At 60.4% G+C, this 226,029-nt stretch carries 214 protein-coding genes and 6 pseudogenes (2 of these 220 only partly in view); 96 read left to right on the top strand and 124 right to left on the bottom strand.

Annotated features, from left to right (window positions below):
* Positions 1-77: the 5' end (the start) of a DUF2282 domain-containing protein gene (locus tag AAGF34_RS08660; protein WP_342620210.1), read on the bottom strand. Its footprint begins 193 nt before the window's first position; only the first 77 of its 270 coding nucleotides appear in the window; the start codon lies at positions 75-77; its stop codon lies beyond the left edge, outside the window.
* 231 nt (positions 78-308) lie between these two features.
* On the opposite strand from AAGF34_RS08660, the gene AAGF34_RS08655 reads away from it, so the two are divergent.
* From AAGF34_RS08655 to AAGF34_RS08645, 3 genes are all read left to right on the top strand, one after another.
* Positions 309-833, top strand: coding sequence for a sigma-70 family RNA polymerase sigma factor (locus AAGF34_RS08655; RefSeq protein WP_342621063.1), 525 nt, complete (start codon positions 309-311; stop codon positions 831-833).
* The gene (locus AAGF34_RS08650; protein ID WP_342620209.1) at positions 830-1,027 is read left to right on the top strand and encodes a zf-HC2 domain-containing protein; all 198 of its coding nucleotides are present in this window, start codon (positions 830-832) and stop codon (positions 1,025-1,027) included. The genes AAGF34_RS08655 and AAGF34_RS08650 overlap by 4 nt, the downstream gene beginning before the upstream one ends.
* Before the next feature lie 202 nt (positions 1,028-1,229).
* A complete protein-coding gene (locus AAGF34_RS08645) occupies positions 1,230-1,631 on the top strand; it encodes an RNA-binding protein (RefSeq protein WP_342620208.1) in 402 nt (133 codons plus the stop codon).
* A 69-nt stretch (positions 1,632-1,700) separates the two neighbouring features.
* Here the strand turns inward: AAGF34_RS08645 and AAGF34_RS08640 are convergent, their stop codons facing one another.
* The 4 genes from AAGF34_RS08640 to AAGF34_RS08625 are packed head-to-tail and all read right to left on the bottom strand — an operon-like array spanning position 1,701 to position 4,668.
* Positions 1,701-2,477, bottom strand: coding sequence for an SDR family oxidoreductase (locus tag AAGF34_RS08640; protein WP_342620207.1), 777 nt, complete (start codon positions 2,475-2,477; stop codon positions 1,701-1,703).
* An 18-nt stretch (positions 2,478-2,495) separates the two neighbouring features.
* Complete coding sequence (gene lptC, locus AAGF34_RS08635; protein WP_342620206.1) at positions 2,496-3,122, bottom strand: LPS export ABC transporter periplasmic protein LptC; 627 nt, start codon at positions 3,120-3,122, stop codon at positions 2,496-2,498.
* Positions 3,122-3,667, bottom strand: a complete 546-nt coding sequence (locus AAGF34_RS08630) for an HAD family hydrolase (protein WP_342620205.1) — start codon at positions 3,665-3,667, stop codon at positions 3,122-3,124. The genes lptC and AAGF34_RS08630 overlap by 1 nt, the downstream gene beginning before the upstream one ends.
* Positions 3,667-4,668: a KpsF/GutQ family sugar-phosphate isomerase gene (locus AAGF34_RS08625; RefSeq protein ID WP_342620204.1), complete on the bottom strand. Its 1,002-nt coding sequence runs from the start codon at positions 4,666-4,668 to the stop codon at positions 3,667-3,669. The genes AAGF34_RS08630 and AAGF34_RS08625 overlap by 1 nt, the downstream gene beginning before the upstream one ends.
* A 54-nt stretch (positions 4,669-4,722) precedes the next feature.
* Between AAGF34_RS08625 and AAGF34_RS08620 the strand changes: the two genes are divergently transcribed.
* Together AAGF34_RS08620 and AAGF34_RS08615 are read left to right on the top strand one after the other, a co-directional pair.
* Positions 4,723-6,708: a cation:proton antiporter gene (locus tag AAGF34_RS08620; RefSeq protein WP_342620203.1), complete on the top strand. Its 1,986-nt coding sequence runs from the start codon at positions 4,723-4,725 to the stop codon at positions 6,706-6,708.
* 59 nt (positions 6,709-6,767) lie between these two features.
* Positions 6,768-7,322, top strand: a complete 555-nt coding sequence (locus AAGF34_RS08615; RefSeq protein ID WP_342620202.1) for an adenine phosphoribosyltransferase — start codon at positions 6,768-6,770, stop codon at positions 7,320-7,322.
* A 28-nt stretch (positions 7,323-7,350) separates the two neighbouring features.
* Here the strand turns inward: AAGF34_RS08615 and AAGF34_RS08610 are convergent, their stop codons facing one another.
* The 6 genes from AAGF34_RS08610 to rpmH form a co-directional block, all read right to left on the bottom strand.
* A complete protein-coding gene (locus AAGF34_RS08610; RefSeq protein ID WP_342620201.1) occupies positions 7,351-8,028 on the bottom strand; it encodes a hypothetical protein in 678 nt (225 codons plus the stop codon).
* A 94-nt stretch (positions 8,029-8,122) separates the two neighbouring features.
* Positions 8,123-9,529, bottom strand: coding sequence for a tRNA uridine-5-carboxymethylaminomethyl(34) synthesis GTPase MnmE (gene mnmE, locus AAGF34_RS08605; RefSeq protein ID WP_342620200.1), 1,407 nt, complete (start codon positions 9,527-9,529; stop codon positions 8,123-8,125).
* A gap of 38 nt (positions 9,530-9,567) precedes the next feature.
* Positions 9,568-11,277: a membrane protein insertase YidC gene (gene yidC, locus AAGF34_RS08600; protein ID WP_342620199.1), complete on the bottom strand. Its 1,710-nt coding sequence runs from the start codon at positions 11,275-11,277 to the stop codon at positions 9,568-9,570.
* On the bottom strand, positions 11,274-11,540 hold the full coding sequence (gene yidD / locus AAGF34_RS08595) for a membrane protein insertion efficiency factor YidD (protein ID WP_342620198.1): 267 nt from the start codon (positions 11,538-11,540) through the stop codon (positions 11,274-11,276). The genes yidC and yidD overlap by 4 nt, the downstream gene beginning before the upstream one ends.
* 3 nt (positions 11,541-11,543) lie before the next feature.
* On the bottom strand, positions 11,544-11,960 hold the full coding sequence (locus AAGF34_RS08590) for a ribonuclease P protein component (RefSeq protein WP_342620197.1): 417 nt from the start codon (positions 11,958-11,960) through the stop codon (positions 11,544-11,546).
* Positions 11,961-12,043: 83 nt separating this feature from the next.
* Positions 12,044-12,178: a 50S ribosomal protein L34 gene (gene rpmH / locus AAGF34_RS08585; protein WP_006299042.1), complete on the bottom strand. Its 135-nt coding sequence runs from the start codon at positions 12,176-12,178 to the stop codon at positions 12,044-12,046.
* A gap of 204 nt (positions 12,179-12,382) precedes the next feature.
* Between rpmH and dnaA the strand changes: the two genes are divergently transcribed.
* The 3 genes from dnaA to gyrB all read left to right on the top strand — a co-directional run bounded on the left by dnaA (position 12,383) and on the right by gyrB (position 17,718).
* Positions 12,383-13,795, top strand: coding sequence for a chromosomal replication initiator protein DnaA (gene dnaA / locus AAGF34_RS08580; protein ID WP_342620196.1), 1,413 nt, complete (start codon positions 12,383-12,385; stop codon positions 13,793-13,795).
* Between the two features lie 123 nt (positions 13,796-13,918).
* The gene (gene dnaN / locus AAGF34_RS08575; protein ID WP_342620195.1) at positions 13,919-15,025 is read left to right on the top strand and encodes a DNA polymerase III subunit beta; all 1,107 of its coding nucleotides are present in this window, start codon (positions 13,919-13,921) and stop codon (positions 15,023-15,025) included.
* A 92-nt stretch (positions 15,026-15,117) separates the two neighbouring features.
* Complete coding sequence (gyrB, locus tag AAGF34_RS08570; protein WP_342620194.1) at positions 15,118-17,718, top strand: DNA topoisomerase (ATP-hydrolyzing) subunit B; 2,601 nt, start codon at positions 15,118-15,120, stop codon at positions 17,716-17,718.
* 938 nt (positions 17,719-18,656) lie between these two features.
* On the opposite strand, the pseudogene AAGF34_RS08565 reads toward gyrB, so the two are convergent.
* From AAGF34_RS08565 to AAGF34_RS08540, 6 genes and pseudogenes are all read right to left on the bottom strand, one after another.
* Positions 18,657-19,169 (bottom strand): annotated as a pseudogene (locus tag AAGF34_RS08565) (ATP-binding protein); the annotation flags it as partial.
* Positions 19,162-20,199: pseudogene (gene istA / locus AAGF34_RS08560) on the bottom strand (IS21 family transposase); the annotation flags it as partial. The pseudogenes istA and AAGF34_RS08565, both read right to left, overlap by 8 nt.
* A gap of 54 nt (positions 20,200-20,253) precedes the next feature.
* Positions 20,254-20,457, bottom strand: a pseudogene (locus tag AAGF34_RS08555) (3-oxoadipyl-CoA thiolase); the annotation flags it as partial.
* A gap of 14 nt (positions 20,458-20,471) precedes the next feature.
* Complete coding sequence (locus AAGF34_RS08550; RefSeq protein WP_342620193.1) at positions 20,472-21,116, bottom strand: 3-oxoacid CoA-transferase subunit B; 645 nt, start codon at positions 21,114-21,116, stop codon at positions 20,472-20,474.
* A 12-nt stretch (positions 21,117-21,128) separates the two neighbouring features.
* Positions 21,129-21,845, bottom strand: coding sequence for a 3-oxoacid CoA-transferase subunit A (locus AAGF34_RS08545; protein ID WP_342620192.1), 717 nt, complete (start codon positions 21,843-21,845; stop codon positions 21,129-21,131).
* On the bottom strand, positions 21,842-22,732 hold the full coding sequence (locus AAGF34_RS08540) for an intradiol ring-cleavage dioxygenase (protein WP_342620191.1): 891 nt from the start codon (positions 22,730-22,732) through the stop codon (positions 21,842-21,844). Before AAGF34_RS08540 ends, AAGF34_RS08545 begins: the two co-directional genes overlap by 4 nt.
* Before the next feature lie 117 nt (positions 22,733-22,849).
* On the opposite strand from AAGF34_RS08540, the pseudogene AAGF34_RS08535 reads away from it, so the two are divergent.
* The 5 genes and pseudogenes from AAGF34_RS08535 to AAGF34_RS08515 form a co-directional block, all read left to right on the top strand.
* Positions 22,850-22,948: pseudogene (locus AAGF34_RS08535) on the top strand (LysR family transcriptional regulator); the annotation flags it as partial.
* 5 nt (positions 22,949-22,953) lie between these two features.
* Positions 22,954-23,262 carry a Dabb family protein gene (locus tag AAGF34_RS08530; RefSeq protein WP_342620190.1) on the top strand — a complete coding sequence of 103 codons (309 nt, stop codon included), beginning with the start codon at positions 22,954-22,956 and terminating at the stop codon, positions 23,260-23,262.
* Between the two features lie 2 nt (positions 23,263-23,264).
* Positions 23,265-24,341, top strand: coding sequence for a maleylacetate reductase (locus AAGF34_RS08525; protein ID WP_342620189.1), 1,077 nt, complete (start codon positions 23,265-23,267; stop codon positions 24,339-24,341).
* 20 nt (positions 24,342-24,361) lie between these two features.
* A complete protein-coding gene (locus tag AAGF34_RS08520; RefSeq protein ID WP_342620188.1) occupies positions 24,362-24,649 on the top strand; it encodes a hypothetical protein in 288 nt (95 codons plus the stop codon).
* Positions 24,650-24,812: 163 nt separating this feature from the next.
* A complete protein-coding gene (locus AAGF34_RS08515) occupies positions 24,813-25,613 on the top strand; it encodes a GntR family transcriptional regulator (protein ID WP_342620187.1) in 801 nt (266 codons plus the stop codon).
* A gap of 334 nt (positions 25,614-25,947) precedes the next feature.
* On the opposite strand, the gene AAGF34_RS08510 is transcribed toward AAGF34_RS08515, so the two are convergent.
* Genes AAGF34_RS08510 through cyoA form a run of 7 tightly spaced genes read right to left on the bottom strand, consistent with a single transcriptional unit; the run spans position 25,948 to position 32,719 of the window.
* Positions 25,948-26,493: a response regulator transcription factor gene (locus AAGF34_RS08510; RefSeq protein ID WP_342620186.1), complete on the bottom strand. Its 546-nt coding sequence runs from the start codon at positions 26,491-26,493 to the stop codon at positions 25,948-25,950.
* The gene (locus AAGF34_RS08505) at positions 26,480-27,802 is read right to left on the bottom strand and encodes an ATP-binding protein (RefSeq protein WP_342620185.1); all 1,323 of its coding nucleotides are present in this window, start codon (positions 27,800-27,802) and stop codon (positions 26,480-26,482) included. Before AAGF34_RS08505 ends, AAGF34_RS08510 begins: the two co-directional genes overlap by 14 nt.
* Positions 27,786-28,604, bottom strand: a complete 819-nt coding sequence (locus AAGF34_RS08500; RefSeq protein WP_342620184.1) for an SURF1 family protein — start codon at positions 28,602-28,604, stop codon at positions 27,786-27,788. The genes AAGF34_RS08505 and AAGF34_RS08500 overlap by 17 nt, the downstream gene beginning before the upstream one ends.
* Positions 28,605-28,621: 17 nt before the next feature.
* Positions 28,622-29,005 carry a cytochrome o ubiquinol oxidase subunit IV gene (cyoD, locus tag AAGF34_RS08495; protein WP_342620183.1) on the bottom strand — a complete coding sequence of 128 codons (384 nt, stop codon included), beginning with the start codon at positions 29,003-29,005 and terminating at the stop codon, positions 28,622-28,624.
* On the bottom strand, positions 29,002-29,628 hold the full coding sequence (cyoC, locus tag AAGF34_RS08490) for a cytochrome o ubiquinol oxidase subunit III (protein WP_342620182.1): 627 nt from the start codon (positions 29,626-29,628) through the stop codon (positions 29,002-29,004). The genes cyoD and cyoC overlap by 4 nt, the downstream gene beginning before the upstream one ends.
* 22 nt (positions 29,629-29,650) lie before the next feature.
* The gene (gene cyoB, locus AAGF34_RS08485; RefSeq protein ID WP_342620181.1) at positions 29,651-31,654 is read right to left on the bottom strand and encodes a cytochrome o ubiquinol oxidase subunit I; all 2,004 of its coding nucleotides are present in this window, start codon (positions 31,652-31,654) and stop codon (positions 29,651-29,653) included.
* Positions 31,655-31,657: 3 nt separating this feature from the next.
* The gene (cyoA, locus tag AAGF34_RS08480) at positions 31,658-32,719 is read right to left on the bottom strand and encodes a ubiquinol oxidase subunit II (RefSeq protein WP_342620180.1); all 1,062 of its coding nucleotides are present in this window, start codon (positions 32,717-32,719) and stop codon (positions 31,658-31,660) included.
* A 150-nt stretch (positions 32,720-32,869) separates the two neighbouring features.
* Here cyoA and AAGF34_RS08475 point away from each other — a divergent pair, with 150 nt between their 5' ends.
* The gene (locus tag AAGF34_RS08475; protein ID WP_342620179.1) at positions 32,870-34,192 is read left to right on the top strand and encodes an MFS transporter; all 1,323 of its coding nucleotides are present in this window, start codon (positions 32,870-32,872) and stop codon (positions 34,190-34,192) included.
* A gap of 814 nt (positions 34,193-35,006) precedes the next feature.
* Positions 35,007-35,333: a hypothetical protein gene (locus tag AAGF34_RS08470; RefSeq protein WP_342620178.1), complete on the top strand. Its 327-nt coding sequence runs from the start codon at positions 35,007-35,009 to the stop codon at positions 35,331-35,333.
* Between the two features lie 178 nt (positions 35,334-35,511).
* Here AAGF34_RS08470 and AAGF34_RS08465 read toward each other — a convergent pair whose 3' ends face one another.
* From AAGF34_RS08465 to AAGF34_RS08455, 3 genes are read right to left on the bottom strand one after another with little or no spacing between them, the layout of a single operon-like run.
* A complete protein-coding gene (locus tag AAGF34_RS08465; protein ID WP_342620177.1) occupies positions 35,512-35,757 on the bottom strand; it encodes a hypothetical protein in 246 nt (81 codons plus the stop codon).
* 51 nt (positions 35,758-35,808) lie between these two features.
* Complete coding sequence (locus AAGF34_RS08460; RefSeq protein ID WP_342620176.1) at positions 35,809-36,444, bottom strand: DsbA family protein; 636 nt, start codon at positions 36,442-36,444, stop codon at positions 35,809-35,811.
* Positions 36,445-36,456: 12 nt separating this feature from the next.
* On the bottom strand, positions 36,457-37,323 hold the full coding sequence (locus AAGF34_RS08455; protein WP_342620175.1) for an MBL fold metallo-hydrolase: 867 nt from the start codon (positions 37,321-37,323) through the stop codon (positions 36,457-36,459).
* 130 nt (positions 37,324-37,453) lie between these two features.
* On the opposite strand from AAGF34_RS08455, the gene AAGF34_RS08450 reads away from it, so the two are divergent.
* Positions 37,454-38,344 carry a LysR family transcriptional regulator gene (locus AAGF34_RS08450; protein ID WP_342620174.1) on the top strand — a complete coding sequence of 297 codons (891 nt, stop codon included), beginning with the start codon at positions 37,454-37,456 and terminating at the stop codon, positions 38,342-38,344.
* Between the two features lie 793 nt (positions 38,345-39,137).
* Here the strand turns inward: AAGF34_RS08450 and AAGF34_RS08445 are convergent.
* The 4 genes from AAGF34_RS08445 to AAGF34_RS08430 all read right to left on the bottom strand — a co-directional run bounded on the left by AAGF34_RS08445 (position 39,138) and on the right by AAGF34_RS08430 (position 44,896).
* On the bottom strand, positions 39,138-41,915 hold the full coding sequence (locus AAGF34_RS08445) for a diguanylate cyclase (RefSeq protein ID WP_342620173.1): 2,778 nt from the start codon (positions 41,913-41,915) through the stop codon (positions 39,138-39,140).
* Positions 41,916-42,139: 224 nt separating this feature from the next.
* Positions 42,140-43,888 carry a methyl-accepting chemotaxis protein gene (locus AAGF34_RS08440; protein ID WP_342620172.1) on the bottom strand — a complete coding sequence of 583 codons (1,749 nt, stop codon included), beginning with the start codon at positions 43,886-43,888 and terminating at the stop codon, positions 42,140-42,142.
* A 2-nt stretch (positions 43,889-43,890) separates the two neighbouring features.
* Positions 43,891-44,457, bottom strand: coding sequence for a chemotaxis protein CheW (locus AAGF34_RS08435; protein WP_342620171.1), 567 nt, complete (start codon positions 44,455-44,457; stop codon positions 43,891-43,893).
* Positions 44,458-44,494: 37 nt separating this feature from the next.
* Positions 44,495-44,896, bottom strand: a complete 402-nt coding sequence (locus AAGF34_RS08430) for a response regulator (RefSeq protein WP_342620170.1) — start codon at positions 44,894-44,896, stop codon at positions 44,495-44,497.
* A 349-nt stretch (positions 44,897-45,245) separates the two neighbouring features.
* Between AAGF34_RS08430 and AAGF34_RS08425 the strand changes: the two genes are divergently transcribed.
* A complete protein-coding gene (locus tag AAGF34_RS08425; RefSeq protein ID WP_342620169.1) occupies positions 45,246-45,467 on the top strand; it encodes a hypothetical protein in 222 nt (73 codons plus the stop codon).
* A 240-nt stretch (positions 45,468-45,707) separates the two neighbouring features.
* Here the strand turns inward: AAGF34_RS08425 and AAGF34_RS08420 are convergent, their stop codons facing one another.
* From AAGF34_RS08420 to AAGF34_RS08410, 3 genes are read right to left on the bottom strand one after another with little or no spacing between them, the layout of a single operon-like run.
* The gene (locus tag AAGF34_RS08420; protein ID WP_342620168.1) at positions 45,708-47,453 is read right to left on the bottom strand and encodes an EAL domain-containing protein; all 1,746 of its coding nucleotides are present in this window, start codon (positions 47,451-47,453) and stop codon (positions 45,708-45,710) included.
* On the bottom strand, positions 47,446-47,880 hold the full coding sequence (locus AAGF34_RS08415; protein ID WP_342620167.1) for a response regulator: 435 nt from the start codon (positions 47,878-47,880) through the stop codon (positions 47,446-47,448). Before AAGF34_RS08415 ends, AAGF34_RS08420 begins: the two co-directional genes overlap by 8 nt.
* The gene (locus AAGF34_RS08410; protein WP_342620166.1) at positions 47,877-49,352 is read right to left on the bottom strand and encodes a PAS domain-containing sensor histidine kinase; all 1,476 of its coding nucleotides are present in this window, start codon (positions 49,350-49,352) and stop codon (positions 47,877-47,879) included. The genes AAGF34_RS08415 and AAGF34_RS08410 overlap by 4 nt, the downstream gene beginning before the upstream one ends.
* Positions 49,353-49,845: 493 nt before the next feature.
* On the opposite strand from AAGF34_RS08410, the gene AAGF34_RS08405 reads away from it, so the two are divergent.
* Complete coding sequence (locus tag AAGF34_RS08405; RefSeq protein ID WP_342620165.1) at positions 49,846-50,094, top strand: hypothetical protein; 249 nt, start codon at positions 49,846-49,848, stop codon at positions 50,092-50,094.
* A 231-nt stretch (positions 50,095-50,325) separates the two neighbouring features.
* Here the strand turns inward: AAGF34_RS08405 and AAGF34_RS08400 are convergent, their stop codons facing one another.
* Complete coding sequence (locus tag AAGF34_RS08400; RefSeq protein ID WP_342620164.1) at positions 50,326-51,546, bottom strand: MFS transporter; 1,221 nt, start codon at positions 51,544-51,546, stop codon at positions 50,326-50,328.
* Between the two features lie 103 nt (positions 51,547-51,649).
* Between AAGF34_RS08400 and AAGF34_RS08395 the strand changes: the two genes are divergently transcribed.
* The 3 genes from AAGF34_RS08395 (at position 51,650) to nagA (ending at position 54,557) form a co-directional block, all read left to right on the top strand.
* A complete protein-coding gene (locus AAGF34_RS08395; RefSeq protein WP_342620163.1) occupies positions 51,650-52,450 on the top strand; it encodes a helix-turn-helix transcriptional regulator in 801 nt (266 codons plus the stop codon).
* A 215-nt stretch (positions 52,451-52,665) separates the two neighbouring features.
* Positions 52,666-53,373, top strand: a complete 708-nt coding sequence (locus AAGF34_RS08390) for a GntR family transcriptional regulator (protein ID WP_342620162.1) — start codon at positions 52,666-52,668, stop codon at positions 53,371-53,373.
* Positions 53,374-53,396: 23 nt separating this feature from the next.
* Positions 53,397-54,557 carry an N-acetylglucosamine-6-phosphate deacetylase gene (gene nagA, locus AAGF34_RS08385; RefSeq protein WP_342620161.1) on the top strand — a complete coding sequence of 387 codons (1,161 nt, stop codon included), beginning with the start codon at positions 53,397-53,399 and terminating at the stop codon, positions 54,555-54,557.
* Here nagA and AAGF34_RS08380 read toward each other — a convergent pair.
* From AAGF34_RS08380 to AAGF34_RS08370, 3 genes are read right to left on the bottom strand one after another with little or no spacing between them, the layout of a single operon-like run.
* Positions 54,550-56,031, bottom strand: coding sequence for an ATP-binding protein (locus AAGF34_RS08380; RefSeq protein WP_342620160.1), 1,482 nt, complete (start codon positions 56,029-56,031; stop codon positions 54,550-54,552). The two genes, nagA and AAGF34_RS08380, sit on opposite strands and share 8 nt — an antisense overlap.
* The gene (locus AAGF34_RS08375) at positions 56,018-56,737 is read right to left on the bottom strand and encodes a response regulator (RefSeq protein WP_342620159.1); all 720 of its coding nucleotides are present in this window, start codon (positions 56,735-56,737) and stop codon (positions 56,018-56,020) included. Before AAGF34_RS08375 ends, AAGF34_RS08380 begins: the two co-directional genes overlap by 14 nt.
* 13 nt (positions 56,738-56,750) lie before the next feature.
* Positions 56,751-58,025, bottom strand: coding sequence for an ABC transporter substrate-binding protein (locus AAGF34_RS08370; RefSeq protein WP_342620158.1), 1,275 nt, complete (start codon positions 58,023-58,025; stop codon positions 56,751-56,753).
* A gap of 284 nt (positions 58,026-58,309) precedes the next feature.
* On the opposite strand from AAGF34_RS08370, the gene AAGF34_RS08365 reads away from it, so the two are divergent.
* From AAGF34_RS08365 to AAGF34_RS08335, 7 genes are all read left to right on the top strand, one after another.
* Complete coding sequence (locus AAGF34_RS08365) at positions 58,310-59,557, top strand: ABC transporter substrate-binding protein (protein ID WP_342620157.1); 1,248 nt, start codon at positions 58,310-58,312, stop codon at positions 59,555-59,557.
* Positions 59,558-59,649: 92 nt separating this feature from the next.
* Positions 59,650-60,564 (top strand): sugar ABC transporter permease, encoded by a 915-nt coding sequence (locus tag AAGF34_RS08360; protein WP_342620156.1) that lies wholly within the window; start codon positions 59,650-59,652, stop codon positions 60,562-60,564.
* 15 nt (positions 60,565-60,579) lie between these two features.
* Positions 60,580-61,434, top strand: a complete 855-nt coding sequence (locus AAGF34_RS08355; protein ID WP_342620155.1) for a carbohydrate ABC transporter permease — start codon at positions 60,580-60,582, stop codon at positions 61,432-61,434.
* Positions 61,435-61,444: 10 nt separating this feature from the next.
* Positions 61,445-62,587, top strand: a complete 1,143-nt coding sequence (ugpC, locus tag AAGF34_RS08350; protein WP_342620154.1) for a sn-glycerol-3-phosphate ABC transporter ATP-binding protein UgpC — start codon at positions 61,445-61,447, stop codon at positions 62,585-62,587.
* Positions 62,584-63,492, top strand: coding sequence for a BadF/BadG/BcrA/BcrD ATPase family protein (locus AAGF34_RS08345; RefSeq protein ID WP_342620153.1), 909 nt, complete (start codon positions 62,584-62,586; stop codon positions 63,490-63,492). Before ugpC ends, AAGF34_RS08345 begins: the two co-directional genes overlap by 4 nt.
* Before the next feature lie 47 nt (positions 63,493-63,539).
* Complete coding sequence (locus tag AAGF34_RS08340; RefSeq protein WP_342620152.1) at positions 63,540-64,562, top strand: SIS domain-containing protein; 1,023 nt, start codon at positions 63,540-63,542, stop codon at positions 64,560-64,562.
* Between the two features lie 169 nt (positions 64,563-64,731).
* Positions 64,732-65,496, top strand: coding sequence for a transporter substrate-binding domain-containing protein (locus tag AAGF34_RS08335; RefSeq protein ID WP_342620151.1), 765 nt, complete (start codon positions 64,732-64,734; stop codon positions 65,494-65,496).
* Between the two features lie 57 nt (positions 65,497-65,553).
* On the opposite strand, the gene AAGF34_RS08330 is transcribed toward AAGF34_RS08335, so the two are convergent.
* Complete coding sequence (locus tag AAGF34_RS08330) at positions 65,554-66,663, bottom strand: FAD-binding oxidoreductase (protein WP_342620150.1); 1,110 nt, start codon at positions 66,661-66,663, stop codon at positions 65,554-65,556.
* A 3-nt stretch (positions 66,664-66,666) separates the two neighbouring features.
* The gene (locus tag AAGF34_RS08325) at positions 66,667-67,704 is read right to left on the bottom strand and encodes an aromatic ring-hydroxylating dioxygenase subunit alpha (protein WP_342620149.1); all 1,038 of its coding nucleotides are present in this window, start codon (positions 67,702-67,704) and stop codon (positions 66,667-66,669) included.
* A gap of 113 nt (positions 67,705-67,817) precedes the next feature.
* On the opposite strand from AAGF34_RS08325, the gene AAGF34_RS08320 reads away from it, so the two are divergent.
* Positions 67,818-68,774: a LysR substrate-binding domain-containing protein gene (locus AAGF34_RS08320; protein WP_342620148.1), complete on the top strand. Its 957-nt coding sequence runs from the start codon at positions 67,818-67,820 to the stop codon at positions 68,772-68,774.
* On the opposite strand, the gene AAGF34_RS08315 is transcribed toward AAGF34_RS08320, so the two are convergent.
* The 5 genes from AAGF34_RS08315 to AAGF34_RS08295 all read right to left on the bottom strand — a co-directional run bounded on the left by AAGF34_RS08315 (position 68,767) and on the right by AAGF34_RS08295 (position 72,575).
* Positions 68,767-69,531, bottom strand: coding sequence for a UTRA domain-containing protein (locus AAGF34_RS08315; RefSeq protein WP_342620147.1), 765 nt, complete (start codon positions 69,529-69,531; stop codon positions 68,767-68,769). The two genes, AAGF34_RS08320 and AAGF34_RS08315, sit on opposite strands and share 8 nt — an antisense overlap.
* 3 nt (positions 69,532-69,534) lie before the next feature.
* The gene (locus AAGF34_RS08310) at positions 69,535-70,326 is read right to left on the bottom strand and encodes an amino acid ABC transporter ATP-binding protein (RefSeq protein ID WP_342620146.1); all 792 of its coding nucleotides are present in this window, start codon (positions 70,324-70,326) and stop codon (positions 69,535-69,537) included.
* 33 nt (positions 70,327-70,359) lie between these two features.
* Entirely contained in the window at positions 70,360-71,028 is a 669-nt protein-coding gene (locus AAGF34_RS08305) for an amino acid ABC transporter permease (protein WP_342620145.1), read from the bottom strand.
* The gene (locus AAGF34_RS08300) at positions 71,025-71,669 is read right to left on the bottom strand and encodes an amino acid ABC transporter permease (RefSeq protein WP_342620144.1); all 645 of its coding nucleotides are present in this window, start codon (positions 71,667-71,669) and stop codon (positions 71,025-71,027) included. The genes AAGF34_RS08305 and AAGF34_RS08300 overlap by 4 nt, the downstream gene beginning before the upstream one ends.
* Positions 71,670-71,753: 84 nt before the next feature.
* Complete coding sequence (locus tag AAGF34_RS08295) at positions 71,754-72,575, bottom strand: transporter substrate-binding domain-containing protein (protein WP_342620143.1); 822 nt, start codon at positions 72,573-72,575, stop codon at positions 71,754-71,756.
* 329 nt (positions 72,576-72,904) lie between these two features.
* Here AAGF34_RS08295 and hutH point away from each other — a divergent pair.
* The 3 genes and pseudogenes from hutH to AAGF34_RS08280 form a co-directional block, all read left to right on the top strand.
* Positions 72,905-74,437, top strand: a pseudogene (hutH, locus tag AAGF34_RS08290) (histidine ammonia-lyase); the annotation flags it as partial.
* Positions 74,438-74,464: 27 nt separating this feature from the next.
* On the top strand, positions 74,465-75,874 hold the full coding sequence (locus AAGF34_RS08285; protein ID WP_342621062.1) for an FAD-binding oxidoreductase: 1,410 nt from the start codon (positions 74,465-74,467) through the stop codon (positions 75,872-75,874).
* Positions 75,871-77,004, top strand: a complete 1,134-nt coding sequence (locus tag AAGF34_RS08280) for a histidinol-phosphate transaminase (RefSeq protein WP_342620142.1) — start codon at positions 75,871-75,873, stop codon at positions 77,002-77,004. Before AAGF34_RS08285 ends, AAGF34_RS08280 begins: the two co-directional genes overlap by 4 nt.
* On the opposite strand, the gene AAGF34_RS08275 is transcribed toward AAGF34_RS08280, so the two are convergent.
* The 14 genes from AAGF34_RS08275 to AAGF34_RS08210 all read right to left on the bottom strand — a co-directional run bounded on the left by AAGF34_RS08275 (position 76,971) and on the right by AAGF34_RS08210 (position 92,635).
* Positions 76,971-77,954, bottom strand: coding sequence for an NAD-dependent epimerase/dehydratase family protein (locus tag AAGF34_RS08275; protein ID WP_342620141.1), 984 nt, complete (start codon positions 77,952-77,954; stop codon positions 76,971-76,973). The two genes, AAGF34_RS08280 and AAGF34_RS08275, sit on opposite strands and share 34 nt — an antisense overlap.
* Before the next feature lie 11 nt (positions 77,955-77,965).
* Positions 77,966-78,949: a fumarylacetoacetate hydrolase family protein gene (locus AAGF34_RS08270; RefSeq protein ID WP_342620140.1), complete on the bottom strand. Its 984-nt coding sequence runs from the start codon at positions 78,947-78,949 to the stop codon at positions 77,966-77,968.
* A 23-nt stretch (positions 78,950-78,972) separates the two neighbouring features.
* Entirely contained in the window at positions 78,973-79,551 is a 579-nt protein-coding gene (locus tag AAGF34_RS08265) for a cupin domain-containing protein (protein WP_342620139.1), read from the bottom strand.
* A 44-nt stretch (positions 79,552-79,595) separates the two neighbouring features.
* Positions 79,596-80,534, bottom strand: a complete 939-nt coding sequence (locus tag AAGF34_RS08260) for an MBL fold metallo-hydrolase (protein WP_342620138.1) — start codon at positions 80,532-80,534, stop codon at positions 79,596-79,598.
* 24 nt (positions 80,535-80,558) lie between these two features.
* Positions 80,559-81,356, bottom strand: coding sequence for a cyclase family protein (locus AAGF34_RS08255; RefSeq protein WP_342620137.1), 798 nt, complete (start codon positions 81,354-81,356; stop codon positions 80,559-80,561).
* The gene (locus AAGF34_RS08250) at positions 81,353-82,474 is read right to left on the bottom strand and encodes an MFS transporter (protein ID WP_342620136.1); all 1,122 of its coding nucleotides are present in this window, start codon (positions 82,472-82,474) and stop codon (positions 81,353-81,355) included. Before AAGF34_RS08250 ends, AAGF34_RS08255 begins: the two co-directional genes overlap by 4 nt.
* Positions 82,475-82,525: 51 nt before the next feature.
* On the bottom strand, positions 82,526-83,656 hold the full coding sequence (locus AAGF34_RS08245; protein WP_342620135.1) for an FAD-dependent oxidoreductase: 1,131 nt from the start codon (positions 83,654-83,656) through the stop codon (positions 82,526-82,528).
* Complete coding sequence (locus AAGF34_RS08240; RefSeq protein ID WP_342620134.1) at positions 83,653-84,003, bottom strand: Rieske (2Fe-2S) protein; 351 nt, start codon at positions 84,001-84,003, stop codon at positions 83,653-83,655. The genes AAGF34_RS08245 and AAGF34_RS08240 overlap by 4 nt, the downstream gene beginning before the upstream one ends.
* Before the next feature lie 24 nt (positions 84,004-84,027).
* Positions 84,028-84,969 carry a VOC family protein gene (locus AAGF34_RS08235; RefSeq protein ID WP_342620133.1) on the bottom strand — a complete coding sequence of 314 codons (942 nt, stop codon included), beginning with the start codon at positions 84,967-84,969 and terminating at the stop codon, positions 84,028-84,030.
* Between the two features lie 50 nt (positions 84,970-85,019).
* Complete coding sequence (locus AAGF34_RS08230) at positions 85,020-86,180, bottom strand: prolyl oligopeptidase family serine peptidase (protein WP_342620132.1); 1,161 nt, start codon at positions 86,178-86,180, stop codon at positions 85,020-85,022.
* Positions 86,181-86,244: 64 nt separating this feature from the next.
* A complete protein-coding gene (locus AAGF34_RS08225) occupies positions 86,245-88,518 on the bottom strand; it encodes an RND family transporter (protein ID WP_342620131.1) in 2,274 nt (757 codons plus the stop codon).
* Positions 88,515-89,585 (bottom strand): YCF48-related protein, encoded by a 1,071-nt coding sequence (locus AAGF34_RS08220; RefSeq protein ID WP_342620130.1) that lies wholly within the window; start codon positions 89,583-89,585, stop codon positions 88,515-88,517. The genes AAGF34_RS08225 and AAGF34_RS08220 overlap by 4 nt, the downstream gene beginning before the upstream one ends.
* Before the next feature lie 15 nt (positions 89,586-89,600).
* Positions 89,601-90,953: a DUF1329 domain-containing protein gene (locus AAGF34_RS08215; RefSeq protein ID WP_342620129.1), complete on the bottom strand. Its 1,353-nt coding sequence runs from the start codon at positions 90,951-90,953 to the stop codon at positions 89,601-89,603.
* Positions 90,954-90,967: 14 nt separating this feature from the next.
* On the bottom strand, positions 90,968-92,635 hold the full coding sequence (locus AAGF34_RS08210; RefSeq protein WP_342620128.1) for a DUF1302 domain-containing protein: 1,668 nt from the start codon (positions 92,633-92,635) through the stop codon (positions 90,968-90,970).
* 166 nt (positions 92,636-92,801) lie between these two features.
* Here AAGF34_RS08210 and AAGF34_RS08205 point away from each other — a divergent pair, with 166 nt between their 5' ends.
* On the top strand, positions 92,802-93,710 hold the full coding sequence (locus tag AAGF34_RS08205; protein ID WP_342620127.1) for a LysR family transcriptional regulator: 909 nt from the start codon (positions 92,802-92,804) through the stop codon (positions 93,708-93,710).
* Positions 93,711-93,723: 13 nt separating this feature from the next.
* On the opposite strand, the gene AAGF34_RS08200 is transcribed toward AAGF34_RS08205, so the two are convergent.
* Both AAGF34_RS08200 and AAGF34_RS08195 read right to left on the bottom strand, forming a co-directional pair.
* The gene (locus AAGF34_RS08200) at positions 93,724-94,278 is read right to left on the bottom strand and encodes an ester cyclase (protein ID WP_342620126.1); all 555 of its coding nucleotides are present in this window, start codon (positions 94,276-94,278) and stop codon (positions 93,724-93,726) included.
* A gap of 54 nt (positions 94,279-94,332) precedes the next feature.
* Positions 94,333-94,962 carry an NADPH-dependent F420 reductase gene (locus AAGF34_RS08195; protein ID WP_342620125.1) on the bottom strand — a complete coding sequence of 210 codons (630 nt, stop codon included), beginning with the start codon at positions 94,960-94,962 and terminating at the stop codon, positions 94,333-94,335.
* 137 nt (positions 94,963-95,099) lie between these two features.
* Here AAGF34_RS08195 and AAGF34_RS08190 point away from each other — a divergent pair, with 137 nt between their 5' ends.
* Positions 95,100-95,990, top strand: a complete 891-nt coding sequence (locus tag AAGF34_RS08190) for a LysR family transcriptional regulator (RefSeq protein WP_342620124.1) — start codon at positions 95,100-95,102, stop codon at positions 95,988-95,990.
* A 29-nt stretch (positions 95,991-96,019) separates the two neighbouring features.
* Here AAGF34_RS08190 and maiA read toward each other — a convergent pair whose 3' ends face one another.
* From maiA to AAGF34_RS08130, 12 genes are all read right to left on the bottom strand, one after another.
* The gene (gene maiA, locus AAGF34_RS08185; protein ID WP_342620123.1) at positions 96,020-96,658 is read right to left on the bottom strand and encodes a maleylacetoacetate isomerase; all 639 of its coding nucleotides are present in this window, start codon (positions 96,656-96,658) and stop codon (positions 96,020-96,022) included.
* 9 nt (positions 96,659-96,667) lie between these two features.
* Positions 96,668-97,369, bottom strand: coding sequence for a fumarylacetoacetate hydrolase family protein (locus AAGF34_RS08180; RefSeq protein WP_342620122.1), 702 nt, complete (start codon positions 97,367-97,369; stop codon positions 96,668-96,670).
* Positions 97,370-97,437: 68 nt separating this feature from the next.
* On the bottom strand, positions 97,438-98,493 hold the full coding sequence (locus AAGF34_RS08175; protein WP_342620121.1) for a cupin domain-containing protein: 1,056 nt from the start codon (positions 98,491-98,493) through the stop codon (positions 97,438-97,440).
* A gap of 50 nt (positions 98,494-98,543) precedes the next feature.
* Positions 98,544-99,257 (bottom strand): ABC transporter ATP-binding protein, encoded by a 714-nt coding sequence (locus tag AAGF34_RS08170; protein WP_342620120.1) that lies wholly within the window; start codon positions 99,255-99,257, stop codon positions 98,544-98,546.
* 2 nt (positions 99,258-99,259) lie between these two features.
* Entirely contained in the window at positions 99,260-100,012 is a 753-nt protein-coding gene (locus AAGF34_RS08165; protein WP_342620119.1) for an ABC transporter ATP-binding protein, read from the bottom strand.
* Positions 100,009-100,965, bottom strand: coding sequence for a branched-chain amino acid ABC transporter permease (locus AAGF34_RS08160; RefSeq protein WP_342620118.1), 957 nt, complete (start codon positions 100,963-100,965; stop codon positions 100,009-100,011). The genes AAGF34_RS08165 and AAGF34_RS08160 overlap by 4 nt, the downstream gene beginning before the upstream one ends.
* Positions 100,962-101,888: a branched-chain amino acid ABC transporter permease gene (locus AAGF34_RS08155; RefSeq protein WP_342620117.1), complete on the bottom strand. Its 927-nt coding sequence runs from the start codon at positions 101,886-101,888 to the stop codon at positions 100,962-100,964. Before AAGF34_RS08155 ends, AAGF34_RS08160 begins: the two co-directional genes overlap by 4 nt.
* The gene (locus tag AAGF34_RS08150) at positions 101,888-103,060 is read right to left on the bottom strand and encodes an ABC transporter substrate-binding protein (RefSeq protein WP_342620116.1); all 1,173 of its coding nucleotides are present in this window, start codon (positions 103,058-103,060) and stop codon (positions 101,888-101,890) included. The genes AAGF34_RS08155 and AAGF34_RS08150 overlap by 1 nt, the downstream gene beginning before the upstream one ends.
* A 53-nt stretch (positions 103,061-103,113) precedes the next feature.
* Positions 103,114-103,428, bottom strand: a complete 315-nt coding sequence (locus tag AAGF34_RS08145) for a non-heme iron oxygenase ferredoxin subunit (RefSeq protein ID WP_342620115.1) — start codon at positions 103,426-103,428, stop codon at positions 103,114-103,116.
* Between the two features lie 9 nt (positions 103,429-103,437).
* A complete protein-coding gene (gene nagH, locus AAGF34_RS08140) occupies positions 103,438-103,923 on the bottom strand; it encodes a dalicylate 5-hydroxylase small oxygenase NagH (RefSeq protein ID WP_342620114.1) in 486 nt (161 codons plus the stop codon).
* 2 nt (positions 103,924-103,925) lie between these two features.
* On the bottom strand, positions 103,926-105,188 hold the full coding sequence (gene nagG / locus AAGF34_RS08135; RefSeq protein WP_342620113.1) for a salicylate 5-hydroxylase large oxygenase NagG: 1,263 nt from the start codon (positions 105,186-105,188) through the stop codon (positions 103,926-103,928).
* Between the two features lie 46 nt (positions 105,189-105,234).
* Positions 105,235-106,221 carry a 2Fe-2S iron-sulfur cluster-binding protein gene (locus tag AAGF34_RS08130; RefSeq protein ID WP_342620112.1) on the bottom strand — a complete coding sequence of 329 codons (987 nt, stop codon included), beginning with the start codon at positions 106,219-106,221 and terminating at the stop codon, positions 105,235-105,237.
* Between the two features lie 117 nt (positions 106,222-106,338).
* On the opposite strand from AAGF34_RS08130, the gene AAGF34_RS08125 reads away from it, so the two are divergent.
* The 6 genes from AAGF34_RS08125 to AAGF34_RS08100 all read left to right on the top strand — a co-directional run bounded on the left by AAGF34_RS08125 (position 106,339) and on the right by AAGF34_RS08100 (position 110,255).
* Positions 106,339-107,295 carry a LysR family transcriptional regulator gene (locus tag AAGF34_RS08125; RefSeq protein ID WP_342620111.1) on the top strand — a complete coding sequence of 319 codons (957 nt, stop codon included), beginning with the start codon at positions 106,339-106,341 and terminating at the stop codon, positions 107,293-107,295.
* Between the two features lie 113 nt (positions 107,296-107,408).
* Positions 107,409-108,299, top strand: coding sequence for a metallophosphoesterase (locus AAGF34_RS08120; RefSeq protein WP_342620110.1), 891 nt, complete (start codon positions 107,409-107,411; stop codon positions 108,297-108,299).
* On the top strand, positions 108,296-108,679 hold the full coding sequence (locus AAGF34_RS08115; protein ID WP_342620109.1) for a cupredoxin domain-containing protein: 384 nt from the start codon (positions 108,296-108,298) through the stop codon (positions 108,677-108,679). The genes AAGF34_RS08120 and AAGF34_RS08115 overlap by 4 nt, the downstream gene beginning before the upstream one ends.
* Positions 108,680-108,685: 6 nt before the next feature.
* Entirely contained in the window at positions 108,686-109,216 is a 531-nt protein-coding gene (locus AAGF34_RS08110; protein ID WP_342620108.1) for a sigma-70 family RNA polymerase sigma factor, read from the top strand.
* 7 nt (positions 109,217-109,223) lie between these two features.
* Positions 109,224-109,970, top strand: a complete 747-nt coding sequence (locus AAGF34_RS08105; protein ID WP_342620107.1) for a hypothetical protein — start codon at positions 109,224-109,226, stop codon at positions 109,968-109,970.
* Positions 109,971-110,072: 102 nt separating this feature from the next.
* Positions 110,073-110,255, top strand: a complete 183-nt coding sequence (locus AAGF34_RS08100; protein ID WP_342620106.1) for a hypothetical protein — start codon at positions 110,073-110,075, stop codon at positions 110,253-110,255.
* Positions 110,256-110,279: 24 nt separating this feature from the next.
* Here the strand turns inward: AAGF34_RS08100 and AAGF34_RS08095 are convergent, their stop codons facing one another.
* On the bottom strand, positions 110,280-110,606 hold the full coding sequence (locus tag AAGF34_RS08095) for a thioredoxin family protein (protein ID WP_342621061.1): 327 nt from the start codon (positions 110,604-110,606) through the stop codon (positions 110,280-110,282).
* A gap of 266 nt (positions 110,607-110,872) precedes the next feature.
* On the opposite strand from AAGF34_RS08095, the gene AAGF34_RS08090 reads away from it, so the two are divergent.
* Positions 110,873-111,934, top strand: a complete 1,062-nt coding sequence (locus AAGF34_RS08090; RefSeq protein ID WP_342620105.1) for a PHB depolymerase family esterase — start codon at positions 110,873-110,875, stop codon at positions 111,932-111,934.
* Positions 111,935-111,993: 59 nt separating this feature from the next.
* Here AAGF34_RS08090 and AAGF34_RS08085 read toward each other — a convergent pair whose 3' ends face one another.
* From AAGF34_RS08085 to AAGF34_RS08070, 4 genes are all read right to left on the bottom strand, one after another.
* The gene (locus AAGF34_RS08085; protein WP_342620104.1) at positions 111,994-112,389 is read right to left on the bottom strand and encodes a hypothetical protein; all 396 of its coding nucleotides are present in this window, start codon (positions 112,387-112,389) and stop codon (positions 111,994-111,996) included.
* 117 nt (positions 112,390-112,506) lie between these two features.
* Positions 112,507-113,727: an adenylate/guanylate cyclase domain-containing protein gene (locus tag AAGF34_RS08080; protein ID WP_342620103.1), complete on the bottom strand. Its 1,221-nt coding sequence runs from the start codon at positions 113,725-113,727 to the stop codon at positions 112,507-112,509.
* A 132-nt stretch (positions 113,728-113,859) separates the two neighbouring features.
* Positions 113,860-115,431, bottom strand: a complete 1,572-nt coding sequence (locus AAGF34_RS08075; RefSeq protein ID WP_342620102.1) for a trimethylamine methyltransferase family protein — start codon at positions 115,429-115,431, stop codon at positions 113,860-113,862.
* A 22-nt stretch (positions 115,432-115,453) separates the two neighbouring features.
* Positions 115,454-117,883, bottom strand: coding sequence for an FAD-dependent oxidoreductase (locus AAGF34_RS08070; protein ID WP_342620101.1), 2,430 nt, complete (start codon positions 117,881-117,883; stop codon positions 115,454-115,456).
* Between the two features lie 160 nt (positions 117,884-118,043).
* Between AAGF34_RS08070 and AAGF34_RS08065 the strand changes: the two genes are divergently transcribed.
* Both AAGF34_RS08065 and AAGF34_RS08060 read left to right on the top strand, forming a co-directional pair.
* Positions 118,044-120,485: an FAD-dependent oxidoreductase gene (locus tag AAGF34_RS08065; protein ID WP_342620100.1), complete on the top strand. Its 2,442-nt coding sequence runs from the start codon at positions 118,044-118,046 to the stop codon at positions 120,483-120,485.
* 9 nt (positions 120,486-120,494) lie between these two features.
* Positions 120,495-121,124: an XRE family transcriptional regulator gene (locus tag AAGF34_RS08060; RefSeq protein ID WP_342620099.1), complete on the top strand. Its 630-nt coding sequence runs from the start codon at positions 120,495-120,497 to the stop codon at positions 121,122-121,124.
* Between the two features lie 24 nt (positions 121,125-121,148).
* Here the strand turns inward: AAGF34_RS08060 and katG are convergent, their stop codons facing one another.
* Entirely contained in the window at positions 121,149-123,356 is a 2,208-nt protein-coding gene (gene katG / locus AAGF34_RS08055; RefSeq protein ID WP_342620098.1) for a catalase/peroxidase HPI, read from the bottom strand.
* A 109-nt stretch (positions 123,357-123,465) separates the two neighbouring features.
* Complete coding sequence (locus AAGF34_RS08050; protein ID WP_342620097.1) at positions 123,466-126,015, bottom strand: EAL domain-containing protein; 2,550 nt, start codon at positions 126,013-126,015, stop codon at positions 123,466-123,468.
* A gap of 217 nt (positions 126,016-126,232) precedes the next feature.
* Between AAGF34_RS08050 and AAGF34_RS08045 the strand changes: the two genes are divergently transcribed.
* Entirely contained in the window at positions 126,233-127,822 is a 1,590-nt protein-coding gene (locus tag AAGF34_RS08045) for an EAL domain-containing protein (protein WP_342620096.1), read from the top strand.
* 20 nt (positions 127,823-127,842) lie between these two features.
* On the opposite strand, the gene AAGF34_RS08040 is transcribed toward AAGF34_RS08045, so the two are convergent.
* Genes AAGF34_RS08040 through AAGF34_RS08025 form a run of 4 tightly spaced genes read right to left on the bottom strand, consistent with a single transcriptional unit; the run spans position 127,843 to position 132,032 of the window.
* Complete coding sequence (locus AAGF34_RS08040) at positions 127,843-128,742, bottom strand: dienelactone hydrolase family protein (protein ID WP_342620095.1); 900 nt, start codon at positions 128,740-128,742, stop codon at positions 127,843-127,845.
* A 16-nt stretch (positions 128,743-128,758) separates the two neighbouring features.
* Positions 128,759-129,778, bottom strand: coding sequence for a pirin family protein (locus tag AAGF34_RS08035; RefSeq protein WP_342620094.1), 1,020 nt, complete (start codon positions 129,776-129,778; stop codon positions 128,759-128,761).
* 5 nt (positions 129,779-129,783) lie between these two features.
* Positions 129,784-130,623: an ethanolamine ammonia-lyase subunit EutC gene (eutC, locus tag AAGF34_RS08030; protein ID WP_342620093.1), complete on the bottom strand. Its 840-nt coding sequence runs from the start codon at positions 130,621-130,623 to the stop codon at positions 129,784-129,786.
* Positions 130,620-132,032 carry an ethanolamine ammonia-lyase subunit EutB gene (locus AAGF34_RS08025; RefSeq protein WP_342620092.1) on the bottom strand — a complete coding sequence of 471 codons (1,413 nt, stop codon included), beginning with the start codon at positions 132,030-132,032 and terminating at the stop codon, positions 130,620-130,622. The genes eutC and AAGF34_RS08025 overlap by 4 nt, the downstream gene beginning before the upstream one ends.
* Positions 132,033-132,192: 160 nt before the next feature.
* On the opposite strand from AAGF34_RS08025, the gene AAGF34_RS08020 reads away from it, so the two are divergent.
* From AAGF34_RS08020 to AAGF34_RS08000, 5 genes are all read left to right on the top strand, one after another.
* On the top strand, positions 132,193-133,617 hold the full coding sequence (locus AAGF34_RS08020; RefSeq protein ID WP_342620091.1) for an efflux transporter outer membrane subunit: 1,425 nt from the start codon (positions 132,193-132,195) through the stop codon (positions 133,615-133,617).
* 28 nt (positions 133,618-133,645) lie between these two features.
* A complete protein-coding gene (locus AAGF34_RS08015) occupies positions 133,646-134,962 on the top strand; it encodes an efflux RND transporter periplasmic adaptor subunit (RefSeq protein WP_342620090.1) in 1,317 nt (438 codons plus the stop codon).
* Positions 134,959-135,681, top strand: a complete 723-nt coding sequence (locus tag AAGF34_RS08010) for an ABC transporter ATP-binding protein (RefSeq protein ID WP_342620089.1) — start codon at positions 134,959-134,961, stop codon at positions 135,679-135,681. The genes AAGF34_RS08015 and AAGF34_RS08010 overlap by 4 nt, the downstream gene beginning before the upstream one ends.
* Positions 135,681-136,889 (top strand): ABC transporter permease, encoded by a 1,209-nt coding sequence (locus AAGF34_RS08005; protein WP_342620088.1) that lies wholly within the window; start codon positions 135,681-135,683, stop codon positions 136,887-136,889. The genes AAGF34_RS08010 and AAGF34_RS08005 overlap by 1 nt, the downstream gene beginning before the upstream one ends.
* A gap of 137 nt (positions 136,890-137,026) precedes the next feature.
* The gene (locus tag AAGF34_RS08000; protein ID WP_342620087.1) at positions 137,027-138,697 is read left to right on the top strand and encodes a DUF5666 domain-containing protein; all 1,671 of its coding nucleotides are present in this window, start codon (positions 137,027-137,029) and stop codon (positions 138,695-138,697) included.
* A 113-nt stretch (positions 138,698-138,810) separates the two neighbouring features.
* Here the strand turns inward: AAGF34_RS08000 and AAGF34_RS07995 are convergent, their stop codons facing one another.
* The 9 genes from AAGF34_RS07995 to AAGF34_RS07955 all read right to left on the bottom strand — a co-directional run bounded on the left by AAGF34_RS07995 (position 138,811) and on the right by AAGF34_RS07955 (position 147,466).
* Positions 138,811-139,149, bottom strand: a complete 339-nt coding sequence (locus AAGF34_RS07995; RefSeq protein WP_342620086.1) for an L-rhamnose mutarotase — start codon at positions 139,147-139,149, stop codon at positions 138,811-138,813.
* Positions 139,150-139,174: 25 nt separating this feature from the next.
* A complete protein-coding gene (locus AAGF34_RS07990; RefSeq protein ID WP_342620085.1) occupies positions 139,175-139,951 on the bottom strand; it encodes an SDR family oxidoreductase in 777 nt (258 codons plus the stop codon).
* Positions 139,952-139,967: 16 nt separating this feature from the next.
* Positions 139,968-140,849: an amidohydrolase family protein gene (locus AAGF34_RS07985; RefSeq protein WP_342620084.1), complete on the bottom strand. Its 882-nt coding sequence runs from the start codon at positions 140,847-140,849 to the stop codon at positions 139,968-139,970.
* A complete protein-coding gene (locus AAGF34_RS07980; RefSeq protein WP_342620083.1) occupies positions 140,846-142,138 on the bottom strand; it encodes an L-fuconate dehydratase in 1,293 nt (430 codons plus the stop codon). The genes AAGF34_RS07985 and AAGF34_RS07980 overlap by 4 nt, the downstream gene beginning before the upstream one ends.
* 1 nt (position 142,139) lies before the next feature.
* Entirely contained in the window at positions 142,140-142,994 is an 855-nt protein-coding gene (locus tag AAGF34_RS07975) for a fumarylacetoacetate hydrolase family protein (RefSeq protein ID WP_342620082.1), read from the bottom strand.
* Between the two features lie 131 nt (positions 142,995-143,125).
* Positions 143,126-144,070, bottom strand: coding sequence for an ABC transporter substrate-binding protein (locus AAGF34_RS07970; RefSeq protein ID WP_342620081.1), 945 nt, complete (start codon positions 144,068-144,070; stop codon positions 143,126-143,128).
* Between the two features lie 93 nt (positions 144,071-144,163).
* Positions 144,164-145,165 (bottom strand): ABC transporter permease, encoded by a 1,002-nt coding sequence (locus tag AAGF34_RS07965; RefSeq protein ID WP_342620080.1) that lies wholly within the window; start codon positions 145,163-145,165, stop codon positions 144,164-144,166.
* A gap of 20 nt (positions 145,166-145,185) precedes the next feature.
* Positions 145,186-146,679: a sugar ABC transporter ATP-binding protein gene (locus AAGF34_RS07960; protein WP_342620079.1), complete on the bottom strand. Its 1,494-nt coding sequence runs from the start codon at positions 146,677-146,679 to the stop codon at positions 145,186-145,188.
* 25 nt (positions 146,680-146,704) lie between these two features.
* A complete protein-coding gene (locus tag AAGF34_RS07955) occupies positions 146,705-147,466 on the bottom strand; it encodes an SDR family oxidoreductase (protein WP_342620078.1) in 762 nt (253 codons plus the stop codon).
* Between the two features lie 152 nt (positions 147,467-147,618).
* Between AAGF34_RS07955 and AAGF34_RS07950 the strand changes: the two genes are divergently transcribed.
* Entirely contained in the window at positions 147,619-148,467 is an 849-nt protein-coding gene (locus AAGF34_RS07950) for an IclR family transcriptional regulator (protein ID WP_342620077.1), read from the top strand.
* Positions 148,468-148,576: 109 nt separating this feature from the next.
* A complete protein-coding gene (gene glsA, locus AAGF34_RS07945) occupies positions 148,577-150,400 on the top strand; it encodes a glutaminase A (RefSeq protein ID WP_342620076.1) in 1,824 nt (607 codons plus the stop codon).
* Between the two features lie 3 nt (positions 150,401-150,403).
* On the opposite strand, the gene AAGF34_RS07940 is transcribed toward glsA, so the two are convergent.
* Positions 150,404-153,376 carry an EAL domain-containing protein gene (locus AAGF34_RS07940; RefSeq protein ID WP_342620075.1) on the bottom strand — a complete coding sequence of 991 codons (2,973 nt, stop codon included), beginning with the start codon at positions 153,374-153,376 and terminating at the stop codon, positions 150,404-150,406.
* Positions 153,377-153,454: 78 nt separating this feature from the next.
* Complete coding sequence (locus AAGF34_RS07935) at positions 153,455-154,393, bottom strand: helix-turn-helix domain-containing protein (protein WP_342620074.1); 939 nt, start codon at positions 154,391-154,393, stop codon at positions 153,455-153,457.
* A gap of 108 nt (positions 154,394-154,501) precedes the next feature.
* On the opposite strand from AAGF34_RS07935, the gene AAGF34_RS07930 reads away from it, so the two are divergent.
* From AAGF34_RS07930 to AAGF34_RS07915, 4 genes are all read left to right on the top strand, one after another.
* Positions 154,502-155,677: a cytochrome P450 gene (locus AAGF34_RS07930; protein ID WP_342620073.1), complete on the top strand. Its 1,176-nt coding sequence runs from the start codon at positions 154,502-154,504 to the stop codon at positions 155,675-155,677.
* Positions 155,678-155,680: 3 nt separating this feature from the next.
* A complete protein-coding gene (locus AAGF34_RS07925; RefSeq protein ID WP_342620072.1) occupies positions 155,681-156,004 on the top strand; it encodes a 2Fe-2S iron-sulfur cluster-binding protein in 324 nt (107 codons plus the stop codon).
* Complete coding sequence (locus tag AAGF34_RS07920) at positions 156,001-157,254, top strand: FAD-dependent oxidoreductase (protein ID WP_342620071.1); 1,254 nt, start codon at positions 156,001-156,003, stop codon at positions 157,252-157,254. Before AAGF34_RS07925 ends, AAGF34_RS07920 begins: the two co-directional genes overlap by 4 nt.
* 144 nt (positions 157,255-157,398) lie before the next feature.
* Complete coding sequence (locus AAGF34_RS07915) at positions 157,399-159,222, top strand: hypothetical protein (RefSeq protein ID WP_342620070.1); 1,824 nt, start codon at positions 157,399-157,401, stop codon at positions 159,220-159,222.
* Between the two features lie 3 nt (positions 159,223-159,225).
* Here AAGF34_RS07915 and AAGF34_RS07910 read toward each other — a convergent pair whose 3' ends face one another.
* Entirely contained in the window at positions 159,226-159,939 is a 714-nt protein-coding gene (locus tag AAGF34_RS07910) for a YebC/PmpR family DNA-binding transcriptional regulator (protein WP_342620069.1), read from the bottom strand.
* Positions 159,940-160,005: 66 nt separating this feature from the next.
* Positions 160,006-161,247 (bottom strand): MFS transporter, encoded by a 1,242-nt coding sequence (locus tag AAGF34_RS07905; protein ID WP_342620068.1) that lies wholly within the window; start codon positions 161,245-161,247, stop codon positions 160,006-160,008.
* 65 nt (positions 161,248-161,312) lie between these two features.
* On the opposite strand from AAGF34_RS07905, the gene AAGF34_RS07900 reads away from it, so the two are divergent.
* The gene (locus AAGF34_RS07900) at positions 161,313-162,245 is read left to right on the top strand and encodes a LysR family transcriptional regulator (RefSeq protein ID WP_342620067.1); all 933 of its coding nucleotides are present in this window, start codon (positions 161,313-161,315) and stop codon (positions 162,243-162,245) included.
* Position 162,246: 1 nt separating this feature from the next.
* Here AAGF34_RS07900 and AAGF34_RS07895 read toward each other — a convergent pair whose 3' ends face one another.
* Positions 162,247-163,281, bottom strand: a complete 1,035-nt coding sequence (locus AAGF34_RS07895; RefSeq protein ID WP_342620066.1) for a Gfo/Idh/MocA family oxidoreductase — start codon at positions 163,279-163,281, stop codon at positions 162,247-162,249.
* Complete coding sequence (gene iolG, locus AAGF34_RS07890; protein WP_342620065.1) at positions 163,282-164,277, bottom strand: inositol 2-dehydrogenase; 996 nt, start codon at positions 164,275-164,277, stop codon at positions 163,282-163,284.
* A 244-nt stretch (positions 164,278-164,521) separates the two neighbouring features.
* Between iolG and AAGF34_RS07885 the strand changes: the two genes are divergently transcribed.
* Both AAGF34_RS07885 and AAGF34_RS07880 read left to right on the top strand, forming a co-directional pair.
* Complete coding sequence (locus AAGF34_RS07885; protein ID WP_342620064.1) at positions 164,522-165,373, top strand: TIM barrel protein; 852 nt, start codon at positions 164,522-164,524, stop codon at positions 165,371-165,373.
* Between the two features lie 7 nt (positions 165,374-165,380).
* Positions 165,381-166,457: a LacI family DNA-binding transcriptional regulator gene (locus tag AAGF34_RS07880; protein ID WP_342620063.1), complete on the top strand. Its 1,077-nt coding sequence runs from the start codon at positions 165,381-165,383 to the stop codon at positions 166,455-166,457.
* A 7-nt stretch (positions 166,458-166,464) separates the two neighbouring features.
* Here AAGF34_RS07880 and AAGF34_RS07875 read toward each other — a convergent pair whose 3' ends face one another.
* A complete protein-coding gene (locus tag AAGF34_RS07875; RefSeq protein ID WP_342620062.1) occupies positions 166,465-167,322 on the bottom strand; it encodes a MurR/RpiR family transcriptional regulator in 858 nt (285 codons plus the stop codon).
* A gap of 125 nt (positions 167,323-167,447) precedes the next feature.
* Here AAGF34_RS07875 and AAGF34_RS07870 point away from each other — a divergent pair, with 125 nt between their 5' ends.
* The 7 genes from AAGF34_RS07870 to AAGF34_RS07840 all read left to right on the top strand — a co-directional run bounded on the left by AAGF34_RS07870 (position 167,448) and on the right by AAGF34_RS07840 (position 174,867).
* Positions 167,448-168,686 carry an FAD-dependent oxidoreductase gene (locus AAGF34_RS07870; RefSeq protein WP_342620061.1) on the top strand — a complete coding sequence of 413 codons (1,239 nt, stop codon included), beginning with the start codon at positions 167,448-167,450 and terminating at the stop codon, positions 168,684-168,686.
* Positions 168,687-168,692: 6 nt separating this feature from the next.
* On the top strand, positions 168,693-169,406 hold the full coding sequence (locus AAGF34_RS07865) for a DNA alkylation repair protein (RefSeq protein ID WP_342620060.1): 714 nt from the start codon (positions 168,693-168,695) through the stop codon (positions 169,404-169,406).
* A complete protein-coding gene (locus tag AAGF34_RS07860; protein ID WP_342620059.1) occupies positions 169,403-170,407 on the top strand; it encodes a xylose isomerase in 1,005 nt (334 codons plus the stop codon). The genes AAGF34_RS07865 and AAGF34_RS07860 overlap by 4 nt, the downstream gene beginning before the upstream one ends.
* Positions 170,408-170,437: 30 nt before the next feature.
* Positions 170,438-171,619 carry an MFS transporter gene (locus AAGF34_RS07855; protein ID WP_342620058.1) on the top strand — a complete coding sequence of 394 codons (1,182 nt, stop codon included), beginning with the start codon at positions 170,438-170,440 and terminating at the stop codon, positions 171,617-171,619.
* Positions 171,620-171,718: 99 nt separating this feature from the next.
* Positions 171,719-172,774, top strand: coding sequence for a sugar phosphate isomerase/epimerase (locus tag AAGF34_RS07850; protein WP_342620057.1), 1,056 nt, complete (start codon positions 171,719-171,721; stop codon positions 172,772-172,774).
* A gap of 11 nt (positions 172,775-172,785) precedes the next feature.
* Positions 172,786-173,970 (top strand): Gfo/Idh/MocA family oxidoreductase, encoded by a 1,185-nt coding sequence (locus AAGF34_RS07845; RefSeq protein ID WP_342620056.1) that lies wholly within the window; start codon positions 172,786-172,788, stop codon positions 173,968-173,970.
* Between the two features lie 411 nt (positions 173,971-174,381).
* A complete protein-coding gene (locus tag AAGF34_RS07840) occupies positions 174,382-174,867 on the top strand; it encodes a hypothetical protein (protein WP_342620055.1) in 486 nt (161 codons plus the stop codon).
* Positions 174,868-175,138: 271 nt separating this feature from the next.
* Here the strand turns inward: AAGF34_RS07840 and AAGF34_RS07835 are convergent, their stop codons facing one another.
* From AAGF34_RS07835 to AAGF34_RS07820, 4 genes are all read right to left on the bottom strand, one after another.
* Complete coding sequence (locus AAGF34_RS07835; RefSeq protein ID WP_342620054.1) at positions 175,139-177,304, bottom strand: SEC-C metal-binding domain-containing protein; 2,166 nt, start codon at positions 177,302-177,304, stop codon at positions 175,139-175,141.
* Between the two features lie 358 nt (positions 177,305-177,662).
* Entirely contained in the window at positions 177,663-177,872 is a 210-nt protein-coding gene (locus AAGF34_RS07830; RefSeq protein ID WP_342620053.1) for a hypothetical protein, read from the bottom strand.
* Positions 177,873-177,880: 8 nt separating this feature from the next.
* Positions 177,881-178,300 (bottom strand): hypothetical protein, encoded by a 420-nt coding sequence (locus AAGF34_RS07825; RefSeq protein WP_342620052.1) that lies wholly within the window; start codon positions 178,298-178,300, stop codon positions 177,881-177,883.
* Between the two features lie 129 nt (positions 178,301-178,429).
* Entirely contained in the window at positions 178,430-179,584 is a 1,155-nt protein-coding gene (locus tag AAGF34_RS07820) for a diguanylate cyclase (RefSeq protein WP_342620051.1), read from the bottom strand.
* 237 nt (positions 179,585-179,821) lie between these two features.
* Here AAGF34_RS07820 and AAGF34_RS07815 point away from each other — a divergent pair, with 237 nt between their 5' ends.
* The 6 genes from AAGF34_RS07815 to AAGF34_RS07790 all read left to right on the top strand — a co-directional run bounded on the left by AAGF34_RS07815 (position 179,822) and on the right by AAGF34_RS07790 (position 184,274).
* Positions 179,822-180,751 carry a chromate resistance protein ChrB domain-containing protein gene (locus AAGF34_RS07815; protein WP_342620050.1) on the top strand — a complete coding sequence of 310 codons (930 nt, stop codon included), beginning with the start codon at positions 179,822-179,824 and terminating at the stop codon, positions 180,749-180,751.
* Positions 180,752-180,756: 5 nt separating this feature from the next.
* Positions 180,757-181,947, top strand: a complete 1,191-nt coding sequence (locus AAGF34_RS07810) for a chromate transporter (protein ID WP_342620049.1) — start codon at positions 180,757-180,759, stop codon at positions 181,945-181,947.
* 15 nt (positions 181,948-181,962) lie between these two features.
* Positions 181,963-182,304, top strand: coding sequence for a rhodanese-like domain-containing protein (locus tag AAGF34_RS07805; RefSeq protein WP_342620048.1), 342 nt, complete (start codon positions 181,963-181,965; stop codon positions 182,302-182,304).
* A gap of 89 nt (positions 182,305-182,393) precedes the next feature.
* The gene (locus AAGF34_RS07800; RefSeq protein ID WP_342620047.1) at positions 182,394-183,434 is read left to right on the top strand and encodes a DMT family transporter; all 1,041 of its coding nucleotides are present in this window, start codon (positions 182,394-182,396) and stop codon (positions 183,432-183,434) included.
* 37 nt (positions 183,435-183,471) lie between these two features.
* Positions 183,472-183,837: an arsenate reductase (glutaredoxin) gene (gene arsC, locus AAGF34_RS07795; protein WP_342620046.1), complete on the top strand. Its 366-nt coding sequence runs from the start codon at positions 183,472-183,474 to the stop codon at positions 183,835-183,837.
* Between the two features lie 203 nt (positions 183,838-184,040).
* Complete coding sequence (locus tag AAGF34_RS07790) at positions 184,041-184,274, top strand: hypothetical protein (protein ID WP_342620045.1); 234 nt, start codon at positions 184,041-184,043, stop codon at positions 184,272-184,274.
* Between the two features lie 131 nt (positions 184,275-184,405).
* Here AAGF34_RS07790 and AAGF34_RS07785 read toward each other — a convergent pair whose 3' ends face one another.
* The 3 genes from AAGF34_RS07785 to AAGF34_RS07775 are packed head-to-tail and all read right to left on the bottom strand — an operon-like array spanning position 184,406 to position 185,915.
* On the bottom strand, positions 184,406-184,879 hold the full coding sequence (locus AAGF34_RS07785) for a c-type cytochrome (RefSeq protein ID WP_342620044.1): 474 nt from the start codon (positions 184,877-184,879) through the stop codon (positions 184,406-184,408).
* 2 nt (positions 184,880-184,881) lie between these two features.
* A complete protein-coding gene (locus tag AAGF34_RS07780) occupies positions 184,882-185,484 on the bottom strand; it encodes a TetR/AcrR family transcriptional regulator (RefSeq protein WP_342620043.1) in 603 nt (200 codons plus the stop codon).
* On the bottom strand, positions 185,481-185,915 hold the full coding sequence (locus AAGF34_RS07775) for an ester cyclase (RefSeq protein ID WP_342620042.1): 435 nt from the start codon (positions 185,913-185,915) through the stop codon (positions 185,481-185,483). The genes AAGF34_RS07780 and AAGF34_RS07775 overlap by 4 nt, the downstream gene beginning before the upstream one ends.
* 320 nt (positions 185,916-186,235) lie before the next feature.
* On the opposite strand from AAGF34_RS07775, the gene AAGF34_RS07770 reads away from it, so the two are divergent.
* Positions 186,236-187,834, top strand: coding sequence for an ABC-F family ATP-binding cassette domain-containing protein (locus tag AAGF34_RS07770; protein WP_342620041.1), 1,599 nt, complete (start codon positions 186,236-186,238; stop codon positions 187,832-187,834).
* A gap of 221 nt (positions 187,835-188,055) precedes the next feature.
* On the opposite strand, the gene AAGF34_RS07765 is transcribed toward AAGF34_RS07770, so the two are convergent.
* Positions 188,056-188,961 carry a LysR family transcriptional regulator gene (locus AAGF34_RS07765; protein ID WP_342620040.1) on the bottom strand — a complete coding sequence of 302 codons (906 nt, stop codon included), beginning with the start codon at positions 188,959-188,961 and terminating at the stop codon, positions 188,056-188,058.
* Positions 188,962-189,016: 55 nt separating this feature from the next.
* On the opposite strand from AAGF34_RS07765, the gene AAGF34_RS07760 reads away from it, so the two are divergent.
* Together AAGF34_RS07760 and AAGF34_RS07755 are read left to right on the top strand one after the other, a co-directional pair.
* A complete protein-coding gene (locus tag AAGF34_RS07760) occupies positions 189,017-190,207 on the top strand; it encodes a gamma-butyrobetaine dioxygenase (protein WP_342620039.1) in 1,191 nt (396 codons plus the stop codon).
* On the top strand, positions 190,204-190,782 hold the full coding sequence (locus AAGF34_RS07755; protein ID WP_342620038.1) for an HD domain-containing protein: 579 nt from the start codon (positions 190,204-190,206) through the stop codon (positions 190,780-190,782). The genes AAGF34_RS07760 and AAGF34_RS07755 overlap by 4 nt, the downstream gene beginning before the upstream one ends.
* 37 nt (positions 190,783-190,819) lie before the next feature.
* Here AAGF34_RS07755 and AAGF34_RS07750 read toward each other — a convergent pair whose 3' ends face one another.
* The 5 genes from AAGF34_RS07750 to AAGF34_RS07730 are packed head-to-tail and all read right to left on the bottom strand — an operon-like array spanning position 190,820 to position 195,536.
* Complete coding sequence (locus AAGF34_RS07750; RefSeq protein WP_342620037.1) at positions 190,820-192,412, bottom strand: gamma-glutamyltransferase family protein; 1,593 nt, start codon at positions 192,410-192,412, stop codon at positions 190,820-190,822.
* A gap of 47 nt (positions 192,413-192,459) precedes the next feature.
* Positions 192,460-193,254 carry an ATP-binding cassette domain-containing protein gene (locus AAGF34_RS07745; RefSeq protein ID WP_342620036.1) on the bottom strand — a complete coding sequence of 265 codons (795 nt, stop codon included), beginning with the start codon at positions 193,252-193,254 and terminating at the stop codon, positions 192,460-192,462.
* A gap of 1 nt (position 193,255) precedes the next feature.
* Positions 193,256-193,948: an ABC transporter permease gene (locus tag AAGF34_RS07740; protein ID WP_342620035.1), complete on the bottom strand. Its 693-nt coding sequence runs from the start codon at positions 193,946-193,948 to the stop codon at positions 193,256-193,258.
* A complete protein-coding gene (locus AAGF34_RS07735; RefSeq protein ID WP_342620034.1) occupies positions 193,948-194,655 on the bottom strand; it encodes an ABC transporter permease subunit in 708 nt (235 codons plus the stop codon). The genes AAGF34_RS07740 and AAGF34_RS07735 overlap by 1 nt, the downstream gene beginning before the upstream one ends.
* Positions 194,656-194,699: 44 nt before the next feature.
* Entirely contained in the window at positions 194,700-195,536 is an 837-nt protein-coding gene (locus AAGF34_RS07730; RefSeq protein ID WP_342620033.1) for a transporter substrate-binding domain-containing protein, read from the bottom strand.
* 190 nt (positions 195,537-195,726) lie between these two features.
* Between AAGF34_RS07730 and AAGF34_RS07725 the strand changes: the two genes are divergently transcribed.
* The 3 genes from AAGF34_RS07725 to gnd all read left to right on the top strand — a co-directional run bounded on the left by AAGF34_RS07725 (position 195,727) and on the right by gnd (position 198,620).
* The gene (locus AAGF34_RS07725; RefSeq protein WP_342620032.1) at positions 195,727-196,422 is read left to right on the top strand and encodes a GntR family transcriptional regulator; all 696 of its coding nucleotides are present in this window, start codon (positions 195,727-195,729) and stop codon (positions 196,420-196,422) included.
* A gap of 290 nt (positions 196,423-196,712) precedes the next feature.
* Positions 196,713-196,985, top strand: a complete 273-nt coding sequence (locus AAGF34_RS07720; RefSeq protein ID WP_342620031.1) for a DUF4148 domain-containing protein — start codon at positions 196,713-196,715, stop codon at positions 196,983-196,985.
* 213 nt (positions 196,986-197,198) lie between these two features.
* Positions 197,199-198,620, top strand: a complete 1,422-nt coding sequence (gene gnd, locus AAGF34_RS07715; RefSeq protein WP_342620030.1) for a decarboxylating NADP(+)-dependent phosphogluconate dehydrogenase — start codon at positions 197,199-197,201, stop codon at positions 198,618-198,620.
* Between the two features lie 49 nt (positions 198,621-198,669).
* Here the strand turns inward: gnd and AAGF34_RS07710 are convergent, their stop codons facing one another.
* On the bottom strand, positions 198,670-199,374 hold the full coding sequence (locus AAGF34_RS07710) for a GntR family transcriptional regulator (RefSeq protein WP_342620029.1): 705 nt from the start codon (positions 199,372-199,374) through the stop codon (positions 198,670-198,672).
* 61 nt (positions 199,375-199,435) lie between these two features.
* Positions 199,436-200,887: a cytosine permease gene (locus AAGF34_RS07705; RefSeq protein WP_342620028.1), complete on the bottom strand. Its 1,452-nt coding sequence runs from the start codon at positions 200,885-200,887 to the stop codon at positions 199,436-199,438.
* A 190-nt stretch (positions 200,888-201,077) separates the two neighbouring features.
* On the opposite strand from AAGF34_RS07705, the pseudogene AAGF34_RS07700 reads away from it, so the two are divergent.
* Positions 201,078-201,332: pseudogene (locus AAGF34_RS07700) on the top strand (oxidoreductase); the annotation flags it as partial.
* Here the strand turns inward: AAGF34_RS07700 and AAGF34_RS07695 are convergent.
* Positions 201,331-202,227, bottom strand: a complete 897-nt coding sequence (locus AAGF34_RS07695) for an NAD(P)/FAD-dependent oxidoreductase (protein WP_342620027.1) — start codon at positions 202,225-202,227, stop codon at positions 201,331-201,333. The pseudogene AAGF34_RS07700 and the gene AAGF34_RS07695 overlap by 2 nt on opposite strands.
* Complete coding sequence (locus AAGF34_RS07690) at positions 202,214-202,699, bottom strand: Rrf2 family transcriptional regulator (RefSeq protein WP_342620026.1); 486 nt, start codon at positions 202,697-202,699, stop codon at positions 202,214-202,216. Before AAGF34_RS07690 ends, AAGF34_RS07695 begins: the two co-directional genes overlap by 14 nt.
* 139 nt (positions 202,700-202,838) lie before the next feature.
* Here AAGF34_RS07690 and AAGF34_RS07685 point away from each other — a divergent pair, with 139 nt between their 5' ends.
* The gene (locus AAGF34_RS07685) at positions 202,839-203,588 is read left to right on the top strand and encodes a hypothetical protein (protein WP_342620025.1); all 750 of its coding nucleotides are present in this window, start codon (positions 202,839-202,841) and stop codon (positions 203,586-203,588) included.
* Here the strand turns inward: AAGF34_RS07685 and AAGF34_RS07680 are convergent.
* Positions 203,527-204,645 (bottom strand): YeeE/YedE family protein, encoded by a 1,119-nt coding sequence (locus AAGF34_RS07680; protein ID WP_342620024.1) that lies wholly within the window; start codon positions 204,643-204,645, stop codon positions 203,527-203,529. The genes AAGF34_RS07685 and AAGF34_RS07680 overlap by 62 nt on opposite strands.
* Positions 204,646-204,767: 122 nt before the next feature.
* Between AAGF34_RS07680 and soxC the strand changes: the two genes are divergently transcribed.
* The 14 genes from soxC (at position 204,768) to AAGF34_RS07610 (ending at position 216,919) form a co-directional block, all read left to right on the top strand.
* Complete coding sequence (soxC, locus tag AAGF34_RS07675; RefSeq protein ID WP_342620023.1) at positions 204,768-206,150, top strand: sulfite dehydrogenase; 1,383 nt, start codon at positions 204,768-204,770, stop codon at positions 206,148-206,150.
* 19 nt (positions 206,151-206,169) lie between these two features.
* The gene (locus AAGF34_RS07670) at positions 206,170-207,234 is read left to right on the top strand and encodes a c-type cytochrome (protein WP_342621060.1); all 1,065 of its coding nucleotides are present in this window, start codon (positions 206,170-206,172) and stop codon (positions 207,232-207,234) included.
* 27 nt (positions 207,235-207,261) lie between these two features.
* Entirely contained in the window at positions 207,262-207,729 is a 468-nt protein-coding gene (gene soxY / locus AAGF34_RS07665; protein WP_342620022.1) for a thiosulfate oxidation carrier protein SoxY, read from the top strand.
* 54 nt (positions 207,730-207,783) lie between these two features.
* Positions 207,784-208,095, top strand: a complete 312-nt coding sequence (gene soxZ / locus AAGF34_RS07660; protein WP_342620021.1) for a thiosulfate oxidation carrier complex protein SoxZ — start codon at positions 207,784-207,786, stop codon at positions 208,093-208,095.
* 14 nt (positions 208,096-208,109) lie between these two features.
* Positions 208,110-208,913, top strand: a complete 804-nt coding sequence (soxA, locus tag AAGF34_RS07655) for a sulfur oxidation c-type cytochrome SoxA (protein ID WP_342620020.1) — start codon at positions 208,110-208,112, stop codon at positions 208,911-208,913.
* 10 nt (positions 208,914-208,923) lie between these two features.
* Positions 208,924-209,574, top strand: coding sequence for a sulfur oxidation c-type cytochrome SoxX (gene soxX / locus AAGF34_RS07650; RefSeq protein WP_342620019.1), 651 nt, complete (start codon positions 208,924-208,926; stop codon positions 209,572-209,574).
* 12 nt (positions 209,575-209,586) lie between these two features.
* A complete protein-coding gene (gene soxB / locus AAGF34_RS07645) occupies positions 209,587-211,323 on the top strand; it encodes a thiosulfohydrolase SoxB (protein WP_342620018.1) in 1,737 nt (578 codons plus the stop codon).
* A 10-nt stretch (positions 211,324-211,333) separates the two neighbouring features.
* Entirely contained in the window at positions 211,334-211,855 is a 522-nt protein-coding gene (locus tag AAGF34_RS07640) for a heme-binding protein (RefSeq protein ID WP_342620017.1), read from the top strand.
* Between the two features lie 25 nt (positions 211,856-211,880).
* A complete protein-coding gene (locus AAGF34_RS07635) occupies positions 211,881-212,294 on the top strand; it encodes a DsrE family protein (RefSeq protein ID WP_342620016.1) in 414 nt (137 codons plus the stop codon).
* A 23-nt stretch (positions 212,295-212,317) separates the two neighbouring features.
* Complete coding sequence (locus AAGF34_RS07630; protein WP_342620015.1) at positions 212,318-213,400, top strand: YeeE/YedE family protein; 1,083 nt, start codon at positions 212,318-212,320, stop codon at positions 213,398-213,400.
* Positions 213,401-213,402: 2 nt separating this feature from the next.
* Positions 213,403-214,347 (top strand): MBL fold metallo-hydrolase, encoded by a 945-nt coding sequence (locus tag AAGF34_RS07625; RefSeq protein WP_342620014.1) that lies wholly within the window; start codon positions 213,403-213,405, stop codon positions 214,345-214,347.
* On the top strand, positions 214,344-214,856 hold the full coding sequence (locus AAGF34_RS07620) for a TlpA disulfide reductase family protein (RefSeq protein ID WP_342620013.1): 513 nt from the start codon (positions 214,344-214,346) through the stop codon (positions 214,854-214,856). Before AAGF34_RS07625 ends, AAGF34_RS07620 begins: the two co-directional genes overlap by 4 nt.
* A gap of 44 nt (positions 214,857-214,900) precedes the next feature.
* Positions 214,901-215,257, top strand: coding sequence for a metalloregulator ArsR/SmtB family transcription factor (locus AAGF34_RS07615; RefSeq protein ID WP_342620012.1), 357 nt, complete (start codon positions 214,901-214,903; stop codon positions 215,255-215,257).
* Positions 215,258-215,347: 90 nt separating this feature from the next.
* Positions 215,348-216,919 (top strand): methyl-accepting chemotaxis protein, encoded by a 1,572-nt coding sequence (locus AAGF34_RS07610; RefSeq protein WP_342620011.1) that lies wholly within the window; start codon positions 215,348-215,350, stop codon positions 216,917-216,919.
* On the opposite strand, the gene AAGF34_RS07605 is transcribed toward AAGF34_RS07610, so the two are convergent.
* Together AAGF34_RS07605 and AAGF34_RS07600 are read right to left on the bottom strand one after the other, a co-directional pair.
* Complete coding sequence (locus AAGF34_RS07605; RefSeq protein ID WP_342620010.1) at positions 216,908-218,563, bottom strand: ClcB-like voltage-gated chloride channel protein; 1,656 nt, start codon at positions 218,561-218,563, stop codon at positions 216,908-216,910. The two genes, AAGF34_RS07610 and AAGF34_RS07605, sit on opposite strands and share 12 nt — an antisense overlap.
* Positions 218,564-218,666: 103 nt before the next feature.
* Positions 218,667-219,050 carry a cupin domain-containing protein gene (locus AAGF34_RS07600; RefSeq protein ID WP_342620009.1) on the bottom strand — a complete coding sequence of 128 codons (384 nt, stop codon included), beginning with the start codon at positions 219,048-219,050 and terminating at the stop codon, positions 218,667-218,669.
* Positions 219,051-219,238: 188 nt separating this feature from the next.
* On the opposite strand from AAGF34_RS07600, the gene AAGF34_RS07595 reads away from it, so the two are divergent.
* Both AAGF34_RS07595 and AAGF34_RS07590 read left to right on the top strand, forming a co-directional pair.
* Positions 219,239-219,637 carry a DUF1924 domain-containing protein gene (locus tag AAGF34_RS07595; protein ID WP_342620008.1) on the top strand — a complete coding sequence of 133 codons (399 nt, stop codon included), beginning with the start codon at positions 219,239-219,241 and terminating at the stop codon, positions 219,635-219,637.
* A 116-nt stretch (positions 219,638-219,753) separates the two neighbouring features.
* Positions 219,754-220,458 (top strand): Crp/Fnr family transcriptional regulator, encoded by a 705-nt coding sequence (locus AAGF34_RS07590; RefSeq protein WP_342620007.1) that lies wholly within the window; start codon positions 219,754-219,756, stop codon positions 220,456-220,458.
* Positions 220,459-220,470: 12 nt separating this feature from the next.
* Here the strand turns inward: AAGF34_RS07590 and AAGF34_RS07585 are convergent, their stop codons facing one another.
* Positions 220,471-220,614 carry a DUF3149 domain-containing protein gene (locus AAGF34_RS07585; protein WP_342620006.1) on the bottom strand — a complete coding sequence of 48 codons (144 nt, stop codon included), beginning with the start codon at positions 220,612-220,614 and terminating at the stop codon, positions 220,471-220,473.
* Positions 220,615-220,808: 194 nt separating this feature from the next.
* Here AAGF34_RS07585 and pstS point away from each other — a divergent pair, with 194 nt between their 5' ends.
* Complete coding sequence (gene pstS, locus AAGF34_RS07580; RefSeq protein ID WP_342620005.1) at positions 220,809-221,852, top strand: phosphate ABC transporter substrate-binding protein PstS; 1,044 nt, start codon at positions 220,809-220,811, stop codon at positions 221,850-221,852.
* A gap of 4 nt (positions 221,853-221,856) precedes the next feature.
* Here pstS and AAGF34_RS07575 read toward each other — a convergent pair whose 3' ends face one another.
* The 3 genes from AAGF34_RS07575 to AAGF34_RS07565 form a co-directional block, all read right to left on the bottom strand.
* On the bottom strand, positions 221,857-223,647 hold the full coding sequence (locus AAGF34_RS07575; RefSeq protein WP_342620004.1) for an NAD(P)/FAD-dependent oxidoreductase: 1,791 nt from the start codon (positions 223,645-223,647) through the stop codon (positions 221,857-221,859).
* 186 nt (positions 223,648-223,833) lie between these two features.
* Positions 223,834-225,741, bottom strand: coding sequence for a sigma-54-dependent Fis family transcriptional regulator (locus AAGF34_RS07570; RefSeq protein WP_342620003.1), 1,908 nt, complete (start codon positions 225,739-225,741; stop codon positions 223,834-223,836).
* A gap of 76 nt (positions 225,742-225,817) precedes the next feature.
* Positions 225,818-226,029: the end of an FAD-dependent oxidoreductase gene (locus AAGF34_RS07565; protein WP_342620002.1), read on the bottom strand. It continues 1,024 nt past the right edge of the window; 212 of the gene's 1,236 nt are visible here — the last part of the coding sequence; the start codon falls outside the window, past its right edge — the gene reads right to left on this strand; the stop codon is at positions 225,818-225,820.

Raw genomic sequence — 226,029 nt, 5'->3', positions numbered from 1 at the left:
GCAGCGGCTGGCGCAGAAGCGAGTGCCAGCGTCATCAAAGTGGCGGCGGTGGCTGCAATCATGGAAGCGTGTTTCATATCAAAGTCCTTTAGAGAGTGGTAAAACCACGGGGTTGTGAAAATCAACCAGCTGCGTTTATCGGATGCTTCGCGCTGGTTATATCTTGGTCTGGGCTCCACGCTTTTTCTTACAAGATGGCCAAATTAATTTGACGTATAACGAGGACTCCTTTGCAAAGCTCCGAATCTCCCCTTCCAAAAGCTGCGCCAAGCTTTGAGTCCCAGGTTGCCGAACTGCGCGATTACCTGATGAAGTTCGCGCGCCTGCAATTGCGCAACGAAACCTGGGCGGAGGACGCCGTGTCGGAAGTTCTGGTAGCAGCCCTGTCCAAGCCGCAATCTTTCGGAAATCGCTCACAACTCAAGACCTGGCTGGTGGGCATACTCAAGCACAAGATCATCGATGCACTGCGTCTGCACGGGCGTGAAGTGTGTCAGATGGACGATTCCACGGATGGCCAGGAAGATCCACTGGAACTGCTGGGTTTCAAGCCGGACGGGCACTACGTGGAAGCGCCCGCCGAATGGGGCAACCCCGAGCAGCAAAGTAGCAGCCGCCAGTTCTTTGAAATTCTGGAAGCCTGTGCCAACCGACTACCTGCCGTGCAGGGGCGCCTGTTCCTGATGCGCGAGTGGCTGGAGCTCAGCAGCGAGGAAATCTGTAAGGAATTGGCCCTGACTCCGACCAATCTGTACGTTCAATTGCACCGTGCCAGATTGCGATTGCGTGAGTGCCTGGAATTAAACTGGTACGGCAACAAGGTGAATTCGTGACGCCATTCAAAAGAACCTGCAAAGAAGCCACCGCCCTGATGGTGGCCCGGGAGGACCGCGCGCTGGGTCTGGCAGACCGGCTGGCTTTGCGCCTGCATTTGCTGATCTGCGAGGCGTGCCCGCGATTTGAGCGACAAATGCTCGCCATGCGCAACGGCATGAAACAGTGGCGCAATTACACGACACAGGACTGACCCCAAACCGGCCTTGGAGGACATTCCATAAAAAAATTAGGAATGTCGCGGGAATTGGCGCATAATGAAATTGCCTTGCCAGAAAGCTGGTGGGGAAGTTTGCGGTGTTTAGTCAGTTTCGCGTCTGCTCTAAGTCTTTATTGGTTTGTTGATTGCGGTTTTGGACTCCATCGCGTTTTGAGTTATTTTGAGGAGTCCTTACATGGGCAACAAACTTTACGTTGGCAACCTGCCATATTCTTTCCGTGACGAAGACCTGCAGCAAACCTTTGCTCCCCACGGTACCGTTACTAGCGCCAAGGTCATGATGGAACGTGACACTGGCCGCTCCAAGGGCTTCGGCTTCGTGGAAATGGGCAGCGATGCGGAGGCACAAGCTGCCATCAACGGCGTTAACGGCCAACAATTCGGTGGCCGCGGCTTGGTTGTCAACGAAGCACGTCCCATGGAACCCCGTCCTCCCCGTTCCGGCGGCTTCGGCGGCGGTGCTGGCGGTGGCGGCGGCTACGGTGGTGGCGGTCGCTCCGGCGGCGGTGGTTACGGCGGTGGCGGCCGTTCTGGCGGCGGCGGTGGTTACGGCGGTGGCCGTGGCAGCAGCTACTAAGCAGCTCCCCCTATGTAAAAAAGGACCTTCGGGTCCTTTTTTACTTTGAGAGCTCGGTGAAATGGGCCCTCAAGCCTCATCAGCACGATGCTTGCGCGGCCTGCCCGCCAGGGCTTTGTCCAGCAATGCATTGGGCAATAGCCGCAAGAGTTTGGCTACCCATCCCATTTGCCAGGGAATGACCCGGTAGCTGTCGCCTGCCAGAATCGTGTGAGCGGCACGATCAGCAAAGTCATCCGTCGACATCAGGAACGGCATGGAATAGCGGTTCTTGCGGGTGAGCGGCGTATCGATGTATCCCGGACAGACAGTGACCACACGCACTCCGCTTGCGCGTAACTCGCCGCGCAGGCTCTCGCAATAGGAAATGACAGCCGCCTTGCTTGCGCAGTAGGCGCCATGCCCAGGCAACCCGCGAATACCTGCCACGCTGCCGATACCGACCAGGGTGCCGGAACCCTGCTTGCACATGCCGTCAATAAAAGGATGGAAAGTCGCCGCCAGGCCCACGTTGTTGGTGGCAAAAGTCTGCGCCATGACGTCCAAATCTGACCGGATCGCCGTGTCCATGCCGATGCTGATGCCCGCGTTTGCAATGACGACATCCGGCAACCCCTGGCTGAGCATGCACTGCTGCCCCGCATGCACGATGCTGTTCACGTCCGCAACGTCGGCACCATAGACGTGGCAGCGTTCAGCAGAAATGCCCTTGACCTGCATCCATTCCCGTACCACTTCCGTGCGGCGCGCTACCAGAGCCAAGTTGTAGCCCGCTTGGTAAAAGCGCCAGGCCAGGGACTGGCCGATGCCACTGGATGCGCCGGTAATGAAAACCAATGAAGCCATGGCCTTTGTCCCGCTGGTTCAGTGCTGGGGAGTGGGCACTAGCGTACCGCGCACCCGTCCGTTGAGCTGCACGATCTGCTCGACATTGTCGTAGTCCATGCTGTCTGCCGTAAACCGGTCCTTGCCACGCAGAATTTCCACCGGCAGGTGGGACTTCAAACGCTCCGTATCCATGAAAGCGTGTAAAAACTCACTGCGATACTGCATGCGCGGCGTTTCGTCCTTCCCCGCTTCCCGGTTGGCCTCACGCACCACCACCGCGTTCCCCATCAGTTGCACCTCCGAGCCGTCCTGGTTGGTCAGCCCCCGGTCTGCGGATGCCGTCGTCAGATGGCCCTTGGTATCAAAGGAGCGGATGCGGATGCCATCAATTTCCAGCCATTGGGTATCGGGATAGTGGCGTACCTTGTCGCCCATGACCTCGCTGCGGATACGGCCCGCTGCATCGAAGGTTTTGACCGAAAACCCCTGCATGAAATAGTCGGGATCGTGCCGCTGCACTCTGGGCGCGCCGGGCGTCTCGACTGCGGGCGTGGTGCGCACCATCCAGTACGTGCCCAGCGCCAGAACCGCCATGCACAAGAGCGGCAGGTACAGAAAGAAACGGTCTCCGGCCTCGCGAATGAAAGTGCGCGCGTTCCACATCAGTGGGTGTACTCCGCCAGCAGGTCAGCGTAGCGTCCACTAGCCACCATCAGCAGGTCGCAAAATTCACGGACTGCACCAGAACCTCCCACCGCTCGGGTGCGGTAATTTGCAAGCCCAAGCGCTTCAACATGGGCATTGGCTGGTGCACAGGAAAACGCCGCGCTCTGCATCATGGGCAGGTCCGGCCAGTCATCGCCCATGGCGGCGGCCTGACTCCATTGCAACCCCAACTCCCGCAAGGTTTGCTCGGCGGCAGGGCGTTTGTCTTCCGTACCGAAATGGGTGTGGGTGATACCCAATGCTTCAAGGCGCTTGCGTAGGGCCTTGGAATCGCGCCCCGTGATCACGGCGGGAATGATGCCCGCCTTCTTCAGCATCTTCAGCCCATGTCCGTCAAGCGTGTTGAAACGCTTCAGCGTTTCGCCACTCTCGGAATACAACAGGCCGCCGTCGGTCAGCACACCGTCCACGTCAAAGAAAGCGATTTTGATGCCCTGCGCCTGAAGCAGGAGCGCAGGATCGAAAGAGATGGCGGGTGGCATCAGATGACCTTGGCGCGCATCAGATCATTGCTGCTGATGGCACCGCACAGGCGTCCTTCCGCATCAAGCACCAGCACACCGGTGATGCGGTGGCTTTCCATCATGTCAGCCGCATCCACTGCCAGCGCGTCTACACCAATGGTCTTGGGGTTGGTATGCATGACGTCCGCAGCGACCGTGTTGCGCAAATCCTTGCCCTGCTCCACCAAGCGACGCAAGTCGCCGTCGGTAAAGATGCCCAGCACATGGTCATCCGCATCCACGATGGCCGCCGCACCCAGTCCCTTGGCACTCATTTCCCGCATCAATGCGCTAAATCCCGCATCGGGTGCAACGCGCGGCACGGCATTGCCACTACGCATGACGTCGCTTACGTGGGTCAGCAGTTTGCGCCCCAGCGCGCCGCCGGGGTGTGAGCGGGCAAAGTCTTCGGCACGGAATCCACGTGCATCGAGCAGGGCGACCGCCAAGGCATCGCCCAGCGCCATCTGCGCAATCGTGCTGGCAGTCGGTGCCAGGTTCAAAGGGCAGGCCTCTTTTTCCACCGCGCTGTCGAGCCAGATATCGGCGTAGCGCGCCATGGTGGACTGGGGGTTGCCGGTCATTGCGACCAATGGCGTACCCAGGCGTTTGAGCACCGGCAGCAAGACTTCCATCTCCTGCGATTCGCCGCTGTTGGAGATGGCAAGCACCAGGTCCTGTTCGGTGATCATGCCCAGGTCACCGTGGCTGGCCTCGCCCGGATGCACGAACATGGCGGGCGTTCCGGTGGAAGCCAGCGTGGCTGCGATCTTGCGCCCCACATGGCCGCTCTTTCCCATGCCCATGACCACCACACGCCCCTGGATGGCCAGCACAGCTTCCACCGTCCTGGCAAAAGGCGCGCCGATGCGGCCTTGCAGCCCGGCGATGGCGGCGGCTTCTATGACCAGGGCATCCTGGGCCATGGCAATGGCACGTTGGGCTACTGAATCGGGGGTCCGGTGTGGGATGGCTGTCATGCAGGCATTTTATAGAGCCAGGTGGCTTCAGGCCGCACTTGCTAGGATGCAGGCATGAATGGTCTTGAGATTACCCTCCTGTATTTGCTGGCGGCGGTGCTGGGGGTAGTCACCTGCAGACTGCTCAAACTGCCACCCATGCTGGGCTATCTGTGCGTGGGCGTGCTGATTGGCCCCAATGCCATGGCCCTGTCACGCAATGTAGAGGCGGTGCAGCATCTGGGCGAGTTCGGCGTGGTGTTCCTGATGTTTGTGATCGGTCTGGAATTCAATCTGCCCAAGTTGCGCGCCATGCGCCAGCATGTGTTCGGACTAGGTTTTCTGCAGGTCACGGTCACCATGCTGGTGGGCACTGCAGTCATGCTGCTGTTGGCCCGACTGCTGCCCAACCTGTGGGCCATGAACTGGAAGGCGGCACTGACGTTGTCGGGCGCCTTGGCCATGAGCAGCACCGCTATTGTGGTCAAGCTGATGGTGGAACGGCTGGAACTGGAGGCCGAGCACGGCAAGCGCATCATGGGGATATTGCTGTTCCAGGATCTGGCCGTTGTTCCCCTGTTGGTGCTGGTACCCGCGCTAGGGGCCTCCGACCAGAACCTACTCAGCGCACTGTCTCTGGCCGGGGTCAAGGCGGTGCTGCTGGTGACCGTGCTACTGGTGGGCGGCCAACATGTGATGCGTCACTGGCTGACGCTGGTGGCACGGCGCAAGAGCGAGGAGTTGTTCGTGCTCAACCTGCTGTTCATCACGCTGGGCCTGGCCTGGCTGACCGAACAGGCCGGGCTCAGCATGGCCCTGGGCGCCTTCATCGCGGGCATGCTAATTTCCGAAACGGAGTTCAAGCACCAGGTGGAAACCGACATCCGCCCCTTCCATGACGTCTTGCTGGGACTGTTTTTCATCAGCATTGGCATGCTGCTGGACTGGCGACTGGTGTTGCAGAGCTGGGGCCTGGTATTGCTGCTGATGCTGATTCCCCCCTTGCTCAAGATCGCTCTGGTTACGGGTCTGGCGCGTGGCCTGGGCGCGACCAGCGGTGTGGCCCTGCGCACCGGCCTGTATCTGGGTCAGGCCGGTGAATTCGGCTTTGTGCTGCTTACGCTGGCCGAGGAAAACGCATTGGTGCCACCCATGCTGCTGAACCCGATTCTGGCTGCCATGGTGCTGTCCATGGTGGTCACACCTTTTGTGGTGATGTACAGCAACCGCATTGTCTTGCGCTTGGTGTCCACCGAATGGCTGCAGCAGTCTCTGCACATGACCACGATTGCCCGCAAATCCATTGGCGTGAAGCAGCATGTGATCATCTGCGGATTTGGACGCTGTGGGCAGAACCTGGCGCGGATGCTTGAAAGTCAAGGCATTCCCTACCTGGCGCTCGACCTGGACCCGGACCGTGTACGCCAAGCCGCAGCGGCCGGGCAGAACGTGGTCTTTGGTGACTCCGCCCGGTTGCAGGCACTGATGGCTGCCGGCCTGGCACGGGCCAGTGCCGTGGTCGTCACCTACCTGGACGAGGCAGCGGCACTGAAGGTGCTGGCCAACCGACACGCCCATGCGCCGCAGGTGCCAGTGATCGTTCGCACCCAGGATGACCACAGCCTGGAGAAGTTGCAGGCCGCTGGAGCAACCGAAGTGGTCCCCGAAGCCATCGAGGGCTCACTGATGCTGGCCAGCCATGCGTTGGCGCTGGTGGGCGTACCCATGCGGCGCGTGATCCGTATCGTGCAGGACCAACGGGACGCACGCTACAACCTGCTGCGGGGGTTTTTCCATGGCGCAGACGACGATTCGGTGGACGAGCTTCATCACGAGCGGCTGGTCTCCATCACCCTGCCACAACTGACTGCGGTGGCTGGCAACGCACTGGAGCATTTCGCACTGGAAACATTGGAGGTCCGCGTTCTGAGTCTGCGCCGCAGCGATGGCAGGGCGGTCAGCACCGCATCTGATGTGCTATTGCAAGCCGGGGACACCCTGGTGCTGTCGGGCAAAGCCGAGTCGCTGGCGCTGGCGGAGCAACTCCTGCTCAAGGGCTGACTGGGCCCCCAGACAGGGCACAATGGGCGCCCGTGCCCCTTATCCGTTTGGACCAACCCATGCAAAACATCAGTGTGAACCAGTATCTGCGCGACCATATCCGCACCGTGCCGGATTGGCCCGCACCCGGCATACAGTTCCGTGACATCACGCCGCTGCTGCAGGACGCCAAGGTATTCCGGGTGTTGATCGATGCATTCGTGCACCGCTACATGTCGGCAGATCGTCGCCCCGATGTGGTTGCCGGCCTGGATGCACGCGGCTTCATCATCGGAGCTGTCGTGGCCTATGAGCTCAATGTGGGCTTTGTGCCCATCCGCAAAAAGGGCAAGCTGCCCTTCACCACGGTGGAAGAGACTTATGAACTGGAATACGGCAGCGCCACGGTGGAGTTGCATACCGATGCGGTCAAGCCAGGTCAGCGCGTGCTGCTGATTGATGACCTGATTGCCACTGGCGGCACCATGATGGCCGGACGCCGTCTGTTGGAACGTCAGGGCGCAGTGGTGACCGAAGGTGCGGCCATTGTGGATCTGCCGGAACTGGGCGGCTCGGCCAAGTTGCGCGAATCCGGGCTGTCACTGTTCACGCTGGTGGACTTTGCCGGGCATTGAGGGCGGCGAGGTCGCCAACAACCCGACGCTAGTTGAGCCCACCAAATTGCGAAGGACCCAAAGGTGAATTCGCATCAAACGGCTCGGTATCGCTGAAGTCCGGCTCAGGCGCCGGATTGCGCCTGCCAGAACGCACCACCTCGCCCGAACGAGCTGGCGCGGCACCACTTGCGGCAGCGGCTACAGCCCGCTTGAATGCCAGCACTTCGTCAACGGACACCTCTTCGTCCGAAGAGGGCGTTCGGGATTGCGGGGCAAGTGGCGCAACTCCCGGGGGTGTGGCGGGCCTCGCTGCCGCCTTGGGCACTGGCGCAGCTTGCGCCATCGACGGGGATGCCGGTCGGACACTCACCATGTCGTTCACCCGCCAGTAGACGGCAGTGACCAGCATATCAAAGCGCTCCTTGGCGCTACGGGCTATGGCGCCTTCCATGTTCACAAAGCGCTCCGGATCTGTCATGTAGTCCCGCGGCACGTCCACCATGATCAGGTACTGGCGACCACTGGAATCTAGTGACAGCACCTTGAACTTGTAGGTGGAAGAAAGAATGCCCGAGGCCGTCATGCATTCGCGCACGATGCCATACAGCAGCTCCCGGCGTTGCATGCGTTCACTCTTGCGGCTGTTGCTTGGAACAGTCTTGTCGGTGGACTGGTATTGCAAGGGCAGGGTCGCGTCGGAGGCACCCAGATCAGAAGGCGGCACCGAGGGCGATTCAGTGGCCGTTTTCCGTTTTCCAAACCAGCTTAAGAAGGACATAGATGTATGGAGTAAGCGTGTCCCAGCAGTGTAGGACAGATCACTTGCCAATACAAAACTGCGAAAAGATCACGCCCAGCAGATCGTCCGAGCTGAACTCACCGGTGATCTCACCCAAAGCGCCTTGCGCCAGGCGCAATTCTTCGGCCAGCAAGTCCAGGGACTGGGCATGGGCGGCCAAATGGTCCGCTGCAAGCTCACAGTGGTGCTCGACCCGCCGCAGTGCCTGAATGTGCCGTTCCCGCGCAATGAAATTGCCGCCGCTGGCAGGCCGCCATCCTGCGGCTTGCAACAGGGCCTGACGCAGCGCATCCAGTCCGCTGCCAGTCTTGGCGGAGAGTGTGATGCCTGCCTGACCCTGCGAATTCGGCGCTGCATCTGCCTTGTTCCAGACTTCTATGACGGGAACACCGGTTGGCAGCTTCGCCTGCAAGGTCTGGGCAATGACAGCATCACCAGACAGGTAATCAGTCTGGGTCGCACGTGTCAGGTCGTGCAGAAACAGCACCACGTCGGCGGCGGCAATCGCTTCCCAGGCGCGGGAGATGCCAATCTTCTCCACCACATCTTCGCTCTCGCGCAAACCGGCGGTATCGATCACGTGGATGGGTACACCTTCGATCTGAATGGTCTCCTGCACGCGGTCGCGCGTGGTGCCGGCAATGGGCGTGACGATGGCCAACTCCGCACCCGCCAAGGCATTGAGTAAGGATGATTTGCCCGCATTGGGTTGACCGGCAATCACGACTTGAATGCCTTCGCGCAGCAGGGCACCCTGGGACGCCTTGGCAAACAATTCCTTTAGCGATGACTGAATGCGTTCCAGCTGTCCGGCTGCATCCGCCTTTTGCAGAAAATCGATCTCTTCTTCCGGAAAGTCCAGCGTGGCCTCCACCAGCATGCGCAAATGGGTTAGGGCGGCCAGCAGGGCGTGAACCTCCTTTGAAAAGGCTCCAGACAATGATTGCGCAGCACTGCGCGCGGCGGCCTCGGTGCTGGCGTCAATCAGATCAGCAATTGCCTCGGCCTGCGCCAGATCAATCTTGTCGTTCAGGAATGCGCGTTCGGAAAACTCTCCCGCTGTCGCCAGGCGCAGCCCGGGCAACACGGGCAAATTGCTGGTGGCGCCCACCTGCGCTGCCACCTGCAGACAACGTGCAAGCAGCAATTGCAGCACCACCGGCCCTCCGTGGGCCTGCAACTCCAGCACATCCTCTCCGGTGAAGGAATTCGGGCCAGGGAAGTAAATGGCCAGACCGCGGTCTATCGCAATGCCGTCGGCATCACTGAAGGGCAGGTACAGGGCCTCGCGGGGAGGCAGAGAACGGCCGAAAAAGGCCTGGACAAAAGGTGAGAGCTGCCTGGCACTGATGCGCACAATGCCCACCGCCCCTCGGCCGGGCGCGGTGGCAATGGCCAGAACCGGATCGTGGTGACGTGGCAGCATGGTGCGCCACTAGACAGTCAGCGATCCGGCTCCGCCCATCAGAACTTGGGCAGATTGAACTTGGGCGGCACACCCATGCGGGTGTTGATGATCCATTGCTGGGCAATGGACAGCACGTTGTTGGTGATCCAGTACATCACCAGGCCCGATGGGAAGAAGAAGAACATCACGCTGAAGGCCAGCGGCATGATCCACATCATCTTAGCTTGCATGGGGTCTGGTGGCGCAGGGTTCAACGAAGTCTGCAGCAAGGTGGTCAAGGTCATGACCAGCGGAAGGATGTAGAAAGGATCAGGTGCCGAGAGGTCATGGATCCACAGTGCCCAAGGAGCGTTGCGCATTTCCACGGTGGACAGCAGCACCGAGTACAGCGCGATGAATACCGGGATCTGGATCATGATGGGGAAGCAGCCACCCATGGGGTTGACCTTCTCCTCGCGATAGATGCGCATCATTTCCTGCTGCATCTGCTGCGGCTTGTCCTTCAGACGCTCGCGCATTTCCATGATCTTGGGGTTGATGGCTTTCATCTTGGCCATGCTGGCGTAGGCCTTGGCATTGAGCCAATAGAAAGCGATCTTGAGCAACAGCACCAGGGCCACAATCGACCAGCCCCAGTTCTGGATGAAGCTGTGCAGCTTGTCCAGCAACCAATACAAAGGCTTGGCCAGAATCGTCAGGCGACCATAGTCCTTGAGGAGTTCGAGGCCAGGGGTGAGCGCTTCCAGCATTTTTTCTTCTTGCGGCCCCACGAACAGCTTGGCATCCACCACCTTGCTGGCGCCAGGAGCCAAAGGCTCGAGCGGCGCCACCATGGTCGCGCGGTAGCAGCAATCCGCCACAGAGGCACCGATGTCCACAGCGTCCATGGACAGATTGCGTTGCACGCCATCGGGCAATATCCAGGCACTGGCGAAATAGTGCTGCACCATGGCGACGTAGCCATTGGAGCTGCTGGGCTCAAAGTCTGCCTTGTGCTTCTTGATGTCGGAGAAGTCCACTTTCTGGAACTTCTTGGCTTCCGTGTAAACGGCAGGTCCGGTGTAGGTCGAATAGAAGGACGAGCCGCCAGCGGGCTTGTTGCCGTCACGTACCAGCTGCAGGTACAGCTGTGCCGACTGCGGATTGGCAGAGGTGTTGATCAGCTCGTGCTTGACTGCAATATCGTAGGCTCCGCGGCGCAAGGTATAGGCCTTGACCAGCTTGATGCCGCCCACGTCGGGCGAGGTGAACTGGATCACAAGTTCGTTCTGGCCATCCTTGAGTTCATGCGGGCCGCTGGCTGTCATCACCGTCTTATGGGTGGGAAATGCCCCTCCAGCAGCTCCGGCCACCACGCCCGACTGGGCCATGTAGACGCGATCCTTGCTGTCGTCCAGCAGTACGAAGTTCTTGGTCTTGTCTTCGGTATCGGCGTACTTCAGCAATTCGGCACGCACCAGGGAGCCACCTTCGGTGTCCATAGTGAGCTTGAGCACGTCCGTGGTAACGACAAACCGCTCTTTGGGTGCCGCGGGCGCAGCATCAGCTGCCGCCGGTACCGTGGCCTGACCTGCCACAGGTGCTGGAACAGCGCCATCCTTACCTGCGACGGGCTTACCGTCCGCCGCCTTGGGCGCACTGGCCTGCACGGCAGGTCCGGGGAAGAAAGTGGCCCGTTTGCCATTGGCGACCTGCCATTGATCCCAGAGCAGAACCATGGAGAAGCCAAAGATCACCCACAAAATGGTGCGGCGGATATCGTTCATGAGGGTTTCTTTTCAGACGGAGAAATCAGACGGCCAAAAAGCCGGGGGGGTTCAGTAGGTACCGGGTCGGAGCCGCCAGCACACCAGGGATGGCATCGCACCAGACGAGCCGCCGTGAGATAGCTTCCGGCCATCGCACCATGCTGCTCAAGCGCCTGCAGGGAGTATACGGAACATGTGGGCTCGAAACGGCAGGCAGAACCCAGCCAAGGGCTCAACAGCAGACGGTAGGCCTTGACCAGGCTGATCAGCAACCACTGCACGCGTCAGCCTCTGGTTAAATGGGTGGAGGGCACTGTGCAGGCCCTCTCGAACAGACTCAGCAATTCTGTGCGAACAGCCGCCTTGAGCGCATCCGATGTGGCACTGACAAACTGGGCACGGTCAAAGCCGGCGCGCAAGCGTACGACGTGGGCGGCGACGCTCAACTGCGGCTCGAATTGCGCGCTCACGCTATAGATTTGCCGTTTGATGGTGTTTCGTGTGACTGCGCGCTTGGCCCAGCGTTTGGGGACCATGGCTCCCAACCAGACGCACTTCTGCGGAAAGAGCGGCAACTGCCCTTGCTCCGTTGACGGGGCCGCCACCAGGCCTGCACTGTGCAAAGCAAAATGGGCAGTGCGGGCGAGGGTCTTGCCCGCCAGGACTGCCTGAAACTGGGGCCGTGTTTTCAATCGTTGCACGTTGGAGCACACCGAAACTGAAACCCCTTGAGACAAAGCAAGTGCCCCAAGAATTGGCCGATCAGAATTGCCAGTGGGTTGGCTTAGACGGCCAGGCGCTTGCGGCCCTTGGCACGACGCGCGTTGATCACGGCACGGCCACCGCGAGTCTTCATGCGAACCAGAAAGCCGTGGGTACGGGCGCGGCGGATTTTGGAAGGTTGGTATGTGCGTTTCATTTGGAATCTCTACTCTGGACCCCGACAACGATCAGGGAAACCGAAGATTATCGCAAACTTTCTCAATTGCGGCAAGGGCTTGGACGGGATTGTGGTTCTGACTTGGCAACAAGGGCATCAAAATCAGGAATGTGGATAACGCTTTGATAAATTACAATGCGACTCCTAAATAAGTAGAACTATCCACAGAAACCTAGAACAAGAATGAGCACGGGACTAAGCTCTGGCAGCCAGCCTTCGGCTGCCCGCGACATCGGCCAGAGCCTGTGGCAAAGCTGCATTGACCAGCTCGCCCAGGAGTTGCCCGAACAGCAGTTCAACACCTGGATCAAACCCCTTCAGGCCCAGGTGCAGGAGGACTTCTCCAAGGTCACCATCTATGTGGCCAACCGCTTCAAACTGGACTGGATCAGGGCGCAATACAGCAGCCGTATTTCCAACATGCTGGAAAAGCTTTACGGCCAGCCAGTTCAAGTTGAGTTAGCCATTACTCCTCGGGAAACCGTTGCCAGGACTCAAACTGCCGTTGCCAGTACGGAAGCCATCGCATTGGAGGAAGTCACCGAGATTGGCGAAGAGCGATCCAACGGGACCCCCAAGAATCGCCTCAACAGCATGCTCACTTTCGAGACGCTGGTGGAGGGTACAGCCAACCGCATGGCACGCGCCGCAGCCATGCATGTGGCCACCATGCCAGGGCATTTGTACAACCCGCTGTTCATCTATGGCGGCGTTGGCCTGGGCAAGACCCACTTGATGCATGCAGTGGGTAACCGCTTACTTGACGACAAGCCTGGCGCGAAAGTTCTCTACATCCATGCAGAACAGTTTGTTTCAGATGTGGTTAAGGCCTATCAGCGCAAGACTTTCGATGAATTCAAGGAGCGTTACCACTCGCTCGACCTGCTGCTGATCGACGATGTGCAGTTCTTTGCCAACAAGGATCGCACACAGGAAGAGTTCTTCAATGCGTTCGAGGCGCTGCTGGCCAAGAAGTCCCACATCGTGATGACCAGCGACACCTATCCCAAGGGGCTGACGGACATCCACGAACGCCTGGTATCGCGCTTTGACTCCGGCCTGACCGTGGCCATTGAGCCGCCGGAGCTGGAAATGCGGGTAGCCATTCTGATCAACAAGGCGCGTGCCGAAGGATCGGAAATGCCCGAGGAAGTGGCCTTTTTTGTTGCCAAGAATGTGCGCTCCAACGTGCGCGAGCTCGAAGGCGCCCTGCGCAAAATCCTGGCGTATTCCAGGTTCAACCAGAAAGACATCTCAATCGCCTTGGCGCGCGAAGCGCTGCGCGACCTGCTGTCGATCCAGAACCGCCAAATATCGGTGGAAAACATTCAGAAGACCGTGGCCGACTACTACAAGATCAAGGTCGCGGACATGTATTCCAAGAAGCGTCCGGCCAGCATCGCGCGGCCCCGCCAGATTGCCATGTACCTGGCCAAGGAACTGACGCAAAAAAGCCTGCCGGAAATTGGCGAGCTTTTTGGTGGACGGGACCATACCACCGTGCTGCACGCGGTGCGCAAAATTGGTGGCGAACGCCAACAAATGACCGAGCTGAATCAGCAATTGCACGTGCTGGAGCAAACGCTCAAGGGTTGATTGCTAAAAACAAGCTTCCGTGCCGGTGAAATGCTGCATAAAACAGCGAAAATGGCGGGATTTACCAAATAGCAGCCAGTTTGACTGGCAGTAGCAAAGTCTGAGACTCTGAAAGAGGTTGAAATGATCGTATTGAAGGCAACGCAAGACAAAGTGCTCTCGGTTCTGCAATCGGTTGCGGGCATCGTTGAGCGGCGCCATACCTTGCCGATTCTTGCCAACGTACTGCTGCGCAAGTCTGGCACCTCGATCCAGCTCACCACCAGCGACCTGGAAATCCAGATCCGCACCACGGCCGAACTGGGTGGCGACACCGGCAACTTCACCACCACCATTGGCGCACGCAAGCTGATCGACATCCTGCGCACCATGCCTTCGGACCAGACCGTGTCGCTGGAATCCAGCCAGAGCAAGATCATCCTCAAGGGTGGCAAGAGCAAGTTCACTCTGCAGACCATGCCGGCGGAGGACTTCCCGTTGGTACAGGAATCCGCCAACTTCGGCCCCGCGTTCAGCGTGCCGCAAAAGACCCTGAAGGACCTGCTGGGCCAAGTGGCGTTTGCCATGGCGGTGCACGACATCCGCTATTACCTCAACGGCATCCTGTTTGTCGCCGAAGGCAAGCAGCTCAGCCTGGTGGCCACCGACGGTCACCGCCTGGCGTTTGCCTCTGCCACGTTGGATGTGGAAGTGCCCAAGCAGGAGGTGATTCTGCCGCGCAAGACCGTGATCGAACTGCAGCGCCTCCTGAGCGATGCGGATGGTGCCATTGAAATGCAATTCGCCAACAACCAGGCCAAGTTCACCTTCGACGGCATGGAGTTCGTGACCAAGCTGGTCGAAGGCAAGTTCCCCGACTACAACCGCGTTATCCCCAAGAACCACAAGAACCAGATCACACTGGGTCGCACCGCGCTGCTGGCCACGCTGCAGCGCACGGCCATCCTGACCAGTGACAAGTTCAAGGGTGTGCGCCTGAACATTGATCCGGGCTCGCTGCGTGTGGCATCCAACAATGCCGAGCAGGAAGAAGCCGTGGACGAACTGGACATCGACTACGGCGGTGACAGCATTGAAATCGGCTTCAACGTGACCTACCTGATCGACGCGCTCACCAACATGAGCCAGGACATGGTGTCCATCGAACTGTCCGACGGCAACAGCTCCGCGCTGTTCACCATCCCTGACAACGCCACCTTCAAGTACGTGGTCATGCCCATGCGGATTTAAGGCCGCAAGCCACAGGCGCCCTTTGACGCAAACCCCCGCCCCGCGGGGGTTTGGTCATTCAAGAGTTTGAGATTTTGTAAGAGAAGTAAGCCATGACTGATAGCAACAAGCCTGATTCCACCCCCGAAAACACGGACGCAGTGCACACCGGTGAGGGCGGCGCGGAGAGTTCCAACTTCCAGCCCACCATCGACGCGCACCAGGCAGGCGCATCAGAAGCCTATGGCGAGGGCTCGATCCAGATTCTCGAAGGCCTGGAAGCCGTGCGCAAGCGCCCTGGCATGTACATCGGTGACACGTCTGACGGCACCGGCCTGCACCACCTGGTGTTTGAAGTGGTGGACAACTCCATCGACGAGTCGCTGGCAGGCCACTGCGATGACATCCTGGTCACCATCCACTCCGACAACTCGGTGAGCGTGGTGGACAACGGCCGCGGCATTCCGACCGGCGTGAAGATGGATGACAAGCACGAGCCCAAACGCTCGGCGGCCGAAATCGCCCTGACCGAGCTGCATGCCGGCGGCAAGTTCAACCAAAACAGCTACAAGGTGTCTGGCGGTCTGCACGGCGTGGGCGTGAGCTGCGTGAACGCGCTCTCCAAGATGCTGCGCCTGACCATTCGTCGCGATGGCAAAGTGCATGTAATGGAGTTCAGCAAGGGCTTTGTGCAGAACCGCATTGTCGAGACACAAAACGGCGTGGAAGTCTCGCCCATGAAGGTGATCGGTGAAACCGAGCGACGCGGCACCGAGGTGCACTTCCTGCCTGACACCGAAATCTTCAAAGAGAACAACGACTTCCACTACGAAATCCTGAGCAAGCGCCTGCGCGAACTCAGCTTCCTGAACAATGGCGTGCGCATCCGCCTGAAAGACGAACGCACGGGCAAGGAAGACGACTTTGCCGGTGCCGGAGGCGTGCAGGGCTTTGTGAATTTCATCAACAAGGGCAAGACCGTCCTGCACCCCAACGTGTTCCACGCCATGGGCGACCGCCAGAGCGATCAGGGCACCAACATCGGCGTCGAAGTGGCCATGCAATGGAACAGCGGCTACAACGAGCAGGTGCTGTGCTTCACCAACAACATTCCCCAACGGGACGGTGGCACCCACCTCACCGGCCTGCGTGCAGCGATGACCCGCGTCATCAACAAATACATCGACGAATCCGAACTGGCCAAGAAGGCCAAGGTGGAAGTGTCCGGCGACGACATGCGTGAAGGCCTGACCTGCGTGCTCAGCGTCAAGGTGCCCGAACCCAAGTTCTCCAGCCAGACCAAGGACAAGCTGGTCTCCAGCGAAGTGCGTGGTCCGGTGGAAGACATCGTGAGCAAGCTGCTGGCCGACTATCTGCAGGAGCGTCCCAACGACGCCAAGATCATTGTCGGCAAGATCATCGAGGCCGCGCGCGCCCGCGAAGCCGCACGCAAGGCGCGCGACATGACGCGACGCAAGGGCGTGCTCGACGGCATGGGCCTGCCCGGCAAGCTGGCGGACTGCCAGGAAAAAGACCCGGCCATGTGCGAAATCTATATCGTCGAGGGTGACTCCGCCGGTGGCTCCGCCAAGCAGGGCCGTGACCGCAAGTTCCAGGCGATCCTGCCGCTGCGCGGCAAGATTTTGAATGTGGAAAAAGCTCGCTACGAAAAGCTGCTGACCAGCAATGAAATTCTCACGCTGATCACCGCCTTGGGTACCGGCATCGGCAAGGCCGGTGGCAGCACTGGCAACGACGATTTCAACGTTGCCAAACTGCGCTACCACCGCATCATCATCATGACCGACGCCGACGTTGACGGCGCCCACATCCGCACCCTGCTGCTGACCTTCTTCTACCGCCAGATGCCCGAGCTGGTGGAACGCGGCCACATCTACATCGCGCAGCCGCCGCTGTACAAGGTCAAGGCCGGTAAGGAAGAGCTCTATCTGCAAGGCCCCAGCGAACTCGACAGCTTCCTGCTGCGCATTGCACTGGTCAACGCATCGGTCTATACCGGCGGCCCCAACGGCACCACGCTGAGCGGCGACACGTTGGCCGAGCTTGCACGCAAGCACCAGGTGGCGCAGAGCGTGATTGCGCGCCTGCAAAACTTCATGGATGCCGAAGCCCTGCGCTCGGTGGCCGATGGCGTTGCGCTCAATCTGGACACCGTAGCCGACGCCGAAGCCTCAGCCGCTGCTCTGCAGGCCAAGCTGCCCGACGCCGAAGTAGCGGGCGAGTTTGACGTGCGCACCGACAAACCCATTCTGCGCATCAGCCGCCGCCACCACGGCAATGTGAAGAGCAGCGTGCTCACACAGGACTTCGTGCACGGCGCCGACTACCACGCCTTGGCCGATGCGGCCAACACCTTCAAGGGCTTGCTGTCCGAAGGCGCACGCGTCATGCGCGGTGAGGGCGAGCGCCAGAAGGAAGAAAAGGTCAACGACTTCCGCGAAGCCATGGCCTGGTTGATCGGTCAGGCCGAGAGCTCCACCAGCCGCCAGCGCTACAAAGGCTTGGGAGAAATGAACCCCAGCCAGCTCTGGGAAACCACCATGGACCCCACCGTGCGCCGCCTGCTACGCGTACAGATCGACGACGCCATCGAAGCCGATCGCGTGTTCACCATGCTCATGGGCGATGAAGTGGAGCCGCGCCGCGACTTCATTGAAACCAATGCGCTGAGGGCGGGCAATATTGACGTTTGAGACTGTTGGGGTCCGTAGGGCGACAAAGTAATTGCGACTCGCGACAAAGTTCTGCGACAAATTGGACAGAATTCTTGCGACCAACCTTCAAAACGCCCTTTTCTGCTTAAAAAATGAGCATTTCGGCTAAGGCAATGTAGATTGGGAGTTTTGCTCTAAAACGGACATGTGACCGGTTGCTGCGCTTGAATGGTTCTTGTTTAGGGAACCTATAAATCCCTGTTTTGCGGCGCGGGATGGTTGTCGGCGATGGTCACATGCGAACCAAAATAGGACTCGACTGTCTCTTTTGGACATACCGGTACCATGTCCCGGAAATTCCGGTCAAGGCTGGCCGCAGTCGGTGATCACGCGTCGACTCACTTGCGGTGCGAGCACTGGGTCGAATGCCCATCAGCGGTCATTTACCGGTGCCGGCGATCGACCCAAAGCGGAAGTCCAGGCGAACAGTTTCATCGCCAGAATGCGGTCATTCGGAAAGAGTTGCATTTCACGGTGACAGGCGGTCGGATCGCAGCGACTTCTGCCGGTCCCCTCGGAATTCTGACCGTCGGATTGCTTTCACATATCCGTCGCTCAGTGCCAAGAAAATAACTTCTCACAACGGAATGGGTAGACAGGACCTCACACTTGCGCAAGTATGGCAAGAACGAAGTTCTCTGTGTTTGCTATCCACTCATTGACTTTGGCTGGACTAATGGACGCGACTTGATGGTTACCCTGGCCGTCATTTGGATTTGCATCTGCTCGATGGACTATTTGATGCCGGCGTTTCATCGCATCCTCCAACGCTGGCAGGAATAGTTGAACTGATGCAGTATTGAGACCGATCGATTGAAGTAGCGAGCAAACTTCACCGGAGTTGTTGTAGTTCGAGCGCTCAAGGCTGGCATCCACGGAGGCTTTGATTACCTCGTCAACGGATTTGCCGCGTTGCGAAGATAACCCATTTCGTCCAGGATCACCATGTCGACATACATCAGGCGGTAGGCCAGTTGTCCTGACTTGCCTTGCACTTTCTCCTGCTCCAGAGCGTTGACCAACTCGACTGTGGAGAAGAACCGCACTCGTTTGCCATGGCTGCGAATCGCTGCAACTCCGAGACTGGTTGCCAGATGTGTTTTGCCTGTGCCGGGACCACCAATGAGAACGACGTTGTGCGCTGATTCCAGGAACTTCATCTGGTGCAGGTCACGCACGAGGGCCTCATCCACGTTGGCTTGGGTGAAGTCGAACCCAGCTAGATCCCGATGTGATTGGAAGCGCGCCACACGCATTTGATAGGCCATGGAGCGCACCTCACGTTGTGCTGACTCTGCCTTGAGCAACTGGTGCAGCACCGTTTCATGGTCCAGCGTCTTCAGGCGTGCGGTGCCCAACACCTCTGGCCACGCACTGGCCATGCCGTGCAAGCTCAGGGCCTTCAATGCAGCAACGATGTCATTAGACATGGCGGGCCTCCTGATTGCGCAGACTGTCGTAGCGCATGACATTGGCCAGCGGCGGCGTCTGCAGGGTCAGCGGCGTGTCCACTTGCATCTCCGTTAGAGGGCGAGAACCGTCTTTGAGTCGACTCAGCGTGTTCAATACATGCTGGGCACTCACGCGACCGCCCTCCAGGGCTATCTCTACAGCCATCAGAACGGTGTCCAGGCCATGTAGTGGAATTGCACTGAGGACCTGTGCCATCACACGGTCTCCGCCGGAGTTCTTGAGCAACTGCCGCTGCAACTCCTGCAGTGACTCGGGCATGGTCTTGAAGGGAGCACCGTTGCGCAAGGCTCCAGGCTTGCGCTCTATCAAACCAATGTAGTGACGCCAGTCATAAAAGGTCCTGTCACGCTCGAAGCTGCGAACCAGATCGACCACTTCCCCGTGGGCGTCCACCACGCGCAGGAATTCTGGATAGGCGCGCAAACTCACGACCGTGTTCACCCATTCGCAAGGCACGCTGTAGCGGTTGCGCTGGAAGTGAATCAGCGCCGTGGAGGTAACGCGCAAAGGCTGCTCCACATAGCCATCAAATGCCTTGGGCAAGGCCATCAAACGGGTGCGCTCATCCTGCATGACATCAGCCACTGTGAGTTCCGGCCAATCCGGGTGGCTCAGTTCGGCCCAACTGTCCTGGCAGGCCTGCAGCAACCACGCATTGAGCTCAGCAAGACTACCCCAACGCTTCTCAGCCGCCTCGCGCCAGATGTGGCGGCGCCGGTCCTGCACATTCTTCTCTACACGTCCCTTCTCCCAGCCCGCAGCGCGATTGCAGAACTCGGCTTCGAACAGGTAATGCCCCGTCATCGACTCGAACCTGGCGTTCACGCTGCGCTCCTTGCCTTTGCCGACCTTGTCGACTGCCGTGCGCATGTTGTCGTAGATGCCACGCTTGGGTACACCGCCAAACACTTCAAAGGCCTTGGTGTGAGCGTCAAACAGCATCTCGTGCGACTGTGTGAAGTACGCCACCAGCACGAACGCGCGGCTGACAGTGGAGCCAGGGACCTCAAGGGGTAGGCCGGCCAGTAGGGTGCTCATACGGGCTACGTTGCGGTTGTCTTCGCCAGCCTGGTTGGCGCAACCGTAGATCACGTCGGTGACGGCTTGCCAATCGACCTGACGGTTGCGCAGCATCAGTGCTCGCAAGGGAACAGCTCCAAGGTCGTCAGCGCGCACACTGCTTAGCGCTCCACCGTAGCGTCCAAAAGGGGTGCGAATGGCATCGCAGATAAATGCTTGTTTCATGTGAGATTCATTGTTTAGATCTGAACGGGCAGACCCACAAGACGCTCAAGTTCGGCGTGCTCCAGGCCTTCAACCATGTCTATGAGTTGCAGACCCGTAGGAGTGCAGGCCAATGTGGCCAGGTCAGAGTAAATGCGCTTGACGCACGCAATGCCGGTCAAAGGGTAGCTGCAGTTCTGCACCACCTTGCTTTCCCCCTTTTTGGTCAGCAGGTCCATCATGACCCAGGTCTGCTTGGCACCAATTGCCAAATCCATCGCGCCGCCCACGGCCGGGATGGAGCCGGCTTCACCGGTGCTCCAGTTGGCCAGGTCACCAGTGGCTGAAACTTGAAAGGCCCCCAGCACGCAAATGTCCAGATGGCCGCCGCGCATCATGGCAAAGCTGTCCGCATGGTGAAAGAAAGCACCACCGTCCAAGAGGGTGACGGGCTGCTTGCCGGCATTGATCAGGTCATAGTCCTCTGAACCAGAGGCCGGCGCGGGCCCCATGCCCAAGATGCCGTTTTCGCTGTGCAGCACCACTTCCATGTGGGCCGGGATGTGGTTGGCCACCAGGGTGGGCTGGCCTATGCCCAGGTTCACATAGGCGCCATCGTGAATGTCTTGCGCCACACGCTGGGCCAGCTGATCCTTACTGCGTTTTTGGTAGTTGCTCATGATGTACTTTTCTCAGGCGGCTTGCTTAAAGCCACCAGCCTGGGTGGCAACATGGTCGATCTTGACGATGCGGGAGACGTGGATGCCGGGCGTGACAATGGCCTCCGGATCAAGCGTGCCCAGCTCCACAATGCTGTGAACTGTGGCAATGGTCCGTTTGGCTGCCGTGGCCATGACGGGGCCAAAGTTGCGCGCCGCCTTGCGGTACACCAGGTTGCCCCACCGATCACCGCTTTCAGCCTTGATCAGGGCCACATCGCCATAGATGGGGTACTCCAGCACGTAGGGTTTGCCGCTGATGACACGGGTCTCCTTGGCGCTGCCGTCAGTGTTCTTGGCCAGTTCGGTACCGAATCCGGTTGGAGTGAAGAAGGCCCCTACACCGGCACCGGCCGCACGCAGACGCTCGGCCAGATTGCCCTGCGGCACCAGCTCTAGCTCTAGCTGGCCACTACGGTACAGGCCATCAAAGATCTGGCTGTCAGCTTGGCGAGGAAAGCTGCAGATGATCTTGCGCACGCGGCCAGTCTTGAGCAAAGCGGCCAGGCCAACTTCGCCATTGCCGGCGTTGTTGTTGACCACGGTGAGGTCACGTGCACCCTGGGCGATCAGGCCATCGATGAGTTCGTTGGGAATGCCGGCGGTGCCGAAACCGCCGATGAGTACCGTAGCGCCGTCTTGTATGCCCGACAAGGCTTCGGCAACCGAGGCGGCAATTTTATTGATCATCGTTGTACCTTGGCCTGAACGGGGTTGAGCACAAAGTCGTAGTGAAGTGTGTAGAACGGGCGGTCCATTCGAGTGCCATCGGGTGCCGTACCGGCCTCATGCCGCACCCAGTCCGAAATTAGTGTGGAGCGAACACCAAAGACAGCGTCGGAGTCGAGATACTTGTCTTCGTCGCGGAATACATGAGTGATCAGCCTCTCAAAGCCTGGTGCAACCAGCATGAAATGCAAGTGGGCAGGACGCCAGGGATGGCGACCCAGTGCCTCCAGCATTTTTCCAACCGGACCGTCGTGGGGAATCGGATAGGGTTGGGCCAGGATAGAACGGAAGTGGTATTCGCCCTTTGCATCTGTGACGAAGCGGCCACGGGCGCGGTGTTCATGCTGCCCTGACGACGAAGCTGGACGCTGCACGTCGTAGAAGCCGTCTTCATCGGACTGCCAGACATCCATGGAAACGCTGGGAAGGCCCCTGCCTTCCAGATCGGTTACCTTGCCGCTTACAAAGCAGGGCTCACCACCGGCCCCATTCGACATGTCGGCGCCCAAAGCATATTCAGGGGCACCCTCGACAAAGAAGGGACCAAAGACGGTGGCCTCGGTACAGCCTGCGGGTTTGATGTTGTTCTGTGAAGTGACCAGAGTGGACAGTCCCAGCACGTCAGACAGCAGGATGAACTCCTGGCGTACGTCATCGGTGATGTGCCCTGTAGCGGTCAGAAATTCGATGCCTTGGAACCACTCCTCCTCGGTCAGATTGACCTCCCTGGCGAAGGAGTGCAGGTGTTGGACCAGGCTGGTCATGACCTGGCGCAGGCGTTCGTTCCTGCAGTCCGTAATGGACGCGAGCACGGCCTGCGTGATCGTATCTTCGTTGATATTGCGCATGGTTGTCTGTCTCCTTATTGGGCGTTTTTCTGTAGGTAGCCGATACGTTACTACTGCGTCGGTTGGAAAAAAATGCTCTATAGTGAAATCAGTTTTCCATAAAACGAAGTAATCCAAATGGATCATTGGTCGCAAGTAGCATTCTTTGTCCAAGTTGCAGAGCTCAAGAGCCTGTCTCGTGCGGCGGAGAAACTGGAGATGTCCAACGCGGCGGCCAAGCCATGATCAAACACATTGTCATGTGGAATGTCCGTGGTGATACCGCCCAGGCACGCAAGGAATCTGCCCAGTACATCAAAGGCCGGTTTGAAAGCCTGCTTGGCAAGATTCCTGGAATGCAGAAACTTGAAATCGGTCTGGATGAGAGCCGGGTCGAATATGCCTGCGACGTTGTGCTGTATTCCGAGTTCGACTCCAAAGAGGCCCTGGACGCCTATGCCAACCATCCTGAGCATCTGCGCATTCGTGGTGACCTGGGTGGAATTCGTATCACACGGCACCAAGTCGACTACACCACTGAGGCGCACTAATCATGGCCATACGGGATTTCATATTTACCGCACAACCCTCACGGGTGGTTTTTGCCAAGGGTAGCTTGAGCCAACTGGCTGAAGAAGTAAAGGCCCTTGGCGCTCGGCGTGCCCTGGTACTGTGCACGCCACAACAACGCGCACAAGCCCAGCAAGCCAGTGACTTGTTGGGAGAGATGAGTGCAGGCATTTTTGATGGCGCACAAATGCATGTGCCTATCGAAGTGGCACGCGTCGCTCGTGAACATGCCAAGGCAGTCGGTGCTGACTGTGCCGTGGCCATTGGCGGAGGTTCTACCATAGGGTTGGGCAAAGCAATTGCAATGGAGTCTGCGTTGCCCATCATCGCAATTCCAACCACCTATGCTGGCTCGGAGATGACACCCATCTATGGCATTACCGAAGCCGGAGCCAAGAAAACCGGTCGCGACATTCGCGTGCTGCCCAAGACTGTGCTGTACGACCCCAACCTCAGCGTGGGTCTGCCGCTGGGTATGTCAGTGGTAAGTGGCATGAACGCCATTGCCCACGCTGCCGAAGGCCTGTACGCCAAGGATGGAAACCCTGTGATGTCGCTGATGGCCGAAGAGGGCATCCGTGCCCTGGCTCTGGGGCTCAAGGGCATTGCGCAGAACGCGTCTGATATGGACGCCCGCAGCGAATGCTTGTATGGCACATGGCTGTGCGGATCTGTTCTGGGCCATGTGGGCATGTCCCTGCATCACAAGCTCTGCCATGTGCTGGGTGGCAGCTTCAATCTGCCACATGCAGAGACTCACACCATCATCTTGCCGCATGCACTGGCCTACAACGCGAGCGCCGCACCGCAGGCCATGCAACGTATTGCCAAAGCTCTGGGAGCGCCCCACGCAGCCGAAGGGGCATTCGACCTGGCCAAGCAACTGGGTGCGCCCATGGCCCTGCGCGAAATAGGCATGAAGGAGGCGGACCTGGAACAGGCCTGCAAGATTTCCATGTCCAACGCCTACTGGAATCCCCGGCCGCTCGAAGAAGTGGCCTTGATGGGTCTGCTCAGGAACGCCTGGGCCGGTGATCGCCCCAACAGCCTTTCGATCTGATTACATAAGGAGACAACATCATGAGCAAGCCAATTGGAGACCAAGCCACTTTGGGCGTGGCATGTCTGGGAATTACCCACCCTCATACGTCGGGCCGCGTGCGCGCTGTGCAACGCCTGCCCAACGCCCGCGTGCTGGCAGCCTACGACGACAGTCCTCTGCTCAAGCCATTCTGCGAGGCCATGGGTATTGAGGCACGCACCAAGCAGGAAATCCTGGACGACCCCAACGTCCACGCCATCTATGTGCACTCCAAAAGCAACAAGATGGCCGACTTGTCTATCGAGGCACTCGAAGCTGGCCTTTGAAGGAAACTGCACACTGAGGACTTTGAACCAACTGGCCGACCTGATGGCGAAAGAGATGTTGTGGGACGAAGCGCGAATAAGTGAAGAAGTATCCAACTGCGTTTATCTGCTTACCAATCAGTACGGGTTAAAGTTCAGCACGGCAGATGTCTAGTTCATTCACATGAAAAATTCACCATTTCAATCTGAGACCCATTCAGCCGGCACCCCGCTTGAGCAAGCAGTTCCTCGTGCCAGCCGGGACTTGTTATGGCTTCAAGTCAAGAATTCAATTCTCGACTTGATCAGCACGCAGCAGCTTCAGGCGGATGCGCCGCTACCCTCCGAAAGCGAATTGTGTACACGCTTTGGCGTCTCTCGTACGGTTGTCAGAGAGGCCATGAATCAGCTGGTTTATGAGCACGTGATCTACAAGCGTCAGGGAAAGGGTGCCTTCGTCGCTGGCCGAAGGGAGAGTCAAGAGGTTTTTGTATCCTCCGCCATGGGCTTCTCTGATGAATGGCTGGGCAAACACAGAACGGTCATGCGGCGAATCTTGGTACAGCAAAGCAAGATTCCTGGGCCTCGCGTTCAAGAGATGCTCCGCCTTCCAACAGACGGAAGCACAGACTCCAGAGTCGTTGAAATCGCGCGCGTGCTCAGCGCAGAAAACATACCTCGTATGTTTGTAACCATCTCAATTCCCGAAAGACTGGTCCCTGGACTCGCTCAACTGCCCTTGCAGACACGTTCACTGTATGACATCCTTCGACGACAGTATGGCTTGCACTTCAAGAGCGCTGACCGCTGGATTGAAGCAACAGCAGCAACACCAGAGGCCGCCAAGTTGCTCCAGGTTGCCATCGGAACGCCCCTGATTGAAGTCGAGTCATGCGCTTACAACGAGACAGGTCAGCCAGTTGAATACTTCAAAGCACTTTGCCGCACGGACCTTGGATCACTACATTTTCCCGTGCGCAGATGATTCGTGACCGTTGACACAGTCTATCAATATTGACGATCACTAATTGACCATAAGTCCCGGCGGTCAACACGCTACCACTGTATGGCGAACGGATGCATCGATGCGATGAATTTGAAGTATGCCAAGGTGGCAGTGGGCACTTTGGAGGCCCCTACCATTAACTGCAGCCTCAAAGGCTGACTTCAACGTCGGCTTTGTTGTCCGTAGATCACGCGCCTCTATCTCAGGCGTCGACCAGTTGTAGAAGTTCACGCACGACTGCTTAAGTGTTGCAATCGCACCTGTACTGGAAATCGGCAATTGCGCGGAACGCCGGCCGAATCAGCGAGCGTCCCTAGGTAACCCTATGTTTTTCCAACTTTCTCGCCAAGGTCCTGCGGTGCATTCCCAGGCGCCGTGCGGTCTCGGAAATATTGAATCCCGTTTCGGCCAGCACCTCATGGATACGCTCCCACTCCAGGGTTTTGATGGAGGTGGAGCGTTGGGTGAGTTCCACGCCCACGCTGCCTTCCTTGCTCACGAACGCGGCTTCTATGTCGTCGGTATTGGAGGGTTTGGCCAGATAGTGGCAGGCACCCAGTTTGATTGCTTCGACGGCAGTGGCAATGCTGGCGAATCCGGTCAGCACCACGATCTGCATGTTTGCGTAGTGGCGATGCAAGGCTTGCACACACGCCAGGCCCGAAGCCGCGCCATTGAGCTTGAGGTCTACCACCGCATAACCCGGCTTGTGCTCCAACAGCAGTGCATGGACTTCGTCCAGACTGGTTGCACTCAGCACGGTATAGCCGCGCCGCCCGAAGGATCGGCCCAGCGCGCGTGCAAAGGCCGCATCGTCTTCGACGATGAGCAGTTGGCGTTCGTTGCTAGGGGCTTGCATGGGGCGCGATTGTAAGAGGCAACAAAGGCAAGCTCACCTGCACTGAGGCACCACCTTCTGCACGGTTTTGGGCCGTCAGGCTACCGCCCAACGTTCTGGCCACATTGACCGACAAATACAACCCCAGCCCGCTGCCGGGGCGCCCCTTGCTGGACTGGTACGGTCTGCCCAACTGCGCCAGCATCTGCGGCGGGAAACCCGGCCCGTGGTCTGTGACGGTTATGGTCAACTGCCCATCAACGCACTCGGCTTCCATGGCAAACCACAGCGGCGAGGCCTCCAGTGCGTTATCCAACACATTGCAAATCATTTGCTGAATGGTCGAGTCACCCACGATGGCGAGTTCAACGTCACCCCGCAGCGTGTAGTCAAAAGCTGCCACTGCGCGGCTGTTGCGCCAGTCCGTGACAATGTGGTTCAGAAAGTCAGCCACCGTGGTCTTGGCCGAAGACTCGCCGCGCGGTTCACCTGCCGACTGCAGGATGTCGCTCACGATCCGCTTGCAGCGGCGCACCTGCGCTTGCATCTCCACCATCTCGTTGCGCAATTCAGCGTTGCCTTGCAACTCGGGCATGTATTGCCAATCACCCAGGATGACATCCAGCGTGGCCAGGGGCGTACCCAGCTCATGTGCGGCACCCGAAGCCAGCAGGCCCAGGCGCACAATGTGATCGTGCTCTGCAGCGCTTTGCCGCAACTGGGCCAGGTACTTGTCACGCTCGCGCACATTGCGGTTGATGCGGGTGATGGAGACCACCAGCAGTGTGGCGTTCAGCACGAAGCACAACATCATGCCCTGCACGTAGTGACTGCTCAAACCCAGGTCATGGTCCAGTGGCAGACGCAATGGCTGCGACAGCACCGCCAGGGCGGCAAAGCACAGGGTGGTGATAGCGACCAGCATCCAGGTCCAGCGCGCCTTGAGCAGCATGGCTCCCAGAATCACTTGCAGAAGGTAGAGTGATGCAAACGGGTTGGTGGTGCCGCCGCTGAGGTAGAGCTGCACCGTCAACACGGCCACATCGACCAGCAGTGCGATGAACAGTTCGCGGTCGGCTACCTGGGGTATCTCTTGCCAGCGCAGGTGGCTGCCAATGTTGAAGGCAATCAGCACGGCCAGCGTCTGCACCATGGTCGGCAAAGGCAGTGCAACGCCAAACCCCAAGGTCACCACGGCAATGGTGATGATCTGCCCGGCAATGGCGATCCAGCGCAACTGGATCAGCTGATGCATGTTCTTGTGCCCCGCTGCATCCCATTGCGGCAAAGGTATGCCTGCTGTGCGCTCGCGCTCAGCGGCCATCTGCATGCGACTCGTCCTGGTTCACGTCGGGCAATTCCTCTGGATGACGCCCTCGACGCGCATCACGCGCCACCCACCAGGTGGCCCATGCCAACAACGCCGCCAGGCTGTACCAGGTCAGAGCATAGACCAGATGGTTGTTGTGAAAGACCAGCACCGTCATTCCACCTGCGGGCCACTGGGGCTTTGCTCCGGGAATCGTCGGCGTGTCGGGCTCGGCATCGGCATCTATGAAGTAGGGAGCCACGCCCGGGAGTGCATAGGCGGCGGCAATGGCTTGCACGTCCCGCGAATACCAGCGCTTGGCCGCTGCATCGTTGTGTCGCAAAAAGCCCCCGCCCGGCTCACTCAGGCGCAGCAAGCCGCTGATGCGCATCGGCTCCGCTGGTTGCGGTGTCTGCGCCAGTTGGCGCTCCATCACGCTGCGGGCCTCGGGCGGGACGAAGCCACGGTTGACCAGTACACGGTTTCCATCTTCCCCGCGCAAGGGCACGATCAGCCAGTAGCCGCTGCCGAGTCCGGTTGCGGCTTGCACCCAGGAGGACTTGTCTGCCTCCCAGACTCCTTGGGCGCTCACATGCAGGTACTCATAACCGGCCGCATCGATGTGCGGCCACAGTGCCAGCCCGGGTGCGGGCACCGCAGCGGCCTGAACCCGCTGGGCGACGCGCTCCATGAGCGCGAGCTTCCAGGTGCGTCGCTGCAGTTGCCAAGTGCCCAGCGCCAGCAGCCCCATGACCAAGACTGCGGCGAAGCACAGCAGCACCCGTTTCCAAACGGAACGGCGCGGGCGCTTGGGCGGTATCACGGCGACAGCGTCATGCCTCAGGGCAGTTCTTGCATCGAATGCGGAGTGGGCATCATGTTGGTGTTGAGGTGGTACATCACCCAGATCGAACCCGAGAGCATGATGGCCAGCACCGCACCGGTAAAGATCAGCGCCAGCAGAGACCAGCCGCCTTCCACCTTGGCGTTCATGTGCAGGAAATACACCATATGCACCACGATCTGCACTGCCGCCAGGAACAAAATCACCGCGGCCGTGATGCCCGGTGTGGGCAGTACCTTGGCCATGACCAGCCAGAAGGGAATAGCCGTCAGGACCACCGACAGCAGGAAGCCCTGGACATAGCCCTTGACCGTGGCGTGGTAGCCGTCGTCTTCGTGATGCCCGTCATCGTGGTGTTCGTCGTGAGAATGTTGGCTCATGGCAGGGTTCCCATCAGATAGACAAAAGTAAACACGCCGATCCAGACCACATCCAGAAAGTGCCAGAACATGGACAGGCAGGTCAGGCGGCGCTTGTTGGCGGCAGTGAGGCCGCCCTTGCCGACTTGCACCATCAGCGTCACCAGCCAGATCGTGCCGAAGGTGACGTGCAAACCGTGGGTACCCACCAGCGTGAAGAAAGACGACAGGAAGGCGCTGCGCTGCGGGCCCGCACCTTCGTGAATCAGGTGCGCAAACTCATTGAGCTCCAGCGTCAGAAAGCCCAGGCCGAACAGGCCGGTAATGGCCAGCCAGATCAGCACATGTTGCTTCTTGCCATGCTGCATGGCAATCATGGTCATGCCGTAGGTAATGGATGAGAACAGCAACAGCGCGGTGTTGGTGGCCACCACGGGCAGGTCAAACAGGTCGGCACCAGACGGGCCGGCGGCATAGCTGCGACCCAGCACGGCATAGGCCGCAAACAGCACGGCGAACAGCAGACAGTCGCTCATCAGATAGAGCCAGAAGCCCAGCAAGGTGCCTTGCTGCGGATGGTGGCTGCCATCGTCGTAGAAACGCGGCGTGGCGCCGGCGGGGTGGAGGGTAGTGGATGCGGTCATGGGGGTCGTTCTCCTGCGCCGTTCACACCAGAGCCGCGAGGGCCTGGGTACGCGCGTCTTCGGTACGGGTTACCTGGTCGGCAGGAATGTGGAAGTCGCGCTGGTAGTTGAAGGTATGCACGATGGAGCTCACCACCACTGCGGCAAACGACACGATGGCGATCAGCCACATTTGCCAGATCACGGCAAAACCAAGGACCGTGCACAAGCCTGCAATCACCACGCCAGCCGCCGTGTTCTTGGGCATGTGGATGGGCTTGAAGCCGCTGGTGGGGCGCTGGTGGCCGCGCTGCTTCATGTCGTACCAGGCATCGTTGTCGTACACGATGGGGGTAAAGGCAAAGTTGTAGTCAGGTGGGGGCGAAGAAGTGGACCACTCCAACGTGCGCCCACCCCACGGGTCGCCAGTCAGGTCGCGCAGTTGCTCACGGCGCAGGAAGCTCACTACCAGCTGGATCAGGAAGCAGCCAATGCCCAAGGCAATCAGCACCGCGCCGAACGCGGCCACCTGGAACCAGATCTGCAGGGACGGGTCTTCAAAGTGGCTCAGGCGGCGCGTCACGCCCATCAGGCCCAGCACATACAGGGGCATGAAGGCAAAGTAGAAGCCCACGAACCAGAACCAGAACGAGCACTTGCCCCAGAAGGAATCCAGCTTGTAGCCAAACACCTTGGGGTACCAGTAGTTGATGCCGGCAAATGCGCCAAACACCACGCCGCCAATGATCACGTTGTGGAAGTGGGCAATCAGGAACAGGCTGTTGTGCAGGACAAAGTCGGCGGGAGGCACAGCCAGCAGCACGCCGGTCATGCCGCCGATCACGAAGGTGATCATGAAGCCGATGGTCCACAGCATGGGCACCTCAAACTGGATGCGGCCACGGTACATGGTGAACAGCCAGTTGAAAATCTTGGCCCCGGTGGGGATGGAGATGATCATGGTGGTGATGCCGAAGAACGAATTCACGCTCGCACCCGAACCCATGGTGAAGAAGTGGTGCAGCCACACCAGGTACGACAGGATGGTGATCACCACCGTGGCGTAGACCATGGAGGCATAGCCAAACAGGCGCTTGCGGCTGAAGGTGGAAACCACTTCAGAAAAGATGCCGAACACCGGCAGCACCAGGATGTAGACCTCGGGGTGGCCCCAGATCCAGATCAGGTTCACGTACATCATGGCGTTGCCGCCCAGGTCGTTCGTGAAGAAGTTGGTGCCAACGTAACGGTCCAGCGACAGCAGCACCAGCACGGCGGTCAGCACCGGGAAGGCCGCAACGATCAGCACGTTGGTGCACAGGGACGTCCAAGTGAACACGGGCATTTTCATCATGGTCATGCCCGGCGCGCGCATCTTGAGGATGGTGGCAATCAGGTTGATGCCCGACAGCGTCGTCCCCACCCCGGCAATTTGCAAGGACCAGATGTAGTAGTCCACCCCCACATCCGGGCTCTGCAGGATACCCGACAAGGGTGGATAAGCCAGCCAGCCGGTGCGTGCAAACTCACCCACAAACAGCGACAGCATCACCAGCACAGCACCGCTGGCGGTCATCCAGAAGCTGAAGTTGTTCAGGAACGGGAAAGCCACGTCGCGGGCGCCAATCTGCAGCGGCACCACGTAGTTCATGAAGCCGGTGACCAAGGGCATGGCCACGAAGAAGATCATGATCACGCCGTGTGCGGTAAACACCTGGTCGTAATGGTGGGGTGGCAGAAAGCCTGCGTTGTCACCAAAGGAGAGGGCCTGTTGGCCGCGCATCATCAGCGCGTCGGCAAAGCCGCGCAGCAGCATGATGATGGCCATCACGATGTACATCACACCGATGCGCTTGTGGTCGATGCTGGTCACCCAGTTGCGCCAGAAGGTGCCCCAGAGCTTGAAGTAGGTCACCGCTGCAAATACGCCAAGTCCGCCCAGCGCGGCAAAAATGAACGTGCCGACCAGAATCGGCTCGTGGTACGGAATGGCCTCCAGGCTCAGGCGGCCCAGCAGGTTGTTGGTTAAGTCGAATTGTGCAGACATGGTTCAGTTACGGGTGCCGTTGGGGGATGCGTTATCGCTGGGGCCATTGAAGGCCAGGCTGTCCTTGGGGGTGCAGGCCTCGGCCAGCACATAACGCCTGCCGGGCGAAAGCAAGGGCTGGGTGTTGCCCACATCAAACGTGTTCACGCCCATACCGCCACGGGCGTCCACGGCCATCATCTGGCTCATGCACATCTTGCCGGGCTCCACACAGCGGTCCACCACGGTGTCGAACAGCTTGGGCGCCACCTTGGCAAAGTGCTGCACCGGCGCATTGATGCTGGGCTGCTGCAGCCGCAGGTAGTCTTCACGGCCCAGCGTTGCGGATCCCGAGCGGGTCTGCTGGACCCACTGCTCAAAGTCCGCAGCAGCCATACCCTGGAACTTGAAGTGCATGCCCGAGAAGCCCGCACCGCTGTAGTTGGCAGAGAAGCCGTCGTACACCCCCGGCTTGTTGATCACGGCGTGCAGCTTGGTCTCCATGCCGGGCATGGCATAGATCTGCCCCGCCAGGGCGGGAATGTAGAAAGAGTTCATCACCGTGGACGCCGTTATCTTGAAGCGGATGGGCACATCCACCGGAGCCACCAGCTCGTTCACGCTGGCAATGCCCAGCTCGGGGTAGATGAACAGCCACTTCCAGTCCAGCGCCACCACTTCCACCGTCAGCACCGAGGTGCCGGGCGAAATGGGCCGCTCGGCGTCCAGGCGCTGCAGGGGGCGGTAGGGGTCCAGGGTGTGGGTGCTAATCCAGGTCAGCAGCCCCAGTGCAATGATGATCAACAGCGGAGCACCCCAGATCACCAGCTCCAGGGAGGTGGAGTGATCCCATTCGGGTGTGTAGGTTGCGTTCTTGTTGCTTTGGCGGTAGCGCCAGGCAAACAGCAGGGTCAGAACGATCACCGGCACGATGATCAACAGCATCAGTAGCGTGGATACAACAATCAGGTGGGCCTGCTGGGACGCGATGTCACCCGAAGGATTCATCACAACCGTGTTGCAACCGGCCAAACCAGCACAGAACAATAGAAAAAGCGGTCCGTATAGACGCTTGAGATAAGTCATGGGGAAAACCTAGGGGGGCACCGAGGGTGAAAGCGGCTAATCTAGCCGCAGCTAGACCATTTGGCGATTGGACATATTGTCCTAGGTCAAAAGTAGAGCTGGCTCGGTACGGTGAAGAACCAACCTGGGTCAAAAGAACGGAGACAAACCATGATGACTGCTACCGCGAACACCCATTTCAATGAAAGCACGCACACTGACGTTGCCCCACAGGCACCGCACATTGCACCAAGCGAAATCGCAATAGGCGTGATCATCGGCAGAACATCGGAATATTTTGATTTTTTTGTCTATGGAATAGCCTCAGTACTAGTTTTTCCATCCGTGTTTTTCCCGATGGAGACTCGGCTGGATGGCATGCTGCATGCCTTCATGCTGTTTGCGCTGGCGTTTGTGGCGCGACCCCTGGGCACCGTGACCTTCATGGCGCTGCAGCGCCGGTTTGGCCGGGAAAGCAAGCTGACTGCCGCCCTCTTTCTAATGGGCGCGTCTACGGCAGGCATTGCCTTTTTGCCTACCTTTGCGGAATGGGGTTCGCTCTCAGTCATGCTGCTGGCACTGTTTCGCATCGGCCAGGGCATTGCGTTGGGCGGATCATGGGATGGCCTACCCTCGCTGCTGGCATTGAATGCGCCACCGCACAAGCGCGGCTGGTACGCCATGCTGGGCCAACTGGGCGCACCCGTCGGCTTCATTCTGGCTGCCGGGCTGTTTTCCTACCTGCTTGCTGAAATCAACGCGGTGGACTTCACAGACTGGGGCTGGCGCTATCCCTTCTATGTAGCCTTTGCCATCAACGTGGTTGCCTTGTTTGCCCGCTTGCGCCTGGTATCCACTCCGGAGTACGCCCGGTTGCTGGACGCGCATGAGCTGGAGCCCGCCGGGGTTGTGGAAGTGGTGCGCACACAAGGTCGCAACGTGGTCATCGGTGCCTTGGCAGCGCTGGCCAGCTATGCGCTGTTCCATCTGGTCACCGTTTTCCCCCTGTCGTGGATCACCCTCTATTCCTTGCAATCGGCCGACGATATTTTGGCGACTCAGATGGTGGGTGCGGTTCTCGCCATCGTGGGCATTGTGGCCTCGGGCCTGATTTCCGACCGCTTCGGCCGGCGCCGCACGCTGGGTGCTTTGGCACTGCTGATTGCGCTGTTCAGCCTGTTGGCGCCCAATTTACTGGCCGATGGCTGGAATGGCCAGCGCCTGTTCATTCTGCTGGGATTTGCGCTGCTAGGACTGTCCTATGGCCAGGCGTCGGGCGCTGTCGCCGCCAATTTTGCGACCAAGTACCGCTATACCGGTGCTGCCCTGACGTCCGACCTTGCATGGCTAGCTGGCGCTGGGTTCGCGCCGTTGGTGGTGCTGGGGCTGTCTGCACACTTTGGCTTGGCTTACGTGGGGGTCTATCTTTTGACGGGTGCACTTGGCACTTTGGCGGCATTGAGCATCAACCGGGCACTGGAGATTCGTGACTGAGCTTCAAGGTGTTGTCGACCACAGCGTTTAACGAATGCAATCTTTTGTTCATTGAGTACCGGCCATCTTAGTCAAAGATTACTCGAAGGCATTCCATCATCGCATGTTGTCTCGATCGTCCGGATCAACTTCCTATTTGTGAAGATTTCACCGCCATCGGAGCGCTTTCAGGCCAGAGGACGGAGAGCAGCGGGATTGGTCTGAAACCTGCGGCACTTGCCTGAACAGGAGACCACATCATTCGCACGGCTTGAACGACATCTTTGACCTCTCGACGCAATTACGTACCCAACTACTTAAGTCACAGCACGTGAACAGTTCATTGCGCAGGATGGAATGTCCTAAGCCAGCCTTCTCCACAGCAAATCCTTCCAGTGACCAAACTCAAAGTGCTCGAGAGATGGATTGACGGTGCTGCCCGAGACCGGCAGTTCACCGCTGTGAAGAGCGCATGCGGTTCACAAACATGGGCATGCTCCGTCCTCAAGAAATGGCGTATTCCTTCATTGACGCGAATGATGAGCAGGCGGTCGGAGCTAGGCCTTTTTAGCAACACACGTTGGCTGCATACAAGCAGCTTCACCGGGGAAAGAACGACATTCCTATGGCCGCGGCACAATACCAGTATCTTGTAACAGAACGTGATGGTGACAGACACCTACCGCACCAAATAGTATTCGCAAACGAGGCCCTCTTAGAACACCCCCCGTTAGCATTTGATTTCGTTAACAGTGCTCTACACCTAGATCGTCACCCCTGAGCTATGTCACCCGGGGCTGAAATACTGATGCAGTATGGAGTGAAGCAGTGAGTGATGAACAAGCACATAATTCTTCAAATGAAAAACCCAATACAAATCAAAATTGTGCTCTTAAGCTTGACTATATGCTTCGGCGTCTCGGCCATTGCAGAAGAGACTACGGCGCCCGCAGTGGAATCTCCACCGTCTAAGGTTGTGAAGGTCAAGAAGGCAATTAAGCACGGAGCGACGGCGGCCGTTCATGGGGTTGAGCGTGGTGCACATGCAGTTGCCAATGGAGTTGAGCGAGGAGCTGCGGCAACCGACCGTGCATTAAAAAAAGTGGTTCGCAAAGTGAAGGGCACTAACTCTCCGGCGCCTTCGGAGACAGATAGCAAATAAGCCGCTTTCGATTCGGGTTTGGCGAATCCCTGTAGAGCAACACAGACATCCAGCCAGACGGATGTTGTGGTCCAGAAGACAGTTGAATCGTATCGGCAGTGAGTGGCTGCATTCTGTAAAGTCCACTTGAGAAGTGATCAGCTCTTCACGACCAACTGCAGTCAACCGCGACTGACCGCTATCTCCCCGCGAGTTTGATCGCAGCACTTAAGCGCTCTAACTCTTCCTCCAGTGTTCCGCGGCTGCGGAAATGTCGGCCCGCCTTGTCGTACCAGTATTCGGCATCTTCCAGGTCACCCTCCTGGATATGCAAGATGCCGTGCAACCATGCGCCCAGCAACGAATCGTCGCGCTGCACCAAATCGTGCGCTTGGGTCCAGCGTTCTTCGCGCATGTGCAGCAAGACTTGTTGAAGGGTATCCATGGCGCTCCTTGCTGTGGGGTGGAATCGGTGGTGCGCACATGCTACTGTGCATCAGGCCGCAGCGATGTGGGTGAGCAGATTGTCAAAGGCTCCGTAAAGCAAGTTGCCAGGCAGTAATCTGACGCCTTTGTCATCACTGACCAACGCAGTGGGAACACCCTGCGCTCCGAGTTCCCGCATCAAGGTTTGCGCTTTCCGCAGGCGTGCGTTGTTGGCTGCCAATAAGGTTGGGTTACCTGCAACCATGAGGTCCGCCGCGGCGTCTTGACCGATGCCACGCAGCAGCTTTTCCACGACAGCCATGGCACTGGTGTTCAGCCCCTGCACATAACGCGCTTCTTGTAGTGCCTTCAGCGTTGCCAATTCATGCTCCGGGGCCGTGATGGCCACCGCAGTCAGAGCCAGCGTGGAGGCGCTGGAGTCAAAGCGGCTGCCACGCTGTCCCAGCACCTGGGTGCGGTATTCTTCGCTGAAGGGTTGACCGGTGAGCTTCTGAATGCGCAGGTCATTGGACCAGGCGAAGTCCGCAAAGGCGGCGTCCATCACTCGCCCACCGCCTGCAAAGAGGCCCGTGGGCGCCAGTTCCAGGCGGATATGGGTTTGCTTTGCGAGTCGCTGCACTGCGGGTGATGCGCCATAACACCAACCGCACAAGGGATCGAAGAGATAGGTAATGGTGGTGCCCATGGTGTTATCTCCTTACCACTTCATCTCGCCAGTGTTGACCTTTGCGCCAATGTCCAGAGACATGGCACCGTCGCTTACCTGCGGGTACGACCGCTGCGTGGCGCTGATCAGTTCGGCGCTGGTTTTGCTGGTGGCCAGATTTTTCTCGAAGGTCTGCAAATAGTCTTTGGTGAATGCAATGGCGCTGGCGTCCAGCGTGGTACCGGCTTTCATGTGGCCGGGCACCACCAGAGAGGGTTGCAACGCTGCCATCTCATCGAGTTGTGCAACCCATGCCGCGCGCTCTGCTGCAGTTTGGGTGTCAGCCGTCCAGACATGCATGTTGCCAAACACGCCAATATTGCCCACGACGGCCTTAATCGAAGGAATCCATGCATAGGGGCGGTGTGCCAGTAAACCTTGGGTGCCACGGATTTCAATCGTCTGACCTTCCAACGTCAGGGTGTTGCCAACGAGCGCGCGTGGCAGCACAGGCGTATGTGGTGCATTGGCGCCCATCTTCGGGCCCCAGAAGGCCACCTTGCCTGCCACCTTGGGCTTAAGCTTCTCCAGCACGGCGGTGGTGGTCACCACGTCCGCTTGCGGGAATACTTCCTTCAGGGTTTCGACGCCGAAGTAGTAGTCGGGATCGGCCTGGCTCACGTAGATGGTGGTGAGTTGCTTGCCGCTGTCGAGCACATTGGCGGCGATGCGCAGGGCGTCGGCGCGGGTGAAGCCAGCGTCAATCACTATGGCATCTTTTTCGCCAGTCACCAGCGTGGAATTGACGTTGAAGCTGCTGCCTGCGGCGTTGTAGACCTTGACGGTCAAGGGTTGTTCGGCCAGAGCGGATGTGAAGGCAATGGCCAAAGATGCGGCGACTACGGTGGTACGGATCATGGTGAACTCCTGTGGATGGGTCAGATGGATTGGCGGGGACGCTTTGCAGCGTTGGTTTGGACTTTAGTTTCAATGGGCGCACAGATAAATCCCATAATCCGGCCATTACTGTTTCATTAATAGAGCAAATATGGACCGATTGACTGCCATGCAGGTGTTTGTAGAAGTAGCCAACAACGGCAGCTTCAGTGCCACGGCCGACAAACTGGACATGTCGCGTGCCATGGTCACGCGCTATGTAGCCGAACTGGAGCAGTGGCTTGGCGCGCGCCTTTTGCAGCGCACCACGCGCAGCGTGACCCTCACTGACGCGGGCGAAAACTGCTTGCGACGCAGCCAGCAAATGCTGGCACTGATGGAAAACGTGGAAGAAGAAAGCAGCAACCACGGAGACACCCTGCGCGGGCAGTTGCGCATCACCTGCAGCATGTCGTTTGCCTATTCGCAGATGGCAGCCGCCGTGGTGGATTTCTTGAAACAACACCCCCAACTCAAGATGGATCTCAACGCCAGCGAGGGCGCGCTCAACCTGATCGAGTCGCGCATTGACTTGGCCATTCGCATCAGTGCAGAGCCGGACCCATCTCTCATTGGCCGCGTGCTGGCGCCATGCCACTCGGTACTGGTGGCATCACCTGCCTACCTGGCACAGCATGGCGTGCCCCAGACGCCTGCCGACCTGGCCACGCACCGCTGCTTGAGTTACGCCAATTTTGGCAAAAGCGTGTGGAAGCTTCGGCGTGGTGCAGAGACCAGCGAAGTCCGGGTGGCCAGCCACTTCAGCGCCAATGAGGCAACGGCTTTGCTCTGGGCCGCACGCACCGGCGGAGGCATTGCGTTGCAGCCAACTTATCAGGCAAACATGTATTTGCGAGATGGCAGCTTGCAAGTGGTGCTACCCGATTGGAAGCTGCCCGACATGGCGATCTACGCGCTGTATCCCTCGCGCAAACACCTGTCACCCGCCGTGCGCGCCTTGCTGGATTTTTTGGTGGAACGATTCGCCACGCTGCCTTGGTAAGTACAACGTTTCCAGGCCGCATTCTTCCATTTAATAGCGGCATGAATTTATGCCATTGGGCAGAGTTTGGCTGTTCCATACAGTCCCTCTCCTGTCACTATGTTCAGACAGTTGCGACGTTACTGCGCCGGGTCGCATTCCGAAGCTCTAATGAGCATATTTCAAACGTTAATCAGCTATTGGCCCACCAAGAGTTCTAGCCGAGGCAACTATTGCCCACGCAATTTCAAGATTCGCTGTGGAAATATCGAAATTTGTCTTGGCAACATTCCTTCTCGCTGAATGCACGTCATCCAAACTGGCAGCACCAACGTCGTAAGATCGTTCGACAGATTTCAATATCAAGCGAATACGGTTTGCGGCTAGTGCAATCTTGGCCTCGGACTTCCGCAATGGGCACACTGGCGCTACTCGCCAAGGTCAGCAATCTGGCAATCTGATTTGAACGGCAGCTTTGGGTAAGGTCGATTTGGTGCCTCTCATTCAGGAGTCGACCATCTGCAGTCACTTGCGAATGGCCGATAACTGGAAGGCAAAATTGGCGTAAGTAGCCGGCTTGTCAAGTTCGTTCAAATCTCTATTTTCTTTGAAAGTTCGTTCAATTTCGCTGGAACCTGAAATAGAAAGCTCATTGCAAAACAATTTGTCACTGGATTTACGCGCTGGCATCCAAATAGTACTTCTTTTGCGCACTTGGGCTTGATCGCATGCGTTTCTTCCATAGTCACTGTCTGGGTGATCTCGCAGGTGAAGTTTTTCAGCCGGACGTCGGATACACACTCATCTGAGTTTTTCACCCTTCGTTCAAATTACTTTGTGATACATCGGAACCCTTGGCAAGGGTAAAACAGTTGCGCCCAGCACCTTTTGAAAGATACATGGCTTCATCAGCTGCGCTAAGAACACGTTCAACCGTATTTCCGTCATCGGGGAAAAAGGCAATTCCGATACTGACGCCAATATGTGCCAGTTTGACACCGAGTTCAAATGGCTTACCAAGCGCCGCAATAATGTTGTTCGCCACACGAATGGCGTCCTTTTCGTCGCGTAGATTGGGCAATATCACCGTAAACTCATCTCCGCCTAATCGCGCGACCGTGTCGGTCTCTCGTACTTGTCCGCGTAGTCGGTTGGAAACTTCAATCAGTAGGCTGTCACCGGCCGCATGTCCGAGTTCATCGTTCACTTCTTTAAAATGATCTAGATCCAGAAACATCAGAGCCCCAGGCTTACCTTCCCGTCTGTTGAGCGCTAATGCTTGTCCCAAACGGTCTAAGAACAAGCTCCGGTTGGGAAGGTCTGTGAGCAGGTCAAAGTTGGCTGAATGCTTAATGCGCTCTTCTTCTGCGCGTCGTTGGGTGATATCTTCGAGAATGGAAACATAGTGACTAACTCGACCCTCTGAATCTTGCAATGGAGTCACCGTCTGACTTACCGTATATTGAGATCCATCAGGACGTGTGTTCGTGATATCGCCATGCCATATCTCTCCTGCATTAATGGCTTTCCAAAATTGTTGGTAGAAGGCGGCATCTTGATATTTGGTTCCCAATACTCTTGGGTTCTTACCAAATATTTCCTCTTTCGAAAAACCTGAAAGTTGCGTGAAAGCACGATTGACCCACACAATGTTAGGCTTTGTATCGGCAATGAAGACTGCATTGCCAACTCCAGCCAACGCAGTATCCAGCAACGTAAGCCACTCTTGTTGCATTGCAGATTCCAATGCAAATCCCAAGCGCGTTGCGATAGCCTCCATACGCTGGGGTAGTTGGTCTCTCTCAAATTGAAGTGCGTCACTGCCATACAGGGTGAGCACACCCCAGACCGTACCGCGCAAGGTAAGTGGCATGAGGATGATGGAGTGAGGCTCTTCGGTTGGCAGATGTGCACAGCAGAGTTGGCACTGAGGATCGTCGGACTTCAAGATTTCCCATTGCCCGCTTCGAATTACATTGGCAATGGAAGGGCAGCAAGTTGGGGCATCTTTCCAGCGCATCATTTCCTGAGGGAAGGATCGCAGCATGCCGCTTTCTTCTGCATCAGTCCTGGCCACCACAACGATTTGGCCATCCTTTTCTGCACGACCGATCCAGGCCGCCCGAATACTAAATATGGGAAGAATGTCATCACAAAATATCTGCGATATGGACTCAACGTTTGTGCGCAATTTCAACAGAATAGAGTCGATCTTTCTAAAAATCGCGTCTACTTCTTTTGCTTTGTGCTGCTCCGTCACATCTTTGGAGTAGACAGCGACACATTCCGTTTTTCCATGTGCGTCCTTGACTGGATAGAGACTGTTGCTAAAGAACAGTTCACCTCTACTATCTTGTGCAGTGATAGGCAGCCCGGTGCTGATAACCTGATGCACCAAGGCCCTTCGTCTGTCGGCAACGTCCTTCGGCATGAAACTAAAGAAGTCTTTTCCAGTTATGTCTTCTGGTGTTTGACCTACACGCCTTGCTCCCAATGCATTGATGGTTAGGACTGTACCCTCTGGATCCAGCAATAGAACGGATTCGTCTGCGGCATCAATCAGCGTACGCATTCGAATGCGACTCTCCTGAATTAGCTGTTCCGCTCTGTGGTGTTCGGCCAGCTCTCTTGCGAGGTACAGGTTGCTTTCGCGCAATTTCGCGGTTCGACTAGTCACTTCGGCTTCGAGCGAATTTCGATACTGCTCCAACACAGCATCCCGCTCTACTATTTGCCTCAGCATTTCGTTGAACCCATTTGCCAACTCTGCAAGTTCCCCGTGAGCATCCATCTGTATGCGTTGCACATTCTTCCCGCCCTCTAGGCCGAACTGACGCATCGCCTTTACGGTACGCTGCAATGGGCGAGTAATGCTGTTGGTCATTAAGCTCGCAAGAATTAGAAGCAATGTCCCGCCCCCTGCAGCGAATATAAGTGTGTGTTCCACTTGAGCCCATACGGCCTCATCTACTTCGTCTACGTAGACACCTGATCCGATCAACCACCCCCATGGCTCAAACTTCTGCACATAAGATAGCTTGGGGTAGCGTGCTTCGCTGACTCCCGCGTCATTTTTTGGCTTTGGCCAGTCATAGGTGACGTAACCGCTTCCGTGTTGATTCACCAGATCGACAGAAACGGCAAACAAGTTCTTTCTTTCTGTGAATTCAGTGAAGGCGCCCGCAGTCTCAAGTCGCGTCGCTGATGCACTGTTGAACTCAGTTGCCTCCAACACCCTTCCATTTAGCTCGGGCATCGTTGGATGCATAACCATTGTTGGGAAAGGAAGGCGCAGATCCGTAAGCCAAAAGTATTCTGCGCCACCATACCGCATGGCTCGGATGGTTTCGACAGCAGCACGTTGCGCTTGTGATTCGCTAAGTTCTCCGCGTAGCTGCAAATCATGAAAGTGGCTCAACACACTGAAGCCACTTTCAACAAATTGCCGGGTTTCCTTCTCTTTTTCGCGCCACATTTCATCGCGCAGATTGTGGGCATCAAATAGTCCGTCGGCGACGATACCGCCTATTAGCAGCACCGCAATTGCCCAAATCTGTTTTCTTATGCTAAGGCGATTTATCAGGGAAATCATGTTCAAGCACCAACAACAAGTTCTTATTCATATTTATCAGTATGCGGTTGCCACCAGCAACCCAGAGTTGACATGAATCAAAATTGATGGAATTCAATTCATTTATCACTTTTCCGTTAAAGTCATCAAAAGAAGTAGTGAATGCCTTCTTATGTTTTCATCAACTTTAGTCAAATGTTCATATCGCGAGCTACTTTCTACGTTTAGCCTTACATGTGCAACTCTTAAAAGCTAGACCAGTCACCTTCGGCTTCGGCTGTGGCCACGACCTTTTTCTTGGCCTGAGCTGCGATCCGTGGCGCGTGGCTGGCTGTGACGGCTGCCGGCTGCTTGGCGCCAACTGCGCGTGCATGTTCCACGCGTCGCACGGGCGCCCGCTGCACTGCAGCAGTCCGGAAGTGTTGCTCGCTTTGGCCGGCCAGTTGGAACACGCTGACTGCCTGCACCAGGTCCTGCGCCTGACCCTTCAGGCTCGACGCCGCCGCAGCCATCTCTTCCACCAATGCGGCGTTCTGCTGCGTTGCCTGGTCCAGCTCCGTCACCGCCTCGCCCACCTGGCCGACGCCCGCAGCCTGCTCTGCACTGGCCGCGCTGATCTCCCCCATGATGTCGGTCACCCGGCGGATGGAGCTCACCACTTCCGTCATGGTCTCACCAGCCTGATCCACCAGAATCGTGCCCTGCTCCACCCGTTCCACGCTGGCATTGATCAGCATCTTGATTTCCTTGGCCGCTTCGGCTGAGCGCCCGGCCAATGAGCGCACTTCGCTGGCAACCACCGCAAAGCCGCGACCCTGGTCACCTGCGCGCGCAGCTTCCACCGCCGCGTTGAGCGCCAGGATGTTGGTTTGAAAGGCAATGCCGTCGATCACGCTGATGATGTCGCTGATCTTCTTGGAACTGTCGTTGATGCCCTTCATGGTGTCCACCACCTGAGCCACCACCTCACCACCTTGGACAGCTACGGTCGAGGCGTTTTGCGCCAACTGGTTGGCCTGGCGCGCGTTGTCGGCGTTTTGCCTGACCGTCGAGCCAAGCTCCTCCATGGATGCAGCAGTTTCCTCCAGCGCGCTGGCTTGCTGCTCGGTGCGGGCGGAGAGGTCGTTGTTGCCCGAGGCAATCTCGGCACTGGCGCTGGAAACGCCTTCGGAGCCGGAGCGAACCGTTGCCACCACGTGGGTCAGCGCGGTCTGCATGCGGGCCACCGCAGCCATCACACTGACGGTGTCGCCACTACGCACCTGCAGTTGGCTGGTCAGATTGCCGTCGGCCACCTTGCCCACCACCTCGCACAGCACGTCAGGCTCCCCCCCCAAGGCACGTGTCAGACTGCGAATGATCAGCACGCTGGCCACCCCGGAACCTATCAGCGCCACACAACATGCCAGGATCAGGTAGTTGCGCTGGGCCGCATAGTCCTGCGCGGCCGCTTGCACCAATTTGACCGCGTGATCGGCCGTGTAGCTGGAATACTCATCCGAGACCTTGACCAGCTTGGCCAGGAGCGGGCGGCATTCGGTGTTCATTTTGGCAATGGCCTCGTCCTTCTTGCCTTGCAGCGCCATGTCGACAATGGACAGGGCCACCGGCGCGTAGGACTGCTCGATCTTGTCGATCTCCCCAATCAACCGGCGCGCCTCCTCGGAGACGCCTGGGGCTTCGGCCAACTTCTTGAGCTTGGTCATATTGGTTCCCACATCGGCGTGCGCCTTGGTGACCACTTCTTTTTCTACCGCGAGGTCTTCGGGCTTGGTTACCAATACCAGATTGCGTGCGGCAACCGCACGCAGGTCTATTGCTTCCCGCACAAGGTGTGCCGTGTTGGCCCGCGCGCCGATGCCGTTGACGTAGTTGTCAAAGCGCTCCTTGGCGTCTCCCAGTGTGATGATGGCCATGCCGGCGATCAGCAGCACCAAGGCGCCCAGGCCACCAAATGTCAAGGTGAGCTTGGCTCGTACAGTTAAATTATTCATGATCATTGTCTCCTTGTGTCTATCGATCCAACGTTTGCTGAAACCAGCCCCATCTCTTGGCTGCTCATGAGCTTGTCTATGTCGATCAACATAAGCAAGCGTTTTGACAGTGTCCCTATCGACAACAGGTGTTCACTGCCGACACCAGACGAGAACTCCGGTACTGGGCGCATCTGCTCCGGGGTAAGCGTCACCACGTCCGACACACCGTCCACCACCATGCCCACGGTCCTGTGCCCGATGCTCAGCACTATGCACACGGTGAGCTCACCGTACTCCACCCGCTCCAGATTGAACTTCACCCGCATATCGAGCACCGGCACGATCACGCCACGCAGATTCAGCACCCCCAGCACAAAGGCTGGCATGTTGGTCATGCGGGTGGGCTTTTCAAATGAACGGATTTCCTGCACGCTAAGGATGTCGATACCGTATTCCTCGTCGCCCAGCTTGAAGCTGAGCCACTCGCTCGGGACGCTTGGTCCTTCATTGGACTGTGCACTCCGTCCGCCGCGCAGCGATGGTCGTGCAGCAGAAGAGTCGGGTGATGTGGTTGATGGTGTTTGCATAAAGTCTTGTTGGAAGAAAGTTGGGCGTTGCTGGAACTCACGATGGGTTGCTTGAGGTAACCGAAAACGGGCTATGAACCAGTTGATGTGCAAGCGAAATTAAGCGCACGGGGCTGAATGGCTTGACCAGATAGGCACTGGCGCCAGCCTTGAGCCCTTCCTGTACTTCCAGGTCGTCCCCGCGGTCGGAAAGCATGACCACCACAGTCTTGTTAAGCTGAAAGTCCAGGCGAATCAATTTGCAAAGTTCAATGGCCTGAATTCCGGTGATGCCACATCCCACCAACACCAGATCGGGACACAGGGAATACACAAGCTCCAGCCCGGCTGGGCCTTCGCACGCTTCGGCGACAGAAAAGCCGCTGAACTCCAGGGCCATGCGGATGAACCACCGTGTGGAAGGGCAGCTCTCTATGGAAACGGCGGTAAATGATTGCATGCCCGAATAGTGCAGGAGGCCCGCGTAAACCACCATCGGAATGGGCTGTATCGAAGACAGAAATTTCCGTCAATGATCGGAATTTTCCGAACCATGATGCCTGGACAGCTTGGAGACAGTGTCCACATTGCTTAGCAGCGAAGGTACATTCTTTATGCTGGCTTCTCTCTTCCTGAATCTATATATTCCTGCAATCAGTTGAGTGAACTTTCCTTAGTCAGACAAACCAGCTGGACTTGTCTTCGTGAGCATCCAGGGGTTTCTGCCCGCAATCAAAAATACTTCAGCACTTGAGGCCTGACGGTAAGGCTACATATGCCCAATAGAATCCCACAATTGCCGACCACAAATGTCTGAAGGAGTTAAACAAATGAGACATACAGATGCGAGGATAGAACTTAACTCAATAGCGGAGGCTCTTGCCCAATTAAGGGACACATTGGTCGAACTTTCCCTTGCTCTCAAAGATCAGCTGGCGGACTCGCCATCAGCTTGGCGCGAGGAAGTTACAACTCAAGCGGATTTGCAGCTTGCAGATATTTTGAAAAATGTGCGCAGATCCGATAATTAGATGTTGGGAAAATTGCTTTTTTTACAATTAAGCTATTGGAAGTAATTAAAACGACGTCATCGAATCAAGTATCTTAAAAGAATGAATCGCGCAATCGCATTGTCGAGTAACCGCCACAACTTGGCTTTCAAAATTCATTTTTGAAGGCCCAGTTCATTAAGTGCGCGCCCAAACTCTTTCAAGTCAATTCGAATATAGAAAACCATAAGTTGCCCGCGCAAGGAGCCCATCATCCTCTCGCTAGCCGCTTGTGTAGCGCTCGTTCCATTGCTTTACCCATTCGGCAACGGCTCCGCCAGCCATAGGGCGTGCGATACCGTAACCTTGGCCCACTTGACAGCCGAGTTCCAATAGTGTGGCTTTATTGCCGAGGTCTTCGATGCCCTCTGCAACGGAAGTTATGCCAAAGCCCCGAGCAAGTTGGGCGATCGAACGCACAATCACGCTGTCCCGTGAACCCGCTTTCAGGTCTGCCGTAAACGCCATATCTATCTTGATTTCTGATACGTCGAGTTGGCGCAGATACTTAAAGGAAGTGAAGCCCGCTCCAAAATCATCAATTGAGATTCGCACTCCGGCATTCTTGATCTCTTCCAGAATTCTATATGCTCGGTGCACATTGGACATGAGCGCAGTTTCGGTGAGTTCCAGCGTCAAAAATGATGCAGGTAGCTTTCGAATACGCAGCTCATGTAACACCCGCTCTGCAAGATCAGAGCCATCAAGCATGCGAGCCGAGATGTTGACAGACACCGAAAGCATTAACCCATCCATGTGCCAACGCTGCATCTGGTCCAAAGCGACACAAAGTATCCAGTAAGTAAGTTGCGCAATTACAGGAGAACGCTCCGCCAGAGGAATGAATAAACTTGGAGGTACAACCTCCCCCTCAGGGGTACGCCATCGAACCAGAGCTTCAAAACCAATAACCTCACCGCTGGCCAGGTCGAGAAAGGGTTGGTATTCCAAAAACAATTCGTTGCAAATGAGGGCTTGCCTCAGACGTTCGCTTTCTGGAGCAGGGCGTTGACGCATGGACTCCATGCCCGCTGCATAGATCAAATACAGACCTGCACCGTGTTTAGCCGCGTACATAGCCCAGTCCGCCTTTAACAGCAAGGTTTGAACGTCTTCGCCATGGTCTGGAAAAAGTGCGATCCCAACAGACGCTTCGACCGCTACCATCTGATCGCCAAAAATTTGGATCGGTTTGCGGACCTCCTGCGTTATTTTTTCTGTGATGTGTAGTGCATCCTCCGTCGTTTTAATGTCTGCCAAAACGACTGCAAATTCATCACCCCCAAGTCGCGCTACAGTGTCCGAACCGCGCAATATTGACTGAATTCGCTGGGCTACAGCAGTCAATACCACATCGCCAGCCGCATGGCCAAAGGTGTCATTTACATTCTTGAACAGATCAAGGTCTATTTGAAGGATGGCAAATATTTGCTGCTTGCGCATTGAAAATTGCAGCGTCTGCTCCGCCCGGTCAAAAAACAAAGTGCGGTTGGGCAGTCCAGTCAACGTGTCATGAAAGCTCAGATATTCAAGGCGTTCACGCTTGATCTTCAACTCCCTTTCCAAATTGGCACGAATCTGACTGTTGATCAGTATGGTTTCCACCAAACCAACTTGCAAGTGCATTTTAGAAATGAAGTCATGTGCACCATCCCGCATGGTCTGTACCACCAAGCGCTCATTGCCTTCGCCTGTGACCATGATCACGGGGACATAGGGTATCGAGCCTGACTGAATGTCGTGAAGCAGTTCCGTGCCGCTGGCGTCACCTAGTTTGTAGTCAAGAAATACACAATCAAATTTATCGCTCTTCAAATATGAGCGCGCCTCTCCAAGGGAGTTAGCTTCCTGTACTGAACTCTTGACCGAGCCTTTCCCTAGAACACGCCGAATTCGCTCTCGATCAATTTGGTCGTCATCGACAATCAATATCCGTAACAACTGCGACTCAGAGGAGCGTTCAGGCAAGTGTGACTGCAGCATCATATGACTTGAGCAAATTCGCTAAATTGGCAAATTGGTGGCCGACCGCAGACTTCACCATGTATCCAGCAATGCATTTGTGGTAGGCCCGAGTACGATCAGCGTCGGCATCTGATGTGGTTAGAACAAAAACAACCTGAGATCGCAGTGCGGGATCGGCGCGCAGTGCCTCAAGAAATTCAAACCCGTCCATAACTGGCATGTTAATGTCCAACAGCACAATGGTCGCCTTTGGCAACTCTCCATGTGGCCCTTGACCGCGCAGAGCTCGTAAACCTTCCGCGCCGTTCGAGGCGACATACAACGGAAAGTCAACACCACACTTTCGCAGATTTCGTATGGCCGCTTCGGCTGCAACATCATCATCGTCTATCAAAAGGATAGTCAGCCCCATATTCTTGGATTGCGTCATGATTGGCCCCCTCCTTTGTTGGGTTGATTGTTTGGCCAAATAAACCGAAAGGTTGTTCCACGTTGTGCTGCAGCTGATTCAACGGCAATCCAGCCGCCATGTGCTTCCACCAGACGCTTTGACACAGCCAATCCAACGCCGGAACTTTGCCGATCGGTCGAAGTAGCCGTCTGAAACAATTTGAAGATGCGCGTCTGTGCGTGTTCTGGTATGCCTGGTCCGTCGTCTCCAATTGAAAACTCAAAATACTTGCCTTTGTCGCGCACGCCGATCGTGATGACGCCTTCGTCGCGGTCGTGATGTTTTACAGCGTTGGAGATCAGATTGCGAAGTACCGTTTCGATCGGCGTACGAGCAGCATGGACAATGATTGGAGCGATATCGAGTTTTACTTCAAACCCAGCTCGGAGAGGTTGAAGCTCCAGAACTTGAGTTACCAATGTTTGCAAGTTAATTGGCATAATCTCTGCATCTACCGCACCTGCTCGTGCGTATCTCAAAAGATCATCAATCAGCCGCTCAAGCCTTTCGACCCTAAGCGTGGCACGAGCAATGTTTGCCAATGCCTTTTCATTCGGTGTGCTCTCGATGTCTTCCTTGATCCACTCCAGTAAATCGGCAATGCCTCGCAACGGTGAACGTAGATCATGCGAAGCCACATAGACGAATTGCTCCAAACCTTCGTTGGCGCGCAGAACCCGAAGCTCTGATTTCTTTCGCTCAGTGATGTCAACAATTGTGGCCAAGACTTGGCGTCCGTCCATAAGATCAATCGGGCTCAGGCCGATTTCAACCGGGAATTCCGTTCCGTCAAATCGCGCGGCATAGAGGTCACGCCCTGCCCCCATCGCGCGTGTGGTTGGGTTAGTAAAAAAGCTGCGTACCTTTTCGGGGTGCGCCATGCGCATGCGTGTAGGCAGCAATATTTCGATGGGCTGGCCAATTAAGTCTTCACGAGAATAACCAAATAGGCTCTCAATCTGGCAATTCACCAGAGTAATACGTGCGTTTTCGTCCACCATCACAATACCGGCTGGCGCGGCCTCCACCACGGCGTTGAACTGATCACGACTGCGCGCGCGCTGTTTCTCAGCATTCTTGCGCTCGGTGATATCAACAATTGTGGCCAGCACATGCAAGCCCCCCTCCGTGTCTACCGGCGTCAAACCAATTTCTACAGGAATCTCGCGCCCATCAATGCGGACAGCGTACAGGTCTCGCCCGGCGCCCATGGCACGATTGGATGGTGCAGAAAAAAAAGCTCGAACTTTTCCGGGATGGGTTGCGCGAATGCGTTGGGGCAGCAATATCTCAACCGGCTGCCCCATCAGATCCGATTCGGAATATCCAAACAAACTCAAGAGATGCCGGTTTACTAGGACTATTTGCCCATTTGGGTCAACCATGACAATGCCCGTGGGGGCCGCATCCACGACAAGTCGAAAATGATCTTGATGAGTGCTGGGGGACATGCTTGGCCCTTCGTTAAATTATTCCACTCCCGTCTTGGAAGACATCCTATGCCAATGTTGTATTAAATCTTGGTGAAAATGGCAAGACAAAGAATTCCTGTTTTCAACCTGAATCTACTGTAACCTTGCCATTTGATAGCCTTAATTATTAAGCAGTCATACCGAGCGATAAATGCTGCACTATCACGACATTGGACAGTGAGGTGTTGAATAATAGCCCTATTAATAGTACTGTTTTTCCACGTATTCCACCCATTCCTATCAACGCCTCGTGAGCCTGAAATTCCTCTGGTTACACTACAACGCGCACAAATACACAATGTATCAATACTGCAGTTTTCAGTAAGATTTTTCATCCCCCATGATTCTCGTGGTCACATGCGATTTTTGAATAATCTCTCAAAGGGCCAGGCCATAACTTCCACATTAGAATTTGTTGCCGCGTGGGCACAAGTCATATTCCAATGCGTTAATGAATCAAAGAGTACTGACAGTGCACACATATTCCAGAAAAACTGTCTACATAGACTTCCGCTCACAAATTGCGGAGCAAGACTGCCTGAACATGCTGAAATCGAATGGCAGCTTTCTGGCTCCGGTTTCACTGATGGTCATGACCGCCTTGGGCACACTGAAGGTACTCACCAACGTCAGCTTTATGGTGCTGCGTTTCGTCGAAACCTGGGACAAAAATTTCCATTCAAAACGTGACCCACGTAGGACCTACCCTACTAGTTTTTAAAGCAAGGGACTTAGGAGTGATAAACGTGGCGACATTGAATGGCGTCAGGCGTTGGGAATTGCGAGAAAGCATGTCCGTCCGCGAGATTTCCAGGCGCCCCGAGCTGCCCACCGCTTGCGGCGTGAACAACTCTGCATCAATTCACCCCGCCCGCAGTCTCTTTATCTCTTGGGGTAAAACTGTTCAGATAAGCGAAGCCACTTCTGCCACATCCTCACCCTGATCCTCTGCCTAGACTTTGCGCGGGCTCTTGGGCAGGAATGCTGCCACCAGTCCAAGCAGCGGCAGGTAGGCGATGCACTGATAGACAAAGTCAATGCTGGTGTGGTCAGCCAAGACACCCAGCACCGCAGCGCCCAGGCCCCCCATGCCAAACGCAAAACCGAAGAACATGCCGGAGATCATGCCCACTTTGCCCGGTACCAGTTCCTGCGCATAAACCAGGATGGCGGAGAAGGCCGAGGACAGAATCAGGCCGATGCCAACGGTCAGTGCGGTGGTCCAGAACAGGGAAGCATGCGGAAGCAACAGAGCAAATGGAGCCACACCCAGAATGGATACCCAGATCACCGGCTTGCGGCCAATGCGGTCTCCAATCGGCCCACCCATCACGGTGCCAATGGCCGAAGCCAGCAGAAACAGGAACAGATGCAGCTGTGCGTCCTGAACGGTGAGACCAAAGTGCTCTATCAGGTAGAAGGTATAGAAGCTGCTGATGCCTGCGAGATAGAAATACTTGGAAAAGATGAGTATCAACAGCACGGCGATGGCACCTATCACCACGTTGCGCGGGTAAGGGCTCACGACCGCGGCCTTCTTGCGCCCACTTGCAGCCATGTGGTGCGTGGCGTACCAGTTACTGACCCCGACCAGCAGAATGATGCCAAGCAAGGCGACCAGGCCAAACCATGCGACGCTGTGCTGGCCGTAGGGTGCGATCACCAGAGCAGCCAGTAGCGGGCCAATGGCGGTGCCGGTGTTGCCGCCCACCTGGAACACCGACTGGGCCAGGCCATGCTGTCCACCCGAGGCCAGGCGCGCAATGCGCGATGACTCCGGATGGAAGACGGATGAACCTACGCCCACAAATGCCGCTGCCAACAGCACAAAACTGAAGCTGGGCGCAAAGGCCAGCAGCATCAGACCGATGAGCGTGGAGGTCATGCCGAAGGGCAAGGAGTAACGCTGCGGGTGACGGTCGGTGAACACACCCACCAGCGGCTGCAATAGCGAGGCGGTCAGTTGGTAGGTCAGCGTGATCAACCCCACCTGGCTGAAGCTCAGCGAGAACTCACCTTTGAGGATGGGGTACATGGCCAGTATCAACGACTGCATCATGTCGTTGATCATGTGGGCGCTGCTGATGGCGCCCAGTATGGCGAAGGTGGGTTTGGCCTTGGGCGAGGCGGCGCGGGCTTGCTTGCCATCGAGGCTGGCGGCGTTAGTCGTCATGCGTTCACTTTCAAATGGGAAATCAGTACGGCGAGGACGGATTATGCAAAGCATGCTAACGTCCGCCTCGCGCCAAAAAACCAACAACCTTCGCCAAAAGGACATGGACCATTCCCGCAGCCCCAAAGCCCTGGAGCAGTCGCTCAGGGAGATAGAAGAGGCCCGCACACCCGTCATGGGGCGGGCCACCGACTATCCGTCCGGCTGGCATATACAGCCGCATGAGCACAGCAAGCATCAGCTGATCTATGCCGTGCAAGGCGTCATGGTGGTACGGGCCGAGGCGGGGCGCTGGGTGGTGCCTCCCACGCGCGCCATCTGGATGCTGGCTGGCATGCGCCACGAAATTCGCTGCATTGGCGAGGTGCACATGCGCAGCCTTCTGGTCATGCCCGACGCCGCACCCAAGCTGCTGGACGAGACGCAGGCCGTGGGCATATCGCCGCTGTTGCGCGAACTGATTGCAGCTGCCATGGCTGTACAGCAGCCGTATGCGTCAGGTACACGCGATGGACGTGTGATGCGGCTGCTGTTGGACGAGCTGCGCGCCCTGCCCGTGCTACCACTGCATCTGCAACTACCTACCGACGCGCGTCTCCTGCAGATATGCGAACGTCTGCAAAGACGCCCACACGATGCCTCCACCATGACCGATTGGTCGCAGCGCCTGGCAGTGGATGTGAAGACCATACAGCGCCTGTTTGTGAAAGAGACCGGTATGACCTTTGGTCAGTGGCGCCAACAGGCACGCCTTCTGCGCGCGTTGGAAATGCTGGCTACGGGCGAGAGGGTGATTGAAGTTGCCATGGCACTGGGCTACGACAGCCCAAGTGCGTTTGCCACCATGTTTCGCCGGCAGTTTGGGCAAACGCCCAGCCAATTCTTCACCGCTGTGCAGGATTAGGCGAGCCCGGATCAGGGCAAGACGCCTTTGCAACGCTTCTTTCATTGAAGGCAGCCATGTGGCGTATCTGAAGAAGCACGATCGTCATGTAGCAATCGCTGAGAATAGCTAGTACGCCGATCGACCGGCAAATATTGCCATCAAACGAGCTTTCAATAACTGGTACTAAAGTGGTATTATTAACTGACATTCACCAACTACCGGTTGTGATATCCATGGACACAAGTGATAGTTCTCCCCTGTATTTGCAGTTGGCAAGGGATCTGGCGCTAGACATTCGCGAGGGTCGCTACAGCGTTGACCAGGCGCTTCCATCCGAACGTGTGCTGGCGGAATCACTTCAGGTGTCGCGCGTTACAGCGCGCAAGGCAATTGCCGTATTGGTGGCACAAGGTCTTGTGGTGCAGCGCCAGGGCTCGGGCAACTTCATTGCCCCCTATCTGGAACAGCCTCTAGTGCGTCTTTGCAGTTTTACCGAAGAGCTGGAGCGACGCGGCTATCAGCCAAGCTCCGAGTGGTTGTTGCGCAAGGTAGGACCGGCAAACCATGACGAGCGTCAGAAGATGGGGTTGGAAGAGGGCGCACGCGTCGCGCGTCTGCACCGCGTCCGACTTGCAGACGGTGTGCGTATGGCCTTGGAGCAGAGTATTCTGCCTGTCGCCATCTTGCCGCAGCCGCAGCGCCTGGAGGGCTCGCTGTATGCGTATTTGCGCCGTTTGGGTCGTGCGCCTGTACGCGCTACACAACATGTCCGTGCCATCGGCGCAAGTGCAGAGATGGCCCATCATCTACAGATTCCGCAAGGTACCCCATTGCTGTGGGCCAGCCGTGTTGCCACTGAAACCAACGGCTGCGTCGTAGAAATCACGCAGTCCTATTGCAGAAGTGATTACTACGATTTCGTTTCCGAAATGCGTGTTTGAAGTCACATTGACTGGAGATTCCGATGTCCGAATTTGAAGGATTCATTCTCACGCCGCGCGGCTTCCTGGAGGGCCGCATGCTGACTGACACTTCGGGTCGAATCGAATCCATCAGCGGAATTGCCGTTGATGAAAGCATTGTTCGGGCTGCACGCGCATCCATTGCACTGCCGGGCTTTATCGATTTGCACGTGCACGGCGGCTCGGGGCATGACATCATGGACGGCGGTGATGCCGCAATACAGGTCAGCCGCCTGCATGCTGCGCACGGCACGACATCGCTGCTGGCGACCACCATGACAGCCCCGCAAGAAGATCTGGATGCCGCGTTTGCCGCGCTCGCAGCCGTGTGCACTGCGCGAATGCATGGCGCAGCGCGCGTGCTGGGCGTGCACTTGGAGGGGCCCTACATCAGCGAAGCCCGCCTCGGGGCTCAACCACCGTTTGCTCGGCCCGCAAATCTCGAAGAAATCAGGCGCCTGCATTCCGTCGCCCCCATTCGACTGCTTACCCTGGCGCCTGAAGTGAGCAACAACCAGGAAATGATTGTTGAACTGGTTGCCATGGGCATTCGCGTGCAACTGGGTCACACCACCGGCAGCTATGAACAGGGCGTGGCAGCACTGCGTTGCGGTGCTACCGGCTTTACCCACCTGTTCAATGCCATGTCGGCCTTGTATCACCGCGAGCCTGGCATGGTGGGTGCCGCACTGGGCCATGCAGAATATGCAGAAGTGATCCCTGATTTGTTGCATGTTCACCCGGGAGCCATCAGGGCGGCGCTGCGGGCCATTCCCAAGCTTTATTGTGTGACGGACTCCACGGCTGCAGCTGGTATGCCGGATGGCGACTACCGCCTGGGTCGCCACACGGTCACCAAATGTTTGGGCGGGGTACGCCTAGCTGACGGAACCTTGGCCGGCTCGGTTCTCACCATGGATGCCGCGTTGCGCAATATGGTGGACGCTGTAGGTCTCCGTTTGGAGGACGCATCACGGCGGGTATCCACCTATGCAGCGGAGCATCTCGGCCTGCATGACCGGGGGCGTCTGACATCGGGCGCGTGGGCCGACGTGGTAATACTCGACCGCGACTTGCAGGTGCAGCAAGTCTGGGTGGAAGGGGAAGTAGTTCGCAATGGCCTTAGCCTTCCTCTGCTTCAACACGCCGACAAGTTCAGCTAGTCGCAACATCATCGATGGCTGGCAGTATCACTGTGACCACCAGCCCCCCTTCCACATGGTTGTGCAAACGTATTTCACCGTGGTGCGCCTGAACGATATTGCGTGCAATGCCCAAGCCAAGGCCTGTTCCTGCGCGGTTCTGCTGCTGTCCATGGCTCAACCGGACATTGGGTTCAAACGCTGAAGACATGCTGGCCACGGGAATACCCGGCCCAAAATCCCGCACCTCAATCAGTGCACTGGACCCCATGCGGCTCAAGCGCAGTTGCACGCGCTTACCGTACAACACCGCGTTGTCGAGCAGATTGCTTAGCGCGCGCTCCAGCGCAAGCGGTTTGCCCAACACAGCAACCGGCAGCAGGTCACACTCCACGCGGGCGTCCGGATGAATAGGACGCCTGGCCAACCGTTCAAGCAGAGTGTCCAGTCGCACTGGCGTGACGTTCTCATGGATATCGGTGTCTTTCAAGCTTTGCAGAGCCGACTTGACCATTACATCGAGGTCATCCAGATCCTCATGGAACTCCGTGCGCAGAGTCTCGTCGTCCAGAAGTTCCGTACGCAGCTTGAGTCGCATGATGGGAGTCTTCAACCCGTGCGAGATACCCAGAAACAGCCGCTCACGGTCCACCAGATAGCCCTGGATGCGGGCCTGCATGTCATTGAATGCGCGTGCCGTACGGCGCAGCTCGGCAGTGCCGGTTTCCGGAACGGGCTCTGGCGCAATGTCGTTGCCAAATGCGTTGGCGGCAGACGCTATCCGGTTGATGGGAAGTATCAGCCCACGCACCAGCAGAACCGACAGCAATAGTACCGTTGCGAGCGTGACCAGTTGCATCAGCACCCGATCAATGGTGAGCGGATTGGCGTTGTCGAGAAAGTACGGGTCTGGCATAGGAGCGGCAAGGAACAGCCATCGACCGGGCTCGAACTCGCTCTGTACAACCAATACCGGAGCCGGGCGCGGATGCAGCAGCAAGGTCGCCTCAACCCAGGACTCCGGCAGATCTTGCACTGTGCGGCCGTCATCTGATACCTGCAATGTTTCGGGCCAGGCGAAGGCAACAGACGGTGTCTGGATATTGCCAAGGTTCTTGTGCAGCTCGCTCTGAATGACATTCACAACGGCATCAACCAGCGTGTTGCCTTCAACTGGCCGCAGCGGAACTTCCGACTTGTTCACGTTTACAAAGAAACGTGTCCCTCCCATGGTGCGTAACTGCTCAATTAGCAAGGGACGGTATTGCGGCGGCAGATCGCGGAAGAAGCGGATGCTGCCAGCCGCGTTCAGCGCAATGTGTTGACCGGCAATCAATGCTTCGGCGCGTGCGCTCTCGCGCAATTGGCGTGCCCACAGCAGGGTTCCCAGCATCTGCGCGCAGATGACACCCAGCGCCATGACCACCACGATACGGCCCAGAAGGCTGTCGGGCAGCAATCGCAAACCGCGTCGCGAACCCTCAGGCATCGCCATGGTGTGAGACTTCCGCTGAAAAGACGTAGCCACTTCCTCTTACGGTCTTGATCAAGGCGGTTTGCTTACCATCGTCCTGCAGACGCTGGCGCAAGCGGCTGATTTGCACGTCGAGCGAGCGATCCATGGGCCCCAAGTCGCGTCCCCGGGTCTGCTCCATCAGTCGGCTGCGCTCCAGCGTCTCTCCTGCATGCTCGGCAAAAAAGCGCAGCAGATTGAAGTCCATGCTGGTCAGCGCAATGGTCTGGCCGCCTTGATCGACGAGCAGCCGTTCGACCAGATCCATGGTGAAGCCAGCAAATCGCAAATAGCGAACGGGTCCGGAAGGTGTTCCCAGCTGCATGCGCCGGTGAATGGCCTTGATGCGTGCCAGCAGTTCACGCGGGTTGTATGGCTTGGCAATGTAGTCATCGGCGCCCAGTTCCAGGCCCACGATCCGATCCGTATCGTCCGCGCTTGCAGTGAGCATGATGATGGGGATGCTCGATAACCTCCGCACGGTCTGGCACAGCGTGAAGCCATCGGTGTCGGGCAGCATGACGTCGAGTATCACCAGGCTGAGTTCCTCCATGCCACGCTCGAATTCGGCAATGAAGCTGGCACCATCATGCGCAACCCGCACCGCGTACTGTTGCTTCTCCAGATAGGTCTTCAGCAGGTTTCTGGTCTTCAGATCGTCATCAACAACCAATATGGTTCGGGACATGGCGCGGGCTTTCTTAGCGCTCCATAACTGGAGTACGAATGATGGTGGCAAGGCGTCGCTGCGTTTCCAGCGTATCGCCTTTGGGGTCAGTCAGGTAGCGCCATAGCGCCTGCGCCACGGCATCCTTGATGTTCTCGTCAGCAGCCATTCTGTGCGCCAGGCTTGGCACCCGGGCGCTGGCCGGATTGGAAAACGTATCCCACGATTGGCGCGCGCAGCTATCCAGTACGGAAGGATCAATATCACGCCGCACCGGAACAGAGCCCTTGATGCGGTTGTAGGCGATTTGCGCCACCGGTCCGACCACCACTTCTGCAATTTTCTCCTGCACCGCTTCTCGCTGGCGTGGGCTTACCAGCATGGCAAAAGTATCGATGCTGTACAGATGCATGCCACTGGTGCCAGGTACTTCTATGCAACCGAAGTCCCGTGCGGGATTGGCGCCCCACGCCATCAGCTCCCCCTTGGCCCAATCACCCATGATCATCATGCCGGTGGTGTCGTTCATCAATTCGCGCGCACCTTCCGTCCAAACCCGCTCCTGCGGATTTTCACCTGCCAGGTTGCGAAGCCAGCGCAGGCGTTGAAGCGCCCGCTCCACGCGCGGATCCAGCCAGGCAGCGGAATGCCTGCGCACGATGAGATCCTGGTACAGGGTAGGGCCCGCTTCGCCAAGCAAAACGGTCTCAAAGACGGTGGCAATTTGCCATGGTTCGTCGCTCCATGCGAGTGGCCGAATGCCCGCCTGCTGTAGCTTTTGCGCAGCAACTTCAAACTGGGCCCATGTGCGCGGTGGCGCAAGTCCTATATGCGCGAACAGCCTGCGGTTGTAGAGCAGCGTATTGATGCGATGGATGCCCAAAGGAGCCGCGATCACGTCACCCTTGTAGGTCACCAGGTCCAGCACCGTGGGGAACAGGACGCTCTGCCACCGCTGCCGCTGCGCTACACCATTGAGTGGCAAAACAAGCTTGATGTCTGCCCAGTCCGTGAGCGTGGTCCCGATCAACTGTGCAACATCGGGAGGGTCGCCCATCAGCACACGGCTCTTGAGCACCTTCACTGCGGCCATGCCACCACCGCCGGGAATTGCGGCGTCCTTCCATTGCACACCCGCGAGCGCGAGCTGGCTGGCCAGCTGGTCAGCAGCTCGCCGTTCACTGCTGGACGTCCACCAGTGCAACACATCGACCGATGTGCCCGGGGTCTGCGCCATAACCGCAATCGCCGTCAGTGCAAGGGAAAACCCGAACACCAGCGAACCCCAGGCGCGAATAGAGGCTTTCATTTCATTTCGTTTTGTAACTTTATGTTGCAGGCAGACGAAGGCATGACCGTTGCCTTATTGGGAACGTTGGATAGCGCGTTAAAAAACCTGTCAGCCACTGCCGTGATAAACATAAATTTATTGAATCAAATCAATGCGTTACGCAATGTATTCGAGCTCTCTGCGGCGCATTTGAGCTTACATGGGTATCAGCATAACCTCCGCGGCACTGACGGGTAGGCGCATCCAGTGGACGCTGCATAAACCTTCAGTTCACTCCCTCAACAACTTGGAGAACGTGCGTTATGAAATCCAACCTACGCCTTGTCGCCGCAAGTGCTTTGATTCTTTGCAACACCTTGGCCCATGCCGGCAATCTCACCATTGAGAGCTGGCGCGTGGACGACAAGACCCTTTGGGAAGATGTGCTGCTACCGGCATTCAACAAGATCCATCCCGACATCACGGTGAAGTTCGCTCCCACGTCTCCACCCGAATACAACTCGGCACTGAATGCACGCCTCACCGCTGGCACTGCAGGAGACTTGATTACTTGCCGCCCATTCGATGTATCGCTGGATCTGTTCAAGAAAGGGCAGATCGACGCCTTGAACGGCGCACCCGGACTGAAGAACTTTCCCGAATCCGCGCAGGTGGCATGGCAAACGGACGATGGCAAATCCACCTACTGCATGCCGATGGCCTCCGTGATCCATGGCTTCTTCTACAACAAGAGGGTGTTTGCCGAGATGGGCCTCAAGGTACCGGAGACCGAAGCCGAATTCTTTGGTGTCCTGGACAAGATCAAGGCTGCTGGCAAGGTCGCTCCCCTGGCATTGGGCACTGCAGACCAATGGGAAACCAACCAGATCGTATTCACCAGCATTGGCGCCAACCACTGGAAGGGTGAGGAAGGTCGCAAGGCGCTGATCGCGGGCAAGAAGAAGTTCACCGATCCCGAGTTCGTCAGCACCTTCGACGTGATGGCCAAGTGGGCCCCCTATCTGCCAAAGGGCTACCAAGCCCAGACCTACGGTGACTCCCAAAATCTGTTTGGCACCGGCCGCGCAGCCATCTACCCTGCGGGCTCCTGGGACATCTCCTACTTCGAACAGAACAGCAAGGTGGACTTCGGCGCGTTCAAGCCACCGGTGCAAAAGGCGGGCGACACCTGCTACATCTCGGATCACACCGACATTGCCATGGGCATCAACAGCAAGAGCCCCAACAAGGCCGATGCGAAGGTCTTTCTGGACTGGTTGGCAAGCAAGGAGTTTGCGGACCTCTATACCAACAAGGTCACAGGTTTCTTTTCGCTGTCCAACCACAAGATTGACGTGAAGAACCCGGTAGCCAAGGAGATGATCAGCTGGCGTAATCAGTGCAAAAGCACGATCCGCCTGAACGCTCAGATCATGAGTCGTGGAACGCCCAGCATGGAAAACGAACTGTGGAACGTGGGCTCACAGGTCATCAATCTGAAGATGTCGCCCAAGGAAGCGGCGACCCAGATTCAAACTGGCTTTGCCAAGTGGTACGCGGCCGCCAAGTAGGCCTTCCTGAAGATCAGCCAACTCCCGCACCTCTTGGGGCGCGCGAGTTGGCTGGATATGGCACCCAAGTTTCCATCTGAAGGGAGTCCCCCATGCAATCGGGTTTCTCATGGCGTGTGGCGGTGTTTCTGCTGCCGGCGCTGTGCATCTACGCACTGTTCAGTGCCTTTCCACTGCTGGACACCCTGCGTCTGGGGCTGTACACCGCCAATGAAAACGGAGTACGCAGCTTCGCGGGAATGGACAACTACATCACCATTCTGCAGGACCCACAGTGGTCGCATGCCTTCTGGAATGCAATGGCCAACAACCTCAAGTTCTTTGGCATTCACATGGTCTTCCAGAATCCCATTGGACTCCTCCTGGCAGCACTGCTGTCACTGAAGAATGTGCGCTTTTCTGCCACCTACCGCACCATCTTCTTTCTTCCGACCTTGCTCTCGGTCGTGATCATCGGCTTTATCTGGCAACTGATCCTGTCGCCTTTGTGGGGAGTGTCCGAGCGTCTGCTCGGACTGCTTGGTCTGGGTGACTGGTTCGAGCCATGGCTTGGTCTGGAAAGCAGCGCACTGTTTACAGTTTCGTTGATGTCAGTCTGGCAGTACATCGGCATTCCCATGATGCTGATCTATGCCGCACTGATTGCCATACCGGAAGACATCGTGGAGGCGGCACTTGTGGAAGGGGCCACACCATGGCGCATCTTCTGGTTCATCCGCCTGCCCCTGATTCTTCCGACATTGGGCCTGGTCACCATTCTGACGTTTGTCGCCAACTTCAACGCGTTCGACCTTATCTATACCGTCAAGGGTGCCATGGCCGGCCCCAACTACAGCACCGACATCCTGGGCACCCTGTTCTATCGGACCTTCTTTGGCTACCAGTCACAAGTTGCAAGTCCAACGATGGGGGCTGCGGTAGCCACCATCATGTTCCTGGTCATTCTGTGTGGTGTGGCTGGGTATTTCCTGGCCGTTCAGCGCCGTCTGCAGCGCTTTGCACTTTGAACCCCGGACTCGTTTATGCACCGCACATCCCATCTGATTCGTCCGCGGTTTGACACCAGCCGCGTCTTTGTTCACGCAACGCTGATTGCTTACCTACTGCTGGCGTTACTGCCCGTCTTGCTGGTACTAATGAACTCGTTCAAGAGCCGCGACGCAATATTCAACGACCCGCTGGCCTGGCCAACCACCGACACGTTTTCGCTCATCGGATACACCAAAGTACTGGGGCGCTCGGACGTGATGCACTACTTTGGCAACAGCTTTGCAGTGACGGTCGCCTCGCTGTTCTTCATATTGCTGTTTGGCGCCATGGCCGCCTGGGCACTGACGGAGTACAGATTTACAGGCAACCGTTGGCTGAAATTCTTTTTCGCCTTCGGCATCATGGTTCCGATCCGGCTCGGCACGGTATCCATCCTGCAACTGATGGTGGAACTGCAGTTGGTCAACACGCTGACGGCGCTGGTGCTGGTATATGTGGCCCAAGGCCTGCCTCTGGCTGTGATGATTCTTTCGGAGTTCATGGCGCAGGTACCAAGCGAGCTCAAGGACGCCGCGCGCTGTGACGGGGTGGATGAATTTCGCATCTTCTTCAAGGTGGTAGTGCCCTTGGTGCGGCCGGCAATAGCCACGGTCGCAGTCTTCACCATGGTGCCGATCTGGAATGACCTGTGGTTCCCGCTGATTCTGGCGCCTTCCGAAAAGACCCAGACCATCACGCTGGGCATCCAGCAGTTTGTGGGGCAGTACGCCACCGACTGGAATGCCGTGCTGGCCTCCCTTTCGCTCGCCATTGTTCCAGTGGTAAGCCTCTACGCAATCTTCTCCCGTCAACTCATTCGCGGCATCACCGCGGGCGCCGTCAAATAAGGTACACACCATGGCAAGCGTTACCCTTTCCAAACTCACCAAGTCCTATGGCAACAATCCACCGGTCCTGCAGGATGTGGATCTGCATATTGAACACGGCGAACTCGTGGTACTGGTGGGCCCCAGCGGCTGCGGCAAGTCCACACTGCTGCGAATGCTATGCGGCCTGGAGTCCATCAGCAGCGGCGAACTCCGCATTGGCAACCAGGTGGTCAACGCCTTGCCACCCGCCGAACGTGGCATTGCCATGGTGTTTCAGAGCTACGCCCTGTACCCGCACATGAATGTGTACCGCAACATGGCCTTCGGCCTCAAGTTGCACGGAGCCAGCCGCAGCGATATTGACCGCCGTGTCCGTGAGGCCGCGCGTGTACTGCACATAGACCACTTGCTCGAACGCCTGCCCCGCGAGCTGTCCGGAGGACAGCGACAGCGCGTTGCGATTGGACGCGCCATTGTGCGTGAGCCACGCCTCTTTCTTTTTGACGAACCACTATCCAATCTGGATGCGGCACTGCGCGCCAAGACCCGTATCGAGCTGGCGCGCCTGCACAGGGATCTGGCCGCTACCATGGTGTACGTCACGCACGATCAGATTGAGGCCATGACATTGGGCGACAAGATCGTGGTGCTCAACGAAGGGCGCGTACAGCAGGCAGGCACTCCACTGACGCTGTACCAGCAGCCTGCCAACCGCTTTGTTGCCACTTTCATTGGCTCACCGACGATCAATTTGCTACCGGCCCGCGTGATTGATGTGAATGCGCAAGGCGTTCAGGTTCGCTTTGGCAATGGCGCCACTGCGTTTGCTACCGTTCAAGCAAGTTCGCTTCAGCCTGGCGAGACGGTGGAGATTGGTGTGCGCCCGGAGCACTGTGAAGTACTGCCCGCCGATGCACGCCCGGTGGGCAACGATCTGCTGCTGAACGTCGAGATCACCCTGGTTGAGCACCTGGGTGAATCGAATCTGCTGTATGTCCGCACCGATGACGGACAGGACCTGATACTGCGCGGAGACGGCAACGTGGAAGTCAACCTTGGCGATCATTTAATTGTTCGGGCGGCGCCACATTCACTGCATCTCTTCCGGGTAGATGGCACTGCTTGCTTGCGTCTGAATCCCGGCAACATGCGCGCCGCGCACACAAGATGAGTACGCTGGCAGTGCCGCAATCCTTGCCGGCAAATATCAGTTACTTGGCAGCCGTGGATGGTGGCGGAACCAGTACAAGAGCCCGGGTCTGGCATCGAAGTGGTGTACTCGTCGGAGAGGGGCGCGCTGGCGCTTCAGGACTGATGCAGGGTAGCGCCCAAGCCTGGGAAAACATCGCATGCGCAATACAGACGGCGACTCCAGCGGATCTCGACCCCGATTGGCAGAAACCCATCCGGACGAACACCGCTTTGGGACTGGGCCTGGCTGGTGCCAACAATCCCGTTTGGGCGGCCGACCTACTGCGGACCAATCCTGGCTACCCGCATGTGGACTTGCACTCAGACGCACTCACCGCGCTACATGGCGCACATGCAGGGTCCGCCGGCGCGCTCATCATCTGCGGCACTGGTGCCATCGGAATGGCCCAGGATGGCGATGGTGCTCTGCGCACCGTGGGTGGCTGGGGTTTTCCCAGCGGTGATGAAGGCAGCGGAGCCGATCTTGGACTTCGCGCCATACGCCTGACACAACAGGCGCTTGACGGTCGCAGGGATCCTTGCGCGCTGACGCAGGCCATCCTGCAGCATGTGGGTGGCAGTCGCGCAGCATTATTGAATTGGTGCGGTCAAGCCAACCAGAACACCTACGCCACTTGCGCCCCTCTGGTCTTTGCCATGGCGTCTAAGGACACCGCCGCGCAAGACCTGATCAAGCTGGCCGTGGACAGTCTGTGCACCATGGCAGAGGCACTGGATCACCGACATACGCTTCCATTGGTCGTTGCTGGAGGCATTGGCCAGCAGCTCGTTTCTCGACTGCCGCTTTCCGTCACCGATCGCATCGCCCGTGCACAAGGTGACGCCATGCAAGGGGCAGCGCAATTGCTGCTCAAGACATTCTGATTGCGTGAATAAATACGCCTTCGCTCTTCCTTTCATCCATTTCTCTTATGACAACCAAGATGTACCAGGAGGCTTGCGCCTCGGCCGCTCAGGTAGCTTTGCAACTGTCTTTGGACACTGACCGATATGAGGCCTTGGGAGCCGCGTTGCGCGGCTCTGCACCCACCGGCATTGTGACCATTGCGCGTGGAAGCTCGGATCATGCTGCTTCCTATTTTTCGTATCTGGTGATGTCACGCACGGGTCAGCTGGTGACGTCATTGCCAATGTCCCTGATGACGCTGTATCGGGCACCCATTGCACATCAGCGCATGCTGGCCGTATCGGTATCGCAGTCCGGCCGCAGTCCCGACTTGTATGGACCCATGCAAATGTTTACCGATGCGGGTGCAACGACCGTGGCATTGGTAAACGCCGCACAGTCTCCGCTCGCAGATGCGGTGCAATGGCCACTGGCATTGCATGCCGGCCCGGAAGAAAGTGTTGCAGCGACCAAAAGCTATATCTGCTCACTGGTCGCGGCGGCACGTCTTGCGGCGGTCTGGGGTGGCTATCTCGATTTGATAGCCGGGTTGCGGAATATTTCCTCAGCCTTGGCCACCGCCTGCTCCCTGGACTGGAGCTGCGCCCTGCCTGCACTGAGGGATGCTGACCGCCTGCTGGTCATCGGTCGCGGTCCGGGTCTGGCAATTGCCAATGAGGCGGCGCTGAAGTTCAAGGAAACCTGTGGCATTCAGGCCGAAGCATTCAGTGGTGCCGAAGTACAGCATGGACCCATGGCATTGGTAGATACGGGGTACATCATCTTGATCTTTGCACTGCGTGGCCCGGCGCAGGCCAGCCTCCTGCAAGTCGCGCGAGATATGCGCCAAAGAGGCGCCAACGTGCTGCTCGCCGCGCCTGATGATGTTGCCGAACGTGATCTGACATTGGCCACGGCAGATATTCCGGACCTTGATCCGATCGTGGCAATACAGTCCTTTTACCTGCTGGTTGAGGCAGTTTCGCGCGCGCGCGGGATTGATCCTGACGCCCCACGGCATCTTTCCAAGATCACATCCACGCTCTAGGGGCAGTCTGACTTTTGGCGGAGGCTTCCACTGCCGCCGCGTAGACCAATTCCAGCTCGAGAAGAGCGCTAGTTGAAGCAGCCCTTGACGTACTTCGAAAATTGTGTTTTCAATTGCGGAAAGAAGGTTAGACGTCCATTCAGTAGAAATTCTTGAAGGGCCATGACTCATGAGTGCGCTGTGCGTTGGCAGCAGCCTCGGACTCGCTCGTTGGAGATACATTGCGCTGTTCGGCGTATTGTTCGGCCTTGCCTGCCTCGAATGTGACGCCCAAGTCATCTTGCGACTGGCCAGGATCGAAAACGTTCCCGACCAACAGGTTGGTGCTGAAATTCTTGTAGCGGTCTACGGCAAGCTAGGTATCCAACTTCAGTTCGTAGATGGTCCGGCAAAGCGATCGTTGATTGAGTCAAGCGAAGGTCGCCTCGATGGAGAGATACAGCGCGTGCTAGCCGTACAAAGCGAATACCCCTCGCTGATCGCTGTTTCCGAACCCATCAACTACATCGAGCCAATTGCATTTACCAAATCGTTGAGCTTTGCTGTAAGTGGCTGGGACTCACTTCGTCCCTACAAGATAGGAATCGTGCGGGGCGTTGGCTCGTCAGAACGGGGAGTTTCCGGCATGCCACATGTATCTCCGACCACGACCATGGATCAGATGATGCTTATGCTCAATGCAGGCCACATCGATGTGGCAGTCAACGATCTTTTCAGCGGCATGCTTGTCTTGAATCGGCTTGGAATTCAGGCGGATATTCACCCTCTTTTCCCGATGTTGCAACATATCGAGCTATACCACTTCCTGAATGAACGACATCGTGCACTGGTGCCTCGGGTCGAAGGCGTCATTCGTCAGATGAAGTCAAGTGGTGAACTGGCCAGCTTGCGTAAGCAGATAACAGACCGCATGCTGCACCAGGAAAACAAGTAGGGTCGAAAATTTGGACCAATCGCCGCCCGAGACTTCGGGCCCAAGTGCAATCCAAAACTACAAATCCAGCACCAGCGAACCCGATGGACGCGCGCAGCAGAGCAGGACATGATGGGCTGGCGGTTCATCGAGCGGTTCTTCGAAGTAGTTGATCTGGCCGTCCAGCAGGCCGGTGCAACAGGTTCCACACACGCCAGCGCGACAACTGAAATCTGGTGTGAGACCGACACTTTCGGCAAATTCCAATAGTGACCGTGCGTCGGAGCTCCATGGGGCGGTACGCCCACTTTTTCTGAAATGGATCTGGATGCCCGCGTCGCATGCAGCGGCCGTACTCACCGCCGGAGCCGTTGCTTGGGGTTGCGTTGCAAGGTCCTGCTCCAGCACCGTGGCGGGCCCGAAAAATTCATAGGCAATGCGTTTCCTGGCTACGCCCAGGCTGCGCACCAGTGCGTACACGGCCTGCATGAAAGGGGGCGGCCCGCACAGATAGAAATCGTAGTCATCCAGGTGCAACAGCCTTTGCAGCAGTGCTCGCGTTATCACGCCCTCGTCATGGTGCCGCGCCGTGGCACTATCCGCAGCCGTGGGGAATCGGTAGACGAAATGGCTTGTAATGCCGTTGCGCGACGCTGCCAGTTCACGCACCTCATCACCCAGCGCATGGACCGATCCGTTGTCACAGGCGTGCACAAACACCACGCGCCGTTCGCTCTGCCTGGCCAGCGCATGCAACATGGACACCAGGGGCGTGAGTCCTACGCCACCGCTGAGCAATACCACCGGCCTGTTGCTTGCGCGGTCCAACACGAACTCGCCCCGCGGGCCCTCAGCCATCAGGACATCACCCACTTGCACATGGTCATGCAGATAGCAGGAAGCCAAGCCATCCGGTACCCCAGGCTGGCTAGCGGCCTCACGCTTCACCGAGATGCGGTAGTGCCCAACTTGTCCCGGCGCACAGGACACGCTGTAGTTTCTCAGCACGGACTGTCCGTCTGACTGCCCCGGGATTTTGAACACCAGGAACTGGCCGGGCTCGAAATGGCGCCAGTCCCCTTCGTCCACCGGATTCAGGTGAAACGAGGTGATGGTGTCACTTTCACGAATCTTTGCGCTGACCCTCAGCGGACGAAAACCGCGGCTGCTGGCCGTCTGCGCCACCATCACTCACGCAGCCAATGACAAGCGCGCATTTTCAGCGTCGATCAGCTGCGCCAGTTTGCGTCGGAAGCGCATTGGGCCGACGTCGATATGCAGATCGATGTTGGGCGCGGTCTTTTCTGCCATGCCCTTGTGCACCGCCTGCAGAATGACGCGGTCCTCGCTGAAGGCCTGGCGCACCGACTCGGCAAACTGGCGCGAAACCTCGGCATCGTTGGGTGCGAAGTTACGCATCTGGAACCAGAAATAGCGCGTCGTGTTTTCGTCAATGGGCGTCATGAAGTTGTAGCTGTCCATGTGGAACAGGTCCGGGTGTGCAGCACGCCCCTCACCGCCATGGCCAGCCGGCGTGAAGATGGCCCTGATCAACGCCAGGCAGGGGAAACGCACTTCGTACTGCTGCTTGCGGTCGCAGTTGCCCTTGAACTTCAGAAAGGGTACATAGAACGGTGCGGGCTCCGTGTCCATCATCCACCGCGATACCGTGACACCGTTGTCCGCCACCGTGGTCTGCAGCGGTGTGTCCTCGCACGCAGCGCCAGCAAACGATGTCTGATGCACCCAGGACACGTGTGACGGGTCCAGGAGGTTGTCCGTCATGTACAAGTAGTTGCAGGCAATGGTCATGCCGTCGCCTTGGTTCATGCCCCAGGCCGGATCGCCCCAGTGCTCCACCGCAAAGATGTCCGCAGGGTTGGCCTTGTCTGCCTCACCCATCCAGATCCACAGCAATCCAAACCGTTCTTCTATCGGATAGGAACGCACCACTGCTGCCTTGGGGATGTTGCTGGCGCCCGGCACCTTGACGCATTGCCCGCTGCAATCAAAGGTCAGGCCGTGGTAGCCGCATTCGATATGGTCGCCCTTGATGCGCCCCAGCGACAGCGGCAGCTTGCGGTGCGGGCATGCGTCTTCGAGCGCTGCAGGCGTTTTGTCCGACTTGCGGTACAGCGCCACTTTGTCGCCCAGGATCGTGAGGGGCAGAGGCGCGTCGGTCAGCTCTCTATCCCAGGCGGCGACATACCAGGCATTGCGTAGAAACATGTGTTTTCCCCAATTGAAGTGAAGTGGTGATCAGCAACGAATTTAGTAGGGGCCCACTGGGAATACAAGTCATTTCCTCTGCAATTTAGTTTAGATAAGCTAAACTGAAAACCATGGCTACCCGCAAGAATCACGCGATCAAATTGCCACCGCTGCGCGCGTTGCAGGCCTTTGAATCCTTGGCCCGCAACGGCAGTGTGGCAGGTGCGGCTGCCGAGATGGGCGTGTCCTCCGGCGCCATCAGCCAGCAGCTGCGCAAGCTGGAGGAGAGCGTGGAGCTGCGTTTGTTCGAGCGCAAGGGCAAAGGCCTGGAGCTCAGCTTCTTCGGTCGTCTGTATCTGACGGAACTGGGTCCCGCCTTTGACCAATTACGGCGTGCCCAGGAAAAACTGCTGCACGCCAAGACCAGCAGCGGCCTGGTGCTGAGTTGCTTGTCGTCCATTGCCACGCGATGGATAGGACCGCAATTGTTCGATTGGCAAGCGGCCCATCCCGAAGCCAAGATCCGCCTGACCGGTGCAGAAACCGAACCGCGTCTGACCGGTGAGTTTGTCGACTTCCGCATCTCCTATGGAAGCGCCGTGCGTGGCTTTGAACACTCCGCGGAGTTGTTCCATGACTGGGCGGTTCCGGTCTGTGCGCCGTCGCTCCTGCATACCCACGCAGTGGCGGAGCCTTCGGATCTGCTGCGTCTACCTTTGATCAACGTAGAGTGGGACAGCAGCTTCGGCAATGCGCCGAGTTGGAAGGAGTGGGCCGCCAGCATTGGTGCAGCCTCCCGTCACCGCACCCCGAGCGAGCTGGCGTATTCGCTGTCCAGCGCAGCCATCGACGCAGCTGTGCATGGCCGCGGCGTGGTACTGGCCCAGGTCTCATTGATAGGCGACGACCTTGCGTCAGGGCGTCTGGTGGCGCCTTTTGATCACCGGGTGCCTCTGGATCAGCCCTACTTCCTGGCATGGGACCGAGCGGTGCTGCAAAAGCCGCATGGGCCGCAGTTCCGATCCTGGCTGCTGGCCATGGGCAAGCGCCAGGCCAAGGCGTCGATTGGTCCCTTGCCCGTCAGGTGAGCGGGCCTTGCTCTTCGGCTCCGCCTGCCTGAATGGTGGGTGAAAAGCGCGCCACCAGCTCATGGCCTTCACCTGGGTACAACAGGTGCACAAAGGTTACCGACTTGCCTTGCAACCAGGTGCTGCGTTCAATGATGAGCCCAGGCGTTCCAACGGCCACCTTCAATAGCTCGGTGAGCTCAGGCCCCACACTGCCCACACGTATGCGGTGCTCAGCGGATGTCCAGGGCACGTGGCCGCGTAACCAGGCCCCCGGCGACTGATCCAGAAAATCTTCCACGTTGGCGCGCGGCACGGTATCCAGATTGATCAGCCGCGACTCCAGGCAGAACGGACGGGAGCCAGCGTAATGCAGGACCTGCATATCCAGCACCAGACCGGGTACCTGCAGGTCCAGCAGCTTCATGTCGGAGCGTGTGCTGCGACGCTTCTTGCGTGACAGGATGTCGTAGCGATAGGGCAGATTCAGCGCTGCCACTTCCGCGCGTATGTCCTGAATGACCAACACAGCCGAGCGGGATTGCGAACGCAGCACCACGGTGCCCGCCTTGCGCTTGCGCTCCACCATATTGGCCTGTGCCAATTGGGTCAGCACCTTGTTGACCGTCATGCGCGAGCATTGGTATTGAATGGCCAGATCGTGCTCGGACGGAATGCGGTAGCCCGGCAACCATTTGCCGGTGAGTATGTTTTGCTCTATCTCGTGCAGTATGCGCTGGTGCAGGGACGAGCTTGGTGCAGCGGTCTTTTCACTCATCTTTCAGACCAGCATGGCGGCGCCACGATCCAGGTAGGTATCGAGAAACTGGTCCAGGCGCGGGTGACGCGGCTTGCCGAACACTTGCTGAGGTGTACCCTCCAGCAGCAGCTTGCCGTGATCGAGAAAGGCAATCTTGTTACCCATGGAGGCGGCAAAACCGATCTCGTGCGACACCACCACCATGGTCATGCCATCGGCCGCCAGGGAACGCATGACATTGAGCACCTCACCGGTCAGCTCCGGGTCCAGTGAAGAGGTCGGTTCGTCAAACAACATGATTTCAGGCTCCAGCGCCAGGGCACGGGCAATGGCTACACGCTGCTGCTGCCCGCCCGACAGCTGCGAAGGGTAGTGGCCAGCGCGGGCTTCAAGGCCCACCTTCCTCAGTTGCACCATGGCACGCTCAGTGGCCTCGGCCGCGGGCATCTTTTTCACCGTCTTGAGCGCTTCGGCCACATTGCCCACGGCGGTCATATGCGGCCAGAGGTTGAACTGCTGGAAGCACATGCCGATCTTGGAGCGTACGCCGCGGATATTTTCAGGACTCATGCGTACACGACCACCTTGGGCCTGTTCCTCAAAGCCCAATGGAGCGCCGTTGATGTGGATGAAGCCGGTCGTGGCCTCTTCCAGGAAGGCCATGCAACGCAACAAGGTACTTTTGCCAGAGCCGGAGGGACCAATCAGGCAGGTGACCTGGCCTGCTTCGATATGGAGATCGATGTTGTGCAGGACTTCTGTCTGGCCAAAGCTCTTGCTCAGGTTCTTGACTGTGATTGCGTGTGTAGCCATGGGGTTGCCAATGATAGGTTGATGCAGGTTGACTTAAGGGTGGGCAAAAGTGAAGCGGGCCAATTTGGTTTCCGCCACACGACCCAGATAGCCGCACAGCTCCACCATGCCCCAGTAGCAGCAAGCCAACAGAAACAGTGCTTCCACGAACGCATATTGTTCCGTGCCTATCGCGCTGATCTTGAAGGTGAGCTCGGGCACTGTGATGATGGACAGGATGGCCGTTTCCTTGAGCAGGATGATGAGCATGTTGACTGCAGCCGGAAGAATGAGCATGGTCATTTCCGGCAACATGATGCGCATCACCACCTGACGCCGTGTCATGCCCAGACACTCGGCGGCCTCAATGTGGCCGCGCGGAATGGCTTCAAAACCCGCGCGGAATATTTCGCTGAAATACGCTGCGCCATAAATCGCCAGACCCAGCAACCCCGCAGGAAACGGATCCAGTGCGATGCCGATGAAGGGGCCACCGTAGTAGAGCAGGAACAGTTGAATCAGAAACGGCGTTCCACGCATCAATTCGACATAAGCCAGCAGAATGCGGCTCAGGAATCTGGGGCCGAAGCGTCGCAGCAGCGCCACGATGAAGCCCAGCACAATCGCCATGAAGGCTCCGCCCAACCAGGCGCTCATGGTGACTCCGGCGGCGCGCGCCAGTTCCGGGGCCAGGGATGCAATCAGGTTCAAATCGAGCTTCATGGCTTGATTCCCCAGCGAAAGGAACGCTCTACATATTGGGCGCCAAATGCCACTGCGCCGCAGATGACCAGGTACAGCAAGCCGGCACAGGCAAACAGCGGCAGCGGCTGAAAGGTGCTGGCCGAGAGATCCTGCGCCATGCGCGAGAGCTCAACCACGCCAACCACCGACACCAGCGAGGACGCCTTCAGAATCAGGATGGCCTCATTGGCAATGGCGGGTAGTGTGGCCCGCAAGGCGATGGGAGTGCGTATGCGCCAGAACTGCTGAAAGGCATTCATGCCCAGCATCTCTGCCGCTTCCAGAAGTCCGCGCGGCACACTGGCAAAGCCACCGCGCAGGTTCTCTGCTTGATAGGCCGCTGTGCAAAGTGTCAGGCCGACTATGGCCGCCACCACGCTAGGGACATTGATGCCCATGGCGGGCAGCAGGTTGTAAATCAGCAGCAGCTGAACCAGCAAGGGAGCTCCGCGAAAGAAGCTGACAAAGGTCTTGCCCGCTAGAGAAACGGCACGGTTGCGTGCCAAGGTGGCCACCGATATCACGGTGCCCAACGCCAAGCCTAAAACAATGGAGACCAGACTGATGAGAATCGTCCACCCACTTGCCTTGACCAGCAACCAGAAAAGATTCAGGGACATGCGAGACCTTTGCCAAACGCGTATCGACGCCCCGACGCTGGACGGGGCCAGGACGCCGGGGTCTATTTTGCAAAAGCCTGTAGCTTAGAAGTTGGCCTGGGTTATTTCGTTGGGCGTGTCGAAGCTATCGCCAAACCACTTCTTCTGGATGCTGGCCAGGCGGCCGTCGGCCTTGATCTTCAGGATGGCAGCGTTCAGGGCGGCGACCAGCTTGTCGGAGTCCGCGTCCTTGCGCCAAATGAAACCAAAGTAGCTCTTGGCACCAAAGGCGGGTTTCACCACTTCAAAGTCGGGGCGCTGCTGGGCCACGAAAGTGATGTTGGTGATGGAGTTGGCAACTGCAACCACGCGGCCGGCGGCCAGGTCGGCATAGGCTTCGTTGTAGCCAGGGTATTCGCGAGCGTCCACCTTGCCAGGCAAGGTGTCACCAAACGCCTTGAGTTGTGCCAGCTGGGCCGTGGCCTTGCCAGCGCCTACGGCCTTGCCAGAAATATCGGCTGGCTTGGTGATCGAAGTTTCACTCTTGCGCTTGAGCAAGGCTACGGTTGCCTCTGCTATCGGAGGGGAGAAACGGAAGCGCGCCATGCGTTCCTTGGTAATGGTGGCTGGGCCAGCGACCACGTCAAACTTGCCGGCTTCCAGACCGGGGAAGACACCCTCCCATGGCAGCAGCACCCATTCCAGCTTCACGCCCATTTCCTTGGCGATTTCGGCAAACAGGTCCATGTTCATGCCCACGTGTTCACCGTCCTTGATGAAGTCGAACGGAGCAAAGGCGGTTTCCGTACCCACCTTGAGCACACCTGCAGCCTTGACGCGCGACAGTGCGTCTTGGGCATATGCGCCCAGAGAAGCCAACGCGATGACCGCGCAAGCCGCCGATTTGAAAAAGAAACGTTTCGTCATGGATGACTCCAATTGAGGGTTGGGAAGTGATGCTGCCAACTGCCAGCATCGCGGGCTATTTGCCTATACATATTAAATCATCGACCATCACGCAAAAACTAAGGGTTTACCCTAATTCCGTCTTAAATTTACATGCGCAGAACTGGTGCACGTGCACTGGATTGGTGGGCCAATACGACGGGATATGGTGCATTACACAAGCTGCGGTCCAATCCTGTCTGTAGGTGGATGTCCTTGCATTCTTTCATATTTGTCTATACATTATGAAAAATGCAATACGCAATGGATAACACCGCCGCTCCCGCAACAACCGCCGAGAAAAGCCATTCATGACCACCACCATCACACTCAAGCCAGGCCATGTGGACCTGTACACACTGCGCCAGATTGAAGCTGGAAATGTTCTCCTGGCGCTGGACCCCGCTGCGCGGGAAGACATGCTGAAGTCGCAGGCTGCGGTGCAAAAAATTGTGGACAGCGGTGACGTGGTCTACGGCATCAACACCGGCTTTGGCAAGCTGGCGCAGACCATCATTCCCTCCGAGCGTCTGGCAGAACTGCAGCGCAATCTGGTGCTGTCGCACAGCGTGGGCACCGGCGAGAGTCTGGCACCTGGCGTGGTGCGCATGGTGCTGGCCACCAAGGCAGTGAGTCTGGCGCGTGGGCACTCGGGCGCGCGACCGGAGCTGGTCGACGCCCTGTTGGCCTTGTTCAATGCGAATGTGTTGCCACGCATCCCGGCCAAGGGCTCGGTAGGTGCGTCGGGTGACCTTGCGCCCCTGGCCCATATGGCCTGCGTACTGATTGGCGAAGGGGAGGCCACGGCGCCCGACGGCAGCGTGATCAGTGGCAAGGAGGCCATGCAGCGCATTGGCTTTGCACCGTTTGTGTTGGGCCACAAAGAAGGCCTGGCGCTGCTCAACGGCACGCAGGTGTCCACCTCCCTGGCATTGTCCGGACTGTTTGGTGCCGAGACGGTTTTTGCGGCGGGTCTGATGGCCGGAGCCCTGTCATTGGAAGCCATACAGGGATCGGTCAAACCGCTGGATGCCCGCATCCACACGGCGCGCGGCCAGGCTGGCCAAGTCGCTGTGGCGGCTGCGCTGCGCACGCTACTAGATGGCAGCGGCATCGTGGCTTCCCACGCCCATTGCGGGCGTGTGCAAGACCCCTACTCCATACGCTGCGTGCCGCAGGTGATGGGTGCCTGCCTGGACAACCTGTGCCATGCGGCCCGCGTGTTGCAGGTGGAGGCCAATGCCGCGTCGGACAACCCATTGGTGTTTGCAGACAACGGCGACGTCATATCCGGCGGCAATTTCCATGCAGAACCCGTTGCCTTCGCCTCTGACATCATTGCGCTGGCAGTAAGTGAAGTGGGTGCGATTTCCGAACGCCGCATGGCCCTGCTGTTGGACAGCGGTCTGTCAGGTTTGCCACCCTTCCTGGTGCGCGACGGGGGTGTCAATTCCGGCTTCATGATTGCCCAGGTCACCGCCGCAGCACTCGCCTCGGAAAACAAATCGCTGGCCCACCCCGCCAGTGTGGACAGTCTGCCAACCTCGGCCAACCAGGAAGACCATGTCTCCATGGCCACGTTTGCGGCCCGCCGTCTGGGCGACATGGTGAACAACACGGCAGTCGTAGTGGGTATAGAGGCAATGGCCGCAGCACAGGGCATTGAACTCAGGCGCGGCCCGAAAAGCTCGGACCTGGTGGAGGCCGAATTTGCTCGCATCCGCAGCCAGGTGGCGTTCATTGAGCAGGACCGCTTTCTGGCAACCGATGTGGAGGCCATGCGCCTGTGGGCGCTGAGCCGCAAGTGGGCGGCCCCCCTGCAACGACTTTTACCTAGCTATGCCGCAGCCGAGCACGTGGGTGCCTGCCTGATGGCCCTGACCGCCGCGCTGGGTGCTGACGCCGTTCTGCTGGGCGAGGCGATCGACCGGCACTATCAAACGGACTGGAGCGGCGGCGCAAGCGTGCAGCCACTGGCGGTGTTGCGACCCAGCGGGACCGAGCAGGTGGCCACTGCCATGCGCATCTGTCACCACTACCACGTAGCTGTGGTGCCCCAGGGCGGCATGACCGGCCTGGCCGGAGGCGCCATACCCAGCGCCAACGCTGTGGCACTGTCGCTGGAACGCTGCACTGCGCTGGAGCCCGTCGACATGTCGGAGGCCACATTGACCGTGGGTGCGGGCGCGACCTTGCAGGCCGTGCAGGAAGCCGCACTGTCAGCAGGCTTTGTGTTTGGTGTGGACCTGGGCGCGCGCGGCTCCTGCCAGATCGGCGGCAACCTGGCCACCAATGCGGGAGGCAACGGCGTGGTGCAGTACGGCATGATGCGTGAACAAGCGCTAGGCCTGGAAGTGGTTTTGGCGGACGGCAGCGTGCTGTCCATGCTGCGCCCCATGCGCAAGAACAACACGGGTTATGACCTCAAGCAATGGTTCATAGGCTCGGAAGGCACGCTGGGCATCATTACCCGCGCCACGCTGCAGTTGCGTCCCGCACCGCAGGCCAAATGCACCGCCTTGCTGGGGCTTCACGACTATGCCAGCGCCATCCGTGTGCTACGCCATATGCAGTCCCATTTCCCCGGTGCACTGGCTGCCTTTGAACTGATGTGGGAAGACTTTTATGCCACCGTGCTGCAGTGGCACCAGACTGCTTCTCCCTTTGCTCAAACGTATCCGCTGTGGGTGTTGATCGAGGTGACCGGCGCAGAGGAAACCGCATTGACAGAAGCCTTGCAGGAAACCTTGAGCCAGGCCATGGAGCAGGGTGATGTGGCCGATGTGGTGATTGCCCAATCGCAGACACAGGCGCGTGCTCTCTGGCATATCCGTGAGGCCACCGCCGAATTCCTGACCCATATGGTGCCGATCAGCTTCGATATCAGCTTGCCGGTGCATCACATCGGTGACTACGCAGAGGAATGCCAGCGGGCACTGAGCCAACAATGGCCCCTGCACAAGACCCTGCGCTTTGGCCATCTGGGCGATGGCAATCTGCATCTGACCACCGATGCCAATTCCCTGGACCCCGCGACAGACAAGGCAACGCTGATCCGATCTGTGGAAGAAATCGTTTACGGACTTCTGGCCGCACGCGGTGGCAGCATCTCTGCCGAGCACGGCATTGGCACCCACAAAAAAGACTTCCTCGCTGTCAGCCGCACGCCGCAGGAACTCGCCGCCATGCGCGCCGTCAAGCAGGCACTGGACCCGCTCAACCTGCTCAATCCGGGCAAGGTGTTTGATCCTCTTTTCGATTCGAAAGTACTGCCAGCATGAATGCGATTGCCGACCAGCTCACCCAACTCGCCCGCCCGGAAGTGCGGACACTACCTGCCTACAACGCGGGCCTTTCATCCGAGGTGGTGCGCCAACGTTATGGCGTGAGCCATGTGGCCCGCCTGGGCAGCAATGAAAACCCCTTTGGTCCCAGCCCCGCCGTGGGTGCGGCCTTGGCCAATATGGCGCAAAGCGCGGGACTCTATCCGGATGCCAATTGCCGCGCCCTGCGCAGCGCCATAGCACAGCGCTGCGGCGCTTTGGCCGATGCCGTGGTGGTGGGCAATGGCTCCGAAAATTTGCTGGAAGTGTTGTGCCAGGCCTTTCTGTCACCGGGTGATCGTGTGGTCACCCTGATTCCGTCATTTGGCCTGCATGACATCTATCCCCGCATGATGGGTGCGAGCGTGCAGATGGTGCCGGTCACCGAGGCAATGGAGTTTGACGTGGATGCCTGGTGCCTGGCACTGGCCACAGGACCGTCACCCAAGCTGGCGATTCTGAGCAACCCGTCCAACCCGGTGGGTTGCATGCTGGACACGCAGGCATTCGAGCGCATTGTTGCTGCCACGCCCGCCGACACCGTGCTGGTGGTCGACGAGGCCTACTACGAATACGCCAGGCTGAGTCCGGGCTATGCAGACGCATTGGCCACTTTGCGCAAGCAGTCGCGCCCATGGATTGTGTTGCGCACGTTTTCCAAGGCCTGGGGATTGGCCGGTCTGCGGGTGGGCTATGGCATTGCTTCAGACATATTCCTGGTGCAGATACTGGACCGCATCCGCACCCCATTCAATGTGAACTATGCCGCACAAACCGCAGCATTGGCGGCCTGGAACGACCCCGACCACATGGAGATGAGTGTGCGCGATGCCGTTGGACAGCGCGACACATTGGCCGAAGCCCTGCGTACCCTGGGCCTCTTTGTTGCACCATCAGCTGCCAACTTTCTGTTTGTGAATCTGCATCGCCCCAATGGCCCGGTAGCGGAGGCCCTGCTTGCCCGCGGCATCATCGTGAAGCCTTGGAAGGAGAAAGGATACGAACACTTCATTCGTGTCTCCATCGGAAGTGCCCTGGACAATGCCTTGTTTCTTCAGGCCATGCAGGACATTCTTGGCGACTCTTGATTGCCCAGTGCCCTGCGCACCAAAGTATCCAGATCAGCATCTCTCTGAAAGCCTGCACGCTGCGCTTGTGCCGTAACCAAAGGTGGAAACCGGCCGAACAACGCCTCGATCCGAGGATCGGGCTCGTAATGAACCAGATCTTGCGCTGCACATCCGTAGACTCTTGCCACTGCATTCACCAAAGCAGCCATGGTGAAGCAGAGCGTCGGCAGCGTCACCGTCCTACCGTTGTCCAGCAGATGACCATCCAGTGCCGCCGCATGCACTAACTGCTCCACCACACAAGGAAGCGACGACGCCCACGTGCTTGCCCGTGGCGACATGGGGCAGACAAAGGGACGTCCTGCTGCCAGCTCGCGGATCATGTCGCTCAGGAACGCCGATAGCTGACCCGTACGCGCCGGCGGGCGGGCCAGCACCCCGGGCAGGCGCACGCTGCGCCCGTCCACCCAGCCGCGCCGGGAAAAGTCGCTCACCAGAAGCTCACCGATCAGCTTCTGGTAGCCATAGGTCATCCGCGGAAGTGTCGGCATGCTGTCGTTGACTTCCGCAGACATGGTGCCGAACACGGCAATCGAACTGGCAAACACCAACACCGGTGGCGCGCCGCCGCGCTCCACCAGCAGCCTCCCCATTTCCAGCAAGGTCTGTGTGGCCTCCAGATTCACACGCTTGGCCAGCGCATAGTCGCTCTCGGCCGCGCCACCCGGGATGCTGGCCAGATGAAACACCACGTCCATGGCGCACGTACCTAGCACGGAGCGCATCCAGTCGGCGTCACCTATATCACCCGCGAGCTGACGAACGCCGTCGGCCGGAGGTTGCGCAAACGCCAGATCCAGCAGGGTGATGTGGCCTATTGCGCGCTGTCCCAACTTACGTTCGCTGATCAGGCGCTGCGCCAACGCCCGCCCCACGAAACCCGCAGCCCCGGTGATGATGACGTGCATGGAGTTTGCTCTCAAGAAGGTTGAACCACCCGCTGCTCAATCACTCCGAACGGGCCCTCACGTTCATCATCAAAGCGCGCCTGCATACGTACCCGATCACCAAAACGCATGAAACCGGTGCGGATCTCGCCCAAGTCAATCTTCTCGATCACGCGGCGCTCGGCAATGCACGCAGAGCCCGCCGCACGTGACACGTTGGACACCGTGCCGGAACCCAGGATGCTGCCTGCGGTCAGCTTGCGACTGCGCGCCGCATGCGCCAACAACGCACCGAACGAGAAATTCATCTCACCCCCGTTGGGCTGGCCAAATTGCTCACCATTCCACTGCACGTGCAAGGGCATGTGCACACGCCCATCGCGCCACGCATCACCAAGCTCATCCGGCGTAACCGCTACCGGCGCGAACGCGGTGGAAGGCTTGGCCTGCAGAAAGCCGAACCCCGTTTTCATCTCGCGCGGCCCCAGGGCACGCAGGCTCCAGTCGTTGATCTGCACCACCAGCCGAACGCACGCCAGCGCCTGCGCGGCTGTGGCCGACATAGGTACCTCGCCCACCACCACACCAAACTCGCCTTCAAAGTCGATACCGTCATCTTCGCTTGGCAGGGGCACATCGTCTTCGGGTCCTAGGAAATCATCACTGGCGCCCTGGTACATCACCGGGATGGTGTCGAAGTCCGGAATCGGCGGCGTGTTGAATGCCTGCTCCATCAGGTGGCCATGGTTCAGGAAGGCAGAGGCGTCCAGCCATTGTGGGCTGCGTGGCAGCGGCGCAGCGCAAGCTGCCGCCTGGAACGCAGTTGTGCCTTGCAGGTTCCCTGCGTTCAAGGCGTCATAACACTGCTGCAGGGCCGGTGCCACTGCATCCCAGCGCTGGATGGCTTCCAGCAGATTGCCCGCCAGGTCGGGGACTGCTGCAACACAGCTTCCGTCGCGCGAAACCAGCACCAGTTGTCCGTCAGGTGTGCCATTTTTAAGCGATGCAAATTTCATGGATTCATTCTCTTGTTCTGATTTCAGTGGGAGACCAGAGCCTGTGCAATGGCGGGGGCATACTGCCCATCCACCAGCACAAACAGCATGCGGCAGGGCTTGCCGGAACGGTTGGCCCAGGCATGGTTGGTACCGCGTTGCACCACCACGCTGCCGGGCTTGAGCAATACGGATTCACGGTCCAGCACCAGCGTCAACTCGCCTTCGATGACCACGCCATAGTCCACACTCTCGGTGCGGTGCATCAGCGGGTGCGGCGAATCCTCCTTGACGGTGGATGCCTTCGCGTCGCCAATCTGCGTGAAGGCTTGCTGCATGGAGTTCGCGCCATGGGCCAGGAACTCTTCCGTATCCGGAGGAATGTCTACAAAGCGCAGACGGGTACCGTGGCTGGGAGGAGGCAACATGAGGGTGCCCACACTGGGGTCAGGCCCGTTGTCTACTGGCGCGGGCGCGCCACTGGTGGACCAGACTTCATGAAAGATGGTGCCGGGGATGGCGGCAATCTCCACGACCGTGGGCAGTGGTCCATCGCTGGAAACGATGGCCCGGCCCTGTGCGTCGTGGCCGGTGACTACGCGGTGAATGGGCGGAAATGGCATACAGGTATCCGTGGACAAATGGGGGATTGAAAAGGGGCTTCGCATCAAAAGGACATCAAGTCGCGGGCGACGGTTGCCGGTCCCAAGTAGTTCTTTCTCACCGGGCCCAGATAAACACTGTCGGGCTCCTCTGCGCCGGGCACTACATGGTTGAGCACCAGCTGTTTGACACCCGCAGCCTGGGCCATACGTCCTACGTCCTGCGCCGTCGTGTGCTCTTCGCGCATATGGCGCATCAGACCCTGCGCAGCAGAGGCTGGCATCGCCTTGGCCATGGCCTGCTCGATCAGGTCCAGGTCTATCACTTCGTGAATAAGCAGGTCGGCCCCCTGGGCTAATGTCTGCACTGCTGCGCAAGGGCCTGTATCGCCGCTGAACACCACCACACGGTCGGGCGTCTGTATGCGCAGGGCGTAAGAACGGTCAGCCGCGTTGGCCCCGTCCCGGTTCTTGGCAAAGTGGCAGTTTTCAGCTGCCGTCACGGTGATCAGGTCGTCACGGTAGACCTCGCCATCACCCGCATAGTCGTGGGCCTGGAACATCTGCTCCGGTGGCAGCATGCCTTTCGAATCGGCCATGCGGATACGGGCATTGGGCTTGAAGAAACCAAGAAACCCCTGGAGCATGGACTCGGTGCCTGCAGGGCCGTACACATGCGTGGGCTGGCGGCGCCCGGTGGCCCACTGAAGACCCATCAGCGTTCCCCAGTCCGCGTTGTGGTCATCGTGGTTGTGGGTGATGAAGATCTGCCCGACGCGGCGAAAGTCCAGACCTGCTTTCACCAGTTGCTGGGTGACGCCGTTACCGGCATCAATCAGATATACACGGTCACCCACCACCAATGCGTTGGCGGGTTGCGAACGCGTTGCACTGGGCATGGGGCCGCCTTGGGTACCCAGGGTAATCACGCGGGTCTGGGCCTGTGCATTCCCCAGCGGCAACACAAGCAGCAACGCAGCTGCAATACCTACCAAGCATTTCACGATTGGGTTCCTTGTGTGTTGGGCCTATGCCGCATCAAAAATGGCCACGGCACGCGTCCAGCCTGCTGAGGCGCCGCGGATCTTGTGCGGGAAGCAGCTGATAGTGAAGCCGTGGGCGGGCAGCGCCTCCAGGTTGTGCAGCTTCTCCAGGTGGCAGTAGCCGATGTCGCGTCCGGCCTTGTGGCCTTCCCAGATCAGGCTCTTGTCGCCGGTCTCCGCCACCTTCTTGGCCGTGTAGGAAAACGGTGCATCCCAGCTCCAGGCGTCGGTGCCCGTGAGGCGCACACCGCGCTCCAGCAGGTACATGGTGGCCTCGTAGCCCATGCCGCAGCCGGCACCCAGGTAGTCGTTGTTGCCGTAACGGCTGCCGGCGCGGGTGTTGACCACCACGATGTCCAGCGGTTGCAGGTCATGCCCGATGCGCTGGAGCTCGGCCTCGACGTCCGCTGCGGTGGCGACATAGCCATCGGGAAAGTGGCGGAAGTCCAGCTTCACGCCACTTTGGAAACACCACTCCAACGGCACCTGGTCGATGGTGATGCTGGGACGGCTGCCGCCATTTTTCGCGTCCTGTGTGGAATGGAAATGCCAGGGCGCATCCAGGTGGGTTCCGTTGTGTGTGGTGAGCGTCACCCACTCCGCCGCAGCGGCCTCGCCATCCGGGAAGTCCTGGGCCGTGGTGCCAGGCAGCATGGCCATAAACTCGGGCAGCGTATCGGCATGTTTCTGGTAGGTGATCTTCGGTGCCAAGGGAGACGGATCGGACAGCACGTCGTTCTCGAGGTAGATCGACAGATCGACGAAACGGCGTTGGGGCTTCATGGGGTGACTCCTTGCGGGGGCAGTGATGGCTGTGTTGCCGGAATGCGAGAGAACGCGAAGATGGCGCATACGCCTATGACCAGGGCCGCACCGCCCAGGCTGCCGTAGCCCAGCAGCTTGACCAGCGTGCCGCCCAGAATGGGGCCAATGGCTGCGCCGGTCATCATCATTGCGGGCGTGGCAGCCATGGAGCGGCCACTGGGGTCCATACCGGACAGCAGGCCGAAGGCGAAGGTGTGGGTAAAGATCATCACCGCAGCAAAGACCGATGCTGCCAAGGCGTAGGGCACAAAGGTCGTGGCATTCATGATGGTGACCACCAGCAGCACCTGCAGCGCCGGCCCCACCAACATCACGTTGCGGGCCCGCCAGCGCCGCTCCAGCAGTGCGGCCAGACCGGCGGGGAACAGGTTGACAAAGCCCAGCGCAATAAGCACGCCGGTCACGGCTTCCAGCCCGAAGCCGCGGTCCCTGCCCACGCGCTCCAGAAAGCTGAAGGTCATGGCCTGCACCAGTGCCATGCAGGCAATGCCCAGGATGCCGAACCACACGGCACGCGGAATGCCCCGCACGGCAACGTCGGCTCCGTGATCCGATGACAGTGCATCAGGCAGCGGAAACGACGTGGCCGCCACCAGTGCGCCAACGGCCATCACACCCGCAAAGATGCGAAACAGCACGGGCCCACCCAAGGCCGCAACCGAGGGAGGTGTGGCACCGACAAAGACAATGGCAAACACGCCCAGAGCCATGCCCACCAAGGCGAAGAGACGATGCGGACGCGTGCTGCGCGATATCGTTCCATGCGTCACGCTCAATGCAAAGCCGGAAGACAAGCCTGCCAACGCATGCAGCACAGCCAGCGCGCCGAAGTCACTCAGCACCGAGGCCCCAGCGAAGCACAGCGCCGATACGCCAAAGCCCAGGGTGGCCACCAGCCGGCCATTGAAGCGGTGAAAGCGCGGCGCCAGCAGCAGGCTGGCCAGCACCACACCGGCCAGGAACAGCGTGGCCAGCAAGCCGGCCTGCTGGGGATCCAGCCGGTATTGCGAGATCAGCGTGCCCACCCATATGGGCAAGGCCACCAGATCCACCATGCCAGCGCAATGGGCCACCATCAGCGCGAACGTGCCGCGCTTGGAGTTGGTTCAGTTCATGGCGTGGTCCGCTCAGATGGGTTGGGCCAGAGCCATCAGCGACTCGCGCATGATGCGTCCGTGCTCTTCCTTGTCACCACCCTCAATCTCGATCTCGCCCAGGCGCACCGAGTTCTGCACCACCATGCGGCAGCGCTCCCAGCGCCGCGCCGAGAAGGCCGCCAGCGCCTGCTGCGTGTCCGTGTTGCAGCCAATCTCCTCGGCCAGCACCAGCGCATCCTCGATGCCGATGCAGGCACCTGACGCCAGGTGCGGTGTGGTCGCATGCACTGCATCCCCGATCAGCACCACCCGGTTCTGGAACCAGGGCTGGGGCAGGAGCAGCGACTCCAGTGGGCGAAAGACGATCTGCGAATCGGGCCCGATCTGCCCGCGTATCGTCTGCAATGCGGGTGCCGGGAAATCGGCCAGGAGTCCGCGCAAGTGATCCACAAAGGTAGCCGGGTCCACATGGTCATTGTTCGCACGGGGCTCGGTCAGGAAGAGATACATCTCGGTTGCCGAGATCGGGTTCACACCGGGTTTGACCTTGGGTCCCATCCACATGGTGGTGTTCGTTATGCCCTCCTGGCACGGCAGCACCGCCCGCCACACGGCCTGTCCGCTGTAACGCGGTTGCGGTGCGTTCGGGAACACCGTCTGGCGCACCTTGGAATACAGGCCATCGGCACCGATCACCAGGTCGTAGCGCCGCCGCTGGCCATCGGTGAAGCCCACCTCCACGCCATCGGCATCCTGTTCGATCTGGGTGAAGCTGCAGCCCAGATGCACCTGGGTGCCGGCCGCGCGGGTGGCTTCGGCCATGATGCGCGCCAATACCGGCCGCATGATGCCGGCGCCACCGGGCACGTCGTCACCGGCGATGCGCGGCGTTGGCAGCGTGGCAATCTGCGGACCGTGCGGCAGGCAGATGTTGACGCCATCGGAAGCATGGCCCTGCGCCAGAAAGGCTTCGAGTATTCCGAGTTGCCGGAAGGCGCGCAGTGTCGCGCCCCCCAGGCTGATACCTGCGCCGTAACTGCGCCAGCCGGGATCGATTTCCACCAGATCCACGTCGGCGCCCAATTTGCGCAATTGGATGGCGGCGGCCATGCCGGAAAAACCGCCACCGATGATGAGAATGCGTTGTGCTGCGGTGCTCATTGTCTTGTCTCCTTTGTTTGAATACGGGCGAGGAGGATCTCGCCTTTGGGGCTGATTGTGAGGGGCACGGATGTCAGCGATTGCCCCAGGCATGGGCCCAGCGTGCAAAGCCCTGTTTCAATTTCGAACAGGGCACCATGCGCCGCGCAGACGATGCGGTCGCCCGCGCTGTTGAGGTAGGCATTCTTGCGCCAGGCCAGTGGCGTATCGAGGTGCGGACACAGGTCTGCATACGCATACACCCGACCACCTTTTCGCACCAGCAGAATGCTGTCCTGCCCGGTACGCAAAGGATCACATCCGCGCGAACCCGACTCCGGCAACTCGTCCAAGTGACACAGGTGCATGATCGATAGGCCTTTGTCCGCAACTCAGGGCGCGGGAGCGCCGGGCTTGGCACCGGGGGGCGGGCCGCCCGGGGCCCATTTCTCGCGGTGTTGCAGCAGGAACAGCTGCGACGTATCGGCACTGATGGGCGCTTCACGCGCGACCCAGCTGTCGTCGTGCAGGTCCATGTCGGCGTCGTACTCCACATGGCAACCCATGGGGGAATTGAAGTACCAGAACCAGTTGCTGCCAAACTTGTGGCGACCCGGTCCCCAGAAGCTCTGGTAGCCCTTCTCGACGAACCGCGTACCGGCCAGCAGCAGCTCCGTCGGCCCGCCCATGTGGAAGGTGAAGTGTTCGCAGCCCTTCATGAAGGGCGGCGTCTGGATCATGAACAACGTGTGGTGATCGGTCGTGCCCGCCGGACGCAGGAAGGGGCCGGTGCCAGTGAAGCGGTCGGTGCAGACGAAACCCAGACGTTGGTAGAAAGCCTCGGCCTTGGCCGAATCGGGGACGAAATACACCACGTGCGAGAGCGAGCGTGGCACGGTCGCCATGTCCTGCCGCACGCCCACGGTGTTGGCGCGGCGTTGCGGCACGGAGCCGGGCGCGTTGACGCCCTCGGCCGGAAGATCCAGAGGGCGGCGCACCGTGACCTGGAAAGCCAATGCAAAGCCCATGTCGTCCAGCGCGCGGACCACGCCGCCCTGGCGCGTCACGCTGCGGTCACGCTGCAGCTCGGCCTCGATGGCGTCCAGTGTCGCCACGTCAGCCACGCCGTACACCGTTTCGCGCAACATGCTGGCCGTACCCATGGGCGCTGGCAGGGAGGGATCGTCCTTGGAACGGATTTCCACGGCAGTGCCGTCCAAGGCTTCAAAGCGGCCACTGCCGACTTCGGTCAGGCCGTAGTCAATCAGGTATTGGCGGCAGGCCGCCACGTCATCCACGCCAAAGACAAGTGCGTCAGGTCCGATGATGTTCATAGTGTGTTTGTTGGTTGTCATGTGAATGCTGTTGTGGATGTGCTCTCGGTTCACGCCGCCGTGCGGCCCCCCAGGGTCTCGGCGACCCAGTCGGCGATGTATTGACCGGCGTTGATGGAGTTGTCGAAGCTGGCGTGCTGCACACCACCCTCGCGCTCGGTAAACACCTTTAGCTCGCGCTTGGGGCTGTTGGTGAGTTGCTCATAGGTGCGGTGGGCCCAGTGCAGAGGAATCTGCGAATCCTTCTCGCCATGGGTGACCAGGAAAGGCACCTTGATCTTTTCCACCACGCCATCCAGGTGCACGTCTTCGGCGATCCGCATGAAGTCGTCAATGTCCTTTGCGCCCCAGACCCAGCACACATGCGACCAGTAGTGCGGCACGGGGAAGGTTCCTTCCTTTTCCAGCCGGCGCTTCTGCACGTCACGCCAATCGTGGTTGGCACCCCAGGCCACACCGCAGGCAAAGCGCGGCTCAAAGGCCACGGCACGGGGGCAGTAATAGCCACCCAATGAGACGCCCTCCATGCCGATGCGTTTGGCATCCACATCGCTGCGGGTCTCCAGCCAGTCCACCACGCGGCTGGCCCAATGTTCGCTGTCATAGCGCGCGGTGAGCTCCTGCAGGCGCAATGCCTCGCCGGTGCCCGGCTGGTCCACGATCAGCGAAGCCACACCCCGCTTTGCCAGCCAGGCCGGCAGGCCAACTCGGTACTTCATCTCCTTGGTGGAGTCCAGGCCGTTCACTTGCACCAGCAGCGGTGCGGGGCCATTCACGCCTTCGGCCGGTATGTACAGGGCAGCCAAGTGCTTGCCCTCGTAGGGGATCTCGACGCGCTCGCAGCGTTCGCCACTCAGGCGCACACCTTCGGCAAACAGGTCCAGGTGGCGGCGGTACAGCGCCAGGCGACCGGGGGAGCCATGTGCCTGCAGGCGCTCGGCCGTGATCAGGTAGCTGGCAGCCCGGTTGATCTTTTCACCGGCGGAAAACAGTCGGCCCCGGGCCTTGTCCTCATCGGCCAGTTCACACAGGCGGTCAGCCATCTGCACCCAGGTCTCGCGGAAGGCCTGGGTTCCGGCGGCATCAGGCGCTTTGGCAGCATCTTGCAGCGGGCCGCACATGACTTCGATTTCGCCGATGCGTGCGCCCATTTCAATGGCGAGCGCGACGGAGAGATTCCAGACGTAGTTGGTAGGAAAGTACTTGAACATAAGAGAGTGCTTTAAAGAAAAAGGCGAAAGCTGTTGTCAGCCAGGTTGATGAAAAAGGGATTTGTCATGGATGCGCACTTGCCATGGCGGGCACTGGCGATGCCTGCCATGCTGGCTTGAGGAGAAAGTGCGCCAGGGCGGGAACCAGTACGAGGGCACCCAGCATGTTCCAGAGAAACATGAAGGCCAGCAGCAGCCCCATGTCGGCCTGGAACTTGATGGGACTGGCCACCCAGGTGATCACGCCGGCGGCCAGCGTCACGCCGGTGAGCACCACCACCTTCACGCCCAGACCCAGGCCCACCATGAGGGCTTCGGCCAGCAACGACGTCAGCACCAGGGGCAACACGGCAACCACCACGGCGCGCCAGTTGCGGAAGGTAATGAAGCACAGCAGGGACACGGCCGCATAGACCAGCAGCAGCATCTGCCGCCAGGCGTGCTTGACCACGCTGTTGGTTGCGGCCTCGATTCCGGCAGAGCCTGCTGCCAGCTGGAACTTGACCTGGGCCGTGTCGTTGTCCGCAGCAAACGCCTCCACCGCATCGGTGACACGCGTCAGCGTATCGGCCTTGTGGTCACGCAGGTAGATGTAGAGCGTGAGCAGGTTGCAGCTGTCGTTGTACAAGCCGGTGCGGGGCGCGCCTGCAGTCACGGTGTTGAGCATGGACTGGTTGGGCAGGAATTCGTACCACAGAGGACTGCCCTCGCTCAAGCCCGTCAGCACGCGCCGGTTGAGCAGGGAGAGCGAGTTGGTGCTCTCCACGCCATCGAGCTGGCGGATCTGCCACTCCAGTGCGTCCAGCTTGTTGAGCGTGTTGTAGTCGGAGCAGGCGCCCTCGGGTGTGGACACCATCACGGCCAGCACGTCACTGCTGGCGCCGTACGCCTGGTTGACATAGGCAACGTCGCGGTTGTAGCGGCTGTCGGCACGCAGCTCAGGCGCACCCGGGTCCAGGTCGCCGATCTTGAGTTGCGCGCCCACACCGTATCCCAGCGCCGCCAGCAGTGCGGCCAGACCCAGCGCGAGCGTCGCAAAGCGGCGCTGGGTGAACAGGTCCAGAAACCGCCACAGCGGGTGCCGTGCGGCGCCGGTCTTGTCGGCCGCTTCGGCACGCAGGCTGCGTGCGGCGGCACGTGCGCTGACACCGGTATAGCTCAGCAGGATGGGCAGCAGGATCAGGTTGGTGAAGATCAGTACCGCCACACCCATGCTGGCTGCCAGAGCCAGCTCGCGGATGGACTGGATGTCGATGGACAGCAGCACGGCAAAGCCCACCGCATCCGCCAGCAACGCAGTCAGTCCCGCCAGGAACAGGCGCCTGAAGGTGAAGCGGGCAGCGAGCAGCTTGTGCATGCCACGGCCCACGTCCTGCATGATGCCGTTCATCTTCTGTGCGCCGTGGCTCATGCCAATGGCGAAGATGAGAAACGGAACCAGGATGGAGTACGGGTCCAGCGACTGCCCCAGCAGCGGTAGCAGGCCCATCTGCCACACCACGGCCACCAGCGAGGCACAGACCACCAGCGCCGTCGAGCGGATGCAACGGGTGTAGGCGAAGACCATGGCAGCCGCAATGGCCACCGCCATGGCAAAGAAGACCAGCACTTCGCGCACGCCTTCGATCAGGTCACCGGCAATCTTGGCAAAGCCGGTGATGTGGATGTCCACACCGGCGCTGGCGTACTTGCTGCGCAGCTGTTCGAGCTGTACCGACAAGGTTCCGTATTGCAGCGGCCTGCCCTCAGCGTCCTGGGCCAGGAGCGGCACGAAGATCATGCTGGAGCGCATGTCCAGCCCCACCAGCTGGCCCACCTGGCCCGAGCGCAGGATGTTGGCCTGCAGGCGTTGCAAACTCTTCGGGCTGCCGTCGTAATGCTCGGGGATGACGGGGCCACCTTCCAGACCTTCCTCGGTCACGCCGACCCATCGCGTGCTGGGCGTCCAGAGCGACTTCATGCGCGAGCGGTCCACACCGGGCAGCAAAAAGACTTCGTCGTTGAGCTTGCGCAGCGTCTCCATGTAGTCGGCATCCAGAACGCTGCCCTTGGGATTGCTCACCACCACGCGCACCGCGTTGCCCAAGCCGCTCAGTTGCGATGCATTGGCCAGGTAGTTCTGGATGTAGGGATGGTGAACCGGAATGGTCTTCTCGAAGCTGGCGTTGAGCTGCAGCTTGGACGCCTGCCAGCCCAGAACCAGGGTGATCAACAGACACACGAACACCACCAGACGGCGGTTGTTGAACAGCAGGCGCTCCACCACCGAGCCGGACTGGTGATCAAAGTCGCTCAGTGCAGTGAGAGGCACCACACCGGAGGAAACATGCGCACTCATGGGCGGGCTCCTGCCGTGGGAACAACGATTGCACCCTGCACGGTAAGCGCCAGCAGACGACCGGCATCCAGCGCGAGCAAGCCGGCTGTGGGTGGCAATGCGCTCTGGGCCATGGGACGCAGTTGCTCTCCCGTGTACGCAAACAGCCCGCCCGCCTGATTGGCCAGCCACAGCGTGCCCTGCGGGTCCGCCACCATTGCCGAGAATGACACTGGCACCGGTGCGCTGACCTGCGCCCAGGACACTCCCAGATCGTCGCTGCGCCACAGTTGCCCACGCAGCCCCGCCACCAGCAAGGAACGATCCCCCAGCCACGATGCGCGGAAGAAGGTGCCGTCATACGGCACTTTCAGGCGACGAAAGCTGGCACCCGCATCCAGCGACAGCAGAACCAGGCCCTGTTCACCGGCGATCAGCAGCTTCTCGCCCTGGGACTGCAGGGAATACAAGTGCATGCCGCCGGGGTTGTCCAGGCGCGCCCCCATGGACGACCAAGTCTTGCCACCGTCCTGCGTCGTCAATGCCAGCCCGTAGGCGCCGACCACCATGCCGCGCTGCGCATCGAGAAAATGCAGGTCCAGAAAGGGCTTGTCCGGTCCGCTGGCAATCAAACGGTCGGCCTCGGCCTGCGCCTTGGCGTCACCGCTGGCCTGCGCGCTCTTGGCCACCAGGGCTGCCACCTGCCTGCCATCGAGCTGCAGGGTCCAGCTCTGTCCCGCATCCACCGTGGTCAGCACCACGCCGCCATGGCCCACCGCCCAGCCGCGGTGGTCGCCGAAAAACTGCACTGCTGTGAGCGAGACACTGGTTGGCACCTTGGCCTGTCGCCAGTGCGTGCCACCATCATCCGAATAGATGGCGATGCCACGTTCACCGACGGCAACAATGCGCCGCCCCGCCCAGGTCGCCGAAAGAAGGACGGCCCGCTCGGGATGCAGCACCTGCAGTGCCGGGCGCTGCAAAGCCTCGCCCACCGGGGTGGCTTGAGAAGGGATGGAACTGGCACCCATTGCCACGAACACGGCAACGGCAAGAGAGGTCTTGAGCATGTGGGGAACTGTCAGCACGTGGCAGTGGTTGGGTTAGCGAACGCCTTGGGCAGCCAGACCCTGACCAGTGAACACATCGGTCGGCCAGCGCTTGGTGAAGCGGTGGTGGAAAGACTTGTCGTTGAGTACGTTGGCTACATAGCCGTTGCCCGACTGAAGGTCATAGAACCCGAAGGTCTGTTGCACCGTGCCTGGGGCATCGGGCATCACATAATTGAAGAGCCACAGGGTCTTCCACAGATCCCCCTTGGCATCCCATCGATCACCCAGATTGGCCACCCAGGTATCTTCATCCAGGTAGTAGGTGCTTTTGGGCGCCTGGTGGCGTTGGCCAGGCTTCAGCGTGGCTTCGACAACCCACACGCGGTGCAGTTCCCAACGCACATAGCTCGGGTTCAGATGGCGGGGTGTGACGGCCTCACTGTCCTTGGCTTGCAGGAAGCTGTTGTTGTTGTAGGGGATCAGCATTTCCTTCTTGCCCACGAGCTTCCAGTTGAATAGCTCGGTAGTGCCGGAAAAGACGCTCAATTCGTCAAACGACATCACGCCTGCAGAAGCCGGTGTGGGCGTGTCGCAGCAGGCGTTGGGCAGCTTGCGTACACGGCGTTGACCTGTGAGGTAGACGTAGGACTGGGACTTGTCTTCATCCACGTTCTGCCGTCCGGCAATCATTTCACCGGCCCGGATCGGAGGACCTGCATTGACCAGGTTCACCTCCCAGAAGTAGCCATCGAACTTTTCTGCCGAACTGTCCTTGAAGTAATAAGGCATGCGCTGGCGGATCAGGCCGTCGGTGGTCAGCACGACCTTGCCGTCCGATGTGAGCTGGTACTGGTTGAGCTCGGCCTCCCAGGACTCGCCGCGCCAGGCCAGCTTGTGGTTCCACATCGCTTCGACGCCATTCTTGGGAATGGGGAAGGGAATTCCGCCATAGGCACCACTGGGCACATCACCTTCGAGCTTGGCGGTCAGTGCGTTCTTGGCCGTGTTGTCGTACACCCATTGCGGCGCCATGGCGGTGCGGTGGGTGGGGTAGACGTCCAGCCGGTAACTCTCGGGGTACTTCTTCAACAGTGCCTTGACGCCATCGGAGAGCTTGTCAGCGTACTGCGCCATGTTCTTGGCGGTGACCGAATAAAGCGGTTTCTCTCCCTTGAAAGGGTCGCCACGGCGCCCCCCTTCTTTGTCTCCGGCAATCTTGCCGGTGAAGCCTCCGGTCCATGCGGGAATGCTGCCGTCCTTGTTGCCCGCCTTCTCTGCGCCCAGAGGCGTGAGTTCGCTCTTCAGCTTGGCGGCTTCATCAGCGCTGACAGCTGACCAGGCGGGCACTGTGCAAGCCAATGCCGCAAACAAACCAATCAGCCCATTTCGGGTGTGTGAATACATAGTGGTCTCCATCCTCAGAAAGTTGCGCGCAGCGAGAGGCTCACGAAGTCCCGGTCTGCCAGTGACTGCAGGAACTGCACGTTGTTGTTGTTGTCGGTCGAGCCACCAGCCTGGCCCAGGTAGTGAACGTAGTTGAGCGAGGCAACCCACTTGCCGAGATAGGTCCCGGATATGCCCACGTTGATGTCTCCACCTTCGTTGGGGCCGAACGCGGCTCCAACGGCGGAAGAGCGGCCCCAGGTGTAGCCCAGACCCACGCTGGGTGTGAGGTCGATGCCGGGAAGGGCTTGGCGGTATGTGGGGGAATACACCATGCGCATGGCCGTCGCCTCGCGGTCCGCGTTGGGGTTGAGCATCTGCTCGTTCTTGGTGACTGCTGTGCGGGCGTTCCAGGCAATCTCTCCCACAAAGCTGGCTTCCTGAGCAATGAAGCTGGGGCCCAGGCTTGCCAGCCAGGAGAAGTTCAGGTGAGCTGTTTCACCCACTGCGTATCCGGGGTTGTTCTTGTTGTCGTAGTTCACGCCCACGCCGATGGCAGGTATGACAGATTGCCCCGAGCTGGATAACGGCGTGTTCTGCCGGATCGAAGCTTCGCCCGCCAGACTCCAGGCGCCCACCGTCTTGGCTGCACTCATGCCAAATGACCGGATGCCCTCGTGAAACGCCCAACGGTAGCTGCTGGCAGTCAGATTGCCCGGAAATCCTGTGAGCGTGGTGTAGATGTTGCTCGGTGCGGTGGCGTTGTACTGGATGGCATAGAAGCCGAAATCCGTCTCTATGCTTTCGGCGTGCCAGCGCAATTGCAGGCCACCTTCGCCCGTGTTGCTAGCGTCAATGTCAGCTTGCTTCACAAACACACCGGTCGGTCCTGCATTGAGGCGTTCAGCGCCCGGACCCAAGGTATCGGTGGTCGACAGGTAGGAGCCCACGGGCATCATGCGGGTCTTCTCCCATTCGTAGCCGACGTAGGCGCCCAGGGTCACGTCGTCGGTGAGCTGGATCTGCCCCGAGAGCTTGCCGGTGGGGCGTGCGATTTCCTTGAACTGGGAGTTGGGCACCGACTGCAGCTTGACCAGATCCAGCGGCGCCTGCCCGCCCGCGATGCCGTTGGCACCGAAGAACAGGGTCTCGCCCCACAGCAACGTGTGGCGGCCCAGGCGCAAGGTGACCGGCTTGTCCGCCAGGTCGAAGCGGCCCCATACAAAGGCGTCCAGCAGCTCCTCGTTGCGGCCCATGATCTTCTGGGTTTCCGAGGCGAACTCGCTTGCGGGCTGGTGGTTTGAAGTCGTCGTCGAATTGGACGTATTGCCGTTGTATACCGAGTCGTACCAGGCCGCGCCGCTCAGGCGCAGTCCGTAGTTCTGGGCCTGCACATCCAACTCACTGAACAGGTCGAACCGGTTCGATACCACGCCGGTTCCGAAGTTGTTGTCACCGTCGTCTTGGTTGCTGTTGTTGGGCCCCACGACACCTGTAGGACCGAAACGGGTGCTCGCCAGAGAGGGCGATGCGCTGTTCATACGAAAAGCAGTGCTGTACTTGACGGTGTTGTCCCAGCGCGCCTTGATGTCCGAGTTACCTGTATCCAGTTCAATGGCCTGCACTCCGCTGACCATGATCGAAGCTGCGCTGATGGCGGTCAATCGACGTGCCAGCGCCCTGTGCGATTGCGGTTTCTTCATTTTTGTCTCCAGATATTTTTTGTAGTCACACGTTTGATGGCGCCAAAAATTTGACGTCCATCAACGGGACTGGGCGGACTGTACGGAGTTACCATCCATCTGGAAAATGGATTAATTCAATGCTCTGTATTGATAGCAGTGATTCCTCAAGGGTTAACACCAAGCCATGCGTTTCAACAAACTGGATCTCAATCTGCTGGTTGCGCTGGACGCGCTGCTGAGCGAGGAAAGCATCACCCGAGCGGCCGACAAGGTGCACATCGGGCAATCGGCCATGAGCAATGCATTGGCGCGCCTGCGGGAGTTCTTTGATGATGAACTGCTGGTCCAGGTGGGGCGGCACATGGAGCCCACTCCGCGCGCGCTGGCGCTCAAGGATCCAGTGCGGGACGTATTGATACGGGTGGAGGCGGCGGTCGTTTCACAACCGCGGTTTGACCCCAGTGTTTCTGACCGGGAGTTCCGGCTCACGGTGTCGGATTACACCAGTGCCGTACTGGTACCCCACCTACTGTCGCTGATGCACAGACAGTCATGCAAGGTGCGGCTTATCCTGTTGCCACAGGTTGTCAATCCACAGCGCGCGTTGGAGCGCGGCGAGGTGGATCTGATGATCATCCCTGAACGATTCGCCTCTACGGAGCACCTCACCGAGCACCTGTTCAACGAGTCGTTTCAATGCCTCGTGTGGAAGGAATCACCGTTGGCACACGGCGAGCTGACGCTGGAACGATACCTTGCCCATGGACATGTGGTGATGCAACCCAATAACGGAACGGCTTATGAGACAGCCGCGTTGGCGGCCAAAGGAATTCACCGCAGGATAGACGTCACCACTTTCAGCTTTGCCACCGCCCCCCGCATGGTGGTGAACACCTCACTCATAGTGACCATTCACGAGCGACTGGCCCGGCAAGCAGCACGCGCCCTGCCCGTCGTCAGTCGCCCCATGCCAGTGAAGATCGAGCCCATGACCCAGGTGATGCAGTGGCACAAATACCGCTCCAACGACCCGGGCCTGGTCTGGCTGCGCAATGCCCTCAAGATCGCGGCGCGTGAAATGGATCTTGAATAGTGCAGCTGCTGGCTTAATTGCCCAGGCCGAGTTGCTTCATGAAGTCCTGGTTGTCCCAGAACAACCATTCATGGTCCATCGTCTTGCCGCTCCAGTGACCGATGGTGGCCATGCCAATGGCAAAGCGCTTGCCGGTGGGTGCAATCGTCTTGCCGTCTCCAATCGGCATGGGTTTGGTAAAGGTCCCCGTCATCACGCCGGTGACCGAGGTCCAGGTACCGGAGCCAAAACGGATCGGATGCTCCTTGATGGTGATGTCCGGTGCAAACACAAACATGGCCTTCAGGTCATCGATGTGGTGCTCAATGCCCTTGGTCTCGTGGCCATCCGGCCAGGTCACCACGATATCGGTCGAATGGCTTTCCTTCAGACGGTCCCACTTCTGGTTGCTGAACACATCAAAGTCCAGCGTGTCGAAAACCTTGAGATTGCGCTCTACACGCGGTGCCTGCCTTTCATGCTTGGGCGGCGGTGTGGTGGGATTCTCTGCGGGTGTCTGTGCCTGGGCAAAACCCATGGTGGAAATCACGGCTACAGCAATAAGAGACTTGATTGAAACGTTGTGCATGGTGAATACCTTGTGATGTAAAAGTGAATGCTTCTGTTTTCAAAAGCGATGCGCCTACGCGCCAATCCAGGTTGGTGCAATCCCGGTTCCGCGACCGGCGCCATAGCCCAAATAGATGTTCAAGCCGGCCAAGGGCTCCAGATAACGTGCGTTCTTCAGACCGCCGGCATCCGTTGTGGCAAAACCCAAGCTCTCGGCCAGAGCCTTGACTGTCTGCTTGGCGGCATCGCTGTCACCTGCATAGAAGACGGTGGCCTTGTTGCCATCGGCCAGCGTGGCGCCCTGGGCCAGAACCTGGGCAAACAGCGTGTTGAACGCCTTGACCAGCAGCGCGCCGGGAACGGCTTTGGCAATCTCTTCAGAGGCGGACGTGCTGTGGCCCAACGTCAAACCCATGTAGTCGGCAGTCAGCGGATTGGTGATGTCGACCACCACCTTGCCTTGCAGATTGCCCACGGACTGCAACGCGCTCACTGCATCGGCGTAACCTGTGGCCAGCACGACCACATCCTTGCCGTCGGCGGCCGATGCGGGTAGCACCGCCTTCACGCCCGGGTATTGGGCAGCCAATGCGGCGACCTTGGTTGCGTCACGTGCAGCAACGCTGACTTCATGGCCAGCGGCAGAGATTTGCTTGACGAAGGCCGAACCCATGTTGCCGGCACCGATAACGAGAACTTTCATACGATTTCCTTTCAATGGTTGGTAGGTAACTTCAAAGCCTTCACACGGTTGCTGGAAGGCATGTGTGAACTGTATTTATTGCAACCAATAAGATAAATATGGTTGAATGACATGAACTATTCCGATATTCATAACAAATGGACAAATTTCTGGAAATGAAGACCTTTGCTGCCGTTGTTGACGGTGGCAGCTTTGTGCAGGCTGCCGACGCACTGAACATGTCCAAGCCAGCGGTGTCGCGCCACGTGGCGGAACTGGAGCAGCGCCTGGGTGTCAGACTGCTGCACCGGACCACCCGCAAGCTCTCACTCACCGAAGAAGGGCGGCAGTTCTATGGACGCTGCAAAACCGTTCTAGCCGACGTGGAGATTGCAGAAGAAGAGATCACCGCCACATCGATTGCGGTGAAAGGCCTGATCAAGGTGAATGTGCCGGTGTCGTTCGGCCTGTGGGAACTTGCGCCGCTGTGGCCCGACTTCATGGGCAAGTACCCGGAGATTGAGCTGGACATCACCTTTGCCGATCGCATCGTGGACCTGGTGGAAGAGGGCTACGACCTTGCCGTGCGCATTGCGCGCCTTCCCAACTCATCCTTGGTGAGCAGGAAGTTGGCATCCACCCGGTTGGTGCTTTGCGCCTCTCCGGCCTATCTCAAGAAAAACGGCAGGCCCAGACACCCATCCGAACTGACGGACCACACGGTGCTTTCCTACAGCTTGCTATCCACCGGAGACCAGTGGCATTTTGAGGGTCCGCAGGGTGGTGTTTCTGTCACCGTCAAGCCGCGCATGCGGACCAACAGCGGGGACACCTGCATTGCCGCCGCGCGCAAAGGTAAAGGTGTGGTCCTTCAACCTTCCTTCATGGTGAATGCAGATCTGCAAACTGGAGCACTGGTGGAACTGATGCCGGACTATCGCTCCATCGAGTTCGGCATCTATGCGGTGTATCCAACGCGCCAACACGTATCACCCAAGGTGCGCGCCTTGATCGACTTTCTGGTAAAGGCCCTGAAGAACGTGCGCTGACACAGGAAACGGTTGCCCGGGGCTTTACGTTACGACGCGTCGGGCTGTGCCTTGGGTGCTGCCCGCTGGAATGCGTCCAGTGCTGCGCACCTGGCATCCACTTCGCTGATCAGCGGCCACCGGCCCAGATCGACCTTGAAGCGGCGTGCACTTTCGATCTGCGGAATCAGGTAGGCATCGGCAAGGGTCGGCGCGCTGCCAAAGCTGAAGCCTGCACGGCGCGTATCTGCAGCCAGCAACGCTTCATAGGCATCAAACCCATCACGGATCCAGGTGCCGCACCAGTGGTTGATGGCAGCCTCGTCGGCACCAAAACTGGCGCGCAGCGTATCCAGAATGCGTTTGTTGTTGACGGGATGGATGTCGCAACCGACTACCGCGGCCAGCGCCCGCACATGGGCTCTGTCGTTCATATCCGTGGGCAGCAAGGCCGGTGTGGGGTAGCGCTCTTCCAGCCATTCGATGATGGCTACGGATTGCGTCAACACATGGTCGCCATCCACCAGCGCGGGCACCAGTCCTTGCGGGTTCAGGGCCTTGAATGCATTGCCCTGGTGCTCGTTCTTGCGCAGGTCTACCGCCACATAGTCGTAGCTGAGACCCTTGAGGTTCAAGACGATGCGCAGGCGGTGTGAGGTGCCGCTGCGAAAGAAGTTGTGGAGCTTCATCACACCTGCCTACTCGGGTGCGCCGACCGCCAGTGCGACTTCGGCCACGCCGTCCACCCGTCCCGTAATCTTGTCACCGGGCACCACCGGACCCACGCCTTCGGGTGTGCCGGTGTAAATCAGGTCACCGGGCTGCAGGTGGTAGAACAGGGAAAGATCGGCAATCAGCTCCCGCACATTCCAGATCAGCTTGTCCACATCGGACGACTGCTTGGTCTGGCCATTGACCTCCAGGGCGATGGCGCCTTTTTCAATGATCACACCTTCCATGGGAACAATCTCCGAGCAGACGGATGATTGCTCCACGTCCTTGCCCAGGTCCCAGGGGCGCCCCTTGTCACGCGCTACCAGTTGCAGATCGCGGCGCGTCATGTCCAGGCCGGCTGCATAGCCGTAGACCAGGGTATGGGCATCCTCCGCCTTGACGCGAAAGCCCGCCTTGCCAATGGCCACCACCATTTCCATTTCAAAGTGGTAGTTGCTAGTCTCGGGTGGGTACGCCACCGTGGCACCCGAGGCCGTCAAGGTCTGTGGTGCCTTGGTGAAATAGAAGGGACGCTCTACGGACTTGTCCACGGGGCGCCCCATTTCCACCGCATGGGCGTGGTAGTTGCGGCCCACAAAAAACAGTCGGTTGATGGGGAAGCGGGCGTCCGATCCACGGATGGCCAACGACATGGTGGGAGGGGGCGTAAACAGGAAACGTGACATGGTGGTGCTTTCTTGCAGTGATGTTGATAGGTGGAATGGGGTGAAGGGCACGTCAAGCGGCCAGGGACTCAGCCCCGGTTCTCATACACACCCAATTTGCGATGCAGTGGCGCTTCATCTGCCACAAACAGGAAGGCGGGCGCACTGGCAGAGCGGTTCTTCAGGGTCACGGCCGTATAGCCTGGCGCGCAGCAGGTGTCCGCCTCGACCAGGGCGAAGGCGGTCTGCTCCACCTGCACATCCGTCTGGCCTTCGATCTGGTGGAACACCTGGGCGGGTGAGCGTGCCGGAAGTCGCAAGGTTTCTCCGGGGCGCAACATCAGCGCATAGAAGCCCAGGATGTTTTCTGCGTCTGCTCCTGTTTCCGGATTCACGTAGGTGACCTGCACAGCGTCCGGCCCGGTCTGCGCTTCAGCCAGCGACAGCAGTGCCGCCTTGGCATCGGCCCAGGGGTAGCGCAGCATGGGGTATGCCTTGTTTGCGCGCTGGAACACCTTGGTAGGTGCCACACCACCACGTGCATAGGACTTGAAGCCCTGGCCTTCGGTAACGCTTTGGCTGGGCCCCTCCAGGTGGTAGGAAGTCTCCGTGTAGTAGACCAGGGGCAGGTCCAGCACATCGAGCCAGATCACCGGGTCCTTTCCATCGTGGCCGTGCTCGTGCCACAAGCCAGTGGGCGTGAGGATCAGGTCACCCCGCTGCATGGGGCACTTCTCGCCACCCACCAGCGTCCACGCGCCTTCGCCCTCCACCACCATACGCACCGCGTTGGGTGTGTGGCGGTGCACGGGCGCCAGTTCCCCGGGCAACAGCAGTTGCATGCCCAGGTACATGGCGGCACTGGCCTGCATGTTGTTCAGGCCATGGCCCGGATTGGCCAGCACCAGAACGCGACGCTCCGCCTTCTCGATCGGTGTCAACGCACCGGCCTGAATCAACAGCTCGCGAACCTCGGCATAGGGCCAGTGCGTGGTCTGGGTCTTGCGCGCAGGAATATCCGGTGGCAACACGCCACGCAGACTGGGCCATAGCGGAACCAGATTGCGTTGGGTAAGTTGGTCGCGGTAGGCCTGCGGCAGGTCTTCCAGACGGCCCAGCGTGTCAAAACGGTTGTTGTCTTTCATGTTGCTCTCCAAAGTGATTCGGGCTGCGCACGGCTGTGGTCTGGTTCTCTTCAAACACCCAGGTACTCGTGCACGATGCGGGGGGTTACCCGCAATTCAGCGGACGTACCAGACCAGACCACCACGCCCTTCTCCATCACAAAGTGGCGGTCCGCCAACTCCAGCAAGGGCCCCAGGTTTTTGTCGATCACGATCAGGGACAGGCCCTCGGCCTTCAACTCCCCCAGTGCACGCCAGATCTCTGCGCGGATGAGTGGTGCCAGGCCCTCGGTGGCTTCGTCCAGCACCACCAGCCGCGGGTTGGTCATCAGGGCGCGGCCAATCGCCAGCATCTGTTGCTCACCCCCGGAGAGCTGCGAACCCATGTTGAAGCGTCGCTCCTCCAGACGCGGGAAGAAGCCATACACGCGCTGCAGGCTCCAGTCCTTCAGGCCATTGGCTGCGTTGCTGCGTGCTGTGGCAACCAGGTTCTCCTCCACTGTCAGGTTCGGAAAGATCTGTCGGCCTTCGGGCACCAGCCCCAGCCCCAGCTTGGCAATCTGGTGGGAAGCCAGCCGTTCCGTGCGCTTGCCACCGAAAGCAATTTCTCCAGCCTTGGGTTCCAGCAATCCAAACAGGCACTTGATGGTGGTGGAGCGGCCCATTCCGTTGCGCCCCAGCAGGGTGATGACCTCGCCCTCGCCAACCGACAGGTCCACACCAAACAGAACCTGGGCAGCGCCGTAGCCAGCCTTCAAACCCGTCACAGTCAATAAGGGGTTCATGGTCAGGCGATCTCCTCTTCACCGAGGTAGATGGAGCGCACTTCCTCGTTGGCGCGTATTTCCTCCGGCGAGCCGGTCACCATCAATCGGCCATACACCAGCACGCTGATGCGGTCAGCCAGAGCGAACACGGCGTTCATGTCGTGTTCGACCAGCAGAATGGTGTACTTGCGCTTGAGTGTTTTGAGCAATGCCACCACGGCGGCAGACTCCTGCACGCTCATGCCGGCCATGGGCTCGTCCAGCAGCAGGAACCGGGGACGCGCAGCCAATGCCATGGCCAGCTCCAGCTGCCTGCGCTCACCATAGCCCAGCTCGGATGCCTGAATGTGGGATCGCGCAAAGAGGCCCGCAGCCTCTATGCCCTCCAGCGCAGCGGCATGCGCCTGGCGGTCGCCCAGCATGGACTGCCAGAACCGGAATGCATGGGTGCGTGCGCCCAGTGCCGCCAGGGTCGCGTTTTCCAGGACCGTGAATTCGTCAAACACCGAAGTGATCTGGTAGGAGCGCACCAGGCCTGCGCGGGCGCGGGCATTGATGCCCAAGGCGCTCACGTCCTGGTCGCCAAAGCGGATGTTCCCGCTATCCGACCGCAGCTCGCCCGACAACTGGTTGATCAGTGTGGTCTTGCCCGCACCATTGGGGCCGATGATGGCGTGCAGCTCCCCTTCCCGCACGTCCAGCGACACCTTGTCGGTGACCAGAATGGCGCCATAGCGCTTGGTCAGGGCGTCTGTTTGCAACAGCGTCTTCATGCGGAACCTTCTTTCGCAGTGCGGTTCTGCAGCCAGCCTGCCAGACCCGTCTTGCCCAACATGGCGACCGCCAGAATGGCCAGACCGAACACCGCCATCCAATGCTCTGTGGCAGCCTTCAACACTTCTTCTGCGCCAAGAAATGCCAGCGCCCCCAGAAAGGGACCGAAGACACTGCCCAGGCCACCCAGCACCACCATGACGATGAGCTCTCCCGACACGGTCCAGGCCATGCTGCTGGGTGAGGCATAGGCGTTGAGGTTGGCCAGCAGCATGCCGGCCACGCCGCACAGAACGGCCGAGAGGGTGTAGGCGGCCAGTTGGTAGCGCTGCAGCGCCAGCCCCACGGACATCACCCGTCTTGCGTTCTGCCGCCCGGCCCGCAAAGCCATGCCAAAGGGCGAGACGCGCAGCCGCAGAACCCACCAGGTCAAAGCAACCAGCACACCCCAGGCAGCGTAGTAGACCGCTGTGGGCGTGTTGAGTTGCAGGCCGAAGAATGCACTGGCGGAGGCAATGCCCATGCCATCGTCGCCGCCATACTGCTTGAGGCTGACAATGACGAAGTAGCCCATCTGCGCAAATGCCAGTGTGATCATGATGAAGGCGATGCCGGACGTGCGCAGGCTGATCAGCCCGGTGAATCCTCCCACCAGCGCACACAGCAGCACGCACATGCCCAGATGGACCCAGCCGGAAGACACACCGTAGTAAGCCGGCAGCGAAACGCTGTACATGCCGATGCCGACAAACAGGGCATGGCCCAGGCTGACCAGGCCGCCAAAGCCCAGGGCAATATTCAGGGCGCTGGCGGCGATGGCGTAGACCAGCACGCGGGCAAAGAACGAGACCCAGAAGCTGTCCTGCAACCCTGTGGCAATGGGCGGCAGCACGGCCAGGGCCAGAAGCAGCAGCACCGGAATGTGCTGCGCCGGTCGAATGGGGTTCTTCATGATTTGCCCTTGATGGCGGGAAACAGGCCTTGCGGACGCCAGGCCAGGATCACGGCCATCAGCACGTAGATCAGCATGGACGCAAGGGCGGGTCCGGCAGCATTGGCGACTTCCCTGTCGGCAAAGGCGCGTATGAGCATGGGCAAAAAGGTGCGGCCCAGCGTGTCAACGAGCCCGACGATGATGCCGGCATAGAGTGCGCCGTGCACGGAGCCAATGCCCCCAATCACGATCACCACCAATGTCGTAATCAGCACGGGTTCCCCCATGCCGCTTTGCACCGACAGGATGGGGCCGGCCATGGCGCCGGCCAGCGCCGCCAGGGCCGAGCCCAGTGCGAACAGCATGGCGTTGAGCAAACCGATGTTGACGCCCAGTGCGCCCACCATCTGCGGGTTGACCGAGCCGGCACGAATCAGCATGCCGACGCGGGTCTTGTGGATCAGCCACTGGCTGCCTGCGGCTACCAGCAGGCCCACCACAATGATCAGGAAGCGGTAACTGGGGTAGCTGAATCCCAACAGGTCGACCGTGCCGGAGAGTGACTCCGGCAAGCTGACAAAGACGGGCTGCGGGCCCCAGACCATGCGCACGACCTCATTGAAGAACAGCACCAGGCCGAAAGTGGCCAGCACATGGTCCAGGTGGTCGCGCCGGTACAGCCTGGATACGGCCACCCACTCCAGCACCAGCCCCACCACAACCCCGGTGGCGACTGCCGCCAGCACGCCCAGCGCGAAGGAACCTGTGGAGCCGCCCACCACGGCAGCCGCGTAGGCGCCCAGCATGTACAGCGAACCATGGGCCAGATTGACAAAGCTCATGATGCCGAACACCAACGTCAGACCGGCGGCCAGCAGAAACAGCATGATGCCGTACTGCAGGCCGTTGAGCAGCTGCGCAATAAGCAGGGATGCCGACATCACTTGGCCTTGCACAGAGCCACGTAGGCATCCTGGTGATCCGCCAAGGGTGTGCTCAACTGCTTGACGGTGACATCATTGCCTTCCTTGATCGTCTGGAAGGCGTAGTAGTTCTGTACCGGCATGTTGTTGGTGTTGAATCGGAAAGGGCCGCGAATGGACTTCAGCTCGGCACCGGCTGACTTGACGGCTGCAGCGAATGCCGCCTTGCCAACGGTATTGCCCTTGACCTTGCGCACGGCAATGTCCAGCAGACGGGCCGTGTCATACGCCACCGCCGCATAGTGGCTGGGAACGCGGCCGTATTTCTTGCTGAAGGCTGCGATGAACTCGGCGTTGCCCGGCGTCTTCAATGCCACATCCCACATGGCGCCCGAAATGACGCCTACTGCCGCGTCACGCAAGGACGGCAAGGTGGTGCCGTCCACCGTGAAGGCCGACAGCATGGGAATCTTCTTGAGCAGGCCGGCCTGGCTGAACTGTTTGACAAAGTTCACACCCATACCGCCCGGATAGAACACGAACACGGCGTCCGGCCCGGCAGACTGCAGCTGAGCAATCTCGGCAGAGTAGTCGGGCTGGTTGACCTGGGTGTACACCTCGTCCAGCACCTGGCCCTTGAAATAGCGCTTGAAGCCGGCGACATAGTCCTTGCCGGCCTGGTAGTTGGGGGCCATCAGATACACACGCTTGTAGCCGGTGTCCTGCGCGTACTTGCCCATGGCCTCTGCCGTGCCGTCGTTCTGCCAGGCCATGGAAAACACATTGGGCAGGCAACCGGCGCCGGCCAGCGGAGACGGGCCCGCATTGGTGGCAATGGCCACCGTACCGGACTCCACAATGCGTGGCAGGCTGGCCATCAGTACATTGGAGAAACCGAGCCCCACAATGGCATCCACCTTGTCGCGGTCAATCAGCTTGCGGGCAATCTGGTTGCCCAGTTCGGGCTTGAGCTGGTCGTCCTCGCGCAGCACCGTGACGGCCTCTCCGCCCAACTTCTTGCCCAGGGCTTCAATGCCCAGCATGAAGCCGTCGTACTGGTCCTGCCCCACGGCGGCCACCGGTCCCGACAAAGGGCCGGTAAAGCCGATCTTTATTTCCGCATGGGCGGCACTCAGGCTTAGCGCAGCCACGCTGCAGGCAAATATCTTGGCAAAGGGTTTTGATTTCATGTTTGTCTCCTCAATGGTTTGTGCGTCCTCACAGGGCGCATTGATCAGTCAATTCAGTCGAGCTTGAGCATCACGCGCATGTTCTCGATGCGCACGGCATAGGTCTTGATGTTCTCGGTCAACGGCGCGCACAAGGCCTGGCCCGTGCACACGTCGAACTTGCCTTGGTGCAGGGGACATTCAATTTCGCGACCTTCGAGAAATCCGTCACTCATGCGGGCGTGGCCATGGGTACAGAAGTTGTCGGTGGCAAAGACCTCGCCCTCCACTTCGTACAGGGCAATCTCCTTGCCCCCCACCTGCACGCCAATCACGTCACCCTCGGGAACGTCGGCCAGGGCCGCTGCATCCAACCAGTTGTCAGCCATTGCTTGTCCTTAGATGGGGTAGATGATGGAGTTGGAGATCATTTCGCTGTCATAGACGCACAGACGGGACTGGAACTTCAGCCCCTCGGGCGTGCGCACGATCACATCGCGGTAATAGCCCACATTGAAGACCGTGGAGTCCCCGTCGAACTTGGTACGGATCACGGTGTAGTTGGCTTCCGAGGTGATGCGCTCACCATAGAGGTCACGCTCCACCGACACCACACGCGGCGTGCCCACGATATGGCGCTGGTAGTAGGGGTCGTGGTACATGGTTTCCTTGACGCCGTAAACCCGATCGCGAATCATGTTCTTGCTCTCCAGCGCCAGCAGGCACAGGGGCAGGCCCTGGTCAAAGTTCTCGCGCGGCTGCAGGCGGTAGGTACCCTCTTCCACAAAGAACTCGGGCCACTTTTCCCATTCGGCCGAGTCGCAGACCATGGCGTAGTCGCTGTAGAGGTTGAGCAGTTCGAAGTACGTCTTGAAGTCGATCATGTTTATTCCCCCATCACCTTGCGCCAGTAGTTGTACATGCCACGAATCAAGGTCTCGGTGACCATGTGATCGGTGTCGCCTATGTCGTATCCGCCCATCTCGATGACCGTGCGGTGTGCGGGCTTTTGCTCGAAGCCTTCTTGCGACCATTCGATGACCTCGCCATCGTCGGCTGAGACGAATCCTGCCGGGCCGAACAGATTGGCCTGGATCAGGCGGCGCTCTTTCATTTCGGGTGTGTCGTCTTCAAAGCCGAAGTGCGTCCACACAAAGTCGAAGGAGCCGTGTCCGTTGGGCTGGATGTGACGTGTGGATACGCTGTTGACCTGCTGCTGGATGATCACACTGGGGAAGATGGTGGTCATCACGGCTGTGGGGCCACCCCACCAGGGTTCGGGGACGATGTCCAGCAGGCGTGGGTCGTTGACCTTCATCTGGTCCTTGAAGCTGTCCACGCCGGACACCACATCGGCGTTCTTGCCGCCCTGGCCGCGGGTGGAGATCATGGCGGCATGGCGGAACTTGTCGTCCATCTTCAGTTCGGACTTGTTATCCGCGCGCCACAGGCCAAAGGTGGAGAACCAGGTGTGCAGCAGACCGGGATGGTAGGGGTCCTTGATGTTTTCCTGCATCAGTTTCCAGTTGCCCGGAATGCGCTGGCGGCGATAACCCAGTATCTCGAGCTTGCGGCCATCAAACACGCGGTCGAAATATTTCAGGATGGTGGGTCCGAGGAATTCCTCAAAAGGCTCCACATCGTGGTCAAAGGAGGCGAATACCACGCCACCGCGCACAGCCACCTTCAACTTGGTGAGGCCGTGGTCGGCCACCTTGAAGTCCTTGGGCATGCCACCGTTGACCTTGCCTTCCTGCTTGACCCCGCGTATGAATGGCACTCCCTGCAGGTCACCCTTGAGGCTGTAGTTCCACTGGTGGTACGGACAGAAGAAGTCCTTGGCATGGCCGTTGCGCTCGCGGCAGAAACGCATGCCGCGGTGGGCACAGACGTTTTCCACCACGTTCACATGACCTTCCGGGTCGCGCACCATGATGACGGAGCGCTCGCCAACCACGGTGCGCTTGAAGTCACCCGCGTTGGGGATTTCTGCCTCCAGGCCAACATAGCACCAGTGACCGTTGTAGAACAGACGATCCAGTTCCTTCTTGTACAAATCCTCACGGGTATACGCCCAAAAGGGCACCCGGCTGGTCCCTTCCCCTGGCCATACAGGGCTGTCGGGGAAGACGGTATTGGTTTCACTCATTGCTTGTCTCCTTTGGTTGTTCAGGTGTCAGTGAAAGCAGCGCGCGTCAGACGCCACTGGGGTAGAAGGCGTCGGCATGCACATGGCCCGGCTCCACGCCCATGCGGGTGACGAGCAGGTTGAGCGCGTCGACCATGGCCGGTGCGCCGCACAGGTAGGCGCGCCAACCCTTGAGGCTGCCGAGGTCTTTTTCGATGGCGTCTGTGACCAGGCCGCTGCGCTGACCTGCACCGGGAGCGCCGGTGGCGACCACGATGTGAACCTTCACGTTCGGGTGGGCGGCGGCCAAAGCCTGCAGGCGGTCCGCGTCATAGACATCCTCGGCGCTGCGCACACCGAAGTACAGATGAATCGGGTTCTGCATGCCTGAGGCCAACGCGCCACGCACGATGGATAACACCGGCGCCAGACCCGTACCGCCACCCACGCAGAGCATGGGACCGGTGTGCTTCTTGCGCAGATAGGCAGTACCCAGCGGGCCACTGATGCGCAGCGCGGCACCCACTTGCAGTTCGTCAAATATGAAAGCGGTAACCCGCCCATCTGGTACCCGGCGGATCTGGAATTCCCACTCGTCGTCTTCACTCAATCCGGCCATGGAATAGGGGCGGATGTGTTCGGGCGTGAACTGCACCGTCGCATACTGTCCGGCACTGAATTCGATCGGCTTGGCCAGCTTGACCCGGAGGCGGCGGATGTCATGCGTTGCTGCTTCAATGGCGGTGACCGTTCCCTTCACGATGCGTGCGGCATGCACCACCACCTCGTCCACCTCAGGCAACTCGATGCTGCAGTTGTCGGTGAGCACCGCCTGGCAGGCCAGTACGTAATCGTCTTTTCCCGCCTGCGGCCGTCCCGCTTCCGGACCGCTGTTGCGCACCTGACCAGACACCACGCGGCAGCGGCAGGTGCCGCAACGTCCCGACATGCAGCTGTAGGAGATGGGCAGCTGGTGCGCCCTGAGGACGTCCAGCAGATTGCTTCCGCTGTCCACGTTCAGACGCACGTTGAGAGGTTCTACGACGAGTTCCATGCTATTGAGGCTGTTGCCCTTGTCTCCTGTTTGCGGCGATTCTGGAGACTTGCGTCATATAAGTCGATAAAGCAAAACCAATAGATAGAATCACTGCTGTGAATATTGGAGTGCCTTATGGATCTGCGCGAAATTGACCTGAACTTGCTGGTTGTCTTCAACCAGCTGTTGCTGGACCGCAGCGTTTCAACATCTGCGGAGAAGCTGGGACTGACGCAGCCCGCTGTCAGCAATGCGCTCAAGCGCTTGCGCGCCGTGTTGAAGGATGAGCTCTTTTTGCGAACCTCCCGCGGGATGGAGCCCACACCCTACGCCTTGCATCTGGCAGAGCCGGTGATCTACGCGTTGAACGCATTGCAGACCGCACTCACTACGCGTGATTCGTTTGATCCGCTCACCAGCACCCGCAGTTTCCAGCTGGCGATGAATGACATTGGCGAAATGTATTTCATGCCGCCATTGATGCTTGCCTTGTCCAAACTGGCGCCCAACGTGCGCGTGAGCACCGTGCGCCCCAACAGTGGCAACCTGCGCGAAGACATGGAGTCCGGTACGGTCGATCTGGCACTGGGCCTGCTACCCAATTTGCAGGCAGGTTTCTTCCAGCGGCGGCTGTTTCGGCACCCCTACGTCTGCGTCTATCGCAAGGGGCACCCGGTAGCCAAATCGCCCATGACACTGAAGCAATTTACCGAGCTGGACCATGTGGGCATCATTGCAGCCAACACGGGACATGCAGAGGTGGATGGTCTGCTGGAACGCGCAGGTATCAAACGCAAGATGCGATTGATGTTGCCGCACTTCATTGCCGTGGGGCATGTGTTGCAGACCACCGATCTCATCGCCACCTTGCCGCAGCGGTTCGCGCAACGGTGCGAAGTTCCCTTTGGCCTGGTCACGTCGCCCCATCCGGCGCGATTGCCCGATATTGCCATCAACCTGTTCTGGCATGCCAAGTTCAACCGGGACCCAGCCAACATGTGGATCAGGCAGCTTTTTGTGGAGCTCTTTGCGGACAGCGAGGGAGAGAAGTCGCAACCTCGCGTAGTGCGGAGCAAGTCCACCTCCAGGTAGCACAAACCGTCAAAGAAGTTCCGTCAGGATGGTCGGAAAAATTTCCACCTGCAATGGAATAAATTGCCGTCGGCTTCGGTATTGCATGTGAACACACTACACGGGAAGCCACCATGCAACGTCGAGATTTTCTCAACCTGTCCGCCGCCGGAGGCGGTGCCGTATTTCTCTCGGCTTTGGCCGGCTGCGCAGCAGACCCTTACGCCTCGGCGGCATCGCCGTCAGACTTCTACTTTGTCCAGCTGTCCGACATTCACTGGGGCTTTCAGGGCAAGCCCAATCCAGATGCCAGTGGCACACTGCACAAGGCCGTCTCCGCCGTCAATGCGCTGGACATTCCGCCGGAGTTCATCGTCTTCACGGGCGACCTGACCCACACCACCGATAGCCCGGAGGAGCGCAGGCGTCGGATGAAGGAGTTCAAGTCCATCGTGGCAGGACTCAAGGTGCAGACGGTGTACTTCATGCCTGGCGAGCATGACGCCGGGATTGACCGCGGTGCGGCTTACCAGGAACTGTTTGGCCCCACCCACTACACATTCGACCGGCACGGATTGCACTTTATTGTGCTCGACAACGTGTCGGATCCGGGCAGCAAGATCGGCGACGAACAGTTGGCCTGGTTGCAGGCGGATTTGGCCAGGCTTGCTCCTTCGACTCCCATCGTGGTCCTCACCCACAGACCTCTGTTTGACCTGGTGCCCAAATGGGACTGGGCCACACGTGACGGCGCTCAGGCCATCGCAATGCTCATGCCCTTCGAGAATGTCACGGTCTTCTATGGCCACATCCATCAGGAACATCACCAGATGACAGGGCACATTGCCCACCATTCGGCCAAATCATTGATATTTGCCTTGCCGGCTCCGGGTTCGCAACTGGAGCGCACGCCCTTGCCATGGGATCCGGCCGCACCATACAAGGGACTGGGTTTTCGGGAATTGCATGTGGCGTCTCGCGCACAGAGCTACGACCTGATGGAATATCCGGTGGTGCAGGGATGAGCGTGAACTTGTGGAATCGCCGGCGTGCCGTTGCCGGCATGGCGGTCGGTGCGGTCGGCGCCGTCTCGGGACTCACGGCGTGGCGCGCAGCCCATGCACAATCGGTGCGCGAGATAGAGGTCGTGGCCCAAAGGTTCAAGTTCACCCCTTCGGTGATTGAGCTGAAGCTGAATCAACCCGTCTTGCTGCTGCTCCGCTCCCTGGACTTCATCCATGGTTTCCATGTTCCCGATATGGGGATACGCTCTGACCTGTTGCCGGGCATGGTCACCCCCATACGTCTGACACCCACACAGCTGGGGCGCATAGACTTTTTGTGTGACAACTTCTGCGGAGACGGTCACGAGGAAATGCATGGTTATTTCAACGTCACGGATTGAACTGCAGTGAAACTGGCGCGCAACTTTGAAGCCACCATCCTGCCTCTGCTGGACAGCGGCTTCAACCTGGCGCGCTGGCTGCTGCGCAACGATGCCAACGCGGAAGATGCGGTGCAGGAGGCGGTGCTCAGAGCGATGAAGTACTTTGACAAACTCAAAGGCGATGATGCACGCGCATGGTTTCTGGGCATTGTGCGAAACGTATGTTTCACCCACCTGAACGAACGCAAGGACTGGAGGGAAGTGTCAGGGCAGGACGAAAGTGCGCTGGAAGAACTCCAGTACACCGCAGGGCTGACCCAGGACGAGCCGAGTGTTGCGCTCCATCAAAGCTACCAGCGGCAGCACATCAATGCCGCACTCAGCGCCTTGGTTCCAGCCTTGCGCGAAGTCCTGGTTCTGCGAGAGCTGGAAGGTCTGGAGTATGAGCAGATTGCCAGGATCGCTTCCATCCCCGTGGGGACTGTCATGTCACGCCTGTCACGAGCCCGCGCACGCATGCGTGAGCTACTGACTCTCTCAGGCGCTCGCGAGTGAGCAACCTATGAACGACGAAGAACTCTCAGCACTGATCAAAGGCCATGCCAATCGCCACAAGGCAAGCGAACGCCTGAAGGCTGCCGTGCGCACCCAGATCACATTGCATGCTGCCGCAACCCCGGAGCCGGAATCTGCCCACCCTTCCGATGCATGGCAGCCATGGGGCGCATGGCTTGGCCTGTCTGGTTTCAATGCGCCCGGTGGTTACGGTGTCAGGCAGCTGACCCAACTGGCGCTTGCCTTTGTCACTGGCGTGCTGCTGACGCTGGCCTTGGTTGTGAACTATCCACACTGGATAGTTCACAACAACACATCGAACAACATGGTGGGGGATCTGCTGGGTCTGCATGTGCGCTCCTTGGGCCCCGGCCCCTTGTTCCAGGTGGGCTCCAGTGATCGCCATACGGTCAAGCCCTGGTTCCAGGGCAAGCTCGATTACGCGCCAGAAGTTCCGGACCTGCACGACGCGGGGTTTGATCTGTTGGGCGGACGCATTGATCGGGTGCAAGGGCACGACACCGCTGTCCTTGCGTACCAATTGCGCAAGCACATTATTTCGGCTTATGTGCTTCCTGTGGAGCAGGCCGTGCCTTCGCAGACAACGCAAAGAAGAGGGTTCCATATCGCGCACTGGAGCGATGGCGTCATGCAAATCTGGACCATCACCGATGCCGACGTCAGCGAATTGAAGCGGTTTGAATCCGCTTGGCTGGCAAAGGTCAACTCCGTGCCACCCACCGAAAACAGGTAACTGCGCTGTACGCCTTTACCTCCCGTTACGTGTCCGCGGTCGGCCACACACCACACCCAGCGTTACATACTCAGGTGGATGCATTCCGCCAAGGAGTACAGAGTGAGCTTTTTTCGTCGATTGGTCGGTGTGGGTGCTGCAGTGATGTTGATCACCACGTTGAGTGGATGCGTGGTACGCCCGCTATGGTGGGGCGACCATGACCGGCATGACCATGAGCACTATGGCTATCACTCCGAGCCGCGCGACGGTGGTCGACAGGATGACTGGCGTCAAAACCGATAGGCCTCTGCAGCCCGTAGAAAGCCCCTACACGTTATCCAGTGCAGCCGAGATATCTGCCGCCTGTGTGGGGCGCACCATGCGCGCGACTTCCTGCCCGTCACGCAGCAGCACCAGTGTAGGCCAGAGCCTGACGCGGTAGCTGCGGCCCAGTGCCCGACCAGGACCGTCTTCCACCTTGATGTGACGCCACTGCGGATGCTGCGAAAGCACGTCGACAATTGCAGGCTGGGCGGCACGGCAATAGCCGCACCAATCGGTACCAAATTCGAGCAGGGTCAGGCCCGCTAGCGCATCCACTTCGACGCGCGCTGGCGCTTCCGACTCACTTAGATAAGGTTTGGGCAGGCTCATGTCCGGATTGTTGCCCATATCTGCAGACCCTGCGCTTTCCGGATTTGCGTGGTCCTGGTTCCTTCAAAGATGAGACTGATCAGACACACCATATATCCGTAAGATTCGGCGGAGTGCCATCCTCCTGGACTGTGCGCCATCCAACAAACGCATTGCGCCACAGGCAGCACACTAGGCACCATCGATTGCACGCTGCTGTCCACGCCAGATCCCTTGTACCCCTGTCCGCGGCAACCCAATCTGCCACACTACTTCACCCCACAATTTTGAATCAATTACTCCAGCGATCGCTCAAGGCCATGACGCGTCTGGCGCTGCGCACCGGCGCCAGAGCCATAAAGCTGGCTTTGAAAACAGCAAAGAGACCGCAAGGCGCCAAGGCCGGCAAGGCCGGCAAGCGTGCCACGCCCTTGCGTGTTGCCAAAACCGCCAAGACACCCACCCGGGCAAAGCTCTCGAGCGCGGCCAAGGGTATGGCATCCGGTGTGCATCAGGGACGCCGCTACCTGTTGTTCAAGCCACCGAACATGGGGCGCGGCGAGAGCCTGCCCTTGGTCGCGATGCTGCATGGCTGCATGCAAGACGCACAATCCCTGGCAGCGAGCACCCGAATGAATCGCCTTGCATCGTCAGAGCGCTTCATGGTTCTCTATCCACAACAAGACCGGCTCTCCAATTTGCAGAGCTGCTGGAATTGGTACGAGACACGTACCGGCCGCGCACAACGCGAGGCTGACTCCATCGCTGCTGCCATTGAGCATGTCTGCGCGTCGCAGCCTGCCGATCGCCATAAGGTGGCACTGGTGGGAATGTCCGCTGGTGCAGGCTTGGCAAGTTTGCTGGCACTTCGTCTTCCCGGACGCTTTCTGGCGGTTGTCATGCACAGCGGCATTGCGCCAGGCCAGGCGAGTTCCTACGCAACGGCCTTGAGAGCGATGGGTGGACGTGCGAAGGCTGTTGCACTCACCCGAACGAATGCCGACCAGCATTTGCCCGCCCTGCTGGTCATTCAAGGCAGTGGCGACTCCATCGTGGCATCCATCAACGGAACACAGTCTGCGCAAATTTGGGCCGACTGGGAAGGCGCGCTGCCTGGCCGGGTACACGCGGTGCGGCGTGGCAAACGGTTTGCTGCCGATATCACGGACTACTACGCCGGGGAACGCCAGGTAGCGACACTCTGCATGGTCCATGGATTGGGCCACGCCTGGAGCGGTGGAGCGGCGGGTCAGCCCTACAGTGATCCGCTGGGCCCGGATGCCTCGCGCCTTGCTTGGTCTTTCATCAAGAAACAGATTGCCTGTAGTGGCGCACCCAACCTGGCGTGAATTCAGCAGGTTCCCACTTGCTTGTCTGCCCGTAAGGCAACACCTGCCGAACAATCACATCAATCGTCTTCGTGTTTACGCTTCTTGTGGTCGCCATGGTCTCGCCCATGGTCGCCATCACGGCCCTCATCGTGCCGGTGTTCCTCGTAACGCTCTCTTACCCAGTCTTCACGCACAAAGTACACAGGGCGCCCGCAAGCGTTGTATTCGTGGCAGTGCTTTTCCCAGTGCTTTTGATGTCCTGGAGGTACGTACAGATACACAGGCTCCCTCACAGGGGACTGAATGATCACGATGGGTTGTTGATTGATTACCCGGGGTGGCGGGAAATTTCCGATGTCGATCTGACCATACACACCGGGCTGGTTGATTCCGATGGAGACCCCAACGCTTGTTTCAGCAAATATGCTGAAGGTGGCAAATATGCCAATCACCAGCGCACATTGTTTCTTCATGTCTTTCTCCTTTTTGTGTATTGCCTGTTTAACTCGGAACGGCACTGTATCGTTGACCGTGAAGCGCAATTGGCGCGATTGCCACAAACGCCAAGGTGATGCTGATTGCGGAACCGATCAATTCTGCGCCAGCACAAATACATCATGGCGACCCGCCTTGCCCTTGATGGAGATACCCTCTCTGCGCGAAAACACATATCGTTCGCCGACCAGTTGGTACGTGGAACCCGACACCTGGATTTGTCCTGCGATTCCATGTGACTCCATGCGTGAGGCCATGTTGACTGCATCACCCCACACGTCATAAACCTGCCGTGAGTTCCCGATGACGCCTGCCACCAGCTCGCCGGAAGAGATTCCGATGCGCAGCTCTATGCCCTCGAACTCCTTGCATGCGGCAAGCATCTCCCTACCCAGTTCCAACAGCACCTGAGCATGGTCCGCTCTTGGCTCCGGCACTCCCGCTGCCACCATGTAGGCGTCGCCAATCGTCTTGATCTTGGTAAGGCCGCGGGCTTCCACGAGGGCATCAAAGCGCGAGAAGATGGCCGACAGCATGTCGACCAGACGATCCGGATCCATCTGCTCCGATAGCCGGGTGAAGCTCACGATGTCGGAAAAGAGCACGGAGCAATTCTGGTGACGCTCGGCGAAGCTGCGTCCGCTGGTCAACAACCGCTCCGCGATGGGCTTGGGGAACATGCCACGCACCAGATCAACAAACCGATTGTTCGCCTCATGCAGGTAGGACTCGATGCGATTCACATCGCCGATGAAGGCGTGGACGATGAGATACAGAATGGCAAACGCACAGATGTTGTTGACCCATGTGCCGCCACGTCGAATACTGTCGGGCAGGGCGTAGCCGGAAACCAGCGGCGTGTTGCTGCTGGCAAAGTAGACAAAGGCCACAAAGCATGCCAGCGTAAATCCATAGCGGACCCATGCGCTCTCCCTTCTGAACAGCAGATAGCTGCCCACTGCGATCAACAGGAAATAGGTGTGCAGGGAGCGCGGCACATCCGCACTGGGAATATCAAAGAGCGCGTTGAGCAGGAACAGCAGGACGTATACCAGCCCCGCCAGAAGCAGTGACGCGAACCGCAGATTGCCTTGGCGCGCCAGCAACCCGATCGCCACGCCGCCAAGAACCAGCAAGAGGTCAACGCTGAGCAGGAAGCGATCATGCGCGAAACCGAAAAAGATCGCCCAGCAGCTGCCAAGCAAAACCATTACCAGGCTGGAGACATTCACAACCAGCCTGACCCGACGGGCGTGGGTGTTGCGCGGATCGTATGCGACAAGAAATCCACCTGCTTGGGGGTTGCGTTGCGCCATGGAATGCCGCCTCCTCCGGTTTGGGCCACTGTATCTGTCAGCCGGTCAATTTGCCACAGTCCTGCGCGATGTCAAGGGAGGCAACCCGGCGCTACCGGGCCGCAGGCACGCACCACTTGTGTGGGCGCGCGATCAGCGCCCGCCGCGCTCCATGGCTTCGCGTGGCAGACGCACCGGGAATTGCGCACGGATCGCATCGTCAATGGCTTTGGGAATGTGCGAGGGATAGTGCGTGGCCAAGATCTCCTCCAGTCGTCCGGCGGCACGGTCCACCAGGGAGGGCCGACCCTTCTCTTCCCACTGGTTCGGGCTGGAGCGGTCGCCTAAGGCGGGGTAGAGGTAGTCACGCTGCATGAGCTGCAAGGTCTGGTCCGAACCCAGGTAGTGGCCCGGGCCTTCCAGACAGACTTGGCGCATGGTCTCCAGCGAGATGGATTCGTCGTTCACCTCGATGCCGCGTATGGTGCGCTGCACGGCGCCTATGAGGTCGTTGTCGATGAGCAGGCTCTCCAGCGAGAACCCCATTAGGCTGGCCATCATGCCGGCGGACTCGTAGATCAGGTTGGCGCCGGCATTGCCCACCAGGGCGTGGTTGTAGGCGCGCTCCATGCCGCACTGGGCATCGGGCAGCTTGGAGTCGGTCATGCCCGAGGCGGTGCCGCCAGTGAGATCGTAGAAGCGCGAGATCTGCGCGCTGGCCGCCGACAGCAGGGCCTGCTCCGGGCTGCCGCCTGACATGGCGCCGGTGCGCAGGTCCGACACAAAACACCAGGTGCCGAAGATGGCCGGCGCCTTGGGCTGGATGGCGTTCACATAGACCAGGCCCGCCAGGCATTCCGCCGTCTCCTGCACCAGCGCGGCCGCCAGTGACGCGGGCGCCGTGGCACCGGCCTGCCCGGCCGAGAGCAGCAGCACCGGCATGCCGCCGCGCACGGCCACTTCAAGACACTTGCAGGCGTCATAGGCGAACTTCATGGGCGGCACCACAAAGCAGTTGGACTGGCTGACAAAGGGGCGTGCGCGCCATTGGTCTTCGCCACCGGCAATCATGTGCAGCATCTTGAGGCTCTGCTCCAGATGCTCGGGCGCCACCCAGCTGGAGCCCACATGCTTGGTGGTGCCAGACACACAGGCGTAGGTGGTGTTGAAGTCCATTTCCTCGGGCAGGGGCAGGTCGCGGCACACCACCGAGCGCTGGTAGAAATGCAGATGCTCCAGCGTGTCGACCACGCGGGCAATGTCATAGAGGTCGCGCGTGGTGGACTCGCGGTACACGCCGGTGCGGGCATCGACCATATTGACCGCGGCTCCGGCGGTGCCGAAATACACCTTGTCGCCCCAGGGCTCCATGTCGTACTCGGGGTCCTGGCCGTAGAGCACGAAGTGGCGCGCCGCGTTGGCAATGGTGTCTTCCACCAGCGCGCGCGGGAACAGTAGGCGCCCGCTGTCGGTGAGCTTGGCACCGGCCTTGACCATGGCGTCTATGCCGCTTTGCGGCGCGTCGGCAAAGCCGATGGACTCCAACGCATCCAGTGCAGCGTGGTGGATCTTGCGGACGTCAGCATCGCTCAGCGGCTTGTACTTGCCGCCCTCCATGCCGGGGCGTACCGGGCGCAGGTTGTCGGGCAAAGGAGCGGCGCGTGCAGCGCGGCGGGCGGCACGGGCGCCGCCGCGGCGGGCCAGGGGAACTTCGGCTTCGGTCATCGTGGTTTCCTTTGCGGTGGCTTCAGGCGCGCAGCCGCGCGTTGCGGGGGTCGTACAGCGGCTCGGCATGCACCTTGGCCGCGCGCAGTTGCCCCAGCACTTCCACCTGGACCCGGGTGCCGGGCTGTGCCAGAGGCGTACGGATATAGGCCAGCGCCACGCTCTTCTGCAGGGTGTGGCTCCACACGCCCGAGGTGGTCAGGCCCACGTTGTCCTTGCCGTGGAACACCTGGGAGCAGTAGGGCGCCTCGGCGTCGCCGTCCTCGTCGAAGATCAACGGCACGAAGCGGTAGGCCGGGCCGCGCGCATGCTCGGCCAGCAGCGCCTCACGGCCTACGAAGTCGGGCTTGCCCAGGTCCACAAAGCGGTCCAGCGAAGCTTCCAGCGGTGTGTAGCCGCTCTCCAGGTCGCTCTTCCAGCCGCGGTAGCACTTGTCCACGCGCAGGCTGTCCATGGCATAGAGCCCGAAATCGCGCAGGCCATAGGCCTGGCCTGCCTGCCACACCGCGTCGTACAGCGCCTGCATCTGCACCACCGGCGCATGCAGCTCCCAACCCAGCTCGCCCACGTAATTCACCCGCATGGCAAACACCGGGCCGACCACCGTGTCGACGGTGCGCGCCGACAGCCAGGGGAAGGCCGCGTTGGACAGGTCTGCCGTGGTGATGTGTGTGAGTAGCTCACGGCTGCGCGGCCCGGCAATGATGAGCGTGCCGCGCTCGGAAGACACATCGCGCACGCTCACGGTACTGCCTGCGTCCAGCCCCTGGCGGAGCAGGTCCATGTCATGCGTGGCGGCAATGGCCGCGCTGATGATGTAGAAGTGGTCTTCGGCCACGCGGGTTACGGTGAACTCACTCCACAGCTTGCCGCCGGACGTGAGCGCATAGGCCAGCGACACGCGGCCCAGCGACGGCAGACGCGAGCAAGTCAGGCGGTCCAGGTGCGCGGCGGCGCCCGGCCCTTGGAGCTCGTATTTGGTGAAGCCCGGCAGGTCCAGCACGCCCACACGCTCACGCACGGCGGCCACTTCCTCGGCCACCACGCCATGCCAGATGCTCTCGCGCCGGAAGGACAGCACCTCCTCTGCCGGGAGTCCGCCACGCAGGTCGAAGTACACCGCCCGTTCCCAGCCGCCCCGCGCACCAAAGCGCGCGCCCTTGGCCTTGAGCGTGTCATAGGTAGGCGAGGTGCGCAGCGGCCGGCCGGCCAGGCGCTCCTCGTAAGGGAAGGAGCTGGCGTATTCGTTCTGGTAGACCTCCACCGCCTTGGCCACGGTGTAGGCCGTGGTGGCGTAGTCGCCGTAGCGGCGCCGGTCCAGCGACCACAGGTCCCACTCGGGCTGGCCGTGCACCACCCACTCCGCCAGCGCCTTGCCAGCGCCACCGCCCTGGGTGATACCGAAGCTGAAGGTATTGCAGTGGAAGAAGTTGCGCAGGCCCGGCTCCGGGCCGATGTAGGGGTTGCCGTCGGGCGAGTAGGGGATGGGCCCGTTCACGCCGCGCTTGATGCCCGCACGCGCCAACGCCGGCACGCGGGCCATGGCGTCCTCGATGTAGGACTCCAGGCGCTCGAAGTCGTCATTCCAGAGCTGGTTGGCAAAGTCGTCGGGCATGCCGTCCAGCCACATCGGCGTGGCCTTCCATTCATAGGGGCCGAGGATGAAGCCGTTGCGCTCCTGGCGCAGGTAGTAGGAGGTGTCCGGGTCGCGCAGCAGGGGCAGGCGCGCGGCGCCGCGTTCCAGCAGCTCCTCTGCGTCTTCGGTCACCAGGTACTGGTGCGACATCACCGCAATCGGCAGATGCCGCCCCACCATGGCCATCACTTCACCCGCGCGGTAGCCCGCGGCATTGACCACGATTTCGGCCGTGATCTCGCCCTTGTCGGTGGTCACCACCCACTCGCCACCAGGCTTTTGCCGAAGCGCCGTCACCCGCGTATGGCGGCGTATGGTGGCGCCCAGCGTACGGGCCTCACGCGCCAGCGCCTGGGTGAGCTGCGAGGGGTCGATGTCGCCGTCCAGCGGGTCCCACAGCGCGCCTTGCAGGTCGTGGGTTTCGATGAGCGGGTAGCGTTCTTTAAGCTCCGTGGGCGAGAGGATTTCATACTCCAGCCCGTTTGCCCGGGCCATGCTCTGCACGTGGCGGAACTCGTCCATGCGGTTGCGCCCGTGGGCCAGCCGCACCGAGCCGGTGAGGTGGTAGTTGATCGGGTCTGCGGGGTTGGATGCCAGCTCGCGGTACAGCGCTGCCGAGTACTTCTGCAGCTTGAGGATGCTCCAGCTGGTGGAGAAGGTGGGCAGGTTGCCGGCGGCATGCCAGGTGGAGCCGGAAGTGAGCTCGTCGCGCTCGAGCAGCAAGGCATCTTTGAGCCCCAGCTTGGCCAGGTGGTAGAGGCAACTGCAGCCCACTACGCCACCACCGATCACCACTACCCGCACGTGCTCTGTCATGCTTGTCTCCATGGTTCTTCGCAAGAATCTCTATGGCAATGGCCCTGGACTTTTCTCGCCATTGTTGGTCTTGGCAAATTGTAGTAGCCTTCGTGAAAATTTGTCACGAAATTTCACGGTAGAAAAAATTTCTGCCAAACTTTAACTTTCCGGAGGCCTTATGGAACTGCCAAACCAAGCGAATGTGGTCATCGTGGGCGGCGGCGTGGTGGGCGTCAGCCTGGCCTACCACCTGACCCTGCGCGGCTGCAAAGACGTAGTGCTGCTGGAGCGCCGCCAGCTGACCTGCGGCACTACCTGGCACGCCGCCGGCCTGGTGGGTCAGCTGCGCGCCACCCACAACATGACGCGCCTGGCGCAGTACACCACCGGGTTGTATGCCTCGCTGGAACAGGAGACCGGGCAGGCCACGGGCTTTCGTCAGACCGGCTCGCTGGCCATTGCCACCCATGCCGAGCGCTTCGAGGAACTGCGCCGCGGCGCCTCCATGGCCAAGTGCTTCGGCCTGGAGGTGCAGACGCTCACACCATCGGAAGTACTGGCTCTGTGGCCCGGTATGCACGGCGGTGATGTGGTGGGCGGCGTGTTCCTGCCCAAGGACGGGCGCACCAACCCGATTGACACCACGCAGGCGCTGGCCAAGGGTGCCAAGAGCCGGGGTGCGCGCATCTTTGAAGACACGGCCGTAGAGAAGATCCTGGTCGAGAACGGCCGCGCCGTGGGCGTGCGCACGGCGCGCGGCGAGATTCGCGCCGACTATGTTGTCAACTGCGGCGGCATGTGGGCGCACGAATTGGGCGCCCAGACCGGTACCACGGTGCCGCTGCATGCAGCCGAGCACTTCTACATCGTCACCGAACCCATGGCTGGGCTGCATGCCGACCTGCCGGTGCTGCGCGACCCCGACGGCTGCGCCTACTTCAAGGAAGACGCGGGCAAGCTGCTGGTGGGCTGGTTCGAACCCGTGGCCAAGCCCTGGGGCATGCAGGGCATTCCGAAGTCGTTCTGCTTCGACCAGCTGCCTGACGACCTGGAGCACATCGAGCCGCTGCTGGCTGCGGCCATGCACCGTGTACCGCAACTGGAGCACACCGGCATCAACCTGTTCTTCAACGGGCCCGAGAGCTTTACCCCCGATGACCGCTACCTGCTGGGCGAGACACCCGAGGTGCGCAACCTGTTTGTGGCGGCGGGCTTCAACTCCATCGGCATCCAGTCTGCCGGTGGTGCCGGCAAGGTGCTGGCCGACTGGATCGTGGACGGCCACCCGCCCATGGACCTGTGGGATGTGGACATCCGCCGCTGCATGCCGTTCCAGCGCAACAAGCAGTACCTACGGGATCGTACGGTGGAAACGCTGGGCCTGCTCTACGCCATGCACTGGCCCTTCCGCCAACCTGAGACGGCGCGCGGCGTGCGCAAATCCATGCTGCACGACCGCCTGGCCGCGCAGGGCGCCTGCTTTGGCGAAACCGCGGGCTGGGAGCGCGCCAACTGGTTTGCACCCGAAGGCGTGCAGCCGCAGTACGTCTACAGCTACGGCCGCCAGAACTGGTTTGAACACAGCGCCGCCGAGCACATAGCGGTGCGCCAGGGCGTGGGCCTGTTCGACCAGTCCTCGTTTGCCAAGTTCGTGGTGCAGGGGCCGGATGCCGAACGCGTGCTCAACCAGATCAGCGCCAACGACGTAGCCGTGCCGGTGGGCAAGATTGTCTATACCCAGTGGCTGAACCAGCGTGGCGGCATAGAAGCCGACCTCACCATCACCCGCGAGGCGCCCGACCGCTTCCTGGTGGTGACGGCTGCGGCCACGCAGACGCGCGACTTCACCTGGCTGCGGCGCAACATCCCAGCCGACGCGCGGGCCACGGCGGTGGATGTGACGTCCAGCATGGCGGTGCTCAGCCTCATGGGGCCGCGTTCGCGTGAGCTGCTGGCCAGTCTGACACCCGCCGACATGTCGGACGCCGCCTTCCCCTTCGGCACCTCGCAAATCATCGACCTGGGCTATACGCGGGTGCGCGCCAGCCGCATCACCTATGTGGGCGAACTGGGCTGGGAGCTGTACATCCCCACCGAATGTGCAGCGGGTGTGTTCGACGTGCTGATGGAAGCGGGCAAGGCCTATGGACTCAAGCTCGCGGGCTACCACGCGCTCAACTCCCTGCGCATGGAAAAGGGCTACCGCCACTGGGGTCACGACATCAGCGACGAGGACACACCGCTGCAGGCTGGCCTGGGCTTTGCTGTGGCCTGGAACAAGCCCGATGGCTTCATCGGCAAGGAGGCTTTGCTGGCGCAGAAGGCCCGTGGCGTGACGCGCAGGCTGCTGCAGTTCGCACTGCAAGACACTACACCACTGCTCTACCACAACGAACCCATTCTGCGCGATGGCGTGATCGTGGGGCGCATCACCTCGGGTATGTTCGGCCACGCGATCGGCAAGTCGCTGGGCATGGGCTACGTGGAGTTCGGTGACGCGACCCAAGCCGCTGCACCACTGCAAGGACGCTACGAGATCGAGGTGGCGGGCGAGCGCTTTGCTGCCGAGGCAACGCTTACCGCCTTCTACGACCCCAAGGGTGCGCGCATTCGGGGCTAACATCACGCCATGGCCATTCAAGCAGCCCGCCTGCCCCATCCCGACGACCCTGCGACTGACGATGCGCAGCCGTCTGCATTCGACCCGGAGGCGTCGATTGGCGAACAGCTGCGCGACCTGCGCAAGGCACGCAATCTGACGCTCAAGGAGGTGTCGCAGGCCGCGGGCATTTCGGTGGGTTACCTGAGCCAGTTGGAGCGCAACCATTCGCGTCTGCCCATAGGCGTGCTCAAGAAGATCAGCGATGTGCTGGGTGTGCACATGAACTGGTTCTTCCAGCAAAGCAACGATGGTGTGGCCGCCGAACGCGATATCGTGGTGCGCGCCAACAACCGGCGCCGTATGTCGTTCACCGGCCTGGGCATCACTGAAGAGCTGCTGTCACCCAACCTGAGCGGACCTCTGGAATTGCTGATCAGCTCCATCGCCCCCGGTGCCGACAGCGAGGACTACAGCCACGATGGCGCCGAGGCCGGACTGGTGTTGGCTGGCACGCTGGAGCTGTGGGTATCGGGCCGGCACTTCACGCTGAACGCGGGCGACAGTTTCTCCTTCAAAAGCACCGAGGTGCACCGCTGTGCCAACCATGGCAAGGACACGACCCAGGTACTGTGGGTGATCACGCCGCCGCACTACTGAAGCGCGGCGGCCAGGCTGCGGCATTCAGGCGAGGTCGAAGCGATCCAGACTCATGACCTTGGTCCAGGCGGCCACGAAGTCGTGCACGAACTTCTGCTCTGCATCGCTGGCGGCGTAGACCTCGGCCAGCGCGCGCAGTTGGGCATTGGAGCCAAAGACCAGATCGGCCACCGTTCCGGTCCACCTCACCACCCCTGTGCTGCGATCACGCCCTTCAAACACGCCCGCAGTAGACGACCTGCTCCACTTGGTGCGCATGTCGAGCAGGTTCACGAAAAAGTCGTTGTGCAGTGCTCCGGCCCGGGAGGTGAACACACCGTGCGGGGTGTGACCTGCGTTGGCGCCCAGGACGCGCAGGCCGCCTACCAACACCGTCATCTCCGGCGCCGTCAGCGTGAGCTGTTGGGCCTTGTCCAGCAGCAACTCGGCGGCCGCATCTTCCAGACCGGCACGCGTGTAGTTGCGAAATCCATCTGCCTGCGGCTCCAGCACGGCAAAAGATTCCACATCGGTCTGTGCCTGACTGGCGTCCATACGACCCGGTGCAAACGGTACCGTCACAGTCTGACCGGCGGCGCTGGCTGCGGCCTCTACGGCCGCATTGCCCGCCAGCACGATGAGGTCCGCCAGCGAGATCTGCTTGCCGCCGGACTGCGCGCTGTTGAACTGCTGCTGAATGCCTTCGAGCTTGCGCAGCACTTCTTGCAACTCTGCGGATTGGTTGACGGCCCAATCTTTCTGCGGCGCCAGGCGGATGCGGGCGCCATTGGCTCCACCACGCTTGTCACTGCCGCGGAACGTAGAGGCCGATGCCCATGCGGTAGCGACCAATTGGGCAACGGTAAGGCCGCTGGCCAGCACCTGGGCCTTGAGTCCAGCAACATCCTGTTCATTCACCAGCGCGTGGTTGACTGCCGGAATGGGGTCCTGCCAGATCAGTTCTTCCTGGGGAACCAGAGGACCCAGATAGCGGGCGCGCGGCCCCATGTCCCTGTGGGTGAGCTTGAACCAGGCGCGGGCAAAGGCATCGGCAAACGCTGCGGGGTCCTGGTGAAAGCGACGCGAAATCTTCTCGTACACCGGGTCCATGCGCAGCGACATGTCAGCCGTGGTCATCATGGGCGGGTGCTTCTTGCTGGCGTCGTGCGCGTCGGGAATCATGTGCTCCGGCTTGACGTTGCGGGCGACCCACTGGTGGGCGCCGGCAGGGCTCTTGGTCAGCTCCCATTCGTAACCGAACAGCATATCGAAGTAGCCGTTGTCCCAGGTCGTGGGGTTGGGCTTCCAGGCGCCCTCGATACCGCTGGTGGTGGTGTGCACACCTTTGCCAGTGCCAAACTTATTGATCCAGCCCAGGCCTTGTTCCTCGATAGGGGCGCCTTCAGGTTCGGGGCCGACCAGAGCCGGGTCACCGGCGCCGTGGGCCTTGCCGAAGGTATGGCCGCCGGCCACCAGGGCCACCGTTTCCTCATCGTTCATGGCCATGCGGGCAAAGGTCTCACGCACGTCGCGGCCGGATGCCACCGGATCGGGCTTTCCATCGGGGCCCTCGGGGTTCACATAGATGAGACCCATCTGCACCGCGGCCAATGGATTCTCCAGATTGCGGTCCCCGCTGTAGCGGCTGTTTTCCTTGTCGCTGGTGGCTAGCCAGGCTTTCTCCGAACCCCAGTAGACGTCCTGCTCAGGCTCCCAGATGTCGACGCGGCCACCGGCAAAGCCGAAGGTCTTGAAGCCCATGGATTCCAGCGCCACGTTGCCGGCCAGGATGATGAGGTCGGCCCAGGAGAGCTTGCGCCCGTACTTCTGCTTGATGGGCCAGAGCAGGCGACGCGCCTTGTCGAGGTTGCCGTTGTCGGGCCAGCTATTGAGCGGAGCAAAGCGTTGGTTGCCACTGCCCGCACCGCCACGGCCGTCGCCCACGCGGTAGGTGCCGGCAGAGTGCCAGGCCATGCGGATCATGAGGCCGCCGTAGTGACCCCAGTCCGCAGGCCACCAGTCCTGCGAATCCACCATCAACGCATGCAGGTCCTTGACCACGGCATGCAAGTCCAGGCTCTTGAACTCCTGCGCGTAATCGAAGTCTGCCCCCATGGGGTTGGACTCTGCCGCATGCTGATGCAGGATTCCAAGCTTGATCTGATGAGGCCACCAGTCAGCGTTGGATGGCGCAGCGGCTGTGGCTGTCTTTTGGGCAGCGTGTGGAAAAGGACATTGGGCTTCTTTTGACATGCTGGACTCCGGTTGCGATAAAAGCGAAGTTCAGTGTAGGTGGGCTTGCGGATGAACGCCAATTGCATTCACCAATGCCCGCAATAGCACAGCAACTTATGCGAGCACCTCAATGAACACCGGCAAAGAGAGGCAGCGCCACAAAGTCTTCCCGCGAGCAGGGGCGGGCAAAGAAATAGCCCTGGAGCAGATCCACACCCATCTCGCCCAATAAGCGCGCCGTGTCTGCGTCCTCCACACCTTCGGCCACCGTGCTCAGTCGAAGTGCCTTGGCCAGGCCCAGAATGCCCTGCACCATGCGGTAGCCGTCCTCGGTATGCAGACGGCGCACAAAGGAAATGTCGATCTTCAATTCACCAATGGGCAGGTCGTGCAATTGCGACAGCGACGCATAGCCGGTGCCGAAGTCATCAATCGATAAGCTGAACCCTGCTGCAGCAAGAGAGCGCAAGCGCTCGTCCGCGTAGGTGACATCAGCCAATGCGACAGACTCCGTGATCTCCAGCTGGATGTCGCGCGGCTGCAGTCCGTAAGTCTGCACATCGGCAAGCAGATCGGAGATGAAGTCCACCGAGAACAGCTGCCGCTTGGAGATGTTGATGGACATCTTCAGATCCGGCAGCTCCTGCTGCCACTCGCGCAAAGCCGCAAAGCCGGTGCGTCGGACCTGCGTGCTGAGGTCTCCGATCAACCCCAGGTTTTCTGCCATGGTGATGAAGCTGCCCGGCGCAACCCAGCCCAGTTCTTCATCGTGCCAACGCGCCAGCACTTCCACGCCCTCCATGCGAGGCTGGCCCTCGAGCACCGAACGCGCATTGACCAAGGGCTGGAACCACGCGGTGATGGTGCCGGCATGGATGGCACGTGCCAGCTTGGCCTGGACGTACAGATCCTTTTTTCCGGTTCCCTTGCCGGCCACTTCCGAGTAGAACTGGAAGTTGTTGCGCCCCTGTGACTTTGCGTAGAACATGGCACGGTCCGCCTGTGCCAACAAGGCGTCGATATCGCCCGAAGGTTCGTCATCCGGATAGACCGCAATGCCCATGCTGAAGGCGCTGCTCACTGCGATACCCGCAATCTCCAGCGGCTCGCGCGCCACGGCAATCATCTTCTGCGCAACCTGCCGTTCCGATCCAGGCTCACTCAGGTTGTGCAGCAATGCCACAAACTCGTCTCCGCCCCAGCGTGCCAGCGTGTCCCCCTCGCGCAGGCAGTCACGTAACCGGTGTGCAATAGCCAGCAGCAGCTCGTCTCCCACCTTGTGACCATAGGCGTCATTGATGTCCTTGAAATGGTCCAGGTCCACAAAGCACACCGCAATACGCCGCGCCGAACGGTTTGCGTGCTGGATGGCCTGCTGGATGCGGTCTTCCAGCAGCACGCGGTTGGGCAGACCGGTCAGCGCATCGTGCAGCGCCATGTGATGGATGTGGCGCTCCTGCAGATAGACCTTGGTAATGTCATGCATCACGCCACGCACAGACGTGGTGCCGCTGAACGCATTGCGTTCCGCGACGAAGCGGCATTCGAACCACTTGTCGGTCCGCTCAGCGGAACCGAACCGGAAGCGACCATGCACCTCGTCCTTGACACCCGTCACCAGCGCGTTGAATTGCAGCTCGAACCCTGAGCGGTCATCGGGGTGCACATGGGTGAGCAGATGCGTGTCCCGCACTGCGTCGTCTCCAGCGATGGCCCGCCATCCGGCATTGGAGTTGATCAGGCGGCACTGTCCGTCGAGCTCCAGCACCGCTTCCTCGAGCAAGTCCAACGTCCGCACGACAGACCGGTTCTGCTCAGCCAGTCGCTTTTCATTGTCGAGCGCCGCATGCAAGGACTCAAAGGGCTGGCGCACGCTGGAGGCAAAGACGGCGCGGAAGATGAACACATAGCAAACAATCTTGTAGAAGTGCCCAACCAGGTTGAACAGGTCGCCATGTGAGCGATACAGGGTGAAGCACAGCTCCGATATCGCCGCAATGGCAGATGCCACGAACAGATGCGCCAGGGTGCGCCGGTACTCACGCAACAGCCTGCGCAGCATCCACAAGGCGGCAAATCCATACATCGCCACCAGGACGTATTCGTATCCGACCTTGTAGACCGTCAGGCCCTGCAATGGCACATAGAAGCTGGGCACCCATTCCATGTGAAACAGCGCTGCCCAATAAACCAGCCCCACGAACAGCAGCACACCTGCGGCCATGGCAAACCGGCTGCGGGCATCCTTCAGCGGTTCCCTGGAACCCACGGCGGTGATGCACAGCCCAATCGCCGGCAAGGTTCTGGCGGCCAGCCAGAAGGTGATGGACTTCTGGACTTCAGCCGGGGTAATCATGTACGGCATGCCAGGAACGGAGAGCATGTGCGCAAAGTCCAGCAGCCCGGTACCAAACAGCAGCACGCCCAGCAGCACCAGATGCCCCGGCCTTTCCGACGCATAGGCATTCCAGACAATGCCCGCGCCCAGCATGGCCACCACGATGGCAGCCATCTCCATGACGGTATGCAGGATGAGGTACTGCGGGATGATGAAGTCCATTCCGCTGAACTCCCCCCAGAGGGCAAGGTATCCCAGGGCCGCCAGGACAACAAAGAACAGTGCCGATTTCAGAGGCCCAAAGCCCGACGCCTTCACTCCATCAGCACGGCTGTCCATTGCCATTGGCTCCCCTTTCCAATCGTTGTTGATTCAGAACCCGCAGTGCCGGGTCACCTCAATTGCCTAGCGGACCATTTTGTCATAGCAATTTCACTCAAAAGCCATTCCAAAACGCATATCGGGACTTGTGCCGGTTGTCATTCCAGCAAGCCGGACGTATCGTCGTTGCACAAGTGACGCCCGAACCCAAAAAATAAACAGTTGGAAGCCTGCCATGAAGCGAATTGCCGCTCTCTATGTTGCGTATGCCATGGCGGCTGCTGTCATTACGGCCCCGATCTACATCGCCATCAACTTCACCAGGACGGTGTCACTCAGCCGCTCGCAGGAGCAGGCTGCGCAGCTGGCCGACCGGTCACTGCAGCGCAATGAACTGATCACCGGCCAGGTCTTCGAGACCATCCACGCGCTCGAAGCACAACAATTCCGCTCGCCCTGCTCCCTGGAAGCCATGGATCTCATGCGCAGGTTGGTGATGCGGGAAAGTCGCCTGCAGGCCGTGGGCTACGTCAGCGGTGACCGCATGCTGTGCTCATCCCTTGGAAGGCATGAGGGCGGTGGCATCGACGTGGGCAAGGCCGACTACACCAGCTCCAACGGACTGGTGGTGCGCTCGGCCCGCAAGCTGCCATACGACGACAAAAGCCTGTACCGTATCAGCTCTTCGGCCAGGAGCGGGTTCACCGCCATCGTCCACACGGACAACGCCCTGGACGTGGTGGACGAAGACAGTACCGAAGGCGCTGGCCTGATTGGCCTGGCAAACCTCAAGCCCATATCCCAATCGGGTCCGTGGAAGGAGGCCTGGGCCAAGCGACTGGGCAACCAATACGCGGTGACCTTCTTCGATGGCGAGTATGTGGTGGGACTGAAGCGCTCCACCCGCTACAACTACTTCACCTACGCCGCAATCCCGGAGGTCCGGGTCCAGGCCGAAGGTCGGCGCCTGGCCGAGTTGCTGATCCCCATCGGCGTGCTGGCCGGGTTGGTGCTGGGGTTCCTGGTTTACGTGGTGACCAAGCAGCAGCTGGGCATTTCGGCCCAGCTGAAAAATGCACTTCTGCGGGACCGTGAGCTGTTTCTGGTCTATCAGCCCATCGTCGACTTGGCCAGTGGTCAATGGCAAGGAGCCGAAGCGCTCCTGCGCTGGAGAAGACCGGACGGCGAATTTGTCAGCCCGGATGTCTTCATTGAGATTGCCGAAAAGAATGGACTGATCGGACTGATCACCCGCAAGGTGATCCGCACGATCCAGAAGGATGCTGCCCTCTTTCTGAACGCGCATCCCGGATTCTTCATTTCCATCAACGCCTCGTCCTCCGACTTGCAACAGGACGTGTTGTCGCAGCAACTGGCCCACGCAACGCGATCCATGGGCATTGCACCCTCGGCCCTGCGCATTGAAGCCACCGAGCGCACGTTCATCGATACCCAGGCGGCCCAGAAAGGAATTGCCCGGCTGCGTGAGATGGGGCACCCCATTTCCATCGACGACTTCGGTACCGGCTACAGCAGCCTCTCGTATCTGGCAACCCTGAATGTGGACGGGTTGAAAATCGACAAGTCCTTTGTGGCCACCATTGGCACCGGCGCTGTCACGGCCGAAGTAGTGCCGCACATCATCGAGATGGCCAAGTCACTGAAGCTGCGAATGGTGGCCGAAGGCGTTGAAACCCAGGAGCAGGCGGACTACCTGCGCGCACGCGGTGTGCAGATGGCCCAGGGCTGGCACTACTCACGCGCCATTTCGCTGCACGATCTGGACAGGGGACTGCAGGCGCAAAAGGCTTTCCTTTCGACATAGCCGCCGCGCAGGCGGATCATCTACGCGGGCTTGGCAACCAGTGTCGTCTTGAACAGTGCCACTGTGCGCTGCCATGCCAGCGCCGCCGCCTCGGGGTCGAAGCGCGGCGTGGTGTCGTTGTTGAAACCATGCTGCACGCCGGGATAGATGTACGCCTCATACGGCTTGCCCGCCGCCTTGAGTGCGGCCTCGTAGGCAGGCCAGCCGGCGTTGACGCGGTCATCGGCACCGGCGTAGTGGATCAGCAGCGTGGCATGGATCTTTGGCACATCCTGGGCGGGCGGTTGCGCTCCATAGAAGGGTACCGCTGCAAGCAGTTCGGGCATGCGTGTGGCCAAGGCATTGACCACACCGCCGCCATAACAAAAGCCCACCGCGCCGACCTTTCCATTGCTCTGGGGCATGGTCAACAGGGCGTTGGCACAGGCCAGGAAGTCCTGCAGGTTCTTGCCGCCATCGAGCTTGGCAAACAGGTCGCGCGCCTTGTCCTCATCGCCCGGGTAGCCACCCAGGCTTGTCAGCGCATCGGGTGCAAAGACCAGAAAACCGTCCAGCGCCAGCCTGCGTGCAATGTCCTCGATATGCGGATTGAGTCCGCGGTTTTCGTGGACCACCAGAATGGCCGGCAACTTGGCGCTGACACCGGCGGGCTTGACCAGATAGCCCTTGATGCTGCCGTTTCCCTGGGGTGATGCAATGGTCTGGTAGCTGGTCTCCAGGCGGGGATCGCGTGGCGATACCTGCTGCGCCTGTGCAAACTGCGGACTCAGTGCCGCCAGCAGTCCGGCGGCTGCAGTGGCCGAGCCGGCAATCCTGGCGGCCTTGTCCAGAAAGCCGCGGCGGCTGATGTCGCCATGCACATAGCGATCAAACAGTTGCAGAACCTCGGGCTGAAAATTCTTGGCGCTCAGTCGTGTCATGTGTGGTGTTCTTTCCTTAACGCTCTTCCAGCTTGCCATCGGTGTGTATTGCAAAGCGCCCCTTGGTGCGGGGATGCACCGGGTCAGCGGCACCCCAGGGCCAGCCACCAAACTGCGTCCTGCGATAGTCGACAAAGGCCTGCTGGATTTCGGCCTGTGTGTTCATGACAAAGGGGCCGTACTGCGCCACCGGCTCACCGATGGGCCGGCCCTGCAACAGCAGCAGCTCGGACTCCTGTGCACCATTGACCAGCTCCACGGCCTGGTCACCCGCCACCGTGATGGCAGAGGCGGGCGGGATGGCCTGCCCTGCAATGCTCAGATGACCACCTTCAAAGAAGTACAGCTGCCGCTGTGTTCGCGCACTTTGCGCTGCGGGCAAGGTCCAGCGTGCACCGGGTGCCATCTTGATGGTGAGTATGGCCACATCGGCATCCGCCTGGGCCGCCCACGAATCCGGTGGTGGCGGCAGACAAGGGACCGGTGTCAGCGCACCGGCAATGCTGGCCACACGGGTCAGCGCGCCCTGCGCATCACGGAACTCCTGCTGGGGAATGTCTTCGTTCCAGAACATGGTGAAGTGCGGCTCGGCCATCTTGCTTTTGGCTGGCAGGTTGAGCCAGATCTGGAACAGCTCGGTGGGGTTGGGTGCGTCCTGGTGCAGCAGGGGAAACATTTCGCAGTGGACTATTCCCTTGCCTGCGGTAAGCCACTGCACGTCGCCATCGCCAAAGCGCGCGGTGGCACCGGCGGAGTCTGAATGGTCGATACGGCCCTTGCGCACGATGGTGACGGTCTCGAAGCCGCGGTGCGGGTGAGCGGGAAAGCCGGGCACACCTTCCCCGTGGTACATGCTCCAGCCGTCCTTGCCGGAAAAGTCCTGACCGATGTTGCGGCCCGCCAGCGAGGCTTGCGGGCCCATCGTTGCATTGCCTGCGGGATAGGCATCGTTGTGATGCACGCAGAACAGGAAGGGGTCTATGGTCTGCCAGGGAAACGACAGAGGCTGGATGTTGAGGATGGGATGGGTAGACATGGTGGTTACTCGGCAATGAAAGAAGGCGCATCGTCCTTCAACCCCACACCGGTCAACTGCAAGGTACGCGCCTGGCGCATCAGCCCGTGCAATTTGTAGGCGGCGTCTTTCAACGCCAGACCAGCGCTGCGCACATTGGAGATGCAGTTGCGCTGCGCATCGGTGCAGCCCACACGCGGAGCCCAGGTCATGTAGATCCCCAGGCTGTCCGGTGAGCTCAGGCCCGGGCGCTCACCGATGAGCACGATGACCAGCTTGGCGGCCAGCCGCTCGCCGATGTCGTCACCCACCGCCACGCGCCCCTGCTGCACCACGCACACCGGTGCCACCTGCCAGGTGGGTGTGTCGTTCCGCAGCCGCTCCAGCAGCAGCTGTATGAAGGCCAGCGCATTGCTGTGGATGGCCAATGGCGACAGCCCGTCGGCCACCACGATGCAGACATCGGGCTGGGCGCCATCGGCATGCTGCGCGCGCCAGCGCTGCAGCGTGGCGCCTGATGCCTCGTCCAGCTTGCGGCCCCAGTCGGGCCTTTGCAGGTAGCTGCGCCGGTCTGGCGCGGCGCTGTGCAGGGCCAGGGTTTCGATTCCCAAGGCCTGCAAAGGCTGCTCGATGCTGGCCACATCCAGCGGGATATGCACCGCATCACGGGCCTGTGCATGGGCCCACTGGAACTGCAGGTGGGCATTGGTGGGCAGGCTCTGTCCTGCGCGACCCAGTGCGATGCGTGCGTCGGTGAACTGGCGCAAGGCGGACCAGGGTTGGTGGATGTGGGACGGGTTCAGCATGTCTTCGGCGTCCGTGGCAAGCGCGTCGTGGGGTGTGGAAGAGGGGATGGGGTTGTTCATTGCGCACCTGTCAAAGCCAACATGGCGGCCTGCATGCCCGGAGCCACCGCCTGGGTCAACCGGGTGCTGCCCGGTTGCAGGATATGCATCTTGAAAAGCCATTCCTCGAATTCGGGACCCGGGCGCACGCCCAAGATCTGGCGCATCACCAGCGCGTCGTGGAACGACGTGCTCTGGTAGTTGAGCATGATGTCGTCGGAGCCGGGAATGCCCATGATGAAGTTGCAGCCCGCCGCGCACAGCAGGGTGAGCAGGGCGTCCATGTCGTCGGAGTCGGCCTCGGCGTGGTTGGTGTAGCAGACGTCGCAGCCCATGGGCACGCCCAGCAGCTTGCCGCAAAAGTGGTCTTCCAGACCGGCGCGGATGATCTGCTTGCCGTCATACAGATATTCCGGCCCGATGAAACCCACCACGGTGTTGACCAGCAGCGGCTGGTAGTGCCGCGCCACGGCGTAGGCTCGCGCCTCGATGGTTTGCTGGTCGCAGCCATGGTTGGCGTTGGCCGAGAGAGCGCTGCCCTGGCCGGTCTCGAAGTACATCACGTTGTCGCCGCGCATGCCGTCGGCAAACACCGCACCGCGCCGCAGGGCGAGCGCGGCATGCCGCGCTTCTGCCAGCAGGTTGAGGTCTATGCCGAAGCTGCGGTTGGTGCCTTCGGTTCCGCCAATCGACTGGAACACCAGGTCCACCGGCGCTCCGCGCTCCATCGCCTGCAAGGTGTTGGTCACGTGGGTCAGCACACAGGACTGGGTGGGAATTTCGTGGCCGCGAATCACCTCGTCGAGCATGTGCAGCAGGCGCGTGACCTGGGGCACGTTGTCGGTGGCCGGGTTGATGCCAATGACAGCGTCGCCGCTGGCTTGCAGCAGGCCATCGAGCAGGCTGGCTGCAATGCCTTTGGCGTCATCGGTCGGGTGGTTGGGCTGCAAGCGGGTGGACAGGCGACCCGGCAAACCGATGGTGCCGCGAAAGCGGGTGACGACCTGGCACTTGCGCGCAATCAGCACCAGGTCCTGCAGGCGGCAGATCTTGCTCACCGCGGCCACCATCTCGGGTGTCAGCCCCGGCGCCAATGCGGTCAGCGCGGCAGCGTCCGCCGCATCACTCAACAGCCAGTTGCGAAAGTCGCCCACCGTGAGATGGCTGACCGGTGCAAAGGCGGCGGCATCGTGGCTGTCCAGGATCAGGCGGGTGACGGCGTCTTCTTCATACGGCACCACGGCCTCCTGCAGAAACGCCTTCAGGGGAACTTGCGCCAGTGCCATCTGTGCGGCCACGCGCTCCTGCGCATTGGCCGCGGCGAGCCCCGCAAGCTGATCGCCAGAGCGCAGCGGGCTGGCACATGCCAGCAGGGTCCGCAAGTCCGCGAAGGAAAAAGTGTGATGCCCAAAGGTATGACGGTACAACATGTATTTAATCGCAGCTGACAGGTGGATGCACTATATGACAAGCCATCCGAATCTGCCTTTCATCCGCGGAATGGTCACTGCACAACCGGTCCTATCGCCACGGTTTTCGTCTTTACCATCAGGAAAAAATAGCGCCATTCCCAATGGGAGAATTCAGGACATGCTTTTGATTGAACGCCTTGTCTCTCATTCACCCGGCAGTCGCCATGAACCTTTGACCCGCATGGGCGCAGCGCTGTGGATTGCAATGGCTGCAGGGCTGGGCGGCTGTGCCTCTACCGTTGCGGTAACCGATACCGGGGTGGAGATTGCGGTTCCCTCTGCATGGTCTGTTGCCGCATCGGCTCAGCCAAGCGATCTGGCCCGGTGGTGGAACCGGTTCAACGATCCCATGCTGGGCGACCTGGTGACGCAAAGCCTGAAATCCAATACGGATGTGCGCGTGGCACAGGCCACGTTGCGGCAGTCCCGCGCGCTGCGTGACGTGCAGCAGGGCAACAACGCGCCCAGCCTCAATGCATCTGCCAGTGTGCAGCGCAGCCAGACCGGCAGTGCCGATGCGGTCAACACCTACAACGTCGGCCTGGATGCCAGCTGGGAGCTGGATGTCTTTGGCAAGCTGAACCACACCCTGAATGCGACCGAGTTCGACGCCCAGGCATCCCAGGCCTCGCTGGCGGATGTGCAGGTGTCCATCGCCGCCGAGGTGGCTTTGGCCTATATCCAGTTGCGCGGCCAGCAGGCGCAGCTGCAGATCGCTCGCGACAACCTGGCCAGCCAGCAGGAGACCCTGCAACTCACCCAATGGCGCGCCCAGGCGGGCTTGGTCACGTCCCTGGAGGTGGAACAGGCACAGACCTCCACGGAGCAGACGGCCGCGCAAGTGCCCGCCTTGCAGACCAGCATCGCCAAGTCCAGCCACAGCCTGGCCGTGCTCACCGGCCAATCCCCCAATGCCTTGCAGGCCCTGGTCTCCACACCACAACCCATACCGCTGGCAGCAAGCGATCTGGCGCTGGACATTCCCGCGCAGACCCTGCGCCAGCGCCCTGATGTGCGCGCTGCCGAGTCGCGCATACGCGCAGCCTTGTCGCGGCTGTCGGCGGCAGACGCCGCACGGTACCCCAGCTTCAACCTGAGCGGATCCCTGGGTCTGAGCGCCCTGTCCCTCAGCGCCTTCAACGGTGCACCAGCTGTCAGTTCCTTGCTTGCCAGCGTGACCGCTCCGCTGCTGGACGGCGGCGCGGCGCGCGCGCAGGTGCGGGTGCAGGAAGCGGTGCTGGAGCAGGCCCGCGTGAATTACGAATCAACTGTATTGACCGCGCTGCAGAACGTGGAAGATGCGCTGGTTGCACTCTCGGGTGATCAGAGCCAGTTGCAAAGATTGCAGGCTGCGGCAACCGCTGCGGCCAATGCCGACCTGCTGGCCCGGCAGCGCTATGCCAGCGGCCTGATCGACTTTCAAACCGTGCTCCAGACCCAGCGCACGCTGCTGACCGCGCAGGACAGTGTTGCCAGTACGCAGGCAACCATCAGCGCAGACCATGTACGCCTGTTCAAGGCGATGGGCGGCGGCTGGAACTGAATCACAACCCATTGAACCGACTTTCCCTATGACAACGCCCACTCCACCTACAGACACACAGTCCACTGCGGAACTGCAGGCCCTGCTCGAAGACGCACCAGGACGCGTCTGGTGGCGTCGGCCCACGGTATGGATCGTGACGGCGCTGCTGTTGATTACTGTCTCCGGTCTGCTCTATTGGCAGGCAAGCAACCGGGCCAAGTCCGCACCCGTGTATGTGACCGAAGCCGTCACGCGCGGCAAGCTCACGCTGTCGGTCAATGCCAACGGTACGCTGCAGCCCACGCGCTCGGTCAGCATCGGCAGCGAACTCTCGGGCACGGTCAAGCGGGTGCTGGTGGATGTCAATGACCAGGTGAAGAAAGGCCAGGTGCTGGTCGAACTGGATACCTCCAAGCTGGAAGACCAGGTCACGCGTTCGCGCGCAGCGCTGCAAGTCGCACAGGCACAGGTCGCGCAAGCCGTGGCCACCGTCAAGGAGTCGCAAGCCAGTCTGGCACGTCTGGAAGAAGTGTCACGCCTGTCGGGCGGCAAGGTGCCCGCCAAATCCGAGCTGGATACCGCGCGCGCCACCCTGGACCGTGCCGTGGCCGACGAAGCCAGTGCCCGTGCCAACGTGGTGTCGGCCCAGGCCACCATCTCCACCGATGAAACCAATCTGACCCGCGGCTCCATCCGCTCGCCCATTGATGGCGTGGTGCTGAGCCGTTCGGTGGATCCAGGCAATGCCGTGGCTGCATCGCTGCAGGCCGTGACCCTGTTCACCATTGCCGAAGACCTGTCCAAGCTGAAGCTGCAGGTCAATGTGGATGAGGCCGACGTTGGCTCCGTCAAGGTGGGGCAGAAGGCCAGCTTCACTGTCAGTGCCTATCCATCGCGCAAGTACCCGGCAACCATCACGCGCGTCGCCTACGGCTCCACCACCACCGACAACGTGGTGACCTACATCACCTACATGGATGTGAGCAATACCGACGTGAGTCTGCGCCCCGGCATGACAGCCACCAGCACCATCACATCCACGGAACGGGAGGGCGTCCTGCTGGTGCCCAATACGGCCCTGCGCTTCACCCCGTCGAGCGACGCGGCTGCTGGCGGCAAATCCGGCGGCGGCATCGTCTCCAGCCTGCTGCCCCGCATGCCCGCAGGCAACACGCGCAAGTCTTCGGCCAATGGCACTGCCAGCGGCAGCACCCAGGTCTGGGTCCTGCGAGACGGTGCGCCGGTGGCAGTCGCCGTCAAGGTCGGCATCAGCGACGGCCGCATGACCGAAATTCAGCCCGGTGCCCTGGACGTGGGCATGCAGGTGATCACGGACCAACGCACGGCCGCAACGTCGCCATGAGTGCTGTGCCCCTGATCGAGCTGAGGAACATCGTCCGGGTGTATGGAGAGGGAGCGACCGCGCTGCAGGCGCTCAAGGGAATCAACCTGACCATCCAAGCCGGCGACTTTGTGGCCGTCATGGGCCCCAGCGGTTCGGGCAAATCGACGCTGATGAACATGCTGGGCTGCCTGGACACACCCACCTCGGGCGAGTACCTGTTCAAGGGCGTGCACGTGGAGACACTCACGCGCGACCAGCGCGCGCGGCTGCGGCGGCTTTCGCTGGGTTTTGTGTTTCAGGGCTTCAACCTGCTGGCGCGTACCTCGGCCCAGGAGAACGTCGAGCTGCCACTGCTGTACCGCGGCGGCTCCGCCAAATTGCGCCATGCCGCCGCTGCCAAGGCGCTCGAATCGGTGGGACTGGCCGAGTGGGCACAACACACACCTGCCGAGCTGTCGGGCGGACAGCAGCAGCGCGTGGCCATTGCCCGGGCCATCGTGACCGAGCCGGCCGTACTGCTAGCGGACGAACCCACCGGCAACCTGGACACGCACCGCAGCCAGGAAATCATGGACCTGCTGTGGCAGCTCAACGTCACGCGCGGCATCACCATACTCATGGTCACCCATGAGCCGGACATGGCGGCCTACGCCAAGCGTATCGTCCACTGTGTAGACGGCCTGGTCGCCAGCGACGAGATCAATCCCCATCCCACGGGTGCAAAGGTGGTGGCCTGATGTTGCTGAACACCTTGCTCCTGGCATTGCGCTCGATCCGGCGCAACCTGCTTCGATCCTTTCTGACGATTCTGGGAATCGTCATCGGTGTCAGCGCGGTCATCACCATGGTGACGCTGGGCAATGGCGCCACGGTGGCCGTGCAGAACCAGATATCCGGCCTGGGCATCAATCTGCTGCAGATACGCCCCGGACAACGCATGGGGCCCGGCAGCACGGGCGCCACGGCACCCTCCTTCAAGGACGGCGATGCCGACGCGATTGCCAGCCAGATCGGCGGCATCCTGGCCGTGGCACCGGAAGGCCGCAGCGCAGCCACGCTGGTAGCCAACGGCCGCAACTGGTCGAGCAGCGTGGTCGGCAGTACCAACGCCTGGCTGGTGACCGGCAACTGGACGGTGGGCAGCGGCCGCGTGTTTTCCGATGACGAGTTGACGGCCGGCTCGGCCGTCTGTCTGATTGGTGAAACGGTGCGCAAGGAACTGTTTGGCAGCCGCCCGGTTCTGGGGGAGCAGCTCCGGGTCAAGAAGATTTCCTGCGAAGTGATCGGCATTCTGGGCTCCAAGGGGCAAGGCAGTTTTGGCAACGACCAGGACGATGTCGTGCTGATCCCCCTCAAGACGCTGCAACGTCGCATCACCGGTAGCACACGCGTCAACACCTTGCTGGTATCCATGGCCGAAGGCAGTGATGCCACCCGCCTCAAGGCCAGCCTCACGCAACTGCTGCGCGAGCGCCGCAAACTGGCCGAAGGCGACGAGGACAATTTCAATGTGCTCGACACCAAGCAACTGGCCGAGGCCTTCTCCGGCACCACCAAGGTCATGACCATGCTGCTGGGCGCAGTGGCCGCCGTGAGTCTGCTGGTGGGCGGCATCGGCATCATGAACATCATGCTGGTGAGCGTGACCGAACGCACCCGCGAGATCGGACTGCGCCTGGCCATTGGTGCGCTGGAGAGAGAGGTGTTGTCCCAGTTCCTGATCGAGGCGGTGGTGCTGTCTTCTCTGGGCGGCCTGATAGGCGTGGTTCTGGCCTTGGGCGCCTCGGTGCTGCTGGCCTCAGTGATGCAGGTGCCCTATCTGTTCAACCCGTCGGTGAACCTGCTGTCCTTCCTGTTCTCTGCTGCCATCGGTGTGATATTTGGTTTTTTCCCGGCCCGCAGAGCAGCCCGCCTGAACCCGATTGAAGCGCTGCGCCACGAGTGACACTGCCTTGAAGTAAATAGGGTCGCCGGTGGTTACCTCCGGTTACACAATTTCCCTACAAAGGTGCGGGCTTTTGCAGTCCCCATTCCTAGAATCCGCACAGTCGGGCGTGTGCCTGCAAATTTCTGGGAGCCTTCATGTTTGCGTATACCAACTTCCTTTCCAGGCGCTCTGTTTATTTCGGCGTCACCGCAAGCCTGGTGCTTGCTTCGGCCCTGGTGGCCTGTGGCGGTGGGGGTTCATCCAGCTCTTCCAGCGGCGCCAGCACTTCAGTCGCCAGCAGCAGCGGAACCATCACCGCCTTCGGCAGCGTATTCGTCAACGGCCACGAATTCGGCACCGGACGGGCCCAGTTCTTCGATGACGACAACGGAACGACTCTGACTGCCAAGGACCTGGAGGTCGGCATGGTGGTGGACGTCACACCGGGCTCCGGCGGCAGCACGAGCGAAGCCAGCGAGCTGCACATCCACCCCCTGGTGCGCGGCTATACCGATGCCACGGATACCACGGCCAGCACCGTCACCGTCATGGGCCAGACCGTGCAGGTGACCGCCTCCACCAACTTCAGTGACCACCGCGCCTGCGCGACGGCTTCCCCTGCAACCTGCACCGCGATCTCCGGCCTGGGCGCCCTCACCGCGAGCACTTCCGCCAGTGCACCCGGCACCTACATCACGGTGCATGGCTATCTGTTCTCCGGCTCGTCCGGCGGCACCAATGTGGTTGCCACCCTGATCTCTGCTGCGGACCAGCCAGCATCCACGTCCAACAAATTCAACTTCAAGGTGGAAGGACCGGTCAGCGCTGCGGGCCTCACGCCCACCATCGGCGGTTTGACGCTGGATCTCACCTCCACCACCTGCCGCGTCTCGGGCACCACTGCCCCCTGCGCCACAGCCTATACCGCCGCGCAGGTGGTCTCTGTGGGCTCGGCCACGGCTCCCAGCGTGTTGCCAGCGGTCAGCTTTGCACCCAGCGTAGCCCGCCTGGCTTCCAAGCTGCCGGTGCAGAGTTCCGGCCAGACACTGGAGCTCGAAGGCGTAGTGTCATCCGTTGGCACAACGACCTTTGTGGTGCGTGGCGTGACGGTGGATGCAAGCGGCCTGCCCTCGGGTACTTCACTGCCCGCGGTAGGTGATCTGGTGGAAGTGATGGGAACCATCAGCACCTCCGGCCAGACCGTGAGCGCCACGACGCTCAAGACCATCCGTGCGGCCGCCACCGTGAGTCTGGGTTTGCAGGGTGACGCATCCAATGTCACCACGGTCAGCGCCGGTGCGACCTACACCTTCAGCCTGCTGGGTCAGACCGTGAATGTGAATGCGCAAACGCGTCTGGTGGATATGTCCATACGCCATTGGGATGACCGCGATCAGTCGGTCAACCCCTTCAACATCAGCACCTTTGCCACCTACCTGGGTGCCAGCACCTCCAAGCATGTGGTGGTGCGCTCCGAGGTCGACAGCAGCGGCAAGCTCACGGCTCTCTCGGTTGCCATCGTCCCGGCGTCCACGGTCGCCAGCGTATCGGGCGTGGTGGACGCCAGCCCCGCGGTATCCAACAGTTCCGTCTCCGGAACGCCCACGACCTTCTCCATCCATGGTGTGGCGGTGAGTGCCGATCCTGCGTCCATCTACAAGCCGCATACCCTGCCGATGCAGACGGTTGCAGCCGGTGATCTGGTCACGGCCATGGGTACTTTCTCGGGTGGTGTGCTGAGCGTGTCTGCCACGCCATCACGTACCAACTACGCCATGGATGTGGGTGTGCCGGTGGTCAATACGCGGGACCGGTTGGACTTTTAACGTCCCCTCGGACGCAGGCCGCCACGGCACTCAGCTCCGCAGCTGTCCCCCGGCCTGCGGCCTCCTCCTTGATGCCGCTGCGCTGAGCGCCATGACGTCCTGCGTCAGCAAGGCTACTGCGCAGCCAAATCAAAGATCCGCGTCATAGCAACCCACTTCTCGCCCGCAGGGGTCCAGGGCGTTGGCGCCTGGTAGGTCCACATCAGCTCTTCCCAGCGCACGATGGCCGGGTTCTCCAGGGACGCGCGGGCCATGCCCTCGGCACTGTAGACCGCCGGGTCCACCTCCATGATCATGAACAGCCGCGTGCCCAGGCGGTAGATCTCCATGGCCAGCACGCCTTGCGCGCGCAGATGGTCGCGCACCTCGGGCCAGATTTTCTCGTGGGCTTTTTCGTAATCGGCGATGCGCTGTGCATCGTCCACCAGATCCAGGGCCAGGGCGTAACGCATGCGGTGCTCCATTGCAGCTCGATGTTCAGGAAAGGGCGCGATCCAGATGCGTGTAGCCCCCGTCCACGAACAGCCACTGGCCGGTGGTGTGGCTGGACGCATCCGACAGCAGGAACACGCAGGTGCGGGCAATCTCTTCGGACGTGGTCATGCGGCGGCCCAGGGGGATCTTGGCGGTGATGGCGGCGAGCTTTTCTTCCGCGTTGTCGAAGCTGTTGATCCAGCGCGCGTACAGCGGCGTCATGACCTCGGCCGGGATCACCGCGTTCACGCGCACACCGTCATTCAGCAAGGCGGCAGCCCACTCGCGCGTGAGCGAGAGCTGGGCGCCCTTGGACGCACAGTAGCCGCTGGTGTTGCCCTGCCCGGTGATGGCGGTCTTGGAGGACACGTTGACGATGGCGCCACGGCTGGTCTTGAGGTGGGGCACGCAGTAGTGCGCCATGACGTAGTAGTGGATCAGGTTGCGTTCCAGCGAACCCACAAATGCGTCACGGCCCGCGTCCAGCCCAATGTTGTCGTTGATGCCGGCGTTGTTCACCAGACCATCGATGCGGCCAAAGCGCGTCACCACCTGTTCCACCGCCGCGCGGCAGGCGGCTTCATCAGAGAGCTCGACCTGGATGAAGAGGTGCTGCGCGCCGGCAGCTTGCAAGGAAGCCGCGAAGTCCGCGGGCATAGGGCTTTTGCCCAGCACGACGGCAATGGCGCCTTCCTGCGCCAACGTGAGCGAGATGGCGGCGCCTATGCCGCTGGCGCCACCGGTAACGATGACGACCTTGTCTTTCAGATGCAGATCCATGGGGTTTCCAGTGTGGTTAGGCCTTGGGCACGGCCAGGCCGTAGCAGCGCACAGCGTTGTCGGCCCAGAAGGCCTGCTGTTCCTGTGCGCTCAGGCGCGAGGCGGCCCAGGAGGCGGCCAGGCCGTGTACCTCGTCATACGGCGAGGCGAGTTGACAGACAGGCCAGTCGGAGCCAAACATCAGCCGCTCGGGGCCAAAGGCCGCCAGCGCTTCATCAAAGCAGGCCAGGATATTGACGCCGTCTTCAAACGACAGGCCGCGCCGGCCGCTCCAGTCGGCTTCCGTCACCAGACCCGATAGCTTGCACAGCACATGCGGCATGGCAGCGAGCTCGCGCAGTCCGGTGCGCCAGTGCTTTTGTACGGCTTCGCCCTGCGCCCAGTTGCGCAATGCAGGCTTGGCCACATGGTCCAGCACCAGACGGTGCTTGTCGTGGCGGCGGCAGAAGTCGATGACATCGGGCAACTGGTGTGCGAACACCAGCACGTCATACACCAGGCCACGGCGCTGCAGCGTCTGCATGCCCACCTGGATGGCAGGCGCGTTGACCCAGGCTGGCACATCGGGCTCATTCTGCAGCACGTGGCGCAGGCCTTTGAAGGCCGGGTTGACGCACCAGCGCTCCAGTTGCTGTTCCAGATCGGAGCTGGCCAGATCGGCCCAGCCCACCACGCCCAGCACGGTGGGGCTGCGCTCGGCCAGCTGCAGCAGGAAGTCCGTCTCCTGGACGAGCGTGCGGGCCTGCACCGCCACTACGCCAGTGACACCGGCAGCCTGCATGGCTGCTGCATTGTCAGTCGGCAGGCAGTCGCGCCGCAGGGCCTGCATGTCGGCGCCGATCCAGGGGAACTCCTCGGGCTGGTAGCGCCAGTAGTGCTGGTGCGTATCGATCTTCATGCTGCTTGCGCGTCGCGCCTGAAGGTGTATTGCGCGATGGATGCCGCCTTCATCTCGATGGAGAAGCCCGGCGCCGTGGGCGGCATGTAGGCTGCGTTCTCGATCACGCAGGGGTCCACAAAGTGCTCATGCAGATGGTCCACGAACTCGATGACGCGGCCCTCGCGGGTGCCGGCAATGCACAGGTAGTCGATCATGGAAAGGTGCTGCACGTATTCGCACAGTCCCACGCCACCGGCGTGCGGACACACCGGCAGCTTGTACTTGGCAGCCATCAGCATGACGGCGAGGATCTCGTTCACGCCACCGAGTCGGCAGGAGTCTATCTGCACCACGTCGATGGCGCCGCGCATGATGAGCTGCTTGAAGATGATGCGGTTCTGGCACATCTCGCCGGTAGCCACTTTGACCGGGTGCACGCCTTCGCGGATCACGCGGTGGCCTTCGATGTCGTCCGGGCTGGTGGGTTCTTCGATGAACCAGGGCTTGGCAAACGCCAGTTCGCGCACCCACTCCACCGCCTGGTTCACTTCCCAGACCTGGTTGGCGTCGATCATCAACTGGCGGTCCGGCCCCAGCACCTCGCGGGCAATGCGCAGGCGGCGGATGTCGTCGGCCTTGTCGCGCCCCACCTTGAGCTTGATGTGGTTGAAACCGGCATCGGTCGCTTCCTTGCACAGGCGGCGCAGCTTGTCGTCGTCGTAGCCCAGCCAGCCGGCCGAGGTGGTGTAGCAGGGATAGCCTTCACGCTCCAGCGTGGCCCAGCGCTCTTCCTTGCCGACGGCACGCTCACGCAACAGCGCCAGGGCTTCTTCGGGCGTGATGCAGTCGGTGATGTAGCGGAAGTCGATGAGCTTGACGATTTCTTCGGGGCTCATGCGCGCGACCAGCTTCCACACCGGCACGCCTTCGAGCTTGGCCCACAGGTCCCACACCGCGTTGACCACGGCACCGGTGGCCAGATGGATGGCGCCCTTGTCGGGGCCGATCCAGCGCAGCTGGCTGTCGGAGGTGATATAGCGCCAGAAGCGCCCCATGTCTTCTGCCACCCAATCCATGTCCAGCCCCACCACCAGGTGACGCATGGCCTCGATGGCGGCGCAGCAGATCTCGTTGCCACGACCGATGGTGAAAGTCAGACCATGACCCTCTACTTCGGCCTGGTCGGTTTCCAGGATGACATAGGCGGCGGAATAGTCCGGGTCCGGATTCATGGCATCCGAGCCATCCAGATGTTGGGACGTGGGAAAGCGCACGTCCACGACGCGCATGTGGGTGATCTTGGTCATCTCAGGCCTGTTTGGTGGTTTGCGTTTGCGTCCCCAGGCCCTCGATGCCCAGGTGGATGGTCTGTCCGGCGCGCAGGTACACCGGTGGCTTCTGGCCCATGCCCACGCCGGGTGGCGTACCCGTGGAAATCACGTCGCCCGGTTGCAGGCTCATGAAGCGGCTGAGGTAGGCGATCAGAAAGCGCACGCCGTACACCATGGTGGAAGTGCTGCCGTTCTGGTAGCGCTTGCCATCCACTTCCAGCCACATCTTCAGGGCCTGCGGATCGGGAATTTCGTCGGCAGTCACCAGCCAGGGGCCGGTGGGGCCGAAGGTGTCGCAGCCCTTGCCCTTGTCCCAGGTGCCGCTGCGTTCGAGCTGGTATTCGCGCTCGGACACGTCGTTGACCACGCAGTAGCCCGCCACGTGGGATAGCGCATCGGCCTCTTCGATGTAGCGGCCGCCCTTGCCGATCACCACGCCCAGTTCCACTTCCCAGTCGGTCTTGAGGGAGCCGCGGGGAATTTCCACGGCGTCGTCCGGCCCGACGATGGCGCTGGTCCATTTGTTGAAGACCACCGGCTCAGGCGGCACCTGCATGCCGCTCTCGGCGGCATGGTCAGAGTAGTTCAGACCGATGCAGATGAACTTGCCCACGCTGCCCACACAGGGGCCCAGTCGCAGGTCTTTTTGGGGAGAGCCTGCCACCAAGGGCAGGCTGTCGATATCCACGCCACGCAAGGCGGCCAGGCTCTGGGGCAACAGCGCGGCACCAGCTACATCGGCAATGTGGCCGCTGAGGTCGCGCACGCGGCCCTGGGTATCCAACACACCGGGCTTTTCCTGGCCGGGCAATCCGTAGCGTACGAGTTTCACAATCGTTCCTTTTCAATCAACATTCGAATTCAGGGCACCCGCGGAACTGGCTCTGCCAGGCCGCCGGGTGCGCCCCCCCTCCCGCCGCAGGCGAGAGAAGGGGGAGCGGCGCAGCCGCTCGGGGGTGCATTTCAGTCGTAAAGCACGGCAGCAATCTTGGGATCTGCCATGTTGGACTTGTCGTAGTAGTAGAAGCCGGTGTCGATGATCTTGGGCAGCTTCTCGCCCTTGAGTGCCTTGACTGCAGCCTCAACCGTCTTGTAGCCGATGCCCACCGGGTTCTGCGTGATCGCGCCGGCAATGGTGCCGTCATTGATCATGTCCTTCTGTGCCTTGCCCGAGTCAAAGCCGATGATGACCACACCAGTCTTCTTGGCTTCCTTCAGGCCCTTGCCGGCACCGATGGCGGAACCTTCGTTGGTACCAAAGATGCCCTTGAGCTTGGGGTGGGCCTGCAGCAGGGTCTTGGCAATTTCAGCGGACTTCAGGTGGTCACCGCCACCGTACTGGATGTCCACCACCTTGATCTTGGGGTACTTGGCCTTGATCTGGTCGACAAAGCCGTCGCGGCGGCCGGTGCCGGTGGTGCTGGTCTGGTCATGACCGATCACGGCCACTTCGCCTTCACCGCCGATTTTCTCGGCCATCTTGTCTGCAGCCAGCGCAGCAGCTGCCTTGCTGTCGGTCTGTGCAGTGGTCAGCACGATGTCGCTGTCCACGCCGGAGTCAAATGCGATCACGGGAATCTTGGCGGCCTGGGCCTTCTTGAGCAGTGGAATGGCGGCCTTGCTGTCCAGCGCGGCAAAACCAATGGCGGCAGGCTTCTTGGCAAGGGCAGCCGACAGCATGTCGATCTGCTTGTCCACCTGTTGCTCGGTCTCGGGGCCTTCAAAGGTGACCTTGACCTTGAAGTCCTTGCCAGCCTGGTCGGCACCCTGCTTCACGGCCTGCCAGAACTGGTGCTGAAAGCCTTTGGAGATCAGAGGGATGTATATCTCCTGGGCCGAGGCGATGCCGGCAAAACCTGCCAATGCCAGACCAGCGGTGAGGGCCAGTAGTTTTCTCTTTGCGTTCATGGTTGTCTCCTGTTGAAAAAAAGTTGTCACACGAAAAAAATCCTGTGGATAGTGGGCATGCGGCTGCTGGGCGTCGCGCATTTGCAGCTCTCCTTATTTCTTGTTGCGGCGCAGGTTGTCGGTGTAGACGGCCAGGATGATGATCAGGCCGGTCAGCACCATCTGCCATTCCTGCGCCACCGACATGATGCGCAGGCCGTTGATCAGCACGCTCATGATGAAGGCGCCGATGATGGTTCCCAGAATCGTGCCCACACCACCGCTGAGCGAAGTGCCGCCTATGACCACCGCCGCGATGGCGTCGAGCTCATAGCCCTGGCCCAGTGCCGGTTGCGCCGAGTTCAGACGTGAGGCGATCAGCAGACCGGCCACACCGCAGATGCCGCCGCTGAAGGCGTAGACGATGATCTTCCAGCGGTCCACATTCACGCCCGACAGGCGCACCGCCTCTTCGTTGCTGCCCAGCGCAAAGGTGTAGCGGCCCAGCGCCGTCTTGTTGAGCACCACCGCACACAAGCCCGCCATCACAAACAAAATCAGCACGCCATTGGGAATCTGCAGCGAGGGGATCAGGTCACCGATGAGCGAGCCCAGCGCAATCTGGTCAAAACCATTCACGTCGCTGAAGTAGATGGGGCGGGTGGCCGTGATGATGAGGGAGGCGCCCTTGAGCAGCATCATCATGCCCAGCGTGGCGATGAAGGGCGGCACCCGCAGCTTGGTGATGGCCAGTCCGGAAGTGGTGCCGCACAAGGCACCCACGGCGATGGCACACGGCGCACCCAGCATCAGCGGCATGCCCCAGTTCACCATGAACACGCCCGCCATGACGGCGCAGAAGGTCATGAGCACGCCGACCGAAAGGTCGATGCCCGAGGTAATGATGATGAACGTGCTGGCAATGGCCAGCACGCCAATCACCGTGGTGGACTGCAGGATGCCGATGATGTTGTCCTCGGTCATGAAGGCATCGGGCTTGAGCACGGTGAAAACCAGGATCAGCGCGATCAGGCTGGCAAAGGCCAGCAGTTTCTGTTTGGCCTGTCCGCCGGACAGACGCGCCAACCAGGAGGAAGAGGAAGTTGATTGGGTCATTGCTAGCCTTGTTGTAGGTTTCATTCGCGCCGGGTGGCCAGGGCCATGAGACTTTCCTGGGTGGCGACATCACCGCGCACCTCGCCGGTGACGCGGCCCTCGCACATCACCAGCACGCGGTGGCTGAGCTGCAGCACTTCCGGCAGTTCGCTGGAGATGACGATGATGGCGCGCCCCTGTGCCGCCAGCTCGTTGAGCAGCTTGTAGATCTCGCTCTTGGCGCCCACATCGATGCCGCGCGTGGGTTCATCAAAGATCAGCACTTCGCAGTCGCGCACCAGCCATTTGGCAATCACCACCTTCTGCTGGTTGCCGCCGGACAGCAGCCGTGCGGTCTGTGTCAGCGAGGGTGTCTTGATGCGCAGCTTCTCCACCATCTGCGCTGCAACCTCCCGCATCGCCGGGCGGTTCATGAACATGCCCAGCTTGAGCCAGCGCGACAGGCTGGGCAGCGTGATGTTGGCCTCCACGTCCATGCCGGTGGCCAGGCCGAAGTGCTTGCGGTCTTCCGACAGATAGCCGATGCCGGCCCGCACCGCGTCTTGCGGCGAGGTCAGGCGAATGGGCTTGCCGTTCACCCGAACCTCTCCGGACTCCAGCGGGTCGGCGCCGAACACGGCACGTGCCACTTCGGTACGCCCTGCGCCCATGAGTCCGGCAAAGCCCAAAATTTCGCCGCGGCGCACCTGGAAGCTGACGTCACGAATGATGCGTCCGCGGTTGAGGCCGCGCACATCCAGCAGCACCTCGTTGCCCGAAGTGTCGGGAATGGTCTTTTGCGTGTGCTCCAGGCGGCGCCCGACCATCATGGCAATGACCTCAGCCATCGGGGTGGTCGCAGGCACGGTATTGATGTAGGTGCCGTCGCGCATGACCGTGATGCGATCGGCGATGCGCTGGATCTCATCCATCTTGTGGGAGATGTAGACAATGCCTACGCCCTCGCTCTTGAGCTGGCGGATGATGCGGAACAGTTCGTCAATCTCAGCGTTGTTCAGCGCTGCAGTCGGCTCATCCATGATGAGCACGCGCGAACGGAACGACAGCGCCTTGGCAATCTCCACCATCTGCTGGCGCGCCACCGTTAGCTCGCTGATGGCGGTGGTGGGGGCCAACGCCAGATGCAGTCGGTCAAACAGCGCCTGTGTATCGCGGTTGAGCTGGTCTTCATCGAGCAGCAGGCCGGCAGCCTTGCGTGGCTCGCGCCCCAGGAAGATGTTCTGTGCTGCCGTCAGGTGACCCATCAGGTGCAGCTCCTGGTGGATGATGCCGATGGCCAGCGACTGCGCATGCGCCGGGCTTTCAATCTCCACCGGTTTGCCGTCCAGCAGCATCTCCCCGCTGTCCTTGCGGTAGACGCCGGCCAGAATTTTCATCAGCGTGGACTTGCCCGCGCCGTTTTCACCCATCAGTGCATGCACCTCACCGGGCATGAGGTCAAAGCGCACGCCGTCCAGCGCCTTCACGCCCGGAAAGGACTTGCTGAGGTTCTCTACGCTGACCAGAGGTGTCACGTGCGGGCCTTTGTGTACGGGGTGCTCAGATGGTGACGCCGCCGTCTACCAGCAGGGTCTGCCCGGTGACGAAACGCGACTCGTCACTGGCGAGGTATACCACCATGGGGGTGATGTCGTCGACCGTGGCCAGACGGCCCATGGGCTGGCGTGCAATGAAATCCTTTTCGGCCTGCACCGGGTCGGCCGCGCCGGCGATGCGCCCGCGCAGCGAGGGGGTATCCACCGTGCCGGGGCACAGCGCGTTGGCGCGCAAGCCGACCTTGACGTAGTCAGCCGCCAGTGATTTGGTCAACCCGATCACCGCCGCCTTGGTGGCGCCGTAGGCGCAGCGGTTGGCAAAGCCCTTGATGCTGGACGCCATGGAGGCCATGTTGATGATGGAGGGGCTGCTGTGCTGCGTCTCGGCGCGGGCCAGCATGCCGGGCAGAAAGGCGCGCGTCATGCGGAACATGCTCTTGACGTTCAGGTCAAAGCTCAGGTCCCAATCGGCCTCGGTGCAGTCCAGCAGGCTGCCATTGGCCACCATGCCGGCACAGTTGAACAGCACGTCCAGTGCACCCACGCGTGCGGCCAGGGCGGTCACGGCCGCGTCGCTGCGCACGTCCAGCAGCTCCACCTGGATGCTGGGGTGCTCGGCTGCGAGCGTCTCCAGAAATGCCTGGTTGATGTCGGTCGCAATCACCCGCGCGCCTTGAGCGGCGCAGGCCAGGGCGCTGGCCCGGCCAATACCCTGGGCGGCTGCGGTGATGAGCACCGTCTTCCCTTGCAAACGACCTTGATCCATACTAGCGGCTCCGAATTTCGTAAATTTAAATATGAATAATTAATTCATTTATGAATTTGAATGATAGGCAGCTTTGCCACGCCCCAACCTAGTACTTACCCTAGTGCCGGCCTGCTCTGCTATAAAAACCCACACTGCGAGCCTTCACATCCATGATTCCAACTGCCCCCAAGCCCCGCGGCCGCCGCCCCAAATCCGAAGAGCCGGACGAGTCCGCTCTGGCGCCGGAAGACCGCTACCGTGCACCGGCGCTGGACAAGGGTTTGGACATTTTGGAACTGCTGGCCACCCAGCCGCAAGGGCTGACCCGCGCCGAAATCGTGAAGGAAATGGACCGCAGCGCCAGCGAGATCTACCGCATGCTGGAGCGTCTGGTGGCGCGGCAGTACGTGATGCGCAATGCCACCGGCGACCGCTACGCACTCAGCCTCAAGCTATTTGCCCTGGCCAACATGCATCCGCCTTTGAGCCGTCTGATCAACCAGGCGCTGCCGGTGATGGATGACTTCGCGCGCAAGGCCGAGCAGTCCTGCCACATGGGCGTCTATGACCGCGGCAACGTGCTGATCGCTGCGCAGATCAACAGCCCGCGCGGCTGGAGCTTCTCGGTGCAGCGCGGCGCGCGCGTGGGTCTGGTGGATACCGCCTCCGGCCATCTGCTGCTGGCTTATGCCGATGCGCTCTCCTACCAGCGCATGCTGGCCGAGCACACGCCGCTGGACGGTGAGGTGCCCATTTCCCCCACACAGCTGTCCAGCTCCCTGGCCCAGATCCGCACGCAAGGCTATGTGGAACGCGACAGCGCCCAGTCCTTTGGCGTGGTGGACATCTCCTTCCCCATCCTCGGCCCAGACAACACGGCCCTGGCAACGCTGACCTGCCCGTATATCCGCCGCATCGATCGCCATGTGGGCCCCGAGCTGGCCGACGTGCGCGAGTTGCTGCGCGCAGCAAGCAAGACCCTGTCGCTCAACCACGCCGTGGCACGCGAAGCCGGCTGATACGCCCCGTCCCTCCGCCGCACTGGCTTGGTGCGTACTCCGGGGACTATTCGGGCACGGCATTTGCTCACCTGGGGAAATACAAAAAATCCCTGGGAGCGCCGTCACGATGCAATCGCCTATTCAAACCTATCTGGAGAAACTGCATGACCAGATAGCCGCCAACCATGCCGGCGAGCTGGCCAGCTACATCCCTGAATTGACCAAGGCCGATCCCGACTGGTTTGGCATTTGCATCGTCACCATGGATGGCGTGGCCTATACCGTGGGCAATGCGGACGAGCCCTTCACCATCCAGTCCATTTCCAAGGCGTTTGTCTATGCCACGGCCCTGGCTGATCGTGGCAAGGATGCGGTAGCGCAAAAAGTGGGGGTGGAGCCCAGCGGCGACGCCTTCAACTCCATCAGCCTGAGCCCTATCAACAACACGCCCTTCAACCCGATGATCAATGCGGGTGCCATTGCCACCACCAGCCTGGTCGGCGGCACGGACCCAGCCGCACAGTGGCAGCGCATCGTGCAGTCACTGCAAGCCTTTGTCGGGCATGACCTGGCACTTGAAGAGTCGGTCTACCGTTCCGAGAGCGAGACCGGTCACCGCAACCGCGCCATTGCCTGGATGCTGAAGAATTTCGATGTCATCGACGGTGACCCCATGGCTGCGCTGGACAACTATTTCCGCCAGTGCTCCCTGCTGGTGACCTGCCGCGACATTGCCTATATGGCCGCCACCTTGGCCAACGGCGGCGTGCATCCGCTGACCAAGGAGCGCGCCTTGCCACCGGAGCAGGTCGAGCGGGTGCTCAGCGTCATGGCCACCTGCCGCATGTACGACTACGCCGGTAGCTGGTTGTCGGAAGTAGGCATGCCAGCCAAGAGCGGTGTGGGTGGCGGCATTGTGGCCGTGCTGCCCGGACGCTTTGGCATCGGTGTGTTTTCACCGCGATTGGACGCCAAGGGCAACAGCGTGCGCGGCATCGAGGTCTGCAAGCGCCTCTCCAAGGACTTTGGCCTGAACATCTTCAGCCCCGGCAACGACCCCAGCATGGCCCTGGGCCGCATCTTCACAGGCGCCGAAGCGCCGTCGCGCCGCCAGCCCCCGGTGGCTCTGCGCGCCTTGCTGTCGCAGCGCTCGCACCTCATCAAGTACCTGTGCCTGCACGGCTTTCTGGCGGTGGACGGGGCCGAGTACGTCATCCGCAAGATGCAAAGCCTGGCATCTCAGGCCAACAGTTTCATCCTGGACATGCACCGCGTGGAAGGCCTGTCCCTGCCTGCGGCGCGCCTGCTGGACCAGGCCCGATTGGGCTTTGCGCAGGACGGCATTGCCATGGTGTATTCGCGCATCCACAACCGCCCCGCCATCGCCACGCCGATGCGCCGTGCGGTGGAGCGTGGCGACCGGGGCTACCTGAGCTTCGAGGACAACGATCTGGCGGCCGAATGGTGCGAGAACCGCATCCTCAGCGAAATGGCCAAGACCCCGACACAGGCTGGAAGGCTGGGCGATGCGGCGCTGTTCAAGGGATTGCCCGCACCCCTGCTGCAAGAGGTGGAAGACGCCTGCCGCACGCGGGTGTTTGCCAAGGACTCGCAGATCCTGGTGAGCGGTGAGCCCAGCGACGACCAGATCTACTTCATTGCATCCGGCGAGACCAGCATCCTGGTGCCGCTGAGCAACGGCTCGTACCAACGCATCGCCACCCTGAGCGCGGGCATGGTGTTTGGCGAAATGGTGCTGCTGGGCCAGACCACGCGCAGCGCCTCGGTGTTTGCGGATACCGAGGTGACCTGCTGGATCTTTCACGCCAGCGACATGGAGCGCATCTCCGGGCGTGAACCGCAGCTCAAGATCACGCTGCTGGAAAACCTGGGGCGCGACATGGCCGGCAAACTGCGCGCCAACATGCAGTGGATCGCGGCGCTGGGCTAGGCCCTAGATGTGCGAGGCCGGATCCACCAAAAACGTCGCCTCGAATTCCGTCACGCTCATGGGTGTGCCAAACAGATAGCCCTGGTAGGAATGACAGCCTTGTGCGGCCAGAAACTCCTTCTGCGCCAGCGTTTCCACACCTTCTGCAATGACCGACAGGCCCAAGCTGTCGGCCAGGGCGATCACCATCTTGGCGATGGCCGCATCGTTGGAGTCGATCAGGATGTCGCGCACAAAGCCCTGGTCGATCTTGAGCTGGTTGAGCGGCAGCAACTTCAGGAAGGCCAACGACGAATAGCCTGTACCAAAGTCGTCCATCGAGAAGCCCACACCGACGGACTGCAAGTCCTTCATCTTGGCGATGGTGTTTTGCACATCCGACACCAGCACACTCTCAGTCAGCTCCAGCTTCAAACGTGAGGGGTTGGCGCCGGTGTCCTTCAGGATCTGCTTGACGGTAATCACGAAGTCCGGCCGCATCAGCTGGCGGCCACTGATGTTGACCGATATCGTCAAATTCTCCGCCGACGGATTTGTGCCCCAGAGCGCGATTTGCCTGCAGGCCGACTCCAGCACCCAAGTCCCGATGGGCAGGATGGCCCCGGTCTCTTCCGCTACCGGAATGAAGTCTGCGGGCGAAACCATGCCGCGCTGCGGATGCCGCCAACGGATGAGCACTTCGGCGCCTTCCACATGGCCGGCCACATCGACCTGCGCCTGGTAGTGCAGCAGGAACTCCTGGCGCACCAGCGCTTCGCGCAGGTCCGACTCCAGCGCCACCCGGTTGCTGATGGCGAACTGCATGCCCGCATCGAAGAAGCACAGGGTGTTGCGCCCGGCCGCCTTGGCTTCATACATGGCCAGATCCGCGCGCTTGAGCAGCTCGTCGGTAGATTCCTTCTGGTCGCCAAACAGCGTGACGCCAATGCTGGGTGTGCTGAGATAGGTGCTGTCCCCCAGCACATAGGGTTGATTGAGCGACTCCAGGATCTTCTCACCCACATGTTCGGCCTGGGTGGCCGCGGCAAAGGTCTCCTCGTTCAACTCCAGCAGCATCACCACAAATTCGTCACCACCCAGACGGGCCACGGTATCGCCTTCGCGCACACAGGCCACCAGCCGCTGCGCGACCTGCTGCAGCAGGCGGTCACCCATGTCGTGGCCGCGCGTATCGTTCAGGACCTTGAAGTTGTCCAGATCCAGAAACAGCAGCGCTCCCTTGCGCTTGTGGCGGGCGCTGGTGTTGAGCGCCTGCCCCAGGCGATCCAACAACAGACGCCGGTTGGGCAGGCCCGTCAGCGAGTCATAGAAGGCCAGATGGCGGATCTCTTCCTCGGCCTTCTTGCGGTCGCTGATCTCCGTCATGGTGGCCACGTAATGCGTGACCTCACCCTCGTCGCCACGCAGCGCAGTGACGATCAGCCAAACCGGATAGACCGTGCCGTTCTTGTGGCGGTCCCAGACTTCGCCGTGCCAGGTACCTGTTTCATGCAGGCTCTTGGCCATCTCGATGTAAAAGCCCGAATCCGTCCGGTTGGATCCCAGCAGATGCCGCGGGCTCTTGCCCAGGGTTTCCTCACTGGAGTAACCGGTGATCTTGGTGAAGGCCCGGTTCACCCGCAGGATGGTCCAGTCCGCATCGCAGACAAAAATGCCCTCGTGCGACTCAAACGCCGTGGCGGCAATGCGCAGCTCGGCCTCGGCACGCTTGCGTGCAGTGATGTCGCGAAACAGCGTGCTGGCCAGCAGCTTGCCGTCGGCGCCCTTGTAGAGCACGGAGGACACTTCACATTCAAAAGGCGTGCCGTCCGCACGCAGGAAATTCATTTCCCCGCGCACCGAGCCGTCGCGCGCACGCGTCGAATACAGGTTGGGTACGCGCGGGGCGGCAAAGTCGACGAATATCTCCTCGCCACCACGTATCACCTCTTCTGCACTGCGACCCAGCATGTCGCAGGCGGCCCGGTTGATCGAAAAGATGGCGCCATCTTCGGCCCGGCCCAGGATCACGCCGTCCATGCTGTTTTCAAACAATTGCCGGTAGCTCTCCTGGGATTCCTCATGCGCCTTCTGCGAGCGCTTGAATTCGCTCAGGTCGGTCATCATTCCGGAAATGCGCGTGGCCCAGCCGGTCTCGTCGCGGGTGATGTAGCCACGACACACGACCGGAATCAGATGGTCATCCTTGTGGTGCATGTGCAGCTCCACGCTGAAGCGTTCATTGCCACCACGCACCGCTTCCCGAATCACGTTGTTGATGTGCTGCAGGTCTTCTTCAGGAAAAAGCACCGGGCTCAGGTCGGTATCGGTGGGCAAATCGCGTTGGCGGTGGCCCAGCATCTCCAGCGTGCGCTCGGAGAAGTAAATCACCCCGGTGGCCAGGTCGCGGTCCCACCAGCCGTCGTTGGTGCCCTTGAGCACCAGCTCCAGCTGGGCCTTGGTCTTTTGCAGCTCCACCTTGTTGCGTTGCAGGCGGTCGTGCTCGCAACGCAACTCCATCTGGGCAATCACCTGGCGCGACAAGGAGGCCAGGATTTCGCGCTGCTCGGCATTGAAGCTGCGCGGCACACGATCCATGACGCACAAGGTGCCCAACGCATGGCCATCGTGGCTTATCAGAGGGGCTCCAGCATAGAAGCGGATGCCAGGTTCGCCCACCACCAGGGGACTGTTGGCAAAGCGCGGGTCATTGCGCGCATCGTCGACCACCATCACATCATGCGACTCAATGGCGCTATTGCAGAAGGCGATATCACGTGGCGTCTGCGGCACATCGACCCCTACGCGGGACTTGAACCACTGGCGGTCCCGGTCGATCAGGGAGACCAGGGCCATGGGGGCATCGAAATACAGCGAAGCCAGCCGCGTCAATTCATCAAACCCCGCCTCGGGCTGAGTGTCCAGAATCTGGAGTTCATCCAGCGCTCGCTGCCTTTGTGATTCCCGCTCAGCAGGGCTGAGCCCGGTGTTGGCCATGTATCGTGATACCTGTCGTTAAAAGAGTGAACCCTGGGGGCGCAGTGTCACACACATGAAGCCCGGGCAAATTGTCGCTTACCCCAAGCCCGGTAAGGGATAGTGATCACGCTGCTGGCGGAATGTCAGGGGCGTGCAACCCAGACGCCGCTTGAAGAAGCGCGAGAAATAGGCGGCATCTTCAAAGCCCAATTCCGCGGCAATGGTACCCACCGGGGCCGTGGTGTAGATCAGACGGCGGCAGGCCTCGCGGGTGAGCCGCTCGTGCACCACCTCCAACGCACTCTGGTTGCTGACTTCGCGCGCCAGCCGGTTGAGCCGCTGGGTAGGCAGGCCCAGGCGGGTGGCATATTGCGCCAGCGACCACTGCTCCAGCAGATGCTGTTCCACCAGTTGCAGGAACCGGGTGAACACGCGGCGGTTGCGCAGGGTCCGGTTGCCCCGTGTATCACCGCGCGCAGGCCTGACCTGGGTCAACAGCCAGATCACCGAACGCGCCAGCCACTGCACCACCGGCGCATCGGAGGAAGCCGGCGTATGGAATTCAGTCACCAAGTTCTGCAGCAGATGGGCCATGCGCGTGGCCAGACCCTTGTCCTCGGCCATGGACAGCAGCGCAGCTGTCTCGAATGCGGCGCAGAAGGCCTCGCCCACCGGCTGGAACTCGCCCTCCACCATGAAGCGCGCGCTCAGGCTGAGCACCAGGCCATCGGTATCGCGTGCGAACTTGAAACCGTGCACCACACCCGGCGGCACCACGATGGCCAGCGGCCCCTCGACGGACTGCACGGTTTCGTCAAGCTGCACCTCCACAGCTCCCTTCTGCACCCACAGCACCTGGTACAAACCCTTGTGGATATGCGGCGAAATCTCCCACTGGTAGAGGCTGCTGCGGGCCCGTACCTCTTCGATGTGCAGCACCTCCTTGTCGGAGGTTGCATCCTCGCCATACAGGGCAAATGCCGGGATGCTGGAGCGGGCCGGCTTGCGCCGGGAGCGGGACGGTGGATTGGGCATGGATTTCATTTTGATCGAAAAGTACCATTTCTCGCAGCGGTTTATGCAGTGCATTGCGGCCTGGTCACCCCTACAGTTCGGTCTCATCCAACAAGCAGGAGACAAGACATGTTCAGTTTTGACCCGTATTCACCCGCGGTGGACGCCGACCCGTTCCCCTATTACAAGCAGCTGCGCGACGAGCAGCCCTGCTTCTGGAGCCCCGAAGCACAGATGTGGATCCTGTCGCGCTACGCCGACATCGTGTCCGCCGGGCAGGACTGGCAGACCTACTCCAGTGCCAGCGGCAACCTGATGACCGAGTTGCCCGGCCGTGCCGGCGCCACACTGGGCAGCTCCGACCCACCAAAGCACGACCGTCTGCGCGGCCTGATCCAGCACGCCTTCATGAAGCGCAACCTGTTGGCGCTGGAAGAACCCATCCGCGCCGTGGCGCAAGAAGTGTTCGGCCAATTGCGTGGTGTGCGCAGCTTCGACTTCAAGGAAGTGTCTTCCCAGTTCACGGTGAAGGTGCTGATGGCAGCACTCGGCCTACCCATGGGCGAAGAAGCCATCGTGCCCGAGCACGAAGTGCGCGAGAACGCCGTGCTGATGGTGCAAAGCGATGCCCGCACCCGCGCCAAAGGCCCGGAGCACATTGCCGCCTACAACTGGATGCAGGACTATGCGGCCAAGGTGATTGCCATGCGCCGTGCCGAACCGCGCAACGATCTGATCAGCAACTTCGCCCTGGCCGAGATCGATGGCGACCGCCTGGACGACCGCGAAGTGCTGCTCACCACCACCACGCTCATCATGGCGGGTGTGGAATCGCTGGGCGGCTTCATGATGATGTTTGCCTACAACCTGGCAACCTTCGACGAAGCCCGCCGTGCGGTGGTGGCCAACCCGGAGCTGCTGCCCGATGCCATCGAAGAGAGCCTGCGCTTCAATACCTCGGCGCAACGCTTCCGTCGCCGCCTGATGAAAGATGTGGAGCTGCACGGCCAGACCATGCGCCAGGGCGACTTTGTCTGCCTGGCCTACGGCTCAGGCAACCGCGACGAGCGCCAGTACCCCAACCCCGATGTGTACGACATCACCCGCAAGCCGCGCGGCCACCTGGGCTTTGGCGGCGGCGTGCATGCCTGCCTGGGTACCGCCATCGCCCGCCTGGCGGTGAAGATCGCCTTCGACGAATTCCACAAGGTCGTGCCCGACTACCGTCGCGTGGCAGACCAGTTACCCTGGATGCCGTCGTCCACCTTCCGCAGCCCCCTTGTTTTGCAACTGCAGGTTCAGTAAGCCATGGCCCACATCACCTACATCGACGCCTCCGGGCAGTCCACCACCATCAACCTCAGCGACGGCTGGAGCCTGATGCAGGGTGCCACCGCCAACGGCATCGACGGCATCATCGGCGAATGCGGCGGCTCCTGCGCCTGCGCCACCTGCCACTGCTACGTGGACGAAGCCCGCCTGGGCGACCTGCCCGCGCCCTCGGAAGGCGAGCTCGACATGCTGGAAAACGTGGCCAGCGAACGCAAGCCCAACAGCCGTCTGGCCTGCCAGATCAAGGCCAGCGCCGCGCTGGAAGGCCTGGTCGTGCGCCTGCCCGAGACCCAGGAATGAGCACCGACGGCCACGTCGTCGTCATCGGCGCCGGACAGGCCGGCGTGCAGACGGCAGAGGCACTGCGCACGCTGGGCTTTGCCGGTGCCATCACGCTGCTGGGCAACGAGACCCACCCGCCGTACCACCGTCCGCCCCTGTCCAAGGCCTGGCTGGCGGGTGAGATGGATGCGGCCCAGCTGCTGATGCGCAGCCCCGAAGTGCTGGCGCGCAAGAACATCACCCTGCGTACCGGTGTGAGCGTTGCGGCCATTGACCGCGCCGAGCAGACCGTGTCTCTGGGGAATGGCGAAACACTGGCCTACACCGGCCTGGTGCTGGCCACCGGCTCCACGCCACGCCAGTTGAATCTGCCCGGTGCCGATGCCCAGGGCGTCTTCGCCCTTCGCTCGCGCGACGACGCCTCAGGCATCGCCAACCAGATGGCGCGCTGCGTGGAGCAACAGCTCGGCGTGGTGGTCATTGGCGGCGGCTTCATCGGTCTGGAAGTGGCCGCCACCGCGCGCAAAAAGGGGTTGTCCGTCACCGTGCTGGAGGCTGCGCCGCGCCTGCTGGGACGGGTGCTGGCGCCGGTGCTCTCCGACTGGTATGCCGCGCTGCACCGCAGCCACGGTGTGCATCTGGAACTGGGCGCGGCTGTCGCTGCGCTGGAGGTAAATGCAAACGGCGCGGTGAGCGGCGTGCGCCTTGCCGATGGCCGCGTGGTACCCGCAGGCCTGGTGGTGGTCGGCATAGGCGTGTCAGCCAATGACCAACTGGCTGCAGCAGCCGGCTTGGCGTGCGAGCGCGGCATCGTGGTGGATGCCTGCACGCGCACTGCGGACCCGCATATCGTGGCCGCCGGAGATTGCACCGCCCGCCGTCTGGCAGACGGCACCCTTCTGCGGTTGGAATCGGTGCAGAACGCCACCGAGCAGGGCAAATCGGCAGCGGCTGCGCTGATGGGTCAGGACCGCCCCTTCACCGCCACCCCCTGGTTCTGGAGTGACCAGTACGACAAGAAACTGCAGATGGCGGGCCTTTCCACGGGTGCAGATACCTGGGCCGTGCGCGGCGACATGGGGACCGACAGCCCCACGTCCAGTTTCACCGTGTTCCACTTCCGCGGCACCACGCTGCTGGCCGCCGACAGCGTCAATGCCGCCAAGGACCATCTGGCCGTGCGCAAGCTGCTGGATGCGGGCATATCGCCCACGCCCGCGCAGGCCGAGGACCCGGCGTTCAACCTGGCGAACCTGCTCAGCGTCTGAGCCGCACACATTCGCTTACAAATATCTGGTGCCTGCCAGGCCGGATAGGCCCCGGCTGCGCATGAAATAGCGTCTGGGGGTGGAATGCCCGCGACCGGTGCCAGGGGGGCATTGCGGACGCGGCTTGTTGCGCCCCTTCACCGCATGCCTTCCGAAGCCGTCCTGATCCACAACACCCCTTCTGCGCCCTTTGCGTGGGGTCAAACCAAAGTGCCCTGGCGCCTGCCAGAGTCACGGCTCGCCATCGCGGTTTTGCTGTCGCTGGTGTTGCACGGACTGCTGCTAACCCTGCAGTTGGATCTGGCCGGTCTGCAGTGGCCCGACGACCTGTTCCGTGAAGACCGCCGCGGCGTGGAGCCCGCCCTGTCCATCCGCCTGGAGCCGCTGCCTGCGCAGGTAGATGCAGGTTCCGCGGACGACGCGCAGACCTCACCCACACCGGCACCTGCTTCGGCAACTGCTACGTCACCGTCACCGGAGCCCGCAACTACGCGCGCACTGGCAACTGCTGACGCTCCCGCAGCTGCAGCAGCGCCCCTGCCCGCGACAAGCCCACCCGCAGAGGTCTTGCCTGCCACCGCGCCGCAGACCCCCGCCATCGCGCAGGTACTGCCGCCGGTCGAAGACAACACCCGTGCGCGCCAGGAAATCACCCGGCAGGAACGTGCACAGCAGGAGGCCGTTGAACAGCAACTGGCTGCACGGCAGGAGGCCGAACGCCAGGCCGCAGCAGCGCAAGAGGCGCAACAACAGGAAGCACAGCGCGCCGAGGCGGCACGCCAACTGCTGCTGCAACAGGAGGCTGCGCGCCTGCTTGCCATCCAGCAGGAAACTGCTCGGCGGGAAATCGCGCGTGCCGCCGCAGCTCAGGCATCTGCCGCGCAGGAGGCCGCACGTATTGCAACGGAGCAGGCCGAGGCGCGCCGCCAGGATGCGTTACGGCAAGAGCAAGCCCAACAGGAACAGGCGCGGCAGGACGCACTCAAGGCGGAGGCGGCTCGGCAGCAAGCGCTGCGCGCAGATGCGGAGCGGGTGGCTGCGACGCAGGCCGCTGCGCAAAGGCAGCTGGCCGCCCAGCAAGAAGCTGCACGCGTAGCGGCGGAGCAGGCAGCCGCTCAGGAGGCCGCACGCCAAGCCATGGCGCGGCAACAGGAACTGGCCCGACAGGAACAGGCTCGGCTTGAAGCCCAGCAGGCCGAAGCGCGGCGCCAGGATGCGTTACGGCAAGAACAAGCCCGACAAGAGCAGGCCAGGCAGGATGCACTCAAGGCGGAGGCCACGCGGCAGCAGGCGCTGCGCGCAGAGGCGGAGCGGGTAGCTACGGCACAAGCCGCAGCGCAGGCTGCAGCGCAAAGACAGCTTGCCGCACAGCAGGAAGCTGCACGTGTGGCTGCGGAGCAGGCGGCGGCCCAGGAGGCCGCTCAACGGGAGGCCGCGCGGCAGACTGAAATGCAACGCGCGGCTGCGGCACAGGCCGCTGCAGCACAAAGGCAACTGGCGCAGCAGGAGGCTGAGCGCAAGGCGGCGTTAGAGGCCGCAAGACAGCGCGAGCAACAGCAGGCGGCACGCCCGGTGGAAAAAGCGCCAGAGCTTCCCGCCGAGAAACCGCGCAGGCGCACGCTGATCGGGCGCCCAGACCAGGACGCGCGGCTGGCCGTGTTTGCGGAAAGCTGGAGCCAGCGGGTTCAGCAGAATGCGGACTTCGAGTTTCTGGATGCCGCCAAGAGCGGCGATTACACCAACCCCATCGTGACAGTGACGTTGCGCGCCGATGGCAGTGTAGACAGCGTGGTATTCCGGCGTGCCAGCGGCATTGCGGCCATCGATGACGCCATTCGCATCATCATCGCCTCGCTGGCGCCCTACAGCCGCATACCGGCCGAACTAGCGATGGACTACGACGTGGTGGAAGTCACGCGGCTGTGGACCTTCGGCAGCGGCTTGCGTCTGGCCAGGACAGGGCGCTAGCCCCTAGCCCGCCAGGGCGACGTAGACCTCTTGCACGTCGTCGTGCGCGTCGATGGCCGCCAGAAAGGCTTCCACTTCTTCCAGGGCCTCGGCGCTCAGGCTGGTCGGGTCGACCGGGTTCTTGGGTTTGTAGCCCAGTTTGGCCGACAGCACATTAAAGCCGTGTGCCGGCAGCGCGCGGCTGACCAGATCCAGGTCGGCGGGCGCGGTGATGAACAGGGTGTTGCCCTCTTCCTCGCCGGGCTCCAAGTCCTGCGCGCCAGCCTCAATGGCGGCGGTTTCTGCATCGGCTCCGGCGGCAGCGGGGGCGGCCTCGATGAAGCCCACGTGGTCAAAGTCCCAGGCAACCGAGCCGGAGGTGCCCAGCTGACCCTTGCGGAACAGCACGCGCATTTCGGGCGCGGTGCGTTTGACGTTGTCGGTCAGGCATTCCACCATGACGGCGACTTGGTGCGGCGCAAAGCCTTCGTAGATCACGCGCTCGTAATGGGTGGCATCGTCGCCCACGCCCGAGCCCTTTTTAAGGGCGCGTTCCAGCGTGTCCTTGGGCATGGAAACCTTGCGGGCCTGCTCCACCACCAGGCGCAGACGGGCGTTGGTGGCGGGGTCGGCACCATTGCGCGCGGCCACCGTGATTTCCTTGACCAGCTTGGTAAACATCTTGCCCTTGGCATTGGCAACCAGATCCTTGCCCTTTGCTTTCCACTGCGCGCCCATAGTGTGTATTCCTTGTTGTGCTGGCACCCCTTGGTGCCCGATTGAGTGTGGGGATGATAGTGGGGTTTATTTGCGGGGCTGCAGAAAGGTGACGGCAATCGCACCAGCCAGGCCCTGAAACAGGATGATGGACAGCACCGAGCCGCCCCAATGCCAGCCCTCAAAGGCCATGCCCGCGATCCAGGTGCCCGCTGCTCCGCCACTGTAGTAGCTGAGGTAGTAGATGCCGGTGGCCAGCGAGCGGCCCTCGGTCACGTTGTCGGCAATGTGGCTGATGGTGGCCGACTGGCATACGAACACGCCGGTGGAGCACACCGCCAGTCCCACGATCACCGCTGCCAGCGAGGGCACGAGCGTCAGCAACAGACCGGCTGCCGACAGGGACAGGCTGACCAGCACCGCCTTCAAAAAACCGTGGCGCGCGATATGGCGTGCCGCCAGGGGAGTGACCACCACGCCCACCAGGTACACGCCAAACACATTGGCCAGCCCGGCACTCGTCAGATTGAACGGTGCTTGCGTGAGGTACAGATTGACATAGGTAAAGGCGCCCACCAGTGAGAACAGCACGCAAAAGCCCAAGGCGCAGATCGCCAGAAAGCGCCGGTTGCTCAGATGCCGGCCCAGTGTCTGGAAAGCGCCGCGCACATTGCGGTTGGCTACAAAGTGACGCGAAGGCGGCAACAACCGCCACACGACCACGGCACCCACCAGGTTCATCACCGCCAGGGTGAAGAAGGCGCCGCGCCAGCCCAGCACATGGCCCGCATGCCCGGTGATGAAGCGCCCGCAAAAGCCACCCATGACGGTGCCGCCCACATAGGTGGAAGTCATGCGCGCCACACCGCCGTCATGGAACTCTTCGGACAGGTAGGCAATCAGCACCACCACGATGCCCGGCACCGCCAAGCCCTGCATGAAGCGCAGGACCGCAATGCCCGCCAGGCTGTGGGCCAGCGGAATCAGCGCGGTGGGAATGGTCAGCGCAAACAGGGAACTGCACAGGATGATGCGCCGGCCCAGCGCATCCGACAGCATGCCCATGAAGGGAGACACCAGCGCAATGGCCAGCACGGTGGCGCCGACGGTGGCACCGGCCTGTACCGGTGTGGCGGCAAAGTCCTGCATCACCAAAGGCAGCACTGCCTGCATGGAATAGACGTTCAGGAAAGCAAAGAAGCCAATGATCCAGACAATCGGGCGCGAAGCCAGCACACCATCGCCGCGCACCGCACGGCCCAGCTTGCGCAGCAGCCCTTGGGGTGCGGCGGCTGGCTTTTTGGGGGAAGGTAGTGGTTGGTCGGACATGGGTGAATGTGCCGCCGGGAGTCTACATCGGCAACAATGGCGCCCTGGTTTGCAATAGGGACATCATGGATCGTTTACTGTCGATGCGGGTATTTCAAAAGGTCATCGATGAAGGTGGCTTTGCTGCCGCCGCACGTGCGTTGGACATGTCACCGGCCGTGGTCACGCGGCTGGTGGCAGACCTGGAAGAGCACTTGAGCACCCGCCTTCTGCATCGGACCACGCGCAAGCTCTCGCTGAGCATGGCCGGTGAAATCTATCTGGAACGGGTTCGCGTCATCCTGCAGGACATTGACGAAGCTGACCGCATGGCCAATTGCCAGAACCACCAGCTCGCCGGCGTGTTGCGCATCCTCGCTCCACCTGTGCTGGCCACCCATGTGCTGGCGCCGTTGATCGCAGGGTTCCGCCAGCTGCATCCCAAGATCGTGCTCAACATCGAAGTGGCCTCCTACAAGGAGCCGCCCATTGAGGAATACGACATCACGCTTTTGCCCACCGACGACCAGTTCAACGGCGACGTGATCGCACGCAAGATCTCCAGCGCCGAGTCCATTCTGGTGGCTTCGCCCGCTTATCTGAAGCTGCGCGGCACACCCTTCAAGCCTGAAGAACTGACGCAACACGATGTATTGCGCTTGAAGATTCCGGGTCAACAGCAGCGCGTGTGGCGCCTGCTGGACTCGGACCATGACGACGCTCCCGTCGAAGTGGCGGTGGAACCGGTCCTCTGGGTGAACCACAGCGACACGGTGATGCGGGCTGCGCTGGACGGCGCGGGCATCACCTCGGTGGCGCTGGATCTGGTGGCACCCTATCTGATGCGCGGCGAACTGCTGCGCGTGCTGCGCCCCTGGATTGCCGGGCGGTTGCAGCTCTACGCAGCACTGCCGAGCCGGCAGTTCATGCCCGAGCGCACCCGCGTGTTTCTGGAATACCTGATCGAGCAGACGCGCATCCACGCGGATGGCGCGCTGCTCGCCTGCAACGCCTGCTGACCTAGACCGCTTCGGGCAGACCGCTGGCCAGTGAACGGCTGATGGCCAGCCCGATGCGGGTGGCTTCCAGTGCGTCTGACAGCGTCAGCGTCAGTGGCGTGATGCCGCGGCAGGCCGCGACAAAGGCCGCCATCTCTGCGGCAAACGCCGCCTCGAAGCGCTCGTAGAAGTCTTTCAGCACGGCATGGCGCACGCCATGCTGGTCGCTCTTCACCACGCGGTTGGCTGCTGCATGCTCGCCCACCAGCAGCTTGCCGGCCGTACCTATCACCTCGGTGCTGGTCTCATGCCCGTGCGCCATGGTGCGCGATGCATACAGCACGGCCTTGGCGCTGCCTTCGAACTCGACCACGGCAATGCCGTTGTCCACATCGCCGCAGTCGGCCAAGCCAGGGTGCAGCGCGATGGTGCCGGTGGCAAATGCGCGCAGGGCCTTGGGGCGGCCAAGCATCCAGCGCGCCAGGTCGATGTCGTGCACGCTGCAATCCATGAAGATGCCACCCGACGTGGGCGCGAACTTGACGAAGAAACCTTCGGGGTCATTCTGGTCACAGGTTTGCGAGCGCACCAGAAACGGCTTGCCGATCTCACCCGCGGCAACCGACTGGTAGGCCGCCAGGTAACTCGGATCAAAGCGGCGCACAAAGCCCACCATGGCCACCCGGTCCGGGTATTGCGCGGCAACTTGCAACACGCGCTCGCAGTCCGGCACGTTCAGGGCCAGGGGCTTTTCCACAAACACATGTTTGCCCGCCTTGAGCGCGGCAATGGTCTGGTCGGCATGCAGCGAGGTGGGCGTGACCAGCACCACCGCATCCACCGCCGGGTCGGCCAGCAGGCTGTCCAGGTCGGCGTAAACGTTGGCAATGCCCAGCTGGTTGGCGGCATAGGCACGCTCGGCTTCCACCGGGCTGCACGCCGCTACCAGTCGGCAGCCGGGAGTGTTGTGCGCCAGGGCAGCGGCGTGGCGCTGGCCGAGCCGGCCCAGCCCCACAATGCCGACCCGCAGCGCAACCTGCGGTGCGACTGCCACCATTTAGAACTGCACCGGCTGGCCGCTGTTGGCGCTATGCGTGGCCGCATCGGCCAGCTTCTGCGCAGCCACGCCGTCGGCTACCGTGGTACGGAAGGGGGCACCGCTTTGCAGGCACTCGAAGAAGTGTTCGATCTCCAGCTTGTAGGCCGCTGCGTAGCGCTGCAGGAAGAAGGCTTCGGGCTTGTCGGAGGTAATGCCCTTGGCATTCCACTGCACCACTTCGGTGGGCGTGTGGTTGCCACATTGCAGCAGGCCGGTGGAGCCCAGCACTTCAAAGCGCTGGTCGTAGCCGTAGGCGGCGCGGCGTGTGGTGTTGATCTGGCACAGGCGGCCCTTGCGGGTGCGGATGGTCACGGCGGTGCTGTCGTAGTCGCCGGCCGTCTTAATGGCCGGGTCGGTCAGCACCGACGCGGTGGCGCTCAGCCATTCGGCTTCGTCACCGTCGGCACACAGAATCCAGCGGAACACGTCCAGGTCGTGGATCAGCATGTCGCGGAAGATGCCGCCGGAGGCCTTGATGTATTCCACCGGAGGCGCGCCCGGATCGCGGCTGGTGATGACCAGCATTTCAGGAGTGCCGATCTCGCCGGCCAGCAGACGGCGGCTGGCGTCGTTGAAGGTGGGATCAAAGCGGCGCTGAAAGCCGATCATGCAGGACACGCCGGCTGCCTTGACGGCTTCACCGCAGGCAATAGCGCGGGGCACCGACAGGTCCACCGGCTTTTCGCAGAAGATGTGCTTGCCTGCAGCAGCGGCGCGCGTGATCAGGTCGCTATGGGTATCGGTGCTGGAGCAGATGGCCACCGCGTCCACGCTCTTGTCGGCCAGCACGGCTTCGATGGACGCCACCTCGGCACCCAGCTTCTGGGCCAGATCGGAGGCTGCGGCCGGAACCGGGTCGAACACGTACTTGAGCTTGACGCCACTGAGCGCAGCGAGGTTGGAGGCGTGGATGCGACCGATACGGCCGGCACCGAAAACGGCGACGTTTTTCATGGGGAAATCCTTGTGTCTCAGGTTTTTCAGGGGTTGTTTGAACGCGCCTTTGCATGGGCGACCCGGCGACTATAGAGGCAGTTTTGGGTTTTGAAAAGAAATTTCTAACAAATTTGTGTTTTGAATTTCATTTCAATTAAACTGCTGCCAAATGATCAAATTTGATCAAGAAAATGGCTGATGGCGGCCCCGGTTTTACCTACAGTTGCGCGCTGTTCCATCCACAACACACGGAGACACCGCCATGGCCCACACCCTTTCCTTTTCCATCAACCGCATCAGCGCGCCGCGCATTGCATTCAGTGAATTTGCCGCACTGACACGGCGCCTGGGCGTGCAGGCCATCGAAATCCGCAACGACCTGGCTGGCGTGGAACTGGTGGACGGCACACCGGGCAAGGACATTGGCGCCATTGCCAAGGCGCATGGCCTGGTGATCCGCTCCATCAACGCGCTGCAACGCTTCGAGCAGTTTGACGCGGCCCGCGCCGCGGAAGCGCGTGACCTGATTGCCTACGCCGTGGCCTGCGGCGCCCAGGCCCTGGTGCTGTGCCCTACCAACAGCCTGCGCGATGCGCGCAGTGCCGATCAGCGCCACGCCGACCTGGTGCATGCCCTCAAGCAACTCCAACCCCTGCTGCAGGACACCGGCCTGGTCGGCCTGATCGAGCCACTGGGCTTTGAAGAGTGCGCCGTGCGCCGCAAGTCGCAGGCCGTGCGCGCCATCCAGGAAGTGGGCGACAGCAGCACCTTCCGTCTGGTGCACGACACCTTCCACCACCATCTGGCCGGCGAAGACCTGTTCTTCCCCGCGTACACCGGACTGGTCCACATCTCCGGCGTGGAAGACACCAGCCTGGCTGCGTCGCAGATGCGTGACGGCCACCGCGTGCTGGTGGGCGCCGCCGACCGCCTGGGCAATGCCGCGCAGCTCCACACGCTGCTGCAGGCCGGTTACACCGGCTACGCATCGTTCGAGCCCTTTGCCGAAGAGATTGCCGCGGCCACCGACATCGAACAACGCCTGGCTGCCAGCATGGCCTATCTGCGCAGTGCAGTGGCCGCACAAGCGCAGCCTGCAGCCCAACCCGCCTGAGCGTCCCTTGCAGCCCACCCCACCCGTTCGCCGTAAAAGCACGCCGCGTCTGATCGACATTGCCACGGCAGCCGGGGTGGGGATTGCCACGGTCAATCGCGTGCTCAACGACAGCGGAAAGGCCTCTGCCAGCACCCGCGAGAAAGTCATACAGGCGGCGCGCCAGCTGGGCGCCCGGCGCGTGATGCCGGACGTGCACCGCGGCCTGACGCGCTTTGACTTTGTGTTTGCCCGCAGCCAGACGCCGTTCTTCGAGCGGCTACAGCTTGCCTTGCAGCGCCACATGCAGTTGCTGGACCGGCGCATCGTGGTGCACCGCCATGCTTTCGATCCGGCCGACGAAGCGCAGATTGCCACCTTCATCAAGAAGCCGCCGCACCGGCGCAATGGCCTGATCGTGGTGGTGCACGACACGCCGGTGCTGCGCGAGGCGGTGCAAAGCGTGGTGCGCCAAGGGGTTCCGGTGGTGACGCTGATGAGTGACCTGAGCGACGTTAGCAACCTGCATTACGCTGGCATCAACAATGTGCAGGCTGGGCGCAGCGCCGGCTATTTTCTGGGGCGGCTGGCGCCGCAGGCCGGGCGCGTGCTGGTGCTGACCAACGACCTGTCCTTCCGCGCGCACCGCGACCGCACCAACGGATTCATCGCGGCATTGCAGCAGCGCTTTGCGCACCTGGACTGTCTGCCGGTGGTGCAAACCCATGACGATGCGGACCAGACCTTTGCCGCCGTCGATGCGCAGATTCGCGCGGGCAGTGCGCTGCCCTTGTGCGGCATCTACAACAGCGGGGCCGGCTCACTGGGCATTGCAAAGGCCTTGCGCAACCGGGCGCAGCATGTGCTGTGGCTGGGCCATGAGCTCACCGACGAGCACCGCAGCTATCTGGTGGATGGCCGCATGGATCTGGTGATTGACCAGGACCCCGACGGCCAGATCCTCTCGGGCATGCAGTACCTGCTGCATGCCAACAAATGGACGGATGCCATGCCCGCCGCGCGGCCCACCGACTTTCGCCTGTACTGCGCCGAGAACATCACGCACCAGGCCTATCTGCCCCAGGGGCCGAGCGATGAACGCTAGCGCGCGCTCAGGTGGTGGGCTTGTAGGGCAGTTCCAGCGTGTAGGCCAGGGCGATGAACAGGCTTTGCGCCAGACCCATGGTGCTGCTAAGCGAGCGAAAGCCCAGGGTGGAGTTGTCCTGCACCACCAGCGTGACGTGGGCCAGTTTGGACAGCGGGCTCATGCGGCTGTCGGAGATGGCCACCAGCTTGGCGCCGCGCTCGGTGGCCGCTTTGGCCACGGTAATGGTTTCTTCTGCGTACGGCGAAAACGAGATGGCAATCATCACGTCGCCCTTGCGCACCGAGCGCATCTGGCCCTGGTGCATGCTGCCCAGCCCGGTGACCAAGCAGATGCGCTTTTCGGTGTGCTGCAGCGCGTAGTCCAGATAGGCCGCAATCGGAAAGGAGCGGCGCGATGCCGCCACCCAGATGCAGTCGCTCTCGGTGAGCAGGTCCACCGCCTTCTTGAAGGCGGTGGCGTCCAGATTGCTTTCAAGCTCGTGCATGCCCGCCACGCTGCCGGCCAGGAACTCCTTGGCAATGTCCACGCTGGAGAGGTTGCTGGAGCCCGACTCGATCAGGTCGCGGATGCGCGCCTTGTAGTTGCGGCTGGGTGCCAACTGGCGCGAAAGGTTCTCCCGAAAGATCGCCTGCAATTCGCTGAAACCCGAGAAGCCGAAGTGCTTGGCAAAGCGCACCACCGCCGAGGGTTGCACACCGCACTGGCGCGCCATCTCCTGAATCCCCTCGATGCCGACGTGGTCGCGGTTCTTCTCGATATGCAGGGCAATCACCTTGAGCTGCTTGCTCAGCGATTCATATTCCGCCGATATGCGCTTGATGGTTTGGTCGGCTGTGGGGCCAGGTGTTTTCGCAGTTGCCATGGATTGCTTCGGAGATTCTTGTTAGCAGAAAAACTTTTCTTATATCTGCAAATTATGAAAAATTATTTGCACAAGGGCAAGCACCTTTTTGGAATGAACGCCACCCTCTCAATGGAAGACATAGTATGCACTCCCCGGACACCGATTCCATCCTGATCGTAGGCGCCGGGCACTGCGGCGGCCGCACGGCACAGGCATTGCGCGCCTTTGGCTGGACCGGCGGCATCGACCTGGTGGGCGATGAAGAGAGCCCGCCCTACGAACGCCCCGCCTTGTCCAAGGACGCTCTGACCGGCGCCAAGGCACTGGCCGAGTTGGACCTGATGGCGCCCGACGCGCTGCAGGCACTGGCCCTGCGCCGCCACACCGCGCGGGTGACTGCGGTGGATGCGGCAGCCCGGACTGCGCAACTCTCCAACGGCAGCACGCTGCACTACAGCGCCCTGCTGTTTGCCAATGGCGGCAGCCCGCGTGCCCTGGCAATTCCGGGTGCCGACCTGCCCCAGGTGCTGACTCTGCGCACCAAGGCCGATGCACTGCGCCTGGCGCCCTGGCTGCAGGCGGGCAAACGGTTGGTGGTCATTGGTGGCGGCTTCATCGGATTGGAGGTGGCCAGCTCCGCCCGCAAGCTGGGCTGCAGCGTCAGCCTGGTCGAGGGTGCGCCCCAGCTCATGGGCCGTGCCGTGCCCGCCCTGCTGGCCGAGCGCGCACAGGCGCTGCACCGCTCCCGCGGTGTGGACCTGCATATCGGCGTGAGTCCGCTGGCCATCGCGCCGGTGGCAGCGGGCGTGCAAGTGGCGCTGTCCGACGGCAGCACGCTGCAGGCGGATGCCGTGGTGGTGGGCATTGGCATCGTCCCTGGCACCGCAGTGGCACAAGCCGCCGGTGTGGCGGTAGCGCGCGGCATTCTGGTGGACCGGCAACTGCGCACCAATGTGCCCCACATCTATGCCGCAGGCGACGTGGCCGAATTCCCCAGCCACGTGTCGGGCACGCTGCTGCGCCAGGAGACCTGGCAGAACGCCGAGTCCCAGGCGCAGGTGGTGGCCCACAACCTGATGGGCGGCCAGGTGGACTTTGCCGCGAGCTCCTGGTTCTGGTCCGACCAATACGACCACCAGTTGCAGGTCTGCGGCGAACCCGCAGCCGGCGTGCAGACCACGGTGCGCGAACAGGAAGACGGTGACGTGCTGGTCTTCTACACCGATGCCCACGACAAGATCGTGGGTGCCAGCGGCTGGGGCCTGACCGCGCGCATTGCCAAAGACCTCAAAATAGCCCGCACCCTGGTAGAGCGGGGCGTGAGCGCCAGCCCCTCGGTATTGGCCGACCCCGCCACCAAACTCAAATCCCTGCTGAAGTGAGTCCCCATGCCGCTGACCCCTGCCGCCACTGAAACTCTGCACGCCATCACATCGGCTCTGAGCGCGCTGGCCGATGCCGGGCAGGCCCAGGGCATGAAGGCCTACATGCTCAACCAGTTCGCGTTTCTAGGCATTCGCGCGCCGGTGCGGCGGGACGCGCTCAAGGCCTTGCTGAAGCAGCCCTTCACGCAAGCCGAACTGCTGGCACTGGCGGAAGCGCTCTGGGCCATGCCGCAACGGGAATTCCACTACACCGCTGTAGACCTGCTGGCGAAGCAGCATGCGCGTCTGGACCCCAAGGCACTGCCGCGCCTGATCAAGCTGGTGCAGCACAACGCCTGGTGGGACACGGTGGACGGCCTGGCAGGTGTGGTGGGTGATGTCCTGCTCAGGGCCCGCACCAGTGACGCCCACATACAACGCCATGCCGATGCCTGGCTGCTGCACAAGAACCTGTGGGTGCGCCGCGTCGCCCTGCTGCACCAGCTGGGCTGGCGCGAGCAGACCGATGCCGAGCGCCTGTTCCGCTACGCGCTGGCCCTGGGCGGCGAGAAGGAATTCTTCATCCGCAAGGCCATAGGCTGGGCCCTGCGCGACTACGCCCGCACCGACCCGGTGGCTGTCACGCACTTCCTGGACCAACACGCGCAGCAGCTGTCCAACCTGACGGTGCGCGAGGCCGGCAAGCATCTGCGGCGCGCAGACGGACACGCCGCATGAGCGCGCAGCCCAACATCCGCGCGCTGCCGATTGGCATCAACCTCGACGGCGTGTTGGTGCACGACGGGCTGGGCATGCCCGATGCCGCCACGCGCATGGCCTGGGTGCAGCAGAGCGGCGCGTTCGACTACATCGAGAAGAACATGGACCCCAGCGAAAACTTCCAGCCCTACCTGGATGGGGTGCAGCGGTACGGCGTGCCGATTGGCGTGTTCGGCGGCATCTTCTGCGCCGGGCAGGACGAGCACCGCATGCGCTGGGGCTTGCGCATGGCGGGCCAGCTGGGCGCGCGCATTTTCAACATGCAGCTGTTTGCGCGCCACGCCGACGCACGCCCCATCACCGACCGCGAGGTAGCCGACTTCTTTCTGGAAGCCCTGGAGCACGGCCAGCCAAGCCATTGCCAGCCCAGCCTGGAAGTGCATGTGGACATGTGGAGCGAGCGCTTTCACCGCGTCGAGGCGGTGGCCAACTTGCTGGCGCAAAGCCATGTGCAGCTGGCGCTGACGCTGGACCACTCGCACCTGGTTTTCAAGATCGACAACCCGCACGAACTGGCGCTGAGTGACGTGGATGCGGGCACGGACGGTGGGCGCAGCTACCTGGCGCCGCGCCAGCCCCGCACCTTGTACACACAGTGGCTGCAGCAAGGCTGGGTGGTGCATGCGCACACGCGTAGCGTGGCCACCGGCATTGCGCACAACCCGCGCACATGGCGCACGCCCACGCTGCCGGGCCGGGCCATCCAGTACCCACTGCTGCAACCGGCACCGGAGCTGCTGTATTGCGCGTGGGATGCAGACGCCCTGCACGACTGGAAGACCGCCGTGCAAGACCTGCTGGCCCATATGCACGCGCATCCGAGGCACGCGCCGCAGCAGATCAGCTGCGAGTTCATCCCGTTTGCCGACTATGGCGGTGGCGCACGCTACTCCATCTGGGACAACAACCTGGCCTGTGCGCAGTGGCTGCGTGGGGAGTGGGCCAAGCTGATTGGGTAGTATGGGTACCAACCCATTCACTTCCCGCCGATGAAGCATTACCGCCAGTGGAGCGCAGCGTTCGCTTCCTATTTCACCATCCTGGGCCTGTGGACGGCCTTTGGACCGGGCGCGCTCATGGAGGCGGACCCCAAGGCCGCGCCGTTGGCGCTGGCTGTCATCACGCTGGTCTATTTTGTGGCCACGCCATTCGTCAAGGCGCTGTGGAACTGGCTGGGCTTTGCCCGAACCATTGTGCTCATGGGTGCGGGCGTGTCATTGAGCCTGTGCACCGCCAGCGTGGCGCCGCAGTGGCTGGCGTGGTGCGTGCCGGTGGCATTCTTCTTTGGCTCGGCCAGCTACACGCTGTGCGAAACCAAGATGCTGGAGGACCTAGCGCACGCGGGCCAGGGGCATGCCTTTGGGCGGGCGCGCAAATGGGGTTCGTTTGGTTTTCTGGCAGCAGCGTCTTTGGGTGGCGCGGCGTTCTCGGTAGGCGGGGTGGGGCGCTCGTTTTCCATTGCCCTGGGGCTGTGCAGCGCGGTGTATTTTTTCTGCTGCGTGGCCTTGGCGCGCGCCAGCCGTGATAGCGCGCCGGACCACACGCTGGAGGCGCCACACACCGCTCCCGCTGCCGCGGCGCCAACCGCTCCGGCACGCGAACCCGACCCCAAAGGCTACGGCACGGCCACCTTGCGCCGCCGCGTCATAGGCTCTGCGGCGGTGTCAGTCATGCGCCTGGCCGAGGCTGTGGCCACCACCTGGTTTGGCGCCTACTGGCTTGCCACCGGGCACAGCCCATTGCAGACCGGCCTGCTGTGTGCGCTGCCGGTGGCGGCCGAGTTTCTGGCCATGTGGAAGGGCGGCGCACTGCTGGCGCGTTACAGCGCCCCGGCCATGATGCTGTTTTGCTGCGGCATATCGGCGCTGCGCTGGCTGGCCACGCCGATGTGTTCTGCGCTGTGGTGTGCAGTGCCCCTGCAATCGGTGCATGCGTTTACCTTTGGCTTCTTTTACCCGGCGTCGCTGATCTGGCTCAAGCAGGCGTTTGGCGACAGCTTCTTCCAGATCCGCTACGCCACCGAATCCGGTGCCCGCGCCCTGACCGCAGCTGTGAGCTATGCGGCGGCGAGCTGGCTGCTGGCGGCCTTGGGCTATGGCGCCATCTTTGCCATCAGCAGCGCACTGGCGGCGCTGACGGGCCTGTGGTGGTGGAGGGTGTTGCGCGGTTGAGGCATCCCAAAAGGCATATGCACCCATAGCTTTTTTCACCTTGTCAGGCACTGCGGCCTGGGTCTATTCTTCGCCCTTCAACTAGAACGAAGGGGACCTATGAAGACCATCAAGGGACCGGCCATTTTTCTGGCCCAGTTTGCCGGTGACACGGCTCCGTTCAATTCCCTACCCGCCATCGCGCGCTGGGTCTCCGGCCTGGGTTACAAGGGCGTGCAGATACCCAGCTGGGATGCGCGCCTGTTTGACCTGAAAAAGGCCGCAGAGAGCAAGACCTACTGCGAAGAAGTCAAAGGTACGCTGGCAGAACACGGGCTGGAGATCACCGAGCTTTCCACCCACTTGCAGGGGCAGCTGGTAGCAGTGCATCCGGCGTATGACACCGGCTTTGACGGTTTTGCCGCACCCGAGGTGCGCGGCAACCCAGCCTTGCGCCAGCAGTGGGCGGTAGAGCAGATGATGCTGGCCGCGCAGGCCTCGGCCAACCTGGGGCTGGTGGCGCATGTGACCTTTTCGGGCGCGCTGGCCTGGCCGTATCTGTACTCGTGGCCGCCGCGCCCGGCCGGGCTGATCGAGTCGGCGTTTGACGAACTGGCCAAGCGCTGGCGTCCGATCCTGGATGCGTTTGACCATGCGGGTGTGGACGTCTGCTACGAGGTGCACCCCGGCGAAGACCTGCACGACGGCGTGAGCTACGAGATGTTTCTGGACCGGGTGCAAGGCCACAAGCGTGCCTGCCTGCTGTACGACCCCAGCCACTTTGTGCTGCAGCAGCTCAACTACCTGGACTACATCGACTACTACCACGACCGCATCAAGATCTTCCACGTCAAGGATGCCGAGTTCAACCCCACCGGCAAGCAGGGCGTTTATGGCGGCTACCAGCCCTGGCTGCAGCGGGCCGGGCGCTTCCGTTCGCTGGGCGACGGACAGGTGGACTTTACGGGCATCTTCTCCAAGCTGGCGCAATACGACTACCCCGGCTGGGCCGTGCTGGAGTGGGAGTGCTGCATTAAGCACCCCGAAGACGGCGCACGCGAGGGCGCCGCCTTTATCCGCGACCACATCATCCGCGTGGCCGAACGCGCCTTTGATGACTTTGCCGGTGGCAATGTGGACACCGCGGCCAACAAGAAGATGCTGGGCATTGCCTGAAGGAGAAGCGCATGGCGATTGAAGCAGGCAAGGCTGCGGGCGCACCGCGGCGCATACGGCTGGGCATGGTGGGCGGCGGGCAGGGCGCATTCATAGGCGGCGTGCACCGCATGGCCGCGCGCCTGGATGATGGCTACACCCTGGTGGCCGGTGCGCTCTCGTCCGACCCGCACCGCGCACTGAGCAGCGCAGCCGAGCTGCACATCTCGCCCGAGCGCGCCTATACCGACTACCAGGCCATGGCGCGCGCCGAGAGCCAGCGCGAGGATGGCATCGACGTGGTGGCCATCGTCACACCCAACCACCTGCACGCACCGATCGCCAGCGCCTTTCTGGACGCGGGCATCCATGTGATCTGTGACAAGCCGCTGACCTCCACACTGGCCGATGCAGAAGCGCTGGTGGCCAAGGTGCGCGCCAGCGGCTGCCTGTTTGCGCTGACGCACAACTACAGCGGCTACCCCATGGTGCGCCAGGCGCGCGCGATGGTAGAGGCGGGCTTGCTGGGCGATATCCGCGTGGTACAGGCCGAGTACCCGCAGGACTGGCTCAGCACCGACCTGGAAGCCACCGGCCAGAAGCAGGCCGCCTGGCGCGTGGACCCGCAGCAGGCCGGTGCCGGTGGTTCACTGGGCGACATCGGCAGCCATGCCGAACACCTGGCACGTTACATCAGCGGGCTGCAGCTCAGCGCCGTGTGCGCGGACCTCAGCACCTTTGTGCCGGGGCGGCTGCTGGATGACAACGCCCATGTGATGCTGCGCTATGCCAACGGCGCACGCGGCATGCTGTGGTCCAGCCAGGTGGCGCCGGGCAACGAGAACAACCTGAAGGTACGCATCTACGGCAGCAAGGCCGGCCTGGAGTTCCACCAGGAGAACCCCAACCAGCTCTGGTTCACCCCGCTGGGCGAGGCCCCGCGCCTGCTCACGCGCGCAGGCGCCGCTGCCGGCCCCGCCGCAGCCCACGCCAGCCGCATACCGGCCGGCCACCCCGAAGGCTATCTGGAAGGCTTTGCCCAGCTCTACCGCGACGTGGCCGAACAACTCCACGCCCGCTGGCAAGGCCGCCCCGCCGACCCACTGGCCTGCACCGTGCCCACAGTGGAAGACGGACTGCGCGGCATGCAGTTCATTGCGGCGGTGGTGGAGTCGAGTCGGGGGGATGGGAAGTGGGTGGAGGTGGGGGGTAATTAGTAACGCGTGGTCGATGCGGATTGAGGGGCTGATACAACAGGACTACAGACGTATTTGAGCCGTTCCGGGCCCGCTCGAATTTCTTGCCCCTCTGTCGCTAACCACGGCGACGAAGTCATGTCCGTCAATCGCGTTCCGTTCTGTGTGGGGCGACTGGAGGCCACTCGGCTTGCCGTCACGCAGATGACGGACGTTGAGCATGTCCTGGAACTGAGGCGCAGGCATGGACTGAACGATTGAGTGGCAAATTGTCTGGAAGTGGATTGAGGTAAATGTCTGGGTTGGGCCAGGTGCAGTCTTTGGCGAATGACCGCTTCCATGCATGGCGTTCTACGATCCAATTGACGGTTGAAGCGGGTGTCATAGGTAAACTGGTTCTTCGGATTCAGCCGATTAAATATGTTAGCCAAAATGACCACTATTCCAGCCCGAGACTTCTCCCTTGCCGTTTCAATGTCTGACTTTGTTGTCTGGCTCGGCGATGGAGATAACGATTTCTCTGAGAACGAAGCACTCAGAGCGGTACTAAAAGGCCTGGGTATTACGGTAGATCTACGCGTCCTGCACGCTACGTATTTTCATAGCACGCTAGTCGGAAACGGTGATGTCTATGTTTACCGGTCCGATAAGAACAGCAAGAACGTTTTCGCAATTGACTTGTATCGTGATCTAACCGACCAAATGGACATTGTTTCTTTTGCTGTTGGCTGCGATGAACATTGCCTATCGGTCGTTCGAAGCAACCTGCGCAAATTCTTTGACGAGGCATCCTGCCAAGTGCATTACGAAGAGGCAAGCTATTCGTCTCGACTTCGCCACATGATCGACCCGACAACTTATCCCGTCATCATTGAAGAATCAGGCTATGTGCAACAGATGCACGACCTCCATGTATAGGCTTTGGGCTCAACTGGGCCAGGTGCCGCCATTGGCCAATGACGACTTTGGGGAAGTGAATTTGACGTTTCCACCTGGTGCACTCTGCCGAGTCGAAAATTCAGCTTGAGGCTGCAAGCGGCCGTTGGTATATCGCAATAAATGACGTCCATCGAGCAACGGAACCTCACCTCCGGGTCCTAGGGCGATGACGCTGACAGGCATCTGATTCAAGGTCAACTCTGCTGCACGTACGCTGCCAGCACTCAAGTTGCACTTTGTCCCTAGTCACTCAAGCCCAACCATTCTGCAGGCAGCACTTCTTGTACTTCTTCCCGCTACCACAGGCGCATGGCGAATTTCGGCCCACCTTGAACTTGCGCGCGTCGCGGGCAAACTCGTGCAAAGCGTTGCGCCAATCTCGGCCATCGCCCATCTGCGCGGTGAGCTTGTCCATATCGTCAGATTGTTCCCAAGGCGAAACTTTAGCTATCGCTGTATGAATTTGACCGTCTGGTCCAATTGATACGCCGAACCAACGCATCGCCCGCAACAAATACTTTCGTGCCTCGCAGTGGGCTTGCAAGTGCGCCATCGCATCGTCGTCGTGCACGGCGTTGAAGTGCAGTGTTACCCCTGCTTGCCCCTCTCCAAAGTGAAAGGTGACATCGTGACGTCGCCCATCTGAACGCCCCTTCCTCACTAGCGCTTCATACGCCTGGTTAAATCCTCTCACGGCATCTTCGCCTAGGGAGAGCAGCAGCAGGCAGAACTCAATCGCCTCGGGTATTGCTTGCTCTTCGAGTTGGGCAACTACCGACTCGAAAGGAGTTCCCTTGAACTTGGTCAGGATTCCAGGTGGGTCGCGGTCGCCGGCATGCCCTTCGCGCCGGACCAGCAGAGCCGCATCCATGTCCATGGTGAACGAATCGTCCAGCATCGCCATGTTCACGTCGCCTAGAGGGCCCATGTTCGTTCTTAAGTGGATAGCCAGCGAAGTGAGTTCATGGTTCACCAGAAGCCTCTCTCCGACGGCCACACGCATCCGCAAGTAGTGCAGGAATCGAAGTGGGCTGAACAGGAATTCGGTGAGCACGTCGAGCAGGAAGACATCCATCACCAGCGGTGCCATGATGACGTCGGTGCTCTGCGGGTTCAAATACTGCCGAGCCTGATGGGCAAGAGCCGGGTAATTCTCGGCGACCACGCTCAACGTGAAGACCTCTTTGATGGCGGCCGGGACGGCAATCTCTTTGCCCTGCGCATCCTCAAGGCGGCATGCTCCCGCCACCAAGAAGTTGGCGCATTCCCAGCCCTGGTCACATGCATCCTGAATCGCAGCCGCGAAGTCCTTCTGAAGCTGGCCATCATTCCCCTTGCGAGCCTCCAGAGTCAGCTTCTTCGCCTTGGCTTGAACCACAACGACGCGATCGCCAAACGTGACCAAGACATCGGCCTCGCCCACGACCTGTTTTCCCTTGAGGAAATTCACGTTCGTATAGACGTTCCCACTTCCGAAGACCAGTGCCAAGCGCCGCGCCGCAAAGTTCTCAGTGAACGCTCCACGGTGCGCATTCGCCGTCGGCCTATAGACCTTGTCAGCAAACATCCAGTAGAACGGCGATTCATACAACGCCTCGCACAGCAAAGGAGAGTTGATAAGCAAGACGCTTTCGTCGCCAGTAGAAATTAGCGGGGTCGCCGCAATCTCGTTGAAATCCCCCACGCCCTTGAAGCCTGCGTTCCGACCGGCCAGTGTGAATGCCTGGAAAAAAGCTCGAACGACGTCTAGCGCCACGCCACTGCGATGCGCAACCTCCCCTGCCCGGAACTCGAACACGGAAAGCCAGGTCTCTGGCTGTATTCCCGATTCCGCCGCCGTGTTGTAGAGGTCAGCGCCTCGAGCGCTGGTCTCATCGCACATGCAGCGCGCAATTTGCCGCGCCTGATTGGAAGTGAATCCCTTGTTTGCGACCAGCCACGCATCGTCGTGCCCGTACTTTTCCGGCACTAAATCGCGATACTGGAATTGATGCGCGCCTTCAGTGCCGTAAAAGATGGCCTCCCGCAGGGACGCCCCTTCAGCGAGGTCTTCAACCGTCTCGCTCGCGAATGCCTCGGAAAATGCTGCCGCTGCTGGTGCCCAGATGGCTTCGTGGAATTCCTTCAACAGCGAATCGGTGCGGGAGACATAGCTCGCCAAGTCGGCTGCCGACGGAATCGTAAAGTCCAACGAGTTTTGGCACATCAAGCCCAGTACGGTTGTCAGTTCAGTCCGCAGTAGATGCTCTGGTTGATGAAACTTCTGGAGGTCCTTGGCCTTCAACTCGTTCAGATAAACGACGAGGTTGTCGCGCACGCAGATGGCCGCGACTGCGTGCACGTAGCCCGGTGACGCGGTAAGTGCCTTTAGGTCGGCAAAGACCTCTGGCTCACTTCGAGTTGCTTTAGGTTCCACTGTGTGAAGACTCCGGAAAGACTGCCCTTTGGAGGGAACCAGGCCGTTTCAGGCGACTGTTCTTTGCTCCAGTGAGCAGTTGAACCATAGCCGAAGTCCGGCTAACGGTGTTGGATACGTGAGAGCCCCCGTTCCACCAGGCCCCCGCTGAAATCAATCGCTAGGTGAAGCGGCGAACTACTGCTTCCGCTGCATTTCGGTCGCCCACCGGCCCTAAGCGGCCCCTCGCTTTTCACGTCTGCTATTGGGTGGTGGATTCAACTTGGCGGAATTCCGCTTAGGGTCGCTTGCTGCTATCGCTTGGGGCCAGTTAAGGATAGTCGCTAACGACTGGTTTCCGCAACAGGCAGCGCCACACTCAATCCTTCAGGTGCAATCCCAGAGCATCCAACTTCTTTGCGTACGAGTCTCTCCGTTTTGCCGCCTTCGCAGCTGCATCCGTGGCGGCTTGGATGGCCTTGGGCCCTTTTTGCGCAGCAGCTTTGATCAATCCGAACTTGTGATCAGCATCTGCCTCCGCCCGCTTGAAAGTGGCGATGATTTCGGCATGGGCATCGGATGGGTTCACGGGCACCCTTAGAGCTTGACGTTGGTGCGAAGCAAAGCGGTTCTCAATTCGCGCGTGGCAGGTTTTGAAACATCCACCTTTTGCACAGCCAGGTCGAACGATGAGCCTGGCCTGATGCTGGTTGGCACAATCTTCTTTGCGGGATTTGCAGTGGGGTACGTGCCCTGACCCGGCCCCGGACACATGCGAACGGAAAACCCGAATTCTTCGAGTACGCCTTTTGCATACAACTCCGCCAGTTGCTGAAACGTCACGAAGGTGGAGCGTTTGACTTCTTTGAGCCCTGGCTCACGGATGTCACGAACGATCTCGAATTTGCCCAGCGTATCCCGCTGCGTATCGGTAAACGGATGCAGCAAAAAAGTCTGACGAACCCCATTCTGTTTGGACACCCGCGTGTGCTCGACGGCGATATCAGTTAATAGCATGTTGTTTTCCTTTTGATTCCATAAGCCACAGCGGGTTCAACCACTTTGGCCGCCCTGCCGATCCGTTGGTCTCTACACCGTACCCAAGGTGGAAGACGGACGTGGATCATGTGCGAATTGAAGGAACTATCAACCATTACAAGGGTTAGCCAATACGATCCGATTGCGTCCTAGAGTTTTGGCGTCATACAACGCAGTGTCAGCGCGTATCAACGTCTTCTCAATGGCCTCTCCGTTGCAATATTGGGTTAACCCGATAGATACAGTCATTTTCAGGTGACTGTCACTCACGGGAATCTCAATTTCCGCCACTTTCGCACGAACTCTTTCGAGGCAAACTTTGCCAACCGATACCTCGGTTTCTGGGAGCAGGACTATAAATTCCTCACCTCCCCAGCGCGCCAGCGTGTCATTGGTACGAATATTATTTTGCACCACAGTAGTAAACATCTGTAGGGCTTGATCTCCTACCTGATGTCCGTATTCGTCATTGATTCGCTTGAAATAGTCGATGTCTAGTATGGCTAAAAGTAGGGGCGAGGAAGAACGTTGTGTGCGCTGCACTTCATCATGCATTTTTTCCAGCATGAAGCGACGATTGGCAGTCCCAGTTAGTTCGTCGCGAGTAGCAATTTGTTGTATCTTGTCAAACGCCGCCGCAATTTGATTCTTCTGGTTACGCATATAGGCGCTCATTTGCTGCAGTCGCCAAGTTAAAAAAGTAGTGGCTGACAATACCAGGAACACCATGAAAAGATAGGCGACAAATAGTCCGACGGGTTCATCTGTGTTCAAGTGCCGCAATGCATATATCGTTGCACCACTAAACAGAACAATGCCATATAAGGCAACCAAGCCTACTTGACGCATGGACAAGCCAAACATGCCAAACATAAGCACTACAGATAGGATGGGTAACGCCACTCCACGGCCATGGCCCGTAATGATGAAAGCCGCTGCATTACACGCTATGGCATAGAGCATTTGAATAAAGGCCAGCGAAGGATCTTCCATGCGCAAAGATATGCCACTGCGAATCAGTGCATAGATCACTACGAGTCCGAGGCTGGAGGCCATAGCCCACGTGTCTATGTCGCCCATTCCCTCGATTCCTACCAAGCGCATGAAATAGACCACGCCAATGCAAGCCAGCATCAGTACCGCAGCTAGTAGGAACTGGCTGGTTCGTATGCGCATGGGTTTTTGATTGCCCAATAAATATCCAAGTCCCCGGCAGATCAGTACATCAAGAACCGAAACGTACTTATTTTTAGTGGCTTTCACAGCGAGTCTCCGTTATTGGAGAATATTACTGCGGATAGATTTCGTTTGGCATCATTTGCGAGTAGGTTCAACGACTTTGACTTGAATCTATGCATCGAGTCCACGATTCGCTTCTTGAGCTTCCTGCCCTGAGGGATGCCCTTTCGGGCCGGCTTCACGCCTAAGCGCCCACGCCGCAGACATAGGTATTCCAATTTTTGATTGCAATAAGTACTACATCTATGTAGCATTTGTTGCATGACTTCTTGGCTCTCACTCATCCTCAGTCTTCCCACCGAGAACGCGAATACCCGTATGCGGACCTGGCGTGCGCTCAAGGCCTCGGGCGCGGCCGTCCTTCGTGACGGTGTGTACCTGATGCCAGACCAGGTGGCCTGCCGCTCAGTCCTTGAACGCGTTGCCACCGAGGTTGCCGACTCAGGCGGAACGTCTTATGTCACGCGTATTGAGGAGCCGCCAGGTGCTGATTTCAAGGCGATGTTTGACCGCAGCGCTGAATTCGCGGCATTGCTGGAAGAAGTGCGGTCCACAGCGCTGGAGGTCAACGAAGAAAGCGCTTCCGAGCTGGCAAAGAGGGCGCGCAAGTTGCGCAAGGCATTCGCCGGTATCGTGGAGATTGACTTCTTTGTCTCAGAAGCCCAAAAGCAAACCGAGGCTGGCCTACAGGCTTTGGAATTGGCACTGGCGCGCATTCTTTCCCCGGACGAACCTCACCCGATCGAAGCCCAGATAGCGCGCCTGGATGCCAAGGCGTTCAAGGGCAAGACCTGGGCCACACGCCAACGCCCCTGGGTTGATCGCCTGGCAAGCGCCTGGTTGATTCGCAACTTCATAGACCCCAAGGCGAAGTTCATTTGGCTGGAGAGCCCCCAAAAATGCCCCAGGGATGCGGTCAGCTATGACTTTGACGGTGCGACCTTCAGCCACGTAGGAGCCAAGGTGACATTTGAGGTTCTGCTGGCCAGCTTTGGTTTGGAGACTCCATCATTGCAGCGCATGGGCCATCTGGTTCACTTTCTGGATGTCGGTGGACTGCAACCTCCCGAAGCCGCTGGTATCGAGAGCGTTCTGGCAGGGATGCGCGACTCCAAGGAAAGCGACGACCGTCTACTGCAAGCGGCCTGCGCGGTGTTTGATGGTTTGTTGCAGAGCTTCTCCAAAGGATAGATGCCATGGCAAGCCGTGAGATGACTTCCAATGCGCCTGGCGAATCGGTGCGCTATACGCTGTGGCAACTGGTGCTGTATTTCCTGAAGTTGGGGACCATGGGCTTTGGGGGCCCGGTGGCGCTGGTGGGTTATATGCGCCGCGACCTGGTGGAGCATCGTGGCTGGATAACCGAGGCAGACTACAAAGAGGGCCTGGCCTTGGCGCAATTGGCTCCCGGCCCCATGGCCGCCCAAACCGCCATCTACCTGGGCTATGTCCACTATCGCGTTGTGGGAGCCACCCTGGCCGGTCTTGCCTTCGTTCTGCCATCGTTCTTCATGGTTGTTGCACTGGGTTGGACTTATCGCCAATTTGGCGGACTCACCTGGATGCAGGCCGTGTTCTACGGCGTGGGCGCCGCAGTCATCGGCATCATCGCCATCAGTGCCCACAAACTGACCACCAAGAGCATTGGCAAGGACAAGTTGCTGTGGGCAATCTTTCTCATACTGGCCGTGGTCACTGTGGTCACGGAGTCTGAAATTGCCTGGCTGTTTCTGGCCGCAGGCGTCGTGACATGGCTTTGGCGCGCGCCGCCCAAACGGTTGGGCGGTGGTGGGCTGGCTGCAGTCCTGCCTGTCGACGTGGTTCACACCGGCAGCTTCATGGCGACACTGGACTGGACCTTGCTGACCCAGATCGGCGTGTTCTTTGCCAAGGCTGGCGCATTCGTGTTCGGGTCCGGACTGGCTATCGTTCCGTTTCTGTATGGCGGCGTTGTCACCGAGCACCATTGGCTCAATGAAAAGCAGTTTGTGGATGCCGTGGCGGTGGCCATGATCACGCCGGGGCCGGTGGTCATTACCGTGGGATTCATTGGCTATTTGATTGCTGGTTTCCCCGGAGCTTGCATGGCCGCGCTGGCTACCTTCTTGCCCTGCTATCTGTTCACCATCATTCCGGCACCGTACTTCAAGAAATACGGCAAACTTCCTGCCATCGTGGCCTTTGTGGACGGGGTAACCGCCGCAGCGGTAGGGGCCATCACGGGCTCCGTCATCGTCATTGCCAAGCGCAGCATTGTGGATGTACCCACTGCCGTCATGGCGTTGCTCACGATCGCCATTCTCTTGAAGTTCAAGAAGCTACAAGAGCCTGTGGTGGTTGTGAGTGCCGCACTCATCGGGCTCGTGCTGTATCCACTGACCCACTAGACCAAGGAGCATTCCATGCAATTCATTTCGGTAACCGAACTGGCCCGACAGTTGAAGGAGGGGAAGCCCATCAGGTTGCTGGACGTGCGACGAGGGCAGGCGCGCTTTGCATCAGGAGTGCAAATCAGCGGTGCCCAATGGAGGGATCCGGCGCTGTGGCTGGACTGGAAAGATGACATTGCACATGACGTCCCCATCGTGGTGTATTGCGCCCACGGCCACGAGATCAGCCAGGGATTGACGGCCACGCTGCAGGCCATGGGCGCAGATGCCTGTCACCTGGAAGGCGGCATCTTCGAGTGGCTGGCCCAAGGGCAAGCCGTCACGCCACTCCAATCGACGGGGGATGCACCGTGAAACGGACTAACCGTGAGTGCCCCCAAGCTTGGCCACGCAGGAAGTAGCGACATTTCGATGGATTCCTGCGATGGGCCGACAATCTGGCTATGAATAGAAATGTCCTTTATGCACTAGGTGCCGCCGGTCTGTTTGGGGCGAGCACACCATTTGCGAAGCTGCTCACGGGTGACATGCCTGCGGTTCTGCTGGCGGGTCTTCTTTACCTGGGGAGTGGGTTCGGGCTGACGGTAGTGCGGTTTGTCCGGGATGGGGGCTTCAAACCATCGGGCCTGCGAAGCAATGAGTGGCCATGGTTTCTGGGAGCGGTTTTCTTTGGGGGTATTCTGGGTCCCGTAGCTCTGATGCTCGGCCTGAAGTCCACCAGTGGGGCCACTGCGTCACTCCTCTTGAATCTGGAGGCGGTGTTGACGGCCGTCATTGCCTGGTTTGTATTCAAGGAAAACGCAGACAGACGCATTGTGCTGGGCATGCTGGCAATTGTGGCAGGCGGCATTGCATTGAGCTGGCAAGGAAATTCCGCTTCACAAGTGAGCCTTTCCGGTCCCGCACTGGTCGCTCTTGCATGTCTTTGCTGGGCCATCGACAACAATCTCACGCGCAAGGTTTCTGCGTCAGACGCTCTGTTCATCGCAGGCATCAAGGGGTTGATTGCCGGGGCGGTAAATACACTGCTTGCCCTTGCCATGAGTGCCACATTGCCTGACTTTTCCACGGTAAGTGCAACCATGGTGGTTGGCCTGCTGGGCTATGGCGTCAGCCTTGTACTGTTTGTGCTTGCGTTGCGTGGACTGGGAACAGCGCGAACGGGAGCGTATTTTTCGACCGCACCATTCATTGGCGCGGCAGTGGCTCTGATAGTCTTTGCGGAAGCCACGAGCGTTGCGTTCTGGATCGCAGCGGCGTTGATGGCCCTCGGGGTGTGGCTACACCTTACCGAGCACCACGCGCACGAGCATGTCCACCAGGAATTGGAGCATGAGCATGAGCACAGCCACGATGAACACCACCAACATACCCATGGGTTTGGATGGAGTGGTAGCGGCAAGCACAGCCACCTTCACAAGCACCTCGTCATGACGCACAGTCATCCGCATTACCCGGACATTCATCACCGGCACGGCCATTGAAGCGCCATATTGTTACAGCCATCAGAGGAACAAGAGGATGAGCAAGATCACAATTTATCACAATCCAGCCTGCGGTACGTCGCGCAACACGCTGGCTCTGATTCGCGACAGCGGCGTCGAACCCGAAGTCATTGAATACCTCAAGACGCCTCCGGGCAAAGCCAAATTGCAGGAACTGCTTAAGGCCATGGGCATTGGCGTGCGCGCATTGCTGCGTGAGAAAGGTACGCCCTATGCGGAGCTGTCCCTGGCGGATCCGAAGTGGACAGATGACGAACTGCTGGACTTCATGGTTGAGCATCCCATCCTGATGAATCGCCCGGTGGTCGTTACACCGCTTGGCACCAAGCTCTGCCGCCCCAGCGAAGCTGTGCTCGACATATTGCCCGAACCTCAGGTCTGAGCGTTCAACCAGGACCGCCAGCACAAGTTTGACGGGCCAGTCTTCTGTTGGCAAGGTTGAGAGGAAATCGTCTTGTCGGACGGGAATTCACCACGTTCCCATATCTGCCTTCTTTCATCGCAACTTGAAGATTTTGTGCGCATGGATATCTTCTGTAAGCGACAGTCGATCCATTCACCTGGATCTTTGAGAGGAGGTGTGACATGCTTGAAGACAGCCTTGCCTTTGCGATCGTCAAGGGGCGGTTTCCTCATGTTGGTCACATGCTTCAGGAGCATTGGGAGGATCCTGATTTCATGACCTACATGGAGGATTTGTTACGCCGGGACCGATTACGCAAAGGCTTTCCCAGCGAGGTGGACAGGGCACTCCAATCGCTGGTGATAGAGCACGATATAGAGTTTCCGAACTTCACCCGAGCAGATCACGATTTTTGATTGCTCCGGCGCTCTGCGGGTACCAGCGCTGATCACGTGACATGTCGGGACAAGGAATTGAAACGAGGGTCCTCGCTCTTTGGGTTGCGCCCTCTCTTCGCCGGTAGCGCTCCTGACCAGCGGAGGCTTGTTTAGGGAAACCGAACTACCGGCCCCTCCGCCTTGGCATTCGGTGGTACATACGCGGGAGCCGACGCACCTGTCGGCCCCAGTGACCGGGTGAATGCGTAGATAGCCTTGAGATCCGCGTCAGTCATGGCGCGGACGTTGAACCATGGCATGGGCGGGCGAGGTTCCATGGTGCGTGCGTGGCTTACCCATTGCTGCTCGCTCATACCCGCGAGAAGCAGTCTCAGGTTGGTGGCGTAGGTCGTGCCCCAGGGACCTTGCCAACCTAGCGCATCACCCGTGAGCCAGAGGCTTTCATCGACCTTGCCGTTGCTGGGTCCGTAGTTCGGTGTGTGGCAGTCATTGCAGCCCGCCACCCTGACCAGGTAATGGCCGCGCTCGACCCGACTGGCAGGCGGCTTGGGTGTTTGCGCTGTGGCAGCGAACACTGTGCCTGCAATGGTCAGGCCGAGGGCAATTCTGGAAATGTATTTCATGGTTAATTCCTTTCAGCTGCGGCGACCAGTGCCCGTATGGCCCATCGCCTGACTTTGCGTGCTTCGTCATCGTCGAGCCTCAGCACGTCCTTGAAAACAATCACGGCTTCCGGTCCCATGACCAGGGCCAGCGCGTGCTTGAGATGCTTCAACGCCGCAGGCGAGAAGCGATCACCCACAGGAGCCAACGCGGCTTCGATCAGCGGTGTGCGGCGGTTCTGGCGTGCGGGTAGCAGTGTGTCAATCTCACCGCGGGCACTGAGTTCCAGCGACTGCGCCAGCATCAGGCGCAATGAGGTCTCGTTGGCCACAGTCATGGCGTGCAGTGCATCGTCTATGCGTTCGAGCCGTGCGACCGGGTTCGTCGCAGAAGCCCCTGCCAGCACCTGCTGCGCATCCGGGGTGTCGACATCGATCAACGCCTCCAGGTTGAGCACTTCGACCTTGGGAAAGTAGCGATAGGCTGTTGCGCGCGAGACTTGGGCTCGTGCTGCCACTTCTTCCAGGGTAGGTCGCTCGCCGCTCGACATCAACTCGGCCGCGGCCTTCAACAGCGTCTGGCGCGTGCGCTGCTTTTGTTGATGGCGCAAGTCTTGTTCGGTCATGCTGCGACCGCCACTTGCGGTAGCTGCTGAAGAATGGCGGCCATATCGACCCAGACGTTTTCCCGGCTGATCTGGCCGTTCTCGGCGAATTCAATGACGTGCAGCAAGCGGAAACTCAGGGGGCGGTCGCCACCGTCGAGACCGAATGGCCGACCGGGTGCCTTTCCGCTCCACAAGGAATCGTCAACCATGAAACCGTCACCGTACAGACGGCGCAGCGATTTGACTTGACCGTGCGACAAGTCGGCAAACAGGGTTTCATAGAACGGCCGGGCGCCTTCGCGGCCGCGGCTGGGTCCCGTTGGCCAACCGACCACGTCGTGCTCGACCTCGGGTGTCAAAGTACGCAGAACGCCCGCGACGTCGTCGCGCGCCTCAAAGTCGAAATGTTCGTCGAGTCGGCGGTCCATTTCTTCAGGAGTGAGTAGCATGGTTATGCTTCCTTTCATGATTTGGGTTGCTTCATTTATGAGACAAAAATCTCATGAAGAGAATTCTAGCTCACCAAAAAAGACTTTGCAAATGCGTGCGGGAGGCTATCTGGCAGTGGGTCAGTGGTGCTAAGTGATGAAGCCCTTCATGCAAGGGAGTTCACCCTAACAACTGCCGTCTGCCATTTTTATAATTGCGATCTCCTTCCAACACACAGAGGTATTCGTCCCATGCGCCATTGATGCCGCCGTCTGCATGACGGCCAGTCTCCACCTACCCCCACCCGCAGGGGGAGTTCTTGGCATCTTTGGAACAACACATGACGAATCCCATCCTGGCGCTGGAAGGCGCCTCTTACGTGCTCCCGGACGGCACAACCCTTTTCTCCGATCTCAGCGCGCAGTTTGACCAACGGCATACGGGCCTAGTCGGACGCAACGGTGCGGGCAAGACCGTGCTGGCTCGCATCCTGGCCGGCCAGTTGCAACCCTCTGCGGGGCGCTGCGTGCGCATGGGCAGCGTGCACTATCTCGCCCAACAGGTGACGCCCGCAGTGGACTCCACCGTGGCGGGTATCGCGTGTCTGCAAGGCACGCTGGATGCACTGGAACGCATTGAGGCGGGTGGCACGGACCCGGTTGATTTTGATACGGTAAATGACCAATGGGACATCCGCCAGCGGTTCAAGCAGGAACTGGATCGCTATGGTCTGGCCCACCTCGAAGCATCCACGCCAGCCCATATGCTGAGCGGCGGCGAGTCCATGTGCGTTGGCTTGACAGGCGCCCTGTTGAGGGATGTCGACTACCTCATTCTGGACGAGCCGAGCAACCACCTGGACCGTCCCCATCGGCATGCATTGATCGAGCAGCTGCGGCGCTGGCCCAACGGACTGCTGGTCATCAGCCATGACCGGCAGTTGCTGGATTCCACGGATCGCATACTGGAGCTGTCTTCGCTGGGACTGCGGAGCTACGGCGGGAACTACACGTTTTACGCGCACTGCAAGACACAGGAACGCCAGAGTGCCGAACAGCAACTGGAGCGAAGGCGCCAGGAGCAAGGCATGCGCGATCAGCAGGAACGCCAGGAGCGGCGCATGGCCCGCGGCAATCGGCATGGGAAGGAAGCCAATCAGGCCAGGATTCTGCTGGACCGCCAGAAGGAGCGAAGCGAACACGCAACGGGCAAGCTGCGCCAGCAACATGCAGCGGCACGCGAGCAACTTAACCAGCGTGTGCGCGATGCGGCGCAGCAGGTGGAAGACGATGCACCCATCACCGTGCACTCCGTGCCGGTTGAGCAAGTGGCTCAGCGACGCGTGGTCGAACTGGACCAGGTGGTGTTGCCATTCGTGAGCGGGGCAACAAGGAGCATCAGCCTGGTCTTGACCGGACAACAGCGGGTAGGCGTTCTGGGCCGCAATGGCTGCGGCAAATCCACCTTGCTCAAACTGGTGGCTGGGATGCTCCAACCCGTGCGTGGCAGCTGCAAAGTATCGCCCGCTTGCATGTACCTCGACCAGCAGCTGGCCCATCTGGATCCGCAATGCAGCGTGCTGGAGCAGGCCCAGGCAGCCAACACGAATGCAAATGAGACCGACATGCGCATGCGGCTGGCGCAACTTGGTCTGGACGCCAAAAAGGTCATGACCCCCAGTGGCCTGCTCAGTGGCGGGGAGCGCCTGAAGGCTGCGCTGGCCTGTGTGCTCTACGCCAGCCCACCTCCGCAATTGCTGCTACTGGACGAACCCAGCAATCATCTCGACCTCTCCTCCTCCCAGGCGCTGGAGACCATGTTGCGCAGCTACCGCGGCGCCCTGGTGGTGGTGTCGCATGACGATGCGTTTCTGAATGCGCTGGGTCTTAGGGAGCGTTTGGCGGCGGGTGATTGGGGGTGGAGGATGGAGTTGTGGTGAATGCCATCAATTTCTCGAGCAACCGGTCCAACGCATTCTGATACTGCCGCATGGCCTGCACTCGCATGTGCCCATCAACGACGAAGGCAGTTGCCAGCCCACTACCTTGGACGGGTCGACCACGTGGTCGGGTCATGCCGCCAGCTGCTTCGATAACACGAGGACCGGGCAGGCATAGGGCCACGTGTCGAAGCTGAGGACTTTTTCGTAGCTCCCCCGGATCATCGCGTTGCAAAAGGCCCGGTGTAAAGCGGGTGCTTCGATGGCTGACACAAACACTCTCTCACCTGCGTCCACTGCCGGCTAGGCACCTGGTCTTCATACGCAGCCATCCAGTACCCCTCCTCCAGCGCGAGCGTGTCATCCGACAGCCGCACCAGCGTGCCATTGGCGAGTTCTGCTGTGCACAGCGGCAAGGAGCCCAGGATCACGCCGAGCCCGGCACGGGCTGCGGCCAGTGCGGCCACAAAGCTGTCGAAGCGCCAGCGCGGCACGGGCGGGGCGGCGTCGCCGGTGCGTTCGGCCCACTCCTGCCAACCCGGGCGCGGGCCGGAGACAGCGATGCGTGGCAGCTCCTGCCAATGCGTTGACTGGCGCAGCAGCTCGGGGGCGGCCAGCGGCGTCAGCACTTCCTGGTACAGCCGCGCGCTGGTCATGCCTGGCCAGCCGCCGTTGCCGTAGCGCACCTCGATGCTGGCGTTGGACTTCGCGAAATCCGGTTCGATGTTCATGGTGGTGAGCGACAGCTGGAAGTGTGCGCCATGGTCCAGCGTGGCCAGCCTGGGAGCAATCCACAGCTGGATGACCGATGCGCTGGCCGTGAGCACCAGCTTCTGCAACGGCTTTCCGAACAGCTCATCGGCGCTGCGGTCCAGGCTGCGCAAGGCGGCACTGACGTAGGGCAGCCAGGCCTCGCCCTCCACGGTGAGCGTCACGCCGCGCGCCTGGCGGGTGAACAGCCGGGCGCCCACGCGCCGCTCCAGGTTCTGGATGCGCTGGCTGACTGCCGCTTGCGTCAGCCCGAGTTCCAATGCCGCTGCGGTGAAGTTGCCGGTGCGGCCCGCGGCCTCGAATACGCGCACCCACTCCAGCGGGAGCTTGTCCATGCGTTCGTTGCTGTTTGCCATAACGGAAACCACTCCTCAGACACTGAATATATTGTTTGTCATTATGGATGGGAGCATGGACACTGCACCCCGCCGGGCCATGCCGGCCATGACGAGGATCAAGATGACGATGACAGCTCAGGTTTCGGAAGACGGCGGCGTATTGACGCTCACGGGCAGCAACGGCGCGGCGCGGCGGTTCCATGCCATCTGGTTGCGGGACAACGCCTGGGATGCAAAAACCCGCGCGCCCGGCAACGGCCAGCGCCTGATTGCCTTACGCGACATTCCCGCCGATACGCGCATTGCGTCGGCAGCCATTAGCGGCAATCGCCTGACCGTGCACTTCGCACCGGAAGGCAAGACGGTGGACTACGACCTCGGGTGGCTGCAGGCCCATGCCTACGACCGGCCCGCGCACCAAGCGCCGGGCTGGACGTCCGACACCATCACCACTTGGGACAGCAGCCTGATGGGCGCTGTGCCCGTGGGTGACATGCACACGGTGACGCACCAGCCCTCCGCATTGCGCGACTGGCTGGCCCAGGTGCGCCGCTATGGCTTTGGCAAGTTGACGGGTGGGCCGGTGGAGCCCGGTGCGTTGCTGAAGGTGGCGGCCTTGTTTGGCTATGTGCGCGAGACCAACTACGGCGTGTACTTCGAGGTGCGCACCGAGGTCAACCCCAACAACCTGGCCTACACCAGCCTGGGCTTGCAGGCGCACACCGACAACCCCTACCGCGACCCGGTACCCACGATGCAGATCCTGTACTGCCTGGAGAACTCGACCGAAGGCGGCGAGAACATGGTGGTCGATGGCTTTCGCGCAGCGCAGCGCCTCAAGGCAGAAAACCCGCACGGGTTCCAGCTGCTGACGCAGTACTGCGCGCGCTATGAATACGCAGGTGAGGCAGGCGTATGCCTGCGTTCGCGCCGCCCCATGATCGAGCTGGCCCCCGATGGCGAACTGCAGGCCATCCGCTTCAACAACCGGTCTACCGCCGCCATCACCGACGTGCCCTTCGAGCATATGGCCGACTACTACGCAGCCTACCGGCGCCTGGGCGAGATCATTGACGACACGGCCATGGAGGTGACCTTCAAGCTGTCGCCCGGCGAATGCTTCATCGTGGACAACACCCGCGTGCTGCACGCACGCAAGGGCTACTCGGGCAGCGGCAAACGCTGGCTGCAGGGTTGCTACCCCGACAAGGACGGCCTGCTCTCCACGCTGGCCGCGCTGGAACAACAAGGACTGCCAGCATGAACCCCAAGCTGACACCGGCCACCTTCGTCGCCTTTGTGGCCGACATCTTTGCGCGCCGCGGCGATGAGGAATACCTGGGCGAGCCCGTGACCATGTCGCAGCACATGCTGCAGGCCGCACGCTTTGCAGAACAGGCCAAGCAGCCCGACGAAGTCATCGTGGCCGCACTGCTGCATGACATAGGCCACTTCACCAGCGAGTTCGGCACCTACTCGCCCGACGACACGGAGGACCGGCACCACGAAGATGCAGGCGGCGATTTGCTGGCGCCCTTCCTGCCGCCCCGCGTGACCGAATGCGTGCGCCACCACGTGGCCGCCAAGCGCTATCTGTGCGCGACCAGGCCGGACTACTTCAGCAAACTCTCACCCGCATCCGTGCACACGCTGAGCCTGCAGGGCGGGCCCATGAGCGCAGACGAGGTGGCTGCGTTTGAGCGCAACCCGTATCTGCAGGACATCATCAAGGTGCGGGTGTACGACGAGTCGGGCAAGCGCGCGGACATGCAGACGCCGCCGTTTGCGCATTACGCGGAGATGATCCAGGCGGTGGTGGACAGGCATTGCGGGGGTTGAAGTCCTCAGCCCGTGCCACCCGCATGGCCTCTTCCACTCAATAACCCAACGCCATGCCATCCTTGCGATGGTCCGAGCCGCCTTGCAGGGTGCCTTTGTCCCAGTCGATGCGCACGGCCTGCGAGCCGCCTATGGCCCATGTGGAGGCCTCGATGCCAAAGCCGCGGCGGCTGAGTTCAGCGCCTACTTTTTCGAGCAGCAGCCCTTCGGTTTCCACACGCAGGGTGCCGGGCAGGGGGAACAGGCGCGGCAGCTCCATGGCCGCCTGCAAGTCCATGCCGTGGTCGATCAGGCGTGACAGCAGGTTGGCATGGCCCATGGCCTGGTAGTGGCCGCCCATGACGCCAAAGGCCATGGTGATGCGTCCGTCCTTGGCCACCATGCCGGGAATCAGGGTGTGCATGGGGCGCTTGCGCGGTGCCAGCACGTTGTCGTGCGCCGCGTTCAGCGAGAAGCCCTGGCCGCGGTTGTGGAACAGCACGCCGCTGCGCGGTGCCATCAGGCCGGTGCCGTAGTGGTCGAACAGCGAGTTGATGAAGCTCACCACATTGCGGTCCTTGTCGACCACGGCGATGTAGGCGGTATCGCGGTGCTCCGGCCCCACGAACGGCGGCAGATCGGTAATGGCCTGCTTCAGATCGATTTTTGCAGCCAGGCTGTCAAGCAAGGTGTCGGACAGCATGTATTGCGGCTGTACGCGTGACGTGGTGGGCTCGGCCAGCCACGCATCCCGCGCGGCATAGGCCAGGCGCGTGGCCTCTATGGCCAGGTGCAAGTTGTCCGGGGCCAGCGGGTCGCCACTGATGGGGAAGCGCTGCAGTATGCCCAGGATCATCAGCGCGATGACGCCTTGTCCGTTGGGTGGGCACTCGTATACCGTGTGACCCCGGTAGGAATAGCTGAGTGGCTCCACATATTCACCAGCGACGCTGGCGAAATCCTGCTCGGTGTGGCAGCCGCCATGCTGGCGCAGATGGCCGACCATGTCGCGTGCAATGTCCCCTTGGTAGAACGCCCGCGGCCCGTCATGCCCTATGGCCTCCATGGTGATGGCCAGCAGCGGCTGGTATTGCATGTCGCCAATCGTGGGGGCTTTGCCGTCCACCAGAAAGGTGGCACGTGTGCTGGGGTCCTGGCGCAGCAGCGGCTGGGCCTCGTCCAGGTCATAGGCCACGCGCGGTGTGATGGTGTAGCCCTCACGAGCCATGCGGATGGCTGGTGCCAGCACTTCACGCATGGGCATGCGGCCATGGTCGGCAACCAGCCGGCACCATGCTTCCACAGCGCCAGGAACCGTGACGGCCCAGGGCGAGTGCTGCGGGATTTCCTGCAGGCCTGCGGCGCGCGCTGCCTCCAGCGTGGCAGCTGCGGGTGCCCGGCCAGAGCCGTTGTAGGCCCGCACCTGGGTGGCGTCGCCCATAGAAAACATGGCAAAGCAGTCGCCCCCCACGCCGGTGGAGCCGGCCTCTACCACGCACTGGACTGCGCACGCGGCAACGGCGGCGTCCATGGCGTTGCCACCGGCTTTGAGTATCTCGACGGCCGTCAGGGTGGAAGCAGGGTGTGAAGTGGCCGCCATGGCATGGCGGGCAGCGGCCAGCGAGCGGCCAGGAAGTTCGAAATTGCGCATAAGGGTCTCTCTGTCGTTGTTGTGGTTTGTGTGGGGCGGCTGTTCTGTCAGCCGCCTATCCTCTGGATGAATTGGCGCAGGCGTTCGCTGCGCGGCTGGGAGAAGACCTGTTCGGACGGCCCTTGTTCTTCCACTGCCCCCTGGTGCAGAAACACCGTGCGCGTGGAAACATGGCGCGCAAAGCCCATCTCATGGGTCACCACCAGCATGGTGCGTCCCTCTTCGGCCAGTGCGCGCATGACACCCAGCACCTCGGCTACCAGTTCGGGGTCCAGCGCTGAAGTGGGTTCGTCAAACAGCAGCACCTCCGGGTGCATGGCCAGTGCGCGGGCAATGGCCACGCGCTGCTGTTGCCCGCCCGAAAGCCTGGCTGGATAGGCATGGCGTTTGGCGGCCAGGCCAACCTTTTCCAGCAAGACTTCGGCTTCGGCAATGCATTCGGCGCGGGGGCGCTTCTGCACGTGTACCGGTGCTTCGATCAGGTTTTCCAGCACGGTGCGGTGGGACCACAGGTTGAAGCTCTGGAACACCATGGCCGCTCGGGTACGGATGCGCTGTAGCTGGGCGGCATCGCTCACCGTGCGGCGGCCGTCCTTGCTCCGTTGCAGTTGCACCTGCTCGCCGTCGATGCGTACCTCGCCCTCATCGGGCATTTCCAGGAAGTTGGCACAGCGCAGCAGTGTGGATTTGCCCGAACCCGAGGCTCCCAGGATGGCGACCACGTCGCCCTGGTTGGCCTGGAGTGATACGCCTTTGAGCACCTCGGCTGCGCCATAGCGCTTGTGGATGTTGCTCAGACTTATCTTTTCGGGAGGAAGTGAGTCGGTTATGGGTTTGCTCATGTCAGGCGGTGCGACGTCGTTCAGTGGAAAGCTTCCATTCCAGCGCATGCACCATGCGCGTGAGCAGAAAGTTGAGTACCAGGTAAATCAGGCCGGCGCAGGCAAACACCTCGACCGAGCGGTAGGTCTGCGAAATCAGTTTGCTGGCCAGACCGGTGATTTCCATCAGCGTGATCACCGAGGCCAGCGATGTCGCCTTGACCATCAGGATCAGCTCGTTGCCGTAGGCTGGCAGCGCTATGCGCAGTGCCAATGGAAAGACGATGCGGCGCAGCCGCAGGACCGGCCCCATGCCGCAGGCCTGCGCGGCTTCGATGGCGCCATGGGGCACGGCCGCAATGCCACCGCGGATGATTTCGCTGCCATAGGCCGCGGTGTTCATGGCCAGTGCAATGATGGCGCACCAGTAGGATGACCGCAGCACGCCCCACAGCCCCCACTCCTGCAGCGTCGGGCGGAATTGGCCTAGCCCGTAATAGATGAGGAAAATCTGGATCAGCAGCGGCGTGCCGCGAAACACGAACACATAGGCCTTTGCCGTATACGCCAGCAGCGCCACACCGCTTTGGCGAGACAACGCCAGGGCCATGGCTCCGATCAACCCGATCACGGTCGAGGTCAATGCCAGATTGAGCGTGAGCGGCAGACCAGCCAGCAGGGCCGTGAAGGTCTCGGAGAGAAACGCAAAGTCCATCAGGCTCTCCGGTAGGGTTTGAAGGAGACGGACTCGGCCCACAGGAACAGATAGCCGGAGACGGAAGTGATGACCAGATACAGGCACAGCGCTGCCGCGTAAAACACGAACGGCATCCGCGTGGAGCCGGCCCCCAGTTGCGAGGCCCGCATCAACTCCACCAGCCCGATGACGGATATCAACGCCGACTCCTTGACCACCAGTTGCCAGACATTGGCCAGCCCGGGCAGCGCATGGCGCAGCACTTGCGGTGCGATCACGCGGCGGAACATCAGCGCCGGCCGCATGCCACAGGCGCGCGCAGCCTCCAGCTCGCCCCACGGCAGCGCCTGGTAGGCGCCGCGGTATACCTCGGCCTGGTAGGCGGCAGACACCAGCCCGAGCGCCACCACGCCGGTGGCAAAGCTGGGCATACCGATGAAGCCGGTAGCACCCACTGCATTGCCCAGGCTTGACAGCAGGCTGCTGCCGCCAAAGTACAGCAGGTAGATGACCAGCAAATCCGGCACCCCACGCAACACCGTGGTGTAGGCATCGGCCATCAGACGCAGCGGCAGGCCGCCGCTCACACGGGCGAATGCCAGCGCAATGCCCAGCGCCGCGCCTATGAGCAAGCCCACCGCCGCCACGGCCACGGTCAGCAGGGCGCCCTGGCAGAGCAGTCGCGCCCACCCTCCCGAGCCCAGAAACAGTTCATAGAGGTCCAAGGCGCGCTTCTCCCGTCAGAGCCAGTTGCAGGTATGCAGGAGGTTCAGTTGAGGCGGGTCTTGAGCCACTTCTCGGCCAGCTTGTCGATGGTGCCGTCAGCCTTGGCGCCCTTGATGGCTTCGTTGAACATGGCCTTGAGCGCTGTGTCTTCCTTGCGCAGTCCCACTGCAATGCCCTTGCCGAACACATCGCCTACCAGAACCGGACCGGCCAACTTGTATTGCTTGTAGTCCGGCTTGTTCAGTAGCCCGGTCAGCGAGGTCTTCTGGGCGATCACACCGTCAATACGGCCTGCCTTGAGGTCCAGATCGTGTTGCTCGGTGGTCTTGTACTCATGCACTTCCACCACGCCCTTGAGGTACTTGTCCAGGAAGTTGGCATTGGCCGTGGCAGCCTGGGTACCGATGGCCTTGTTCTTGAGGCCGGCAGCCAAGGGCTCCAGCGCCTTCTTCACCTGGGCCGGGTCGCCTCCGAGGTCCACGGTGGTCCCGGTACCTGGCAGGTTGGCCAGCGGGCCGGTCTTCTCGACCATGAAGGTCGCCGACGTAGGAGCGTAGGGGTCACTGAAGGCGATGACGCCCAGGCGCTTCTCGGTCACGATCATGGAGGCCATGATGGCGTCGAACTTGCGGGCCGTGAGGGAGGGGATCAACCCATCCCAGTCTTGGGCCACGATGGTGCACTTGACCTTCATGCGTGCACACAGGTCCTTGGCCAGATCTACTTCCAGCCCCTCGAGCACGCCATTGGGACCGGTGAAGTTCCAGGGTTCGTACGCGCCTTCGGTCGCAATCGTGATGGCCGTGGGCTTGTCCTGCGCCATGGCGCCGGTCGCAACCGCCAATCCGATACCCAGGACTACCAAACATTTCTTCAGCATATGCATTCCCCAGTTGGTGAAAGGATTCAAGTCGTGGGCGCCCGAATGGCAACCCACGTACGGCTTCGTGCAACGGCGATTTTGCCCGTCGATATGAAATCGTATCCCAAATCGTATCCAATTGTGGATGCATAATCAAGGCATTGTGAAAAAACCTTTGAACCCAACTGCACAAAGCGCCGGGGACGCCATGAAGCCAGCAAAAGACACGCCAGAGTTGCAGTCGGTGCGGCAAAAAACCTACAACGACCTCAAGAAGCTGATTCTTTCGGGGAAACTGCGTCCGACCGAGCGCGTGGCCGAGAGTCGCCTGGCTGAACTGCTGGGGGTGAGCCGCACCCCCCTGCGCGAAGCCCTCATGAAGCTGGAAAAAGAAGGCTTGGTGGTGGGCCAACGCAATGTCGGCTACCGTGTGGCCGACGTGGACATCGACTCCATCTGCGACCTCCTGGTGGTGCGCGAAACCATAGACGCCAAGGCCGCCGAACTGGCCTGCGAGCGTGCCACCGAAGCCGACCTGGAACAAATACGCCAGATCGTGCGCGAAATGGAGGAGCTACAGCAAAGCAACAGCACCGGCCCCGTGGACGCGGCCCGGGAACTGGAACTGGGCCTGCAGATCCACAAGGACATTGCCAGAAGCACGCGCAACAGCGCGCTCATCCGCATTGCCGACCAGCTCTATGAACAGCTGCAACTGGCCCTGTCGCTGGAGGTGTTGTGGATCGACCTCGGCGATATGGGGCTACAGGAACATCAGGCCATTGCCAAGGCCCTGAGCGAGCGCGATGCCAAAGCCGCCAGCGCCGCCGCCAGCAACCACGTGCAAAGCAGCCTGCGCAGCATGACGCGCATCCGCGAGATCCTCAAGCACCGCAAGTTGTAGGAAGGTGCGGGTAGTCGGCTGCGTTGGGGGTCACGCGGTGCCGTGAGATGCACAGCAACATTTGGAATCGCACCGTTTACACAAACGCATGCCCCGTGCGCCTGTTCGATTTTTCAAGGGCTCTATTGTTGTTTGATGCGCAATGACCTTGTGCCGGTTCGGCTGTTTTTCTTTACGTCGAAAATTTTTAAAGTTCATTCCATCGACGAGACGCACATCTCTACGCCCCATCGATACCGCAAGCCGCGCTTTATGGCGGTTTGCGTAATCAACCTGAAAGGAATGACTTCATGAAATCCGCATACGCAAGTGCAATCGTTTTGACCCTCTCCGCTCTGGCCGCCGGCCAGGCTTTCGCCGGCAACAGCGCCCCCCGATACGACGAGACCATCGCTGTAAATGTGCCCGCTGACTCCACACCCGGCAAGACCCGCGAACAAGTTCGTGCCGAACTGGCTGAAGCCCAACGTACGGGCAACATTGTTTTCAACATTGGTGGCGACAAGAGTGGTACCAAGCTGAACCAGCTCTATCCCACGAGCTATCAGGCACCACGCAGCTGATCATTCACCTGATTTCTTGCTGACCCAAAAGGCGCCCCGCATGCGAGGGCGCCTTTTTTACGTACAGCATCCTCCATTGCCCCCGGCTGCAGCCGCTGCATTTGCGTCATTCACACCCCGCACGTCAAAACCCCTACCACCTCTTGAGCTGACCCACACGCCTCACAATAAGCCCCTTAGACCTCCAAACCCGCACAAACGCGCGCAACTGCTATGAACAAACTCAGTGATTTCGGCCTGATCGGCCTGGCCGTGATGGGCCAGAACCTGGTGCTCAACGTGGAGAGCCATGGCTTTCAGGTGAGCGTGTACAACCGCACGGGTGATGTGACCGACGCGTTCGTGGCGGCACATCCTGGCAAGAAGCTGGTGGCCGCGCATGCCTTGGCCGAGTTCGTGCAGAGCCTCTCCAAACCGCGCAGGGTGATGCTGATGGTGAAGGCGGGTGCGGCGGTGGATGCGGTGATCGAGCAGTTGCTGCCACTCCTGGAGGCCGATGACATCGTGATCGATGGCGGCAACAGCCTCTTCACCGACACCGAGCGGCGCGATGCCTTGCTTACCTCCAAGGGGCTGCGTTTCATTGGCGCTGGCGTGTCGGGTGGCGAGGAAGGCGCACGCAAGGGCCCTTCCATCATGCCTGGCGGCCCGGCTTCCACCTGGGAGGCGATGCGCCCGATTTTCGAAAGCATTGCGGCCAAGGTGCAGGGTGAGCCCTGCGTGATGCACATCGGCCCGGGCGGCGCGGGCCATTACGTGAAGATGGTGCACAACGGCATTGAGTACGGCGACATGCAGCTCATCTGCGAGGCCTACAGCCTGTTCCGCGCAGCGGGCATGAGCGCTGACGAGATGGCGGATGTGTTCGACGCCTGGAACGAGGGCGATCTGCAGAGTTACCTGATCCAGATCACCGGCAAGGCGCTGCGCGAGCGCGATCCCGAAACCGGCCAGCCGATGGTGGACGTCATTCTGGACAAGGCCGGGCAAAAGGGCACGGGCCAATGGACGCTGATGAACGCGGCCGACAGCGCGGTGGTGGTGAGCACCATCAATGCGGCGGTCGAAGCGCGGGTGTTGTCGTCGATGAAGGCCATGCGCGTGCAAGCCAGCAGCCAGCTCAACGGCCCCGAGGCCGTGTTGAAGGTGGACCGGCAGCAGCTGATTGCGCAGGTGCACGATGCCTTGTACGCATCCAAAATCGTGAGCTATGCGCAAGGCCTGGACCTGATGCGCACCATGAGCGAGCGCAAGAACTGGGCACTGGACCTGGGTGGCATTGCTTCCATCTGGCGCGGCGGCTGCATCATCCGCGCGCGCTTTCTCAACCACATCACCGAAGCCTACCGTGCCGACCCCAAGCTGCCGCATCTGATGCTGGCACCCTTCTTCAAGAACCTGCTCAACCACAACCAGCAAGCCTGGCGCGCTGTGGTGGCGCTGGCGGTGAGCCATGGCATTCCGGTGCCGGCGTTCAGCGCGTCACTGGCCTATTACGACAGCCTGCGCACCGCGCGCCTCAGCGCCAACCTGCTGCAAGCGCAGCGCGACTTCTTTGGCGCGCACACCTACGAGCGCGTAGACAAGCCTGCCGGGCAGTGGTTTCACACGGCGTGGCCGGAAGTCATCGAATGATTTGCACGGCACGGGGTGCTGGTGTTGCCCTGTTGCCTGTGCACCACTCTCACAATTTGACTTTTCTAGGCTTGGGGCCCGGCTCGATCAACTTCGCCAGCATGCGTTCGCGTGATGTGCCGGACTGCGCAAGCCGCTCGTCCAGCCGGGTCTCCAGTTGGTTGATGTGGTTGCGCATCAAGTCGGCGGCCAACTGCATGTCTCCAGCAGCAATGGCATCCACAATGGCGGCGTGATCTTCGTTGGAGTCCTGCGCTTCTGTTGCAGATTGATAAAGCGCTGACACCAGCGTGGTGCGCGCGGACAAGTCAATCATCATGGCCGTCAGGAAGCGGTTGCCCAGGCGCTCTGCCAGGCAGACATGAAAGTCGGCCAGAAATACCGAGCGGTCCGCCGCATTCTTGCTCTTGATGGCTTTTTTCTCGTCTGCGACATGCTGGCGCAAACTCTTGATGACCGACTGCAGCGGCTTGCCTGCATCCTGCAACATGCCGGGCTCGATCACCCTGCGGGCAGCGTAGGTCTCGCGGGCCTCCTCAAATGAAGGCTCCACCACGAACCAGCCCATGCGTGGCCGCACTTCAACAAAACCGCGCGACTGCAGCTCTATCAATGCCTGTCGGACCAGAGTGCGGCTAACACCGAACAAGTCCCCAAGCTCCTGCTCGCCGAGGCGTTCACCGGGTTTGAGGTCCTGATTCAGGATAGCGCTGACGACGCGTTCGGCAATGTTGGCTTTGGAAGACTTGGGCATAGGAATCGTTCAAACCCAAGTATGCCCAATCTGGTACTACGGCAGCCTTACAGCATGCGCATCAGGACCGTTTGGCTGGTTTGCGGGGGCGAATCTGCGACATCACAAAATACACCGCACCGCCAATCAACACGCCGATGAACCAACCGTAGATGCCCCACCAGGAGGGCATCAGGCTGGTGAAGTTGGGAAGGATGCTGGAGAACACGGCACCCATTCCAGTAGCGATCAGGGCATTGATGTTCCACCCGCCTTCGTAGGTGTAGGCACCCTCTTCCTGGTAGAGCTGCTGAACATCGATTTCGCCTTTGGCGATCAGGTAGTAGTCCACCAGGATGATGCCCAGCAAGGGCCCCATGGTGGAGCCAATGGCGCCCACAAAGCTTGCTGCATTGCCTTCCCATGGAGCGAACGGATACAACACCAATGCAATGCCCGCTGCAATGTAGCCGCCTTTCTTAAAGTCGATGGTCTTGGGAAATACGTTGGCAAAGTCAAAGGCAGGTGAGACGAAATTGGCAACCACATTGATACCAAGCGTTGCAATGGCAAACGTCAACGCCGCCAACAGGGCCAGGAACCAGCTATCGAACTTCGCGGAGATCTGTTCCGGGTGGAGCAGGACTTCGCCATACACCTTGAAGGCAGCAATCGTGGTGACGCCTGCAACCAGTGAGAAGAGGATGAGATTGACCGGCAAGCCCCAGAGATTTCCGGTACGCACTGCATCCTTGTTCTTCGCATAACGGGAGAAGTCGCAGAAGTTGAGGTACAACGCGGCGAAGTAGGTCACCCAGGTTGCGCCAACAGCCATCAAAGCCCAGAACGAACCCGGCTCGCCGCTGACACCCGCATCCTTGGTCTTTTCGATCAGCAGAGCTTGCGGAATGCCGTGGTCAAAGGAGAAGCCACCCGCTTTGACGCACAGGCCGATGGCCAGCACCAGCATGGCGACCCATACCGCGGGACCTGCCCAATCCTGGAACTTGCGCACGGTTTCCATGCCGTTCTGGATGATCAGAAGCTGCAGTGCCCAGACCACCACATAGCAAATCACCTCCAGGCCGGAATGCCCCAGAAAATGCGTGCCTTGGTGAAACTGCAGTATTGCGTCAGAGCGCGTCAGCAATGCGACGATGGCGCCCGACGCGGCAGCGGTCTGCGCCCCATACCAGAAGCACGCCACAACGGCACGAACCAGCGCTGGCAGGTTGGCGCCCCACACGCCAAAGGAGGCACGCGCCAACACCGGGTAAGGAACGCCCGTTTTTTCACCCGCATATCCCACCATGTTCATCAATGCAAAGATGATCAAGGAACCGAGGCCGATGGCCACAACAAAGTTGAGGAAGCTGCCGCAGAGCAGGAACAGACTGGCGGCAAGGTAGTAGCCCCACAGGCTGTGCACATCGGAAGTCCACACATTGAAGATGCTGAAGGCACCCCAATGACGGTCTTTCGCAGGTGCCAAATCTTCGTTGTACAGATTTGGCGATGGATTCTTGAGTTCCATTGATGTCTCCTAGGAGTTGAACGTACCACCGTGCAGCGCTTCGTTGTACGGCTGCTTGTATACAAGACTTTATGCCTGACAAGCTGGTTGTGCATCAGGGTTTACCCCTTTCGCGGATGACTGATGGACTGGCCTGCGCCTCCACCAGACTGGATTCCAGGTCGTCCATCTGCGCCAGCAGGCGCGAGAGATTTTCGGAATAGGGCGACGCCAATCCGCATTGGACGCTGCGGTCCAGGCCACGGGCATCCGTGCAGATGTATCCAGCCTGGCGGACAAGGGCCGCCCGGATCTGTTTGCCAATGCAGGCGGCGGCTTGCTCGCGCCCCTGGGCGCCATTACCGAGGAGCACTTCGACAAGACTTTTGATACCCACGTCAAAGGCGTGCTGTTCACGGTTCAAAAGGCGTTGCCGCTCATGCCTGCGGGCTCCACCATCGTGCTCAAAACATCGAAGCCCGATGCGCCGCAAATGCGGCCATGGCTCCGTCCGCCACCGCCAGCGTCACATTGCCCGCTGCACGTGCTGCATCTCCGCACGCGAACACGTTGGGTACGCTGGTGGCTTTGAGCTCATCCACCTTGATGAACTGCCCCATGGGGCCGTCTTCCAGCGCGCATCCCAGTTGTTCGGCGATGGGACTGCTGAGCAGTGTGCGCGGCTGGGTGAACAGGCCGTTCATGCGCAGGGTGCGGCCGTCTTGCAGTACCACGTCGGCCACGCCGTCTATGCGGTCGATCGGCGCTGCCTCTATCTGCGTGCCTCGGCGTGCGATGGCGGCCAAGTCTTCCTCCGTTGGCGTGTAGGCGCCGTTCAGGAAGAGCGTGGGGCTGCCCCAATCCGGCAGCATGAGGGCATGGTGCAGCGCCAAGGGCGATGCGGCAATGATGCCGATGCGGCCCGCGTTCATCTCGTAGCCGTGGCAATATGGGCAATGGAAGATGCTGCGGCCCCAGCGTTCGGCCAGGCCAGGAACAGGCGGCAGTTCGTCCCGCACTCCGGTGGCGAGAATGAGCCGGCCTGCGCTGACGAGGTCGCGGCCTACGCGGAACTCCAGTCTTGCGCCGCTGGCGACCCGTGCGTCATCCGCCGTTCCGTGCATCCATTCCACGCTCGGGTAGTTCATGAGTTGCTCGCGGGCATCGGCTGCGATCTCGGCCGGGGCGCGGCCGTCCTGCGTCAGGAAGCCGTGCGACGTTTCACCCGCCGCGTCCACAAACCGGTTGCGACGCTGGCCTGCGTCCACCACCAGCACGTTGCGGCGGGCGCGTGCCAGTTGCAGGGCGACGGCCAGCCCCGCATAGCTGCCGCCGATGACGGCGAAGTCAATGTCCTTCACGGGTGTGCTCCTGCAGATGGTGGTGGCCCCCGTGGCCCTGGGCCCTGTGCTGCGCCATGCGGCGATGAAAATCGGCTGATAGCTTGGCCAGCGAGACTGCACCAAAGCGCTTGAGCAGCAGTGCCTCGGCCTCTTGCGCGGCGCCTGCAAGCGCCTCATTCACGGCCTGCGCCACCAGGCAGGTGGGCCGGTCTTCCCGGAAGCCCAGCGACACCAGCGGTGGTGCGCCCAGCGCTTGGTACACGTCGCCCAAGGTGATGCGATCCAGATCGCAGGACAGCACCCATCCGCCGCCGTGCCCCTTGGCCGACATCACAAACCCGGCATCACGCAAGCCGCCCATAAGACGGCGCAGCACCACGGGGTTGGTCTGCATGGCAGCGGCAAGTGCTTCAGAGGTGAAGGGGCCATCGCCCTCGGCCATGTGCAGAAGCACATGCAGCACATCGGATAGTTGGGTATTTGATTTCATGCAACATTATTAGTTTCTTAATATAAACCTTGCAAGCCAGACGGGAATTGGAGGGGCAATGTGCGGAGATGGGCGCACCACCCGGGACTGACAATGCACCGACGCAATTGGGTCGTCGCCGTTTACGGGAATGCTCTTCATGGCTTGTACACGCAACTTAGTCCGCTCGGCGGCGCTTGGGCTGTTGGCCTTTGCAACTCTCGCATGGTGGGTGCCTGCCAGCGCCCAGACGCCCGAGTGGAACGGCCAGGTCGAGCTCAAACACCTGGACGCCAGCACCGGGAAGAAGATGGTTCTTGCCGGTGCCAACATGCGCGTAGGAGTGAGTCTGGAGCGCCTGATACTTCTTTCGGGTCAGGGCGACGCCGAGAAGGTTGCACGGGAGGCGGTGGAATTGCTTCTGGAGAAGTTCAAGACCGCGGGGCTCGACGTGGAAGGTCCACAAGTTGTGGTGGCCGCGCCCTTTTATGTCAACGCCAAATGGGACGCCCAGACCACCGTTACGTCGGAGTCACAAAACGGTGGCCTGTTCAAGAAGGCCTATTACTACGGGATCTACAAGACGGCGGTCATGGGCATGAAGTACCGGGACACTGAGACCTTCACCAAGGCGCGCGAGTTGATAGGTGCGTCGTCTGTCGTTGAACTCAATATGGCACTGGTCAATGACAAGACCAACTTCTCGGTGCTGGGCCTGAGTGCAACGCTGTGGAGGCGATATAAGGATTCCAGCAACGAGTACCCGGCCTATACGGCCACGCTGAAGAACACTGGTGACTTCAAGGTGGCTTCGGTTGGCAAAGACACCATGGCCTACTGGCTCGCCATCAAGTCGCAGACTCCAATTGCCAACTTTGAAACCGCAACGCCAGCCAGGCTCCCAGGATGATGCCGCACACGGCCATACAGGCGCCGGCTGATTGCATGGAAAGGCCTGTGACGCCTTGGCCAATGGAGCAGCCCATGGCGGTCACGCCCCCAAAGCCCATCAAGGCGCCACCGATCATGTGGTTGCCCATGTCACGCGGGTTCTGGAAGGATTCCCAGCGGAATTCCTTACGGACCAGGGCCAGGAGGGCGCTCCCCAGCAAAGTGCCAACGCACACCATGACGCCATAGCTTACCGTGTTGTTGCGGTCCGACCAGAGTGTGAGCAGGTCCAGCAGATGGGCAACGGGAGCGGCAAATGTAAGCGCCTCCGGGCGGTGGGAATAGGTGCCGGACCAGGTGGGCTCCAGCGTTTCGGGGTGCTCGGGTATGTAGCCCACGTAGCCGGTGAGGAACCATGCCGCCAGCACAATCAGTCCGACGGCCACGCCTCCAAACCATTGCGCTGTTTCCATGCTGCTGCGGTTGCGCCACAGCAAGTACGCAGCGACAAGCAAGGTCACGCCCAGAACCATGCGCCGTAGACCCTGCGCTGCAATACCGGTGAAGGCAGCCAATATGGAACCCAGGTCCTGCGGATAACCCAGATCCAGACTGTGTGCATCCAGCAGGTCCACGCGCAATCCGGCGAAGGCGCCGCGCAGCGTCATTTGCGCCACCAGTCCGGCTATCAGCAACGTTACCAATGCCTTCAGGCTGCCGCTGCCGGCCTTGACCAGATTGCGCTGCGGGCAGCCTGAGCCCAACACCATGCCGAAGCCGAACAAGGTGCCACCTACAACATAGGAGAGCCAGAGGAAGCGGCTGCTCCAGGCGTTGGTCTTGCTCGCATCCAGCCAATTCCATTCGATCAAACCCAGGGTGCCCGCTGCACCCACCGCCACCGCCAGCACCCACATCATCAAGCGCGCTGTGCCGCGATAGGCAAACCAGTCTGCCAGTGCGCCCATGGTGCAAAAGCGCGTGCCCTGGGCCACGGCGCCCAGGGTCACGCCGATCAGCAAGCCGCCCCATACAACGGTCTGACTGGCGATTTCGGGGCTAGGTGGAAAGGTCATGGGCAAGGTGGTCGGGTATTTCTACGGCATACGTATAGCACTGTTTGCACAGTATCGCAGCGGCGTCATGGGCAGGGTTTGTCCTCATGCATAGACATCATTGAATGCTTATATTAGCGCTCATGAATAAGTCAAATTCAGAACCCACACAAACCGGGCGCCTGATCAAGGCACCTGAAAACTTTCTGGCTGCACAGGACATCCGGCAGGTTCAGGAAGAGGCCAAGAGCGGTAGGCGCGATTTTCTGCGCCGCGCGTTTGCCGCTGCGGGCGCTGCGGCGGCGGCACCGGTCATGGCGCAGTCCAACCCGGTGCCCGATACCGGTGGCGACCCGAATATTCTGAATCTGCCGGAGCATTCGCGCGGACTGGGTCAGCCGGTAGCAACCGATGGATACGGCAAACCCTCCAAATATGAGAGCAATGTGCAGCGGCGGCCCAGCCCCGGCTTGACACAGACCGCACAAGCCTCGGTCTCTTTCGCGCCCTTGCAATCGCTGTTTGGCATAGTCACTCCAAGCGGCCTGCATTTTGAGCGCCATCACCAGGGATGGTGGGATATCGATCCCAGCAAACATCGCCTGATGGTGAACGGATCGGACGAAAAGATCGTGCAAAACCCCATGGTGTTCACCATGGACGAGTTGATGCGCATGCCCGCCGTCAGCCGCTTTCACTTCATTGAGTGCGGTGCCAATACCGGCATGGAGTGGGGCAACGTGGCGGTTCCAACTTGCCAATACACCCACGGCATGCTCAGCTGCAGCGAATTCACCGGCGTTCCGCTGAAGCTGCTGCTGGACCGCGCAGGGGTGGACTACAAGCGTGGGCGCTATGTGCTGGCGGAAGGCGCGGATGGCTCGTCCATGACGCGCACCGTGCCCATGGAACTGATAGAGAGTGGCGAGGTCATCGTGGCCTACGGGCAAAACGGCGAGATGCTGCGCCCCGAAAATGGCTACCCCTTGCGCCTGGTGGTTCCGGGTGTGCAGGGCGTCAGCTGGGTCAAGTACCTGCGGCGCATTGAAGTGGGCGACAAGCCCTATGGTGCCAAAGACGAAGTGATTCACTATGTGGACCTTCTACCCAGCGGACAGCATCGCCAATACACCAGCACCCAGGAATGCAAGAGCGTGGTGACCACGCCGTCGGGTGGGCAGGTTCTACTGGATCAGGGCTTCTACAACATCAGCGGACTGGCATGGTCCGGTCGCGGCAAGATCCGTAAGGTCGACGTCTCCACCGATGGCGGACGCAATTGGCGCACCGCGCGCCTGGAATCCCCCGTAATGAGCAAGTGCCTGACGCGCTTCAACCTCGACTGGGTCTGGGACGGCAAGCCGGCGCTGATCCAGAGCCGGGCGATGGATGAGACCGGCTATGTGCAACCCACCAACCGTCAGCTCAGAGCGGTGCGCGGAACCCGCTCGATCTATCACAACAACTCCATTCAGACCTGGTTGGTACAGGAAAGCGGTGAGGTGAAGAATGTTCAAGTTGCCTAAGTTGCGCTTAGCAGTGGCTATGCTGGCGGGCCTTTGCGCGCTGACTGGCACCAACGCCTGGTCCGATACGGCCTATGTGGGCATTGGCCGCAGCGCAACGCCCAAGGAACTGGCCGCCTGGGATATCGACGTGCGACCCGACTTCAAAGGGTTGCCAGCAGGCTCAGGTTCCGTTGCCCAAGGCATGGACATCTGGGAGTCCAAATGCGCAGCTTGCCATGGCGTGTTTGGCGAGAGCAACCAGACCTTCTCGCCACTGGTGGGCGGCACTACGGCGCAAGACATCCAGACCGGTCACGTCGCGCGCCTGAATGACCCAGCCTATCCGGGCCGTACCACCTTGATGAAGGTGTCCACCTTGTCCACACTGTGGGACTACATCAACCGCGCCATGCCGTGGAACGCGCCCAAGTCCCTGTCCACCAACGAGGTCTACGCTGTTGTGGCCTATCTGCTGAATCTGGGCGGCATCGTGCCGGACAACCTGGTGCTTTCCAACACCAACATGGCTGATGTGCAGAAACTGCTACCCAACCGCAATGGCATCACCACAGACCACGGCCTGTGGCCGGGCAAGGGGATGGGCAACGGTGGCAAGCCGGACGTGAAAGCCGTGGCCTGCATGAAGGATTGCGCCACAGAGGTCACGGTGAAGTCTTCACTACCTGACTTTGCACGCAATGCCCATGGCAATCTGGCTGAGCAAAACCGTACCGTGGGTGCCCAGCACGGTGTGGACACCACGCGCCCACCATCCACCTCTGTCGTCGAAGCCCGGGCAGCGGCTACCAATGTCAAGACAGCTCCTGCTGCAGTGGCGGCGGGCCCGGCCAGCCCGGATACGCTGACCAAGAAATACGCCTGCACGGCATGCCACGGAATCGATAGCAAGATCGTGGGGCCGGGCTTCAGGGAGGTTGCAAGCAAGTACGCTGGGCGTGCCGATATTGAAACCTACCTTGCAGGAAAGATCCGCTCCGGTGGCACGGGCCTTTGGGGCAGCAACGTGATGCCGGCGCAGACCCTGAGCGATGCGGAGGCGCGTACCTTGGCCCGATGGATTGCCAGCGGTGCCGGTAAGTGAGATTGTTTAGATTCATAGGAGATACATATGACAACCCGTAGACAGATGCTTGCGCGGTCCACCCAGGTGGCAGCGATGTTGGCGACATTGGGGCTTTTGCCTGAGCTGGCCCAGGCGCAGGCGGCCGGCTTCAACGTCGCGGCCTTTGATGCCAAGAACATGGCCGACTTGATGAAAGCCCTGGGTGGCAGTGCGCCCACCGAGAGCAAGGACGTGACGATTACCGGGCCCGACATTGCCGAGAACGGCGCCGTGGTGCCCGTGGGCGCATCGACTGCGCTGCCAGGCGTCAAGCGCATATTGCTGCTGGTGGAGAAGAATCCCTCCATGCTGTCGGCCATGTTTGATGTGACCGATGCGGTAGACGCCAACTTCTCCACCCGCGTGAAGATGGGGCAGTCGTCCAATGTATTCGCCGTGGCGATGATGGCCGACGGGCGCTCCCTGTATGCCTCCAAGGAAATCAAAGTCACCCTGGGCGGATGCGGCGGCTAAGCAGCCGCCCCACTAGCCAGCCCAGTCAACCTACCCATATTGAAGGAGAACACCATGGCAGATCCGATGCGCATTCGCGCCCAGGCCGCTGGAGACAAAGCAACTGTTCGCGTGCTGATGAGTCATGAAATGGAGACCGGTTTGCGCAAGGACGCATCCGGCAAGGCGATACCCGCCTGGTATATCCAGGAAGTGACGGCACAGCTCAACGGCAAGACCGTGATGACCGCCCAATGGGGCCCCTCGGTCGCCAAGAATCCGTTTCTGCAGTTCAGCGTCAAGGGCGCCAAGGCTGGGGACAAGATCACCATGTCATGGATCGACAACAAGGGCGAAAAGCGTACGGACGAAGCCACCGTCTCCTGAACACCGGAGCCACTATGCGAACACTCTGGACACTCATTGCCGTTGCAACCGTTGCCGTTTCGACGGCCGGTCTGGCGCAGCAGAAGTCGGCAAGCGACGCCATTGCCGAATACCGTGCCATGCTGGCTGACGGCAACCCGGCAGACCTGTTTGAGGCCAAGGGCGAAGAGTTGTGGAAGCAAAAACGGGGACCGAAAAACGTCTCCCTGGAGCAATGCAACCTGGGCAAGGGTGCTGGCGTAGTGAAAGGGGCGTTTGTTGAATTGCCCCGATGGTTTGCAGACACTGGCAGGGTGCAGGATCTGGAGTCGCGACTGCTGACCTGCATGGAAACCCTGCAGGGCTTTGACTCCAAGGTCATCATCAATACCCCCTTTGGCAAGGGAGAGCAGGCAAAGATCGAAAGCCTGGTGGCCTGGATCTCTGCCGAGTCCAAGGGCATGCATTTCAATCTGCCGCAAGCCCACACAGCAGAAAAGACTGCCTACGAGCTGGGCAAACGTGCGTTCTATTACCGGGCCGGCCCTTACGATTTTTCCTGTGCGTCGTGCCATGGCCAGGAAGGCAAGCGCATCCGCTTGCAGGATCTGCCGGACCTCACCAAGAACCCGGGCGATGGCGTGGGGTTTGCGGCATGGCCGGCCTACCGCGTGAGCAGTGGCGAGCTCTGGGGAATGCAGCGCCGCCTCAACGACTGCTTCCGCCAGCAACGCTTTCCCTATCCCGGCTATACCTCGGACGTGACGGTGGCGCTGGGTGTCTACATGGGTGTCAACGCCAAGGGCGCCGAGTCCATTGCACCCGCGCTCAAACGCTAAAGGAGACACCATGAACGCTTTGAAAACTATGGTGATTGTGGCCGCTGCCGCCATCGCCGCCGGATGTGCCTCCATGTCACCCGGCCCCGACTATCGGGCCTTTTTGCAACAGATGATGGGCAGCTCGTTTCGCGATGAAGGCATAGCAAAGATTGATCGCCTGAAGCAGGACGAGGCCAACGCGGCCTGCTCTGAAGCCCAGTCCGGCACACCACCGGAAGCGGTGACCAGCGCTATCCAGGAGCAGGCTCTCAAGAGCGTGCGCATGCCCAAAGACGGCAAATTTCTGGGCGACTGGCGCGAGGGTGAAAAGCTTGCGCAGAACGGCCGTGGCATGACGTGGACGGACAAGTCGGCCGAGCCCCGCGACAACGGCGGCAATTGCCTGAACTGCCACCAGGTCACCAAGGAAGAAATTGCCTACGGCACGATTGGTCCCAGCCTCTACCACTATGGCAAGGACCGGGGCGTCGTGGATCCGCAAAGCGAGATGTCCCGCCCCATCGTTGAATACACCTGGACCAAGATCTACAACTCCCGGTCGTACAACGCATGCTCCGGCATGCCGCGCTTCGGTCACCTCGGTCTTTTGGACGAGACACAAATGAAACACCTGATGGCCCTGCTGCTGGATCCACAGTCGCCCGTCAACAGCAACTGATAGAGCGCACCGATGAACCTGTCCAAACGTGAATTCCTCCAGGTACTGGGAGCAGCGTCAGTTGCCGGACTGCACCTGAGCCGCTTTGCTAACGCCGATGCGGCAACAGCCCAGCAAGGCTTGTACGACCTGCCCCGCTTTGGCAACGTATCGCTGCTGCACATGACCGACTGCCACGCGCAGCTGATGCCCATCCATTTCCGCGAACCCAGTGTCAATATCGGCGTGGGCGCGATGCAGGGCAAGCTCCCCCATCTGGTGGGCGACAACCTGTTGAAAGCCGCCGGTCTTGCACCCGGCTCGGCCCAGGCACATGCGTTCACCTACATCGATTTCGAGAAGGCCTCGCGCTCGTATGGCAAGGTCGGCGGCTTCGCCCACCTGGCCACGCTGGTCAAGCAACTCAAGGCAACACGGCCGGGAGCCTTGCTGCTGGACGGTGGAGACACCTGGCAGGGCTCGGCTACGTCGCTGTGGACGCAGGCGCAGGACATGGTCGATGCATGCAAGTTGCTGGGTGTGGACGTGATGACCGGACACTGGGAATTCACATACGGGATGGAGCGGGTCAAGGAAATTGTCGAGAAAGACTTTGAGGGCAAGATCGACTTTGTTGCCCAGAACGTCAAGACGACAGACTTTGGCGATCCGGTCTTCAAACCCTATGTGCTGCGCGAGATCAACGGCGTATCAGTTGCCATCATCGGTCAGGCTTTTCCCTACACACCGATTGCCAACCCGCGCTATATGGTGGCCGACTGGAGTTTCGGCATCCAGGACGACAACCTGCAAAAGATGGTGGACGAAGTGCGTGCCAAAGGCGCGAAGGTGGTGGTCGTGCTGTCCCACAATGGCATGGACGTGGACCTGAAGATGGCCTCGCGCGTGCGCGGTGTGGATGCCATCTTTGGCGGCCATACGCACGATGGCGTTCCGATCGCGGTGCCGGTTTCCAACGCAGGTGGCACCACCCTGGTGACCAATGCCGGAAGCAATGGCAAGTTCCTCGGTGTCATGGACTTCCAGGTGGGAAGCTCTGGCGTTACCGACTTCCGCTACCGCCTGCTGCCAGTGTTTGCCAATCAACTCCCAGCCGACCCGGCCATGGCAGCGCTGATCGACAAAGTGCGCGCACCCTATGCCGCCAAGCTGGCCGAGAAGCTGGCAGTCACCGATGGTCTGCTGTACCGCCGCGGGAACTTCAACGGCAGCTGGGACCAGCTGGTGTGTGACGCACTGATGGATGTGCAAGGAGCCGACATTGCCTTGAGCCCCGGTTTCCGCTGGGGCACCACGCTGCTGCCTGGCGACACCATCACACGCGAACTGATGATGGACCAGCTGGCCATTACCTACCCCTATGCCACGCTGACCGAGATGACCGGCGAGACCATCAAAACCATTCTGGAAGACGTGGCCGACAACCTCTTCAACCCCGACCCCTATTACCAGCAAGGCGGCGACATGGTGCGCGTGGGTGGCCTGACCTACACCTGCGAGCCGACGCAACGCATGGGACAACGCATCAGCCGCATGACGTTGGGCGGTAAGCCGCTGGACGCATCACGCACCTACAAGGTCGCCGGATGGGCGCCCGTGGCGGAAGCGGCACGCACCGCACCCGGCAACAAACCGATATGGGACGTGGTGGAGACCTGGCTCAAGGCGCAACCAGGTGGCCATGTCAAGGCCCGCGCTGTCAACACACCCACGCTGATTGGCATGGCTGGCAACAGCGGTATTGCCTGACATGCCCGCCATGCAACAGCTCCCCAGCCGCGCACATCGGTTGCTTGTCAGCGTGGCCATGTTGTGTGCAATGCAAAGCGCGACTGCGGGCAAAGACGAGGGCGCAAGCTTCGCCGTGAAGATGCTGACCCCTGAGACGGCAATGGTTGCGGCACAGGCGGCACTGCAACAGTGTCGCAACGCGGGATATCAGGTTTCGGTGGCCGTGGTGGACCGCTTCGGCATAACGCAAGTGCTTGTGCGCGACCGGTTTGCCGGCGCCCACACGGTGGAGTTTGCAAGCCAGAAGGCCTGGACTGCGGCCAGCTTCAAAATGGCAACCACGCTGTTGGCGCAGCAAACACAGGCGGGTATGCCCATGAGCGGCATCCGCAACAACGGACATGTCATGGCAGCCGGTGGCGGGCAACCCATTGAAGCCGGTGGCGCTCTTCTGGGCGGCATCGGTGTATCGGGTGCGCCCGGGTGTGATGCCGATGACAACTGCGCTCTGGCCGGGTTAAGGTCCATTGCCGATACCCTTGAATTCTGAAACGCTCTACAACAAGGTGCATTCCATGAAACTACTCAGACTGTTTGCCATCGCTCTTGCACTCCTGACCAGCGGCCTGGCCTGGTGCCAGGACAAGGTGGTCTACCACATCAGCGATGCGGACTCCCAGGCGCTGGCAGGTCTGCGCAATATCCGCAACCATCTGGACACCGATCCAACGGCCAAGATCATCGTGGTGACCCATGCCAACGGTGTCGATTTCCTGATGGAAGGTGCCAAGGACAAGAACGGCAGCCTGTATGCAGGCCCGGTCTCTGCGCTGAAGAGCCGCGGAGTTACCTTTGAGGTCTGTGAAATCACACTAAAGACCCGCAACCTGAAGCAAGACCAGTTCATCCAGGAGGTGGACTTCACGCCCTCTGGCGTGGTGCGCCTTGTCAAGTTGCAGCAGCAGGGCTACGCCTACATCAAACCCTGACGCCTCGTTGCTGAGAATCCTGCATGCCACCTTCGCTCATTGAAAGTGCCGTCGAGTACCTGGGCGAAAACCATTCGCTGGCACTGCTCGGCATGGTGGTGGGTGCGGCGTTTGGCTTCCTGGCGCAACGCTCCCGTTTCTGCCTGCGTTCCGCCGTCATTGAATTCGCACGCAACCTCACCGGTGGCAAGCTCACGGTCTGGTTGTTTGCGTTTTCCACCGCCGTATTGGCCACGCAAACTCTGGCGCTTCTGGGTCTGTTTGATGCCAGCGAGTCGCGGCAAATTTCAGCGCGAGGCAGCCTGTCGGGGGCAGCCGTGGGCGGTGCATTGTTCGGCATGGGCATGACGCTGGCGCGTGGCTGCTCCAGCCGGCTGCTGGTGCTGGCCGCACAAGGCAATCTGCGCTCATTGGTTTCCGGTCTGGTATTTGCAGTGGCGGCACAAGCCGCCTGGACCGGTGTGTTGTCTCCCGTGCGCGAGGTCATATCGGCATGGTGGACGGTGGACGGTGGTGTCTCCCGCGACCTGCTGGCCATGAGTGGCATTGGCCATTTAGGTGCGCTGTGCTTCGGGCTGGTGTGGCTGGCTGCGGCGGTCGTGTGGGCCCGGCGCCAGTCTGTGGCCACCTGGGCCTGGGCGGGAGCCATAGGGGTTGGGCTGACGATTGCCGCCGCCTGGTGGGCCACTTATGCCATATCGCGGGTTTCATTTGACCCGCATCCCATCCAGTCACTCAGCTTTACCGGCCCGTCTGCCGAAGTACTGTCTCGCGTGCTGTTCATCACCGACAAGCCTGCCACCTTTGACCTGGCACTGGTGCCCGGCGTGTTTCTGGGTGCCTTTGTTGCGGCAGCACTGTCGGGGGAGCTCAAGCTCGAAGGTTTTCAAGGCGGTGCGGGCATGCGCCGCTACCTGCTGGGTGCGATGTGCATGGGCTTCGGTGGCATGCTCGCCGGTGGCTGTGCCGTCGGCGCAGGCCTGTCGGGCACATCGGTCTTCAGTCTGACCTCGTTTGTGACACTCACGGGCATGTGGCTTGCCGGTGCGCTCACGGACAGGCTGATGGATCAGCATCCCGCTGCCGAATCGCTTGCAATCAAATAACCATGGCCAAAGCAAAACTCCTGTGGGTTCTCATCTGTGTGTGCTGGTTCTGGGGCGCCCACGCCGATGAGGCGCCGCTCAAGGCGGTGCAACTGGCAGACCGTGTCTGGTTTGTCCAGGGTCAGGCCGCGCTGGGCAGTGTTGCCAACCGCAACTTCATATCCAATGCGGGCTTTGTGGTCACGGACGATGGTGTAGTGGTGGTCGATGCGCTGGGCTCGCCAGCCCTTGCCAAGGAGCTGTTGGCCGAAATACGGCGCATCACACCGCAGCCGGTGCGCTATGTCATCGCCACCCACTACCATGCCGACCACATTTATGGCTTGCAGGCGTTCAAGGACGCAGGCGCCACAGTGCTGGCGCACACAGAGGCCCGCGAATACCTGAACTCCGACACCGCGCAAAAGAGACTGGAAGCCAGCCGGGTGGAGCTGTTTCCCTGGATCGATGACAAGACCAGATTGGTACCCGCCGACCGCTGGCTCGAAGAAAAGGAAACGCGCTTGCGCGTAGGCTCCTTTGACTTCGTCATCGGCCATGTGGGACCGGCGCATACGGTAGAAGACGTGGTGGTCTATGTGCCCCAGCTCGGCGTGCTGTTTTCCGGGGACCTGTTTTTTCGCGGGCGCATTCCCTACGTTGGCCAGGCCGACAGCCGTCTGTGGATTGCGTCTCTCAACCGGATGATGCAGTACCAACCCAAACTGGTCATCCCCGGCCACGGCCCCTCGTCTTCCGAACCCATGGCCGACATGACCATGACGCGGGACTATCTGCTGTATCTGCGAAAGACCATGGGCGAGGCTGCGAGAAATCTGGAGCCATTTGAAGACGCCTATGCCAGGGCCGACTGGTCCGCGTTTGAAAAAATGCCACTGTTTCGGGTCGCCAACCACATGAACGCCTACAACACCTATCTGTTGATGGAGCAACAGACGGAGCCATGACCGATCAGCACGGACCATCAGCTCGTCTGTCGCGCAGGGACATCTTGCGCGGTATGTCCATCGCCTGGACGCCCGGGCTGGCCATGGCCGATGGGGGCAGTGCCACTATCGACTGGCCAACACTTCCCTTGCTGGATGGCGGCGTGCTTCAACCCTCGACCTGGGTTGGAACGCCGGCAGTTCTGGTCTTCTGGGCCACCTGGTGCCCCTTTTGCCAGCGTCACAACGCCCACATTGAAAAGCTGTACCAGCAGACCCTGGGCAGGAATTTGCGTGTTTTGGGTGTTGCCACGGAAACGGACAGATCAAAGCTTGGCAACTACATGCAAAGCCATCAGTTCCATTTCCCGGTGGCGCTGGCCGACAGCAGTTTCCGTGGGCAGTTCACACAGCGGCGCATCATCCCTTTGACGTGCCTGGTTTCAGAACGGGGCATACTGAAGCAGACGATTCCGGGTGAGATGTCACAGGAAGACGTTCTCTCACTGGCGTCAGCATCGTGGGCCTGAGTGCCTAAAATGCGAGTGGCGTATTTACTTCTATCGGATACCTTATGGATGAGTCGATCAATCAAGACCGCGTCTTTGAATCAGCAGCGGAGCTGTTTGCCCTCTTGTCCACGCCCATGCGACTCAAGATCATCAGCGCCGTCTGCGAAAAGGAAAAGAATGTTTCCGAACTGCTGGAACTGATAGACACCACGCAACCCAATATGTCCCAGCATCTGGCAACCCTGCATCGCAAGGGTGTGCTGTCCAAACGCCGCGAAGGCGTACAGATTTACTACAAGCTGCAAAGTGAGCGCGTTGCCATGCTGTGCCGCGCGGTCTGCACCCAGGTGGCCATCGAATTGGACGACGCAGGCAGCATCGATGCAGCAGACAGGTTGACATACAACACACCGCGCTGATCTGATAAGCACTCCTTACTGGAGATGCTGCAAAATGTCCCTCTAAATACCCGCCGTGCATTGGCGCGTCGGGCACAACAAGGGGACAAAATGAATCTCGCTTCAATGAAAGTCGCCACAAAATTGTGGCTGTTCATGACGGTTGTCGTCCTCGCCATTCTGACCGTGGCGCTTGCGGGGACAGCCCGAAGCGCAAGGATATTGGCAGAAGGCCGCGAAGCGGCAAACAACTCCGCAGAAATGATCAGGATTTCAACCCAGTGGTCGAATTTGACCGAGGGCAACTCCTTTCGCAACCAGGCGATGATGATCAGCAATGAGCCTGCCATCTCCGCAGCGTTCAAGGATTCTGTAAACAGTACGGTCGCCAGGATTTCCGAGCTTCAGAAAAAGATCGAGTCCATGCCGTTGGACGATGCGGACAAGGCGCAGATGCAGAAGATATCGGACTTGCGCAAAACCGTCATTGCCTCGAGAGTCAAGGCGCTTCAATTCAAGACCGACGGGAATGGAGACGAGGCAATCAAGGTCATGCAGTCCGAATACCTGCCCAATATGGCCCTCTACATTGGCGCGCAAAAGGATTTCGTGAAGTTGCAGGAGCAACACATGGAGCACATCCTTGCGCAAACGGAAGAGCAGCGCGCCAACAATACGCTTGGGATCTTGATCGCCTTGGCGGTGATCATTGTGGTCATATTTTTTGGAATCAGGTGGCTGGTCGGTTCTATCCAGGAACCCCTGGCTCAGGCAAATGACTACGCAGTACGCATTGCCCACGGAGACCTGAGTGCTGTTATTTCGACGCAGCGGGGCGACGAGTTCGGCACCTTGTTGGGTACCCTCGGGAAAATGAACACATCCCTGGCACAGCTTGTAATGTCGGTGCGAAACGGCTCCGAAGGTGTTGCAACCGCCAGCTCGGAAATTGCGCAAGGCAACAACGACCTGTCGTCGCGTACTGAGCAGCAGGCCAGCGCACTCGAAGAGACTGCGGCAAGCATGGAAGAACTCAATTCCACGGTGAAGCAGAACGCTGATGCTGCGCGCCAGGCCAATCAACTCGCGGCAAACGCTGCGGCTGTTGCCACGCAAGGTGGTGAGGTGGTGGGGCAGGTTGTGGAAACCATGAAGGGCATCGTTGACTCCAGTCGCAAGATCAGCGACATCATCAGCGTGATTGATGGCATCGCCTTCCAGACCAACATTCTTGCGTTGAATGCTGCGGTGGAGGCGGCCCGTGCCGGTGAGCAGGGACGCGGTTTTGCGGTGGTGGCCAGTGAGGTTCGCTCCCTCGCGGGGCGCAGTGCGGAAGCTGCCAAGGAGATCAAGTCCCTGATCAATGCCAGTGTCGAGCGCGTCGAGCAAGGAACGGCACTGGTGGACAAGGCCGGCAGTACGATGACCGAGGTTGTGGGCAGCATCCGCCGGGTCACCGACATCATGGGAGAAATCAGCGCGGCAAGCAGCGAGCAGGCATCTGGCGTATCCCAAATCGGTGAGGCGGTGCAAAGCATGGATCAGGTGACCCAGCAGAACGCGGCATTGGTGGAGCAGATGGCTGCGGCCGCGAGCAGTCTGAAAAGCCAGGCGCAGGAATTGGTAGCAGTGGTTGCGACCTTCAAGCTCAATGCAACGGACGTCCGTGCACTAAATGCTTAGTCGTGCATAGGTGTCGAGCAAGGCACTCTTCTTCACCACACCCACGAGTCGGGGTTCTTCCGTGGATTGAATGACCGGCAGTCGCTCACCCTGATGCGCCATGAAGCGCCGAAACGCGGTACTCAAACCCATATCGCTGGTGAGGGGCTGGATTTCATGGGTGAGCAGGTCGATGGCCCGGTTGCCCCTCAGGTTGTGATCTGCCGTCGCCGAATTCAGATTCCTCAAAGGCACCACGCCTTGGTACACGCCCTGGGGGTCAACCACATAAAGGTACTTCACCGGATGTGCCGCAAACAGGTGGGCCATGCTGTCCAGATCCGCGTCCTGGCCCACTACGGTCTCGGCTGGCTGAATGAGGTCCTGAACCAGCAGCTTTCGCAAACGCTGGCGTTCCTCGCTCTGCACCAGCCGCCGGAGTGTGATGTCGTACATAGAGCCTGCATTGGTCACTCGCGCCACGAAGTAGGCCATCACGCACCCCACCATCAAAGGCAGCATCACCTGGTAACTCAAGGTCATTTCAAACAGCATGAGGATGGCCATCAGCGGCGCTTGCGTGGAGCCTGCCAGAAAGGCTCCCATCCCCACGATTCCGTAGGCAAACGGCGCGGATGCCAGTTGGGGCCAAAGCGATTGCACGCCCAGACCATAGATCTCACCCAGCATGCAGCCGAAGAACAGGGCGGGAGTAAAGACCCCACCGACAGCACCCGAACCCACCGTGGCAAAGGTGGCGAGTGCCTTGCTGGCCAACAGCAGAAAGAGCAGCGTCCAGCTCCATTGGGAATGCAACGCGCTGTTGACGACGCTGTAACCGTTGCCCCATACCTCCGGGATGAACCAGGAGACAAGACCAACCACCAGTCCGCCAAGACACATGCGCAAGGGCAATGCCACGGGAAGACTGGCAAAGAGTTTCCGGCTTCTTTCCAACCCCCTCAAAAATACCGCAGCCCCCAGCCCCGCAAGAACACCCAGCAATGCAAACAGCAGCACGTCGGGTCCCTGGATGCTGGGGAAGCTCGGGATGGCATAGGGTGGTTGATAGCCGGGGAATTCGCGCATGGTGATGTTGGCCACCACAGCCGCCACGATGATCGGCCCCAGGCTATCCAGCGCAATGGAGCCCAGCACGATTTCCGCAATGAAGAAGACGCTTGCAAAAGGCGCGTTGTAGGCCGCCGTAATACCGGCTGCGGCTCCACAGGCGACCAGCAGGCGCAATTTGTCGGCAGGCATGCGCAGCCCTTTGCCCAGGGACGAAGCACACATGGCCGCCAGTTGCACCATGGAGCCCTCGCGTCCAATCGAGCCACCACTGACAATGCTCACCACCGATGAAAGACTGCGCCCCACAGTCAGGCGCACGGGGATGCTTCCGTCTCCCATCGTGCTGGCCTCCATGTAGTCGCTGATGCTGTTCTTTTCCTTGAAGCGGTTGATCCATTGCAGCAGCAGCCCAGCAACCAGACCGCCCAATGCAGGTACACACAAGCGCGCCGCCGGGCTCAGACTGTGCGCCAGCGCAACCATGCTGCCGCCCTGCCCAAGCAAAGCCCTGTCTCCCCAGTACAGCGACAGACGAAAGGCTTGCGTTGCCAAGGCGCCTATCAACCCGGCCAATACAGCCCACACGATCATTGCCAGCCAGGAAAATCGATACAGCCTTTCACCCCAAAAAGTTCGATAGCGCACGCCAAGGAGGTGGAGAAGGTTCACGGCGCGGTCATGGGTAGATGCCGAACTATTTGTATTGAATGGAAAAAGGTCGAGCCGGATCGGAGACCTGAAAGCTTATCAGCTTGAGTACCTGTGTGGCATGTTTGTTCATCACTCGGGACCTCCGGTTCGCAGGCTCCAACAAACCCTGCCCGGCCGAGACGGTCTTCGGTGGCTTTCCTTCAATCTCCCAGACACCGGTTCCCGTTTCAACATAGATAGCCACGGCCGCAGGGTGGATATGCCAGGGACTCGCGGTGTTGGGTGCGAACTGCGAAGTGACCATGCGCACTTCTGTCCGGTCCTCCTGCATCTCCTTCAACAGAAATGCCGACGGCGGATCGGACGACTGTGCCAGCGCGTCAAACGCAATCAGACCCAGAAGACTCAGAGCAATAAAAATTCGCATACAAAAGGCAGCTGTACGGAAGTGGCGCACGAGTCTAATTCAGTGGTATTGCCTCCTGTTCGCTCTTTACATTTTTTCACTCGGAGGCAACGTAAAGACGTAGCTTGCGTAGCGGCGATTGAGCGTCGGCGAGATTAAGTTTGACTTAATTCTTGGCAACGTAGACTGGCCCATTCTCTGGAGCCAGAATGAACGCAACCATAGGACTTTTCACTGCAGCATTCCTGATTCTGCTCAGTCAGCACCTGCATGCCGAAGACACAACGCCGGCAAAGCAAGTAGATACGCTGGTGAGGCTTTCGGGCATCCGGCCGAATCCCGGCAGTGGGCATGACTTCTTTGTGTCCAAGCACGGACGGGAATGGTCATGCTCCAGTTGCCACACGGCGGATCCCACGGGTCTGGGCAAGCACGTCAAGACCGGCAAGGTGATCCAGCCCATGGCACCGGCAGCGAATCCAAGCCGCTTTACCGATGTCACCAAGACGGAAAAATGGTTCCGCAGAAATTGCAACGATGTGATCGGGCGGGAATGCACCCCCGAAGAAAAGGCCGATGTCCTGACGTGGCTCTTGAGCCTGAAGTAGCAGACCGCCATGCGCGGCAACCTGTTGAAGATCAAACCCATCTGATCGGAAGTCGATAGCATCTGGACCAGGGAATCGGCGCGCCCGCCATTCCGTTAGTCAAAGAAGGTCTATTTGTGATTCCCATCAAAACCGCATCTGCCTGGCGAGGAACATCGGACTGCCGCAACTGTGCAATCAGGGAGATGGTCCTGTTTGCAGATTTGGATGAATCCGATTTCTCGAAGATTCACGCCCCGATTGATGATCTGGAATATGCGTTGGATTCGGTGCTGCTGCAGGAAGGAGACCGCGCGCCAGGTCTCTTTACCGTGAGGTCAGGAATGTTCAAGCTGGTGCGAACGACCAGCGACGGCCGCGAACGCATCGTGCGGGTAATGCGCCAGGGGGATGTCATCGGTCTGGAAGCGCTGGTGCACGGCAAGATCGACACAAGCGTTGTCGCCTTGACCGCTGTATCCGTCTGTCGAATACCGCTGGAAATCATCCAGTCGCTGGCTGTGCAGTCGCCGCGCCTGCATCAGAGTCTGATGCGCAAGTGGTCCCACAATCAAAAGGAAGCGGAGGACTGGTTGGCAGACCTGAATTACGGCACTGCCCGCCAGCGCGTTGTCAATTTCATTCTGAAAATGCGAAGCCCCACCGACATGCAGCTCGTCACGCTCTTCAGTCGGGAAGACATCGGGGCGATGGTCGATTTGAAGATGGAAACCGTCAGCAGGGAAGTCAGTCAGCTTGTGCGCAACAAAGTTCTGGAACCACTGGACAAGCAGGGCCGTACCTACCGCATCATCAACCTCGCCGGCTTGTCGACTGACTGATTGCACGACCCGCTATTTTTCGTTGTTGCGGGCGGCTTCGTTCACCTTGTGCTTGAAGTACCAGAGGAAGAAAACCGCCATCCCCAGCATGAAGCCAATGCCGCTGATGCTCATGATTCCGTAGTCGGTGGTGAACAGATCTGTTAGCAGTTTCATGTCAATCCCCTTAAAGGTGTGACACGAGTGTCCCTGCCGATCTGGTGACGTCGATTGATATTTATCACCCGACACCTGCCATTTTTTGGGATGCTTTGACGCAGGTTACTTAAGCAGAACTTAATGCGCCGCCGTTGTCACTGAATTGACATACATAAAAACTACCTTCGGGTTCCCTTTACTCAGGTGTTCTCATGAATCTCACATTCAAAAAAATATCGGTCCTCGCCGCGTCGCTGTCGACCCTTTGCGCTGGTGGTCATGCATTCGCGCAGGAAGTCACAGGCGCAGGCGCCAGCTTTCCTGCACCGGTCTATGCCAAATGGGCCTCCGACTACAACAAGGCCACCGGCGTAAAGGTCAATTACCAGTCCATCGGCTCGGGTGGTGGCATCAAGCAGATTGACTCCAAGACCGTGGACTTCGGCGCCTCCGACATGCCCCTGACGGACGACGTCCTCAAGTCGAAAGGCCAGCTGCAGTTTCCCACGGTCATGGGTGGGGTGGTGCCCGTCATCAACATCAAGGGGATTGAGCCCGGCCAGATGAAGCTCACCGGCCCTGTGCTGGCGGACATCTTCCTGGGCAAGGTAGCCAAGTGGAACGACCCTGCTATCAAGGCCTTGAATCCCACACTGGCACTGCCTGACACGGACATTGCGCAGGTGCGTCGCGCCGACGGCTCCGGCACCACCTTCATCTTCACCAACTACCTGAGCAAGGTCAGCCCCGAATGGAAGAGCAAGGTGGGTGAAGGCACGGCAGTGAACTGGCCCATTGGTGCTGGCGGCAAGGGCAACGAAGGCGTTTCGGCCTTCGTCAACCGCATTCCCAATTCGATTGGTTATGTGGAATATTCCTACGTGAAGCAGAACAAGATGAACTACGCCATCCTGCAGAACGCGTCGGGCAATTTCGTCCATCCCGACGAGGCAGCCTTCAAGGCGGCCGCTGCCGGCGCCGATTGGAGCAAGTCGTTCTACCAGATCCTCACCAATGAGCCAGGCAAGGAAGCCTGGCCCATCAGCGGAGCCACCTTCATCCTGATGCACGAAAAGCAGGACAAGCCCGCCAACGCAGCCGAGGTGCTGAAGTTCTTCAACTGGGCCTACGCCAATGGCGGCAAGGCGGCCTCGGATCTGGATTACGTCCCGATGCCGGCCACCGTGGTGGCCGCCATTCAGAAGTCCTGGGGCGACATCAAGGACAACGCTGGCAAGCCCGTCGCCTTCAAGTGAAGCGCTAGCGCAGGTGATGCACCGCAGCCTGCCGATACACCGGCGTATCCAGGCCCTCAAAGCGGGCCTTGAGTTGCAGGGACAGGAACTGCGAGTAATGCCGGCTCTGGTGCAGATTGCCGCCATGAATCCAGAGCTGCGGCTGGTTGGTGGGCTTCCACATGTTGCGAAGCTCGCCTTCCCATGGTCCAGGGTCCTTGGTGGTGCTGGAGCCCAGGCCCCATACCTTGCCGACGCGGTTGGCCACATCGGGTGAGACGATGTCGGCCAGGAACTGGTTCATGGAGCCAAATCCGGTGGCGTACACGATCAGATCCGCGGGCAGCTCGGTGCCGTCGGTGAGCAGTACTGACTTGGGGTTGATGCGCTCGATGTTTACCCGGCTCTTGAGCTTGATGCTGCCATTGGCCACCAGCTCGGACGCGCCCACGTCGATATAGTAGCCCGAACCGCGGCGCAGGTACTTCATGAACAGGCCAGAGCCGTCATCACCAAAGTCCAGCATGAAGCCCGCCTTCTCCAGTCGGCCATAGAGATCGGCCTCGCGCTTCTTCATCTCCTCGTACACCGGGATGTGGAAGGTGTGCATGATCTTGTAGGGCACGCTGGCAAAGATCAGGTCGGCCTTGTGGTGGTCTATGCCGTTCTTGACAGCCTCTTCGCTGTAGAGCCCGCCCAATGCCAGCTCCATGAGCGCCTGCGAGGGCGCAATGTGGGTGCTGCTGCGCTGGACCATGGTGACGTCCACGCCGTTCTCCCACAGGGCTGCGCAGATGTCGTGGGCCGAGTTGTTGGAGCCCAGCACCACCACTTTCTTGCCCTTGTATTTTTCCGGGCCGGGGTGCTTGCTGGAGTGGTGCTGCTCGCCTTCAAAGGTGTCGGCACCTGCAATCTTGGGCACGTTGGCATAGCCGGAAACACCCAGCGCAAACACCAGTTGCTTGGGCCGCAGCGTCACCTGTTCACCGGCGCGGTCCACCTCCACCACCCACTCGCCCTTGGCCTCGTCAAAGTGCGCACTCTTGGCAGTAGTGGAGCCCCAGTAGTTGAGCTCCATGACCTTGGCATACATCTCCAGCCAATCGCCCACCTTGTCCTTGGGTGCGAACACCGGCCAGTCGTCCGGGAAAGGAATGTAGGGCAGGTGGTCGTACCACACCGGGTCATGCAGGCACAAGCTCTTGTAGCGGTTGCGCCAGCTGTCGCCGGGACGCGCATTCTTCTCGATGACCAGCGTGGGCACGCCCAGACGACGCAGGCGCGCAGCCAGAATGATGCCGCCCTGACCGCCCCCCACGATGACCACATAGGGCTGCTCGCTGTAACCCAGCTTGGCCTGCTCCTCATTGCGCAGCTCCATCCAGGTTTTGCGGTTCTTGTGCACTCCGTGCTCTGCGCCCTTGATGCGGCGGGTGCCGGTCTTTTCCTCGAAGCCCTTGAGTTCCACCATAGTGGTGAGCAGGGTCCAGGCCTTACCGTCCTTGAGCCGCAAATGGCCGCGTCCACGCGAAAGACGTGTCTCGAAGGTGAACCAGGCGTCGATCACGCCACCGGCTTCGGTCGCTTCGCCTTCCAGCGTGAAGCTGCCTGGAGCCACATCGGCCAGCCGTGCAGCGAGCATGTCGCGCACCGCGGGCTTGCCTTCCTGGGTACAGATGTTCCAGGTGAAGCTGACCAGGTCGCGCCAATAGCAGTCGTCATCAAACAGTGCGAGCGCCGCTTCCAGATCACGCTTGCCAAGCGCGGCACCAAAATCGGCCAACCAGGTGCTGGCCCTTTGCGAGGGGGTTGTCATTGAACTTGTCTCCTGTGGATGGCCAGCCTCGAAATGGGCTGACTCAACTGATACAAGTCAATATCCGTGCCAGAACGGTCCGGCGCCTAAGTGCTTGATTTGTATGGACTCAGAACGCAGGGGGTGCTGTCACACTGTGACAGGTGTAACAGCCAGGCAGGTGACAGTTGTCACCCTGTTGCACCGCTATTCGCGGTTGTTCGGCACGATGCCTGCACGCTTCATGCGCCGGTACAGCGTCATGCGCGACAGCCCCAGCTCGCGCGCCAGGGCACTTACGTTCCAATGCGCGGCGCGCAGAGCCTGTAGCAGCTGCTCGTCGGCATCGCAGCGTGGGGCTGGACGGGGCTGCGCCACGGCCTGCACGGCGGATGCTTCACGCAGTTGCGGCAAGTCGTCGGTGTCGATGTCGCCGTGCGCGCGCATGCTGCTGGCGTAGTCCAGCACATTGCGAAGCTCCCGCAGATTGCCCGGCCATGTATGTGCCATCAGTTGTGCCAGCGCTGCCGCAGTGAGTGTGCGGCCTGACAACATATGGCCAATCAGCGCACCACGGTCCGCCCGCTCGCGCAGCGGCGGCAGACTGAAGTGGGCACCATTGAGGCGGTAGTACAGGTCGTCACGGAACTTGCCTGAGCGCACCAGCGCTTCCAGGGGCGCATGCGTGGCGGCAATGACGCGGATGTTGATGGGGATGGGCTTGAGTGCGCCCACCGGAAGAACCTCGCGCTCGGACAACACGCGCAGCAGGCGTGCCTGCAGCGCCAGGGGCATGTCGCCTATCTCATCCAGGAACAGGGTGCCTCCGTCGGCTTCCTGCACCAGCCCGCGCTTGCCCTTGGCACTGGCTCCGGAAAAGCTGCCGGGCATGTGGCCAAACAGCTCGCTCTCGATCAGCGCCTCGGGGATGGCCGCACAGTTCACCGCCACAAAGGGCCGCTGCTTGCGCACGCTGCTGGCATGAATGGCCTTGGCAAAGTACTCCTTGCCCGAACCGGTTTCACCGGTGATGAGCAGGCTGATGGGGGAGTTCACCAGCATTGCCGCGCGTTTGATCTGCCGGTCCAGCGCCAGGTCACCCAGGGAGAGGGATGCCAGCGGCTCCGGTAGGTGTGCGGCAACAGCGTCACGCACGACCAGAGGCACCGGTGGTGGCGGAGTGACGGACAGAAACAACGCCCTGTGCACGCCACGCAACATAACTGCGCGCTGGTCCATGGGTTGCGCCATCACGTAGCGGCCGATTTGGGAAAACGGAACGTTCAGCAGGCTTTCCCATGGTGACCCCAGCAGCTTGCCGTGGTTCACGCCCTGCAGCCCCAACTGTGCACGGCGGTTGTGGCCGATGACGCGCCCCGCCCCATCCAGGGCCAGCAGATATTCGGGTTGCACTTCCAGAAACTGCGGGGCGCTGGCCAGCCGCACGATCCAGTCGCGCCGATGGCGCTGCAGGAAGGCCGCATTCTCGATGTCGTGCGCATACATGGTGACCAGCTGCAGGGCGAGGTGCTGGCTCTCCTTGGGCTGCGAAGAGCTGAGCTGGGAGATGTCCAGCACGGCGCTCAGATTGCCCAGGCTGTCGTAGATGGGTGCCGTTGTGCAAGTCAACGGAATGTGGGTGGCATCGAAATGGTCATCCAGATGCACCGTCAGAGCCCGGCCGGTGCTGATGCAGGTACCCACGCCACAGGTGCCCGCATGGTGTTCGCTCCAATCCGCTCCCAGGTACAGGCCGGCTCGGCGCAGGCTGGGCTCAAAAACCAAGTCACCCAGAAAGTCCACGGTGATGCCACGCGCATCGGTCAGCAGCACCACATAGCCCAGACCCGAGACCTTGCTGTAGAGCGACTCCAATCCGTGGCGGGCAATTTGCAGAAGACTCTCCATCTGCTCCTTGTGCTCGCGCAAGCGGGCTTGCGGCACGATGATGGCCTCTTGCATGCGTGTGGGGTCCAGCCCGTGCTCGTGCACGCAACGCACCCAGGAGTCCCGAATCAGGTCTTCGTGGCGGGAAGCCAGCGGCTTGCCGTTTGCATGCGCCTCGGATGCGACCTGCATCACGGTGGAAATATGCTGATGGGGTGTGACTTGCATGGGGGACTGCTCCGGCGTGGGCCTTGGAGCAGGCACAGTCGTTCAATGCCTCCCATGTGTCAAGAGCGCACAAACCCTAGCCGCGGTTGAGGTCCACCTGCGCGTCCATCACCAGTTCCGGATTCTTCAGCAGCCGTTCCTTCCATGCCCCCAGGTGTCGGCGCGACTGGATCAGCCCGCGTATGGCGCCCACGTGCTGCGGATGGCCGATGGTGATGGCGCCCACCAGCTGGTCGCCATCGAAGCACAGTCGGGTATAGATGAAGTTGGCCTCATCGACCACTTCGG

This window comes from Rhodoferax sp. GW822-FHT02A01, from assembly GCF_038784515.1.
Classification (GTDB): domain Bacteria; phylum Pseudomonadota; class Gammaproteobacteria; order Burkholderiales; family Burkholderiaceae_C; genus Allorhodoferax.
This window is presented reverse-complemented; position numbering and strand designations above follow the sequence as displayed.

Excerpts from the sequence above, each read along its gene's own strand:
- AAGF34_RS08200 (WP_342620126.1), bottom strand. The coding sequence starts at position 94,278 with ATGCACAACGTTTCAATCAAGTCTCTTATTGCTGTAGCCGTGATTTCC.
- AAGF34_RS07870 (WP_342620061.1), top strand. The coding sequence starts at position 167,448 with ATGCACTCCCCGGACACCGATTCCATCCTGATCGTAGGCGCCGGGCAC.
- AAGF34_RS08080 (WP_342620103.1), bottom strand. The coding sequence starts at position 113,727 with ATGGCGCAACGCAACCCCCAAGCAGGTGGATTTCTTGTCGCATACGAT.
- AAGF34_RS07875 (WP_342620062.1), bottom strand. The coding sequence starts at position 167,322 with ATGGCAACTGCGAAAACACCTGGCCCCACAGCCGACCAAACCATCAAG.
- AAGF34_RS08370 (WP_342620158.1), bottom strand. The coding sequence starts at position 58,025 with ATGAAAGCCTCTATTCGCGCCTGGGGTTCGCTGGTGTTCGGGTTTTCC.
- AAGF34_RS08130 (WP_342620112.1), bottom strand. The coding sequence starts at position 106,221 with ATGGAACTCGTCGTAGAACCTCTCAACGTGCGTCTGAACGTGGACAGC.
- AAGF34_RS08435 (WP_342620171.1), bottom strand. The coding sequence starts at position 44,457 with ATGCAAACACCATCAACCACATCACCCGACTCTTCTGCTGCACGACCA.
- AAGF34_RS08390 (WP_342620162.1), top strand. The coding sequence starts at position 52,666 with ATGGACACAAGTGATAGTTCTCCCCTGTATTTGCAGTTGGCAAGGGAT.
- maiA (WP_342620123.1), bottom strand. The coding sequence starts at position 96,658 with ATGAAGCTCCACAACTTCTTTCGCAGCGGCACCTCACACCGCCTGCGC.
- AAGF34_RS08000 (WP_342620087.1), top strand. The coding sequence starts at position 137,027 with ATGTTTGCGTATACCAACTTCCTTTCCAGGCGCTCTGTTTATTTCGGC.
- AAGF34_RS08270 (WP_342620140.1), bottom strand. The coding sequence starts at position 78,949 with ATGAAATTTGCATCGCTTAAAAATGGCACACCTGACGGACAACTGGTG.
- AAGF34_RS07710 (WP_342620029.1), bottom strand. The coding sequence starts at position 199,374 with ATGCCCAAGTCTTCCAAAGCCAACATTGCCGAACGCGTCGTCAGCGCT.
- AAGF34_RS08415 (WP_342620167.1), bottom strand. The coding sequence starts at position 47,880 with ATGACGCAATCCAAGAATATGGGGCTGACTATCCTTTTGATAGACGAT.
- AAGF34_RS07895 (WP_342620066.1), bottom strand. The coding sequence starts at position 163,281 with ATGGTGGCAGTCGCACCGCAGGTTGCGCTGCGGGTCGGCATTGTGGGG.
- AAGF34_RS08515 (WP_342620187.1), top strand. The coding sequence starts at position 24,813 with ATGAAAAATTCACCATTTCAATCTGAGACCCATTCAGCCGGCACCCCG.
- AAGF34_RS08205 (WP_342620127.1), top strand. The coding sequence starts at position 92,802 with ATGCGTTTCAACAAACTGGATCTCAATCTGCTGGTTGCGCTGGACGCG.
- AAGF34_RS07915 (WP_342620070.1), top strand. The coding sequence starts at position 157,399 with ATGCCTTCCGAAGCCGTCCTGATCCACAACACCCCTTCTGCGCCCTTT.
- AAGF34_RS07790 (WP_342620045.1), top strand. The coding sequence starts at position 184,041 with ATGCTTGAAGACAGCCTTGCCTTTGCGATCGTCAAGGGGCGGTTTCCT.
- dnaN (WP_342620195.1), top strand. The coding sequence starts at position 13,919 with ATGATCGTATTGAAGGCAACGCAAGACAAAGTGCTCTCGGTTCTGCAA.
- AAGF34_RS07935 (WP_342620074.1), bottom strand. The coding sequence starts at position 154,393 with ATGCCCAATCCACCGTCCCGCTCCCGGCGCAAGCCGGCCCGCTCCAGC.
- nagG (WP_342620113.1), bottom strand. The coding sequence starts at position 105,188 with ATGAGTGAAACCAATACCGTCTTCCCCGACAGCCCTGTATGGCCAGGG.
- AAGF34_RS08240 (WP_342620134.1), bottom strand. The coding sequence starts at position 84,003 with ATGCACCTGTGTCACTTGGACGAGTTGCCGGAGTCGGGTTCGCGCGGA.
- AAGF34_RS08550 (WP_342620193.1), bottom strand. The coding sequence starts at position 21,116 with ATGAGCAACTACCAAAAACGCAGTAAGGATCAGCTGGCCCAGCGTGTG.
- AAGF34_RS07920 (WP_342620071.1), top strand. The coding sequence starts at position 156,001 with ATGAGCACCGACGGCCACGTCGTCGTCATCGGCGCCGGACAGGCCGGC.
- AAGF34_RS08115 (WP_342620109.1), top strand. The coding sequence starts at position 108,296 with ATGAGCGTGAACTTGTGGAATCGCCGGCGTGCCGTTGCCGGCATGGCG.
- lptC (WP_342620206.1), bottom strand. The coding sequence starts at position 3,122 with ATGTGGAACGCGCGCACTTTCATTCGCGAGGCCGGAGACCGTTTCTTT.
- AAGF34_RS07670 (WP_342621060.1), top strand. The coding sequence starts at position 206,170 with ATGCTGGCGGGCCTTTGCGCGCTGACTGGCACCAACGCCTGGTCCGAT.
- AAGF34_RS08265 (WP_342620139.1), bottom strand. The coding sequence starts at position 79,551 with ATGCCATTTCCGCCCATTCACCGCGTAGTCACCGGCCACGACGCACAG.
- AAGF34_RS08645 (WP_342620208.1), top strand. The coding sequence starts at position 1,230 with ATGGGCAACAAACTTTACGTTGGCAACCTGCCATATTCTTTCCGTGAC.
- AAGF34_RS07755 (WP_342620038.1), top strand. The coding sequence starts at position 190,204 with ATGAACCCCAAGCTGACACCGGCCACCTTCGTCGCCTTTGTGGCCGAC.
- AAGF34_RS07990 (WP_342620085.1), bottom strand. The coding sequence starts at position 139,951 with ATGGATCTGCATCTGAAAGACAAGGTCGTCATCGTTACCGGTGGCGCC.
- nagH (WP_342620114.1), bottom strand. The coding sequence starts at position 103,923 with ATGATCGACTTCAAGACGTACTTCGAACTGCTCAACCTCTACAGCGAC.
- AAGF34_RS08215 (WP_342620129.1), bottom strand. The coding sequence starts at position 90,953 with ATGTATTCACACACCCGAAATGGGCTGATTGGTTTGTTTGCGGCATTG.
- AAGF34_RS08105 (WP_342620107.1), top strand. The coding sequence starts at position 109,224 with ATGAACGACGAAGAACTCTCAGCACTGATCAAAGGCCATGCCAATCGC.
- AAGF34_RS08280 (WP_342620142.1), top strand. The coding sequence starts at position 75,871 with ATGAATGCGATTGCCGACCAGCTCACCCAACTCGCCCGCCCGGAAGTG.
- AAGF34_RS07690 (WP_342620026.1), bottom strand. The coding sequence starts at position 202,699 with ATGAAATCAAATACCCAACTATCCGATGTGCTGCATGTGCTTCTGCAC.
- mnmE (WP_342620200.1), bottom strand. The coding sequence starts at position 9,529 with ATGCTGCCACGTCACCACGATCCGGTTCTGGCCATTGCCACCGCGCCC.
- AAGF34_RS07585 (WP_342620006.1), bottom strand. The coding sequence starts at position 220,614 with ATGAAACTGCTAACAGATCTGTTCACCACCGACTACGGAATCATGAGC.
- AAGF34_RS08060 (WP_342620099.1), top strand. The coding sequence starts at position 120,495 with ATGGCCATTCAAGCAGCCCGCCTGCCCCATCCCGACGACCCTGCGACT.
- AAGF34_RS08330 (WP_342620150.1), bottom strand. The coding sequence starts at position 66,663 with ATGGTGGCGCAGACGGCCAGCAGCCGCGGTTTTCGTCCGCTGAGGGTC.
- AAGF34_RS07750 (WP_342620037.1), bottom strand. The coding sequence starts at position 192,412 with ATGCGCAATTTCGAACTTCCTGGCCGCTCGCTGGCCGCTGCCCGCCAT.
- AAGF34_RS08400 (WP_342620164.1), bottom strand. The coding sequence starts at position 51,546 with ATGACGACTAACGCCGCCAGCCTCGATGGCAAGCAAGCCCGCGCCGCC.
- AAGF34_RS08450 (WP_342620174.1), top strand. The coding sequence starts at position 37,454 with ATGGACCGATTGACTGCCATGCAGGTGTTTGTAGAAGTAGCCAACAAC.
- AAGF34_RS08530 (WP_342620190.1), top strand. The coding sequence starts at position 22,954 with ATGATCAAACACATTGTCATGTGGAATGTCCGTGGTGATACCGCCCAG.
- rpmH (WP_006299042.1), bottom strand. The coding sequence starts at position 12,178 with ATGAAACGCACATACCAACCTTCCAAAATCCGCCGCGCCCGTACCCAC.
- AAGF34_RS08235 (WP_342620133.1), bottom strand. The coding sequence starts at position 84,969 with ATGAACATCATCGGACCTGACGCACTTGTCTTTGGCGTGGATGACGTG.
- AAGF34_RS07615 (WP_342620012.1), top strand. The coding sequence starts at position 214,901 with ATGGATGAGTCGATCAATCAAGACCGCGTCTTTGAATCAGCAGCGGAG.
- AAGF34_RS07635 (WP_342620016.1), top strand. The coding sequence starts at position 211,881 with ATGAAACTACTCAGACTGTTTGCCATCGCTCTTGCACTCCTGACCAGC.
- AAGF34_RS08300 (WP_342620144.1), bottom strand. The coding sequence starts at position 71,669 with ATGTCCCTGAATCTTTTCTGGTTGCTGGTCAAGGCAAGTGGGTGGACG.
- iolG (WP_342620065.1), bottom strand. The coding sequence starts at position 164,277 with ATGAAAAACGTCGCCGTTTTCGGTGCCGGCCGTATCGGTCGCATCCAC.
- AAGF34_RS08150 (WP_342620116.1), bottom strand. The coding sequence starts at position 103,060 with ATGAAATCAAAACCCTTTGCCAAGATATTTGCCTGCAGCGTGGCTGCG.
- AAGF34_RS08035 (WP_342620094.1), bottom strand. The coding sequence starts at position 129,778 with ATGTCTACCCATCCCATCCTCAACATCCAGCCTCTGTCGTTTCCCTGG.
- AAGF34_RS08295 (WP_342620143.1), bottom strand. The coding sequence starts at position 72,575 with ATGACGAAACGTTTCTTTTTCAAATCGGCGGCTTGCGCGGTCATCGCG.
- AAGF34_RS07680 (WP_342620024.1), bottom strand. The coding sequence starts at position 204,645 with ATGACCTTTCCACCTAGCCCCGAAATCGCCAGTCAGACCGTTGTATGG.
- AAGF34_RS08010 (WP_342620089.1), top strand. The coding sequence starts at position 134,959 with ATGAGTGCTGTGCCCCTGATCGAGCTGAGGAACATCGTCCGGGTGTAT.
- soxC (WP_342620023.1), top strand. The coding sequence starts at position 204,768 with ATGAATAAGTCAAATTCAGAACCCACACAAACCGGGCGCCTGATCAAG.
- AAGF34_RS08245 (WP_342620135.1), bottom strand. The coding sequence starts at position 83,656 with ATGAGCACCGCAGCACAACGCATTCTCATCATCGGTGGCGGTTTTTCC.
- AAGF34_RS08545 (WP_342620192.1), bottom strand. The coding sequence starts at position 21,845 with ATGATCAATAAAATTGCCGCCTCGGTTGCCGAAGCCTTGTCGGGCATA.
- AAGF34_RS07985 (WP_342620084.1), bottom strand. The coding sequence starts at position 140,849 with ATGAAGATCGATACGCACCAGCACTACTGGCGCTACCAGCCCGAGGAG.
- gyrB (WP_342620194.1), top strand. The coding sequence starts at position 15,118 with ATGACTGATAGCAACAAGCCTGATTCCACCCCCGAAAACACGGACGCA.
- AAGF34_RS08180 (WP_342620122.1), bottom strand. The coding sequence starts at position 97,369 with ATGTCACGTTTCCTGTTTACGCCCCCTCCCACCATGTCGTTGGCCATC.
- AAGF34_RS08025 (WP_342620092.1), bottom strand. The coding sequence starts at position 132,032 with ATGTTGTACCGTCATACCTTTGGGCATCACACTTTTTCCTTCGCGGAC.
- katG (WP_342620098.1), bottom strand. The coding sequence starts at position 123,356 with ATGTCAAAAGAAGCCCAATGTCCTTTTCCACACGCTGCCCAAAAGACA.
- AAGF34_RS07980 (WP_342620083.1), bottom strand. The coding sequence starts at position 142,138 with ATGACCAAGATCACCCACATGCGCGTCGTGGACGTGCGCTTTCCCACG.
- AAGF34_RS08440 (WP_342620172.1), bottom strand. The coding sequence starts at position 43,888 with ATGAATAATTTAACTGTACGAGCCAAGCTCACCTTGACATTTGGTGGC.
- cyoB (WP_342620181.1), bottom strand. The coding sequence starts at position 31,654 with ATGTCTGCACAATTCGACTTAACCAACAACCTGCTGGGCCGCCTGAGC.
- AAGF34_RS08510 (WP_342620186.1), bottom strand. The coding sequence starts at position 26,493 with ATGCAAGCCCCTAGCAACGAACGCCAACTGCTCATCGTCGAAGACGAT.
- AAGF34_RS08520 (WP_342620188.1), top strand. The coding sequence starts at position 24,362 with ATGAGCAAGCCAATTGGAGACCAAGCCACTTTGGGCGTGGCATGTCTG.
- AAGF34_RS07800 (WP_342620047.1), top strand. The coding sequence starts at position 182,394 with ATGAATAGAAATGTCCTTTATGCACTAGGTGCCGCCGGTCTGTTTGGG.
- soxX (WP_342620019.1), top strand. The coding sequence starts at position 208,924 with ATGAACGCTTTGAAAACTATGGTGATTGTGGCCGCTGCCGCCATCGCC.
- AAGF34_RS08170 (WP_342620120.1), bottom strand. The coding sequence starts at position 99,257 with ATGAACCCCTTATTGACTGTGACGGGTTTGAAGGCTGGCTACGGCGCT.
- gnd (WP_342620030.1), top strand. The coding sequence starts at position 197,199 with ATGAACAAACTCAGTGATTTCGGCCTGATCGGCCTGGCCGTGATGGGC.
- AAGF34_RS07810 (WP_342620049.1), top strand. The coding sequence starts at position 180,757 with ATGGCAAGCCGTGAGATGACTTCCAATGCGCCTGGCGAATCGGTGCGC.
- AAGF34_RS08190 (WP_342620124.1), top strand. The coding sequence starts at position 95,100 with ATGGACAAATTTCTGGAAATGAAGACCTTTGCTGCCGTTGTTGACGGT.
- AAGF34_RS08625 (WP_342620204.1), bottom strand. The coding sequence starts at position 4,668 with ATGACAGCCATCCCACACCGGACCCCCGATTCAGTAGCCCAACGTGCC.
- AAGF34_RS08145 (WP_342620115.1), bottom strand. The coding sequence starts at position 103,428 with ATGGCTGACAACTGGTTGGATGCAGCGGCCCTGGCCGACGTTCCCGAG.
- AAGF34_RS07770 (WP_342620041.1), top strand. The coding sequence starts at position 186,236 with ATGACGAATCCCATCCTGGCGCTGGAAGGCGCCTCTTACGTGCTCCCG.
- soxB (WP_342620018.1), top strand. The coding sequence starts at position 209,587 with ATGAACCTGTCCAAACGTGAATTCCTCCAGGTACTGGGAGCAGCGTCA.
- AAGF34_RS07685 (WP_342620025.1), top strand. The coding sequence starts at position 202,839 with ATGGCTTGTACACGCAACTTAGTCCGCTCGGCGGCGCTTGGGCTGTTG.
- AAGF34_RS07885 (WP_342620064.1), top strand. The coding sequence starts at position 164,522 with ATGGCCCACACCCTTTCCTTTTCCATCAACCGCATCAGCGCGCCGCGC.
- AAGF34_RS07775 (WP_342620042.1), bottom strand. The coding sequence starts at position 185,915 with ATGCTACTCACTCCTGAAGAAATGGACCGCCGACTCGACGAACATTTC.
- AAGF34_RS07815 (WP_342620050.1), top strand. The coding sequence starts at position 179,822 with ATGACTTCTTGGCTCTCACTCATCCTCAGTCTTCCCACCGAGAACGCG.
- soxZ (WP_342620021.1), top strand. The coding sequence starts at position 207,784 with ATGGCAGATCCGATGCGCATTCGCGCCCAGGCCGCTGGAGACAAAGCA.
- AAGF34_RS08320 (WP_342620148.1), top strand. The coding sequence starts at position 67,818 with ATGGCTACCCGCAAGAATCACGCGATCAAATTGCCACCGCTGCGCGCG.
- AAGF34_RS07600 (WP_342620009.1), bottom strand. The coding sequence starts at position 219,050 with ATGCGAATTTTTATTGCTCTGAGTCTTCTGGGTCTGATTGCGTTTGAC.
- AAGF34_RS07860 (WP_342620059.1), top strand. The coding sequence starts at position 169,403 with ATGAGCGCGCAGCCCAACATCCGCGCGCTGCCGATTGGCATCAACCTC.
- AAGF34_RS08425 (WP_342620169.1), top strand. The coding sequence starts at position 45,246 with ATGTCTGAAGGAGTTAAACAAATGAGACATACAGATGCGAGGATAGAA.
- AAGF34_RS07925 (WP_342620072.1), top strand. The coding sequence starts at position 155,681 with ATGGCCCACATCACCTACATCGACGCCTCCGGGCAGTCCACCACCATC.
- ugpC (WP_342620154.1), top strand. The coding sequence starts at position 61,445 with ATGGCAAGCGTTACCCTTTCCAAACTCACCAAGTCCTATGGCAACAAT.
- dnaA (WP_342620196.1), top strand. The coding sequence starts at position 12,383 with ATGAGCACGGGACTAAGCTCTGGCAGCCAGCCTTCGGCTGCCCGCGAC.
- AAGF34_RS08325 (WP_342620149.1), bottom strand. The coding sequence starts at position 67,704 with ATGTTTCTACGCAATGCCTGGTATGTCGCCGCCTGGGATAGAGAGCTG.
- AAGF34_RS08355 (WP_342620155.1), top strand. The coding sequence starts at position 60,580 with ATGCACCGCACATCCCATCTGATTCGTCCGCGGTTTGACACCAGCCGC.
- AAGF34_RS08360 (WP_342620156.1), top strand. The coding sequence starts at position 59,650 with ATGCAATCGGGTTTCTCATGGCGTGTGGCGGTGTTTCTGCTGCCGGCG.
- AAGF34_RS07595 (WP_342620008.1), top strand. The coding sequence starts at position 219,239 with ATGAACGCAACCATAGGACTTTTCACTGCAGCATTCCTGATTCTGCTC.
- AAGF34_RS08040 (WP_342620095.1), bottom strand. The coding sequence starts at position 128,742 with ATGACACGACTGAGCGCCAAGAATTTTCAGCCCGAGGTTCTGCAACTG.
- AAGF34_RS08275 (WP_342620141.1), bottom strand. The coding sequence starts at position 77,954 with ATGCACGTCATCATCACCGGGGCTGCGGGTTTCGTGGGGCGGGCGTTG.
- AAGF34_RS08210 (WP_342620128.1), bottom strand. The coding sequence starts at position 92,635 with ATGAAGAAACCGCAATCGCACAGGGCGCTGGCACGTCGATTGACCGCC.
- AAGF34_RS07720 (WP_342620031.1), top strand. The coding sequence starts at position 196,713 with ATGAAATCCGCATACGCAAGTGCAATCGTTTTGACCCTCTCCGCTCTG.
- AAGF34_RS07605 (WP_342620010.1), bottom strand. The coding sequence starts at position 218,563 with ATGATCGTGTGGGCTGTATTGGCCGGGTTGATAGGCGCCTTGGCAACG.
- AAGF34_RS07845 (WP_342620056.1), top strand. The coding sequence starts at position 172,786 with ATGGCGATTGAAGCAGGCAAGGCTGCGGGCGCACCGCGGCGCATACGG.
- AAGF34_RS08395 (WP_342620163.1), top strand. The coding sequence starts at position 51,650 with ATGGACCATTCCCGCAGCCCCAAAGCCCTGGAGCAGTCGCTCAGGGAG.
- AAGF34_RS08070 (WP_342620101.1), bottom strand. The coding sequence starts at position 117,883 with ATGACAGAGCACGTGCGGGTAGTGGTGATCGGTGGTGGCGTAGTGGGC.
- AAGF34_RS07850 (WP_342620057.1), top strand. The coding sequence starts at position 171,719 with ATGAAGACCATCAAGGGACCGGCCATTTTTCTGGCCCAGTTTGCCGGT.
- AAGF34_RS07740 (WP_342620035.1), bottom strand. The coding sequence starts at position 193,948 with ATGGACTTTGCGTTTCTCTCCGAGACCTTCACGGCCCTGCTGGCTGGT.
- cyoC (WP_342620182.1), bottom strand. The coding sequence starts at position 29,628 with ATGACCGCATCCACTACCCTCCACCCCGCCGGCGCCACGCCGCGTTTC.
- AAGF34_RS07805 (WP_342620048.1), top strand. The coding sequence starts at position 181,963 with ATGCAATTCATTTCGGTAACCGAACTGGCCCGACAGTTGAAGGAGGGG.
- AAGF34_RS07785 (WP_342620044.1), bottom strand. The coding sequence starts at position 184,879 with ATGAAATACATTTCCAGAATTGCCCTCGGCCTGACCATTGCAGGCACA.
- AAGF34_RS08020 (WP_342620091.1), top strand. The coding sequence starts at position 132,193 with ATGCTTTTGATTGAACGCCTTGTCTCTCATTCACCCGGCAGTCGCCAT.
- AAGF34_RS08085 (WP_342620104.1), bottom strand. The coding sequence starts at position 112,389 with ATGAAGAAACAATGTGCGCTGGTGATTGGCATATTTGCCACCTTCAGC.
- AAGF34_RS08250 (WP_342620136.1), bottom strand. The coding sequence starts at position 82,474 with ATGGTGGCCCATTGCGCTGGCATGGTGGATCTGGTGGCCTTGCCCATA.
- AAGF34_RS07930 (WP_342620073.1), top strand. The coding sequence starts at position 154,502 with ATGTTCAGTTTTGACCCGTATTCACCCGCGGTGGACGCCGACCCGTTC.
- AAGF34_RS07900 (WP_342620067.1), top strand. The coding sequence starts at position 161,313 with ATGGATCGTTTACTGTCGATGCGGGTATTTCAAAAGGTCATCGATGAA.
- AAGF34_RS08630 (WP_342620205.1), bottom strand. The coding sequence starts at position 3,667 with ATGCCACCCGCCATCTCTTTCGATCCTGCGCTCCTGCTTCAGGCGCAG.
- AAGF34_RS08505 (WP_342620185.1), bottom strand. The coding sequence starts at position 27,802 with ATGCAGATGGCCGCTGAGCGCGAGCGCACAGCAGGCATACCTTTGCCG.
- AAGF34_RS08335 (WP_342620151.1), top strand. The coding sequence starts at position 64,732 with ATGAGTGCGCTGTGCGTTGGCAGCAGCCTCGGACTCGCTCGTTGGAGA.
- AAGF34_RS08315 (WP_342620147.1), bottom strand. The coding sequence starts at position 69,531 with ATGAGTGAAAAGACCGCTGCACCAAGCTCGTCCCTGCACCAGCGCATA.
- AAGF34_RS07840 (WP_342620055.1), top strand. The coding sequence starts at position 174,382 with ATGACCACTATTCCAGCCCGAGACTTCTCCCTTGCCGTTTCAATGTCT.
- AAGF34_RS08015 (WP_342620090.1), top strand. The coding sequence starts at position 133,646 with ATGACAACGCCCACTCCACCTACAGACACACAGTCCACTGCGGAACTG.
- AAGF34_RS07705 (WP_342620028.1), bottom strand. The coding sequence starts at position 200,887 with ATGGAACTCAAGAATCCATCGCCAAATCTGTACAACGAAGATTTGGCA.
- AAGF34_RS07780 (WP_342620043.1), bottom strand. The coding sequence starts at position 185,484 with ATGACCGAACAAGACTTGCGCCATCAACAAAAGCAGCGCACGCGCCAG.
- AAGF34_RS07950 (WP_342620077.1), top strand. The coding sequence starts at position 147,619 with ATGATTCCAACTGCCCCCAAGCCCCGCGGCCGCCGCCCCAAATCCGAA.
- AAGF34_RS08095 (WP_342621061.1), bottom strand. The coding sequence starts at position 110,606 with ATGAGCCTGCCCAAACCTTATCTAAGTGAGTCGGAAGCGCCAGCGCGC.
- AAGF34_RS07865 (WP_342620060.1), top strand. The coding sequence starts at position 168,693 with ATGCCGCTGACCCCTGCCGCCACTGAAACTCTGCACGCCATCACATCG.
- AAGF34_RS08305 (WP_342620145.1), bottom strand. The coding sequence starts at position 71,028 with ATGAAGCTCGATTTGAACCTGATTGCATCCCTGGCCCCGGAACTGGCG.
- glsA (WP_342620076.1), top strand. The coding sequence starts at position 148,577 with ATGCAATCGCCTATTCAAACCTATCTGGAGAAACTGCATGACCAGATA.
- AAGF34_RS08430 (WP_342620170.1), bottom strand. The coding sequence starts at position 44,896 with ATGCAATCATTTACCGCCGTTTCCATAGAGAGCTGCCCTTCCACACGG.
- AAGF34_RS08045 (WP_342620096.1), top strand. The coding sequence starts at position 126,233 with ATGAAGCGAATTGCCGCTCTCTATGTTGCGTATGCCATGGCGGCTGCT.
- AAGF34_RS07760 (WP_342620039.1), top strand. The coding sequence starts at position 189,017 with ATGGACACTGCACCCCGCCGGGCCATGCCGGCCATGACGAGGATCAAG.
- AAGF34_RS08640 (WP_342620207.1), bottom strand. The coding sequence starts at position 2,477 with ATGGCTTCATTGGTTTTCATTACCGGCGCATCCAGTGGCATCGGCCAG.
- AAGF34_RS08460 (WP_342620176.1), bottom strand. The coding sequence starts at position 36,444 with ATGGGCACCACCATTACCTATCTCTTCGATCCCTTGTGCGGTTGGTGT.
- AAGF34_RS07910 (WP_342620069.1), bottom strand. The coding sequence starts at position 159,939 with ATGGGCGCGCAGTGGAAAGCAAAGGGCAAGGATCTGGTTGCCAATGCC.
- AAGF34_RS07995 (WP_342620086.1), bottom strand. The coding sequence starts at position 139,149 with ATGCGTTACGCCCTGGCCCTGGATCTGGTGGACGATGCACAGCGCATC.
- AAGF34_RS07730 (WP_342620033.1), bottom strand. The coding sequence starts at position 195,536 with ATGCTGAAGAAATGTTTGGTAGTCCTGGGTATCGGATTGGCGGTTGCG.
- AAGF34_RS07855 (WP_342620058.1), top strand. The coding sequence starts at position 170,438 with ATGAAGCATTACCGCCAGTGGAGCGCAGCGTTCGCTTCCTATTTCACC.
- AAGF34_RS08620 (WP_342620203.1), top strand. The coding sequence starts at position 4,723 with ATGAATGGTCTTGAGATTACCCTCCTGTATTTGCTGGCGGCGGTGCTG.
- AAGF34_RS08165 (WP_342620119.1), bottom strand. The coding sequence starts at position 100,012 with ATGAAGACGCTGTTGCAAACAGACGCCCTGACCAAGCGCTATGGCGCC.
- AAGF34_RS07765 (WP_342620040.1), bottom strand. The coding sequence starts at position 188,961 with ATGGCAAACAGCAACGAACGCATGGACAAGCTCCCGCTGGAGTGGGTG.
- AAGF34_RS07625 (WP_342620014.1), top strand. The coding sequence starts at position 213,403 with ATGGCCAAAGCAAAACTCCTGTGGGTTCTCATCTGTGTGTGCTGGTTC.
- AAGF34_RS07640 (WP_342620017.1), top strand. The coding sequence starts at position 211,334 with ATGCAACAGCTCCCCAGCCGCGCACATCGGTTGCTTGTCAGCGTGGCC.
- AAGF34_RS08195 (WP_342620125.1), bottom strand. The coding sequence starts at position 94,962 with ATGAAAGTTCTCGTTATCGGTGCCGGCAACATGGGTTCGGCCTTCGTC.
- AAGF34_RS08375 (WP_342620159.1), bottom strand. The coding sequence starts at position 56,737 with ATGTCCCGAACCATATTGGTTGTTGATGACGATCTGAAGACCAGAAAC.
- AAGF34_RS08465 (WP_342620177.1), bottom strand. The coding sequence starts at position 35,757 with ATGGATACCCTTCAACAAGTCTTGCTGCACATGCGCGAAGAACGCTGG.
- cyoA (WP_342620180.1), bottom strand. The coding sequence starts at position 32,719 with ATGACTTATCTCAAGCGTCTATACGGACCGCTTTTTCTATTGTTCTGT.
- yidC (WP_342620199.1), bottom strand. The coding sequence starts at position 11,277 with ATGAACGATATCCGCCGCACCATTTTGTGGGTGATCTTTGGCTTCTCC.
- AAGF34_RS07940 (WP_342620075.1), bottom strand. The coding sequence starts at position 153,376 with ATGGCCAACACCGGGCTCAGCCCTGCTGAGCGGGAATCACAAAGGCAG.
- AAGF34_RS07955 (WP_342620078.1), bottom strand. The coding sequence starts at position 147,466 with ATGGATCAAGGTCGTTTGCAAGGGAAGACGGTGCTCATCACCGCAGCC.
- AAGF34_RS08540 (WP_342620191.1), bottom strand. The coding sequence starts at position 22,732 with ATGCGCAATATCAACGAAGATACGATCACGCAGGCCGTGCTCGCGTCC.
- AAGF34_RS07970 (WP_342620081.1), bottom strand. The coding sequence starts at position 144,070 with ATGAACGCAAAGAGAAAACTACTGGCCCTCACCGCTGGTCTGGCATTG.
- AAGF34_RS07725 (WP_342620032.1), top strand. The coding sequence starts at position 195,727 with ATGAAGCCAGCAAAAGACACGCCAGAGTTGCAGTCGGTGCGGCAAAAA.
- AAGF34_RS08525 (WP_342620189.1), top strand. The coding sequence starts at position 23,265 with ATGGCCATACGGGATTTCATATTTACCGCACAACCCTCACGGGTGGTT.
- nagA (WP_342620161.1), top strand. The coding sequence starts at position 53,397 with ATGTCCGAATTTGAAGGATTCATTCTCACGCCGCGCGGCTTCCTGGAG.
- AAGF34_RS08065 (WP_342620100.1), top strand. The coding sequence starts at position 118,044 with ATGGAACTGCCAAACCAAGCGAATGTGGTCATCGTGGGCGGCGGCGTG.
- AAGF34_RS07575 (WP_342620004.1), bottom strand. The coding sequence starts at position 223,647 with ATGACAACCCCCTCGCAAAGGGCCAGCACCTGGTTGGCCGATTTTGGT.
- AAGF34_RS08475 (WP_342620179.1), top strand. The coding sequence starts at position 32,870 with ATGATGACTGCTACCGCGAACACCCATTTCAATGAAAGCACGCACACT.
- AAGF34_RS08120 (WP_342620110.1), top strand. The coding sequence starts at position 107,409 with ATGCAACGTCGAGATTTTCTCAACCTGTCCGCCGCCGGAGGCGGTGCC.
- eutC (WP_342620093.1), bottom strand. The coding sequence starts at position 130,623 with ATGAACAACCCCATCCCCTCTTCCACACCCCACGACGCGCTTGCCACG.
- AAGF34_RS08255 (WP_342620137.1), bottom strand. The coding sequence starts at position 81,356 with ATGAAGCCCCAACGCCGTTTCGTCGATCTGTCGATCTACCTCGAGAAC.
- AAGF34_RS08155 (WP_342620117.1), bottom strand. The coding sequence starts at position 101,888 with ATGTCGGCATCCCTGCTTATTGCGCAGCTGCTCAACGGCCTGCAGTAC.
- AAGF34_RS07905 (WP_342620068.1), bottom strand. The coding sequence starts at position 161,247 with ATGTCCGACCAACCACTACCTTCCCCCAAAAAGCCAGCCGCCGCACCC.
- cyoD (WP_342620183.1), bottom strand. The coding sequence starts at position 29,005 with ATGAGCCAACATTCTCACGACGAACACCACGATGACGGGCATCACGAA.
- AAGF34_RS08230 (WP_342620132.1), bottom strand. The coding sequence starts at position 86,180 with ATGTTCAAGTACTTTCCTACCAACTACGTCTGGAATCTCTCCGTCGCG.
- AAGF34_RS08125 (WP_342620111.1), top strand. The coding sequence starts at position 106,339 with ATGGATCTGCGCGAAATTGACCTGAACTTGCTGGTTGTCTTCAACCAG.
- AAGF34_RS08225 (WP_342620131.1), bottom strand. The coding sequence starts at position 88,518 with ATGAGTGCGCATGTTTCCTCCGGTGTGGTGCCTCTCACTGCACTGAGC.
- AAGF34_RS08655 (WP_342621063.1), top strand. The coding sequence starts at position 309 with ATGAAGTTCGCGCGCCTGCAATTGCGCAACGAAACCTGGGCGGAGGAC.
- arsC (WP_342620046.1), top strand. The coding sequence starts at position 183,472 with ATGAGCAAGATCACAATTTATCACAATCCAGCCTGCGGTACGTCGCGC.
- AAGF34_RS07825 (WP_342620052.1), bottom strand. The coding sequence starts at position 178,300 with ATGCTATTAACTGATATCGCCGTCGAGCACACGCGGGTGTCCAAACAG.
- AAGF34_RS07570 (WP_342620003.1), bottom strand. The coding sequence starts at position 225,741 with ATGCAAGTCACACCCCATCAGCATATTTCCACCGTGATGCAGGTCGCA.
- AAGF34_RS08380 (WP_342620160.1), bottom strand. The coding sequence starts at position 56,031 with ATGGCGATGCCTGAGGGTTCGCGACGCGGTTTGCGATTGCTGCCCGAC.
- AAGF34_RS08345 (WP_342620153.1), top strand. The coding sequence starts at position 62,584 with ATGAGTACGCTGGCAGTGCCGCAATCCTTGCCGGCAAATATCAGTTAC.
- AAGF34_RS08160 (WP_342620118.1), bottom strand. The coding sequence starts at position 100,965 with ATGAAGAACCCCATTCGACCGGCGCAGCACATTCCGGTGCTGCTGCTT.
- AAGF34_RS07965 (WP_342620080.1), bottom strand. The coding sequence starts at position 145,165 with ATGACCCAATCAACTTCCTCTTCCTCCTGGTTGGCGCGTCTGTCCGGC.
- AAGF34_RS08410 (WP_342620166.1), bottom strand. The coding sequence starts at position 49,352 with ATGTCCCCCAGCACTCATCAAGATCATTTTCGACTTGTCGTGGATGCG.
- AAGF34_RS08050 (WP_342620097.1), bottom strand. The coding sequence starts at position 126,015 with ATGGACAGCCGTGCTGATGGAGTGAAGGCGTCGGGCTTTGGGCCTCTG.
- soxA (WP_342620020.1), top strand. The coding sequence starts at position 208,110 with ATGCGAACACTCTGGACACTCATTGCCGTTGCAACCGTTGCCGTTTCG.
- AAGF34_RS08455 (WP_342620175.1), bottom strand. The coding sequence starts at position 37,323 with ATGATCCGTACCACCGTAGTCGCCGCATCTTTGGCCATTGCCTTCACA.
- AAGF34_RS08470 (WP_342620178.1), top strand. The coding sequence starts at position 35,007 with ATGAACAAGCACATAATTCTTCAAATGAAAAACCCAATACAAATCAAA.
- pstS (WP_342620005.1), top strand. The coding sequence starts at position 220,809 with ATGAATCTCACATTCAAAAAAATATCGGTCCTCGCCGCGTCGCTGTCG.
- AAGF34_RS08445 (WP_342620173.1), bottom strand. The coding sequence starts at position 41,915 with ATGATTTCCCTGATAAATCGCCTTAGCATAAGAAAACAGATTTGGGCA.
- AAGF34_RS07745 (WP_342620036.1), bottom strand. The coding sequence starts at position 193,254 with ATGAGCAAACCCATAACCGACTCACTTCCTCCCGAAAAGATAAGTCTG.
- soxY (WP_342620022.1), top strand. The coding sequence starts at position 207,262 with ATGACAACCCGTAGACAGATGCTTGCGCGGTCCACCCAGGTGGCAGCG.
- AAGF34_RS08175 (WP_342620121.1), bottom strand. The coding sequence starts at position 98,493 with ATGAAAGACAACAACCGTTTTGACACGCTGGGCCGTCTGGAAGACCTG.
- AAGF34_RS07610 (WP_342620011.1), top strand. The coding sequence starts at position 215,348 with ATGAATCTCGCTTCAATGAAAGTCGCCACAAAATTGTGGCTGTTCATG.
- AAGF34_RS07630 (WP_342620015.1), top strand. The coding sequence starts at position 212,318 with ATGCCACCTTCGCTCATTGAAAGTGCCGTCGAGTACCTGGGCGAAAAC.
- AAGF34_RS07620 (WP_342620013.1), top strand. The coding sequence starts at position 214,344 with ATGACCGATCAGCACGGACCATCAGCTCGTCTGTCGCGCAGGGACATC.
- AAGF34_RS08005 (WP_342620088.1), top strand. The coding sequence starts at position 135,681 with ATGTTGCTGAACACCTTGCTCCTGGCATTGCGCTCGATCCGGCGCAAC.
- AAGF34_RS08075 (WP_342620102.1), bottom strand. The coding sequence starts at position 115,431 with ATGACCGAAGCCGAAGTTCCCCTGGCCCGCCGCGGCGGCGCCCGTGCC.
- AAGF34_RS08615 (WP_342620202.1), top strand. The coding sequence starts at position 6,768 with ATGCAAAACATCAGTGTGAACCAGTATCTGCGCGACCATATCCGCACC.
- AAGF34_RS08340 (WP_342620152.1), top strand. The coding sequence starts at position 63,540 with ATGACAACCAAGATGTACCAGGAGGCTTGCGCCTCGGCCGCTCAGGTA.
- AAGF34_RS08365 (WP_342620157.1), top strand. The coding sequence starts at position 58,310 with ATGAAATCCAACCTACGCCTTGTCGCCGCAAGTGCTTTGATTCTTTGC.
- AAGF34_RS08285 (WP_342621062.1), top strand. The coding sequence starts at position 74,465 with ATGGCCCTGACCGCCGCGCTGGGTGCTGACGCCGTTCTGCTGGGCGAG.
- AAGF34_RS08310 (WP_342620146.1), bottom strand. The coding sequence starts at position 70,326 with ATGGCTACACACGCAATCACAGTCAAGAACCTGAGCAAGAGCTTTGGC.